Below are 195,145 nucleotides of genomic sequence, written 5' to 3'. Positions count from 1 at the left end.
ATGTGCGGAAGGGATAAGCGCTGAAAGCATCTAAGCGTGAAGCCCCCTCCAAGATGAGACTTCCCACAGCGTTAAGCTGGTAAGACCCCTCATAGACGATGAGGTTGATAGGTTCGGTGTGGAAGCGCGGCAACGCGTGGAGCTGACGAATACTAATCGGTCGAGGACTTATCCACAACCAATCGCTTAGCAAGCATGCATATCCAGTTTTGAAGGTGCGAAACAGCACACATGCTGCTACCTTCAATTCGTTCCTCGGTAGCTCAGTTGGTAGAGCAATCGGCTGTTAACCGATCGGTCGGGGGTTCGAGTCCCTCCCGAGGAGCCATATGGATGGATGTCCGAGCGGCCGAAGGAGCACGATTGGAAATCGTGTAGACGGGGATGACTCGTCTCGTGGGTTCAAATCCCACTCCATCCGCCATACATGGCCCGTTGGTGAAGCGGTTTAACACAGCAGCCTTTCACGCTGTCATACAGGGGTTCGAATCCCCTACGGGTCACCATACACCCTGCAAGGTATTCGACAAGATATCGAATACCTTGCAGGGCCCTAAGACTTCTTTTTACAGGAATCAGGGAGGCTTAGCTCAGCTGGGAGAGCATCTGCCTTACAAGCAGAGGGTCGGCGGTTCGATCCCGTCAGCCTCCACCATGTTCTTATTCGCGACGATCGGAAACGGGATCTCCCGTACCGGTTCACCCTCGATGAAGAACGAGGAGCATTGCTCGGGTACTTCAGATCTTGCTCGCTTGCGAAGATGATTCGACGCAGTGTCGCAAGTGGAAGCGATCCCGTCAGCCTCCACCATTTTTATCCATCATAATCATCGCGGGATGGAGCAGTCTGGCAGCTCGTCGGGCTCATAACCCGAAGGTCGCAGGTTCAAATCCTGCTCCCGCAACCAAATCTACTTGTACTACGTCGAGATAATCCTCTTCGGTCAAGTAGAATCGTAGTCCCCGCAGGGGGCAACCAAATCTTGCTTGTTAACCAAAAATGGAGCTGTGGTGAAGTTGGAGTTCACGCCGGTCTGTCACACCGGAGGTCGCGGGTTCGAGTCCCGTCAGCTCCGCCATCTTGTCCTTTGGTACAGATGGCAATGATGATTTGTTCTTACTTTGGCTCGGTAGCTCAGTCGGTAGAGCAGAGGACTGAAAATCCTCGTGTCGGCGGTTCGATTCCGTCCCGAGCCATCTTAGAGGGGCATAGTTTAAAGGTAGAACGAAGGTCTCCAAAACCTTTGGTGTGGGTTCGATTCCTACTGCCCCTGCCATTATGTGGCGGTCGTGGCGAAGTGGTTAACGCATCGGATTGTGGCTCCGACATTCGTGGGTTCGATTCCCATCGATCGCCCCATTTTTAACCTCATATTGGGGTATAGCCAAGCGGTAAGGCAACGGACTTTGACTCCGTCATTCCTAGGTTCGAATCCTAGTACCCCAGCCATTTTGCGGACGTAGCTCAATTGGTAGAGCGTCGCCTTGCCAAGGCGAAGGTCGCGGGTTCGAGACCCGTCGTCCGCTCCATATAGCTTTTAGCTCTCTCACCTACGGAGGCATAGCCAAGTGGTAAGGCACGGGTCTGCAAAACCCTTATCCCCGGTTCAAATCCGGGTGCCTCCTCCATCAACTTGATAAGCCGGTATGGCGGAATTGGCAGACGCGCGCGACTCAAAATCGTGAGGGAAACCGTGGGGGTTCAAGTCCCTCTACCGGCACCATAAGAAAAAGGAATCGATCCCCGGTTCCTTTTTTTATTTGGCCAATTCGTTCGTTACCCCATATGAAAAAGTGGGACGCAGCCTGGCCAAAGACGAACAGAAGAGCATAGATTCGTGGCGAAACAGATGATTTCATTTTATCAACCACTTATGATAAAATAGCGAAGTTTGAATGATACCAGGAATTCCGACTTTTGCAGATGCAGGCACCGCAGATACAGACGCGAAAACGGTGGAGTACAAAAACGCACGCTCTTGATGGCGTGCTTTCTGTTTTCCGCAAAAGGGCATGTATTTCTGTCTTTTGGAGCTGCGTGCATCCTCACAGGAGGATCGGGAGAAAGAAAAGGGGTTGTCGGATAAATGGGATATGGATTGCAGGAGAAGCCCCCCATTGGCATAACCATCCTGTCGGCCTTGCAATGGATGATCGTGACGGTATCCAGCAGCGTAGCGGTACCGCTGGCCATTGGCGACATATACGGATTATCGTCCGAAGAGGTCGGGATATTGATGCAGCAAACCATGTTTTATGTCGGGCTGGCTTCCTTTTTGCAAGCATGGATCGGACACCGCTATCCGATGATCGAAGGACCGGCGGGATTGTGGTGGGGCATTTTCATCATTCTGGCTCAGATTGGCACCAGTGCAGGAATTGCGCCGCGAGAAATCGGGCAATCCTTTCAGCTCGGTCTGATTTTGGCAGGTGTCCTGTTTTTTTTGTTCGGTCTTTTAGGCTGGATCGGGAAGATACAACGCTGGTTTACTCCGCTCGTCTCCGGCACGTATATGGTGCTGTTGGCCGTTTCCTTATGCAGCAGCTTTGTATCGGGCATGCTGGGAATCGGGTATCAGCACGCCAAACAGGTAGATCCGGGCATCGCGCTGGTCTCCATCCTGATCGTAGCGCTCGTGCTGATGTTTCTGCGAACCAAACGCTTTGCGAGCTATGCTGTATTGCTCGGGATGACAGCGGGCTGGGGCGTGTATGCGATGCTGGGGTGGACAGAGCCGATTCGTCCTGCTGCACAAGTGATAGTGATGCCCACCCTGTTCTTTTGGGGCGCTCCGAAATGGGACCTCGGAGTCGTGTTGACCAGCCTGTTGACCGGTTTTGTCTTGCTCACCAACCTGGTGACTAGCATGAATGTGATGGGAAAAGCGACAGCCGCTCCTCCCACGGCGGGGCTGTATAATCGCGGGGGCATATTTACGGGTGTCTCCCATGTATTGTCCGGTTTGTCCGGGGTCGTCGGAATGATCCCGCTGTCCATAGCCGCCGCGGTCGTCGAGACGACCAAAATGGCGGCGCGTCTGCCGTTTTTGCTGGCGATGGCGGGCATGATGCTGATCGGTTTGCTGCCGCCCATTTCGCAATTTCTGGCGGGACTGCCGACACCGGTCGCCTATGCGGGCATGTTTATCACTTACACGCAGCTGCTCGGTTTTGGCCTAAAGGACATTTCCTCTGTCGAGTTGGATTCGCGGGCGGTTTTGGTTGCGGGCAGCTCGATCCTCGCCGGGATCGGCGTGATGTTCGTTCCGACGACGGCGTGGCAGAACCTCCCATCGTTTGCCAGCTTCCTGTTTGGGAACGGCCTTTTGCTCGGGGTCTTGGTCAGCATGATCCTGGAGCATCTGGTGTTTCGGAAAAAGCGGGAAACAAAACAGGAAAAAGACGGCCAGTCAGTCTAAAGGCCGTCTTTTTTCCTGCTTGCAGCCAAGCTGGATGCCCTGCAATCCGCATACCCGTACATGGAAAAGATCCATGAAAAGATGGGTGGTCTACACGGACACGATATAAGAAGAGCCAACCTGACCGCCGTTGATATCCGTAAACATCCGGGCGGTCGAACCGAGGATCTCGTCGCGTTCCTCCTCAGCTATCTGTTCGTGGAAGAAAATAACTTGCATCAGATTGGTGCTCTCTTCGGTGACAGGAGTTCGTTTGGAATCGACGATCGGACTGCCAAAGGCGCCTGCTTCGTCTGCCAGCACCAGTTTTCCTTCCATGTTTACTTCCCGGCCGTTCAGGCCATCGTAGACATCTGTGGCTTGTCCCACGCGACAGAGGACGCCGCCCGTGATCTTTGCTTCATCGTAGATGCCATAGGGCAGGGCATGCAGGACGGAGAGGAAATTGTTAACATCCACTGCGCTGTTGATCCAAAAGAAAGGATTCCCCTGCAAAAGCCGGCGGAGCAAGGCTTCCGAAGAAGGGCGGTAGCGGGCCGGATCGATGCCGAGGCGCTTAAAGACGGAGCGCCATTGTGCGACTCCTTCAATCTCACTGATCTTGGATAGCTCCCGCTCTAGGCGCAGAGACTCGACGAACAGATTAATCCTCCCCTGCAGCATTTTCGGGGAGGGACTCACCGTAACGTCCTGGTAATGGATGACTCCCAGCGTAAACGCGGGAAGGAATTCGGCCAACTCGGGGGCAAGCCTTACCTTCATAGCAGCTCACTCCTTATGTACATCATTTTTTGGTAGTATAGCAAATAAATTTTGTGATAGCGACTATCCTTCGATACAATAAGAATAGACAGGAGGGATAACCTGATCATGCGTGAAGTGACAATCTATACGGACGGCGCGTGCTCCGGCAATCCAGGCCCGGGCGGCTGGGGAGCCGTGCTGATGTACGGTGAACATAAAAAAGAGATGTCCGGTGCCGAGCCAAATACGACGAATAACCGGATGGAGCTGAAGGCGGCGATAGAAGCCCTCTCTGTACTGAAAGAGCCTTGCAAGGTTACGCTGTACAGCGACAGCGCCTACCTGGTCAATTGCTTCCAGCAGGGATGGTACAAGGGCTGGCAGCGCAACGGATGGAAGAACAGCAAAAATCAGCCGGTAGAGAACCAGGATCTCTGGAAGGAGCTGCTCCGGCTGATGGAGATTCACAGCGTCGAGTACGTCAAGGTAAAAGGACATGCCGACAACGTCTGGAACAACCGCTGCGACGAGCTGGCCACAGGAGCGATCAAGACGCTGTGAACGAACGCCGATATTGGGAGGAAACCAAGCAGGCCATCATCCGTTACGCCGCTGAGATCGGAATCGACAAGATCGGCTTTGCCAGTGCCGACCCCTTTTTGACTCTCAAAGACCGCCTGATCGTTCATCGGGAAAAAGGATATGAATCCGGCTTCGAGGAGCCGGACCTGGACAAGCGGACGGATCCTGCCCTCAGTCTGGGCGGGGCGCGTTCACTGATCTCGATTGCACTCGCCTACCCTGCCAAGATGGCGAATCCGCCGAAGTCGGAGCCGGGGGCATACCGCGGGATATTGTGCCGGGCGGCGTGGGGAACTGACTATCACCACGTGCTGCGGGACAAGCTGGACAAACTGGCCCAGTACATCCGTGAATTGGAGCCGGAGGCCAAGATCGAGTCCATGGTGGATACCGGGGCGCTCTCTGACCGCGCGGTGGCAGAGAGAGCCGGGCTCGGCTGGGTCGGCAAAAATTGTTCGCTGATTACTCCCGAATTCGGTTCTTGGGTGTATCTGGGAGAACTGATTACCAATCTGCCGTTGCCTCTCGACACCCCTGTGGAAGAAGGCTGCGGCGATTGCAATCTCTGTGTGGAAGCCTGCCCGACCGGCGCGTTGGTACAGGGAGGGCAGCTGGATTCGCAAAAATGCGTAGCCTATCTGACGCAGGTGAAGGATTTTATTCCGGAGCAGTATCGGGGAAAGATCGGCAACCGTTTGTATGGCTGTGATACCTGCCAGACGGTTTGTCCAAAGAACCGGGGGAAAAACTTTACCCATCACCCCGAGTTCCAGCCTGATCCGGACGTGGCCAAACCATTGCTTCGGCCGCTCCTGCAGATGAGCAACAGGGAGTTTAAAGAAAAATTTGGGCTCTCCTCCTCCTCTTGGCGAGGAAAGAAGCCCATCCAGCGTAATGCCATTCTGGCTTTGGCTCATTTTCGCGACCGTTCTGCCGTTCCCGATTTGATTCACTTGATGGAAAAAGACCCGCGCGAGGTCATCAGGGGGACGGCGGCATGGGCGCTTGGAAAAATCGGCGGCGAGGAAGCAGAAGCGGCCCTGGGCCGGGCGCTGGAGAGAGAGACGTCGCCAGAGGTATTGGCGGAGGTGGAGAGAGGCATCGCCCTCTTGCACCAGGCCCGTTCCTGATGGACGCCTGCGGGATAGAGCGCTCGCCGGTTTAGGGAGATTTGAGGAGAGGAAAAAACGGCTGGGGAGGAATGGAAAAGTGGGACAAACCATTGGCTTCACCACGATGTTCTCGCGAATTGGACCGTTGTTGCTCGCTTCTACGGAGGAAGGACTTTGCTATCTGGGATTTGGTGAAGAGCAGCAGGCGTTGCCCGTTTTTCAGCGATGGGCCCGAAAAATGTTCTTGGGCGCTATCCTGGAACCGGATGAGAGGGGAAACCAGCAAGCCAAAACGGAGCTGGAAGAGTATTTCTCCGGGAACAGAAAACAATTTGATGTGCCGATCGCCTTGCATGGCACGGCTTTTCAAAAGGCAGTGTGGCAGGAACTCACCCGTATCCCCTACGGTGAAACGAAGTCCTACAAAGAGATTGCGCTGGCGCTGGGACAGGCAAAGGCCGTTCGGGCCATCGGCGGTGCCAACAATCGCAATCCCATCCCCATCATCGTCCCGTGTCACCGTGTCATCGGGTCCAATGGAGCCTTGGTCGGCTACGGCGGCGGGCTCTCCATCAAAGAGCAGCTGCTGGCATTGGAAGGCGCGGGCAAGCCATCCTCTCACCCAGAATCGGTAAAAGCTATCCGTTAGCGGATAGCTTTTTTGTTTTCCCTCTCTTTTTGGCGACTCTTCCTTCTGAAACAGCGGGATGGTTCATATTTTATCAACATAGGAAAAGTATTCCATACAGAGGGCATGGGAGGACATGCTTTCTCGGAGGGGGACAAAAGAACGTGAACAAGATTGATTCGAGAGGGGAGCAACAGCAAGTTGATTGGCAAGCTTTTCTCCGCGATTATTTTGACGATGTTCACCGTTATGCGGTAGATCAGGGATATGAGCGCATCTGGCCATTTTGGAAAGAAGGGGGAAATGGTAAATCGCTCCTCTGGGAACAGTGGCAGCGCTGGGATGAACAGCTTCAACAAAGAGGGGCCGTCACCAAGGCGGTACGCGGGCAGGTCAAACCTCTGTATTGGCTGCAAAAGGGGGAGGAGCTGCAGATATTCGTGAGCTGGGAATTGCAGCGCTGGTATGGCATCAAGGGCAAGCCGGCTGTCGAAGAGGCGAGCTGGATCATGCGTGTGGTCTTGTCTCAGAAACAGGACGGATGGGTAGTGGAGCAGCTGGAAGAGTGCTGGGGGGATGGCGCTGCCGCACCTGATGGCGACGAGGCGTCGTCCCCTTCTACCGATGAAGAGGAGAGGCTGAGGTTGCCCACGCTGGTTGTGCACGGGGCGGGCGGCTATGATGCGAGTCGGGCGATCGCCTATGCAGAGCGGTTCTGGAATAGAGCCAATCCGGCCTATCCGCAATTTACCGACAACTGTACCAACTACATCTCCCAATGCCTCCACGCAGGGGGAATCCCGATGCTGTTCTCCCGGGAAAAGGGAAGGGGATGGTGGATGCGGGGCAATGGAAAAAACGCCAGTTGGAGCTTTAGCTGGTCGGTCGCTCATAGCTTGTATCTGCTGTTGAAGTCAGGGGGTCCCCCGATGCGGGCCGTACAGGTCGCCTCCGTGGAGGAATTGGAGCCGGGGGACATCATCTGCTATGATTTTGACGGCGATGGCCGCTTCCAGCACAATACGATTATCGTAGCCAGGGACGAAAACAACATCCCCCTGGTGAACGCAAACACGACCAACAGCCGGATGCGCTACTGGGAGTATACGGATTCGACGGCCTATACGCCCAATATCCGCTACGCTTTTTTTCGCATCCGAGGTACCTAATGCCGGAGGGGGAGCTTCCGCCTGGCTTGTCGAAAAAGCGACCGTGGCGTACTTAACAGCGGGACTGGTCGGCGGGACCGGTCGGCGGGACTGGTCGGCGGGACTGGTCGGCGGAACTGGTCAGTGGGACTGGTCAGTGGGACTGGTCAGCGGACTGGTCGGCGGGACTGGTCGGCGGGACTGGTCGGCGGAAAAATGGTCAGCGGGACTGGTCAGCGGTACTGCTCACCGATGCTGCTCACCGACTCACCGAAGCTGCTCTACAAGGCTTCTCGACGAGTCCGCTCGACGAAGCCGAGCGGTGTGGCAGCACCTATCGGCTTTGCTCAGGAGCGACGCCGAAAAACATTCCAGCCAAAGGCAGCAAGACGCAGAACCGCCACGATCCCGGCCAGCCAGAGGAAGTCGCCGGGCGAATGCGGCTCCCCCTTGATCGAATTAATGTAAATCAGTGCGTGAAACATGACGAGCACGAACAGCAGCGGATTGGACAGATGGAGACGTTTCCAGCTCGCCCCGCCGAGGAGCTTCTCGGCGTAGCGGGAAGAGGTGATCCACAAGGCCAAGAGGATGACAAAGGCTAAGAGCCCCATGTAATTGGAGATGCCCGTCAACGAAAAATGGGGGGAGAGGGGTCCGCTATACGCGCTATCGCCCAGAAAAAACAAGCCGAGCCATCCCTCTGCGGGCTGAGCGGTTTGCAAGAAGAACAGCTTCGCTCCCCGTTCGAAAATGTACAGAACCAAAGCCACATGTCCGATCGCTGCAAAACCGGCCCCGATGCCCAAATCCCGGCGCAGCTGCAAAAGGTATTTTCCCCAGCGCGGCGGCATGGCGTATTTGAGGGGGCCGAGCAGCAGGGTCATGGCAATCAAAATGTATCCCAGGTACCCGAGCAGCATGCTCCAAGTCTCTGCTGCGGGAAAGCCAGGGAACTGCGGCCATTTGATCCAGACGATCGCAGACAGAACCAGCAGGCTGACGAGACCTGCCGCCAAGCGGAACAAAGCCATACTCACATCACTCCCTGTCGGTGAAAGACACCACGTTTTCCTTTAGATGCACGGGGCAGGCTTAACGTTACAGGGACGAGGGAAAAAGAAATACAGATTACCGGCAGGCTTCAAAGGTAAAGACTTGCTCGGTCCGGGACGGAGGGTTTCCATACTGATAGCCCGCAGATACGGAGATTTGCGAATAGCGGAGGGATTTCAGCAAAAGAGTAAACTCCTCGATTCCATACCACTTCAGCGGGAAGCGTTGCAGCTCCGTTTTGACGAGGTGGCCGTTTTTCCATTTTTCATACTTGAGATAGCTGACCGTGTACTGATGCAGGAAATTGACTTCCACCCGCTTGGATTCCATCGTGATGACGTGCTGGTCGGGGGTCTCCCAGGTCTTGGTGCTGACCGTGCCCATCGAAAGATCGGTCGGCAGGTACAAATCGAGGATGATGCGGCCGCCCGGTTCGAGGTGATCGTACATGCACCGCAGAGCAGCTTTGGCATCCTCATGCTTTTCCAGCAGGAGAAAGGAGCCGGCCGGAATCACGATGGCTTCGTACGTGCTGGGCAGAGAAAAGGATTGCAGCAAGCCTTCGTACAATTGGGCTTCCAGTCCCCTTTCCTGCAAACGTCTGCGGCAGGAGGACAGCATCTGGGGCGAGCAGTCCATCCCGTCCACCAGATACCCCGCCTGCAGGAGAGGGATCAGCATTCTCCCTGAACCGACTGCTGCTTCCAGGATCCGCCCCTTACAGCCGGCCAGACGCTGGGTATAGTATTCGACGTCCCCGAAGGAGTGCCCGACCGGCTTGTCGAGATCGTAGACCTCCGTGGCGAGTTCGCTGTAGCTGCTGAACATGATAAGTCCCCCAGTTTGGAAAAATTACATCTCGTTTCCATTATAGATCATTTTTTGAGGCGGGCGGAAAGGAAGCGGTTTTTTTGCCTACGGTGCTTGGCCCGAGTGCTGCGTCGCCAGTGCTCAGCGCCGATGCTCAGTTGCCGATGCTCAATCGCGGATGTTCAGTCGCCAATGTTTACTCGCCAGTGCTTTCGCGCGGGTGCTCAGTCATATCCGCACAATTTTCACGCACATAGGGAGGCTTCCGGGCTCCCGCAAACATCGGACAAAACAATGGACAAGCCGAACGGTGGCTTTTCGACGGTTCGTTTCGGTATAATAGAGGATGTTTGGACAGCTCGGTGAATAAGGGAGATTTTTGATTATGCCGTTACATATTGTTTTGCACGAACCGCTCATTCCCGCCAATACGGGCAACATCGCCCGCTCCTGCGCAGCGACGGGAGCGCATTTGCATCTGATCCATCCGCTCGGTTTTTCTACCGATGACCGCTACTTGAAGCGGGCGGGACTGGACTACTGGCATGCTGTCAAGGTGCATCACTATGATCATTTCGAACATTTTGCCCAGGTGCAGAAGGAGCTTCTGGGCGAGCGTGCGGGGACGTTTTACTTCGTGGAGACGTGGGGAGAGAAGCTGTACACAGAGGTAGCCTTTCGCGATGGAGACTACATCATTTTGGGAAAAGAGACGACAGGTCTGCCGCAGGAATTGACCGACCGCTACAAAGAACAGACGATACGCATCCCCATGAGCGGGGCGACTCGTTCGGTCAATTTGTCCAACTGTGCCGCGATCGTGCTGTTTGAAGGGCTTCGTCAGCTGGGCTTCCCCGGGCTGGAATAAAAAAAGCGGGAATACGCATCAGCTGAACACGCAATCCGGATTGGCCACTACGAGATGCAAGGGAGAGAACGAACGATGAAGCTAAGCACGATTCTGTTTGACCTGGATGGCACGCTGCTGGAGATGAAGACGGACCCGTTTGTCCAGGGATACCTGCAAGAGCTGGGACAGTACCTGGGCGATCGCTACGACAGCAAGATGATCCTCGGTCTCATCTGGGACGCGACGAAGCAAATGATCATGAACCAGGACGCGGACAAGACAAATGAACAGGTATTTATTGAAGCCTTCATGGCGCGCAGCCCATGGCCCAAAGAAGAGCTGTGGCCGCTGTTTGACAGCTTTTATCGGGATGTCTTTCCCAAGCTCTCTCACCTGACGCATCCTTCTCCGTGGGCGAAGAAAGTCGTCACCGCCGCCAAGGTACAGGGGTATCGCGTCGCTGTCGCAACCAACCCGGTCTTCCCTCGCGACGCCATCCACAGCCGTCTGGCCTGGATCGAGCTGTCTCCGGAGGATTTTGAGCTGGTGACCGTCTACGAAGAGTCTCACTATACCAAACCGAACCCGGGGTACTTCCGGGAGATTGCACAAAAACTGGGTGTTCAGCCTGAGGAGTGCATCATGGTCGGCAACCACATGCAGGAAGACATGGTGGCCGGGCAGGTGGGCATGAAGACGTTCTTGGTGACCAACTGGCTGGAGGATCGCGGCGAGCCGCAGTACGAAGTGGATCAACGGGGGACGCTGGCGGAGCTGCACGAGGCGATCGTGAACCGGACAGGCTTGTTTGCACAATAAAACAGCGGAGAATAAAAAAACAGGATGCCCTTTGCAGGCACCCTGTTTTTTTCCTGGGAGCGTAGAAAAAAAGCTAGCCGAGCGTCGGCCGGCTTGTCCTTACAGATTCCAGGTCTTGTCTTCGTTGTATCCCGCTGTCAAAATGAAGAATACAAAAGCGGCAAAGACCAATCCCACGATAAACGTACCCATGTTGGACCGCTCCTTTCCATACCAAACTACTCCCATTATATCGTAGCCTTCCCCATTTGCAAGGGATACGGATTCAGCGTTTTCTGTCATTCTGATGAACTTTTCCCGACACTTTTCCGTCTTATTTTTCCGCTCATGCCTTGCACCGGAAATGCTATGCTCGCAGCATGTCCCTGCAGTTTGTGCGCCCTTTTTTGCAGATGTGGACCGAAACATGTTCCTTCCTCGCGCATACAGATAGGAAAAGGCAAATCAACATCCATGAGAATGCGCAACTGCTGGCGGACATATACATGAAAGTACATGGTCGTTCGCGAAGAGAGAGGGCTTATGAGGGAGGAGAGACGAGCATGGACATCTTAAAGCGCATCGCAGAGCACCGGGCCCGTGAAGAAAAATTGATGTGGAAGGGCACATTTGCCGAATACCTGGAAATGGTTCGCAAAAATCCGCAGATCGCCCAGACTGCTCACTCGCGCGTCTATAACATGATCAAAGGTGCAGGAATAGAGGAAAACGAGGATGGCAGCCGCTCGTATCGTTTTTTTAGCCGGGAAATTTTTGGTCTGGACCGCGCCATTGAACGACTGGTGGAGGAGTATTTTCATTCAGCCGCCCGCAGGCTCGATGTCCGCAAGCGGATTTTGTTATTGATGGGTCCGGTCAGCGGGGGGAAATCCACGATTGTGACCATGCTGAAAAAGGGGCTGGAGGAGTATTCCCGCACGGATGAAGGAGCGGTCTATGCCCTGGATGGCTGCCCGATGCAGGAGGAACCGCTGCATCTGATTCCGCGTGAGCTCCGGCCTGAAATCGAAGAGGAGCTGGGGGTCAAGATCGAAGGCGAGCTGACGCCCTATAACCGGATGCGGCTGGAGACCGAATTCGGCGGGCGCATCGAGGATTTTCCGGTCAGGCGGATTCTCTTCTCCGAGGCAAACCGGGTGGGTATCGGCACCTTCAGTCCATCCGATCCGAAATCCCAGGATATTGCCGATCTGACGGGAAGCATCGATTTTTCCACGATCACCAAATACGGCTCCGAATCGGACCCGCGCGCCTATCGCTTCGACGGCGAACTGAACAAGGCCAACCGCGGGCTGATGGAGTTCCAGGAAATGCTCAAATGCGATGAAAAATTCCTCTGGCATCTGCTTTCGCTGACGCAGGAGGGCAACTTCAAAGCAGGCCGTTTCGCGCTGATTTCGGCGGATGAACTGATTGTCGCCCATACGAATGAATCCGAGTATAAGGCCTTTATCGCCAATAAAAAGAACGAAGCGCTGCAATCCCGGATCATCGTCATGCCGATCCCCTACAATCTCCGGGTCAGCGACGAAGAGAAAATCTACGCCAAGCTGATCAAGCAGTCCGATCTGGGCCATGTCCACATCGCTCCCCACGCGCTGCGGTCCGCCGCGATTTTCTCGATATTGACCAGATTGAAGGAATCCAAAAAGCAAGGGGCCGACCTCTTGAAAAAGATGCGCCTCTACGACGGGGAGTCGGTGGAAGGCTTCAAGGGCTCCGATCTGGATGAGCTGCGAAACGAGCATGGGGATGAAGGCATGTCCGGCATCGATCCCCGCTATGTGATCAACCGGATCTCTAGCGCCCTGATCCGCCGCGATACCGAGTGCATCAATGCCCTGGACATCCTGCGCGGACTGAAGGAAGGCTTCGACCAGCATCCATCGATCTCCAAGGAGCAGCGGGAGCGCTACCTCAACTTCATCTCCATGGCCCGCAAGGAGTACGATGAGCTGGCCAAGAAGGAAGTTCAGAAGGCCTTTGTCTACAGCTATGAGGAGTCGGCCAAAACGCTGATGGATAACTACCTGGACAACGTCGAGGCCTATGCCAATATGAACAAGCTGCGCGACCCGGTCACCGGCGAGGAGCTGGATCCGGATGAGCGCCTGATGCGCTCCATCGAGGAGCAGATCGGCATTTCCGAGAATGCCAAGCGGGCGTTCCGCGAAGAAATCCTGATTCGCATCTCTGCTTATGCCCGCAAAGGGAAACGCTTCGACTACAGCACGCATGACCGGCTGCGCGAAGCCATCGAGAAAAAGCTGTTTGCCGATCTGAAGGATGTCGTCAAAATCACCACCTCGAACAAGACGCCGGATGAGCATCAGTTGAAAAAGATCAATGAAGTGACCCGCCGCTTGATTGAGGAGCATCACTACTGCCCGGTTTGTGCCAACGAGCTGCTGCGGTACGTGGGAAGTCTGTTGAATCGGTAAAAGCCGGATCTGGCTTTGCAAGGATGTAACTCGGCGCAGCCGCGCCAGTAGGAGGCACCCGAAGGGCACACGGATCTGGCTTTGCAAGGATGTAACTCGGCGCAGCCGCGCCAGTAGGAGGGGACCCTATGGAGGATTCGATACCGTTTGTTGTCTCCCGGGAAGACTGGTCGCTGCACCGCAAAGGGTACCAGGACCAAAACCGCCATCAGGAAAAGGTGAAGGAAGCGATCAAGAAAAATCTGCCCGATCTGGTCAGCGAGGAAGCCATCATCATGTCAAACGGGCGTGACGTGATCAAAATCCCGATTCGTTCGCTGGACGAATACCGGCTGCGCTACAATTTTCAAAAAGGGAAGCATGGCGGGCAGGGCAAAGGTGACACCAAGGTCGGGGATGTCATCGCCAAAGACGGCGATCCCGCCCAAGGGGCCGGAAAAGGCCAAGGTGCAGGCGACCAGCCGGGCGTGGACTATTTCGAGGCGGAAATCAGCGTCGAAGAGCTGGAGGAGATGCTGTTCGCCGAACTGGAGCTGCCGAATCTCCAGCGCAAGGACGAGGATCAGATCGTCATCGAAGAGACGCGCTTTAACGATGTGCGCAAAAAGGGCCTGATGGGCAATATCGATAAAAAACGAACCCTGATCGCCGCGATTCGCCGCAATGCGCTGGCCGGGTACAGCGATCTGGAGCTGGGCATCACCGACGACGATCTGCGGTTCAAGACCTGGGAGGAGATTATCAAGCCTCACTCCAATGCCGTGATTATCGCGATGATGGACACCTCGGGCAGTATGGGTGTCTTTGAGAAATACATCGCCCGCAGCTTTTTCTTCTGGATGGTGCGCTTCCTGCGGACCAAGTACGAAAAGGTGGAGATCGTCTTCATCGCCCACCATACCGACGCCAAGGAAGTGCCGGAAGAAGTCTTCTTCTCCAAAGGGGAAAGCGGGGGGACGATCTGTTCCTCCGCCTATAAAAAAGCGCTGGAGATCATCGACAGCCGGTACCCGACGGCGCAGTACAACATCTACCCGTTTCACTTTTCCGACGGCGACAATCTCACCTCGGACAACGAACGCTGCGTCAAGCTGGTGAAGGAATTGATGGACCGGTGTAATATGTTTGGGTATGGGGAAGTCAATCAGTATAACCGGCACTCTACCCTCATGTCCGCCTACCGCCACATCAAGGACCCGAAATTCATGTACAGCGTGATTCGGGAAAAGGGCGAGGTATACAAGGCGCTGAGGACGTTTTTTGGGAAGAAAGAAGTTGTGGGATGAAAAAGAACGCTCTCTCCAGGTAAAGGAGGGAGCGTTTTTTGGGTGAAGAATGGCGGTATACTGCTTATTTCTAGGAGGAAACACAATGAGCTGGACGGATATTGAAAGGGACGAAACCGAATCATATTGGATGTAACTAGCCACGGCCGCCAGCTCTGACATTTCAATTAATAGTTCATTTTTTTGGCTCAAGCCACTTGATGTTGTAGTGAATTACATCTCCCTCGGGTAGCTTAATGGTCATTGTTTCAAAGGCATAAGGAGGGTTGTGAGCCCCTTCGAATGTTTTCACACGAATGGTTACGGTAAAACGGGTAAGATCTCTTGGATTAAGTCTTTTTACTTCCAATATTTCTTCCGTTCCTCTATTCCATAATCGGTTCGTTCCATGCTTAACAACAGCATTTCCCATCTTGTCTAGCATGGCTTCAATAAAGGCACGATACATGAGGTCGCAATCAGATTCCTTTTCAGCGAGTGCAGGTTTAGGAGAAGGTAGGAAGGTAAATATCAAGGGAATGAATAAAAACTTTTTCATGGAGAAACCACCTTTGTTTTCGGTTAGGTTCTCCTGTAATTCAAACCTCTATTTATCAAATAGTTAGTGTGGTGATTCGCGTTCTTTAATCTGAATCGTGTAAACACTCTCAGTTTTTGAAACAAAGGTTATAATTACCAAAACACTACATGTTTTTATTTTCAAATTCCCTCTCAACTACTTGTATAGTACGGTGTTTTTCTATTTATCAACTGGTTTTCATAAATCATGAGTATATTAGTAGAAATGAAGTGTTGCGGACAATTTCATCTCCAAAAAAATGTAAAAATAAAAACAAAAAAAGGAAAAATATAGGTATAGATGTTGATTATTGGAAAACAATCACTTAATATGTAAAATATAAACATTAAATCTAATAGGAGGAAAATATGAAAAGAAAGATTTCTCTTACCCTATTATGTTCAGCTTTTGTTTTTGCGGTATTACCGACAGCATTTGCAGCCATGGGTACTGCAGTATCGCAAGCGTCAATGAGTAAGACTAATTCTACTGTTGGAGGTGAGCTTCATTATATTATTTCTTCTCAAGGTACGACTAAAGATATTTCAAGCAATGTAAAAGCTAGTGACATCGAAACTCTACTATCACAAGCGATTATTACAAGGAATGAAAAAAAAATAACTAGTAAAGACATGATCGATTCTAATGTTAAATCACTAACAGCAAAATTAAGTGATCAAAGAGAGTATGGAACAGGTGAATGGTATGTCATGGCAAGGGGCAAAATTTATTATTCAGATGGAACATCAGATGATTCTGTTCACTCAGTTAGCGCTGTTTATACAGTGCAATAGAATAATGTAAATTAATCAAGTAATGTAAGAGGAGGAAAAAGTGAAAAAGAAACTATTATTTGCTGCATTGCTTGCATTTTGTGTGTATATTTCGCCTACTACGTATGCGATGATAGATGAAGTACATTCAGATATCTATCTGGGAAGTGAGTCGACTCTTAGACACACTGCAAAATTTAATGCAAAAACAATTTCAACAGTAACTTGCGCAAAAATTACTGTAATGTCAAATGTATATATGAACTCAATAGCGTTGCATAAACATTGCTTTTCTATCGTTTATAGAATTTTCTGAAAACGGACCTGCCGCCGTATAGGCTAAAAAGTTAAGGGGGCTATGCATGCAAGGCAGTCATTGTCCATTTGGTAATATATAGGATTTCAAGGTGCTGATTACCTTTTCTTGCTTTGCGTTGCCTTAGCTCTTTACGACCTTCTGCCGACCTTTCGAAGTGCGTGCTGGTTTTCGAAATACAGCCGCTTTAAAAACTTCCCACGACTTGGTGAGATTCGATTTTAGTAGTCGGCTTAGATCAAGCAGCGACTTAGTTGTCGAGAGCTCCAGTTTCATCAGGAGCAGAAGGCAGTAACTAATCAGGCAAATCAGGATCTGGTTCCATACGGCGTTTTCATCTTCACCGTAGAATCGCGTCAACTTCAGATGCTGCTTCAACCATCGGAAGAAGGTTTCAATCTTCCAGCGATTGCGGTACAAGTCGCCGATTTCTTCAGCGGTCAGATCGAATCGGTTCGTTATGATTCGGATGGGATTTCCTTTTAAATCGACGGTTTCGATGAGGCGAAGAACATGCTTCATCTGTTTGGCCCCTTTGCCGATCTTCACCATGCGATCCCGAGTCATGACCGAGCCTTCCGCTGTTGGAAATTCATCCATCACTTCGACAATAGCATTGTCTTTCAACCGAGTAACGAAGAAGACTCCATCCCAGCAGTACTGGTCGTATTTCTCGTAGTCCACGTAGCCGCGGTCAAATACATAAGTAGCGCCGGTTTCATCGATGAGCGCATCCATTTGGGTGCGATCTGACGGCTTGGCCGGAGTGAGCACGGCCTTCTCCGGATAGACCGTATCCGGATCACAGAAGGTCACGCGTAAGTGGAGTTTCACGCCGGCTTTCGTTTTCCGGTACGTTGCCCACTTGTACTTGCTAAGACACAGACTCATGGTCGTGGAATCCAGCAGTTTAACCGTACCGACTCGCCCAGCGGCAGGCGTGCGAATGCGAGTGACCTGAGCGACCAGATCGACAAATAGCTGCTGTAAAAGTTCCGGCGACAGCTTGTTGTTCTTCCTGGAAAGCTGCGAAATACTGATGGAGGTGATGCCGAGTTCTTTCTGGAAGGCTTCGTTATTCTCAATTTCGGTGACAATGTCCCGCAAAGCCTTGCGCTGATTCAGCTGAGCGTCCATGAAGATGAGAAGGTACGCTAGAGTGGTAAGCTTCTTCACATACTTGTCTTCGCCGGTTTCTGTGGTCCAGTCGGAAATTATTTTTGCATTTAAGGGTGCAACCCATTTACCAAATGACGAAAGTAGTGTATCCTTGTCCATGCGTGATCTCCTATGATTAGGGATTTGGACAGGACTACCTGCTACCCTAATTATGGAGATTTTTTCTTGCAATGGACGTCTTTAATTTAACATTTTTGGCACAATTTAGAATAACAGAGAAGGGTTCGAATTTAATGCAACGCTATTGATATGAACTATAAAAAACAAGGTGCAACTGAAAATGAGGCTAATTATAGCGCAAGATCTGTTAGTTTAACTGGTGAAAGAGAAGCTGTTAATCCGACTAAACAGGCATATTGGGAAATTTATAGTAATCACTACGAATATGCTAATAGTGAAACGGTAGAAACTCATCGTGGGGCCAGCTTTGACGATATGATTTGGAGACCATAACAAAATGATAGGGAGAGATTAATTTTGAAAAAAAAGCTACTCTTTACTATTTTGACTTTACTGTTGGTTTTTTCGGTTTTTGGGGGAGCTTATGCTAAGAATGAGGCTAAGCATTCTAAAGTAGAATTGCTTAAACAGAGGCTTGTTGAGTTTCGAGATAAGGTTGATAATGATATTGCCCTGTCCTTTAATATTAACTTAGGAAACTTAACACAATTAGATCGCCAAGAAATTTTCTCTAATGAACAATATAAAAATATTGCATTCACATTAATGGATGTCATGATTGAGCAAGAAGATGGGGATATTATCCCTAGCGTATACTTGGATGAAAAGAATAATGAGCTATATATCCTGGAAAAAAAATCGGACGGGATGAACGTACTTCATAAATATGTAACTGACAGTGTTCAATCTCTTTCCAGTGTTCAATCCAATGAAGACAATCATTCAACTCAATGGGTTGAGGTTAATCTTAATAAAGCGGATGGTAAGATAATTGAGTTTGATGAAATTGATTAAGGTTAGTTTTTTAGGCAAGCCTTTTATAGCTAACAAATTCAAGGGCGTAAGATGAAGCGATCCTGATTTGTTGGTGAACAGAAATAACATCCTAGTCTTACCACCTCAAACAGACAACAATAATTTAAGAAGCGACTTCTTCCCGGTATTCAATCGGAGAGAGGTCGCTTAATTTTTGGGGGAATTCTTATGGCTGTAATAGGCTCGGCAATCTTTTGAGGGACAGATTGATGTTGCGGCTCAAACATAATGTCCAGTTGCTGACGGAATTGCCTGTCCAATCGTTGCTGAATATAATGACCTTATCATTGAAAAGGAAAAAGGATGCCTCCCAAGAAGTGGGCCTGCGGTAACAGGTCCACGGGATGCATCCCCAAAAAACACCATGATCATTGTATCAAATTATGAGCTGATTGAGAAGGTACCCGGCGTTTTTCGTTAGATGTGCAGAGGTGGTTCCCTCTCCTTGCTGTGGAGAAGAGATGAATGTTATTGGTAGCCGGAGGAGGAAGATCGTGAGTGAGGGTGGGGAAGACCGCCTGCTTGTCATCCGACGGTTGCGTTGTTCGCACTGCCAGAAAATTCACCATGAGCTTCCAGATTGTATCGTGCCATACAAACGGTATGAATCATCATGTATCGAGCAAGTGATTTCAGAACCGGATACGCTATCTTCCGTAGCGTCTGACGACGCTACCCTGTTGCGTTGGAAGAACTGGTTTCATGAGCAGTGCTCATACTGGCTGGGGTGTTTGGTATCGATCACCATTCGCTTTCATCAGGACCCTGTGGGGAAATCGTCCGTATCTTCACAGTCTGCACATCACAGTATCGGACACTACGTTGGGGACGCCCCCGGCTGGCTGGCGAGAATTGTCCGCCCCATCGTCAATTCAAATTTGTGGGTACATACCCGTTCTGCATTCTTGTCCACTTAGCCCTGCGGTAGACTCATCTCGAAGTCTACCAAGTGAGGTGCTAAGAACATGAAAGATCAAAAGAAAGCTGAGGCCATTGCGGCGGAGCGTGTACAACTGCTGTCTCCGCTCTTGGCAGAAGGACTCGATCCTGCCAAGGCCCGTGAGATCAAGGCCAGGATCTGCGAGCAGACAGGTATCTCCGAACGGACGCTGCGCCGGTATTTGGCAAAGTATCGCCAAGAGGGGTTTGGAGGGCTAAAGCCGAAAGGCAAAGGGCGGCAACCGTCAGATGCAACCATTCCACCAGAGGTATTGGAACAGGCCATTCTGCTACGCCGTGAGGTACCCAGCAGAAGCGTGGCCCAGCTCATTCAAATCCTCGAATGGGAAGGACGAATCCAGCCTGGTGAAATCAAACGCAGTACGCTCCAGGAGAAGCTTGCGCAGCGCGGCTACAGCACACGCCACATGCGCATGTATGCGGAATCAGGAGTGGCCGCAAGGCGTTTTCAACAGCGCTATCGCAATCGTCTCTGGCATTCAGACATCAAATACGGCCCGTATCTGCCCATCGGTCCGGCTGGCTCGATGAAGCAAGTGTTCCTTGTCACGTTCATCGACGATGCGACGCGGTTTGTGTTGCATGGTGAGTTCTATCCAGTCATGGACAAATCCATCGTGGAGAACTGCTTCCGCCGGGCGATCCAGAAGTTCGGCGTGCCTGAATCGGTCTATTTTGACAACGGCAAGCAATACCGCACGAAGTGGATGACCCGCGCATGCTCCAAGCTCGGTATTCGACTTCTGTTCGCGAAGCCTTATTCGCCGGAGGCCACAGGGAAGGTCGAGCGTTTCAATCGCGTCGTCGACGCGTTCCTGAGTGAGGTGGCGCTTGAAAAACCGAAGACACTGGAACGGCTGAATGAGCTTTTTGCCGTGTGGTTGTCAGAGTGCTACCAGAACAAGCCGCACTCAGCGCTTGAGAACAAACGAAGTCCAGAAAGTGCCTTCCGCAGCGACAAGAAGGCCCTACGTTTCGTGGATCCAGATGAGCTCGCGAATGCCTTCTTACACTGTGAAACACGTAAGGTCGACAAGTCAGGTTGCATCAGTTTCATGGATCGCAAGTACGAGGTTGGCCTTCCATTCATCGGCTGCACAGTGGATGTCGTCTACGACCCTGCGGATATCACCGAGCTCACGATCGAGTATGAGGGGCATACGCCATGGCGTGTACGGGAACTCGTCATCGGCGAACGTGCAGGAAAGCGTCCGCCGTTGCCGGAACACCTAAACAGATTGCCAGCTAATACGTCAAGGTTGCTTGCTGCCGCAGAAGATCGCAGCCGGGACCGTAAGGTCAACCAGGCACCTGCCGTAGCCTATCGCCGGGTGAGCAAGGAGGACAGCCATGTTTGAATCCTTTTATGGCCTCCATTGTTCTCCATTTTCGAGGGATATTCCGACAAACGAATTGTACGAGTCAGACATACTGGAAGAAACCCTCGGGCGTCTTACGTACGCAGCCGAACGGCAGTGGTTTGCCGTTGTTACCGGCGACTGCGGAACAGGCAAGACAACGACGATACGTCGGTTTACCGAGGTGCTCGATCCTGCTACGTACAAGGTGCTCTACCTGTCGGACTCCAAGCTGACGCCGAGACACTTCTACAAAGGGTTGCTCGAGCAACTCGGTTGCGAGTCAAAGTTCTACCGAGGTGACGCCAAACGCCAGCTTCATCGCGAGATCGAGCTCATGCGCGGCATTCATCGGCTTCAGCCGGTCGTTGTCATTGATGAGGCCCATCTTCTCGACCGCGAAATGCTGGAGGAGGTACGTTTCCTGCTGAATTTCAAGATGGACGCCCAGAGCCCGATGGCACTCATTCTCGTAGGCCAAAGCGAACTATGGGATCGCCTGAATCTTCAGGCATATGCTGCCATTCGTCAGCGCATCGATTTGCAGCGGAAGCTGCCGCATTACGATCGGGCCCAGACCGGTGCATATATTCAGCGGCATTTAACTTATGCTGGAGCGGAGCATGACATATTTACCGAAGGTGCGATCGACGACATTTACCGTTTCTCCAGTGGAGCCGCTCGCATGATCAACAAAGCCTGCACGCACTGCCTGATCTACGGCTCACAGAACAAACATCGGATCATCGATGATCATATGGTCAAGCGTGTTATACAGGGAGAATTATCATGATTCTCCCCCTTTTTTTCATCAATTCAGTCGGACAGTTTGTCCGTCATCAGCAGGACAACTTATGCCGTCAACTGGAGGACATTATGTATTAGCAGTAACAAGATTGAGAAAAATGCAAACGAGAAGAAGTCTGGAGCAGGTCGATACTTTACCCTTCGTGTCTGTTTTGATGTGATGACGAAGCTGATCGCTTCACGACTAAAAGAGCACTGTAAATGACCCTGCGTGGAACCTTTGGCTTTATGATTGCAGCTGATGCTATGTGAAAGACAGGGTCTGTCAAGATTTTTGTGTAAACTCAATCAACCGATATATGAAAAGGTTTCATCCCCCTAATTGGGACGTCTTTTTCGAAACCAATAGAGTCAAGGGCGTAAGGCGAAGCGAACCCTTGACGCGTTGGTGGAGAGAAAGATAATCCTTTCGGGGATGAAGCCTTTCATTTATTAACGGATGTACGGCTGTACCCGATCTTCAAAGAAAACTGATAGCTGTAAGAGAATCTGGCCCCAGTTCTGGACTCGTCCCGTCCACTTTCGCAGAACATCCATGGTTACGAGATATAACATCTTCAAAAGGGCATCGTCTGTGGGAAACATGGCTTTTCCCTTTGTCACCTTTCGAAGTTGTCGATGATAACTTTCGATCACGTTTGTTGTATAGATCAGCTTTCGAATCTCTGGAGGATATCTAAAGAAGGTGGCAATCTCGTCCCAGTTATTCCGCCAGGAACGAACCATCAAGGGATATTTAGGGGCTGCTGAACAGATAAAAAATACTGTAACCACAAGGGTTTTGCCTCGTTTTCATCGAAATCATGTGCAAGGAAATCGACGATTTTTCTTCAAATTCCTTGCACATGGAGCGGATCTGAATGTACGAATTTCTCTCTCATCGTGAAAATCAACTGCTTCTCCCTGATGATTTTTTCTTGCCATTTGGCGGCAAGTTGAGTAAAGAAAATCGCTGGGTCAAGTTGGCTCGGTTGGTACCGTGGGCACATGCAGAGAAAAAGTATGCCAAGTCCTTCCGCATATCGTTTCGTGGACAAAAGGCCGTTTCCATCCGTGTCGCTCTCGGGGCACTCATCATTCAGGAACGTTTGCAACTGTCGGACCGGGAAACGGTCCAGCAGATTGTCGAAAACCCGTATCTGCAATACTTCATCGGGCTGGAAGGCTATCAGGATCATCCACCGTTCCACCCGTCGCTCATGACGCATTTTCGCAAACGTTTAGGCGAACCGGTTCTCCGTGAAATCAACGAGATCATCGCGGTTGAGGCCGCTAAATCAATTCCAGATTCCGACCGTGACGATGAACCAAAATCAGGTACAAAATCCAAAGGTAAACGTACGACCAAGCGTCACTCAACATCCGAGGAAGATCCGAACCAGGGTGTCTTGTTGCTGGATGCCACATGTGCCCCGGCGGATGTGGCGTACCCAACCGATTTGAACTTGCTGAACGAGGCGCGTGAGAAACTGGAGGAGATCATCGATACGTTACATGCTCCACAGATTGGTCGTTCCCGCAAACCACGGACTTATCGGGATAAAGCTCGAAAGGAGTACCTGGCCGTGGCCAAACAGCGTCGTGCAAACGGCAAGGTGATTCGTCGAGCGATCGGCAAGCAACTCCGGTATGTAGCACGTAACCTTCAAATTATCCGCAACATGGCCTCACGGCAGCCGCTGACACTTTTGAGCCGGAAACAATATCGCGACTTGCTTGTGATTCAGGAACTGTATCGACAGCAACGCATGATGTTTGAACGCAAAACGCATCAGATCGAAGATCGAATCGTGAGCATCCACCAACCGCACGTCCGCCCGGTCGTACGCGGCAAAGCGAAAGCGCGAGTAGAGTTTGGCGCCAAAGTATCGGTCAGCATGGTGAACGGTTATGCTTTTCTGGAGCGTCTATCATGGGACAGCTTCAACGAAGGGGTGACGCTGATCGAATCTGTAGAAGCATACAAGAGACGCTTTGGTTGTTACCCGAAGGCGGTACTTGCCGATCAAATCTATCGCACCCGGCAAAACAGGGCATTTTGCAAAGCGCATGGCATTCGTTTGAGCGGTCCGGCGCTTGGCCGTCCCGTACAAGGCGAAGAAGCGACAGAACAACGGCGAGTCGCAAGACAAGATGCACGAAAACGCAACGCCATAGAAGGCAAATTTGGTGAGGGCAAGCGCAGGTATGGGCTTGGCCGTATTCGAGCATGCCTTGCGAAAACAAGTGAAACCGTCATCGCGCTTCAGCTCCTGGTGATGAACCTCGAGCGTAGGCTGCGGGATTTTTTTGTCTCCTGGTTAAACCGTCTTCTTTCCTATAGAATTCCTGCTTTTGGAAACATTTTTGAAGTTTGAAAACCGTTCAGCAGCCCCTAAGTAAAACCAGAAAAAGCACCCGAATTCCCTAATCCGAGTGCTCTTTTCTGGTTTATTATAGAAAACTGGCATTACTCGTTATCCGTGGTTGTTTCTTTGAAAGACTCTTCACCGTTTTCAACATGAAATGTTCCAATTACTTTCTTTCCATTTACATCATACAATGGAATCGTCCGATGACCTTTCTTTTTATTACGTTGATGGTCCAATGCTTGCGTAGGGGTTTTTGGTAAACTTTCGTTCAAATCAGTAGATTTCACGTAACCAACTGTACCATCTACACCAATTGCTTTGATTAAATCGGGTTCTTTACTTGGAGAAGATGCATACAGTGAAGAACCATAAGTTTGTCCATTCTCATTTACTGGAAAGTTGATTTGGTCCTGGTCCTGCCTGTTGGCTAATGTCGTGCCAACACTGAGAATGCCTAACGTAATACCGATTCCCAACACAGAACCTACTACAATTAATTTTAGTGCCGAATTTCTAATCCTCATCATAGGCTCCTCCTTAATATTGAATATTTGGTGACTGAAATGTATTGTATGTCAATAGCGTTGCATTAAATTCGAACCCTTCTCTGTTATTCTAAATTGTGCTAAAAATGTTAAATTAAAGACGTCCATTGCAAGAAAAAATCTCCATAATTAGGGTAGCAGGTAGTCCTGTCCAAATCCCTAATCATAGGAGATCACGCATGGACAAGGATACACTACTTTCGTCATTTGGTAAATGGGTTGCACCCTTAAATGCAAAAATAATTTCCGACTGGACCACAGAAACCGGCGAAGACAAGTATGTGAAGAAGCTTACCACTCTAGCGTACCTTCTCATCTTCATGGACGCTCAGCTGAATCAGCGCAAGGCTTTGCGGGACATTGTCACCGAAATTGAGAATAACGAAGCCTTCCAGAAAGAACTCGGCATCACCTCCATCAGTATTTCGCAGCTTTCCAGGAAGAACAACAAGCTGTCGCCGGAACTTTTACAGCAGCTATTTGTCGATCTGGTCGCTCAGGTCACTCGCATTCGCACGCCTGCCGCTGGGCGAGTCGGTACGGTTAAACTGCTGGATTCCACGACCATGAGTCTGTGTCTTAGCAAGTACAAGTGGGCAACGTACCGGAAAACGAAAGCCGGCGTGAAACTCCACTTACGCGTGACCTTCTGTGATCCGGATACGGTCTATCCGGAGAAGGCCGTGCTCACTCCGGCCAAGCCGTCAGATCGCACCCAAATGGATGCGCTCATCGATGAAACCGGCGCTACTTATGTATTTGACCGCGGCTACGTGGACTACGAGAAATACGACCAGTACTGCTGGGATGGAGTCTTCTTCGTTACTCGGTTGAAAGACAATGCTATTGTCGAAGTGATGGATGAATTTCCAACAGCGGAAGGCTCGGTCATGACTCGGGATCGCATGGTGAAGATCGGCAAAGGGGCCAAACAGATGAAGCATGTTCTTCGCCTCATCGAAACCGTCGATTTAAAAGGAAATCCCATCCGAATCATAACGAACCGATTCGATCTGACCGCTGAAGAAATCGGCGACTTGTACCGCAATCGCTGGAAGATTGAAACCTTCTTCCGATGGTTGAAGCAGCATCTGAAGTTGACGCGATTCTACGGTGAAGATGAAAACGCCGTATGGAACCAGATCCTGATTTGCCTGATTAGTTACTGCCTTCTGCTCCTGATGAAACTGGAGCTCTCGACAACTAAGTCGCTGCTTGATCTAAGCCGACTACTAAAATCGAATCTCACCAAGTCGTGGGAAGTTTTTAAAGCGGCTGTATTTCGAAAACCAGCACGCACTTCGAAATGTCGGCAGAAGGTCGTGAAGAGCTAAGGCAACGCAAAGCAAGAAAAGGTAATCAGCACCTTGAAATCCTAGATATTACCAAATGGACAATGACTGCCTTGCATGCATAGCCCCCTTAACTTTTTAGCCTATACGGCGGCAGGTCCGTTTTCGGAAAATTCTATAAACGATAGAAAAGCAATGTTTATGCAACGCTATTGATTGTATGTATCATATCCATTTCCGTTATATGCAGCGCTTACACCTTTACTATAATAGGTTCCTGAACCACAGTCACCAGATGTTGAATTAGATAACCCGGCTGCTCGGCTTGTGTTATAGATAAAATCAGTTGATTTACATAGTGCATCTGACTTATATAATCTCGATTTAACACCAATATAACCAGTAGGTACGTTGCCATCAGTAGAATGAGCAACCGTACCAGCCCACAATCGAGTATCGTTCGAAATATCACCCTTGTTTTTATAAGAGTAACCATTAATAGGCCCATAATATCCCCAGTTACTTTCTGCATAAGTTGCATATGCGACCGTTGTACTCGCACCGATAAGGATGCCCAAAGAAAAAGTGCTTAGTAAAAATCTTATTTGCCTTAATTTCAAATGAATCTCCTCCTTAAACAGTAAATTAATTTTTGTTTCTTACTTATTTCAAAATATTACCATAATATGTTACATTTTGCAATGAACTCCGAAATAATCCTGGCAAAAATGATCCTAGGATGGATCTTGTACTTTTTGCTATATACCGGTTAAACGACCATACGCAAAAGGATATGTCTCACCTTTTGATTAATAGTTTGTGTTAACAAAGAAAAGATCTAATAAGCGATAAAAAAAGAACGCTCTCTCTAAAAAAAGAGGGAGCGCTTTTGGGGTGCGTAATTCTCCACTCAGGTATGACCAGAACCTAGGCGCGCCATTCCCCGACCATTATCTGGTCTTTTTGCTCTAAATCGGTCGTATCAATGATGGACAGGGTACCGTTTACAAAGTTTGTGACCAGCAGATGATTTCCATCCAATGCAATGTCCGCTGGGGTAGGCGTTTTTATCTTTTTCACCAACTCCCACTTTTTCAAATCGTAAACAGATATTGTGTCACCGCTCTTACCTAAATCGGTATAGTGATTGATAGAACCAAGGTCGCCTTTAACCACCATCTATTGCGGGAAATCCTCTTCCAGGGTCAATTCCCGTATAACAGAACCTTTCCTCCATCAGTTCCCAAGTTTTTTTTGTATAACTCATCGGATTTTGTACCCACGGTGGTTTTGGACGTTTAGAAAAAAAACGGGTTAGTGCCAAAAAATATGTCTTCAAAGACCCTAGCTGAAGTTCCTCCGGGGTATCGATGGTCTTTTTCACATGATACCGTCCCCCTTCATCCTTACCAATCAGAACTGATTTGGCGTGTGTTCCTTGATTACGACGGCCTCCTGGTTTGACAGTTAGAATGACATCCCCATCACTAAGCTATGTGATGTCAATTCATAAATCGTCAGTTAATCCCAAATTTGGGACCTCTCTAATCCTACCATTCTCATGTATTGGAGAAACTGACCTGTATGGACGGCATCGTGATACGCGATCCGGAGCAGCATATCCCCCAGTGAACGCGTATACCCGGCATCGCTGCGTACAATCAGTCGGGTAGACAGCTCGTCTTCTCCTACCGTTTCGATATAAGCGAGGAAGTCATCAAAATACGGCTTCGACATGCGGATTTCCTCTTCAACCGAGACGATAGGCTCGTTTTCGTAGAGTTGCGGCGCTCGATTCGCAAGGGAACCGTTATTTTTTACGATCACATGGTAATCATGGGTACCGGTCCACACGTGGCGAATCATTTCACCAAAGGACATGGCGTCAGGGTCCGGTCTCCAGGGCAGCCACTCGTCAGGCAGACTGCTCCATACTTTGATCGACCGTCTCCTGGTTTCACGCAGGTTCAGCAGAATGGCTTCATGAGCGTTCATGTTCATCTCCTCCCGTTGCATTTTGGAAAATAAACATACCATGAAAATGCTTCGGTCTCAATCGAAGTATGGATGTGAGCTCCGGTTCCTTCGTATGGCACCTGGGGTTGGTTTAGGATCGCTGGAAAGAAGGGTTTACTGTTTCACGGATGCAGCTCCTTTTTTCATCACCGCGGCATTCTTGCCAAAGATAACGGAACACACAACAATGGCAGCGACGAGGACAGTGAAAAGGGTTACGGATTCATTCAGAAACAGAGCGGAGATCGCTATCATTAAAAAGGGCTGCAAATATTGAATCTGGCTAACTCTGGAGATCCCTCCCAGCGACATGCCGCTATACCAGGCGACATACGCCAGAAACTGACTCACGACTGCCAGATAAAGAAAACTGATCCAGGCTTTCAAAGGGGCATGAAGCATCTCTCCGGTCACGTTCAAAAAGACGGGAACGATGAACAGCGGAGCCGCAATCAGTAGTGCCCAAGCAATCACTTGCCAGCTGCCTAATTCCCGGGCCAGCTTGCCGCCTTCTGCATAGCTGAGCCCGAGTATGAGCACGGCTGCCAGCAAGGCCAGATCTGCAAATTGCAATTGGCCAAATCCAAGGTGGACCGCATAAGTAATTACTGCCAATGAACCGATGAGGCTGTAAAGCCAAAATATGAGAGAAGGGACTTCGCCTGCTCTCAGCATGGCAAATCCTGTTGTCGCTAATGGCAAAAGTGCCACGACGACAGCTCCATGGGAAACAGGCAGGCTTTCCATGGCCCAGGAAGTGAGCAAGGGAAAGCCTAAAACCGCGCCGAGCGAGACAATCACCAGGCTCTTGAATTGGCGGAGGGAGGGCCTCTTTTCTTTTCTGACCAGCAATACAAAAGCAACGATCATAGCGGCGAAAATGGTTCTTCCCAAACCGACGAACGTTGCTCCGAAATACTCCACGGCGACCCTGGTCGCGGGGAGCGTGATGCTAAAACAGATGACGCCTGCCAGCCCCAACAGCAACCCCAACTTTTCCCTTCTTTCCACTTGCATGATAGTCAGCTCCCGCCTTTTGTTTTTGGTGTTCACGCTGTACCCGTTTCCGTTCATGAAATTTTTCCTGTGCACAAGGATTTTTCAGCGGCTTTATCTAATCTGTTCATCATCTGTACGGATATAATCAAGATACTAAAAGGAGCGGCGGCAAAAAGAAACGGAATTTTCGTTCATCTGTCCTGGTACAGAAAGGGCTGGTACAGAAAGGGGGAATAACGATGGATGCAAAATATGCGGGGATTATGGGAGAAATTAAAAAACAGCTGGCAAACGGGTCACTCTTGGCAGGGAGCAAACTGCCTTCTGTGCGCCAAATGTCCGAATGGTTCGCTTGCAGCAAAAATACCGTCATCAAAGCATATAGCGAACTGGAAAAAGAGCATATCATTTATTCGGTTCCGAAAAGCGGCTATTATGTGGTGAATCAATTTCAAAACCCTGAAAATAAAAGCCATGCGATTGATTTCTTGTCTGCTGGCCCGGACAAAAGCGTCATGCCGTACATTGAATTTCAGCATTGCATGAATCAAGCGATTGATACCTACAAAGAAGAGTTGTTTACGTATTCCGATCAGCAAGGGCTTTATTCGTTGCGAGTTCAACTGGTCAAGTACTTGCAAAATTTGCAGGTGTTTACCGATCCGGAAAGGCTGTTTGTCGTGTCCGGCTCTCAGCAAGCCCTGAATTTGTTAGTTTCCATGCCCTTTCCAAACGGGAAGAACCATATCCTCATCGAACAGCCTACCTACTTTGGTTTTATTGAGTCAGCCACACTTCATCAAGTGAAGACGTTTGGCATTGATGTCACCATGGAAGGGATCGATCTCGAACGTCTGGAGTATATCTTCCGAAACAACGACATCAAATTTTTCTATATTGTTCCGAGATTTCAAAACCCGCTTGGGCATAGCTACACGAATCATGAGAAAAAAAAGATCGTGGAATTAGCGGAAAAATACGATGTGTATATCGTGGAAGATGACTTTTTGGGGGATCTTGACCCCAATGCAAAATCAGACCCCCTATTCTCCTACAATCCGTCCGGCAGAGTGATTTATGTGAAAAGCTTTTCGAAAATTTTCCTTCCTGGCCTGCGAATTGCGCTCGTCGTTCTTCCCAAATTAATGATCAACCATTTTTTGCGCTATAAATTTAGCGCAGATTTCAACAGCCCTGTCCTTTCTCAGGGGGCACTCGAAATCTATTTGAAAAGCGGGATGCTGGACGGCCATATGAAGAGAATTAAAGAGCTCTATCAGAAAAAGATGAAGCTTCTTCAAGAAGCCTGTGAATTATTGCTGCCAGTGGGTACGCAGTTTTCCAAACCGGCTTCCGGATTTTATCTCTCTGTATTTCTTCCAGAGCGGGTGACAGCAAAACAGGTCGTGAGTGTGCTGCGGGAGAAGGAGATTTACGTCGATGATGCATCCAGAATGTTTTTGCCCGAATACAAGAAAGACAATCTGGTTCGATTATGCATTTCTCAGGTGAATGAGAGTCAGATACAGCCGGGAGTAGAGCAGCTGGCTCGTTGTATTGCCTCGATTGACAGCAGAAAAAACCATCTAGCATCAAATAGCCTTCTGCGCTTTTAGCATACTGGCTCGCATCCGCGGGGGCTGTCGTCAATTTAACGTACAGACAGGGCAGATTTTGCCCCGGTCGACCGAGCCGTTTCTTTTGAAAATGAGGCGAGACATCCGGGTCCCCCATCAAGCCGCGAATGTCGATGAGGCCGGATGTCTCGAAATGAATACCACCTTTGTTATTCTTCTACAAGACGTGAGGTGTTCACCGCGGTCATGTTCCTGATTTCCTCCTGGGTGAACCCGTTGTCCAGCAAATTTTTCACAAACGTGATCATCCCCTCGTCCGGATAAGGGTTGTTCGTCTGCCCCAAATCACTGGAAAGGATGCAGTGCCGCGGACCGACATAGCGAATCGTCTCATAAAGGCCGTCCCAATCAATCCCGTAGACGGGCGTGATGACCCCGAAACATTGTTCCAGATAGGCCCCCTGTTCCGCCAGCTCCTTCTGCTCCTCTTTGGACAGATTGACAGAAGAAAAGGTAGGGTGGGTAATGACGATCTTCTTGACCTGATGGTCGTTGGCAGCCCGGACCAGGGCAAAGATCTCCTTTTTACTCAAGTGGCCGGTGGCCAGGATGAGCTGGTGCTGCGCAATGATATCCAGGACATCATGTGTGTTTTTGGTGATTTCGCCGTTTTCCAGGATGCTGATTCCGGCTTGTCCTTTGCCTTGCTGATTCAATTCCAGCTGGACTTTTGCCCAGGGCGGCAATTCGCCGTAGCTGCCTTGGTTGAGCAAGAAGTCCAGCTCGTTTGCCGCGTCAAATGTGGGCATCCAGACGATTTTGGCTCCGTCGCGGGCGGCCATTTCGACAGCGGAAGGATTGATCCCGCCTGTCGGATAATTCAGGCAAATGGCACCAATAGGATGGATATCGGGATATAGTTTCTGAACGAGCCGCGCTCTTTCGGCTGTACAAAAATAATGGGATTTGATCCCGAAACCCTTCATCCCGATATGACGAAGACGCTCCGCCATTTCGAGGTCATCCAGCTTTCTGGGACTGACGTCGGGTCCTGTGTGCACATGTAAATCATAGGCGCCTTCTAAAAGTTCCACGTACATAGTTTCTCTCACTCTCCCGAATAAAATGGAATCTGGCGTGGCATTATATATAATTTCGTGTTAAATTGTATATTATAAGATGCATCATGGTTTTTCAAGTAGGATCATTTCCGTGTAGAGAGGAAGTTGTTGATGCAGGACCGTCAGAGGGTGAATACCAAATCGGATACCGTTTATGAATTTATCAAGGAACAAATCCATTCAGGTGTCTTTAAACCCGGCGATCGTATCATCATTCGCGAAATATCCCGGCAGTTGGGAGTTAGTGATATACCGGTAAGAGAAGCCGTAAAAAAATTGGCCTCCGAGGGTTTCCTGGAGGTGAAGTCGCACAGCGGAGCTCGTGTAGCTGCATTGAATATTCAGAGCCTGGAGGAGATTTTTCTCATTCGGGTGGAGCTGGAGACGCTGGCCACGCGTCTCGCCGTGAGATCCGCGACGCCAGAGGAGGTCGCCCAATTGGAAGCGTGCGTCCGGAAGATGGAGGAAAGCTACCAAAACAATGACATGGCCAGCTATACCGCATACAACCGGGAGTTTCACCAGTTGCTCTATCGTGCCTCGCATGCCCCTTATCTGGTAGAAATCATTGAAAATCTCTATGTGAGAAGCGACAACTCCAAAAAGATCTTTCAGCATGACCCGGAGCGTTGGCGCAAGTCAAATGCCGAACACCGAGAAATCGTAGAGGCAATCCTTGCAAAAGATGAAGAGAGGGCGGCCAAAGTGATCCGTTATCAAAAAGAGAGCGGATTTCGCGGCGTACTAAATGCTTTGAGGCTATCTCAATCACTTCTGGGCGGATAAAATGGGCGTTCCCCGTTTTATCCGCTATTTATGTTCGGAATATTTCGGTGATGGCTAGTTCTCCAGTGATCTTTGCCAAGTGAAAAAACACATATTTTTGAATTGACAGTAATTTTGACTTTATATATAATTCGACTCAAATGATATATAATTTTGTGCAAAATTATATACTCGTTCTTCGAAGAACGCTATTCTGACCACAAGCAGGAGGAAGATGTATGTTAAAAGTTTCCAATTGGAACCAAATTCAAGAAGTTTTTGTGCGAGAAGGGGTAACCCGAAAAGGATTCAGCGGAGAAGGAGCGACGATTGCCATCAATACGCTGGTGCCGGGGCACGAACCGAAACCGCACAGTCACCACTATGAGCAAATTGTCTACATCATGAGCGGCAAGGTGAAGTTTCACGTAGGGGAGGAGGCCGTCCTATTGGAGGAAGGCGGTTTGCTGGTCGTCCCTCCGAATGTCGAGCATTACGCCGAGGTCATCGGCGATGAGGTCGTGATCAATTTGGATGTGTTTTCGCCAAAACGGGCTGAGTACGATGAGTAGCGCCGCCCGAGAGACGGCTGTGCTGAAAAGGGAACTGTCTGCCGGCAAACCGCATGTGGGGATTTTTTCGAAAGCGCCTTCATTGGAGCTGGTCGAGATGATCGGGCTTTCGGGCTTTGATTTTATCGTGATCGATATGGAGCACACCACCCTGACTTTTCATCAGGTGGAACAGATGGTCCGGGCGGCGGATCTGCACGGTTTGCACACCATCGTCCGTGTTCCCGACGCTCAGGCAAGCACCATCCTTCGTGCGCTTGATTTGGGGGCGACAGGCATACAGGTTCCACAGATTCATGACGCCAAAGACGTCACGTCGGTCGTGCAAAAGGCGATGTACCCGCCGCAGGGAACCCGCGGCGTTACCTACGCCCACCGGGCGGCAAAATACGGGTTTGCCGGCGGAGCGCAGTATATGCAGAAGGCCAATGAGCGGACGACGATTGCTGTCCACATCGAAACGGAGAGCGCCTTTCGGCAGGTAGAGGACATTTGCAAAATAGATGGCCTGGATGTGGTTTTTATCGGGCCGCTCGACCTTTCTATTGCCTTGCAGGTTTCTCCTGACTATCTGGAGGGAGGACTGACGGGTCCTGTCCAAACGATTCTGGACACGTGCCGCCGGTACGGGAAACAGGCTGGAATCGCGGTGAACAACGAGAAGGAATACCGGTTTGCTTTGGAGCAGGGAATCCCCTACATAGTCTGGGGGTCTGACCTGGCGATTTTCAAACAAGCCCTGACCGGCATCAAGCAATTGCAGGCGCAAATCGAATCGGAGAAATGAGTGGGAGAGAAGAAAAGAGGGGGAACATCCTGATGAAAAAAAGAACGGGCATTCTTGCGAGTTTATCATTGGCGCTCCTGCTGACGGCTTGCGGCGGACAAGCCGGCGGCGGTTCGGCTGTTGAGCCGGCCGATGGCGCTGCCGCAAATGGACAGGTGACCAAGCTGAAATTTGCTCATGCAGCGGCCGAGACCCATCCTTTCCACATGGCCACCGTAAAATTTGCCGACCTAGTTCAGGAAAAGACAGAGGGGCGTGTTGCCTTTACCATTTTTCCTTCGCGCCAACTGGGTGACGACCGGGAGATCTTGGAGCAAACGATGAACGGAACGCTGGATGCAGCAGCCGTATCCAGCGCCATTTTCAGCAGCTTTACCCCGGTATTGGATGCCGTACAGATGCCCTTTCTCATCAATAACTACGATCTGGAAGCGAAAGTCTTGCAAGCACCGGTAACCAAGGAGCTGCTGGGAAGTCTCGACGGTTCGCTTGGATTGAAGGGACTGGCCCTGTTTGAAGGGGGCATGCGTCATATCGCCAACAACAAGAAGAAGGTGGAGACTCCCGCCGATCTGGAGGGCTTGAAGCTGCGAGTGGTACCATCCGATCTGATCAAAGACACGTTCGACGTGCTGGGTGCTTCTCCGACCCCAATGTCCTACGGCGAGATCTACTCTTCCTTGCAGACAAAGGTCATTGATGGCGAGGAGATCAATTTGACCTCCATCGTCTCGGAAAAGCACTACGAGGTATTGAAGCATGTCACGCTATCGGGCCAATTCCCGTTCCCGGCCGCCGTCGTCTTTAACGCGGGCGTCTTTGAAAAATTATCGCCGGAGGACCAGAAGGCTATCCAGGAGGCAGCGGATGAAGCGGCAGTCTACGTGCTGGAAGAAGTGAAGAAGCTGGATGAAGAAGCACTGAAAACCTTGCAGCAAGAAGGCATCGAAATTACCACATTGACAGACAACAAGGCGTTTCTGGACATTACCAATACGGTCTATGAAAAGTACACCGCCAAGGACCCGCTTATTCGCAAATTTGTCGAGGAAGTTCAAAAAATGAAGTAAGTGCAGGGTGGGGCAAAGAAAAGCGACTTTGCCCCGGTCTGCTTTCTCATCCAGGCTGCGACCCTGAGAACACAACGTAAGGTGGCGATATGCTTGCAGCAGTTGAGCAACTGGGTATATCGATTTTCAACATGGCTTATTATGATTCTGGTGGGAATCATGGCATGCGTGACGCTGGCAGAGGTAATCGGCAGAAACGTCTTTCAGCAATCCTTTTCCTGGTCGGAGGAAGTGGCGAGATTTACGCTGGTCTGGCTGACCTTCATTGGAGCGAGTGCCGTATATAAAAGAAAAGAACTGGTTGGGTTTGACATGTTCATGCAAAAACTGCCACCCTCTGCAAAGAAGATTGCAACGGTCCTCCTCCATGTATTCACCATCAGTTTCATTCTCGTTCTGATTTATTACGGGTTCAAGCAAACCTTTTCGAAAACAGCCATCATCCAGCACTCGCCTGGCCTTCAATTGCCCATGTATGCGGTTTATCTGGCCATCCCGCTCGGAATGCTTATGACCCTCGTACATGCCCTCGCTCTTTTGCTAGAAAAGAGGCAGGAAGGGGGAGTTGAACAATGATGGGTGCATCGATCGGTTTTGTGGTCCTGCTCGTACTGGGCGCTCCCATTGCTTTTGTCATCGGGATTACCGGTTTTCTTCATCTCCTCGGCACCGGAGAATTTCACTTGCTGCCGGCGATGACGCAGCGCATGTATTCCAATGTCGACAGTTTCACCCTGCTCGCCATTCCCTTTTTTATCCTGGCTGGGGAACTGATGAATACCTCTGGCATCACGACCAAATTGATCGGGTTTTCCCGTTGCCTGATTGGGTACGTGCGTGGCGGAATTGGCTACGTCAATGTAGTCGTGGCCGTCTTTCTGGGGGCGATCGTAGGGTCTGCCAATGCGGAAGCGGCCATTCGGGGATCGATGATGGTGCCCGAGATGGAGAAAGATGGCTATGACCGTGACTTTTCCTCTGCATTGACCGCTACCTCGTCAATCATCGGGCCGATTCATCCCCCTAGCCTGATCTTCATCATTTACGGCGTGGCGGCCAGCACTTCCATCGGCGCCTTGTTCCTGGCGGGGATCATTCCGGCGCTGCTGATTGCCATCGCCCATATGGTTGTCGTCTATTTCTATGTACGCAAAAAAGGGGCGGTCCTGAAAAAGCATCCGTTTCCGACCTTGAAGGAATTTGGCCGTTCTTTTTATGAGGCCATTCCCGCTTTACTGATTCCGCTGATTATCCTCGGCGGCATTTATTCCGGCCTGTTTACGCCGACGGAATCGGGGGCGATCGCCTGCTTTGTGGCCTTGATCGTTGGATTCTTTGTCTATCGCACGCTCACAATTGCTGATCTGCCCAAAATCTTGCTGCAAACCGGGCTGATTACGGCTTCCATTACGTTTATCATCGCCACCTCCAACATTTTGGGATGGTCGCTCGCGATTGAGCAATTGCCGCAAAAAATTGCCCAAGTGATGCTGGCGATCAGCGATAGCCCAATTGTAATCCTGCTGTTAATCAACGTCTTGCTTCTGATTGTCGGCATGTTTTTGGACATCACGGCTGCGCTTTTGATATTGGTTCCCGTGCTTCTCCCCGTCGTCACCAGCATCGGGGTCGACCCTGTTCATTTTGGGCTGATCATCTCGATTAACTTGGCGCTGGGTTTGGTTACGCCCCCCGTTGGCGTCGTACTGTTTGTCACCTCCAATGTGACGAAAGTGCCGCTGCAGCCGCTGGTAAAGGCGTGTATTCCGTTTTTTATCTCCATCCTTGTCACTTTGCTGGTCGTGACCTACGTTCCGGAGCTCTCCCTGTTCCTGCCGAGAATGGCAGGATTGATCGGACCTTAAGGAAAACCCGACAAAAACTGAGCAAACATGAATATTTCCCCCCCTGATGGAAATTCTGGCTACTAGCAAGGTAATTACTTACATTTAGGGGGTTCTTCATGTTTAAGAAGCTCAATGCGATCATTCTGGCTCTAGTTTTAACGGTATCGATGGGGGCATCCGCATTCGCTGAAACCGGCGGGGCCGGCAACACCGGCGGAACCAATGCCGGGATGACCGGCAATACGGGAGCGGGTGCAGGTACCGGTGCAGGTGTAACCGGAACCGGAACCACCGGCGCCAACCAAGGGTATAACAACATGTACAGGACTACCGCTGCTGACAACGATACGGACTGGGGCTGGATCGGCCTTTTGGGACTGGCTGGCCTTGCCGGATTGATGGGCAGAAACAGAAATCGCGAAATGCAGAGATAACCGAAATCCCGCCTTTGGCTGTGCCGAGGCGGGATTTCATTTTAGTCGGCCGGCCGGACGGAGGGGGATGGCTCCGACTTCAGCTTCTGCCTGTGGGGCGTCCAGTTCACCAGAAAGATGCCGGTGAAGATCAACGCTCCTCCCAGATAGACGTGCCAAGCCACCTTTTCTCCCAGCAGCAGCCAGCCCGACAGCACTCCAAAAAAAGGAGCGAGAAAGAGGAAGGCGCTCGTTTTCCCCGGATCGCCTTTTGCGAGCAAGGTAAACCAGCCCGCAAACTGAACGATCGACGCCATGACGGCGAGCCAGAGCAATATCCCCAGAGAGGCTGGGGCGATGATCAATTTCGGTGTTTCCAGCGCGGCGCTCATGAGGAGCAGAAGCAGTCCGCCAAACAGCATTTGGAGGGCAGTCAGGACCCATGTATGAAAGGCCGTCCCCCATTTTTTCACCAAAATGGTCCCGAGAGACCAGAAAAAAGCAGCACCCAGCCCCCACAGCGTGCCGATGTTCCACTGCAGATGAAATCCCAGCGTAATCCACACCCCTCCCAGTCCGATCAGCACGCCAAGCCATTGGGAGATGCGGTACTTCGCCCCGAGCAGAAAGGTCCCCATGATGATGACGAACAAGGGACCATGAGCAGCGTGGTCAGCACCACCAGAATTCCATAGGAGAGCGCGTTCATTCTTTTACCGACCTTCCCTTTTTCTGTGATCAGCCGTCACGGCTGTCTTCCCTGTGTGGTTCTTTTCTATCGTAATGCCGCAATCATTCGATTATCATCGAAGTATGAATGAGATAGAGTTAGGTAAGGACTCACCGTGAGCTGACGGCGAAAAATATCGGGAAGGACGTGGTGAAGGGTATGCAATCAAGTCCCAATCTTGCGCGAGTGGCTTCGCTCATCGGAGATCCCTCTCGCATCGCGATGCTGCTCTGTCTGATCGGGGGGAAGGCATTGCCAGCGAGCGAACTGGCTCGTGCGGCCAAGATCACGCCCCAGACAGCCAGCTCCCATCTCGCAAAATTGGTGGAGGGCGGTCTGTTGACGCAAGAGGCTTACGGCCGTCACCGTTATTACCAGCTGGCAAATGCCGAGGTCGCCCATGCTCTGGAAGCGCTGCAGGCGATCGCCTCTCCTCAGCCGGTCCGGTCCCTGCGTGAGTCGGACCGGGTGAAAAAGCTTCATTTCGCCCGCACCTGCTACGACCATTTAGCCGGAAAGATCGGCGTGGCGCTCACCGACCGGCTCGTCGAACGAGGGTTTATCCGTGCGGAAGGTAAGGATTTTCTCTTGACGGCCGAAGGACAGGAGAACCTGAAAGCGTTTGGCGTAGAAGTGGAGCCGCGCAAAGGCGGAAGGCATTTTGCCCGCCAATGCCTGGACTGGAGCGAACGCCGCCCTCATCTGGCCGGCAGTCTGGGTGCCTCGCTGACCCGCAGACTGTTTGAGCTGGGGTGGATCGAGCGTTTCCCCGATGGGCGGGTGGTTCGCCTCACGGCAGCTGGAACAAAAGGGCTTTCCGATCAATTTGGACTGCGGGTGGAAGAGGTCTCCACGTAAATTTGGTACACTTTTCGTAACTTATGGGCGATGCGGTTGTGAAATTGTGAATCTATGGTAATGTGGAACTAAAAAGGGAGCTTGCCCGATGCGGGTGTGAAGCGTATCCATATAAAGGAATCGGTGATCGAACATGAAAAGCGAACTGTTTTCCCTGGATGTCACGGAATGGGACGGACTTTTTCAGACGAACGACAGACTGAAGGCCGTGATGCGAGAGCTGGCCGATGTCAAATATGCCTTGGACCAATCGGCGATTGTGGCGATTACCGACCGTCGCGGGACCATTCTCTATGCAAATGAACAATTTTGCAAGATCTCCGGCTATGCCGCCGAGGAATTGATTGGCCAGGATCATCGCATTCTCAATTCCGGCTTGCACCCAAAGGAGTTTTTTGCCGAGATGTGGGCGACCATTGGCTCGGGGCGAATCTGGCGGGGAGAGGTGCGCAACCGCGCCAAGGACGGCTCCTACTACTGGGTGGACACGACGATCGTGCCGTTTTTGGACGAGGACGGAAAGTCGTACCAATACGTCTCGATCCGCAACGACATCAGCGGCCGCAAGCAGATGGAAGAAGAACTCAAGCGCAGCGAGGAAAAATACCGCCTGATTACCGAGAATACGACAGATTTGATCTCCGTGGTCGATCGGGAGGGCCATTTTCTCTATCTCTCTCCCTCGCATGAAGCGGTTCTCGGCTGCAAGACCGGGCAAGTCGGGAGCAGCTTGCTTCCCTGGATCGTGGAGGACGACCGCGAGATCATGAGTGAAGCGATCCAGCACGCATTTTCGTCGCGGAAAAGCAGACAGATCGAGTATCGCCTGTGCACGGCTGCAAGACAGGAGATCTGGGTCGAAACGACGATCAATCCGGTCATCACAGCGGCAGGTACAGTGCGGAAATTGGTCCTCGTCTCCCGCGACGTGACCGAGAGGAAAAAGTCCGAACAGACGATCCATCATCTGGCCTATCACGATACGCTGACCGATCTGCCTAACCGCAGGCTGTTCGTTCAATATCTGAGCAAGGAGCTGAGCCAGGCGAAGCGTGTCGGCTCCAAGCTGGCAGTGCTGTTCCTGGATCTGGACCGGCTGAAAGACATCAATGACGCATGGGGCCATGATGTCGGCGACTTGATCCTCATCGAAGCGGCGAAGCGTTTGAAGGGCTGCATCCGCAACCATGATATGGTGGCCCGTCTCGGCGGGGATGAATTCACGATTGTCCTGACCAGCGTCTCCGGCAAAGAAGAGGTGGAATCCATCGTCCATCGGCTGCAGAGCCTGCTGCAAAAGCCCCTTGTGCTGGCAGGGCAGACCTTTACGCTCTCGATGAGCATCGGCATCGCGCTCTATCCGCAGGACGGCGTCGAAGCGGACGATCTGTTGAAGAGGGCGGATACGGCCTTGTACGTGGTCAAATCCAGAGGGCGCAACAGCTATGAATTCTTTGATCCGACGATGGAGGCGAAGACGCTGGAGCGCATCCTGATGGAGAATGAGCTGCGCAAAGCGATCAACCAAGGGCATTTTGACATTTACTATCAGCCGAAAACAGATTTGGCGACGGGCAAACTAACCGGCATGGAGGCGCTTGTCCGCTGGATCCATCCGGAGCTGGGAGTGATTCCGCCGAATCGGTTTATTCCCATCGCAGAAGAGACCGGGATGATCATCGAGCTGGGAGAATGGATTCTGCGGCAAGCCTGTCGGCAGAATAAAGAGTGGCAGAATGAAGGCTTTCCGCCGCTCAAGGTGTCCGTCAATCTCTCAGCGCGGCAGCTGCATCAAAAGAACCTGACGGAAGTGATCGAAACGATCCTGAAGGAGACCGGGCTGGAGCCGAAGTGGCTGGAGCTGGAAATCACGGAGAGCATTCTGGTCAAGCTGGATGAGGCGATCGATACCTTGCAAGCGGTCCGTCAGTCCGGCGTCCAAATCTCCATCGACGATTTTGGGACCGGCTATAATTCCTTCAGTTATATCAAACATCTGCCGATCGATACGATTAAGATCGATTCTTCCTTTATACAAGACATTCATCAAAATCAGGAGAGTCAGGCGATTGTCAAGGCGATCGTCACGATTGCGGAAAGCCTCAATCTCAACGTCATCGCCGAAGGGGTGGAACTGCTCGACCAGGTGGCGGCCCTAAGTGAAAACGGCTGTGATCAAGGGCAGGGATACCTGTTTAGCAAGCCTCTGCCGACAAAAGATTTCAAACAATATTTGCAGACCGTTCACCATTACGGGGAGAAGCCGATCGGGATCAACTGACGTAAGTCGGGTCATCCGGACGGGAAAACGCGAGGTGATTCCCTAACTTGGGCGCACCACCTTCTGGGCGGAACATAAGCTGAGGGTAGGTAATACCCTAACTGTCGGGAGGATTGAGCATGTACGGATATCCCGTTCACTATGTTCACTGGCCCGTACCCGTTCAGGAAAGACGCCGGGTTGTTGATACGAGAGATCAGGCGATGGCTGCGGAGATTTTGTTTCGATCGCGCCCATCAGCTCGCTGCCGTTTGCCGCCTGCCTGACCGCCGCCGTGGCCACGCCGATCACGTCAGAGACCTGGCGTGCTGTCAAAATGTCTCGAAATTGGCGCATGCAGGCCATGGTTTTCTCCCAGCCTTGCTCGTCCAGCGCACCATCGCGAAGGTGGCCGCTAAGCCGCAGTCCGCGCTTGATATTATCTCGCTCGTACACCAGTCCCCGCTCATTCTGTTCGTAGATGACGAGCCGCGCAGTGTTTGAGCCGAGATCGATGACGCCTATGTATCGCTTCATTCGGGATTCCCCACTTTTTTCCAAAGTTCGGTTGCAGGTATGATCGTATATTTCCATTATGCCACAGGATGGGTGAATGGCGAGGTATTCAGAATTGATTTAGTGCAGGTTGATATAATCACAGGCGGATCTTTTCCAGTAAGTCACAGGAGGAAATGAAAGATGCCACTCGGAATAACAAAGTGAGTGAAAGATCGGGGGATACGCCACAAGTACAGAAGGATGGGTTGCATGAAAATAAACAAGCCGATGATCTGGCTTTGCGGGGCCATCATTTTTGCTTTCATCATAGCGGGGACTGTTTTGACCTTTTCCAATCAGGCGGGCGGAACGGATGAGAGGGAGGAAGTGCAGATGCCCCGAGAGAGAGAACTGCCGGGAGAAGAGTTCATCACGCGTCACATGCGAAATGAAGCAGGGCTCCTGAAGACGAACTTGAAGCAGCACATATCCCAAAATAACGAGATTGCCGAGGGCGAAGAGGCACTCTCCGAATCACTCGGCTTGTGGATGATCTATTGTGTAGAAAAAGGGGATCAGAAGCTGTTTGATCAAAGTCTGCAAATGCTCCAGCATTTTCTGAAAGACGGCTGGATCGCATGGAAGGTCGGATCGGAGAAGCCTGCCGTTTCCACCAATGCCTCCATCGATGACTTGCGAGTGGTGGAAGCACTGTATCTCGCGGCTGATAAATGGGGGGACAAGCGTTACACGGAGATGGCCCAAAAAATCGGGGCCAGTCTGGAGAAAAATCAGATCGTGGATGGTTTGCTCGGTGATTTTTACGATGTGCGCGCAAAGTGGGCAAGTCCCGTCATGACCCTCTCTTATCTCAATACGGTCGCTTTGAAAAGACTGGCAAACGACAATGCGGTGGAGCACGCAGTCTATGCGCAGAATGAACAGTTTTTGAAAGCGATCCCCCTGAAAAACGGGTTTTTTCCTTTTTCCTACAACATTCAGACGAAGCAATACGAGTATCACCAGGAAGTGAATCTGATTGACCAATTGTACATCCTCTACCACCGGGCAAAGGAGGGGCATCCATCGCCCGAGGTGTGGAAGTTCCTCAAGGAACAGTTTTATGCGCATGGCCTGCTGTATGGAAGATACGATGCGATCGCGAAAACACCGAGTGTTCGTTTTGAATCGCCGGCGGTTTACGGCTTGGCTATTTTGGCGGCGGTTGAGCTGCAGGAGCACACTTTCGCCCAGGACCTCTATTTTCGCATGAACCGCATGCAGACCAGAAATCCGGGCAGTGTCTGGTATGGCGGCTACATCAACTACAATACGATGGATACGCATATCTTTGATAACCTGGTCCCCTTGGTAGCGGAAAGGGAGTTGTATAATGAAGGGCTTTTACACTAAGGAAAAGGACTATTTTCTGCGACAGACCATACTTTTTCTTTTTACCATACTCCTTTGTTTCTACACCTTCGGACAGGCCATGCAGGATTGGCTGACCTGGTCCCTTTTTTTGAGTACGGCGATCATTATGGTCACCGGGATGATGAAGGGACTTTTGGCGGCTTTGGGCGTGTGTCTCGTGGTTCTTTTCGTTTGGGGAAGCCTGTTGATCTGGTCCCATTTTGCCGCCATGCCGCTCCGGTTTTCAGTAGAGGAACTGATTATCTGGATGACGTTCTTTTTGGGAGCGGCGGTCACTTCAGGCCTTCCCCACCGGATCATGAGCACGATTCTAGCCGAGAACGACGAGATGAACAGCAAATTTGACGAGCTGGTAAGCATTGACGCGGATACGGGCTTTGATAATGAAAAGAGGTTTTCTTTTGATCTAGAAGAGGAATTTAGCCGTGCACGGCGGACGGGGACCCCGTTTTCTCTTTTGTATGTAAAAATCCTGTATTTTCGTCAGTTTGTGGATCTGTATGGGCGGAAGGAAACCGAACACTTGCTTCAATCACTGGCAGAGCTGTTGAGGCAGAAAACGAGGATTACGGACAGGAAATACCGGCCCCATGAGGATACGTTTGCGATCCTGCTGGCAAACAGTACAGAGGAAAATGCACAAATCGTTATCGCCAAAATCGAGAAGCTGCTGCAACATCACACGTTGAGGCGAAAAAACAAGCAGATTACCCTCACCATTGCGTTTGGACTTGCCTCGTACAGAGAGGATATGAGCGACCCATTGGAGCTGGTACACGATGCAAGAAAAGAGCTTGAACAATATATTCAGTAAACATGGCCGGGCAAAACGGCGGACCTGTCTGGGAATTTGTCTGATGGTCATTTGCTTTTTGGTATTGCCGCCTGTGGCGGAGGCAACAGGGACAGCGGATCAAAAACCAAAGGTACTCGTGGTGTATACCACGGAGAGCGGTGAGATCACGGAAAAAATCAGAATGCTTGATCTGTTGCTCGGCCACTTCACCGCTGATGCGAGGTACGTCAGCGATGCCGAACTGTCCGCTACCGATATGGAAAATGTAACGCATCTGGTTTACGGCGGGACGTTTGCTGCTCCTCTCCCCCAAGCCGCCCGGCAGCTATTGTCCACGTATCAGGGAAAGATGCTGGCGATCGGGGCCAATGTCGAGCAGCTGGGGAGCCGGTATTCCTTCTTGAGCGCGAATCAGCCTGTTGATATCAGCGCGATTTCGCTGTCAAAGACCGCCTCTCCAATGCCGCTTGAACAAAATTACGTCATCAGGCACATACAGGCGGAGAGCGGGGACACGCTGCTCTGGGGCTGGAGCGGTCCCTACGCACATCCTTTGCTGATTCAGCGGCAGGATGCCTATTATTTCGCGACCGACAATCTGTTCCAGCCGTTTCATGCTTTTCTGGGAGAAGCGCTCCACTCCTTTTTTCAGCAGCCTCATCATGCTGGCCATTATGCGTACATCCGGCTTGAGGACGTTCATCCGTATTCGGATGCAGCGCTCTTGAAGGAAACCGGCGATTTTTTGGCCGATCGAAACATTCCCTTCATGATTGCCTTGATCCCCGTCTACACGAATCCGCAAACACTTCAGCTCCACCACCTAAAAGAGAACCGGGAGCTCGTGGAAGTTCTCCGGCATCTGCAATCGAGAGGGGCCAGTATTCTTTTGCACGGGTATACGCATCAGTATCGCCAGTCGGAAACGGGAGAGGGATTTGAGTTTTGGGATGTCAAGAATAACAGTCCCGTCTCCGGGCCGCCCGAAACGCTCGTCCGCACGAAGAATCTGTACGACTTCGCCACGACGGAAGCGTATGAACGCTATCTGGAACAGAACCGGGCCTATGAGGAGCGGTATATCCGCACCCGCGTGGAGCGAGGCATTCAGGAGTTGACGGAGCTGGGACTGTACCCCGTCGGTTTTGAGGCACCTCACTATACGATCAGCCAAAGGGGCTACCAGATCGTATCGGAGTATTTCCGCTTTGTGCTGGGACAGGCCCAACTGGGGGACCGCGACTGGGAAATCATGAACAGTCCGCCCTACTTGTCCACGCCTTCCTTTTTACATGGCATGATGCTGCTGCCGGAAACGATCGGCTATTATGATCCAACCTCGCTGACACCGCTGGCAGACATGGCGGAAAAAATGAAAAATATCGAATTCGTTCGGGATGGGGTGTTTGGGATGTTTTATCATCCCTATCTGGGAATCGACCATTTGCAAGAACTGATTTCCTACATGGAGACGGTGCCCGGCCTGAGTTGGATCGATCTCAGGCAGATGTACGGGGAGGAGGAGTGGAAGACGCTCGTCTCCCAGGGCGTGATCCCCGCTTCTTCGTCGTTGGTGACGGACCTGGAGAATCCGAATTTACCCCCTGTGCTTCCCGTAAAACACGGGGAAGCCATGCAGAAGATTCTCTGGGGAGTGGCCGCGCTTGTCACGGTCATGGTCCTGCTGTTTTTGCTGTACACGCTGCGAAATCGAATGAATTTGCGGAAACAACTTTTTCAGGAGCAAGATTATCATGGCTAACGGCTTGTTTTACCTGTCGCTGTCTCTGATTTGGGTCATGCTGCTCTATCACATGTTCTTGATGCAGGGAGGGTATTCTCACTACCTGCGCTATACCCGCCCGATCAAGGAGTGGGAGAGCCAGGGGAAATCGCTGCCGAAAGTCAGCATCCTGATTCCCGCACATAACGAAGAGGTCGTCATCGAGCGGACCCTGAAGGCGATGATCCGGTTAGATTATCCCAAGGATCAGCTGGAGGTCATCGTGATCAATGACAACTCCCGTGATCGGACGGGGGAGATTGCCGAGTCCTATGCGGCCAAATACGATTTCATCAAAGCGGTGCATACGGAGCCGCCCTACGCGGGGGTGGGAAAGTCTTCCGCACTGAACTACGGTCTCAAGCATTCCTCGGGGGAGATCATCGTCGTATACGACGCGGACAATACGCCCGAACGCAAGGCCGTCTATTACCTGGTGTTAGCCCTGCAAAACGATCCGCGGGCAGGGGTGGTCGTAGGCAAATTCCGCGTGGTAAATGCGGCGAAGAATCTGCTTACGCAATTTATCAACATCGAGACGATCTGTTTTCAGTGGATGGCACAAGCCGGCCGCTTCCACTGGTTCGGGGTAACGACCATACCGGGAACCAATTTTGCCATTCGCCGTTCGCTGATCGAACAGCTGGGCGGCTGGGATGCCAAAGCGCTGGCAGAAGACACGGAGCTGACGATTCGCGTCTATAACGAAGGGTACTATATTCGCTTTTTTCCGGCAGCCATTACCTGGGAGCAAGAACCGGAGAATTGGAAGGTATGGTGGAAGCAACGGACCAGATGGGCCAGAGGGAACCAATATGTGGTCATGAAGTTTTTCTGGCGGCTGTTTTCGTTGAAGCGGAAAAGCATTGTGTTCGACCTCATTTATTTCTTCTTTACCTACTTTTTGTTTTTCATGGGTGTCATTGTCTCCGATGTATTGTTTGTGGTGAATCTGTTTGTCGATCTGAACTTGAACGTGGGGGTTATCTCCATCATCTTATGGGTGCTCGCCTATTTCCTCTATGTAACTGAGGTTATGATTGCACTCAGCATCGAAAAGAACCAGCTTCATTTGAAAAGTTTTCTGATCGTGCTGCTGATGTACTTTACGTACTCTCAGGTATGGATTTTGTTGGTTCTGTATGCCCTTTATCTGGAAATCAAGCGAGTCGTATGTAAGCAGGAGCTGAAATGGTACAAGACAGAACGCTTTGGACAAGAGAAGAGCTAAAAAGACATATTCACGTGAATAGGTGAGGAAAAAATGAAGAGAACATGGAAACGGGCGGTGCTGTCTATGGGGACAGCCGCCTTGATGATGGGACAATACGCGCCCGGCTTGCTTGCCCAAACGGAAACCGTTTTGCGAGGAAGCCTACCTGTAAGCTTTCAACCCGTGAAAGAGAACGAGCCCGTTCGTTTTTCACCCAATGTGGCCGGGACTTCCCCGGGCTACGTCTATCGCTTTCTGCCCGAAACAGTGACCCTCACGGGAGTCGATGCGGCGCAGGATTTTTACTACAAGGTGCCCAAAGCGGAGCTGGGGAGCAATCATTACCTGGAATTGACGATCGCCCATTCGGACTTGCTGATCCCCTCCCAATCGACGTTGACGGTCAGCGTCGATGACAAGCCGCTCAAAAGCATATTTTTGACGGCCGAAACGAGCAAGCAAACCAAGCTGACCATCCCACTCGGCCGCGACGAAACGACAGAGGGATTTCATAAAATCACGATTTCCAAACATGGCCTCATCTCGGATGATCTCTGCAATGATCAGTACAATCCGGCTAACTGGGTAAAAGTCGGCGCTTCTTCGCTGGTATTTATCGATACCAAGTCATCCGTTCAAACCAAAGATCTACTGAATGATTTCCCCTATCCCTTTGTGGAACCGGGTACGGACGTAGAAGTGTACAGTGTGATCGTCGTCCCCGATTCCCCGTCGAACGACATCATCACATCGGCGCTGCTGCTGGCCACCTCGCTTTCGTCCTATACAGCCACGAAGCGGCCTTTGCCGATCATGACGGAAACCGAATGGGAAAAAGCGGAGGGAAGCAGCCGACAACATGCACTGGCTGTCGGAAAACGCTCCGACTGGAAGGGAGCCCTGCGGGGCGCGGCAACGACTCGGCCCGTGGACACAAATGACAAGGAATTGGCCATTGCGTACGCTTCGCTTGCCGGCAAGGCGGAGGATCGCACCAAGATGATGATGCTCGTGACGGCCGAGGATGATGCCGTCATCAGAAAAAACATCGACATCCTGACGAACCCGTCGCTGAACCGCCAACTGGCGGGGAACCGTTTGGCGGTAAATGACGGGCCGGCTGTAGAAGAACAGGTGAAGCGAGAAAAAGAGCTGACGCTCTCCTCCTTTGGCTATGATCATATCCTGCTGGATGAAATCGAAAGAGAGTCCAGCCAGCTCATGCTGCAGGTTCCCTCCCATTGGAAACTGACGGGCCATAGCACATTGGATCTGAAAGTGAAGGTATCGCCGTTGCTCCTCAGCGACCTCGATGCAAAGGAGTCCACAAAAGGCAAGGGGGCCAAGGGACCGCAGTCACAGCCCGCTTTGACCGTGACCGTTGGCGGAATCCCCACGACTTATCCTTTGGATCAGCTAAAGGCGGAGGATCATCACGGCGACCATTACACCATCCGCGTCCCGCTATCCGCGAAACAGATCAAGGAGTCCGGCAGGGGCTTGGACGTGAAAATCTCCGCCCATATCGAGCCGACGAGCGGTGCCTGCGTCAGGGAGCGGAACAATGGCCGATGGATTTTTATTGATAAAGAAAGCTCATTGAATGTGGCTCATGAATATAGAAGCGAGAGCAGCTTCCGTTACTGGCCCGCTCCGTTCATGGCCCATGACGATTTCACCGATGCCGCCTTTCTGTTGCCTGAAAAGGCGGGTTCCGAGCACCTGACGCAACTCTCCTCCCTCGTCAATAACATCGCCATGGAGACACGCGGCCGCAATGATTTTCGCGTCTTTCGCGAACCTCTGGGAGAACAGGAGAAACAGCAGCTGAATCAGTACAATGTGATCTTGATCGGTTCGCTTGACCAGTTTCCCTCTTTGGCGTCGGCACAAGACAAGCTGCTCGTCCAAATGCAGGGCGGAAAGCTGCAGTCCGCTGTGCCCAATGTCATCAACGAGATGACAGAGCAAATCGCCTGGATCCAGCCTTCCGTATGGAATGCCGGGAAGCATATGGCGATCTTTACCCCCGTCAGTCACGGGGATCAGGGGCCGCCGAAGCTGGACGTAGCCAAGTTCCTCGATTTCTTGAAAGCGGATCACGTGAACAGCCACATGCTCGTGATGAGCAAATCGGGAGAAGTTTTTTCCATTCCGGGAGAATCCGAGAGTGACGTTCCCGCCAGCGAAGCAGATGAACAGGCAGCGCCTGCCATCCCGCTATGGGTCATCTTCGTGATGATCGGTGTGTTTACAGTGGCATTGCTCTTTTTCCTGGAGCTGCGGAGAAAAGAAAAGAGGAGGAATTCCGCAGGGAAGGAGTAAGTGAGCAGGGGCGGAAGGCGAAAATTCCCTCGCTTTCTTTATTGACAAGCGCTCCCGTTCTTCTTATAATCGAGAACATTCCGAGATAGTGTGCCATGGAGAAAACATAGAGAGCTTGGATGAGGAATAGTAAGAGAGGGCGCTGATGACCAGAGAGCCTGCCTGTATGCTGTGAGGGCGGCCGTCAACTCTCTTTGAAGCCGCCTCGGAGCTCTGCTTCTGAACCTTCGAGTAGGAAGCAGCGGATCAGACTTCCGTTATCAGTCGCAAGTCTTGCCTAAGACTTCATAAGTCTGTTTTTCGCGAGGAGAACAGAAAGCTGAGTGGTACCGCGAACAGATCGCCTCAGCAACCGACAATCCGGATCAATCCGGTCGGTTGCTGGGGCGTTTTTTGTATGCATGGCGCGGGCTGCCGGGGCAAGAGGCCGCTTGCCGTCGCCATGGGCGCGGGTACCGATGTTAACCAGATGGGAGTGGAGAAACATGAACAGAGAAAGACAGCTCGAACTGCTGCGGCTGCTGGAGGAAGACGGCCGCCGCACTGCCGAACAGATCGCCCGGCTGATGGCCGTGCCGGTGGCGGAGGTAGAGGAAACCATCGCCACGCTGGAGCGAGAGAAAGTGATCGTCAATTATCCGGCGCTGATCAACTGGGAGCTGGTCGATGATCATCCCTACGTGACAGCCATGATTGATGTGAAGGTGACGCCGAAACGGGATGTAGGCTTCGACGAGGTAGCGGACCGCATCTGTCGCTTTCCAGAGGTGCAGGCCGTCTATCTGATGTCCGGGGTCAGCTACGATCTGTCCGTGGTGCTGGAAGGAAAAACGATGCGGGAGGTGGCGACATTTGTCTCGCAAAAGCTGGCCACTCTCGATTCGGTGGTGTCGACCGCCACGCATTTTATTTTGAAACGATACAAGCATGACGGGATTCAGTTTGAAGACCGGGATGAAGACCGCAGGATGGTGGTGACCCCATGAGTCAGAATACGGCCGTTCGCAATCGTCTGTCCCAAACCGTCGCTTCGCTGAAGCCTTCGGGAATCCGCCGCTTTTTTGACCTGGCCGCCTCGATGGAGGGTGTGATTTCACTCGGCGTAGGGGAGCCGGATTTCGTCACCCCATGGCGCGTCCGGGAGGCCTGCATCTCCTCGCTGGAGCGAGGCTATACGGCCTACACCTCCAATGCGGGGATGCTGGAGCTGCGCAAAGAGATCCACAAATACCTGGAAGAGCGATTTGCCGTCTCCTACCACCCGGAGAGAGAGATGCTGATCACCGTGGGAGCCAGTGAAGCGATCGACATCGCGCTGCGTGCCATCGTCGATCCAGGGGACGAGGTGCTGGTCGTCGAGCCCTGCTATGTCTCCTATGAGCCGGTGATTCGCCTCGCCGGCGGGGTGCCGGTCTTTCTGCGGACGAACGCCGAGCAGCAATTCAAGCTGACGCCGGAAGAGCTGGAGGCGCACATCAGTCCGCGCACCAAGGCCATTATCTTCTGCTATCCCAACAATCCGACCGGCAGCACGATGACGGCCGAAGAGTGGAAGCGGCTGCTCCCCGTGATCGAAAAGCACGACCTGTTGGTCATCTCCGACGAGATCTACGCCGAGCTCACGTACGGGCGGCGGCATGAGAGCATCGCCGCGCTGCCGGGGATGAAAGACCGGACGATCCTGATCTCCGGCTTCTCCAAAGCCTTCGCGATGACCGGCTGGCGGCTCGGGTATGTCTGCGCGTCTCCCGATCTTTTGACAGGCATGCTGAAGATCCACCAGTACACGATGCTCTGCGCTCCGGTGATGGCCCAGATGGCCGCGCTGGAAGCGCTGCGCCACGGGCAGGAGGACATGGAGCGGATGGTGGAAAGCTACCGCCAGCGGCGTAACTTCGTCGTCCAGGGCTTTCAGGAAATCGGTCTGGCTTGCCATGAGCCGGAGGGCGCCTTCTACGCGTTTCCTTCGATTCGTTCGACGGGACTGGATGCCGCCCAGTTTGCCGAAGGGCTATTAATGGAAGAAAAGGTGGCCGTCGTCCCAGGCGATGTGTTCGGCGACTGCGGCAAAGGCCACATCCGCTGCTCCTACGCCACTTCGCTGGACCAGCTGCAGAAAGCATTGGAGCGGATCGGGCGTTTTGTCCAGAAGCAATAAGAGACAATAGCTGACTTCCGGCATGAAATACGTCAGGCAGACGATTTTCCATAGCGGATTCTATGTATCAATTGCATAGAATCCGCTATTTTTTTACAATTGGGTTGCTCACGGGCAGCTGTTTTTGTTACTGTCTACCCAATGAGACATGCAGCGATAGCCGGGTGTGTTCCGGACGGGGAGGGGAAGCAGGGGTATGGTGCGTGACTATCGGCCGATCCAATCGCCGAAATTGCAAAAAGAGATGCAGCGTCCGGGATACAGCTACCAAGAATACGCCCCCTGTGAAAAACTGGCGCCGCATGTGGCTTGCTACTGGACGCTGGACTATCATGCAGAGGCGGAGAGGCAATTGCATCGGATCATCCCCGACGGCTGCGTGGATATTATCGTGGACCGCCTGTCTCCCTCCGGTTGGAAGTCTGCTTTTGTCGCAGGGTTAATGACCCAATTTGAGGTGTTGAGCCTATCTGGACCACAGTCTCTGTTCGGGATCCGTTTCTATACGGAATCGGCGCAGTCCTTTTTGAAATTTCCGGTCTCCGCGTTTCTCGGGCACCATGTTTTTCTCGAGGAGATCTGGGGGGCAGAGGGATTGTATTTCGCCGAGGAAATCCTGGCTGCGCTGACAGTCACAGCAGTTATTCATACCGTTGAGAAGAAACTGCAGCAATTGTTGCACGCTGAGGCTGCCTCCTCCCATCCTCTGGTGCGGACAAGCCTGCAGGTGATGTACGCCTCCAAGGGGGTTCTATCGACATCCGATCTGGCCGATCAGCTCAGCTTCAGCGAACGCCATGTCCGGCGAACGTTCGACCGGGAACTGGGAGTGAGCCCCAAGGAAATGCTCGGCATCATTCGCTTTCAAAGCATGCTGCAGGAACTGTACAGCAGCGCCGTGCCGAGCTTTACGGATATGGCGCTGAAATACGGCTACTACGATCAGTCGCATTTCATAAAAAGCTTCAAGCGTTATTACGGGATGCTGCCGAAGCAAATATGGACGAGGCAAGGCGACGATCGCAGCAGGAAGAAGCAAGACGTCCGTTTTTTCCTATTTTGACAGAGAAGTAAAGGGTAATGTAAAGAGAGAGGTCATTTTCCAGAAGGGGATGAAAAGGATGAGCATTCGGTTGGATATGGTGGGGATTGTGGTGAAGGACATGAAAAGGGCGCTGGATTTTTACCGCCTGCTGGGGCTGGACATCCCCGCGGAGGCCGACAATGAGAAGCACGTCGAGGTTGCCCAAAGCGGATTCCGGCTGGCCTTTGACGTGCAGGAAACCATTATCGATGTATATGGCGGTTGGGAGGAGCCTGTCGGCCATCGGATCGAGCTGGCGTTTTTGTGCGAGCGGCGTGAAGAGGTGGACGAGCTGTACCAAAAAGTAACGGAGCGCGGTTACACAGGACACCGCGAGCCATGGGATGCTTTTTGGGGGCAGCGCTACGCGATCGTCCAGGACCCAGACGGCAACCTCATCAGCCTGTTTGCCTGAGAGCCGTAACCGTTCGTCTGTCTTCTCATGCAAAACAGCCCGGAGCAACACTCCGGGCTGTTTGCTATTTTTCGTAAGAGAAGTCCACTTCTTTAAGCGGAATCACCTTGGTCTTTTTCGTGTACTTGTACCCCAGCCAAACCGCGAGGAACAGCGGGAGGCCGATATAGGAGACCAAAACGCCGTTCCAGTCAATCGATTCGCCGAGAAAAGCGGTGTAGTTTTGCCCGAGCACGACGAAGAGACAGACGACAAATGCAAAGATCGGACCATACGGGAACCATTTGGAGCGGTACGGAAGCTGGCTCAACTGGAAGCCCTGCGCGAGATAGGCCCGCCGAAAGCGGTAGTGGCTGATCGCGATGCCCAGCCAGGCGATAAAGCCGGACATGCCGGACGCATTCAGCAGCCAGATATATACCGTGCCGTCACCGAACAGGGAAGCCAGGAAGGCGAACATCCCGATGCTGGCAGTCAAAAGCAGCGCATTGACCGGCACGCCGCGCTTGTTCAGCTTGGCGAAGAACTTCGGCGCTTTGCCTTCTTTGGCCAGGACGTACAGCATCCGGGTGGAAGCGTACATGCCCGAGTTGCCCGCGGACAGAACGGATGTCAAGATGACGGCGTTCATGACCGAGGCGGCAAAAGCAAAGCCGGCTTTTTCAAAGACGAGCGTAAACGGGCTGATTGCGATATCGGCAATGTCGCCGCTGACCAGATTGGGATTGTCGTACGGAATCAAGAGACCGATGACGAAAATCGCAAAAATATAGAAGAGCAGGATGCGCCAGAAAATCTGCTTGACCGCTTTGGGGATATTCCGCTTCGGATCTTCGCTCTCTCCGGCCGCAATCCCGACCAGCTCGGTCCCCTGGAAGGAGAAGCCGGCGATCATGAAGACGCCGAGGATAGCCATAAAACCGCCGTGAAACGGTGCCTCTCCCTTGGTAAAGTTGGTGAAGCCGACTGCTTCCCCGCCCATGATGCCAAAGATCATCAGGGTGCCCACGACGATAAAAATGATGACGGTGCTTACTTTGATCAGAGAAAACCAGAATTCCGACTCGCCATATCCCTTTACGGATAACATATTGAGGCCAAACATCAAGACGAGAAACAGAGCGCTCCAGAGCATCGAAGGGGTGTCCGGAAACCAGTATTTCATGATCAGCGCACCGGCCGAGAGTTCGACGGCGATCGTAATCGCCCAGTTGTACCAGTAGTTCCAGCCCAGCGCGAAGCCGAGAGACGGGTCGACGAACTTGGCCGCGTACGTGCTGAAGGAACCGGAGACAGGCATGAAGGCCGCCATCTCGCCGAGGCTCGTCATCAGGAAGTAGACCATCAAGCTGATGGCGATATATGCCGCCAGAGCGCCGCCCGGACCCGCGGAATGGATCGAGCCGCCGCTGGCGAGAAAAAGCCCGGTGCCAATCGATCCGCCGATCGCGATCATCGTCAGGTGGCGGGCTTTTAATCCGCGTTGCAGTTGATTCGAAGAAGACATAACGCACATGCACGACCTTTCTGTTTTTTTGGGAAGGACGGCTGGAAATAAAAAATACCACCATAGCCAAAACGGCATAAGGGCGGTATGCTCCAATCCCCACCAAGCCTTCACGGAAGATAGCACAACACGTCTGCCAGGCGGGCAAACGTGACAGTTCTGTCCCTTTCGGGTACAGCCCCAGCCTGTGCGGCAGAGAACACACAGCAGGCTTCGGCGGCTTTTCCCTCCTCGTGGAGTCATTGATCTTCTCTGAATCTCGTCCCGAATCATATAAAAGCCGCGACCTCTATCCTCATCGTGCAAGATGAGGATATTGATTATGAAATTATGTTACGGTTCAAGTATATGAGTTTTCCGATAGAAATCAAGTGTGAGTTTGTGCCAGCCCGGTTGGCGGCACCCCCCCTCCCGTAACAGATGTTTCAAAACCGACTATCCTCACCGGTCTTTCTTCATGGTAGAATAGTACCATTATTAGGAATCATGATAAATATGCCAGCAATGGTTCGAATGAACCATAGCGAGAGTCGAGCGCTCGTATAGACAGGGAACATAGAAAAGCAACGAGAGATTGTTTCAGGACGAAGACTGAAGCAGAACGTGACGAGAGGAAAGAGGTGGACCCATGGAGAGAAGGAGTACCTGGCGCCTGCTGATGCTGTGCTTGGCCGTGATCATCTGTCTGACAGGCTTTTTGAATCAAGGGACAAGCCATGCGGCGATGGCCGCGGGAACGCCGGTGGACCGCGCAAACGACCCGCTGAATGGCGACTGGTCCAAGCCGTATGCGGTGAAATACGATACGGACGAGGCGGACCTGATGGTGCGGGTCGGGGATATCGACAATTTTGGCAAAGGATGGCCGGAAAATTACGATCCGTTTTCGGGAAAAAGCACGGCTGCGCCCTACCCCGTCATCCAGAGAGAGCCGGATGATCCCCGGGGGACGGACCAGTTGATGGTGATCAGTTCTTTCCTCTATCCCGCCTTCTCGTCGGGGCTGTCCGAAGCCGAGAGGGACAAGATCGCCGATGGCTATACCCGTTCGAATGCGTACAGAAAGAACGCCAATCCCGTCGTGCCGGTAACCGTCACTTTCGACACGAAGAACACGCCAATCAAAGGGGCGATTCTCCAGCTCTTTATCAACGACTACCAGCCGCAGAAATTTCCCGGCCGGGTGAAGTATACGGCAGAGCTGAACGGCGTCCGTGCGCCTTTTCTGGAAAAGATCATCAACTCTCTGAATCAGCATGGACCGATCGGAAAGCTGATCAGCGTGCAAATTCCGGATGAATATCTCCCCTTGCTGCAGGACGGCAGCCTCACGATATCGCTGGATGACCGATCGACGAAAAACCCCTATGGAGACGGGGGTGCGATCGATTTCGTCAAGCTGTTGATCAATCTCGGGGAGTACAAGCAGACAGGCGCCGTGAAAGGGCGGGTCACGGATTCCTCGGCGCCGCCGAAGCCGCTGGCTGGAGCCAAGGTGTCAGCGGGAGGCATCGTAAATGCGACGACAAATGAAAAGGGCGAGTACCTGTTGCAGGATGTGCCCGCCGGTCTCGTCTCCGTGGAAGCGGCCAAGGAAGGCTACATGCCGGAGCTGAAGCTGATCGAAAACTTCGAAGCGGGAAGCACGGCCACTCTCGACTTCCAGCTGGGCCCGCAGCCGAACAACAATGCCTACCTGCAGAATTTGACCGTAAAAGCGGAGAGCTTGCTCCCGCTCGAGCCTGGCTTTGATCGGGAAACGGCAAGCTACGAGGTGCATCTGAACAGCGCCGTCTCGCACATCGCAATCACGCCGACGCTGGAGGACAGCAAAGCCAGCATGACCGTGAACGGAGCGGCGCACGCCAGCGGCACGCCAAAGGAGATCGCCGTCAAGCCCGGGGCGACCAAGCTGGCGATCGCGGTGACCGCGCAGGACGGCAAAACCAAACGGACGTATGAGGTGACGGTCTATACGCCGCTCACTTCACTGGAGCTGTCCCGCTCCCTGACGAAGTCGACGATCAAGCTCGGGGAGACGTCGGAGATCCGCTATACGGTATCCCCCGCTCCTTTCCATGCGGAGGGATTGACGGGGAGACCGGCAGACCGGGTAAGCGGAATCCGCCCGTTCTATCTGATCAATCAGCCCTTTGAGTACGGCAGAGTCTACGACATGGAGACAGAGCTGGGCAAAGTAGCGGGCAGCGGAAAAGGGAACGACAACAACGGCGGTCTCGCGCCTGAAGGCAGAGGGAAAAAGAATTTCAACGAGATGATGATCGCCGGCTACGACGGCCCGGTCTCCATCAACCAGTCGATCATTACGGAGCCGAGCGCCAAAGTAACCGATATTGTAAATGGGCTGAAAAACTTGATCAAAGCCGGGATCACCGAGATTACGATCCCGCTCGTGGACAAGAGCCAGTTGGACGCCAACCTGAAAGGCCGCGACAGCATCACCGTGAACGCATTTGCTTCTTTTGTCATCACGGAAGCAGGCGGCAGGGTCCTGGCCAATTTTAAAGGATACGGGTCCTTCCCGCCCCATTCGTTTACGATCACCGATCTCACGCTGACCGAGCTCCTCCCGCCGGAGGTGCCGATCGAGAGCATCGACAAGAACTGGAGCAGACGGCTGGAAAACGGTGTGCTGACGCTGAATCTGCCCGATATCACCTTCACCCGAAGCGGCGACTGGTACAAGGCGGACCCGCTCGCATTCGGCATCGTCGTCAAGCCTGCCGAGACCGGGACCTATCTGCTGTCCGACTCGACGCTTCGCTACCGGGAGGGAGACAGGGAGAACAGCCGCAGCTTCAATCATTTGACGCTGCAGGTGGAGACGAATATTCCGCCGGTTGTCGGAATCAGCGTATCCCCGGAACAGGCATCGATCCAAGTCGGGCAAACAGTGGGGCTGAAAGTAAAGATCACTCCCGCCCAGGCGGATCAAAGCGTCATCTGGACGTCCAGCGACAGCAGCGTGGCGGCGGTCTCCTCCCACGGCATCGTGACGGGGATAAAGCCGGGGACCGCTATCATCACGGTCAGCACGCCGGATGGCCAGTTTTCCGCGACGAGCACGATTAGGGTGAGCAGCAAGCCGACGCTCAGCTTGTACGCCGATAACGGCTGGAGCCAGCCCTATGCGGAAAAAGCGACGCTGACCTTGGAGGTCACGGATTTTGCGGAAGCCTACCCGATCAAACCCGTCGTCAAGATAGATGGCGTGGAGCTTCCTGCGGGCGCGCTGGTCCCGTCAGCGCCGGTCTCCTTGGGCGATGGACGGCAAAAAGTCTCCTATACCTTCGAGGTAGCAGCGGCCCGGATCGGGGAGAGCGGCGAGGTCGGCGAGGTCCTCCGAGTCAATCCGGCCGAGATCGTCGCCGAGGCCCAAAACCGCGATCAAATCGCCGCTGAGCCGCTGCGCCGGACATTGCTGTTTAATCCAGTCACGGCCTTTGCGGCCAAGCTGGAGCGGGATGGCTCCCTCGCCGGTCTGACGGGGACGTTGACCGCCATGCCGACCACGCCCGTGCTGGACAGCGTGACGTTTGCCTATCTGCTGGATGTTCCCCTGCTGGATGCCAGCCCCGCCTCCCCCTGGATTCCGTTTAACCAAGGGCGGACCGCGACAGGAGTCCCGCTTGAGCCATTGGGCAATACGGCCGTGATTGTCGGGATGTTTCAGGACTTTAACCAGGACCGTGATTACGTTCAGCCGGATGGCTCCCCGGACCCCAATGAGATCGTCATCCGTGAAGTAACGCTGGGTCCCGCCCTGCTCCCTCCCGATTTCACCCTGGAGCCGGGAGAACGTCTGGATGAATACGTGAAAGTCGTCGTCAAGCCAGTCCCCGAGACGGTCAAAGAGACGACCCAATGGTATTACAAAGCAGGGGTGCGAGGCGAGTGGACTCCGTTTTCCATCGGGAAAAAGGGAGAGCAGATGCAGGGAGAATTCGTGATTGCCTTCGACCGGGGGGTGGCCGGCAAGCTGTTGGATACCCTGGTCACGGTCAAGGCAGTCACCCCGGTGGAAGGGATCGAGGCTCCGGGAGCGACCACGGTCAAGACGCTGCTGCTGCTTCCTGACAAAGGAAATGGCGGCGGAGGCGGCGGGGTAATCCCCGAGGATTTGTCTCCCTATGTGTTTATCCGGGTGGATAACGGCCACGAGATACTGGAAAATCGGGCGGTTCAGGTATTGCTTGGCTACAGCTTCGCCGGGAGCGAAGGCTTGCGGCTGAGCCAGGCCAGCTATGCCATTGCCGAAGCGGATAAAAATACGGACCTGCTGGCGGAGTTGGCCCGTGGAAAAGGAATTTCGATCAAAGGCGGGCTGCAAAACAGGGTGGTCAAAAACCTGAAAACCACGTCGGGCCATAGCCAAACCTACAGGGTGGCCATCTACGTCAAGGTCGAGATGCTTCATACGCTGACCCGAGAGATTTTGTGGACAAAAGAGTATAAACAAGAAGCCAATGTCACGGTGAAAGCCAAGCTGAATTTGAACTGAGACGTTGACAGGGTCAAAGATGGAAAAAACCTGGAGCCACGGGGCTTCAGGTTTTTTTTGCATGGTGCGCATTACGGCTGGATCCGCACTTCTTCGGGATGTGGACTGTACTGCAGGTCGTACAAATCGAGATAGATCTCTTCGGCGGACGGCAGGCCGGGTGTCTCCGCTTCAAAAATCCGCCGGTTGAACTGGATGGCGAAGCGGGAGGCAAGTCCCTCGTCTTCGTTGCGCTTGGTGTTCAGTTCGATGTAGGAGTCTGCGCTCCCCGTCGCGATGCCGCCCAGAATGCGGTTAAAGGAAGCGACCGAGTAGATCTCCATCGATTTCTCCGAATAGAGAAAGGCGGAGAGCGGCGGAAGCGACTCCCAGGAATCCGCGCTGTGGTAGGCGGGATCGGTCTCCCGGGTATAGCGGGAGGTCAAGCTGATCGTGCCTGTCGCGACGATCGCCAGATTTCTGTCGTCCAGATTGGCAATTTCCCGGATGAGGACGTCCCCATCCACAAAGATGGTCCCGTTGATTCGTATATCGCCCACGATATCCAGATTGCCTTTGACGTAGATCGTTCCCGTAAACGCAAACGGTTCGCCGCTCAACCTCTCTTCGGCATCCGCGTCCGGGATAAAGGAGCCCAGGCGGCCCATCTCCACCGTCGTCATCGCGGCCTGATCGGAAGAGAGCGGCGCGATATACAGCTGACGAACAGATGCCCGTTCCAACCGGTCGCCCGTCAGGCGGGCAGTCAGGACCGTCGCGGAAGAACCTCCCAACATGTCGCTGCCGTCCTCCGCCAGGATGGCCAGGGAATCGGTGCCCGCAGGGATGCTGCCGATCGTCCGGAAGCCGTCGTTCAGATAGGAATGGCTCCCCGTGTGCGGCTCCAGCTGCAGCGACTCATCCCAGGCGACGCTCTCGGTCGAAGAGCTCTCTTTTTTTCCCTGTCCGATCTGTTCGAAGATGTACTCCGAAGCGGTGAGGCCGCCGGCAAAGCGCAAGCCGTTTGCGGCGTTCTGCGTATTTTGCACGATGGGCGGTTCGTAGCCCGGCTCGTACGGTCTTTTCGGCGGAGCGGACAGGAGCGTTTCCTGGCTCCCTTCCGGCAGCGTTTTGGGCGAAAAGAGCGAGGCCAGATCTTTTCGGCTCTGGATGATGACCGGTTCTTTGACGTCCTCGATCGAGATGCGCGAATCAGAGCGGGTCACGGTGTCCAGGTCCCCGGGAGCAAGCCGGTACAGGCCGCTCACCAGGCCATCAGCCTGGCTGGCGGGGTGGGAGAGGGAGAGAATGCCTTCCACATAGGGACGGTTTTTCTGATCATCCCCCGTGCCGACATGCCAAATCGGCGGTTGGGCAGGATCATCATCCTCCGTGCTGTAGCGGTAATCAGTGGAGGTCACGACATGATCAGCCGCCACATGGCCGATCAGATTGGCGCCGCCGAACAGACGGAGCTGTCCCGGCGTGCTGACGGCGTAGTGAAACGGCGCCGCGATCGTATTGATGTACACCGTCGAATCGAGGCGGACCCGGCTTTTCACTACGGAAAGATCATCGCTGCCCCGAGCGGGTATGCCGACGACGGACACGCGCAGCTTGAGCACGTAGGGCTGGCCGGGGTTATCCCGCAGGCGGATCTCGCTCCCCAAGACCTGGTAGCCGATGGCGAATCCCTGCACGCTGCCATCCGGAAGCGGGGGGAGATCGGTTTTTTTATACGGTCCCTTTTGTCCGTTCGACTCCGTCATCTCGGCAGCGACCCGGTTCAGGACTTCTTTGATCTTCTGCTCGCCGCTGCCCGTCTTCATCGCTTCGGACAAATGGCTGTAGGCGAGGTTGTGCTCCGCATATTTTTGAAAATAGGCAAGGCCCATGTCCGCCAGCATCTTCCCCTGTATCTCGTCCTCGGTAAAAACATGCTGGCGCGAGCTTTGGCCGACGTAGGCAAAGATCGACAGGCCCAGTACGGTAAACAGCAGGAGGATGAACAGGACGATTAACAGGGCGCTCCCTCATTGGTTGGCAAGACGGCTCATCTACTCCCTCCTCTGCAGGTTGGCAACGGCGATCTCCGTCTTCACCACGCGTATATAGCTGCTGATCCGCTCCGGATGCGCCTCCATCCGCTCCAGCTCGGCCCGTATCTCATCCAGATGGGAAAAGCGCATCTGCTGTCCGTCCCGGTCCACGATTTTTTCTCCTTCCGGTGCGACGACGAGGTAGAGGGACATGGTTTTGTTGTCAGCCGAGATGGAGAAAAGGCCGCGGATCAAGTAGCCCGGCTCCATGCGAAAAGCCTGCACCAGCTCATTGGCGGAATCGGCCGGCGCAAAGCGGTACAGCTTTCTCGTGAGCAGCGACTTTGTCACGCTTCCGGATGAGACGGGAGAAGCGGCATCCTCATCCAGCGGCGCGTATACCGTCTGACTGGTATAGAGCGCCAAGCCGGGAGAGAAGGGCAGACGGCCGATATCCTCTCCCGCCTCCAGCTCGCGGATGAGCTTGTCGGCCTCCGCCGCCGGGATCAATTCCCCCGCTTTTTTCGTTCGCAAGATGTGGAGCAAGAGTTTCATCTCCTCAGCCGCTTCCGGTTCCACCTCCGCATCGACGGGGTCCAGCTCAAAGTAACTGGCTCCCTGGACCGTCCGCATCACTTCGCCGATGGCAAAATCGGCTGCATTGCGCAGCGCTGTCTGTTCGCGCGTCTGGTTGTAGACCTGCACGCCGGAGACGTAGACCGAGGTGAGCGGAATCAGGATAATCAGAAAAATAAACAGGGCAGCGAGAACTTCCACCAGCGTCACCCCGGACTGGTCGCGGAGCAGCCGAGGAAAAAGGCTTGTCCGTTTCATGGAGCGGCGCCTCCTTTGCCGGGATGGGCTGCGGCAGCCTGCAGCAAAGCCAGCTCTTGCCCTTCGGGAGAGGTGATCCGTACGGTGATCAGGATCATTGATTGGCTGGCCAATTGGTAGCGAGGCTCCTCCAGAAATGCGAGAGAGACGCTCCGGTGGTAGGTGCGTCCGTTTACCTGGACAGCGGGTAAGCGGACTTCTTTGACCCCTTCGTCATGCAGATCCTGGGTCAACTCGGCGAGACGTTGGAAGTTCAGCTTGGCTGTCGAATAGCGGCTCAAAAGGTCGGCCGGCAGCGTCGCGGCTGTCAGGTCGCCATTGCCGGAGCGCCAGGATTCGGCCAGCTGTCTGGCCAGATTCATAGCGACCAGCTTGCTGTCCTCTTTTCCCGACAGCTCCATGCTGCGGACGAGCAGATTGCTCAGCATCAGCAAGGCGATCGAGAGAATCACGATGGAGGCGAGAACTTCGATCAGCGTCATTCCTTTTTCGTTTCGACTGTCATTCCACATGTGCCGGCTCCTCCTTTCATACGGTTCTCCCTCATCTTACAAGTCTGAAAACGCATTCTAATATGTAGATCCCGTGACATTCAGCAAAAATCCAACAAATTTCGACAAAAACCCAAAGGAAATAAGTAGAGAAATGTCGTATAAAGTATGAGCAAATACATGGATACTACGAACGTCCTATGATATTCTACCTCCAATGTACTATGAACGACTCCATTTGGCTATAAACAGGTGATTACATGATTCTATCAGGCTTTACCGGGTACTACATCGTATACCTGTCGCTTACCCTGCTCTTTTTCCTGTTGCTTTTCCGCCGCTTGCGCGCTTGCCACGGGCTGATCGGATACGCTGGGTTTGGTGCAGCTGTCCTCCTTGGCGCTCTTCTCCCCTTTTCACTGACTCTTCTCGGAAGGCTGGAAACGGCTGTCCTGACCGTCCTGATTACACTTCTGCTCGCTTATTTTATCGCCAAAGGCATAGCGGATCGGGAGAAAACCCGCTCTTCAGACTTTTTCTTCGGTTCACGCGATTCCGATGAAGCCGCGAATGCCGCTCTGTCTGCTGCCCTGCCGCAGCCGCCAGCAGAAGAAGGCAGTGTCCCGGATGGAGTGCGGGTCCAAGACCGTGTTCAAGACGATATCCAAGTCCATGTCCGAGTCCAAGCCGATGTCCAAGCCGATGTCCAAGCCCAAGCCCAAAACTCTCCCCATCCCCAAGCCATCCTGGTGTGGGAGGAGCGGGAACAGCGGGCAGCGCTGGAGGAAGTCGCAGCCGCGGTGGCACAGGATCATACGGGTGGCGAGGAAACCGGAGCAGGCGTGCAGGCGGAAAACGATGCCCTTTTGCCGGATTTGGAAGGTATCGCTCTGGCAGAGTGGGAGCTGGCAAAAGCGTTTGCCGAAGCGGCCGCTGAGGGAGAGCGGGAGGATTCGGAACGCCTCGATGCCTCCTTTCTGGACGAGCCCATCGAGGCCGGCTGCCAGGATACGGCGAGACCGGAAGCGGTCGACGATGATCTCTTGCCATGGAATCTCTCCGATGATCCGCTGCCGGCAGCGGAAGAAGATGTACCGGTGGCTCTCCCGGCGGATAGCGCCCTCTTGCTGAGCAGGTTCGAAGAGGAACTGGATCGGGTAGACGATCCTTCGCTGGGAGAAGAGCGTACCTATCCAAACATGCGCCTCAGCCCGAGGGCTTGAGGAGTCCACATCAAAGCGGAAGTGAGCGAGATCGTGTTGCGAATCCAATCATATCAATTGTACGGTGGCGTTTTTGCGCTCCTCTTGGTCCAAACCCTGGTGTTCGGGGCTGTCTCCCTGCTCGCCTCCGGCTTGTGGGAACAGTCCGGATCAGCCGCCGGAGGAAGGCTCCCTGCCATACAGGTGGCGGGCTTGTCTCTGGAGGGACGAACATGGGCGGAGGCGCGGGCGGACGTGGAGCGGAAGCTGGATGACCTCTCTCGCGCACCGCTGCTGCTCACGCTGGACCAGCGGACATATCCGCTGGACAAAGACAAGCTCGGTCTCCGCTATGAACTGGATCAGACGATGGAGCGGGTCAAGGAAAGGGCGGAACGGTCCGCGGGAATCGCAGGTATCGTAAACCGACTGACGGGTGACGAAGGGGAAGCCCGCATCCCGCTGTCGGTCGTCTATGACCGCCACGAACTGAAAAGGCAGATCGCGGACATTGCGCGCGAAGTCGAGCAAGAGGCGCGGGCAGCCACTCTGCGAATCGAGCAGGAGAGAGCGGTGGTGGTTCCAGAGAGGATCGGCTACCAGGTGGATGTAGAAGAGACGATTGCGGCCGTGGAGACGGAGCTCGAGACCCTGCGCTTCTCTTTGCAAACCCCGCTGATGGTGAAAAAAGAGGTGCCCGCGATCGTTTCGAAGGACTTGGAGCAAAGCACGGAGCTGCTCTCGCAATGGAGAGCGCAGCTGGCCGCTTCCGTCCCCGACAGGCTGGAGAATGTGAAAAGGGCTGCTGAGCTGATCAACGGTACGATTCTGCTGCCGAATCAGGTCCTCTCCTTCAACGAGTTGACAGGTCCCTATACCGCCGCAAACGGCTACCGCCCCTCTGCGGATAAAAAGCAGGAGGCAATCCCCGACGGACTGGGCGGCAGCGCTGTTCAAGTCGCCTCAGCACTCTACGAGACCGCAGTCATGAGCGGGCTGGAGATCATCGAGCGGCACAGCGCCAAGCGGCCGGTCGATGTACAGAAGCTGGGGATGGAGGCTTTTGTAAACGGCGAAGAATTTGACCTGCGCTTTGCCAACCGCCTGGACAGACCGGTCTACATCCATGCGGCGGTCGAGCAGGGCAGTCTGCGCGTGGCTCTCTACGGCCCCGCATCGCCTGCGGCGGAGAAGCCGCTTTTGACCACGGAGATCAGCGAGTATTACACACCGGACACGATCGTGCGGGCAGACCCTGCGCTCCCGGCCAATGCCGAGCGGATCGAGCGGGTCGGCGAAAAGGGCTTTCGGGTTAAAGTATATCTCTACTATCCTCAGGCGGACAAAAAGGCGCCCGTCGCGGACAATGTATATCTGCCGATCCCCCATGTAATCGCGGTCGGTCCCGAGCGAGCGGGAGCCGCCGCGCGAGAGAGAAGGCCGGTGGCGGACTGGCCGACAGAGGCAGAGGAGGAATGGCTGGCGACCAGCGGGCAGTACACCCCGGCGGACCGCCTCCCGGATAACGGGAAGCCGCCGGATATTGACCCGCTCCCGCTACAGCCGGCTGCACCCGCCGTTGCCGACAGCCCCGCACCCGCGAGCAGCGCGGCTGCCGGGAGCTCGTCCGCACTAGGCGGCACGTCTGCCGGCTCTGCCGGGGGATCGAAAGGATCGGTCGAGAAGAATAACGGCATGATTATTTTACATGATGCGCCTGTGAGGTGAGGGGTATGGGGAGAAAACGACTGGGCGACATTCTTGTCGAGAGCGGCTTGATCAGTGAGGAGCAGCTGCAGGAAGCGCTGGTCGAGCAGAAAAAATCGAAGCTGAAGCTGGGCGATCATCTCCTGCAGCAGGGCTATATCACCGAGCAGCAGCTGATCGAGATTTTGGAGTTTCAGCTGGGGATTCCGCACGTCAGCCTGTACCGCTTCAAAATGGATCCATCCCTGTCCAGCATCGTGACCGAGGAGGTAGCCAAGCGCTACTCGCTGATTCCTCTCAAAAAGGAAGGAAACCGGCTGACTGTGGCGATGGTCGATCCGCTTGATTACTTTGCCATTGACGAGCTGCGTCTGAGCACCGGCTTTGTCATCGAGCCGGTCATCGCCACCCGGGATGAAGTGCATCGGGCGATTTCCCGGATGTACAGCATGCAAGGGTCCGTCAAAGAACTGATGGAAAAGATGGAGATCGATGAGATCGAGGAGTCCCGGATCGTCGATGAAGACTCGCCTATCGTCCGCTTGGTCAACCAGATGTTCGAGCAGGCTGTCCAGCTTAGAGCCAGCGATATTCACATCGACCCGCAGGAGGACGGTGTGCGCATCCGCTACCGGGTGGACGGGGTACTGCGGACGGAGCGGGTGCTGCCGCGCCATATGATCGGCATCCTGACGGCGCGGATCAAGATCATGTCCAACTTGAACATCGCCGAGCGGCGGACGCCTCAGGACGGACGCATCCAGATGCATGTGGACTACAAGGAAATCGATGTGCGCGTCTCCACGCTGCCCACGATCTACGGCGAAAAGATCGTCATGCGCCTCCTCGATATCTCCAACGCGCTGATCGAGATCGACAAGCTGGGGTTGACGAACCGGAATCTGGCCTATTTCCGCGATCTGGTGAACCGGCCGAACGGGATCATGCTGGTCACCGGTCCGACGGGCAGCGGCAAGACCACGACGCTGTATGCCGCACTGAACCACCTCAATCAAGAGGATGTCAATATCATCACGGTAGAAGATCCGGTCGAGTACCAGCTGGAGGGCATTAACCAGGTGCAGGTAAACGACGGTATCGGGATGAGCTTCGCCTCCGTGCTCCGTTCCATCCTGCGGCAAGACCCCGACATCATCATGGTCGGGGAGATCCGGGACCGGGATACGGCGGAGATCGCGATCCGGGCGGCGCTGACGGGGCACCAGGTGCTCAGCACCCTGCATACCAATGATGCCGTCAGCAGCGTCACCCGCCTGTTGGATATGGGCATCCCTCCGTTTTTGCTGGCCTCGTCGCTCAACGGCGTCCTGGCGCAGCGGCTGGTCAGACGCATCTGCAAAGAATGCAAACAGGAAGTAGCTGCCACCGAACAGGAAAAGGCGCTTTTTGCCCAGAGGGGTCTGACGGTCGAGACGCTCTGGCGTGGCACAGGCTGCGGCAGCTGCAGCATGACGGGCTATCGCGGCAGATTGGCCGTACATGAGAGCTTTCGCATGGACGATACGCTGCGGCAGATGATGATCCAGCGGCTGCCTGCCGGCGAATACAAGAAGCATGCGGTGAAAAACGGGATGGTGCTGATGTTCGACGACGCGCTGCTGAAAGTGAGACAGGGCTTTACCACCCTGGAGGAAATCTATCGGATTGCACTGCCGGAATAGCAGCCGGCCGGATATTTGTACGAGGAGTGAACCCATATGGCTGGTGTGGAAATCAAAAAACTGCTCCGGTACGCTTTCGAGAAAAAAGCGTCGGACTTGCATGTGACAGTCGGAACACCGCCTGCCTTTCGCATCGACGGAGAGTTGCGCCGCCTGGATATTTCGCCGCTGGCGCCGGCAGATACGGAAGAGATGGCCAAGGAGCTGATTCCGCCCCATCTGTTTCCGCATTTCCTGGAAAAAGGGGAGCTCGACTTCTCCTACGGGCTGCCGGGAATCTCCCGCTTTCGTATCAACGCCTATCACCAGCGGGGCTGCATCGGGATCGTAGCCCGCGTCATTCCGACCGGCATCCCTTCGCTGGAAGAGTTGAATCTGCCGGATGTGATCCGCAAGTTTTGCCATAAGCCGCAGGGGCTGCTCCTCGTCACCGGGCCCACGGGCAGCGGCAAATCGACGACGCTGGCCGCAATGATCGACTACATCAACCGGAACATGCGCAAGCATATCGTGACGCTGGAGGATCCGATCGAGTACCTGCACAAGCATCAGCTCTCCATCGTAAACCAGCGGGAGATCGGATTCGATACGAGCGATTTTGCCAGCGGACTCAGAGCTTCGCTGCGACAGGACCCGGACGTGATCCTGGTCGGCGAGATGCGCGATCTGGAGACGATCCAGACGGCTGTCACGGCGGCTGAGACCGGTCACCTGGTGCTGGCTACGCTGCACACGACGGATGCGCCCAAGACGATCGACCGGATCATCGATGTCTTTCCGGGGCACAAGCAATCCCAGATCCGGATGCAACTGGCCTCCGTACTGGTCGGAATCGTCTCGCAGCGGCTGTTCCCCAAAGTGGGGGGAGGACGTGCGGTCGCGACGGAAATTCTCGTCCATACCCACGCCGTCGCCAATCTGATCCGCATCGAAAAAAACCACCAGATCAAAAGCCTGATGCAGACGGGACGGGAACTGGGCATGCACACCATGGAGTCCTCCGTGAAGGAATTGCTGGAGAAGGGCGAGATCACGCCGGAGTCCGCGCAGCATTTTTTGAATGAAAGGGCGCTGGAGTAGATGCCGACGTTTATCTATGAAGCGAGGGATCGCGCCGGCAAGCGCAAGCGCGGCAAGGTCGAGGCAGGAAGCAAGCCCGCGGCGATCGTCGAGCTGAAACGGCAGGGGCTGGCTCTCCTGGCGATCGAACAGGAGAGCAAGAGTCTCCTGCAAAAGGAAATCGATATCGGCCGTCCGGTCAAGTCGCAGGACTTTATCGTCTTCCTGCGTCAGCTCGCCACCCTGATCAAAGCGGGCATCGGGATCGTCGATTCGATTCATATCTTGAGCCAGCAGAGCGAAAGCAAGGTATTGCGCAGGATTTTGCTGGAGGTGGAGGCGGACATTCGCAAAGGCGGCCAGTTGTCCGAGGCATTTTCCAAGCATCCCAAGGTATTCGAGGCGATGTTTCTCAGCATGATTCGCGCTGGAGAGGCGTCGGGCAGTCTGGAAATCGTATTGGACAGGCTGGCTGCGTATTACGAGAAGTCGCACTACACGCGGGAGCGTATCAAGTCGGCGCTCATGTATCCGCTGACCGTCGGCATCTTGTCGGTGGCGGTGACGATGTACCTCTTGATGAACATCGTTCCCACCTTTGTCTCCATGTTTGCCAGCTTTCATGCGGAGCTCCCCGCGATGACGCGGATGGTGATGACCGCCAGTCAGAGCCTCGTTAGTTCTTGGCATCTATATTTAATTAGTATTTTCGTCCTAATTTTCATTAGTAAATTCATTGTCAATACTCCATATGGACGTTATTTGGCGGATTATGCTAAACTAAAAATGCCGATATTTGGCAAATTGTTGCAAAAGGGTGCGCTCGCACGCATGAGCCGCACGCTGAGCACATTATTTTCCAGTTCGGTGCCGATCCTGCAAGCACTGACGATCGTGGAGGACGTCGTCGGGAACAAAATTATCAGCCAAGCCGTGCATGAGTCCAAAACCAGCCTGCGCGAGGGGCAGCCGCTATCGGAGCCGCTCAAGCGGGCATGGGTGATCCCGCCGCTCGTCTCGCGGATGATCGCCATCGGAGAAGAGACAGGCTCTCTGGATCAGATGCTGGAAAAGGTCGCTGACTTTTACGAGGCGGAGGTGGATAATGCCGTTGACAAGATCAAGACGCTCATTGAGCCGCTCATGATCGTGATGCTTGCCGCGATTGTCGGCACGATTGTCCTCGCAATTATGATTCCGATGTTTGAAATTTTTGGAAAAGTTGCCTAGATTGCCATACGTGAATGGTAGGGGAGGAATTCATATGTTTACACGCTATTTGAAGGATCAGCGCGGCCTTACCTTGGTCGAGCTGCTGGCGGTTGTCGTTATTTTAGGGATTATTGCAGCGATTGCGATTCCTTCCGTGGGGAATATTATTGAGAATAGCCGGAAGGATGCTCATATTGCCAATGCGCAGATGCTGGCGAGCGCGGCGCGAATGGCGGCGATTTCCGAGGGGAAAGCGACGGGGAGCTACACGCTGAAGAAATTGCAGGAAGAGGGCTTTATCGGCGATATCCAGGTGCCCGGACAGGATGGTCTCTATGACGCTGAGGATACAGAAGTTACGATCACGTTGGTAGAAGAGAAGGACACGAAAATCGAGAAAGAAGTCATTAAGGTAACTCTTTCTGACGGAAAAAATACGTTTGTGGATAATGAAGACGTCAGTGCGTTGGATCGGGATAAAGTGTACCTGGATGGCAAACCGGCTGCCTCCGGTTCTTAATCTCTAACCATGTAAGATCCAAAAACTTCCTCCATCCTCTCCGATGCAGGAAGTTTTTTCCCTAAGCGGAAGCCGTGACTACCACAAAAGCTCCACGAGGAGAAAAGCCATGGAACAGTTGCTCACCCTCATTTTTTTTCTATTCGGTCTCATCTTCGGTTCTTTCTTCAATGTCGTCGGTCTGCGCGTGCCAGAGGGGGAATCGATCGTCCTGCCTCCCTCTCGCTGTCGCAGCTGCGGCGCGAGATTGCGACCGGCGGACCTGATTCCGGTGCTCTCCTACCTCTTTAGCAAAGGCGCATGCCGTCATTGTCACGCGAAAATTTCACCGCTCTACCCGGCCGTTGAGGGATTGACCGGTTTGGCCTTTGCGCTCGTCTATCAGGTGTACGGCTGGAGCGGCGAGACGGCGGCGGGCCTGCTGTTTGTCTCGGTCCTGGCGATCATCAGCGTCTCGGATCTCGCCTATCGGCTCATTCCGGACAAGATTACCCTGCCCGCATGGGGGCTCTTTCTCCTCCTGCGCTGGTGGATCCATCCGGCAGAGCCGTATGGGCTGCATCTGCTCGCCATGGCGGTCGGCTTTGGGGTGTTTTTCCTGCTGACGGTGCTCTCCCGCGGCGGTGTGGGCGGCGGCGACATCAAGCTGTTTGCCGTGGTCGGCCTGTTTCTCGGCCTTCGCTTGCTGGTGCTGGCGATCTTCTTATCTGCGCTATTGGGAACGATCTACGGCATCGGCCTGATCCTTTTGCGCGGTGCCGGCCGGAAGACACAGGTTCCGTTTGGTCCGTTTATCGCGGCGGGGTCTTTTCTGGCCTACGTGGCGGGGGACGGGCTCATTCGTTGGTACGTGGAATGGTTCTTGTAATCGCTTCGGGCCTGGTCATATTCTCCTGTGCGGAGCGGCAGGTCGGCGGATGGCTGATGTCGAATGAAGTAAAGCAATCATAAAAAAATAGTACTACGTTAAACAGAACGTGCCGCACGCAACCGAGAAGCGCAGTGATGCGAATTGAGCGCTCAAATGAAAAGCAAAGGCAACGTGCAGAAAGGAAAAGAAGCGGATGAAACTGCGCATCCCTTTTCAGACATATCCCGTTCGGATCGGCATCGCCATGGAGGAGGAAGGGCTTCGCTTTGTTGAAGCCAAATGTGTGGACGGCGGTGTAGAGATCCGGCAGGCAGGACGGATCCGGCTGGAGGACGGGTGCATGGAGAATGGACGGATCATCGACATGGAGCGTGCCAAATTGCAGCTCGCTCTCGCGAAGAAGGAGCTTCGTCTCTCGAAAAAGAAGGCGATTCTCTCCATCCCGACGTCCACGGTCGTCATCCGCAAAACCCGTCAGCCCAGGCTGTCGCCCGAAGAGATTCGGTCGCTTCTGGAGATCGAGCTGGGCACCACGATCCACCTGCCCTTTTCACGCCCTTATTTCGATTTTCACAAGATCGGAGAGGTGGAGCCGGAGCAGGATCCAAACGAACGAGACGGCTTCGGATTGGACGACGCCCTGCCGGAGGACGAATATTTGGTGATCGCAGCGCCGGGCGATGTGATCGATCCCTATATCGAACTGCTGAAAGTGCTGGATCTGGAGGTCACCGCGGTCGACATCGAGCCTTTGGCACTGTATCGGTTGCTGCTGGCGAGCGGTGAAGGGTACCCGACCGATTTTATGTTTTTGCAATTGGGACCGCACGCGGTCAACGTGAGCATTTTTCAAAGCGACATTCCGGAGTTCTTGCGGAGCATTCCGATCCAAATGGCCCACTATCAGCCGGCTGGGGAGCCCGCCCTCCAAGGCGAGTCATCCGGGGCTTTGGATGCCTTCGTCCAAGATCTGATCAGGGAAGTAGACCGGGTGATCAATTTTTATCAATTCAGCATGAAAAATGACGGGACCCGGATCAAAACGATCTACATAACGGGCGAAGGATCCAATCTGGAAGAGATGATTGCGATGCTCCAGCCGCGGATGTCCAGCTTGCAAATCCACCCCCTGCCCACCCACCATATCCGGCACCAGCCGACGCTGCAAAAGAGCGTGCAGGCGATTACGGCTGCGGCGGGACTAACCTTGAGAGGTTGACGATCAGTGGTAACCATTAACCTATTGCCGAAAAAGAAAAAGGTGAGCGGCGGTGCCATGTGGCTCTCGGTAGCGGGGGCACTCTGGCTGATCGGCGCTGCCTGGATGGGCTGGACCTATTACGCGGATCGGACGGCTGTCGATCGGCTGCAACAGGAAATCGCCCAGCATGAGCAGATGCTCAAGGCCGCAGAGAAGCGGCTGGGGACGAAGGCGGCGACGGCAACGGTTCAAGAATATGTCGAGGTGTCCGAGCGGGTGCAGCATCTATTCCGGCCGACGACGCTCTTGTTGGACGAGCTCGCCGAAAATCTGCCGGATCGGGGCAAGCTGCAGAAAATCAGCTACAGCCTGGACGGACAGGTGCAGCTCGTCGGCCGCTTCGAGCAATACGACGACGTGGCTGCTTATTTGCATCATCTGCAAGCCTCTCCGCAGGTACGAAAAGCGCAGGTCAAGTCCATCGTATCCGCTCCCATCAAATGGATCGGGCCCGTCGATGAACAGGGGAAGCCGCTTTCCCCTTCCCTGCAGGCAGTCGGCGGAGACATCTTGCCGCGCTATACAGCCACATTTGAACTGAGGGTCCAGACGGTCGATCTGGCTGAGCTGATCCAGCGGCTCACCGATCTTGCGTCTGCGCAGAAAAAGTAGGAGAGTAACTATGGCCGAGAGAACACGTCAAATTCTTTTCTTGTTTGTCGCTCTGCTGTTCGCCCTGCTGGCTGTCTTCTACTATTTCTACCTCACGCCCATGCAGGAGAAAAAGAAACAGCGCACCGTGGAGCTGGCCCAGCTTCGCGCCACGGTTCAGGGAATGACGGAGCAAAAGCAAAACCAGCAGAATGAGAGAACCGTTTCCGAACAAAAACTGGCCAGGGTGGCCGAAGCCATTCCCGTCACGCCGTACACGGATCAGCTGATCAAGGATTTGGGCAAGCTGCAGACGATCAGCAATGTGGAGATTCTCAGCGCTACTTTTTCGGAGCAAAAAGCCATGTCGGCCAAGGAGATTGCGGAAAAGATAATCGCCAGAGGAGACGAGGGCTGGGCGGAATCGGGCGAGGCTGATGCGGACGGGGAAGAGGTTGCGGATGCCGGGGTCGATGGGGATGCCGGGACGGCAACCAAGGCCGATGCGGGAACGAAGGCCCCTCCCTCCGTAGAGACGATCAAGCGCTTTCTGCCGGAGACGACTTTGGGCAGCGTAGAGATTACGCTTTCCATAAAAGCACAGTACGAGGAACTGTATCGTTTTCTGACAGAGGTCCAGGACTTGTCCCGGTACCTGCGGGTGGATGAAATCAGCGTCACGTCCGATGAAAAAGACGAGTTCACGGTGTCCGCGGACGACAAGATGACGGCCACGGTGAAGCTGACCAGCTACTACGCACCGGAGTTCAGGCAGTTGGTCGGAAAGCCGCCCGCCGTCGATGTGGATGCTCCGTCGGGCAAAGGGAATCCGTTTGAGTATGGGACGATGCACAAGCCCGCAGATGAAGCGGACAGGTAACAGGCGTTTCCCAGCCTTGCGATCATGCACGGGATAGAGATAGATAGCGAAGAAAAAGCCGTTGCTTCGGAGGCAACGGCTTTTTTCATCTCTTCTGGTTGTTTTTGGGCTTCTCCTGCGCCGCTAGCTTTTCCTGCCGCTCTTTGATCAATGCCAGAACAGCCAAGATGCTTCCGATCAGAGTCAAAATGGCGGACAAAAACGCAAGCTCATCCGAAGAGAAATAATCAGATTGCTGACCCATCGATATCGCCTCACTCACCGGCATTCTTTACAGTGTATGAAGCATCGGGCGCCGGGGAATGGGCTTTCGTCCCGAAAAAGCCGGGTTACTCAAAGGCTCTGCGGGCTGGCCAGGAGCCCTGCATTTTGCGGATTTGCACAATCTGGCCGGCGTGAAACGCATCGTGCGTGATGATGCTGAATACGCGCAGGCCCAGGGGGCTGACGGGAAAAGGACGATCGAAGTCTTCTTCGCGCAGCGCAGCGAGCAACTCGCGCAGCTGATGATGAATCGTCTCCATCCGTTTGACATCGGCTTGCCACGCCTCTTCGTCATCTGGACCGCCCGAAGGGGTAAAGGTGTCATCATTGGTGGCGGCGGCGACAACTTCCTTATTTTGCAAGCGGCAGAGCAGCTGTTCCTTGAAAAAGAGGAGATGGCTGACGATTTCCCAAATCGTGTTCGCCGCTGCGCCGGGCGGGCGCCAGCTGGCCTGGGCCGCGGTCAATCCGGCCAAAGCATCCTTCAGGGGCGGATACCAATCTTCCTGCAGGTATGTGTGATCGAACTCACGCAAAAGCAAATCCATCCGGTTCATAAGATTCCTCCTCATCTGGGAAAGGGTGGTGGGGCGCGGTATAATGGGGGAAACAGCATCAGACAACCGCTTGTAACCATCTAAAATGTTTTTAATAGTTACAAGACCAATATACCATATCCTGGTTTCTGAATTCAAGAGAGGAGAACGCATGTGGAATGGCTTTGTCTCGATTTTCTTAACAGCGATTACAGAAATTGGCGCGGCTCCGGCGAGCGGGTAGACCGACTGAACCAGCCGGAGTGGTGGCAGAAATTTTCGCGGAAATGGATACTGGACTTGCCGATGCCGACGGAGCCTGCCGTTATCGCCGCCTTGACAGAACTCAGGAATTATATGCGCCGGGTGACGGAAGCCGTAGCTGCCCGGCAGGCGCCAGATGAGCAGGATTTGGCGGGAATCAACCGGATCGCTGCATCGGTCCCGACGTACAGACGGCTTGTCTTTGATCCGGAGGCACAGTATCAAGTGCAGGAGGTGGTCTTGGGTGAGGGCTGGGAAGGCCTGATGGGAAAAATCCTTTCCTCCTTCGGGGACCTTTTGACGAAAGGGGACCCGAGACGCCTGAAAATCTGTGAAAATCCCAATTGCCTCTGGGTCTATTACGACGAGAGCCGGAATCGCTCCAGTCGCTGGTGCGAGGACAAGACCTGCGGCAATCTGATGAAGGTGCGCCGTTTTCGCGAAAGGCAAAAACAGAAGGGAGGGGGAGCGGCGGAGGGTGAAGACTGATCACGGTTGCCCTCTTCCGGCAGGAGAGCCAATCGACGAGAAAGAGGGGGAAAAGGTATGGGTGACCTTGATCGCTTTGAACTGCGCTTGGAGGAGCTGACCCCAGCAGATATTCCCGATTTGCTCCGGCTGTCGGCTATGGTGGGCTGGGATTATGACGAAGAAGAGGTGGCCACTTTTTTTATCGCCGGGAGAGTTTTCGGCCACCGGGACCGGGAGGGGGGCGTATGCTCCTGTGCAGCCGTTATCCCGTACGGCGAGTCGCTGGCTTCCATCGGGATGGTCATCGTACATCCTGACTATCGGGGGAGGGGGCTGGGAAAGGAAGTCACGCAGGCATGTGTCGACGCCGGCAACGAACAGACGGCGGATGGCCGCGCGCCCGCCTTGATGCTTGTCGCCACACCGGCAGGGAGACCGGTCTATGAAGGGCTCGGTTTTGCTGCCGTGGACTGGGTGCACAAATACTTGTGCGACCGCTATCAGCCATCAGCGGGACCGCACGCGGAAGGCTCTAGTAAAGCGACACCGCCCGCAAGCTCGCTGTGGGAGGTACAGCCCTTGGCTCCCGAACATCTGGAGCCGATCATCCGCCTGGACAAACAGGCATTCGGCGCGGACAGAAGAGAATTTTTGTTCCGCCGGATCGTCCAGGCACGGAAAAAGCTCGTCTTGTTGGGGAGGGACGGTTCCGTCGCGGGCTACGGGCTGGGCGTAGAGGGCCCTGTCAATCTGGTGCTCGGCCCCATCGTCGCTCCCGATGAGCAGGCGGCCGTACTGCTGGTGGATGCACTGGCGCACAACTACCCCGGGAAGCTGCGAATCGATGTCCCCTCCGGACACGAAGGGTTTCGGCGCTTTCTGGAAGGAGCGGGATTCACCCAGGTGACGCAGCCGCCGATCATGGTAAAGCAAGCGGACCGATTGCCAAAGCGAAATGGCTGTCTGTACGCGATCGCGTCTCAGGCGTTTGGATGATCGCCATGGGGAGGGACAATAGCCTGGAAAATCGGAGTAGAGAGGCATTCATCGGATCATCGTGATGCCCCGACAGAGGCGTTTGGATCATTGTGTTATAAAACGGAAAAGGACGGCCGGGAACCCGCTTATGGTCCCGGTCGTCTCTTTTTCTGTCCGTGTTTCTCGGTTTAGGGGGCAGGCTTCTGTTCGAGTTGCGGCTGTTGGCGCAGCAGGGGCACGATGAACAGCAGACCGACGATAAAGAGGAACGCGGCGATCTCGTATACAGAGACCAGCGACAACATTTTTTTCATCGTCCCGGCGATGCTCATCGTCAGCACCATCGCACCTGTAAACAGCGGGCTGAGAATGCCCATCACGCGGCCGACAAAGGCCCCTTCGGTGTACTTCAAGATCATGGTGTTGATGCCGATGTGGATGCATGGCATGAACAAGCCGTTGAATAGCTGCGCCGTCATCGTCAGCCACAGATTGGTGGAAAGACCGGCTACCACAAAGGCGATCGCATTCACCAGCATCCCGACGACGAGCAGTTTTTGCGGCGGCGTTTTCTTGGCGACGGTCATCGTCAGCGCGCCTCCGAGAATCATGCCGACACCGTTGACGGCCATCAACCACTGCAGGCTTTCCTTCGGCAGGCCCAGCCGCTCTGTCACCAGAAAGATGCCCATCGGCTGAATCATGCCGATACTGAGTCCAGCGGCCAAAAAGCAGAAACCCAGCTTGGTCAGCACGGGATTGCCCAGGACATAGCGGATGCCGTTCCCCATCTCTTGCAGGAGCGTCGTGGCCCGCTCATTCTTTTCCTCGACGCGGTCGGGCGGCAGGAAAAACAGCACAGCCGCGGAGAGCAGAAAGGCGACGCCCATGATGCCGATCGCCGCGCTGATGCCAAAGGTTTGGTAGACAAACGTGCCCAGCACGGGACCGAAGATCATGAAGACGGCGAACAACGTCTGATAGATCGACATCCCCGCCTGCATCTGATCCTCGGGCAAATGCATCTTGAAGAGCTTCATGCCGGAAGGCTGCGAAAACTGAGACAGGATGGCGGAGACGAGCGTGGCGAAAAATACCGCTTTCCAGGTCCCGAATACAAAGGTAAGCAGCACGACGAATACGGAAACCGCGCTCAAAAGGTCGCACCAAACCATGGTATGCTTGGGGCGCCAGCGGTCAGCAAAGGTGCCGCCGATAAACGAAAAGATAAAGATGGGCGCAAATTCCGCCAGATAGATCATCGAGACGGCAAACGGATCGCCATGGGTCTGTTCCATCACGAACAGCAGCACGGCAAAATTTCGCACCCAGATGCCGATCTGCAAAAACAGGGCCGAGAGCAAGATCGTCCGGACAACCCGGTTTTGAAAAATACTTGTTTGGGCCATAAAATAGCCTCCTTATCCTGGTTTCCGGATAGGAGGCGGCTGTATAATTCATGATCGCAAAAGGAACCAAACCACAAACAGCCGGGGGCTGCCGGGAAGTTCCGCACTCCGTCGGGCCGTTCGCTTAAATGACAAGCATTGCGCGGAATATCGCGAGCAATACCAGGATCAGGCGAGGCCGCGGATGGACTCTCTTCTAGTGGAAGACCCCGATACGAAGTCTTTTTCCGCTAGCAAAGAATAAAGGCGACGATGAACAATGACACCAATCCCTATCCAGAAACCGTTTTTGTTTCCCCATAGACATGGATGTTTCAAACGGTTGTTTCGTTGGAGGCAGGATTACATGATCATTGTTCATAAGTCACCCTTCCGAATTTGTATGGGTTAAATCTTACCATGTGGAGAAAAAGGATGTCAATACAAATATTTCCTTGTATGTGGGGCTGCTTCTACGTACGGTTGGGCCGTCTCGGTCAATCTTGCCTCGGCGTCGCAGGTCCGGTCTCCCGTCGACGAGCGAGCTAGCGACCCTAACTGTGCCAGCTCCGGCCATGCTGTGATCGCCCCTGGTTGTCTGCAACAAAAAGGAAGGCTTTTCCGGAATGCATGCACACCCGGCTGGAAATCGCGCATACTAATGAAAGAAAAAAAGGGGGAGGGTGCGAAAGGAGGGTCCAGCGATGAGAAGACGCTTTATCCGATTTTTGCTGTACGGCTTCCTCGTCGTCGCTTTGCTCGTAGCCATCGCAGCCTGGTACCTCGATCCCTACCGACCGAACGCAGATGCGATGAGCGCGATGAGGGACGGAGACGGGGTGAGAGTGGTGGAACGAGCGGGCTTGATCATCTTTGAGGGCGGGGAGAGTTCTCCACCCGGGATGATCTTTTATCCGGGCAGCCTGGTCGGCCCGGAGAGCTACGCTCCACTCGCCCGTCTCATGGCGTTGTCCGGCCACCGGACGGTGATCGTCAAAATGCCCCTCAACCTCGCCGCCACGGGAGAGGACCGGGCCGAAGACGTGCTGAAGGCATATCCCGAGGAGCCTTTTGTGATTGGCGGCCATTCGCTCGGAGGCGTCGTCGCTTCTCGCTATGCCGCCCTGCACCCGGAAAAATTCATGGGGGTGTTCCTGCTCGCCGCCTATCCGGATCAGCGGGGGAATTTGGCTGACAAAGCATTGCCTGTCCTCTCTCTGATCGGATCCAGAGACGGTGTGGTGAATCAGGAGGAGTATGAAAAAGCGCGGCAGTATCTCCCGCCGAATACGGATCTCCTGACAATTGCAGGGGGGAATCATGCCCAATTCGGCAGCTATGGACCCCAAAAGGGAGACCAGCCGGCGGTGATCTCCGCCGAAGACCAGTGGCAGCAGACGGCGTCTGTGCTGAAAGAATGGATGAAGAGCACGGTTTCAGGGCTGGGCAGATGAGTGAATCGCCGGCTCCCTGATGATTCCCGAGACCACGCCCACGATCCGGATATTTTCAGAGGGCAGAATCAGGGGAGGATGATGATCTGTGCAGGCAAACACACACTCGACGGGGTTTACCTCAGAGGCGATCCGGACGAGATACTGACCCTCTTGCCGTACCAGCACCGGTCTTCCGATGATCGGCTCCAGGGAAAAATCGGAGATCAACAATGCGTCGCCGCTGGAGATGCCGAGCCCGCTCAGGCCGTCATCTCTCATCTGCAAGGCGAAGCGGGCGACGTGGTACCGGGCGGCTTCGATCCAGGGCATCAGCGATAGCTCCTCTTCCTCCAGAGACAGATCGAAAAAGCGGGTGCTGTAAGCATCCCCAGCCAAAAAAAACGTCTTCATGCGGGACGGCTCCTTTTCGGGTTCGATTTCTGATCAGGCTTGTTGCAGGGGACAGGCCTCTTGGGTCCCGCTTCGCCAGATGCTACCAGATTAGCGGATGCCCCTTGGCGTACATCCTGCTCAGCAAACGATCAAATCTCTTCTGGGCGAGTGACAGCGGCACGCGAAAAATGGCGGCCAGACGGGAAGGGGCTTCGTATCGGGAGCAGTTTTCCAGCAGCGGCCCAAACATCGGGTAGGGCATCAGCAGATGCTCCGCAAAATGATTGGCCTGTGCCTCCTGCCAATCGATCATCGCGTCTTTGCCCCAGGGCTGCATGCCTTCGTGCAACAGCAGATGGCCGAGCTCATGGGCGATTTTTTCCCGTCTCTGCGGCAAAGGGAGGCTGTGATCCACAGCGATGACGAAGCGGCCGGGGAGGTACGGATGCGGATGGGCGCGACTGCGGCCGGCGATGTCCCACAGCTCGATTCCGTAAGCGGAGCACAGCTCGGAGACGCGAATCTCCCGGGGCTGCCGGATCCCATGAAGCTCCAGCAGTTCATAGACGCGCTCCTCCAGCCAGGTTTGCGGCTCGAACACCTCGGCAATCAGAGAGTGCATGGGAAGACCTCCTTTGAAGAGTTGGAACGTATGTTCGTTATCAGGATGGAAAGAATGCCCCTGGTTTATCCATGGGGCTCTTTTTTATTTCGTTGTCTTTTTCCCTTTTTCCGTAATCGCGTACAGGGACGGCGGTCTGGATTCATTCACCTGATGAACCCGCATCTGTTTCTTTAATTCATACCAATACCGGCGAATCTCTTTTTTCTCGTCTTCGGTGGCTTCGAGATAGCCGTCGAGAAAATAGTAGTCGTCGGGGTCATCGATTTTTTCCTGTAATAAATCGTCCAGTGATCGCTGGTGCGGCTGACCGCCTGCAGGCGCCAGTTCCAGCGCGTCATCGACGCGGCCCAGCAACCAGTCTGTAGAGACCTGGAGCACATCGGCAAGCTGCATAAGCATATCGTTGGGAGGCGAACTGTGGTTGTTTTCGTAATTGCTGATGGTCCCTTTTGTTGTTCGGACTTTTTCCGCCAGTTCTTCCTGCGTCAGTCCTTTTGCCCGGCGGGCCGTTCGTAAGCGCTGGGAGATCATGAACGAACCAGTCCTTCCTGTGAATAGGTACAAATACATTGTACAACATTGGTGTGATTTAGGAAATAGTGTATGAAAATTTTGTATAGAGGAGTGTTGCATACAATGAACGCCTGGTTTCTTTCCGCACCCGCGCAAATTGACGTACAAGCCACGCAGCGCAGGGTAAAGCGAGCGCTAGATTTGGCTCGGGACTTTATCCGCATGGGGTTTCATCCGGGATGGGAAGCGAGGACCACGGCAGGCTGGCACGCCTCGCCAGTATCGGTGACGAATCGCTTCCGCAGCAGCACGGAGGAGGTGGCCGTCCGCAACGCGACGATCGAGCAGGAGCGACGGGAATTTGTCGAGCAGCTCCTCACCGCCGTCAACCGCCTCTCAACGCGGGAGAGGGAGTTGATCCTCACCCGCTGGTTCGACCGGGAGGACCGGACAGATATCGAGGCCTACATCATGCTCAATCTGACGCATTCCTCGTATTACCGGCTGCGAAACAGCGCGTTTCGCAAGCTGGCCGGCGCGCTCGGGATGGAGGTCTATGCGGAGGAGGGGAGGGAGGAGTTGTGAAAGCTTCACGGAACGGCGGACGGCAGGCAAAAACGGACCGCACAGTCCGAAGCTACGTCAGAGAGAGGCGGGTTTCTCCTCTCCCAGCATTTTGTCCCGCTCGATTTCCCGCCAGGGCGATTTATGTCATTGTGGGTTGGCTTGTCTATCTTCCTAGGAGGGATTCATCACGAAATTCTGGATAGAGATAATCAAAAACCATCCGGCAACCCCCAGTAATATAGAGGTTGTCACTGAATATGAAAAACGCAAGGATAGGGAGACAATTACCAGCAACACTATCGTGGAAGGAAATCCAAAGAGTACTCCCCGTGCAAATTGACTAAGCGTAGTTGACGATTCTCCTTGAACAGACAACCAGATAATGCTCAATAAACTTACAATGGGCAATGCGGCAATCATCCCACCCGCCGTTGGAAATCGTTTCGCTATTTCGGTGACGACTCCAATTACGAAAGCAGAAGTCAAGATTTTTAGTAAGAAGAACATTTTTTTGCCTCCTCAGCTAGCAGGTGAAATGCCTCCCCAATGATTTCGCGTTGCTCTACCGACAGGCGCTCCAAGATGTCTGACAATTTGCTCTCGTCCAGTCTGGTATTCATATACAGGGCTGCCCTTCCTTTTTCCGTCAGTCGCACAAATACCTTACGTTCGTCAGAAGAATATCGCTCCTTCACGACATATCCATTATGTAGTAATCGTTTTACATGCTCAGAGGCTGTATTATGGCTAATGGAAAGAAGCTCCGCTAGCTTTCCTATCGTAACATCCCCTTGCATATCGATGTGCTGCAGCATCCGTACTGCTTGGTGAGTAATTGAGTCCTGATGAGGATAGTGAAGATAATAATACAAGGAAGCATACGATTGATTGAGTGAAGTGATGAGCTGTGAGTTCATGGTCATTCTCTCCCGTTTTCTTTGTCCGTATCCCGCGGAGTAATGGGTTTCCCCGCACCCGAACCCTCAATTTCATTCTCGGTCTCTACGGAGATCCCGACTGTCGAAAAGGGTTCCCATTTTCCTTAGATTAGTTCAGAAGACAGATATTTCCCTCCCTTTTGTTATATATCGTACAATAAGATGTATTCTGTGGTAAAGACATATTATTTGAACATAAAAAAGTCCGAGACTGCATCTGTTTCATCAAATAGCGATAACCGTATGCTTGATCTTTCGCTCCCTTCATCGTAATGCTTCTGCTCTATTCCCTTCCTATAGAGCGGAGCCGGAAAACATGGTACGATTTGATAGAGTGTCTACGGTTGGCCTTATGAGCAAGTTCACGAACCGACCTCGCGAGCCGCAGCCCTTTTCCCAAAAGGACACGGCCTATCCCATAAAAGTACAGGTGAACCCATATGCAAATCCTATCAGTGGAAAATCTCTCCAAAAGCTACGGAGAGAAGGTATTGTTTGACTCGATCTCTTTTCATATCGCCGAGGGCCAGCGGATTGGCCTGATCGGCGTGAACGGCACGGGGAAGTCCTCCCTCTTGAAAATCGTCGCGGGCCTGGACACCGCGGACAGCGGCAAGGTGATCCACGCCAACCATTTCCGCGTCGAGTACCTCCCGCAAAATCCGGTCTTCGCGGACAATTCCAGCGTGCTGGAGCAGGTGTTCTACGGCGACAGCCCGCTGATGCAGCTGCTGCGGGAATACGAGCAGGCCGTGGAAGAGCTCCAGGCCGATCCGGAGAACGAGCAGAAGCAGGCCCGCTTGTTGCGTCTGCAGGGCCGAATGGATGAGGCCCATGCCTGGGAGGCCAGCACCATGGCCAAAACCATCCTCACCCAGCTGGGCATCCACGATTTTTCCCAGCGGGTGCAGGAGCTCTCCGGCGGGCAGCGCAAGCGGGTGGCGATGGCGCGCGCCCTGATTCAACCGGCGGATCTGCTCATCCTGGACGAGCCGACCAACCACATCGACAATGAGACCGTGGAGTGGCTGGAGGAGTACCTCTCCCGCTACAAGGGGGCGCTCTTGCTCGTCACGCATGACCGTTATTTCCTCGACCGCGTCACGAACCGGATTTTCGAGCTGGATCGCGGAAAGCTGTACAGCTACGAGGGCAATTACGCCGTTTTCCTGGAGAAAAAGGCGGAGCGGGAAGAAAACGAATCGGCTGCCGAGAGCAAGCGGCAGAATCTGCTGCGGCGGGAGCTGGCCTGGCTGCGCCGCGGTGCCAAAGCCCGTACGACCAAGCAAAAGGCGCGCGTGCAGCGAGCCGAGGAGCTGCGCGATCGGCAGGTGGACGGACCGGCGGAAAAGCTGGAGATGGCCTTGGGTGCGAGTCGTCTGGGAAAAAAGGTGCTGGAGATCGAGCACATCAGCAAAGCGTATGGACAGCGGAAGCTGATCGAGGATTTCAGCTACATCGTCCTGCCGGGGGACCGGGTCGGCATCATCGGGCCCAATGGCAGCGGGAAATCGACGCTTCTGAACATGCTGGCGGGCAGAGTGGAGCCGGATTCCGGGCTGATTGAGACAGGGCAGACGGTCAAGCTGGCCTACTATACGCAGGAAAACGTAGAGATGGATGAAAAGCTGCGCGTCATCGAGTACGTCAAGGAGGCGGCCGAGGTCGTCCACACCCGCGATGGCGAAGTGATTACCGCTTCGCAAATGCTGGAGCGGTTCCTGTTTCCGCCGCATCTGCAGTGGACCCCGATCTCCCGTCTGTCCGGCGGGGAACGACGCCGTCTCTACCTTCTGCGCACACTGATGGGCGAGCCCAACGTCCTCTTTCTGGACGAACCTACCAACGATCTGGATATACAGACGCTGAGCATCCTGGAGGATTATCTGGAGCAGTTCCCGGGCGCGGTGATTACCGTCTCCCATGACCGCTACTTCCTGGACCGGACGGTGGACCATCTCTTTGCTTTCGAAGGGGAGGGACGAATCCGCCCGTTTACGGGCAATTATTCCGAGTACCTCGAAGTGCGCCGTGCAGAGCTGGAACAGGAAGCGGCCGAAAAGCGCAGGGCCGGGCGGGACGAAGCGGACATCAAGTCGAGTCCCAAGGCGAGTGCCGGCGGAGATCAAGCCGGCGAGAGTGAGAAAAGCGCGTCAGGCCGGGGGCAAAACCGGACCCGCAAGCTCTCCTACAAGGATCAGAAGGAATGGGACGAAATCGAAGGAAAGATCGCGGCGCTGGAGGAGAGAAGCGAACAACTCAAGCAGGAGATCGCGCGGGCCGGCAGCGATTACGCCAAGATCGAAAAGCTGTATGCCGAAGAGCAGCAGGTCGCGTCTGATTTGGAAGCGGCGATTGAGCGCTGGACGGAGCTGTCGCTGTTGATCGAGGAGCTGGAGCAAGGAAAATAAGATCGGTTTGACCAAGACCGGAACGGAGGCGAACCCTTCCCAGCTCGTGCGGGAAGGGTTTCTCTTGTGCGCCACGCATGGCGACTAACTAGGCGGTGAAAGTCCGCTGTGGGGGCTGGTAGTGGCCAACCACTAGCCAAGAGCAAGGGTGTCCACCGTGAGGTGGAATCTGAAGGAAGCTGGAGGCAAAATCCCGGCCCGAGGAACACGAACATCATCAGGCATATGGAATGGGACAAGCTTGCGAGACAAAGCAAAGTCCAATACACTACACGGACATTCCGGTGTAAATGATGCGGGTATATGGGAGGAAAGTGAGTCGTCTTACCGTGGGAGGTCTCATGGACGTGAGAAGATGACATTCGAATCACGGTTGAAACAAGATTTATCATGAGAAGTCAGCAGACGCCATAGTACCTCGAGCAGTCGACGGCTTGAGGGAAGGGCTGAACCTTAGGAGGTGGTCGTCAATGAATGTTACCGAAACAGGAGATAAGGGCAGCCAACTTCCAACGGAAGGCTCACCGCAAAAGAATAGTGCGGAACACGAAGGATATGCGGGAGTGCACGTTCCTGAGAGGATAGCTGAAACCGACGACACCAACGCAAACGAGTCGAAGGAAAGGTTACTTGAGAAAATCATAAGCAGAGACAATTTGAACGAAGCGTTCAAAAGAGTCAAAGCGAATAAAGGTTCACACGGAATCGACGGGATGGGCGTAGATGAACTTCTACAATATCTCAAAGAAAACGGTGAAACCATCAAGGAACAAATCCTGGCGGGCAGATATCGCCCAAATCCCGTTCGAAGGGTAGAAATCCCAAAAGAGAACGGAAAGAAAAGAAACCTGGGCATCCCAACGGTGGTTGATCGAGTAATCCAGCAGGCAATTGCACAAATGCTCACGCCGATCTATGAGCAACAGTTCTCGGACAACAGCTTCGGGTTCCGACCCAAACGAAGTGCCCACCAAGCCATAAGGCGCAGCCAGCAATATATTCAGGAAGGCTACCGCTATGTTGTGGATATGGATCTAGAGAAATACTTTGACACCGTCAACCAAAGCAAGCTCATTGAAGTACTCTCAAGAACGATTAAGGACGGACGAGTCATTTCACTAATTCATAAATATCTTCGGGCAGGAGTTGTCGTGAAGCACAAGTTTGAGGAAACAGAAGTCGGCGTACCGCAGGGCGGGAATCTGAGTCCAATTCTCAGTAATATCATGCTGAATGAGTTGGACAAGGAGCTGGAGAAGAGAGGACACAAGTTTGTGCGATACGCAGATGATTTACTCATCTTCTGCAAGAGCAGACGAAGTGCCGAACGGACACTAACCAACATTCTCCCCTACATTGAAAAGAAGCTGTTCCTAAAAGTAAATCGGGAGAAAACCGTGGTGGACCTAGCCATTCGAGTGAAGTTTCTGGGATTCTCATTCTACAACCAACGAGGGCAAGTGAAAGTCCGCATCCATCCCAAATCCATCGCCAAAATGAAAACAAGAGTGAAGGAACTAACCGCAAGAAGCAATGGCATGGGAAATGAAGAGAGAGCCGAAAGGCTCAGACGCTATATCATGGGATGGGTCAACTACTTCAAGATTGCGGATATGAAGAACCTGCTCCAAACAACGGATGAATGGATGAGAAGAAGGATTCGAATGATCTACTGGAAACAATGGAAACGAATAAGGACAAAATTCGAAAAGCTGATCTCGTTTGGAATCCCAAAGTTCAAGGCATGGGAATACGCAAATACAAGAAAGAGCTACTGGAGAATCTCCAATAGCCCCATCCTCGCGAAAGCCCTCGATAACAACACCATTAAAGGCCTCGGATTTCTTTTCTTCTCAGATTATTATCGACAAGTGACTGCGTGAACTAAGGAACCGCCGTATACCGAACGGTACGTACGGTGGTGTGGGAGGTCGGCTACTCAACTAATGGGTAGCCCCCTACCCGATTCCCGCGTGCCCAGCAAGCCGTTAATTGCTAGTTGGTGAAAGTCCAACCGAGGTAAGAGCCAAGTCGCCTCGTAGCTGACAGGCAACTGGTGGAGTGATCCTAAGGTTGAAGCCCTGTGACAAAGTAACCCGAAAGGGTGCAAGCAAATCAGCAGACCGTAACATAAAGTGAATCCTGCCGCCTCGTTAAGAAAGACCATTGTAAGATGGACAAGGAGGAGCCGAGCCTGGGGGAAGTGGGCGAAGGCCACGGAAGGTGTGTAGAACTTGGATCGCAGCACTCAAGAACCTCTCGGGGTAAGGGGAACGGTATGCTGAGAAAGTAAGGAACGGAACTGGGGAGACCCTACTTTGCACACTCCGTCGGAGTGTAAAGCGGAAACCTATAACCGTAAGGGAAGTGGTGGACGGCAGAGAGGGAGTCGGAGGGGCTCATAGTACCAGAGAAGTGGAGACAACAAAACTCCATGGAGGAAAGGAGCCCTGCTTTGTTCACGGGTTGAAAGGAGGTAAGAGTGAGTGAATGCAAGTAAACTTGCTAACTACACCGATGCAAAAGCTCGACAACTTTGGACAACCCTATATCTTTGTGCCAAGGAAAATCCAAAACGGCGATTTCATGCTCTGTATGACAAGGTGTATCGTCCTGACATCCTCGCCGAAGCATGGCGCAGAGTGCGTGCCAACAAAGGAAGCGGCGGAGTGGACGGACAGACAATCGAAAGAATTGTACATGAATACGGAGAGAGTAAATTCCTCAATGAAATCTACCTCGACCTAAAGAGAAAACGGTACCATCCGGCACCAGTTCGACGCACGTACATTCCAAAAGCGGATGGGAAGCAAAGACCGCTTGGCATCCCGACGATACGAGATCGAGTTGTCCAAATGGCAACCAAAATGGTCATTGAGCCAATTTTCGAGGCGGACTTTAAAGATTGCTCATATGGATTCCGACCGAAACGAAATGCCCACCAGGCGATTGCACAAATCAGAAAAGCGAGCAAACAGGCATATTGGGTAGTTGATGTAGACATCAAGGGGTACTTTGACAACATCAATCAGGAGAAGCTGATGAAACTGGTTGAGCAAAGGATTTCGGACCGCAGAGTACTAAAACTGATTCGAAAATGGCTGCAAGCAGGTGTCATGGAAGGTGTACAGTTCCATGAAACGGATTGGGGAACTCCGCAAGGAGGAGTAATTTCGCCGCTGCTTGCGAACATTTACCTCAACTACATGGATACAATCTGGGAGAAACAATTTTCTCATCTTGGCAAATTAGTTCGATACGCCGATGATTTCGTGGTCATGTGCAAGACGAAAAAGGATGCCTTGGAAAGCATTCAGGTTATAAAGGCCATTATGAGCAAACTTGACCTGACTCTTAGCAAGGAAAAGTCTCGATTGATCAATATCTGGGACAACACCGCAGGCTTTGACTTCCTCGGTTTTCATCATCGAAAATTTCCCGTTCTCATTAAAGGTGGAAAAAGGATATATGTCATGTCACATATTCCAAGCAAGAAAGCAATGAAAGAAATGAGACGGAAAATTAAGATGTACACCGAACCGCGCAGCAAGTTGTACTGGCCGCTGCATGAGGTGGTACAAGGGCTTAATCGAAAGCTTAAGGGATTCAAGAACTACTATTCAATTTCAACTATAGCAGCAAGATGGTTAAACAGAATTGATTGGTATGTAATAGAAAGGCTGACGCTATTCGTTAACAAGAAAAGGAATGTGCGAAACAAGCATTCCAGGGTCGGGGAGGTAATGAAAGCCACACGGGGATCATTGGTGAAACTTGCCGGAGAGGACTACCGAATGCCAAAGAAAGAAGAGCATCGGAAAGCCGTATGAGGGAAAACCTCACGTACGGTTTGATGAGGGGGAGCTGAAATGAGTAAGGCGACCATATGGTCGCCCAAAAGTTTCAGTTCTCTACTCTACTTTTGCAGCTGTCCCTGGTCGGCCGGTTTTGTAAATAGCCCTGTTTGTTAACTGCTTTGTTGTTGACAAATCAACCGTTTTCAAGTAAAGACAATTCTATTATGATAAGGGATATCAAAATCGTTGAAAAAAGGAGAAAGCTATGGTTGAATACCTGACGGAACGTAAAGCTTTGCATATGACTTTGCAATCTCTCTTGGAGCAACGAGCTTCCCTTCGGCGCCAATACGTTGATCAGGACAAGCAGCTCGGACAGGATATTAAGCAAATTTTGGCCCGTGTGCGTGAGTTGGACCAATTGGACGGGACGGTCGACGAATATGTCCCGGCCGAAGAAGAGCAGGATTTTTCCGAAAGCGCGATGGCAGAAGCGATGGGGCGGGTAAAGACGAGGAAGACCCATATCCGCCACGACTATGAAGCCGTAGCTGCACAGGTGGAGCGCATCCTGAAAGAGATGTCCGCCATGACGCTGAACGATCTCTGCGACGAGCTGAAAAAACGATGTGGCGTGGAGTTCGCGAGTCCTTATATCGGGATTCACAAAGCCATCAAGCATTTACCAAATGTGAAAATTGAAAAGGATGGGAGAAAACTTGTATTTTCCTTGGAGTCATAGAATGGCAGCAAAAAAGAGGGCAATTGTGCATCCAGCGCAAGTGCCCTCTTTTGTATCGCCCGATATGCGGGCAGCTTGAGACTTCACAACTGGGAAGGGAGCGCGAAGATGGTTTCTCTCCTTTGCGATGCCTTATCCCAGAAAAGCTTTGAACATCCAGACGTGTTTCTCCAATCCGGTCTTGATCGACAGGAACAGATCAGCCGTGCCCTCTTCCTCAAGTGCTTCCGCCTTTTTCATGCCGTCTTTCAATTCGTCGATGAGAAGAGTAAAGTCTTCCACCAAGGTGTGGACCATTTCTTCCGCCGTTTCCCGATCGCTGGCTTCCTCGATGCTGGCGTCGCGGAGACTATCGCCCAGTGTGGCGACAGGTTTGCCGCCCAGGGCCAGGATGTGCTCGGCCAAAGTGTCGATGAGGCTGGTAGCTTCATTGTACAGTTCTTCAAATTTGGTATGGAGCGTGAAGAAAGCAGGCCCCTTTACATTCCAGTGGTAATTTTGCAGCTTCATGCGCAGGACCGTCCAGTTGGCGAGTTGTTTATTCAATACCGGGAAAAGATTTTCCATAGTAGAATCACTCCTAAATTAGAATTATTATTATCTAATACCTATTATAAGCATTTCACCAGGATTGTCAATCTGTTCTTTGCACGAAAAAAAGGGGGGGCTGTCCGTCTTTTCCTGTCCTGTCCTCTCCCTCGCCTGTGCCAAAGTCTTGGCGAAGCCGGTTTTCTACATTTTGAGAAATAACATTCTCATTTTACGTTCCCTGCCGTGCGGAAACAGGGGATTCCATCGCTTCCTTTTCCTTTTTTCCTCTGGCATTGTTCTTGCAACTTTCCCGTATTGAATAACCAATTTGGAAAGGATGAGGAGCATGGAGCGCAAAACCCGGGAAGAGTCTTTGGAACTGGCAAAGGAAATACTCACTTTTATCGAAAGTGAGACCCTGAATGTGGAGCAAAAGAAGAAGATCGTGAGCGATTCCATCGAGAACTTTACGAATCATGTGACCAAAGCGATTCTGGCCCACCGCAAGTCCGTCTCCAACGATTTCTCCGTGGTGGAATGGGAAGATGAGGGTGCGATCTTCCGCGATACGATGGGGGATGAGTATATCGATTGTCTCGGCGGGTACGGGGTTTACCTGCTCGGCCATCGCCACCCCAAGGTAGTCAAGGCGGTGGAGTCTCAGCTGAAGCGGTACGCGCTGCACAGTCAGGAGATGGTGGACCCGCTGCGCGGCTATCTTTCCAAGCTGGTCGCGTATATCACTCCGGGGGATTTGCAGCACTCCTATCTAGTCAATTGCGGCACCGAAGCCAACGAAATGGCGCTGAAGCTGGCGAGGCTGGCGACTGGCAAGAAATATTTCATTTCCACTGAAAAGGGCTTTCACGGCAAGACGATGTTTTCTCTCTCGGCTTCCGGGAAAGCGACGTTCCGCGAGCCGTACATGCCGCTCGTGCCTGGCTTCCAGCACGTGCCCTTTGGCGACGCGGACGCAGTGGAGCAGGCGATCCGCATGCTGATCGCGACAGGCGAGACGGTGGCCGGGGTGATCGTCGAGCCGATCCAGGGAGAAGGCGGCGTCAATATCCCGCCAGACGACTATCTGCCGCGCCTGCGCGAAATCTGCGACAAGTACGAGTGCCTCTTGATCGTCGATGAGATCCAGACCGGGATGGGCCGCACGGGCACCCTGTTTGGCGTCGATCACTGGAACGTCGTGCCGGATATTATGACGCTTGGCAAAGCCTTTGGCGGCGGAGTAATGCCGATCGCGGCGATGGTCGCCAAGAAAAAATGGTGGGGCAAAATGGAGGAGAATCCCTTCCTGCTCGGCTCCTCTACCTTTGGCGGCAACCCGCTTTGCTGCGCCGGAGCCATCGCCGGCATCCACACGATCCTGGAGGACAACATCCCGCAGATGGCCAAGGAAAAAGGCGACTATATCATGCTGCGGCTCCGCGAAATCCAGGAGCAGTATCCCGAGGTGATGGTGCAGGTGCGCGGACGCGGTCTCTTGATCGGCATGGAGTTCGCCAACAACAGCCTCGGCTACACGCTGGCCAAGATGCTTTTCGGCAAAAAAATTCTCGTCGGCGGCACGCTGAATAATGCCACCGTGATCCGCATCGAGCCGCCGGCCGTGATCTCGTACGAGCAGATCGATTACGTGCTGGCATGCATCGAAGAGGGCATCGCGCAGCTCGCCAAGGAGATGAAAGTGGCACGGTAGCTCTTCACAGGGGCAGATGCGAGAGCGGAAGCATATGTATGCTCCCGCTCCTCCTTTCGCCCTGCCGGTAAGCGCAGCGCTTTTCCAACCGAATGTTCACTCATAGCGGACAGCGAGTGTTTGCTGCTGTCCCCCCTCGGTATTCATCCACTTTCTGATCTCTTCATAAGAAGCCGAATCGATCTTGGGGAAGGTTACCTCTAGCGTAAAGGCGTCCTTCCACGCGTAATTCAGGATCGGCAAGCTGATTTCCCCGTTAAAAATCGAGTGATCCTGCCAGTTGCCTGTCGTTTCCTTTCCCTCTGCTGTACGTAAGTCATCTGTATGCAAAACAAGCAGGGTTTCGCGGTTTACGCCGGTTCCTTCATTTCGCCCCAACCGCATCACGTTTTCGTGAGGAGGCTCTTCTTTCCCTGTCGGTTTTGATGACGGGGATGATGTGGGGGCGGAACAGCCCAGTGCGATGATAGCCATAATTCCTGCCAATGCCAATGCGAAGGGATTGCTTTTCATTTTTCTCTCCTTCTGCCGTTTTCATTTCCCTGTTTCTGCGCTCTGTGTTGAGGCTTTGCCGGGCGCGGTTATAAGGGGGAGTTCTCCATGGAAAAAACTTTACCTCCCTGCAGTGAGCGCCCCCACCACTCTCCGTGATCTTCCGTGTCTACTGGAAACAGACGAGAATGGTACAATTGCGAGTGTGTAAAAGAAATGCTAGAGTATGTCAGGCGGATTGCATTCGCTCGCATGTTTGCCTTACGATCATAGAAAAGTAGATTTGGAATCCGATAGAGCGGGAGGAAATCACCCCATGACTGGAAATGACGAGATTCGGGATCTTTTGCCGACTCTGCAAGCAGACTGCGAAAAATGCTTTGGTTTGTGCTGTGTCGCCTTGCCTTTTGCAGCTTCGGCAGACTTCGCCGTAAACAAAGAAGCTGGACAACCCTGTCAAAACCTGCAGGCCGACTTTCGCTGCGGCGTTCACAACCGTCTCAGGCAACTGGGCTTTCGCGGATGCACGGTCTACGATTGCTTTGGCGCCGGACAAAAGGTGTCTCAGCAAACATTCGGGGGACGTGACTGGCGCAAGTTTCCGGAAACGGCGAAAAAAATGTTTGAGGTGCTGCCGGTAATGCGGCAGCTGCATGAACTGCTCTGGTATCTGAGCGAGGCTTTGACTTTGCAGCCGGCTCGTTTGATCCACGGCCAGATCCGCTCAGCGCTCGAGGAAACCTTGCGCCTCACTGACCTCGATGCCGACGCTCTCCTGAAAGTAGACGCAGCCGCCCACCGTGCCAAGGTGAATGAACTGCTCCTCAAAACCAGCGAGCTTGTCCGGGATGAAGCCCGTTCGCGTCATAAGGGGGCACCAAGCAAACAAAAGTATGGCCGGGGAGCTGACCTCATCGGAGCCAAACTGAAAAAAGCGGATCTGCGGTGCGCCAACTTGAGAGGCGCGTATCTGATCGCGGCCGACCTCAGAGAGGCAGACCTCCGTGCAGCCGACCTCATCGGGGCCGATTTCCGGGACGCTGACCTGAGCGGAGCTGACCTCACCGGGAGCATTTTTCTCACCCAAGCCCAGCTCAATGCGGCAAAGGGCGACGCCCGCACAAAATTGCCGCCGTCCCTGGAGCGTCCGGCACACTGGTCTTGAGACAAGCAGATCCTCCATTGCGTAAAACGCCACAAGAAAACGGCTCCGAACCCGATATCAAGAAAAAATGGTAGGGCCAGATGGAGGAAAATCCCTTCCAGCTCGGTTCCTCTACCTTTGGCGGCAGCTCGCTATGCTGCGCCGGAGCCGTCGCCGGACAACATCCCTGCACCAGCCGCGCCGGGCACGCAATCACAAACGGCTTCGAGGCGGAGCGCTCCCGGGAAAAACAATCGTCGTTTCCATGTCTATCGAAATAAGAAAGATTAATCCCATAGGGAACGATTGCAAATTTGCCCTCGGGAACACCGCAAGCGTCGTGTCATTCTTGCAGCAGCCATCTCGTGGGAACCATGGTACAGTCGGACGAGACGGCGCCATAGTATTCTCCCCTGGCCAGGTATTTCCACCGGAGACTGTCTTTGCGCACAATCATGCCGGAATGGACGTATTCATAAGCGATCAAACCGTGCAATGTAGCCACCTGGGGGATGTGATCGGGTTTTATTCGCCAAAAGGCTCTCGCAGATACGGCATCCTGGGTGTGAATCAAGTCATACCCGCTCAAATCAAACAAGGAAATGGCCAGTTCAAAGGCATACCGCTCTACCTCCTGCCAGCGAATCCAAGGCTCAACAGTGGGAAAATACCTCTCGTAGTAATGAAATACCTTATTGGCGACCAGGTTTGTAATCTCGCGTATGTCTATTTCCTTCTCTTTATCGACGAGATAGATTTTTGTCCTGCTAGGATGATAGGCGAGCACATCTGCCTGATGCCCCTGAAGCCCCAGCTCCTTTTTGAGTGTCTGAAGAAATGTGTTCACGCCTCCGACATGCGGCATCCTCCAATATGTGGCAAGCAAGATTCTCACGATGGATCGCTACCTTCAATACCCTCCATTTGGCGGCACAGGCGGCTGCGGAAGGGTGAGGAACAGAGAGGCGGAAACAGTGACCCTGCCTTCGGGAAGGAGTGTGATGGCGCTCGCCAGATTGTGGCCGAAAAAGTAATGTACCGCACTGTCTCCCGGGGAAGCGATCTCCAGATTAGGGTCAACGGTGTATTCAAAGGCAGTCTGGAACGCATTGGCCCAGTCAACATACTGCAGCAAGTCGGGAGGTGTCGGAGGAGGAACGACTGTCGCAGGCCCGGTTACGGTTCCAAAAACGTTAAAGGTAGGCGGGTTCGGGTTGCGGTCATTGTCTTCGATGCGGAACGATTCAAACAATGGATTCAGAAACTCTGTCTCATGGGTCAGAACGGGACCATCCGGATTCATCGCTTGAAAAATGGGACCATCGTCTGCGCCAATCTGAAAATCCAAGAGGTATCGGATACCGATCGTAACCGGAGTCAATCCATTGTTGACGACGGTTGTAGTCACCTCGATCGTGGAGTCCTCAAAGGTGGTCCCGTTCACATTGACATCTGGACTGAATGAAGAGTGCATCGGGAGTATCGGGCGGACCAGGCAGTTCATAGATGGTCCGAAAGCCGGTGGTGCCGATTGGGATAACCGTACCAAATGGATCGAGAAACACAACCGTATTCGTGGAATTCTTGGCTTCTACGTCTTGAATATAATCGGTTCCACCGGTATAGGAGCGAATCGTATGAAAGGTTGTCCCCGGGCCGCCCCCGAATAGCACCTTTAGGCCAGGTCCAGCGGGATGATCCGGACCAGTCTTAGCCGTATACAATCCGATGCCGGAACCGGAGATATCCTGCACGAACACGCGCTAGATGTTGTTGCCAGCTTCCACCGTTCCTGGACGCAGCATATCCTCTTTACTCATGAAGCACTCCCTTTCTATTTGTGCTTCCCTATCATATTCGGGCGTTTGTAATGTTGGTTGGACGAATTGAGGTAGAAAAAAGTCCAAAATACCGCTTGCACCTCTCTCCCGGATGAACAGGGAAAACGCAGCGGAGCGCGGTGAATCGAAACAGCAAACGGCTCCGATCGCCTGCATCGGAGCCGTTCCCTTCTCTTTTCCTATGATTTGCCGAACTACTGCGAGCTTTTCACCTCAGACCAGATGCGGTCGTATAACTTGACCGCATCGCCGATATCGGCAAGGCTTTCGATCCGCTTCATCTCTTCGGGCGGCGGATAAATGGCGATGTTCGCCAGTGTTTCTTTGTCGATCAGCTTGCGTGCCTCTTTGTTGGGGCTGATGTACGGGAAGTCCTTGGCGATCTCCGCATTGACCTCCGGCTCCAGCAGATAATTGATGAAGGCCTCCGCGGTCTTCTTGTGCTTGGCTTTGGCCGGGATGAGCAGATTGTCAAAGGTGATCATCATCCCTTCCTTGGGCATCACCGTGGTGATCTGCGGCTTTTCGCGCTGCGCCAGCGCGATTTCCGGCCCCCATACGACCGCCACATTCACTTCTCCATTGATCAGCAATGTTTTCGGGCTGTCGCTGTCAAACGCCTTGATATTCGGCATCAGCTTCAGCATCTTTTGCTTGGCTTCCTCCAGATGGGCCGGGTCGGTGTCGTTCCCCGAATAGCCCAGCGTTTTCAACACCATCCCGAGAATAAAGCGCTGATCGTCTACCATTACGATCTGCCCTTTCAACTCCGGCTTCCACAGATCTTCAAAGCTAGTGATGCTGGTCTTGATCTGGTCGGGATTGTACCCCAGCGACACCGTATTGCCCATATAGGGAACGCTGTACTTGTTGCCGGGGTCATGCTCTTTGTTGATCAGATCGGGATCGAGATTCTTGAAGTTGGGTATGTTGTTCAGATCGATCGGCTCGATCAGCCCTTGCTTGATCATCGATTGGATCAAAAAGTCGCTGGCTACGATCAGGTCGTAAATGCCCCCGCCCGCAGATACCTTGGCCAGCATCTCTTCGTTGGAGGAAAACGTGCTGTAATTCACCTTGACGCCATACCTCTCCTCAAATCCCTTGATGACGCGGTCCGGGAGGTATTCGGACCAGTTAAAGACGTTCAACTCCTTGGACAGGCCATTCTCCCCCTGTGACGAGGTCGATGAACTGCATCCCACCGCTGTCAGGACCATAGACAGCGACAAAATAGCGACCGCAGCGATTTGCCTGAAGCCTTTCTTCATAAACATCCCCCTTTTGGATCGATGCGTATTTGTAACCGGTGACAAGCGCTTTGTTTTGCTCGCGATGGCGTGCGCGATAGCTGGCAAGCTGTGCCTCGAGGGCGGCGCCCTATTGCTTGCGCATCCGCAGTCGCTCCGCAAAAATGACGATGACGAGCGTGACGGCCAGCATCAGCGTCGACAAGGCGTTAATTTCCGGTGTCACCCCGAATTTCACCATGGAGAAAATCTTCAAGGGCAGCGTTGCGCTGGCCGGCCCCGCCACGAAAAAGCTGATGATCACATCGTCGATGGACAGGGTGAAGGCGAGCAGGGCGCTGGCCAGAATGCCCGGCGCGATGACAGGCATCGTCACCTTGACAAAGGTTTGCCAGGGAGTGGCGCCGAGGTCCATCGCGGCTTCCTCGATGCTCTTGTCAAAGCCGGCCAGGCGGGCGCGGACCACGACGACGACAAAGGGGACGGAAAACGTGATGTGCGCAGCGATCAGCGTCAGATAGCCGAGCGGCACCTGGAGCTGGGCGAACAGGGCCAGCATGGAGATGCCCATCACGATTTCGGGGATGACGATTGGCAGATAGAGCATGGCATCGAGCGCCGTCTTGCCGCGAAAATGGTAGCGGTACATGCCCACAGCGGCCAGCGTCCCGATCATTGTCGCCGCGATCGTGCTGATCAGCGCGACGATGAGAGAGGTCTTCATCGCGTCCAGGACATCGCTGTTTTGCATCAGCTTGACATACCAGTCAAAGGTAAAGCCGGTCCAGACGGCGTTCAGCTTGGATTGGTTGAACGAATAGAGGATCAGGATCGCGATGGGCATATACAGAAAGAGATAGACCAGCGAAGCGTAGAGAACGGATAGTTTTTGGCCGAGCGAGGAGCGCATCCTAGATCAGCTCCTTTCCTTCTTTGTCTTTGCTGATCAGGATGTACGCCGTGATGAACAAGAGCGTCAGCGCCATCAGAATAATGGAGCTGGCAGACCCGAACGGCCAGTCGCGCGCCGTGAGAAACTGATTTTTGATCAGATTGCCGATCAGCACCGTCTTGCTGCCTCCCATCAGATCGGGGATAAAGAAGAGGCCGAGCGACGGGATGAAGACGAGCAAGGAACCGGCCATGATGCCCGGAGCGGTCAGCGGCAGCGTCACCTTCCAGAAGGTCTGCAGCGGTCGGGCGCCCAGATCGGCGGATGCTTCGAGCAGCGAGCGGTCCAGCTTTTCGATCGAGGCGTACAGCGGCAGCACCATGAAGGGCAGCATGGTATAGACCAGACCGATCAGGACGGCCGTCTCGTTATAGAGGAGTGGCAAGGGCTGACTGATGATGCCGAGCTGGAGCAAAAAAGTGTTGATCACGCCTTCGGTCCGGAGCAAGACGATCCAGGCGTAGGTGCGAATCAGCGAATTGGTCCAGAAGGGTACGATGATCAGCAGCATCAAAATATTGCGCCAGGAGGCGGGAGAGCGGGCGATGATATAGGCGAAGGGATAGCCCAGCACCAGGCAGATCGCCGTCGTAAAAAAGGCCAGCACACAGGAAACCCAGAGAATTTTCAAATACAGCGGGTCGAAAAAACGGACGTAGTTTTCCAGCGTGAGCGGGGCTTCGATCCCGCCAAACGAACTGCGGGTAAAAAAGCTGACGCCGAATATCAAAATCAACGGCAAGAGGAAGAGAGCCGTCATCCAGATCAGGATGGGCCCGATCGTCCAGGTCTTCCCGTAATCGCGGACAAGCCGTTTGGGGGGTGCCATCGCGGTTTTTGCAGAGGAGGCAGAGTCGATGACCGGGGCTTTCATCGGGTTAACACCACCCCGTGCTCGGGCTGCCAGTTGACGAACAATTCGTCGCCTTCCCCGACAGGGAGGAGCTGATCCGTCTTTTCCACGGCGACAAAGGGGATGCCGCCCTTCAGGGTAATGACCGTGCGCGTGATTCCGCCGCAGTAGATGCGCTCCGTGAGCCTCCCTGGAATCTGGACCAGCCGTCCGGCATCCGTCTGCACAGGCTCCAGACTCAGAGCCGATTTCTCCGGCCGGATCGCCACCGTGACCTGCTCATTTTCCGGGATGGACTGGGCCGCCGCGGCTACCTGCAGCCCCTCGCAGTCGATCAGCATCCGTTCGGCGTCCCGGGCTTTGACCGTGCCGGTGAGCAGATTGGTCTCTCCGATGAATTCCGCGACAAAGCGGGTCGCCGGACGGTCGTAGATATCGGCCGGCGTGCCCACCTGCTCCAGAATGCCTTTGTTCATGACGGCGATACGGTCCGACATGGTGAGCGCCTCTTCCTGGTCGTGGGTGACGAAGACAAAGGTAATGCCGAGCTGTTTTTGCAGATGCTTCAGCTCGACCTGCATCTGCTTGCGCAGCTTTTGGTCCAGGGCGCCCAGAGGTTCGTCCAAGAGCAGCACCTTGGGGTTGTTGACCAGGGCGCGTGCGATGGCGATCCGCTGCCGCTGTCCGCCGCTGAGCTGGTCCGGTTTTCGCGTGGCGTACTCCTCGAGCTGAACCAGGCGGAGCGCCTGCCGCACCCGCTGCTCGATATCTGTCTTCGCCACTTTTTTGACACGCAAACCAAACGCCACATTTTCAAAGGCGTTCAGATGCGGAAACAAGGCGTAGCTTTGAAAGACGGTGTTGACATCACGGGAGTAGGCGGGCAAATTTTCGACGAACTCTCCATCCAGCTTCACATGGCCGGATGTCGGAAGCTCAAAACCGGCGATCATCCGCAGCGTCGTGGTCTTGCCGCAGCCGCTCGGGCCGAGCAGCGTGAGAAACTCGCCCTTCTCGATGTGGAGGGACAGATCGTGAACGACTGTATGTTGGCCGAAGCGTTTGACGACATTTTGAAGCTCCACCATAGGACCTAGCATGGGAACCCCCCTCGCTTTCTTTTCGTACTACTGGGTACTAGCAAAAACAATGCCAATTTTGAATTTTCGAAAAACGGAGCGCCCGTACAGCAAAAAGGAAGCAGACGACCGGCGAGACCTCGTTCGTTGCTTCCTAGAAATTAGAATACTTTCTCATCGTTGAGAAGTCGATGTCCCTCCAGTTTTCGATAGAGTGTAGCCAGGCCGATATCCAGCTTTTCGGCTACCAGCTTTTTGGCCTCCAGCGAATGGCCGTACTGCTGGAGCATGCTGTAGAGGATCTGCCGCTCATGGCGCTGCAGCCTCTCCTTCAGCGGCTGGTCGCCCTCGACGGGGGAGGCGATGCCGCTGACGCTGTGATGCTGGCGGATGCGCATCGGGACGCTGTCCATCCCGATATAAGGGGAGACCTCCATATTGACGGCGTATTCGATCGCATTTTCCAGCTCCCGCACATTGCCCGGCCAGTGGTAATGCATGAACAGCGCCCTCACCTCGGGGGTGAAGTCGAGTATGGGATGGTTGAGCAGATCCCGGTATTTCGCCAAAAAGTAGTCCATGAGCAAAGGGATGTCTTCGACCCGCTCCCTGAGGGCGGGCATGTGCAGCGGGATGACGTTCAGCCGGAAGTAGAGGTCTTCGCGGAACTCCCGGTCGCGCACCATCTCCTCCAGATTTTTGTTGGTGGCGGAAATGACCCGGATATTGACCGGGATCAGCTGATTGGAGCCGACTCTCTCCACCTGCTTGCTCTGCAGGACGTGGAGCAGCTTGACCTGCAGATGGAGCGGCAGGTCGCCGATCTCATCCAAAAAGATCGTCCCGCCGTCAGCCAGCTCGAATTTGCCCGCTTTGCCCTCCCGTTTCGCTCCCGTAAAAGCGCCGGCGACGTAGCCGAACAGCTCGCTTTCCAAGAGGGTCTCCGGGATCGCCCCGCAGTTGACGATGATGAAAGGGCCGCTCCGCCGGTTGCTGGCGAAGTGGATAGCCGCAGCCAGCATGCCTTTTCCCGTGCCGCTCTCGCCGGTGATCAGGATATTGGAGGTGCCTCTGGCTACCTGTTCGGCCTGTTTGATCACCAGGGCCAGCGAGCGGCTTTTGCCGATGATCTCGGAAAAATAGAGGTCCTTGTGCTCATTGGTCAATACGTAGGCGAGGCGGCGCATGTCGGCCATCCGCCGGAAAGAGGCGACCACGCCGGTCACGCGGTCGTCGACGTGGATCGGGCGGGCGGTGACGATGAAGTGCATTTCGTGATCCCCGAGCTGATAGATCTCCTCCTGCTCGACATAGCCGCTGCCCGTCTGCAAGACCTGCAGCATCGGAGAGTCCGCCCAGATTTCGCCCAGCGGAGTGCCGATCAGCTCATCCTTGGACCGCTGAATCAACTGCTGGGCCGTGCGATTGCAGGTGATGACGATGCCTTGATCATCGATCGCGATAATGCCCTCGTGAATCGATTCGATCAGCGTCTCCAGCTTGGTAAAGGTTTTTTTCCACTCGTTCCACGCCTCCTGCTCGGCGATTTTCCCCGTGAGCAGCTCGGTCATCCGCTGCAGGAAGGTGAGGTAGGCCAGGCGATTGTGGATCAGCTGCCGACGCTGAGTCTCGTTGAAGGCGATCAGGCCGATGACCCCGATGACCTTGCCCTTGTAGTGGATCGGAGTACAGAGCTCGGCCAGCTCTTCGGTCACGCCCTCCAGCACAGAAGGATCGTAGGAAGGATCGCTCCGCGCATCCTCGATGAAAAAGGGCTGGTTGGTTCGCAGCACCCGGCCGTACAGATAGCCCGCATCGATTTCTCCGCCTTCCTCCTGCAGATTGATCCGCTCTTTGTACTTGCCTGTGCCGGCAATAATCGTCATGGTATCATCGACGATCTCCGTCTCGACCTGCAGAGCGGCTGAGATCGCCTCGGCCACCTGCTGCGTGATCTCCTGGAAGTCGCGCAAAATGCTCATCGCCTCTCTCCTCCTATTCGCATGGTTAATGGGAAAAGCAGGCTTCTCCCTCGTGGGAAACCCGGTTCGCAGGCTGCTTGCCCATACGCAAACAGACAGGTAACAACCCTTTCGACGGGCAATTGATATAATCCTCTCAATTTTGAGAATATTTATCTCGGGAAGAAAAAGAAAAAAGCCGGGCTTGTTGCCCGGCATGTGAGGACAAAAGGAGTCGAGAGGACAAAAGGAGTCGAGAAGCCAAGAGAAGCTACGAGATACCACGAGAACCACTGGAGCCAGGAGAAGCCACGGGAGCGAGAAGTCAAGAGAAGCCCCGAGATGCCAAGTTGGAGCCTCTAGGCGCTTAAAGGCGCTTGCGGCTGGTCAGGCGGCCCAATTCGGCTGAGGTATCGGTCAAGTTGCGGACCGCGGCGGATACTTCCTGCAAGGCTTCCGTCTGCTCGCGGGAGGCAGCGGATACCGCCTGCGTCTGATGCGCGGAGCGAGCGGCGGTCTCAGCGGCCTCCGTGACAGCATCCAGCGCCGATGCAGAGGTACGGGACATGCTTTGCGCCCGCTCGGAGACAGCCTGTACACTGCTTGCCAGGGAGAGAATGGCGTCGCGCATTTCCGCAAACGAAGCTCTGGCCTCGCCCGCGGCGCGGATCCCTTCGGCGACCTCGGCACTGCCGGTGGCCATGGTCAGGACGGCCTGCTCCGTTTCTTTCTGAATGCTGGTGATCAAGATTTCGATTCTCTCCGCAGAGCGCGCCGATTCTTCGGCCAGCTTCCGCACCTCGTCTGCGACAATCGCGAAGCCTCGTCCGTGCTCGCCTGCGCGGGCGGCTTCAATCGCGGCGTTCAGGGCCAATAAGTTGGTCTGTCCTGCCAGGCCGGTGATGACGCTGGTGATCTGGCCGATCTCCTGGGACCGTCCCCCCAGCTCCTGAATCACCAGGGCCAGTTGATCCATAATGGTGTAGATGCTGTCCATCTGCTCGGCCAGCTCTTGGATCGCTTCGTCTCCCTCGGCGCTTTTCCGCCCCGTCCGGCTGACGGCATGGGAGATTTCTTCCGATTGGGAGCTGATGATCGCGGCATCCGCCGCGATGTCCCGGATCGCCCGGATGCTCGCTTCGATGCGACGGAGCTGCTCCTCGGCACTGATAGCGGCTTCGGTCGCGTGCGCCGCGATGTCCGTCCCCCTCTCGCCCGCCAGTACGGCACGGGAGGACAGGCTGTCCAGAGAGGCCGCCAGCTCGCGCGAAGAGAGCACAACCGTCCCGAGCACATCTTGCAAATCGCCGACCATCTGTTCATAGGCCTGCGAAATGCGGCCGACTTCATCGCTGGCGGTGTCGCTTGGCCTGCGGGAAAAATCGCCCGCCGCCGCACTCTCCATCGCGGCCGCGATTGCGGAAAGCCGCTTATGGAGGCGTCTCGTAAACGGGTAGAGCAGCATCTGCCCGACTCCGAGCAGAGCGATCAGGACGCCTGCGAGGAGCAGCAGCGTATCGGTCTGGACGCCTCCTGCCTGGATCAGCACCGCACTGGTCAGGACAGCGCCCGCCATGAACAGCGAAACGGCGAAAACGAGCAGGTGTATTTTGGATCTGATTGATAATTTACGGAAAAAGTGCATGTGACCGCTCCTTATTTGCTATATTCGAAGCATATTCTATTATCGGTAAACGAGGGCGAAAGGTTTGCTGCTTTCAGTTGGATGGAAAAGCGAAGCGCAGGAGTGACCGAACAGGAACGGGGGAGCGAGAGTGAGAGAGGAGCTGGCCGGCGTCATTTTGGCCGGGGGAAAAAGCAGCCGGATGGGCACGCCTAAAGAGCTGCTGGAGTGGCGGGGGAGAACCCTGATTGCCCACCTGCAACAGGAGATCGCCGGCACAGGTCTGCCCTGCCTGATCGTTTCCAACAGACCGGAGACGTTGATAGAGAAGGGGCAGCTGATATCCGGCGCAGATGTGGAAATCACGCGGGACCTGGTGCCGTCGGCCGGGCCGGTCAGCGGGATCGTCACGGCCTTTCGGATGCGCAGCGAGGAGGTGCTGCTGATGCTCTCCTGCGATCTGCCCTTTGCGGAGCGGTCACAGCTTAGGCGGCTGATCGCTTTCGCCGGCCAAGCGGGGTCGTGGGATGCGGTCGTGGTCCGGGCGCAGGAGCGGCTTCACCCCTTGTTCGCCCTGTACCACAGACGGACGCAAGACCATTTTGAGGAGGCCCTCCAGGCGGGGCAGTACCGTCTGATGGATGTGCTGCAAAAGCTGCGCGTCGTCGAGACGCCGCCAGGCCTCATCGACCCTTGGGCGGCCTGTAATGTCAACACCCCGGAAGAATATCGCGCCGCCCTCAGGGAACAGAAAAAGCGGGAGTCCGAGCGATAGCGCAGGCGGACCTTCCCCATGGGGATGCAGAAGCAGCCCCGGTAAAGAGCAAGCATCCCACGCAAAGGCAAGCATCCCACGCAAAGGCAAGCAGTCTATGCTTAGGCCAGCAGCACCCGCTGCGGATGGGTGTACACATTCATCCGGTCCTGGCGAATAAAGCCGATCGCCGTGATGTTCAGCTCTTCAGCCAGCTGCAAGGCCAGGTCGGTGGGAGCCGATTTGGACAAGAGGATGCTGGCCCCGATTTTGGCGGACTTCAGCAGCACCTCGGAGGAGATGCGCCCGCTGAAGGTGAGAATTTTGTCGTCGGTGGCGATTTTGTGGCGCAGGCAGTAGCCGTATATCTTGTCCAGCGCATTGTGCCTGCCGATGTCAGAGTACTGCAGCAGCACCTCTTCCGGCGAGCAGAGCGCAGCGTTATGGACGCCGCCCGTCTGCCGGTGGATGGCCGAGGAGGCTTGCAGCGTGTCCATCAGATGCAGGCATTGTTCCGGTGTGACGGTGACGCCGTCCGCTGCCGGTTTGGCCGTGCGGGCATCGCTGAAAAAGTAAAAGGACTGCCGGCTTTTCCCGCAGCAGGAGGTGATGCGCCGCTTGGAGTAAAAGCTCTGCGACAACACCGTCTGCTGATGGGTATCCACGTAGGCAAAGCCCTTCGCCTCGTCGATGGTGACCTGCTTGATATCGTCATAGGAGCGGATCGCCCCTTCGGCGGCCAAAAAGCCAATCACCATCTCCTCCAAATCTGCGGGCGTGCAGACGATGGTGGCAAATTCCTCGTCCCCCAGAAAAATCGTCAGCGGGTATTCGGTGACGATCTCATCCTCTTCCCAGGCGGACTGGCCCACCTGCACTTTTAACACTTCTCTGGTGATGGTTTTGGACAAATGAGACATGGGGAGCCTCCTTTCTGATGTCGTAAAAATTGGAAAATTTGACGAGAATGTATTGTCGAGTAAGCGCTCACATGGTAGTATACTATGTGAGGTTTCGGTTGTCACAAAATTTTCACGATTTGCCCGGGAGTTCACAAATTGACACGGGATAGCGAACCTGTCGCCGGTTTATTTGTCAGAGCTGCTCCAATTGAATACCAAGCACTTGCTGTTGATGCTGAAGTAGCGACCCTGCTGATGATTAACTGCCGTGTCTCGTCTTTGCCCGCCTGCCCGTCCTGGGGCCGGAAGCGAAGATGGATTCGGCAGTTTTTGTTGTTTGGGGATGTTGCTTCGGGATCGCCCCCCATTTTATCAAAAAGGAGATGAATGGTATGGAGCAAAAACAGAAAAATCGCTGGCTGATCGCAGCGGCTGCGGTGGGGATCCACATCTCGATCGGATCCGTCTACGCCTGGAGCGTATTCACCAACCCCATCATGTCTCAATACGGCTGGGAGCTGAGGCAGGTACAGCTGACGTTTAGTATCGCGATTCTTATTTCTCGGCCTATCTGCCGCATTTCTCGGGTCTTACGTAGAAAAGCATGGTCCGCGCAAGTCGGGCATTCTCGCGTCGATCTTTTTCGGGTTGGGCATTACCGGCTCCGGCCTTGCCATGAAGATGGGCAATTTGCCGCTGCTTTATCTCTGCTACGGCGTGCTCAGCGGAATTGGCCTTGGAGTCGGCTATATCACGCCGGTCTCGACGCTGGTTAAGTGGTTTCCCGACCGCAGGGGATTGGCCACGGGCCTGGCGATCATGGGCTTTGGCTTTGCATCGGTCGTTGCCGGTCCGATCATCCAGATGCTGATCGGCTCCGTCGGCATTCCGAATACGTTCTTTGTTCTGGGTATCATCTATTTCATCTTGATGTTCGCATCCGCGCAATACCTTGCACCGCCTCCGCAAGGCTGGGTGCCAAAAGGCTACTCCGCCGATGCTGCCGCAGGCCTGAAGCAGATCAAAAAGGACTACTGCCAGCTCACTGCCAATGAAGCGGTGAAGACGCGCAGATTCTACTGGCTGTGGCTGATGCTGTTTATCAACGTGACTTGCGGAATCGCTATCATCTCCGTGGCTTCCCCGATGGCGCAGGAAATTGCCGGTTTGTCCGCAGGGCTTGCGGCGACCATGGTGGGGCTCAACGGTCTGTTCAACGGAGTAGGCCGCATCGGCTGGGCGTCCGTATCGGATTATATCGGCCGTCCCAACACCTATACCGCTTTCTTCGCGATTCAGATCGTCCTGTTTTTCCTGCTGCCCAGCCTGACCTTGCCGAGCCTTTTCATGGCCGCGATGTTTATCATCATGACCTGTTACGGCGGCGGCTTTGCCTCGATCCCGGCGTATATCGGCGATCTGTTCGGCACCAAGCAATTGGGAGCGATTCACGGGTATGTGCTGACCTCCTGGGCGGCGGCGGGACTCGTCGGTCCGATCTTTGCCGCGTGGGTGCGGGATACCACAGGCAGCTACACAGGCACACTCTCGGTTTTCGTCGGGATGTTCGTCGTAGCGCTGATCGTCTCTCTGCTCGTGCGTCTGGATATCAAAAAGCTCAAGGCGGAAGCGGAGCGCGGGGAAAACTCTGTTGAACTGGCCAGCTAATTGATGGTAAAGTCGTAAGTAAGATTACGGATAGTAAAGGTGACTTGCATCGATGAATAAATATGAAGCTGAGTTCAGCAATCTGGTGAGAGCTTTCCGCAAGCGCCACATGGGCAAGGGACCGAGCAAAATCAACACCACTTTTTGCAAGAATTGGGCAATCTGTGAAATGGAAGGGAACCTCTCTCCTGTCGAAAAATTCATCGCGACTGCTGATGAAGGCAAACAGATGCTCCGCGCGGCCCGGACGGAAATGGTCAAGGAAATGTACCGCAAGAACCGTCCTGTTGAGATGGAGGCGTTTCTGGGGGCGACTTTCGTGGAATTATTCGTCGATATCGACATCGAACGCGACTTTGGTATGTCCATCTTCGTTTTCGACCAGGACATTGAAAAAAAGTTCAAGAACTTGCCGTAAGCCTGCGCGAGGCAGCCTTTGCCCGCGAAGAGGCCGGACGGCGTATCACGAACACACGACAGGTTGCTTGGTAGCGTTCCTGCCATAGAGCCACCGTGGACTTTCCCGTACGTATCCGACTGAGGGATGGTTTTGCGGTGGTTATTTTCTTGTAACGGGGACAATACCGAAGATTCACAGCACTACAGTAAGAGACTATGAAAAGGGGCGAGTAGCATGGGTAAGACAAAACACACAGGGCCCATCAAGCTGGATACATCCTTGAAGCCTTCCCTGTGGTCATCACTGATGCCGATGGGGCTGGGAAAGGTAAAACCTCATCACATCCGCGATACGATGAAGGTCATCTACGAGAATCGGGACAATCTGGGGTATGCGTACCGCATCCTGACGCAAGGCGTCTGCGACGGCTGCGCGCTCGGCGTGTCCGGGCTGTACGATCAGACGCTGAGCGGCCCGCATCTTTGCACGACGCGTCTGAACGTCCTGAGGCTGAATACGATGCCGGCGATCGATCCCAAGTGGCTGGATAACGTCGAGGAAATGAAAAAGCTGTCCAGCACGGAGCTTCGCAAGCTGGGGCGGATTCCTTATCCGCTGTCGCGCAAGCCGGGGGAAAACCGCTTTACCCGCATCAGCTGGGACGAGGCGCTGAACCGGATCGCGGCGAAGATCAAGTCGATCACACCTAAGCAGATGGCTTTTTTCCTGACCTCTCGCGGGATTACCAATGAAGTGTTCTACACCGCAGCCAAAATGACCCGTTTTCTCGGGACCAACAATATCGACAACTCCTCCCGCATCTGCCACTCGCCGAGCAAGACGGCGCTGAAGCGCTCGCTCGGCATCGGGGCGTCCAGCTGCAACTACAAGGACTGGATCGGGACGGACGTCCTCGTCTTTTGGGGATCGGTCCCGGCAAATAACCAGCCCGTCTCGACCAAGTACATGTACGCAGCCAAAAAAGCGGGGACGAAAATCATCCTGATCAATCCCTACAAGGAACCGGCGATGGAAAACTACTGGATTCCGTCGATTCCGGAGAGCGCGCTGTTCGGGACCAAGATCGTCGACGATTTTTACCAGGTGAACATCGGCGGAGACATCGCCTTTATGAACGGGGTCATGAAGATCTGGTTTGAGATGGAGGAGGAGCGGCCGGGCTCTGCGATCAACCACGAGTTTTTGCGGGAGCACGCAAACGGCCTGGAGGAGCTGCGCGCCCATGTGCAGGCACAGGACTGGGCGGCGCTGGAGAAGTCGGCGGGCATGAGCCGGGAGCGGATGAAGGAATTCGCCGAGCTGATCGCCGGCTCCAAGACCGGGGTATTCGTCTGGTCGATGGGACTGACGCAGCATCACTTCGCTACGGACAACATCTCGCAAGTCGCCAATCTGGCCATCCTGCGCGGCTTTATCGGCCGGGAAAAATGCGGTTTGATGCCGATTCGCGGCCACTCCGGCGTACAGGGCTCGGGCGAGATGGGGGCGGACCCGTTCAGCCTGCCGGGCGGCGATTTTGACGAAGAGAACAGGAAGCGCGTGGAAAAGGTATGGGGCTTCCCGATTCCGAACTGGCAGGGAGATATCGTCGGCGTCTCGCTGGAAAATGCGCTCCTGCCAGACGGCCACGAGCGGAAAACGAGACTGTTCTACACCAGCGGCGGCAATTTTCTGGAGACGATGCCGGACCCGGCTTACATGAAGTCGTGCCTGGAAAACATGGAGATGAGAGTGCACCAGGATATTATTTTCAATACCTCTACACTGGTCGACGCCAAGGAAGAGGTGATCGTGCTGCCGGCGATGACCCGCTACGAACAGCCCGGCGGCGGAACCTCGACGAGTACGGAGCGGATGGTCTATTTCAGTGCGGAGGTCGAGGGGCCGCGCATCGAGGAAGCCAGGCCGGAGTGGGAAATCTACGTCGATCTGGCGGCCCGCGTCGATCCTGCCCGCAAGCATCTGATGCACTTCGCGAGCGCGCAGGAGATCCGCAACGAAATCGCCCTCGCCAACCCCAACTACGACGGCATCCAGCATCTGAAGAAGCGGGGCGACGTCTTCCAGTGGGGCGGGGCGTGGCTCTGCGAGGATGGCATTTGTCCGACGCCTGACGGGCGGGCCAATCTGATCCCGATCGAGCTGCCGGAGCTGCAGCGGCCGTCCGGACAGTTTTACGTCACGACGCGAAGGGGCAAGCAGTTCAATTCGATGATCTACGCGGAGAAGGATCCGTTTAACGATGCGGACCGCTACGATGTGCTGATCCATCCGGAGGACGCCAAAGGGCTGCATATTCGCGACGGCGAATCCATCGTGGTGTACAATCAATTCGGCGTCTTCCAGGGGAAAGCCCGCTATGCGGAAACGCTGCAGGGCAACCTCCAGGTGTACTGGCCGGAGGGGAATGTCTTGCTCCCCAAAGGGGTCTATGAAAAATACGCCGGGATCCCGGAATACAATACCGCCGTCACCGTGGAAAAAGCAGACCGCTATACGTCGGGGAAAGATATGAAGTATATCGAAAAGCGGGTGGAGGATCTGGAAGTGGAAGTGAGCTGAGCGGAGGTGACCGTTTGCGGAACAGGGAGCAGGGAGAAGGAGGATTGAGCCATGCGCTTTCACAGGCAGACGATCAGCGTAGAAGAAGCGACTCGAAGACTTTTGTCTGAGCTGGAAAGACAGGGAGAGGAGCAGATCGCCATCTATGAGGCAGCGGGGCGAATCCTGGCCAGAGATATCACGGCGACCTGTGATTTGCCGCCGTTTGACCGTTCGCCACTGGACGGTTTTGCCGTCAGGGCAGCGGATACGGCAGGGGCGAGCGCGGATCGGCCGGTTACCCTGGAAGTGGTGGAAACCATCGCGGCCGGCGAAGTCCCCCGGATCGCTTTGGGCCCGGGGAAGGCAACCCGGATTATGACGGGGGCCATGCTGCCGGAGGGGGCGGATGCCGTCATCATGTTTGAGCAGACGGAGCAGCCCGGCCAGCTCGCACGGGAGGTGCGGTTGAAGCGCTCCCTGCGAGCGGGGGAAAACCTCTCCCGTCGAGGCGAGGAGGTGCCCGCGGGCAGCGTCGTGGCCAAAGCGGGAGAGCGGATCAATCCGGGCACGCTGGCGATCCTGGCCACCTTTGGCTACAAATGGGTGCCGGTCGTCAAAAAGCCCCGCATCGGCCTGCTGTCGACCGGGCCGGAGCTGCTCGGGATAGACGAGCCGCTGGTGCCGGGGAAAATCCGCAACAGCAATGCGATCATGCTCGCGGCCATGATCGCGGAGGCGGGCGGAATCCCGGTGATGCTGGAAGGTCTGCCCGATGAGCCAGCCGCCGCGAAGGCACGGCTGGCGGCCTGTTTGGAGGATGTAGACATGCTCGTGACATCGGGCGGCGTGTCGGTAGGCGACTTTGATGTGATCGCCAGCCTGGCGGATGAGCCGGATGTGGCGCTCCTGTTCAACAAGGTAGCGATGCGTCCGGGGAGCCCGACGACTGCCCTGCGCTATCAAAACAAGCTGATCTGCGCTTTGTCCGGCAATCCCGGCGCTTGCTTTCTCGGCGCCTGTCTCTTCCTCTTGCCTGCCGTGCGGACTCTCTCCGGAGAGCAGACCGGCGCAAGCCCGGGCCCGACCATCTGGGCCACTCTCGGGGAGACCTATGACAAGCCCTGCCCCTATCCGCGCTATCTCCGCGGCCGGCTGACCGAGGAGGGGGGCCGGCTGTACGTCTGGCCGGATTGGAATCACAAAGCCGGCAATCTGTGCACGATGTCGATGAGCGAGTGTTTTGCCATCATTCCTCCCGGCGGCAGAGGCAAGCAGGCGGGCGAGCTGGTCGAGGTGCTTCCCCATGCGATGCCGAGCTGGGAGCGGGTACAGGTATGAGGGAACAGGGAGATGAGAGCATGAAGAAGAAGCCGGTCGTCATCCAGTTCGTCGGCTATTCCAACTCCGGGAAGACGACGCTCCTGACCAGGCTCATTCCGCTTTTGGAGCGGACAGGCATACGCGTAGGCGTCGTCAAGCATGATGGCGGCCATGATTTTGAATGGGATCAGCCGGGCAAAGACACGTGGAAATACCGCGAAGCCGGAGCCTCGCTGGTGGCGATCTCGTCGCGGACCAAAACGGCGATGCTGGAGCAGCGGCCGCTCGGATTGGCCGAGCTGATCGCCCGCATGGCAGCGGCCGGGGCAGATCTGGTGCTGGTTGAAGGCTTCAAGCGGGAAGGGTATCCCAAGCTGGTGCTCCTGCGCGAGCCCGGGGATGAGGAGCTGCTTTCGCAGGTCACTCATGTCCTGGCTGTGGTCAGCTGGGAAGACTACGCCCATCCTGGCTTGCCTGTGTATCGTCTCCAGCGGGATGAGGATGAGCTCGCCAGATTCATTCTTGATAGGTACACCCAATCCCAAGACCAATGAGAAGCATGGATGAAGAGAATATCGAATGAAAAGGACGTATGGAAGCGCCAAGGCGCATCTGTGCGTCTTTTTTTAAATCGAGGAGAACCGAGCCGCCTCCTGGCCGGTTCGAATCCGTCTGCTGCCCGATTTTCCGGCGGCCCCGCTTCCCCATGGACAACAGGCCCGTCAAAGAGGTACCATATGGTAATGCACCTCTTTCAATTCCTTTAGATCAATTGAATTATTTTTTTGATTTGGTGCAGTTGTTTCATAATTTATACATTTTTGGCAATTTCCTGCACTTTCTGCAGGCATTGCGTTACAATGGCATCAAGGAGGGATACATATGGAAAAACAATTGCCGCAGCGCTGGGATCTGGATGTTTTCTTTCCCGGAGGAAGCGCATCGGAAGCGTTTCGCACATATCTAGACCAACTGGAAGCGGATATCTCGTCATGGGATGGACAGTTGCAGCAGGAGGCCCTCTCCCTCGCGGAGCAAGCGACATTTCAGGCGGCCCTGACTGGCATCCAGAGCATCGCCGTGCGTCTAAAAGAAGCGGGAGCTTTTATCTCCTGCCTGACCGCGCAAAACGTGAAGGATGAGCAGGCGACCCTGCTGGGCGGACGCGTCAAAAGTCTGTCCGCCGCCTTCGCCTCCGTGCTGACCGCCTGGGATGTGCATCTGATGAAGCTGGATGAGACTACGTGGAAAGGCATGCTGTCTCTGCCCGAGGTGGAGCCCGTTGCTTTTCCGCTCCAAGAGCGGCGGAGACGCGCCCAGGAGAAGCTGTCTCCCGAACAGGAAAAGCTGGCCAATGATCTGGCCGTCGATGGCTATCACGCCTGGCAGGACCTCTCCAACGCCGTCACCGGGCGCATGAGCCTGGAAGTAGAGATAGAGGGAGAGATCAAGCAGCTCTCTGTCGGGCAGGCCGCCAACCTGGGGTATCATCCGGACCGTTCGGTGCGCGAACAGGTATTTGCCAAATGGAATGAAGCCTGGGCGAAGGAAGCGGAGCTGTTCGCCAAAGCGCTCAACCATCTGGCCGGTTTCCGGCTGGCGCTCTACCGCCATCGCGGCTGGGACTCCGTCCTGCGGGAACCGCTGGATATCGGCCGCATGCAGGAGGGGACGCTGGACGCCATGTGGGAGGCGATCAACAACCGCAAGGACCGCCTGGTCTCCTATCTGAACCGGAAAGCCCGGCTGCTCGGCGTGGAGAAGCTGAGCTGGCATGACGTCGCCGCACCGATCAGAAGCAACCAGCAGCAAGTCTCCTATGACGAAGCGGCTGCCTTTATCCTGGAGCAGTTCGATCGCTTTCACCCGGAGTTGGCCCGCTTCTCCCGCCGGGCTTTTGAAGAGGGCTGGATTGAGGCGGAGGACCGGGCGGGCAAGCGTCCCGGAGGCTTCTGCTCCAGCTTTCCGGTGTCGGGACAATCCCGCGTGTTCATGACCTACGCCGGCCATGCGAAAAACGTCTCGACGCTGGCGCATGAACTGGGCCACGCCTACCACCAGCAGGTCGTGAGCGGGCTCCCGCCGCTGGCGCAAAACTATGCCATGAATGTGGCGGAGACGGCTTCCACCTTTGCCGAAATGATCGTCGCCGATGCCGCGGTGAAGCATGCAAAGAGCGACGAGGAGCGCCTCTCTCTCCTGGAAGACAAGCTGCAGCAATGCGTCGCCTTTTTCATGAACATCCAGGCGCGCTTTCTGTTCGAGAAGCGCTTTTACGAACAGCGGAAAAAAGGGCTGGTCAGCGTGGGTGAGCTCAATCGCTTGATGGTGGAAGCGCAAAAAGAAGCCTATTGCGATGCGCTTTCTGCCTACGAGCCGCACTTCTGGGCATCCAAGCTGCATTTTTACATCACCAGCTATCCGTTTTACAACTTCCCGTACACCTTTGGCTATCTGTTCAGCTTGAGCGTCTACGCTCGGGCGCTGCAGGAGGGGCCCGGCTTTGCCGAGAAATACGATGCGCTCCTGCGGGATACGGGACGGATGACGGTGGAGGAGTTGGCGATGCGCCATCTGGGCGAGGATATTACGACGGTCGCCTTCTGGCAGACGGCTGTCGACCTGGCAGTGGCGGATATCGAGGAGTTCCTCCGACTGACGGAATAGAGCGGGACTGACAGAACAGAATCACCTTTGTCCAAAAGGAAAAGAATGGGGAAAGAGAACAACCGGCCGCTGGCGTGCGGCCGGTTTTTTGTTGCCTGTCTGCTCCGGCCTGGCCCGAGCGCGGCGAAGAAAGTTTAAAGAAACCTTTACCTCTGCTTGACGAAAGCCATACGTCTTTTTCGTACTGTAAAAGAAGTGGCCGTCATGATGAAAGGATGCTGCGGTCCAGTGAGGTTTCGCTGTCGATGTGGGAAAAGGGCCGCTGGTTGCCGGCCTAAAAAAGTCTCGGAGGGATCGGCGTGGATACGGGAAGCCATCTGTTGCTGGGAGTCACATTGGGAGGATTGGCGCATCTGAGTCCGGGAGTAGCGGGCGATCCGGCGCTGGCGCAGGCTGTGATGATTGCGGCCGTAGTCGGCTCGCACGCTCCTGATTTTGACACGGTCGTGCGAGTGCGTGGAGCGACGGCCTACATCCGTTACCACCGCGGAGTGACGCACTCGATTCCGGCTCTCTTTCTCTGGCCGGGCGTGATAGCGCTGGCTGTCGCGGCGGGCTGCGGCGTCTGGGAGCAGCTCGGGGTGCTGTATCTGTGGTCCTTTGCCGCGGTCGTGTTTCATGTATTTCTCGATATGCTCAATACGTATGGGGTTCAGTGCCTGCGCCCCTTTTCGCGCCGCTGGGTGCATCTCGATATCTTGGCCATTTTTGAACCGTTTCTCTTTGTCCTGCATGCGGCTGCTGTGGTGTGGTGGCTGTTTTTCGGCGGAAAGCCAGGGACGATCTGCGCAGCGGCTTATCTGCTGTCGGCAGGCTATATCGGCCTGCGCGCCTGCCAGCATCAATGGCTGATTCGGCAGGTTCAAAGGCAGCTGGGTGTCGCGGGCATCTGCCATGTGATTCCCAGTTTTCACCCGTTTCTCTGGCGGTTCGTCGTGGAGACGGATCGCCAGTTTTATACGGGAAAAGTGGAGTACGGACGGGTCTGTCTGGAGGATCTCTATCAAAAGGAGCGAGAGAGCGACATCATCCGGGCTACGATGGGCGTGGACGGCGTGCGCGCCTTTCTCGGCTTTGCTCAGCGAATCCATGTGACCTGCAAGGAGCTGCAGGACGGATATGAGGTCATCTGGAGCGATGTTCGCTTCTGGTATGACAGCCAGCTTCCTTTTGGCGTGGATGTGCGTCTGGACCGCAAGCTGAATGTCGTCTCGCTGAAGCTGGGTTGGCGGAAAAAAGCGTGGAGCCCTCCGTTTGTCTAAGCGGGGGAATCATTTCCCCTTTCCCCGCGTGCGACGGGCTCGGGTGAGAAGGTGTGCCACACCCGGCAGACAACCGCATAAAGATCTTGGGACAATACGCGGATGCCGATTCCGCGTTTCTTTTTTTTTCAAATCCATTGACAAAATCATCCACGGGGAGATACAGTATACCTATCCAAAATAACTGTTCGATGGTGATCGAATGAAAAATGTATATTCTATTCAAATCGAATACTCTCCGATTTACGAGTGCCTGATCAGCTTTTACGCGTATGTGAATCAAAAAGAAAGCAAACACTTTTGGCTCGGCTCCGCCTGGAGGGAACAGACCCGGCAGCAGCTTCCCGCCTCTTTTGCCGCCGAGCTGGAGGATGAACGCTGGGAGGTGTTGCACCGGATCGTCCTCTTAGCCGCGCAGTCTCCGCAAAAGGAGAGCGTCGAAGCCTTTCTCGCTTGGCTGGAGGGGCTTCCGGCCGGCGAAATGTACGAGCGGCTGGCTCCCTGGGTGGACGCCATTCCGCTCAATCTCGGGGAAATTCGCGACAAGTCGCTGTCATTGCTCACCCGCTGGAACGAGACGTATTTTTCCCGCCTCCAGACCTTCTCTTCCGAACAGGTGAGAGAGAGTGCGCGTCATTTTCAGCAGCTGGCCGCCACGCTCGACGGTCCTGCCCTGATCGACGCGGCCACCAACGGCATCTGGATCGAGCCTACGGAAAGTCTGCAGCGGGTGGTGCTCGTGCCGCAGGTCCACTGTGCCCCCGCGACCATCCTGGATTTTCACGGGTCGATGGCCACGGTGCTGTATCCCGTGATCGACGGAGAGCTGATCCGCGAAGAACCGATCGCCAAGCTGCTGGGAATCACCCAGTGCCTGGCTGACGAAAAACGGCTGCTGATCCTGCGGGCCTTGGCCGAAAAAAGCCATACCCTGGGCGAACTGCAGCAAGCCGTCTCGCTGGCGAAAAGCACGGTGCACCACCATGTGACGGCGCTGAGGAGGGCGGGGCTGATCCGCGCTCATTACCTGGATCACACCGCTCCACACGCTTACAGTCTGCGGGAGTCGGCGCTGGAGGAGCTGCCCGGGCTGCTCTCCCGCTTTCTCCGAAACGGAGATCGCCGCCGATGAGGAGCCGAGTGCAAGACCGCATGAAGCAGCTCTGGGCCGCGCAGCATCCGGTGGTCCATCTCCTGATGGCCGGAACTGTTTTTGTCATGCTGACACAGTCGATGAGTATGCCGTTTCTGGCGATTTTGCTGAGTGACACGACCACGCTGTCACCGGCAGAGATCGGGATCATTATCGGGGCGGGCCCGCTGGCGGGGATGGTCGGCGGTTTTCTCGGCGGGGTCTTGTCCGACTTGTTTGGACGGCGCAAGCTGATGCTTCTCTCCATGCTGCTGATGGCCGCCTCATTTGCCGGATTTACGGTGACCAATGATCCGCTGTTGCTCCTTGTGGGGAGCATTTTGAGGGGCTTGGCTGCCTCGTTTTACGCGACGATCTCCAAGGCGCTGATGGGGGACTTGACCCCGGAGGACAAGCGTTTCCGCGTATTTGCCAACCGCTATCTGGCCAATAACGTCGGCTATGCCATCGGGCCGATGCTGGGAGCTTATCTCGGTATTGCCGGAAGCGGGATGACGTTCTGGCTGACGGCTGTGATGTACGTGCTGTTCGCGGGTGTCCTGGCCTACGCCTGCCGCAAATACCAGGTCGGGGATGCTCCGGGTGGCGACGATCCTGCCGCCAAGCCGCGCCTCTCCCAGATCTGGCAGGTGATGAGCCGCGACGTCGTTTTGCTGATGTTTGTGCTGGGGAGCGTGCTGCTCGTCACCGTCCACGGGGAGATGTCGGTGACGCTGTCCCAATACCTCAGCGACCAATTTCATGACGGCGTCGCCCTGTTCAGTGCGATGATGAGCATCAACGGCTTGACCGTATTGCTGCTGCAGATTCCGCTGACGCGCTGGGCGGAGCGCTATACTCTGTTTCACCGGATTGCGGCGGGAGGGCTGCTGATGGCCGTGGGCGAAGTAGGATTTGCTTTCTCCCAAGGCTGGAGCGCTTTTCTCATCGCGATGGTCGTATTTACATTTGGTGAGATTCTTATCATTCCTGCCGAATATGCCCAGATCGACCAGATAGCGCCCCCGCAGATGCGCGGGACCTATTATGGCGCGCAGGGCATAAGCGAGCTGGGCAGCTTCCTCGGCCCTTGGGCGGGCGGGTTGATTTTGTCCGCATACGGAGGACCGGTCATGTTTCTGGTGATGGCGGTGCTTGCCGTAGCCAGCCTCTTTTTCTATGCGGCGGGACGCCATCTTTACGTGAAAAAACAAAGGGATGCCGGGGTAGCTGAAAAAAGCGCATCTGCTTCGTGAGGACATTCCCACGGCTTGGCTTCCCGTTGACGCTGGCATTGCATTAAAGACCTGGACGAATCGTCCGGGTTTTTCTGTTTGCGGGACAAGGCGCATAGAGTAGGTAGGGGAAGGGCAAAAGACGGAAAAGGAGAAGAAGAGATGAGCCGACACAAGGGGAGCGGCGAGGCGGGCGCAGCAGGCGTGCTCACATGGCGGGGTCAGCTGGAGCAGGCCGCCTATACCCTGCTGCGGATCGTCACCGGCCTTGTCTTTTGGGCGCATGGCCTCGCCAAATGGAAACAGGGGATGGGCAGCGTGACCGAGTGGTTCGGCAGTGTGGGACTGCCGGAATGGCTGGCTTATCCGGTCATCGCCATCGAGCTCGCCGGAGGCATGGCGCTGATCCTCGGCGTCGCGACGCGCTATGCGGCAGGGGCGCTGGCAGTGATCATGGCCGGAGCGATCCTGACGGTGAAGTGGCAAAACGGGCTGATCGGGGAGGCGGGGAAAAAAGGATATGAGCTGGATTTGCTGCTTATGGCGATCACGCTGTATGTGGCGGCTAAAGGGAGGGGAGGCCGAACGTAAAAAAACCGCTTGGACGCAGCGGTTTTTTTAGACCGTTGTGGCTATGCGGACTGTCGCAGCGATTCTGACTGTGGCGGCAATGCAGACTGCCGAAGCGATACGGATTGCCGCAGCGATACGGACTGCCGCAGCAGAGACGATCGTGCCGGACTCAACGATAGATCGGCTGCTCCCACCAGCCGACGGAGACGATCAGCTCCGCGGCTTCCTCCTCCGCCGGAACGAAAAACAATAGAGCCGTTCCCGGCGCGAGAATCCAATGGCCGGTCTTCTCTGCGGCAACCGATGTGCGGGGCGGGATGAGGCGGGTGGCGGCGACCACCCCATCCTCCGGCAACGAGCCCGTATCTGAGACGAGTTGCCCCTGTGCCAGCGGACAAGGCGAGGGCTGAACGAACCCGGAAGTCACAGACGGCGACACAGCAGGTGTCCCCAGTGCGGACGATTTGCCGAACCAGAGCTGGACTCGGGCCGTATGCTCTGCGGACTGGTTCGAGATCACATATTCGTTGATGAACAGATGAATACCCGACCGCGGCGGATTGACCAGCGCGGCCCAGCTGCTGGTGCCATTTCCGGCGAGAATCGGCTCGGTCTGCCCCAGATAGTATTTGCACTGCATCGCCATGGCGGCTGCCAGCGGGATACCGATCGTCATGTCCGCCTGTTCGTCGAGCGACTGACCGGGATAAGGAAAATAGCCCATCTGCATATACATATCCGTCATGCCGTAAAAATAGGGCGTTTGTGAAAAAAGGTGTTTTGCCATCGGGTTCGCTCCTTCAGGGAAACTCACCAACAGGATATGGCAATCGCCCGCTCGCCGTGCTTGCTTCTTCTAAGCGCTAGGCGGGTTCGCGGAAGAGATCGATTCCCCGGCGTTGGAGAACTTCGATGGCACGGGCCACGGGGAGGGAAGAAAGGCCGAATTCCCGATGGACCGCTTCCTCGATCTCCTCTGCCGTACGAAGACGGGTCTGCGACTCCGAGCCGTCGGCGTGGATGATGCGCAGGACGTTATCTTTGAGAGAGACGCAGCGCTGGCGGTCGAGCTGGTACAGATGAATCCGCAAGCACGTAAGAAAAGTAGCATCCGGCGCAAAGGAGCGCATGACTTGATCGCGGAAATCGGCAGCTGCCCGCCGCTCATCGGGGTGGAAATGCCAGGTGTCGCTGACCAATTCCTCCTGCCGGTAGCGGAGATAGCGGAATCGACCCGGCTGGTGCGGATCGGCGGCGATGCGGATGAGATCGGGACCGAAGCGGGAACAATTTTCCGGATCTCGCTGAAAGCGGACGGGAGCAAAAATCGGCGCGGCGGAGCCGACATCCACATAGACGGGCTCACCCTCCCATTCGGGCAGCCTGACGATGATGGCGACGTGTGAAGTCCCGACCAGCACGAGCTGTGCGTCAAACCCGAGGGCCTGCAGGAAGCGGTGAAAATGGGTATGCAGGGTATAGCAGGTACCCCCGTAGTGATTGAGAGCAGTCGCTCGCAAAAATTGATCAGGAGATAAAGAGGCGGGGGTTACGGCGATTTCCGCGGCCAGCAGCTTGCTGACATTTTCAAAGGGGAAGGCTTGCAAGTGGGCACGGCACAGCTGGGAGAGAAAGGAGAAACTGGCGGTCTGGCGATCCAGCCCCAATCGCTGTAGATACGCAAATGCCCAGTCCGGCAGGGAAAGGGCTTCAGACTTCGGCATGGGGATTGAACCTCCTTCAAGTCTGCTTCATGTAAGAATAGCTGAACGGCAGATGCCGAGTTCGAAATATTCTGAGAGCCAAAGGCACGGCTTCTTCTATTTATGAAGAAGAAGCACGTCCACATGCCGACTCAAGGGTTGAGCGAATCTGTCAAGTAGCGGATTTCCAGGCTTGCACGGCGAGCAGTGCCCAGCCGACGAGGAACAGCACGCCCCCAAACGGGGTGATCGCTCCCAGCACCCGAATGTTGGTTAAGCTGAGCGCGTAGAGACTGCCGGAAAACAGAATGATTCCGACGAAAAAGCACCAGCCCGCCCAGGAGAGGGCCGAGGATCCCGGGAAAAACTTGAGCAGCACAGCCACGGCAATCAAGGCCAAGGCATGCGTCGCTTGGTAGGTGACACCCGTCTGAAAAACGCCAAGCAGATATTCATCCAGCTTCTGTTTCAAGCCGTGAGCGGCAAAAGCGCCCAGCGCGACGGACAGAAATCCGTTGATTGCGCCCAGCAGCAGAAAGGTACGCATAATCGATCGCTCCTTTTTTCCGTAAGTTGCCCGAATCTATTGTACCTCATGGGCAGCCGCTCTGCCCAATTGCAAAATGATGAACGTGCCCTGTATGTACGTCTACACCGCTTGGACACCGCTTGCATAGGGTGTAGTAAATCCAGCAATCGTTAAAGCTGGATGAACGGGAGGTGACGCAGATGAACAAATGGTTCTCGCTTGTTGGCGGTCTGGTCGGCGGTTATGCCTTGTTGAAAACCCCGCTGGACGGCTCCTTCCTCTCCGGTCTGAATCCTATCGTGGACGGAATCGGGCTGATCACGATGCTTGTTTTCTCCGGTGCACTCATTTATTACGGTGTGCGGGACATGTTCCAGAAATAAGGCATGGAAAAGATTTGGGGATACGAATATCTGTGAAGAAATAGACGGTGCCCGAGAGATCGGCACCGCTTTTCTTTTGTGGCTTGAAACGTGCTATTACGTATAACGGGATGAAAGTGCATCGGTGCTATTAATAGTTGAATCATATTCAAGTGCCTACTTTGTTGGGAGGTACTTTCCACTTCATCAGTTACAATATAATTACAATATTATATTAATGTGTTAATTTAATTATATGAATCTATTGAATTAAAGGGGTGTTTCTTATGAAAAAAACTTTATTTGCTCTCTCAGTACTTTCAGTTCTATTTTTTGGTGTAACTACACCTAATACGAGTGTTTTTGCTAATAGTCAAATATCCTCTCTTCTTTCAGATAAAGCAGAAACAATAAAAGGTGATGCAGTGGTCATTAACGTAGATAAATTGAAAAATAATGATATTAAGGATATACTTAACTATTTAGAAAATAAAGGTAGCCATGTAGTTCTTAAAGGCTTATCTTTAAAAGAAAAAGATAAAATGATTAGCAAACTATATAAAAGAGGCGATGGGAAATTTCGGATTGACCTAGATTCATTTATGGCGATTAATGAAAAACATGGAGAAAGAGATGATCGACTATCTCCACATATTTATCAATGGCAAATATTGGGGGAGAGATAAAGCTTTCCTATGGCATCTCCTACTTAACCTTCGACTCAAAGAAGGAAGCAAAAGATTTTGCAAAGAATTTAAAAAATGAAAATTTTGGCCCTAGAGAGTTATTGTTGCAACAGGTAGATATGGAAATTGATGAAATGTTGAAAACAGATTACATAGAGGACAGATTAGAGTTACTCCAAGCTAAGGATGAACTTAGGAGTTTTAATAAGTCCTTAACGACATCAGGGGATATTATTTGGGATGATATTAGAGTCAATAGAACATTTTACTTTGGGAATTGGACTTCGGGAGCTCCAACAGCAGGAAAGATTGATGGGTACCGGTTTGTTTACAAGCACAGTGATAACAGTTCTGAATATGATTACTTTAGTATTGAGGGTGATTTCACGATCTATGATGGTTCCCGATCAGGGGGATCGGTTGGAAATAAACTAGACCGTTATGATGCAGGAGTATATTTAACGAGTACTGTTGATGAAATGCTTAAGGCGGCTCCGGTTACAGATGCACTCAACTTGGACGCTGACAAAGGTACCAACGTATCGTTTTCGATTGACGGAACCGGGACACCCTCAGTGAGTATCTCTTTTGATTGGCCAAGGGATGGTTTTCACGCAACCCTGGATGCTGAGTTAACGAGAGGAAATAAAGGATCGTATACTTTTGTTGTTAATGAAGACAATTACTATGATTGGTTGCCTGGTAAGTTTAGTGTTAACTATGCAGCTTATTTAAAGTCGGCAGGAACATTCTTGACTGTTGACCTAACACAAGGGCTAAGTACAAATGCAGGGTTCTACAAGAATGTTGATTTTTATATACTAGATCAGTTAAGAAACGATTATTAACGAGGTGAGAATTATTAGGAATATTGCCATTTCAATAATATTGTCTGCAATCATGGTCGTTTGGGTGTTGATATTTATGCTCTCTGACCTGATTCAGCAATTGGATTTTGGTCCTTCGAAAATAGGTATAACCGACTACAAAGTTCCAGGTTTTTTTAATCCGGTTTGGTTGCCAGTTTACGTTGGGATTGTGTTTATTTTTTATCAATTAATGAAAAAAGATCAATAAATGTAATATTGGCAAATAATGAAGGGTCGCAAGAAAAAGGCACCTCCCTATTAAGCTACTAAGAGAGGTGCCTTTTTTCTCCTGATGGTGTTAGTCAGTTATCTGTTCATCAGCGTAGATCGTTTTGTTCGACTTTAGACACAGCTCTTAGTAAAGAAAAACAGGACGAAAAAATCTGCCATTCTTCATCTAATCCCAAGCTCCCTCCATATACATAAGGTATAAGAAACGGAAAGACATGGGGGGACACCGACATGACAAACGAAGAGCGCAAAGAGCTGGAGCGCGCCATCGACGAGATCACCGAAATCGCCAAAGGCTTCGGCCTGGACTTTTACCCGATGCGCTATGAAATCTGCCCCGCCGACATCATCTACACCTTCGGCGCTTATGGCATGCCGACCCGCTTTTCGCACTGGAGCTTTGGCAAGTCCTTCTATCGCATGAAATTGCAATACGACCTCAACCTGAGCAAAATATACGAGCTGGTGATCAACTCCAACCCTTGCTACGCTTTTCTCCTCGACGGCAACAGCCTGATCCAGAACAAGCTGATCGTCGCCCACGTCCTGGCCCACTGCGATTTTTTCAAAAACAACGCCCGCTTCGCCAATACCAATCGCGACATGGTGGAGAGCATGGCAGCCAGCTCCGAGCGCATCCGCCAATACGAGATCAAATACGGCAAGGAAGCGGTGGAGTCGCTCTTGGATGCCTGCTTGGCTGTGCAGGAGCATATCGACCCGAGCCTCTTGCGCCCCAAGCTGAGGTGGAAGCGCGAAGTCGAGGATGCCAGCGCGGCGGGTGCCCGTCCGCCGGCCAAGTCGCAGCCAAGCAGCCCCTATGACGATCTCTGGAAGCTGGATGAGAAAGGCCAAAAGCAGGAGCCGGAGAAGCCCGTTCGCAAATTCCCGCCGCAGCCGGAAAAAGACCTGCTGCTGTTCATCATGGAGTACAGCCAGGTGCTGGAGGATTGGCAGCGGGATGTGCTGACGATTATCCGGGATGAGATGCTGTACTTCTGGCCGCAGCTGGAGACCAAGATCATGAACGAAGGCTGGGCCACCTACTGGCATATGCGCATCCTCCGGGAGATGGATCTGACGGAAGCGGAGACCATCGAGTTCGCCAAGCTCCACTCGTCCGTCATCCAGCCGTCGCCGACCAGCATCAATCCCTACCATCTCGGGCTGAAGATTTTCGAGGATATCGAGCGGCGCTGGGACCACCCGACGCAGGAAGAGCAGGAGCGCTTTGGGCGCAAGCCGGGTCAGGGGCGGGAGAAGCTGTTTGAAGTGCGGGAGCTGGAATCGGACATCAGCTTCATCCGCAACTACCTGACCAAAGAGTTGGTGAACAAGCTGGACCTGTACATGTTTGGGAAGCAGGGCAATGAGTGGGTGGTGACGGACAAAGCCTGGGAGGATGTGCGCGACGGTCTGGCCGTCTCGCGGGTGAACGGCGGTTTTCCGTACATCATGGTGCATGACGGCGACTATCTGCGGGCTGGCGAGCTCTACCTGAAGCATCACTACGAAGGGCTGGAGCTGGACGTCAAGTACGTGGAGAAAACGATCCCGTACATCTACCAGATGTGGGGCAAAAATGTGCATCTGGAGTCGGTGATCGATGAGAGGCCGGTGCAGTTTACGTATGACGGGAAAAAAGTGCATCGGCGGTTTTTGTAGAAGTGAACGGTACGGTTTGGCAGGAAAGAAGAGGGGCTGTCCAATAAGTCCCCAAAATAAAAAGTTGGGCGGAAAAACGTAATGTTTTCCGTCCAACTTTTTTGTGCGGCTGCTTTTGCAGGAAAGTAGCGAGGCGGATGCCTGCCACTTTCAATAGATTGTGGGCCAATGCCACAATCCCAAACTCGACGTGAACCTTGTCCAGCCCCCGTAAGGAGAACCGTCGGAACGACCGGTTGCCCTTGAGGTGACCGAACACGCTTTCTACCTCCACTTTACGCCGAGCATAGATCGCGGACTTCTCGTCATCCTCAAGGGCTCTTTTGGCCTTTGCCTTTAACTCTTCCCATATCGTGTTCCAGTGTACCTGGCGATTCCCTTTTGCTTTGGTGCACGAGAGCTTGAGCGGGCAATCGCTACAATCCTCACATTCATAGATCTTGAAGCTTTGCTCCAGGCCAGAAGCGTTTTTTTTCGTCTGGTATTTCTTAAAGCGAACGTATCGACCATTCGGGCAAACAAAGCGATCATCCTGCTCTTCATACGTCCAGTTGGAAGCGTGCCGGATGTCCTTCTGGTATCGTCGGGTTTTCTCCTTCAAATAGTTGCCGTAGGGTATGAGAAACTCAAATCGCGGCTGTTTTTCTTCGCCCATCGCATACAAGTAGTTTTCCTCGCTGCCATAGCCAGCGTCGGCAATCACGGTTTTGGGCATCGGCAACGAAGACGCCGCCAATCGCTCCATATGCGGAATAAAGCATCGTGTATCCGTAGGACGCTGATGGATGCTGTAGAACAAAACAAACTGGTTTTCCGTGGCCATTTGCACATTGTAGCCTGGCTTCAGTTGGCCATTTTTCATGTGATCTTCCTTCATGCGCATAAACGTGGCGTCCGGATCGGTTTTCGAGTAGCTGTTGCGATCGCCAAAGCAGGCTTTCTGCTGCTCATACTTGGCGAAGCGAGGAAGGAAATCCTTCCGAATCTGTTTCAGCGGCCTCTTCAAGGCACTGCGCGCTTTGCGCAAGGCTTTCCGCTCTTCGCTGCCGCTGGTCTGCGTGAGCTGTTCGGTTAAGCCTTCGACTCTTTCCTCCAGCACGGCCGCTGCTTCTTCGAGCTTGGCAGGGAGCTCTTCCGGGTCTGCCGCTGCATATTCGCCAGCTTCTTGCTGCGTGAGCGTATGAATATGCGCAAGGGTGGCCTGCACCTTTTCCTTGAGCTTTTCCTCGAAGCGAAGCGTGGATTTTTTCCACACAAAAGAGTACTTGTTCGCATCGGCTTCAATCTTTGTGCCATCCAAAAAGTACTGCTCCATCGAAATGTAGTTGTCCGCGATGAGCTTGCGGATCATCGTTTCAAACAGTTCGTCCATGAACGCTTTCATGCGCACGCCGCGAAAATCGTTCAAGGTACGGAAGTCAGGCTGCTGCATCGCCGCCAGCCACATGGCCGGGAGGTTCTCACGCAACAGCTTTTCAATACCGCGGCAGGAATAAACCTTTTGTGAGTAGCCGTAAAGGATCACCTTAAGCATCATTTTGGGATGGTAGGAACTGCGGCCTCCGCCCGTGTAATGAGCAAACAACTGCTGATCCGGAATGGCTTCGATCATTTCATCAATGACACGAGCCACATGATGGGTGGGAACATACATCTCCAAATCCAGAATCATCTGAGCCTGCTTGTTGTCGTACGGTTTGAAGGTAGGGGCAAGATGTCGCGTGGGCATCATTTTTTCTTCCACATCCTGTAGAGGAAGAGCCAGTTGCATGGTATAATCATGATTAGTAGTCGTCCGATTACGCAAGAAAATCGTCCTTTCTTGAATTGGTAGTGTGGTAACTTCCATTTTACAAGAAAAGACGGTTTTTTTGTGCTTATTTTTTACATTCAACAAAAACGGGGCGCCCAGAAGTCAGTTTATGCTGACTTTCTGGACAGCCCCTTGTGCTGTGGATGTTCATTTTTTTGCGCGTTGAGGCATGTCACGGCATTAGTACATGTATCCAATCATCAGCATAAGCGCCACCACTACGGCACAGACCACCCAGGTGTAGAGTGCATGCCGGGAGCGGGTCTGGAGCCACCTGCCGAGAGCGATGATTCCGATGAGTATGACCAATGCCAGCAAAAGGACCGGCAGCAGCAGAATCCACACAGGCGATCCCTTCCCCCTTACAGACGTTTCAGAAAGATAACGTAAAGCCCTTTGGAGATCGATTCTAACACATTCCCGGAAATCCCGTCCCTATTCCCTCATGCAACCAGGGAGAGTTAAGAATTCGTTAAGATTCATGTAAATACTGGCGTAAGGTTCGTCTGCTACCATTCTATCCAATCATGCAAATCATCACGTGACAGATGTGGATAGAGGAGGAGCATATGCGAGCCAATCGCGTAAAAAAGATGAGTCTTTGGCTGTTGTTGATCGGAGTGATCTGGTTTTCCATCCGGGAGTTGGAGCCTCCCCGTCCGGTAGCCGCTGACGCAAGTCCAGACGTATTTTCAGCAGAGCGGGCATTCCGCTACTTACAGGAGATTGCCAAGGAGCCGCACCCGACCGGCTCGGCAGGTCATCAGCGGGGGGGGGGATTATCTCATCGCCGAGATAAACCGGCTCGGGCTGGAGCCTCAGGTGCAGACGGCCGAAGTGTCCAAGACAGATGGGAACCGGAATCTCGTGACGGCCGCGACCGTCCGGAATATCCTCGTCCGCGTAGCGGGAACCTCTCACACCTCGGCGATCCTGGTCTCGGCGCATTACGACTCCGAACCCGGGAGCTATGGGGCCAATGACGATGGGGTCGCTGTCGCCGCCATGCTGGAGACCTTGCGTATGCCGCAGGCAGGGCCGAAGCCAAAAAACGACCTGATCTTTCTGTTTTCAGACGGAGAAGAACTCAATTTGCTTGGGGCCGAGGCGTTTTGGCGGGATCATCCGTGGGCAAGGGACGTCTCTTTGGTCCTGAATTACGAGTCGAGGGGCTCGCGCGGCCCCTCTGTCATCTGGGACGCCGGGCCAGGCATCGCGGAAGCTGACCTGCCGTATATCTTTGACCGGCTGTATACGGGGGAAGCCTCCCGAAACCGCAGCTCCAGCGGCAGCGGTTTGGGTCTTGCGATCGTCAAGCGGTTGGTGGAGAGGCAGCGCGGCCGGATAGATGTACAGTCGATCCCCGATGTCCGCACTTCCTTTGAAGTGAGGCTGCCCCGGGCAAAATGACAATCGCAGGAGATCCACGCATACAAAAAGGCGCCTCCCCAATCCAGGGAGACGCCTTTTTTCTTACAGAGCTGGAAGAGCGGGGATGCAGCCTACTCCTGCACTGCCGGTGTGACCGCTCTGCCACCGGTCCGGCGATTCCATGACACCGACAAAAACAAGCTGAAGAGCAGCAGAAACGCGCCGAACAGATACGGCAGATTGAGATGCACATCGTACAGGATCCCCGCCAGAGACGGCCCGACGATATTGCCCACGCTCATGTAGGCGTTGTTCATCCCGGCGACGAAGCCCTGTTCCTTGCCCGCCATTTTGGAGAGCAGGGTGTTAATGGACGGCCGCAGGATGGAGGTGAAGACAAAGAAGATGCTCGTCACGGCCAAGACATACCAGAAATTTCCGGAGAGCAGCATCAGCACCATGGTGACCGCCGAGACGAAAAAGCTGATGTTGATCAGGCGCTTTTCGCCGTAGCGCTGGAGCAGGCGCCCGATCAGAAAAGACTGCACGATGACGCCGATCAGTGCGCCGACGGTGATCAGGATGGCGATGTCTTTGGGGGTATACCCGAACTTCTGGTCGACGAACAGGCCGAAGATGGCCTCGAAGTTGGAGAGGCCAAAGGTGAGCGTGAAGACCAGAATCAACGGCACCAGATACGCCGCTTTAAAAGACTGTCCGAACTGCACAAACAGATTGGAGCGCTTTTTCTCCGAGTTGCGGTGGGCCAGCTGGTCTTCCATCGAGAGGGTTTCCCGCAGGAAGATCAGGGATACGACCGTCGATACGAAGGCAACCGCAGCGGACACATAAAAAGGAACGCGCAATCCGTATTCTGCGAGAAAACCGCCAATCCCCGGTCCGATCACGAAGCCGAGTGACATGGCCGCACCCAAAAGGCCCATGCCTTTTCCGCGTGCTTCGTCGGTCGTAATATCCGCGACGTAAGCCATCATCGAGGGAATCATAAAGGCGGCGCCCATTCCCCCGATCAGGCGGGAAAGATACAGGAGCCACATCTGGTCGGCAACCGCGAAGATGAACTGGGACAGCGTAAAGGCGGCAAGTCCCGAAACGATCATGTTCTTGCGCCCGTATTTGTCGGACAACTCTCCCGCAATCGGCGAGAAAATGAACTGTGTGAGGCCAAAGGCGGCCACCAGATACCCGAGTGCCTGCCCGCTCGCTCCGAATTCAAGCATGAACTTGGGCAGAACGGGAATGATCAGGCCGATACCGAGCATCGCGATAAACATGTTGATCATCAAAATGACGAGGGGCCCTGTTTTCATGCTTTGTTCTTTCACGTACTGGTTCTCTCCCTTCACTTTCTATCTATTTCTGCGACGTTTTTCTCTATTATTTCTTCAGATTTGCAGCCCTGGCGACCGGACTTCTCGGTCAAACCCTCCGATAAAAATAAGTTCCATTATAGTCAAAAGCAGGGGCGATAGCAAATGTAAAATCAGGGCGGCGGCAGGAAGAGCGCCCTGGCCGTCGCCCAGTGCGCTGCCTGCCCGACAACCCCTCCGCCGCTCATAACCCGAAGAGATGACAAAAGAGTAGCAATTCGTCACTTGGGAGGTGACACTGGGAAGTAGACGCGGACTGCGGACGAAACGACCTGCATACAAACCCATTTGATCCGAACCCAATGGAAAATGAACAATACCCAAGCGAATGTTTGCCTGATGGCAGCATTCGCTTTTTTATGCTTGCCGGCAAAACGGATGCCCCCCTGTCATCCCAACCATTTCTGGAGGCCGGAACCAATGCAGGGGATCCGTAACAATATCGTGATCATCTCGTGAACCCTTCTTGAACAGTTTGTAGCAAAAATGAGGCGGAATCTTGAAAGCTGAAAAAATGCCCTGCAGAAAATTTTTCCCTCTGTTACGATGTGTAATGCGAAAAAAGTTCAACTCAGTTAAACGAATGGGGACGGACGGTTGGTTCCTTTTCTGTGATGAAAGAGGAAGGGGTATCAGATATGAACAATCTGAAGAGACTTCGTCAAATGAGTTTTTGGATCATGGCGATGCTCGTCAGCGTCCTCGTATCGGGCTGCGGCAGTGACTACATCGTGCTGAATCCGAAAGGGCCCGTTGCGGAGACGCAGTACAATCTCATCATCATTTCCGTTATCTTGTGTGCGATTGTCGTGGTCCCTGTACTGGCCTTCACGGCATACGTCGTGTACCGCTACCGCGACAAACCGGACAACAAAGCCCCTTACCAGCCCAACTGGTCGCATAGCACGAAGCTGGAAGTGATTTGGTGGGGGATTCCCGTTGTGATTATTGCCTTGCTCGGCTACTTTACGGTCAGAGACACCTACGCTCTGGTGGAGCCGCCCAATCAAGAAGTAAAGCCGATTACCGTTCAGGTGACATCGCTGGACTGGAAATGGATGTTCACTTACCCTGAACAAAACATCGCAACCGTTAATTAGGGGCTGCTGAACAGATAAAAAATACTGTAACCACAAGGGTTTTGCCTCGCTTTCATCGAAATCATGTGCAAGGAAATCGACGATTTTTCTTCAAATTCCTTGCACATGGAGCGGATCTGAATGTACGAATTTCTCTCTCATCGTGAAAATCAACTGCTTCTCCCTGATGATTTTTTCTTGCCATTTGGCGGCAAGTTGAGTAAAGAAAATCGCTGGGTCAAGTTGGCTCGGTTGGTACCGTGGGCACATGCAGAGAAAAAGTATGCCAAGTCCTTCCGCATATCGTTTCGTGGACAAAAGGCCGTTTCCATCCGTGTCGCTCTCGGGGCACTCATCATTCAGGAACGTTTGCAACTGTCGGACCGGGAAACGGTCCAGCAGATTGTCGAAAACCCGTATCTGCAATACTTCATCGGGCTGGAAGGCTATCAGGATCATCCACCGTTCCACCCGTCGCTCATGACGCATTTTCGCAAACGTTTAGGCGAACCGGTTCTCCGTGAAATCAACGAGATCATCGCGGTTGAGGCCGCTAAATCAATTCCAGATTCCGACCGTGACGATGAACCAAAATCAGGTACAAAATCCAAAGGTAAACGTACGACCAAGCGTCACTCAACATCCGAGGAAGATCCGAACCAGGGTGTCTTGTTGCTGGATGCCACATGTGCCCCGGCGGATGTGGCGTACCCAACCGATTTGAACTTGCTGAACGAGGCGCGTGAGAAACTGGAGGAGATCATCGATACGTTACATGCTCCACAGATTGGTCGTTCCCGCAAACCACGGACTTATCGGGATAAAGCTCGAAAGGAGTACCTGGCCGTGGCCAAACAGCGTCGTGCAAACGGCAAGGTGATTCGTCGAGCGATCGGCAAGCAACTCCGGTATGTAGCACGTAACCTTCAAATTATCCGCAACATGGCCTCACGGCAGCCGCTGACACTTTTGAGCCGGAAACAATATCGCGACTTGCTTGTGATTCAGGAACTGTATCGACAGCAACGCATGATGTTTGAACGCAAAACGCATCAGATCGAAGATCGAATCGTGAGCATCCACCAACCGCACGTCCGCCCGGTCGTACGCGGCAAAGCGAAAGCGCGAGTAGAGTTTGGCGCCAAAGTATCGGTCAGCATGGTGAACGGTTATGCTTTTCTGGAGCGTCTATCATGGGACAGCTTCAACGAAGGGGTGACGCTGATCGAATCTGTAGAAGCATACAAGAGACGCTTTGGTTGTTACCCGAAGGCGGTACTTGCCGATCAAATCTATCGCACCCGGCAAAACAGGGCATTTTGCAAAGCGCATGGCATTCGTTTGAGCGGTCCGGCGCTTGGCCGTCCCGTACAAGGCGAAGAAGCGACAGAACAACGGCGAGTCGCAAGACAAGATGCACGAAAACGCAACGCCATAGAAGGCAAATTTGGTGAGGGCAAGCGCAGGTATGGGCTTGGCCGTATTCGAGCATGCCTTGCGAAAACAAGTGAAACCGTCATCGCGCTTCAGCTCCTGGTGATGAACCTCGAGCGTAGGCTGCGGGATTTTTTTGTCTCCTGGTTAAACCGTCTTCTTTCCTATAGAATTCCTGCTTTTGGAAACATTTTTGAAGTTTGAAAACCGTTCAGCAGCCCCTAATTATGCTCCGATTCCAGCCGGTGTGCCTGTGCAGTTTGAAATTACGTCCGACGCCCCGATGAACTCCTTCTGGGTGCCGCAGCTCGCGGGACAGACCTACTCCATGCCGGGGATGGCGATGGGGTTGTGGATGCAAGCGGATGAGCCGGGCGAGTATTTCGGCTCCGGCGCCAACTTCACGGGAAAAGGCTTCGCTCACATGAACTTTAAAGTGATCGCGAAGACGCCGGAAGAGTTTGACAAGTGGGTGAGCGAGGTAAAAGGTACGGCGCCCAAGATGACCCAAGCGGATTACGAAAAATTGGCGGAGCCGGGTCTCTCCGACCGCTTGACCTACTCTGCGTTTCCGGAAGGCTTGTTTGAGGAGATCGTCAAGAAGTACGGGCACGGCCACCATCATCCGAACGGGATGAATCACTACAAAAATAATGAGCAATCGGATGCGGGCGATCGCTCCCCCGCGAAAAACACGGACCATGCGGACCATGCCGATCATCCTGTCACCAGTACCGATGAGACGAGTATGCACATGGAGCATGAGCATGCGCCAACGAATCCAGCGGCACAAGCGCCATCCAGCCACACATTGAATCCATAACCATAGGGAGGAGGAACACCGTATGTGGGAGAAGATCAAGGATTTTGCCTCTACCTTCTTTGTCACCGGTGATCCATTGATTTACGGCGCTGACGTCTCCATCGTGCTGACCATGGCAGCCATCGTTTTTGTCCTGACCAAGTACAAAAAATGGGGCTGGCTGTGGCGCGAGTGGCTGACCACCGTCGATCATAAAAAAATCGGGATTATGTACCTGATCGCATCGCTTCTGATGCTGTTCCGCGGCGGGGTGGACGCGCTTCTGATGCGTCTGCAGCTCGCTTTCCCGAACGTGGAATTCCTGCATTCCGAACATTACAATGCGATTTTCACCACTCACGGCACGATCATGATTCTGTTCATGGCGATGCCGATGATGTTTGCCCTGTTTAATATCGTGGTGCCGCTGCAAATCGGGGCCCGCGACGTTGCCTATCCGTTTTTGAACGCCGTCAGCTTCTGGATGTTTCTGTTCGGGGCGATGCTGTTCAACCTGTCCTTTGTCATCGGGGGCTCTCCGGATTCCGGTTGGCTCGCCTACCCGCCGCTGTCGGAGCTCTCGCACAGCCCCGGGGTCGGGCAGAACTTCTATATCTGGGGGATTCAGATTTCCGGTATCGGTTCACTTGCCACCGGAATTAACTTCCTGGTGACGATCCTGAAAATGCGCGCGCCCGGCATGAAGCTGATGAAGATGCCGCTGTTCACCTGGTCTGTTTTGTCCAGCTGCATCACGATCATCTTCGCGTTTCCGATTTTGACCGTAACCTTGGCGCTGCTCTACATCGACCGCTTCCTCGGCGCCCACTTCTTTACGATGGACGGCGGCGGTAACCCGATGATGTACGTCAACCTCATCTGGATGTGGGGCCACCCGGAAGTGTACATCGTGGTGCTGCCGGCCTTCGGGATCTTCTCCGAGATCGTGGCGACGTTTGCGAAGAAAACCATTTTTGGTTACAAATCCATGGTCTTCGCCATGATCTCCATCAGCGTGCTCTCCTTCTTTACCTGGGTGCATCACTTCTTCACGATGGGGGCTGGCGCCGACGTGAATGCGTTCTTTGCGATCACGACGATGGCGATCGCTATCCCGACCGGGGCGAAGGTGTTCAACTGGCTGTTTACGATGTACCGTGGACGTGTCTCGTTTGAGCAGCCGATGCTATGGACGATTGCCTTCATTCCTTGCTTCCTCGTCGGCGGGGCCACCGGGGTCATGCTCGCGGTAGCACCTGCGGACTATCAGTATCACAACAGCTACTTCCTGATCGCGCACTTCCACCAGGTGCTGATCGGCGGCGTGGTCTTCGGTTACCTCGCCGGGATTTACTACTGGTGGCCGAAAATGTTCGGCTTCAAGCTGGATGAGCGCCTCGGCAAATGGGGCTTCTGGCTCTGGAACATCGGTTTCTACGTCTGTTTCATGCCGCAGTATGCGCTCGGCTTCATGGGAATGACCCGCCGCCTGTACACCTATGGCTGGGATATGGGCTGGGCGCCGCTCAACCTGATCTCCACCGTCGGGGCATTCCTGATGGGCGCGGGCTTCGTCTTCCAGGTGTGGCAGATTCTCTACAGCATCAAGCACGGCGAGCGTGACACGACAGGCGATCCGTGGAATGGACGCACGCTGGAATGGTCGATTCCGTCCCCGGCGCCGCTGTATAACTTCGCCGTCGTCCCCGAGGTAAAAGGGGCGGACGACTGGTGGCTGACGAAGCAAGAGAGGGCCAATGGCACCGCGAAAGCAGAGAAAGCTCAGCTCGAACCGATTCACATGCCGAAAAACTCCGGCATTCCGTTTGTCATGTCGGCTTGCTGGTTTGTCGCCGGCTTCGGATTTGTCTTCGGCTGGGTATGGATGGCCGTCGTGGGAATGATCGGCGTCGCCCTGACGATGTGGGCGCGGTCCTTCGAATACGATACGGACTACTATATCCCGGTCGATGAAGTGCGACGCACGGAGGCTTCTTTTGGGAGGGGGATATCATGCAACAAGTCATGACGCATCACGGAGACAGTCATGATCACGGCCATGATCACGGGCACGAGGACCACGAAAATCTCAAGGTCCTCGGCTTCTGGATCTTCCTCGTGACGGACTGCATCCTGTTTGGCACCCTGTTCGCCACCTATGTCGTCCTCATGCACAATGTCGCCGGCGGCCCGACAGCCAAAGAGCTGTTCGAGATGCCAGGCGTCATCGCCGAGACCTTTATCCTGCTCACGTCCAGCTTCACCAGCGGCCTGGCTACACTGGCCATGCACAAAGGCAACACCAAGCAGCTGATCGGCTGGCTGGTCGTGACCGCGCTGCTCGGTCTTGGATTTATCGGTTTGGAAATCAACGAGTTTGTTCATCTGGTGGCAGAGGGCGCGACGATTTCCACCAGCGCATTCCTCTCCGCCTTTTATACACTGGTGGGAACGCACGGTCTGCACGTGTCAGTCGGCCTTTTCTGGATGCTCGCGCTGATGATCCAGCTGGCCCGCCGCGGGATTACCCCGGTGACCCGCCGCAAAGTGACCAACCTCAGCCTGTACTGGCACTTCCTCGACGTCGTCTGGATCTTCCTGCTGACGGTCGTCTATCTGTTGGGGGTGATGTAAGATGGCGCAGCATGAGAATCACGGTGAAAACCACGGTACGTTCAAGTCTTACGTGACGGGCTTTGTCCTGTCGATCATCCTCACGATCATTCCGCTGGTGCTGGTGATGAATCACATCCTTACGGGGACGGCGCTGGTGGTCACGATCATGTTGATGGCTGTGGCCCAGCTTTTTGTCCAGCTGTTCTTCTTCATGCACATCCGCGAGGGCGAAAAGCCGCGCTACAATGTGCAGGCGCTGGTGCTGGGAGCGGTGATTGTGTTTACTATCGTAGCGGGTTCGATGTGGATTATGACGTTTAACTCGCAGGTGCAGTAGTTCGTTTTTCGGTTTCAAGAACCGCCCTGGCGCTTTTATGTGCCGAGGGCGGTTTTATGTGAATGTAGGCATCAGTTAAGGGCCTATTGGCCGGGGTTTTCTTATTTTCAAATGTGGCCTTGACCACACTCTCTAAATTGTTATTTTTGAGAATAACCATATTAGAAATACGATAGCCACAAAAATAACAATTGTGGGGACTATCCCCAATTTACTCAAAGGCCGTAAATCCCCAAATTCAGCACGATCAAAGGTATCCCTGAGATTAGAAAATGGGTTTTTCTGATGCTCATCTTCTTTCTTCTCATTGTTATTATTATAATTATCGCACATTTGTGAACACCTCAATTTTTTATAAATTAAGAAGTTGGTTAGCTTTTTTAGATGAGCCTTTTGCATAAATCTAAACCCTTGAGCAACAAGGTTTTCTGAGCATAAAAAAAGGACTTCACCCCGACCTGGAGAAGTTTTTCGGTGACCAAACCACAAACCCCAGAGGAGGGAAGTCACTTTGTATATTCTCCAAGAAAGTCTGTTTTCCTTTGAGGAACTGCAAAAGTTAGAATCGCGGGAGCGATTGCCTATTTTCTTCAGCGTGCTTGATTTACGTCCCTACGCCCAACAGCTAAGAAGTACTTCACCCCGTGGTGCTGAAGGGCACTGCCGCCAAGCGATTCTTCGGGCACTCCTGGTCGCACCGTTGGAAGGAATCTCAACATTTACCACATTGCAGCGTCGTCTTGAGTTGGATTTGCGTTTCAGATATCAATGCGGTTTCCCTTTAGACCGCTCAGCTCCATCAATCGCTACGATTAGCCGAGTATTTGCCGAACTGACCAGGAAGGGGTTGGCAGAGCAACTATTTCTGGATCTCGTTCGCTTCTGCCAAAGTGAAGGAATCATCAAGGGGAACCATCTGGCCATCGACAGCGCAGCCATTGAAGCGTATGAAAAGAAGCAACCGAAGTCTCGCAGTGAGCAGACAGGCAATGCCAATTGGGGAGCCAAATTCGACTCGTTCGGAAATAAGCTTTCGTGGTTTGGGTACAAGATTCACCTTGCGGTGGATACAAAAAGCGAATTGCCCATGGCTCTTAAGGTCACTCCCGCCCATATAAATGACGGAGATATGGGTCCTGTGCTGATGGAGCAGGTAGCGGCTCGTCGGCTAACAAAAGTGGACTTCGTCATGATGGATGCCGGATACGATCAGTTGAAGAATTACATAGCTGCTCGTAGAATCGGGGCGCAAGCGATTATCCCACTAAATCTACGCAATGAGAAAGAGCCTCCCGCTGGCATGACGTCAAATGGGACTCCCTGCTGCTCCATGGGGTACGAGATGACGTATTGGGGAGCCGATGGCGACCAACTCAAGTTCCGCTGCCCCCATGCAACAGGAAAAGTGGACTGTCCTCTCGGCATGGCGGCTTGTTCTGCATCGAATTACGGCATGGTGGTGAAAGTCGACATCAAGGATGATCTTCGTCGATACAGCCATCCACATCGAGATACCAAACGCTGGAAAGAACTTTACAACGAACGAACCAGTGTAGAGCGTTGCAACTCTCGCCTCAAATCGTATTTGACAGCCAATTCCCTGCATGTATGGGGCATCGAGAAAGTCAAGACGCATGTATATCTGAATGCCATCGTCCTTTTGGTTTCCGCACTGGCTGTGGCAAGAATACATAAGATCGAGAAGGAAGCTGCGTAAAAAACGGAGCGATAAAATTCTGCAGGTCTGCCCAAAATCAGTGTTAGCCCTTGATTTTCTTTTATTTTGATAACAATTCTTCATGCAAGGACTCCTTCGAATTTATCGCGTCTAATCAAGAAGTGAATTTTGCAAAAGGCTCAGATAAAATAATAAAATGACAACGGGAGCGTTTCCGCTCCCATCCATTATTCAAAAGGAGATCTTCACTTGTGGAAGCCATATTGGTTAACATTAAAGGTAAATATCCTTAATAATATTACTTTTCCTTTTCGCTTCCTAGTCTATACCGTTTTTGATGTTTTTCCTTAAATTCTTCCCATTTACCCGCCTTTATAAGAGCTTCTTTTGCTTTAATAGTTTTTTCTGTTAACAATCCCTCGTAATATTCTTGCCTTTCAATATATTCGTCAAAGGTGATTTCAGCGACTACGGATTTGTCTATGCCGTTAACTAATGTAATCTTCTTTTGTTTAGCGGCAGGTGATCCCTTTTCAATAGTTACATATTCTGTCGCAGGTGCTTGAGTCTCCGAATTAATAAGAAAACCATCTTTTTCAATGTACTTCGAATCTGCACTGACAACCGAAAATCCAAATGTCATAACAGAACCTAAAGCAAGACCTAGAGCAGAGATACCTGTCACCTTTTTAAACATTTTAAACTTCACAAATGACTCCTCCTCTTCGTTATATATATTATTTTTACTGATATATATACATGTTGTTACCATTAACGACTGTAACATCATCGGTCCACGACATAATATAATCTATCATATAACCTGATAGACTGTGGTGAGGAGCACTACTTCCGTAATAAGAGTAATCAAATTTTTGAGAAGTTGTCTTTAACTGGTATTGAAATCCAATATAGCCTGTTTTATTGGGGTCAACAGTTCCATTAGCAATTACATCTCTTATATTTGGATGAAAGGAATCACTTTCTATTTTATAATTTAGCACGTTGTTATATGGTGCATTTGGTGCTGGCTCTCGTACTCCAACTAAACTCATCTTAGTACTGTCGTAAGAGTGGATTACCCCCATCGGTTGTGATTTCGTGTAAGGATGTCCTACCCAGTACTGAGCCCAAATTCTGCTATTTGAATCTGCATTTCTATTAACATTAATTGTTGAATAAACATCTCCTCGTTTTAGAAATTCAATAGCATATAAGTTTGAACTAGAGTTGTAGTACGGATCAACTAACGTTTGAGCAGCCAGAGCTGAACCTATACCTGCCAGTGTTGATAGAACAAAAACAATACTTGTCATTACTTTTCTTTTTTTCAATTTAATCTCCCTCTTCCTTTTTAATAATATAGACAGTTTTCATAGAATTATTTTCAAAATCAATCACCTCCATATACATACTTATTATTTATAACGTTTAATAAATTGGGAAAAGTTGCACATATTGTATTTGCTTTACAAAAATACTTCTTCATGATTATAAGTAATCATAACTAAGATAGTTCAATTGAAGGTTTTCACATTTTCGAATCACTAATACGAGGAACGATAATGTTAATGCTAATCTATCCAGTCCAAAGGTTGATGGTACAAGATGTCCTCATTTAGACGGTGAACACGTCCAAATGCTGTGATTAAGCCAATAAAGATGAAAAATTTGATGAGCTGAATTGTCCAATTCTTCACGTTTTTTACCGCAAAATAGCGTTGATGAGATATATCGGCCAAATGGCATAGTGATCTGGACATTGATGACCGACTTGCCGAGGGGAATTTTTACAGTCACAGCAATCTCCCCCTTCCGTCCCCCATGAGGGGGAAAAGCAGGGAACTCGTCCCCTGCACCCCATCGCTTGCCGCGTGAGCAGGCCCAGCAAGGGATTGCTGGGCGGTGTAATAGCGTCGGGAAAAAGGGGACACCAGTCAAGGCTATATAAACGCTTCGCGGCCTTGACTGGTTCACCGCTCTGGTCACTTTAGCAATCAGTTTCTGGTCATCCAACCTCATCAACTTTTGGACATTATGTGGTAGCTAAAACACGATAAACGAACGTCAGGTTAAAAGCATCCAATGTAAGCGAATGAGTAAATGCTCTTTATGCCGCAAGTGGGGAGGGCATAAGTACGGCCGTTATTCGTCCAAGGAGATGAGAGGCTTTTTCAGGGGTGAGGCGGGATCGAAACTATGGGTACAGCATGGCGAACCCAAGTTTCGAAGGAGATAATTTGAAAACATACTTTACAGATCGGAATTATTAGATAAGATAAAAGAGTAAGGTTTTCTTTCTTGCTCATACAAAATTGACAAAGGAAGTGGAGGGAACCGCCATGTCGACGTTTCTGACCATCGTCAACATCGCACTCATGCTCGCATTCATTTATGGATTGTATGCTTTGCAGAAAAAACACGTTTCGTTTTCCAAACGGGTGTTTGTCGCCCTCGGCGTCGGGATCGTATTCGGACTCGGCCTGCAGCTGGCGTACGGCACGCAGTCCGACATCCTGAAAACAAGCATCGACTGGTTCAATATCGTGGGCAAAGGCTACGTGAAACTCTTGCAGATGATTGTCATGCCGCTTGTTTTCATCGCCATCGTGTCGGCCTTCACCAAAATGAAGCTGACCCATAACATCGGAAAGATCAGTTCTCTCATCATCGGAATCCTCGTCGGCACGACAGCGCTGGCGGCGGCGATCGGGATTGCCTCGACGTTCGCTTTTCATCTGGACGGCGCCCAATTCCAGCAGGGGGAAGCCGAAACGGCCCGCATCACGCAGGTGGAAGATAGACTGGGCACACTCCAGGGCATGACGCTGCCGCAAAAAATAACAGAACTGCTGCCGGCCAATCCGTTCCTTGACTTTACAGGCGAGCGGCCGACGTCGACGATCGCGATCGTTATTTTTGCCGCCATCATCGGTATCGCTTTTCTCGGGGTCAAGCGAAAAAATCCGGAACAGGCTGAGCTGTTCGCCAAAATCGTAGATACGTTCCATACCATTATCATGCGCGTCGTCACACTGATCCTGCGCCTCACTCCGTACGGCGTGCTGGCGATCATGACGCGGGTGACAGCTACCAGCGACTACCAGGCGATCTGGCAGCTGGGCAAATTTGTCGCCGCTTCCTATGTGGCCATGCTCATCATGTTTGCCGTCCATCTCCTTTTGCTTGCGATCGCGGGATTGAATCCGCTGACGTATGTGAAAAAGGCGTTTCCGGTGCTGACGTTTGCCTTCACGTCCCGAACGAGTGCCGGTACGCTGCCGCTCAATGTCAAGACACAGACGCAGGATATGGGAGTTCCCGAGGGAATCGCGAACTTTGCCGGATCGTTCGGTCTGTCCATCGGCCAAAACGGTTGCGCGGGGACGTACCCGGCCATGCTGGCCGTGATGGTAGCGCCTCTCGCCGGCGTCGATCCGCTGACTCCGTCCTTCATCCTGACACTGATCGCCGTGGTCGCCATCAGCTCCTTTGGGGTTGCCGGCGTAGGCGGTGGCGCGACGTTTGCCGCGCTGCTCGTGCTGTCCACGATGAATCTTCCCATTGCCATCGTCGGTCTGCTCATTTCGGTGGAACCGCTCATCGACATGGGCCGCACCGCGCTCAATGTGAGCGGCAGCATGACAGCGGGGCTGTTGACCAGCCGGGCGACCAAAGAATTGGATGCGGATGTATTTCATGATAAACAGCAGTCGATACCGGCGTAAGGATTGATTCGGGGGGAGATCGTCCGGATGCTGTGACCCGTAGATCTGTACGAACCGAAAGCCGCAGAAAGGCACGCAAGAAGCCGCCTTTTTGCGGCTTTTTTTGGCCAAATAGGAATTTATCAGGCTTGGCGAAGCCCGGTTTTCTAACGCGTACGGGGATAGCAAAAAAAGGAAAATGTCGGGTAAAGGCCGAATAAGATGAGAAAGCGGTAATCGGAAGCGAGATCCTGCAAAAATGAGGTGATTGTAGTGAATACCTTCGCTCAATTTCACTCTCCGCCAGGCGTGCTGTACGGACGGGGTTGTTTCCAACAAGCGGGAAAAGAAGCCGCCGCTAAGGGAAAAAATGCGCTGATCGTCACGGACCCCATCATGGCAAGGCTCGGATACGTGGAGCAGTGCCGCCAGCTTCTTGCGGAGGAAGGCGTGGACAGCGTCGTCTATCAGGGTGTGATCTCCGAGCCTACGGACGAGTATGTGGCAGAGTCGCTCGAAGTGCTCCGGAAAGAGGCCTGTGACATCGTCATATCGCTCGGCGGCGGGAGCTGCATCGACACAGCCAAGGCGATCGTCGTCCTGGAGAGTAACGGCGGTTACATCGGCGACTACATGGGGGGCAAAAAAGCGTGTGTGCAACCCCGCATCCCCCATATCGCGATACCGACGACAGCCGGGACGGGCTCGGAAGCGACCGATGTGACGGTCATCACCAATTCGCAGAGCCATGTGAAAATGATGATCAAGCATCCCGCCTTTATGCCCGCGCTCGCCATCGTGGACCCTCTGCTGACGATGTCAGCCCCGCCGCAAGTCGTCGCCGCTACGGGTATCGACGCACTTTGCCACGCGCTGGAAGCCTACCTGTCGAGGAAAGCTCACCCGATGACGAACATGCTGGCGCGTTCGGCGATCAGCCACATCATCCAGTCTCTGCGGCGCTCCTACGACAACCCGCACGATCTGGATGCAAGAGAGCGGATGAGCATCGGGTCGCTGCAGGCGGGGATGGCTTTTTCCAATGCCTCGGTGACCCTGGTGCACGGGATGTCCCGTCCGATCGGGGCAATATTCCACGTCCCGCATGGCATTTCCAATGCGATGCTGCTGCCCGCCGTACTGGAGTTCAGCAGCTCGGCCTGCCAGGAGCAGCTGGCCGAGCTGACGCCCTTGTTTTTGCAGGAGCAAGACGTGGAACTGGTGACGGTCACAGAGCGGGCTGACTATGTGATTCGGAATGTAAAAGAGTTGTGCCTGCATTTGCAGATCCCCAATCTGCGAAGCTGGGGCATCCCGGAGAGGGAGTTCCAGGCGTCCCTGGAAAAAATGGCGCGGGATGCCTGGGACAGCGGGAGTCCGGCGAATAACCCGCGGGTTCCGACGATAGAGGAGATTTTGCAGTTGTATCGGGTTTGCTATGATTATTCTTTTTCCGGTGATCAGGTGGTGAATTAGCCATTGCCGCTGCAACCCTGGCCGCTCCGCCCCGACGAACAGCGCCTCCTTCTCTCCAAACTGTAAAGAAGCAGAAAAAAATCTTCTCTTTTTCGATACATACTCTATAATTAAGTTGAGTAAAAGAATTTGGAAAGGTGTGGTTCTCATGTACGATATCGCAATTATTGGAGCAGGTCCCGCCGGGGCGAGTGCGGCACTGTTTGCAGCCAAGGCAGGAAAAAGCACCTTGCTTGTTGACAGCGACAAGGGCATGACGAAACGGGCCTGGGTAGAAAACCATTACGGCGTCAAAGGGATCTCCGGTCCCGAGATGATTGAGATCGGAAAACAGCAAGCGGCCCATTTCGGCGCCAAGCTGATTGCGGATCAAGTGACAGAAATCACGAAAACGGCAGACGGCTTTTCCCTTGCGACAGAAGAAAACGGCAGCTTTGAGGCCAAGCATGTGATTTTGGCCACCGGTCTCTCTGTGGATGTGGCGGAGAAGGCAGGCGTCGCGACGAAGCCGGGCACCGAGCCGCGGATCAAAACCGTCGTGGATGCAGATGCGTCCGGCAAGACCAATATCCCGGGGATATGGGCAGCCGGCACCTGCGCGGGCGTCAGTGTCCATACGATTATTACCGCCGGCGACGGGGCCAAAGTGGCGATCAACATCATCAGTGAGCTGAACGGTGAGCGTTACGTCGACCATGACATCTTGAAAAAAGAGGGATAAACCGGGAGGCTCCCGTTCCGCGAATAGGGACGGGAGCATCGTCTCTTATAGTCACCAGGAACTTTTTTCTTGTATAATAGTTCTCAGGTCGCACGTTCATCTGACCGCCATACTGGATACGATACGGATGAGATGATAACTGGAGCTGAATGCGATGAAAAAAGTCCTGGGAATTACGCTGATGGCGGCTTTGCTTGGGCTGAATGCCTACATATGGCCTGCCTTGTACAAATCGGTGTCGGCCTCGGCCAAGGCGGGGGAAGCGGGCACTGCCCGTGAAAAAGCGACAGCAGCAGCGGCGGGTGTCGATTTCTCCAACCAAGACCCTCAAGCCGCCCAAGCGGTCTTTCAGAAATGGGCCCAGTCGGCGGAAAAAAGCGACGCTGCACAGCGCTTCTCCGCTCAGGGGAGCGTTGCGCAGGGGCAACACAAGCCGGCTGCACAAGCAAAGACAGCCGCACAGGCGAAGAAACCGGTAAAGAAGGCTGCGCAGACGGCCAGTGCGAAGAAAGCGGCGCAGACGAAAAAACAGACGGCCGGGCAACCCGCGAATCCGGCAGCGACACAGCCAGCAGGCTATTCGCCATACGGCGCTCCCGCTTACTCGGATGAAGGCGTATACGTGGTCGATTACGGCAGCCCGAACAGCGGCTGGGTAGAGCTGTCCGACGGCACTATCATGCGAAAAAGCGATGGAACGCGGACGTTTAACCTCCCTTACGAAAAAAATCCCTACACGGGAGAAATCAAGCCTTTTGTCGAGCCGATGTCGGAAGCGGCCTACAAGATGTATCAAAGCCAGCAGGCCGGCTTTCAACCGCCGACGATCACCCATTACAGCAAGCCGCCGGCGACTCCGGTCCCGAGGCCTTACAATCCGAATTTCCCATGAGAGACAAGCTCGGATTGGTTTCCTTTGCAGCGCTTCCATGCGCTGTTTTTTATCTGAGCCTTTTGCAAAATTCACTTCTTGATTAGACGCGATAAATTCGAAGGAGTCCTTGCATGAAGAATTGTTATCAAAATAAAAGAAAATCAAGGGCTAACACTGATTTTGGGCAGACCTGCAGAATTTTATCGCTCCGTTTTTTACGCAGCTTCCTTCTCGATCTTATGTATTCTTGCCACAGCCAGTGCGGAAACCAAAAGGACGATGGCATTCAGATATACATGCGTCTTGACTTTCTCGATGCCCCATACATGCAGGGAATTGGCTGTCAAATACGATTTGAGGCGAGAGTTGCAACGCTCTACACTGGTTCGTTCGTTGTAAAGTTCTTTCCAGCGTTTGGTATCTCGATGTGGATGGCTGTATCGACGAAGATCATCCTTGATGTCGACTTTCACCACCATGCCGTAATTCGATGCAGAACAAGCCGCCATGCCGAGAGGACAGTCCACTTTTCCTGTTGCATGGGGGCAGCGGAACTTGAGTTGGTCGCCATCGGCTCCCCAATACGTCATCTCGTACCCCATGGAGCAGCAGGGAGTCCCATTTGACGTCATGCCAGCGGGAGGCTCTTTCTCATTGCGTAGATTTAGTGGGATAATCGCTTGCGCCCCGATTCTACGAGCAGCTATGTAATTCTTCAACTGATCGTATCCGGCATCCATCATGACGAAGTCCACTTTTGTTAGCCGACGAGCCGCTACCTGCTCCATCAGCACAGGACCCATATCTCCGTCATTTATATGGGCGGGAGTGACCTTAAGAGCCATGGGCAATTCGCTTTTTGTATCCACCGCAAGGTGAATCTTGTACCCAAACCACGAAAGCTTATTTCCGAACGAGTCGAATTTGGCTCCCCAATTGGCATTGCCTGTCTGCTCACTGCGAGACTTCGGTTGCTTCTTTTCATACGCTTCAATGGCTGCGCTGTCGATGGCCAGATGGTTCCCCTTGATGATTCCTTCACTTTGGCAGAAGCGAACGAGATCCAGAAATAGTTGCTCTGCCAACCCCTTCCTGGTCAGTTCGGCAAATACTCGGCTAATCGTAGCGATTGATGGAGCTGAGCGGTCTAAAGGGAAACCGCATTGATATCTGAAACGCAAATCCAACTCAAGACGACGCTGCAATGTGGTAAATGTTGAGATTCCTTCCAACGGTGCGACCAGGAGTGCCCGAAGAATCGCTTGGCGGCAGTGCCCTTCAGCACCACGGGGTGAAGTACTTCTTAGCTGTTGGGCGTAGGGACGTAAATCAAGCACGCTGAAGAAAATAGGCAATCGCTCCCGCGATTCTAACTTTTGCAGTTCCTCAAAGGAAAACAGACTTTCTTGGAGAATATACAAAGTGACTTCCCTCCTCTGGGGTTTGTGGTTTGGTCACCGAAAAACTTCTCCAGGTCGGGGTGAAGTCCTTTTTTTATGCTCAGAAAACCTTGTTGCTCAAGGGTTTAGATTTATGCAAAAGGCTCATCTGAATGGGATATCGCCGTTTTCAAAAAAATAAGATGCGAACAAATGCGATAAACAAACGGAGGAGTACCGTGTGATTGCAAAAGAGAGCAAAGTTGGATTTGTGGTAGCGGGACTCCTGCTAGGTCTCTTGATGGCATCGATGGATAACACCATAGTCGCGACAGCCATGGGCACCATCGTGGCGGAAATGGGCGGGATGGACAACGGACGGCGAACAGCATCGTCCAATTGAGCATCACCGCGCCATCCAGGGGATCGGCGGGGGAGCGCTCATGCCGATCGCCTTTACGATCATCTTTGACATCTATCCGCCGGAGAAGCGGGGGAAGATGACCGGTCTTTTTGGTGCCGTCTTTGGCACCTCCAGCGTTTTTGGTCCGCTTTTGGGCGCCTACATAACCGAGTACATCAGCTGGCACTGGGTGTTTTACATCAATGTTCCGATCGGGCTGTTGTCGCTCATTTTTATCAGTGTCTACTACAAAGAGACGCTGGGGTATCGCAAGCAGAAGATCGACTGGTGGGGAGCGGTCACGCTGGTGGGTGCTGTCGTCAGCCTGATGTTCGCGCTTTTCATCGTCGTCGAACGGCGCGCGGAGGAGCCGATCATCTCCTTTGCGATGTTTAAAAAGCGGCTGTTTGCCGCCAGCAATGCGGTCGCTTTGCTCTACGGGGCGTCGTTTATCATCGCGACGATCTACATCCCGATCTCCTCGCCTCCTCGATCGCGCAAACCTTCTTTTGGGCATTGGTCCCGGCCAAAGGGAAGACAGATCCAAAGCCGGCGGGAGAGCGAAGCTGACGGGAAGGGAACTCTAGCTACCAACAGGCACAAAAAAAACAGGGTATGGCGCCCAAGCAGCCGTACCCTGTTTTTCTTTTGGCAGCAAACCCCATCCCCTTGGCCGGATCAAGTGGCACGAGCCCAGATGGCAAGCGAGACGGAGTTCCCCGGATTGATAAAACGGTGCGGGGATGAGCTGTTGAAGCCGATGCTGTCCCCCTCGTAGAGATGGTACTCCCGGTCGGCCAGCAGCACCTTCAGCTCCCCTTTCAGAATATAGCCGCACTCTTCGCCCGAATGGGAAATCTGCTCCTGCTCCAGCGTCTCCCCCGGCTCGATCTCGATCAGCAAAAACTCAATCTTGCCTGCCTGAATCGGGGTAAGCACATGGTATTTGACGTTGGTATTTTTCAATTGAATCAGTTTGTGCTGATTCTTGCGGATGACCGGCTCCTCGTCATCCTTTCCTTTGAAAAAATGATTGATCGGTACATCAAGCGCGGAGCATATTTTCCAAAACGTCCCTACGGTCGGGTCGACCAGACCGCGCTCGATTTGGGAAAGCAGGCTCATGCTGAGGCCGGTCTTGTCCGCCAGATTTTGCAGGGTTAGCCGCTTTTGTTTCCGTATTTCTCTCAATTCTGCTCCGTTAAACATGGTATCGACCTACTTTGCTCTACAAGCTTGGAGAATAGCTATTATTGTGAAGGCTGGGCAGGGAAGACAACAATGTTTGGGTGTAGGACTCCTGCGGGTGCTCGAAGATGTCCGTAACCGTCCCGGTCTCGACGATCCGTCCCTTTTGCATCACAGCCATGCGATCGCACATATAGCGAATCACAGACATGTTATGCGAGATGAACAAATAGGTCAACCCCCGCTCGCGCTTTAACTCTTTCAAGAGATTCAGGACATGGGCCTGAACCGATACGTCCAGCGCAGAGGTCGGCTCATCGAGGATCACAAAGGCAGGGTCAGTGATCAAGGCCCGGGCGATCGCGATCCGTTGACGCTGTCCGCCGCTGAATTCATGCGGATAGCGGGGCAGATGCTCCGGCTTCAAGCCGACCCGGCTGATCAGGGCATGGAGCCGCTCTTTGCTCCCTTTTTGCCGGCGTTCCTCTGCGGGCAGCGCCCACAGCGGCTCCAGGATGATCTCCTGGACGCTCATGCGCGGATCGAGGGAGGACTGGGGGTCCTGAAAGACGATCTGCACCTCGCCCGGCTTTCTTCTCTTGTACGTTTTCTCGTTCCACAGGGAAATTCCTTCGTACAGGATCGTTCCCTCCGTAGGGTAGTCCAGTCCTGTCACCATCTTTCCCAATGTGCTCTTGCCTGATCCCGATTCGCCGATCAGGCCGAAGGTTTCTCCGGCGTAGATGGAAAAGCTCACATCCGATACGGCGCGATGGGCTTTGCTTCCTTTTCCGTATTGCTTGCCGACGCCGGATAGCTGCAGCAGTTCTCTGGTCATTTGGATCACCTCACCCAGCATGCGACTTGATGGATATCGGAAGATTCGGCGCTGGCTGCCGCTACTGGCTCCAGGGGAGGACGGTCCTCCCGGCACAGGGGCAACGCATGTTCACAGCGCGGGGCAAAGACACAGCCGGCGGGCAGATTGCGCAAGTCGGGCGATTCCCCGGGGATGGCGAGCAGCGGCTGGTCGGGGGAAGCCATGTCGGGCAGGGCTCCGATCAGCGCTCGCGTATAGGGATGAACCGGCTTTTGCAATACCTCGTCCGTTTGTCCCGTTTCGACAACCTTCCCCGCGTACATCACCACTACCCGCTTGCACACCTGTGCGACGACGCCGAGATCGTGCGTGATCAGCATGATCGAGGTGCCGCGTTTTTCGGCCAGCTCTTTCATCAGCTTCAGGATTTCATGCTGGATCGTCACATCCAGAGCAGTCGTCGGCTCATCGGCGATCAACAGATCGGGAGGGGCCGACATCGCCAGAGCGATCACGACCCGCTGCCGCATGCCGCCGCTCAATTCAAACGGGTATTTGCGTGCGACCCGCTCCGGATCGTTGATTTTGACTTCTTCCAGGCTGAGCACGGCTTGCCGGTAGGCTTCCTTGTAGGGGAGCGCGCGATGCCGATGGATGACCTGGGCTAGCTGATCGCCGATGCGCATGGTCGGGTGCAGGGCGGTCATCGGCTCCTGAAAGATCATGGCGATCTGCTTTCCGCGCAGCGCCTGCTGATCCTTTTTGCCAATCCGCAAAATATTTCTCCCGCGATAGAGAATCTCGCCGCTTTTGATGCTTGCGTTCTTTTCCAATAGGCCCAGGATAGTTAGAGCGGTCACAGACTTGCCCGAGCCGGATTCTCCCACCACCCCGACGATCTCTCCCTGTCCGATGGAAAAAGAGACGCGGTCGAGGGCCTGAACACTCTGCTGCATGGAGGAGAACGTAACGGACAGATCGCGGATTTCCAACAGCATGGTCAACACTCCTATCGGTTCGATTTCGGATCGAGAATGTCCCGAATTCCGTCACCGATCAGATTGAACCCGCACGAAGCGAGAAACAGGGCAAGTCCCGGAAAGGTCGGGTACCACCAGTAGTCGAGCAGGTACTTCCAGCCGACGCTGATCATCGCTCCCCATTCCGGTGTGGGGGGCTGAGCGCCGAGTCCGAGGAAGCCCAGGGTAGCGACCAGGAGGATGGCATCTCCGATATCCAGCGTGACCTGGATCACCACAGGCGAGACCGCGTTCGGGATGATGTGGCGGGCGATGATCCGCCAGGGCTTGATCCCGAAGGTGACGGCCGCTTTTACGAACAGCTTTTCCCGGAGGGCGAGCGTCTCCGCCCGAGCCAGTCTCACATAGACCGGGATCTTGATAATGGCGATGGCCAGCATCGCATTTTGCAGGTTTGGACCCAGCGTTGCCGCTACAGCCATCGCGAGGACGAGCGAGGGAAAAGCCAGGATAATGTCCATCAGGCGCATGATGATCTGATCGACACGGCCGCCGAAATAACCGGAGATGGAGCCGATGATCGTGCCGATCAGACCGGCGGAGAGAACAGCAGCTACCCCCACTCCAAGCGACAGGCGGGCACCGTACAGGATCCGGGTAAAAATATCGCGCCCCACTTCATCCGTCCCGAACCAGTGGGCAGCTGACGGAGGAGAGAAGCGTTCCTTGATGCTGATTTTGCTCGGATCATAGGGTGAGATGAGCGGTGCGAAAATGGACAGAAGCACAATCATCAGCAGCAAAACAAGTCCAAATAAGGTAAGCGGGTTGCGCCGTATCCGGAACCAAAAGGGGTTTGTTTTCCGGGGCGCTGCGGCCGCATCCGCCTTTGCCGAGAGACTGGACATGATGATCTTCCCCTCCTATTCCTTGATTTGCGGGTCGAGCACATAATACGTCAGGTCGACCAGCAGATTGATGACGACGTACCCAAGCGAGATGACGAAGGTAAAGCCCATGATCGCCGGAAAGTCGAGAAAGGCGATGGAATCAACCACGTATTTCCCCATCCCGGGCCAGCTGAAAATCGTCTCCGTCACGACAGCTCCGCCCAGCAGAGAGCCAAAGGAAAGTCCGACGACGGTGATGGTCGGGATCAATGCGTTGCGCAGGGCGTAGCGGATCAGCAGGACAGGCCCGTGTATGCCGTTCGCCAGGGCGGTTCGGATGTAATCCTGCCCCAGCACCTCCAGCATGCTGGAGCGCACTTGGCGCGTCACGATCGCGAGCTGGGCAAAAGCCAGGGTAAAAGCGGGCAGAATGAGATGCCACAGGCTGTTTTTGAGGGCAGCCCAGTTTCCGGTGAGCAGGCTGTCCAATACGTAAAGACCGGTGATTTTGGCCGGTGCGGGGACGGCCAGATCGATTCGCCCGCTGGAAGGCAGGGCGCCGAGAAATTTATAAAAGATCAAAATGCCGACAAGTCCGCTCCAAAAAACCGGCGTGGAGATGCCCGCGATGGAAAAGAAACGGCTCGCATGATCCCAGCCGGTATTTTTCTTGACGGCGGAGAGCACGCCGAGCGGGATGCCGATCAGGATGGCGATGATAAAGGCTGTGATGGCCAGCTCCAGGGTGGCCGGGAAAAAGGTGATCAGGTCGTCGATGACCGGCTGCTGGGTGCGAATCGAGTTGCCAAAGTCTCCTGCAAAAAGCCCTTTCATGTAAGTAAGGTATTGGACCCAGACCGGTTGGTCCAGGCCCAATTGCCGACGAACTTCTTGCAGTGTTTCCTCACTCGCGCGCTGTCCCACCATCATCCGTGCCGGATCGCCGGGAATGACATGGGAGAGAAAGAAGGTGATCATCGTGACTCCCAGGAGCACCAGCACCAGCATGGCGAGACGTTTCAGGATGATCTGTTTCATGAGGAAAGCACTCCTTCATTTACGGCGTTTATTTGGACATATCCGCCAGGTTGTAAATCCCTTCCAGCATCGGATTGTAGACAAAGCCCTTCACGTTCTTGCTGATCGGCAGGAGGAAGTCTTTTTGATAGAGATAGAGGTAAGGAGCCTCCTCGATGACGATCTTCTGTGCTTCCTGGTAGAGCTTTTCCCGCTCGGCCTTGTCGTTGATCGATGCGGCCTTGCGCACCAGCTCGTCCACCTGGTCGTTCTTGTAGAAGGCGCGGTTGCCGGCAAGACCGAAGTTGACAGAGTCAAACCAGTAGTTCATGAACATGTACGGGTCGCCAAAGTCAGGGCTCCAGACGCCGAGTGCCAGGTCGAATTCGCCGGCGTCGATCATTTCGCGCGAGGTGGCATAGGCGATCTTCTTCAGATTCAGCTTGACGCCGATATCGGCCAAAAAGGCTTGCAGGGTGAGGGCTTCGGTCTCCCACCACGGTTTGTTGTCGGAGTACAACAAGTCGAGCGTCAGATCGGTGACGCCCGCTTCCGCCAGCAGCGCCTTTGCTTTTTCCACGTCCCGCGTATATTGGTGCGCGGATTCGTCATGGCCCCAGAGACCTTTTGGAATCGGGCCGCGCATCTGGGTGGCAAAGCCTTCCTGGACGGATTCGGTCAGCGCGTCGTAATCGATTGCGTAGCTGAGCGCTTGGCGAACCTTGGGATTTTTCAGCGCCTCATTTCCTTTGGAGGAGTTCACGTAGACGTAATCGACAAACAAGCTGGGTTTTTGCAGGACTTCGATATTGGGCAGGTTTTGAAGCGCTTTCAATTGTTCGTTAGGAATGCCTTCCGCGATGTCGATCTCGCCTTGTTCCAGCTGCAGGCGCTGAGCCGTTGCATCGGGAACGATTTTAAAGTAGACGGTCTGGAAGGCGGGCTTGACGGAAGAATGCGGGTTCACCGTCAGTTTCAGGTACTCGCCTTTCTTCCATTCGGACAACTGGTAGGGACCGCTGCCCATCGTGTTGCTGGCGAGGTAGTTTTGGCCCAGGTCGCCGTTTTGCTCTTTTTCCTTCACCTTCGGATTGACGATGCCGCCGTAGTTGGCTGCGAGCGTCGAGAGGAAAGGAGGGAAGTTTTGCGAGAGAACGAAGGAAACCACAGTGGGCGACTCCACCTTCACTTCCTTGATCACGCTGTAGACGTCAGCCGGCCCTTTTTTGATCGCCAATGTCCGGTCGAAGGTGAATTTGACCGCCTCGGCAGTCACGGGTGTTCCATCGGAAAAGGTGTGGCCTTCTTCCAGCGTAAAGGTCCAGATGAGACCGTCGTCGCTCACTTTCCATTCTTTCGCCAGACCCGGTTTTACCTCCGTGGACTCTCCGTCGTACTCAACGAGCCGCTCATAGGTCGGATAGGTAATTTTCCAGGCCGCATTGTCAAAGGTGACGGCAGGATCGAGTGTCCCCTGGTCAGCGTTGATCGCCACATACAGAGTGTCCGCCGCTGTCTTGGGTGCGGACGTCTCCGTTTTCGCTGCAGAGTCTCCAGGGCTAGGCGGTTGCGACTGGTTTGCAGGTGTGCTACAGGCTGTCACAAGCATGGAAAACGTCAGTGCCAGACTCGTCAAGACGAATGACCATCTGCGATTCAATGAAATCTACCCCCATAATTTGTGATAAACTAAAGATAATTTTAATATATTGCAAATATTCGTGGTATTCAACCACTTTTGTCAGATAACTGCAAAATTCCGCCATAGATGGCTTGCTCCTGCTTGCGGGCTGCCCAGGTCAATGTGCCGTATTCGAAGTGCCACCATTCCTTCGGATAGTTGACGAATCCCGCTTCTGACATGAGGTGATAGAGGAGTCGTCTGTTTGCGCGGACGATCCGTTCTTCGTCTTGCTCGGGCGGATTATCTTCGTAGTAACGGGTAGCCGCCTTTTCGCTGAAGTCGTCAAAAGCTGTTCCCATATCGAGCCATCCCTCGGGTCCCTCGATGGTCAGATCGACTGCGCCGCCGGACAGATGAGGGGAAGGCTTTTGGATGTCTTTGCTCGGAACCGCCACAAATTTGCCCAGCAAACGCTGCAGCGACTCCCCCTCTTCCCACCCCTGGTCGAGGAGCCTTTTTCTGAAGCCTTCGTAGAGGGAAGTCTGCACCTGATAGGAGCGCCATCCGTCCAGGACGACAAATCGGTGTCCGGGAGGAAGCGCTTCTGCTGCCCGGACGAGTCTGGCTGCTGCACTCTCTCTCAGATAGGCTTCGGCTGTCGCGCCCTCGTAGCCTTGTCGGTGATAGATGGGGTAGACAGTAATTTTGTCAGACAAGGCGGAGAGGGGAATCATGCCTTCGCCGCATTCTATCAGGGTTGGTTGAGCGGGCAGCGGCATACCCTCCGGGGGAATCGGGATATCCTGTTTCAAGTAAAATCACCTCCTGGCAGTGGGTTTTTCCAATATCCTAACAAAGAAAAAATATTTAGTAAACTGCATTTATTTTTCATTTGTTGAACTTGGCTTGAATGGCCGCTTGGTCCAGCTTGTTCTTTCTATCTGTCCCCACATTTGTTATGATGAGAGCAAGAGCCTCATTTTGGCTGGTTTGCCCAATTGCATATTGCGCGAAACAGGTCTTCGCTTCCGCGCCCGTGTCTGTGGTGCGAGAGGTGAAGTTAAAAGGGAAGTTTGGTGAAAATCCAACGCGGTCCCGCCACTGTAAGAGAGGAGTTTTCCTTCAAGGCATTGCCATCCACTGCCCCCACCGGGTGCGGGAAGGAGAAGGAAAGCGGCGATTCTCGAGCCAGGAGACCTGCCTGTTCTTGCCTTCAGCACTGCATTCCTTCGGGTCAAAGGAAGAGGTGGATCGTTGCCTGCGAACTGTCCGCGCTTTGTCTCCCTTTGCAATCCGGGAGGCAAGGCGCTTTTTTTATGCGCGGACCACGGGCGATGCCAGCGGAACAGGCGGGCAGCAGGATGGCAGCATAGGCTTCGCCCGCCCGGCGAACCTGCGTGACCTGCGGGAGAAGCCTGAAACACAGAGGAGGAGCGACGATGAGCAAAGATTCGGACAAGAAACGGGGCATGCTGCTCGTATATACCGGAGACGGCAAAGGGAAAACCACGGCGGCATTGGGCCTCGCCGTGCGTGCTTGCGGCAGGGGCAAACGCGTCCTGATGATCCAATTCATCAAGTCGCCGGAGCGCACCTACGGGGAAAAGATCATTTTCGACCGATTGGGCATCGAGATGGTGCAGATGGGGGCGGGATTTACCTGGACGAAGACGCCGGAGGAGCATCGCCGGGCCTTGCAGACGGCGTGGAGCTTCGCCCGGGAAAAGGTGCTGGGCGGCGAATACGACGTGGTGATTCTCGATGAGCTGAACAATGCGCTGGCGATCGACCGCTTCCCCATCGATGATGTGCTGCCGCTGGCCGACGTGCTGGAGACGGTGCGAAATCGGCCGCGCCACATGCATCTCGTCATTACCGGGCGCAGCGCCAAGCCCGAGATCATCGAAATGGCGGATCTGGTGACCGAGATGAAGCCGGTCAAACACTACTACGACGAAGGCATCCCCGCAGTGCTGGGGGTCGAATACTGATGAAGCTGCTGGAGATATACGGCCACGGAGGAGATCTGCGCACGGCTGCCGAGCGGTTTGGGCTGGATACGGATGCCATTCTCGATTACAGCGCCAATATCAATCCGCTCGGCCCGCCGCAGCGGGTCATGGAGGCCTTGGGCCAGGCGCTTTCGGCGGTGATCCGCTACCCGGACCCCGCGCACCGCTCCTTCCGGCAGGCCTTGGCGGAACGGCTGCGGTTGCCGGAAGATTTCCTCTTGCCGGCAAACGGCGCTGCAGAGGCGATGGCGCTCGCGATCCTCGCCCTGCAGCCAAAGAAGGTCGGCATCGCCGCGCCTTGCTTTTCCGAATATGGGCAACTGTCCGAGCAATTCGGCGCGGAGGTCGTCGCCTGCGTCGGCGATCCGGAGCGGGACTTCAAGCCCGGCATGGAAGAGCTGTTTTCGCTCTTGGAGAAAACGGAGCTGGTCTTTATCGGCTCCCCCAATAATCCGACGGGGACCTTGTACGAGCCGGGCGAGCTGTTGCAGCTAGCCGCACATGCCAATGAAACGGGCACCTATCTGGTGGTCGATGAAGCATTTCTGGATTTTGTGGCGGAAGAAAAACAGTATACCCTGGCGGATCGGCTGGAAGAGTTTCCCCGCGTCCTGTTGATGCGCTCGATGACGAAGATGTTTGCCATTCCGGGCTTGCGACTGGGATATGCGATCGCCCATCCTGAGCTGATCCGCAGGCTGAGAGAGAAGCAGGTCAGCTGGAGCGTCAACGGCCTCGCCCTCCTGGCTGGTGAACTGTGCCTGCGGGAGGCCGCATATGAGGAGGAGACCCGCAGGCTGGTCAAAACCGAGCGGGATTTTCTGATGTCGGGTGTAGAGGAGCTGGGCTGGCGGACATGGCCGGGAGAGGCCAATTTTTTGCTGGTGCGTTCGGCAGGGAATCTGGATGCCGCCACGCTGCAGGAGGAGATGGGCAGACGGGGGATCTTGATCCGAAGCTGCGCCATGTACGCAGGCCTGACTGCCCATGATTTTCGCATCGCGGTCCGTTCGCGATCTGAAAATCTGCGGTTGCTGCAGGCTTTTCGCGAAGTCGCCGGACAAAGGGGGACGCGCGCATGAGTCTGATTCTGGTAACCGGTGGCGTCCGCTCGGGAAAGAGCCGGTTTGCCGAGGAGCTGGCAGGCGGGTATGGCCGGGATGTTCTCTACGTGGCGACGGGCCAGGTCTGGGATGAGGAGATGCGCAAACGGATCGAGCTGCACCGTCAGCGCAGGCCTGCAGGCTGGGGCTTGCGCGAGATCGGGGGAAAGCTGTCCGATTCTCTTTCGGACGCGGACGCGGATGCGTATCCTGTCGTGCTGATCGATTGCCTGTCCACCTGGATCAGCGGTCGGCTGATGGACGTGCCGGAGCCCTCCTGGCGGGACGAGACGATTACCGGCGAGATATTGGCGGAAGCTGAGCGCTGGCTGGATAAGGCGGCGGCCACCGACCGCATCGTCATCGCCGTGACGAGTGAAGTGGGATTGGGCGGCGTCGCCTTGTCGAAGCTGGGACGCTGGTTTGCGGACGTGCTCGGCGATGTCAATCAGCGCACGGCTCGGCGTGCCGATGCGGTCTATGCCGTAATGGCCGGCATCCCCTGGAGGTTAAAAGGATGAATGCATTTTTTCATGCGCTGTCGTTTTTTACCCGGATACCCGTACCGTGGCTGAAGCCTTCCGAGAAGGCGTGGCGGCAGAGCGTCGCCTGGTATCCGGCCGTCGGACTGGTGATCGGCTGCCTCTTGTGGGCATTTCTGACGGCTGCGCTTTGGGCCTTTTCGCCGCTGCTTGCGGCCGTGCTCACCTGTGCGGCGTGGGTGTACATCACGGGCGGACTTCATCTGGACGGATGGATGGATCTGGCCGACGGGCTCGGCAGCAGCCGTTCCCGGGAGCGGATGCTAGAAATTATGAAAGACAGCCGTTCTGGCGCGATGGCCGTACTGGCGGCGATACTGCTGCTCCTGGTGAAAACGGCCGGACTGGCTGAGCTGGCGGCTGCATCGGCATCGCTTCTCCCCGTGATTCTGATCATCCCGTTTGCGGCCCGGACGCATGTGCTGGTGGCGATTCATTTCTGGCCGTACGCGACCGAAGAGGGCGGAATCGGCAAAAACATCGGGGAAGGACTGCGGCTTTGGCATATCGGACTCGCATACTTAGCTCTCCTCGGACTGGGCTGGTGGCTTGCCGGCATTCAGGCGGTGGCGGCGGTGGCCGTCTCGCTCCTGTTTGTCCTCTGGTTCGCGCGCGGGATCTCCCTGCGGCTCGGCGGACTCACTGGCGACTGCTATGGAGCGCTGATCGAGAGCAGCGAGGCGGTCATGCTGCTCATCCTGGCGGGGAGCTGGTGGCGATGAGGTGGATCTGGATCCGGCACGGAGAGACAGCCGAGAATCGGGAAGGCCGCTATCTGGGGGATGCGGACGCGCCGCTGAATGAAACCGGATGGAAGCAGGCCAGAGAGCTGGCGGAGCGGCTGGCCGGTGAAAAGCCGGTGCGACTCTACACCAGCGACCTGCTGCGAACGAGGCAAACGGCCGAACAGCTCGGGGCGGTCTGGAAAATGGCCCCTCGCCTCGAGCCGGAATTGCGCGAGCTTTCCTTTGGCGAGTGGGAGCGGCTCACCTACGAGGAGCTGATGGCACGGGATGAGGAAAGAGCCCGTCGCTGGTACGACGATCCGTTTCAGGTGGCGCCGCCGGGCGGAGAGACGCTGGCCCAGCTGGGCGAGCGGGTGGATCGCTGGCTGCATCGCGTCAGCAGGACGGCCGAGCAAAAGACAATCGCCATCGTCACGCACGGCGGCGTCATCCGCTGGTTCCAGGCGGCCTGGCTGCACCGAGACCCTCGCCTCTACTGGCAGATGGATGGTCTTCGCCACGGCCAGGCCATGATGGCAGAGACTGCGGGCGATGGCTGGCGGCTCTGTGCGGAGACGAGCGAAGCCAAGGAAGAGAGTGTGAGGCAGGATGAACATCGCGTATAGTATCGCGGCCGCTTATCTGGTAGACCGCATCATCGGGGACCCGCGAAGGATCCCCCATCCTGTCGTGATCATCGGCTGGTTTATCACCCGCCTGGAGCGCATGATCCGCTTGTTTGTCAAAAAGCCGGGCGGACTGCGGGCAGCCGGGTTGCTATTTCCGCTGCTGATCGTCGGCGGCAGCTACATGGTAGTCGCGGGGCTTTTGTACGGAGCGGGGCTGCTCCACCCCTGGCTGGCGGTGGGGCTGGAAATCTGGCTGATCGCCACGACGATTGCGACCAAGGGGCTGGCTGACGCCGGTTTGGAGATCGGCCGCCATTTGCTCGCGGGAGATGTGGCCAAGGCGCGCCGCTCGCTGTCGATGGTGGTTGGCCGGGATACGGAGCATTTGGAAGAGGCGGAGATCAGCCGCGGAGCCGTAGAGACCGTGGCGGAGAACATCGTCGATGCGATCGTCTCCCCGCTCTTTTTCGCCGCCATCGGCGGAGCGCCGCTGGCGATGGCCTACCGGGCCGCCAATACGCTGGACTCGATGGTCGGCTACAAAAACGAGAAGTATCTCCATCTCGGCTGGGCATCTGCCCGGTTCGACGATGTGCTCAATTACATACCGGCCCGTCTGACCGCCCTGTTTTTGCTGGCGGCAAGCCGGCTGCAGGGGCTGGACTGGCGCCGCTCCTATCGAATCATGAGACGGGATGCCCGCCTCCATCCCAGCCCCAACAGCGGCATTCCCGAGGCAGCCGTAGCCGGGGCACTGGGCGTTCAGCTGGGCGGATTAAATTACTACCAGGGCGTGGCCTCCCACCGGGCGAAGCTGGGCGATCCGCTCCGGCCGCTCCGTACCGAGGACATCCTGGCCACGGTACGGCTGATGCGGCTGGCATCGTGGATGTGTGCGGCGGTTTGCGCTGCCATCGCCTTTCTTTTGTACGGATAAATGGCTGTGCCGCCGTTATTTCGCTCTCGTTCCTTTTTCGGATCGCAGCGTTCAGCTTCGCCGGCGGCAACGGTTACATGAAGCGAAACACGCGACTTAAAAAACGAGTCGCTCCCATACAGGACAGAAATTGAAAGGGGGATTTTCCCATGAGCGGCAAGCTGTTTGTCATCGGCTTCGGACCAGGGAGCTTTGACCATATTACCAAACGGGCACGGGAAGCCATCGAGGAGAGCGAGATCATCATCGGATACACCACCTATGTGGACCTGATCCGAGGCCTGCTGACCGATCAGGAGATCGTCAGCACCGGGATGACCGAGGAAGTGACCCGGGCGCGGGAAGCTGTCCGCCAGGCGGAAGCAGGCAAAAAAGTGGCGGTCATCTCCAGCGGTGACGCCGGGGTGTACGGCATGGCCGGGCTGGTCTACGAGGTCCTCGTGGAACAAGGCTGGACTGCGGCGGAAGGCGTCGAGGTCGAAATCGTACCCGGCATCTCGGCGATCAACTCCTGCGGTGCCTTGCTCGGAGCGCCGATCATGCACGATGCATGCACGATCAGCCTGAGCGACCATCTTACCCCGTGGGAGCTGATCGCGAGGAGAATCGACGCGGCCGGCATGGCCGATTTTGTCATCGCGCTGTACAATCCGCGCAGCGGGCGGCGCACCCGGCAGATCGTCGAAGCGCAGCGCATCCTCCTGCAATACCGCTCGCCGGACACGCCGGTCGGCATCGTGAAAAGCGCCTACCGCGAGCGGGAGCATATCGTCATCACCACATTGGCCGATATGCTCAACCACGACATCGGCATGCTGACAACGGTTATCATCGGCAATTCGTCCACATTCGTCTACGACGGGAAAATGATTACGCCGCGCGGCTATCAGCGGAAATATACGCTGAACTCCGACGAACAGGCCCTCAAGCCGCATCAGCGTCTCCGTCCGGAAAACGAGCCCTGGTCGCTGGAAGCGGCAGCCTTGCAGGGAGCAGCGGCACTAGGCGACAGCCCGAGCCTGGCAGCGGCCCCGCAGGAGCGGCCCGCATCGAAGCCGGTGAACAGCGTGAGCGCGCCGGTCGACTCTGCTCACCGCGCGCCGGCCGGCACAGGCACGCAGGCGGCCGCCGCTACGCCGTACGACTGGGCGGCTCAGGCGCTGCAGGCTGTAAATGAGGCAAAAGGCATCACCGCGGAGGGAACGGCGGCGGCCGCAACCGCAGTCGCATCAGGCACTCAACTCCATCGCCCGGCGGCGGTCTTTGTCCCGGAGATGATCTTCGAGTGCGCGGTCAGTCCCGGTGTCGCCAATAAAAAATTTACCCCGCTGCAGATGATGACGCTGGCCCAGGCCGCAGGGGAAAAGGGCGAGCTGGAATACACGCCGCATCATCAGATCATCCTGCGGGTGCCGACGAGCAATCCGGAGGAAGTAACGGCGCCGCTCCGCGAAGCCGGGCTGATCCTGACCCCGGTCGGCGATGTTTTGCAGGTGAAGGCCTGCGATTTCTGCGACGGGGAGAAAAAGGACGCCATTCCCTACGCAGAGGAGCTGCAACAGAAGCTGGGCGGCCTGGAGATGCCCAAGGAGACGCGGATCGGCATCAACGGCTGCGGGATGGCCTGCTATCGGGCGGTTCAAGAGGATATCGGACTGGTGTTCCGCAAGGGCAAGTTCGATCTCTTCCTGGGAGCCAAAACGGTGGGGCGGACCGCGCACTCCGGGGTTCCGGTCGCGGAAGGAATCGAGCCGGATAAAATCGTGCCGCTGATCGAGCGGATCGTCGCGCGCTATAAAAGTGAGGCCTTCCCCAACGAGCGCTTCCACAAGTTCTTCCAGCGGATAGGCGAGCTGGAGGGATACGCTTGGCAGGAGGTGCCGATTCCGAAGATTGAAAACGCCGTCTGCGGCGATTGAGCATAGACGAAAAAGATGAGGGAGGAATCAGGATGGACGCGGTATTGTTCGTCGGACACGGGAGCAAGGATCCCGAAGGAAATGAAGAGGTAAGGCAGTTTGTCGCTTCGCTGGCAAACGAGGTGGATGTGCCGATTTTGGAAACCTGCTTTTTGGAGTTTGAGCGGCCCGACATGCTGCAGGGCTTGGATGCTTGCGTCAAGCGGGGAGCCACCCGCGTGGCTGTCATCCCGATCATTCTGTTTTCGGCGGGCCACGCCAAGATCCACATCCCGGCGGCCATCGACGAAGCCAAGGCGAAACATCCCCATGTGCAGTTCATCTACGGTCGCCCGATCGGGATTCACACCGAGGTGCTGAACATTCTGGCGACGCGGATGGAGGAAGCGGGCTTTGCCTCTGGCGAGGAGCATCCGGATACCGCCGTGCTGGTCATCGGACGGGGCAGCAGCGACCCCGACGCCAACAGCGACATCTACAAAATGTCCCGCCTCTTCTGGGAGCGCTGGAAGGCGAAATGGGTAGAGACGGCCTTCATGGGCGTGACCTTTCCCCTGTATGAAGAAGGGATCGAGCGCTGCCTGAAGCTGGGCGCGCGCCGCGTCGTCGTCCTGCCGTACTTCCTCTTTACCGGCGTGCTGATCAAGCGCATGGCTGACCAGTTGGAGCAATTCCGCAGCCGCTATCCGGAAGCGGAATTTGTGCTGGCGGAGTACTTCGGCTTCCACCCGTTGCTCAAAGAGGTGCTGAAAGACCGGGTGCAAGAGGCGCTGCACGGCGAAGTGAAGCTGAATTGCGACACCTGCCAGTATCGTCTGGCAGCGATGGAGCACATCGACCATCACCACCACCATCACGACGACGATCACGGGCATCATCACCATCATCACGGACATGATCACAGCCACGGGCACGATCACAGCCACGGGCACGATCACAGCCACGGGCACGATCACAGCCACGGACATGATCACAGTCACGGACATGATCACAGCCACGGACATGATCACAGCCACGGGCACCATCAAGACCACGAACACGGCCGACACAAGGTGAACAAATAGAGGAGGGACGCGCGATGATACTGGTACTGGCCGGGACGAGCGATGCACGCGAGCTGGCCTTGTTAATCAAAGAAAACGGGTATGACCTCTTGGCCACGGTGGTGACCGAGAATGCCGCCAAAAGCCTCGAGGAGGCGGGATTGACCGTGCAGGTCGGCCGCCTGACCGCGGATGACATCACGTCGCTGATTCGCGAACGCGGCTTTCGGGCAGTTGTCGACGCCAGCCACCCCTATGCGGAGGAAGCATCGAAAAATGCCATGGCCGGCGCGCAGGCAGCAGATGTCCCGTACATCCGCTACGAACGGGAGAATGCCGAATCGCCCCGCCACGAGAAGATCATTTTTGCCGAGGATTATAAGCACGCGGCAGAGATCGCGGCGGAGAAGCGTGGCGTGATCATGCTGACGACGGGCAGCAAGACGCTGAAGATCTTCGCCGACCGCCTGCTGGGCCTGCCCGAGACGACGCTGGTGGCCCGCATGCTGCCGCGTATCGACAATATGGAAAAATGCGAGGAGCTGGGCATCGAGCAGAAGAACATCGTCGCCATGCAGGGGCCTTTTTCCAAAGAGCTGAACAAAGCCCTCTACGCCCATTACGGCGTCACCCTGATGATCACCAAAGAGAGCGGCAAGGTGGGCGCTTTTGACGAAAAGGTAGAGGCCGCCCTGGAGATGGGCATCGAGACCATCGTCATCGCTCGTCCGAAGATCGATTACGGCACCAAATTTTCCGATTTTGCCGGGGTCGTCGGCCAGTTGAAGCAGCTACTGCCTCTGGTATAGAAAAGACCGCGCCAAAACCGGTTCATCACTGCCCCTGAAAAGGGAAACAGCCAATCCAAAGGAGGAATCCCCATGGACTTTCGCACGGAATTCAAACCGTTGACCGTTCAACCGCAGGAAATCGAAGAGAAGAGCTTTCAAATCATCACCGAGGAGCTGGGCGAGCATCCTTTCACCGAGGAGCAGTACCCGGTCGTCCAGCGAGTGATCCACGCCTCGGCGGACTTTGACCTGGGCCGCAGCCTCGTCTTCCATCCCGATGCGATCCGTGCAGGCATTCATGCTATTCGCAGCGGCAAGATCGTCGTCGCCGATGTGCAGATGGTGCAGGTCGGCATCAGCAAAAACCGCATCGAAAAATTCGGCGGCGAGGTAAAGGTGTACATCTCCGACCCGGACGTGATGGAAGAGGCCAAGCGACTCAACACCACGCGGGCGATCATCTCTATCCGCAAGGCGGTCAAGGAGGCGGAGGGCGGCATCTTCGCCATCGGTAATGCCCCGACCGCACTGCTCGAATTGATCCGTCTGGTCAAAGAGGGAGAGGCAAAGCCGGGCCTCGTCATCGGCATGCCGGTCGGCTTCGTCTCGGCGGCGGAATCCAAGGAGGAGTTGGCCAAGCTGGACATCCCGTTCATCACCAATATGGGCCGCAAAGGCGGAAGTCCCGTGACGGTAGCGGCACTGAACGCCATCTCGCTGATGGCAGAGCGGCAGGGGTAACCGTATGGCGGGGAAAGCGACTGCGGACGAAAAAGAAGCCAAACCCCTGCGCCATGGCTACACCACGGGATCGTGCGCCACAGCGGCCACCAAAGCGGCGCTGACCGCCCTGATTTTGCAGGAAGAACAGCGGGAGGCGACGATACGCCTGCCGATCGGACAGGATGTCACGTTTCAGATGGAGAGCTGCTCGCTTGACGGCGGCTCCGCGACAGCGGGCATCATCAAAGACGGCGGGGATGACCCGGATGCGACCCACGGCGCGCTCATCCAAAGCACGGTGAGCTGGCTGGATCAGCCGGGCATCGTGCTGGACGGCGGCGTCGGGGTGGGCCGCGTCACCAAGCCGGGCCTGCCGGTGCCCATCGGCGAAGCGGCGATTAATCCGGTCCCGCGCAAGATGATCCTGGAGACGGCCCAAGCGGTGCTCGACCAGTATGAGATCAAGCGGGGCATCAAGATCGTCATCTCTGTCCCCGCTGGCGAGGAGATCGCCAAAAAGACGCTGAACGGACGCCTCGGCATCATCGGAGGCATCTCCATTCTGGGGACGCGCGGCATCGTCGTGCCGTTTTCCACCTCCGCCTACAAGGCCAGCGTCGCCCAGGCGATCAATGTCGCGCAGAAAATGGGCTGCCGCCACATCGTCCTCTCCACGGGAGGCAAGAGCGAGCAGTTCGGCATGGCGCAGTATCCCGAGCTGCCGGAGGAGGCTTTCGTCGAGATGGGCGATTTCGTCGGCTTTGCGCTCAAGCAGTGCAAGAGCAAAGGAATCGAAAAAGTGACGCTCGTCGGCATGATGGGCAAATTCTCCAAGGTCGCGCAGGGCGTCATGATGGTCCACTCCAAAAGCGCGCCGGTCGACTTCGGCTTTCTCGCCAGACTGGTCGGCGAGGCAGGGGCGCCGCCGGAGCTGGTGGAGGAAGCGCGGGGGGCCAATACGGCCTCGCAGGTGGGTGACATGATGGCGGACTACCCTCTCTTTTTTGAAAAGCTGTGCGAAAGCTGCTCCCGCGAAGGACTGCGCGAGGTAGGCGGCGGCATGGAGATCGAGACCATGCTGATCACGATGAAAGGAACCCTGTTGGGAAAGGTGACGATAGATGACAGAGGCAATGAAGGTGATCGGAATCGGGGATGACGGCGCGGACAGCTTGCTGCCGCTGTACCGGACGTGGATCGCGGAGAGCGAGCTTCTGGTCGGAGGCGAGAGGCATCTCGCCTTTTTCCCCGATTATCCGGGAGAAAAGCGCGTCCTGAAGGGCGGCCTCTCCGCCCTGATCGAAGAACTGCGCGAGGAAAAGCGAAAAACCGTGATCCTGGCATCCGGCGATCCGCTCTTTTACGGAGTGGGCAGCCTCTTGGCGAGAAAATTGAACGTGGAGATATACCCGCATCTCAGCTCCATCCAGCTCGCCTTTGCCCGGATGGGCGAGGCCTGGCAGGACGCATCGTTTCACAGCGTGCACGGACGCAGCATCAAAGGGCTGGCGCAGCGGATCGACGGCAAGGAAAAAGTCGCACTGCTGACGGATCAGGAAAACAATCCGGCGGCAATTGCCCGCTACCTGCTCCGCTTCGGCATGACCGAGTACGATGCCTTTGTAGGGGAAAACCTGGGCAGCCCGCAGGAGCGGACCGGCTGGTACTCGCTGGAGCAGATGGCAGACAGCCAGTTTGCCGATTTGAATGTGGTCATCCTGCGCAAACGGCGGGAGAGTCCCGTCTGGCCGCTCGGCATCGCCGACGAGGAATTTTCCCAGCGCAAGCCGGACAAGGGGCTGATCACGAAAAAAGAAGTGCGCATCCTGAGCATTGCCCAGCTGCAATTGCACGCCAAAAGCATCGTCTGGGACATCGGCACCTGCACCGGCTCGGTCGCGATTGAGGCGGCCCGCATCGCGCGCGAAGGCGAAGTGTACGCGGTGGAGAAAAATTCCGACGACCTGGCCAATTGCCACGAAAACATGGCCAAATTCCGCGCCGACATCACGACCGTGCATGCAAAGGCGCCGGAGGGTCTGGAGCAGTTTCCCGACCCGGATGCGGTCTTTATCGGCGGAAGCGGCGGAGAGCTGAGAGAGCTGCTCGCCATTTGCTGCAGCCGTCTGAGGCCAAACGGACGGATCGTGGTGAACGCGGCGACGATCGAGACCTTGTACGAAGCCACGCAGGCCTTTGCCGCCGAAGGCTTCGAGACCTCGATCACGCTGGCCCAGCTCTCGCGCAGCAAGCCGATTTTGTCGATGACCCGCTTCGAGGGACTGAACCCGATCTACATCATCACCGCCTGGGCCAAGCAGGGGGAAAAGCAAGAGGAACAGCAAGCTAAGCAAGGAGGAGACAGCAAGTGAATACCATCGGAACACTGTACGGCATCGGCGTCGGGCCCGGGGACCCGGAGCTGATCACGGTCAAGGCATTTCGCCTCTTGCAACAATCCCCTGTCATCGCTTACCCGAAAAAGCGGATGGGCAGCAAAAGCTACGCGCACCAAATCTCTGAGCTGTACGTGAAGCCATCGCCTGACAAGGAGATGCTCGGGCTGGTGTTTCCCATGACCAAGGACAAGGAGATTCTGGAGCGGGAGTGGAACAACACCGCGGACATCGTCTGGGAGCGCCTGCGCGAGGGCAAGGATGTGGCTTTCGTGACGGAGGGCGACCCGCTTTTCTACAGCACCTTCATCCACATGATGCGGGTCATGAAAGAGAAATACCCGGAAGTGCCTGTCGTCACGGTGCCGGGAATCTCGTCATTTCTCGGGGCAGCCGCGCGGCTCAATCTGCCACTCGCGGACGGGGATGAACAAATCGGCATCATTCCGGCGACGGAGGACCGCGACGCGATGCGAAAGGCGCTTCTCGAGCATGATTGCGTGATCTTTTTGAAAGTGGCCAAGGTTTTGCCGATGATCATCGATCTCTTGAAGGAAATGAATCTGGTGGACAAAGCGGCAGTGGCGACCAAAGTAACCTCCGCGGAGGAGATGATCTGGACCAATGTCCGCGAACTGGAACGGGCCGAGCTCGGCTATCTTACGCTGATGGTGGTGAAAAAGGGATGAAGCTGTATATCGTAGGAGCAGGACCGGGCGACCCGGATTTGATTACCGTAAAAGGGCTGAAACTGCTGCAAGCCGCTGACGTCGTGCTCTACACCGATTCGCTGGTCAATGACGAGCTGGTCGCTAAGGCCAAGCCCGGCGCAGAGGTGCTGCAAAGCTCCGGCATGGCGCTGGAGGAGATGGTCGAACTGCTCGTCGACCGCATCCGTCAGGGGAAAACCGTCGTCCGTCTGCATACCGGCGACCCGTCTGTGTACGGGGCGACGATGGAGCAGATCGCGCTGTTGAAGGAAGAGGGCATCGAGGTGGAGATCGTGCCGGGCGTCAGCTCCGTCTTCGCGGCGGCTGCGGCAGTCGGCGCAGAGCTGACCATCCCCGAGCTGACCCAGACCTTGATCCTGACGCGGGCCGAGGGACGTACGCCGGTGCCGGAGCGGGAGAAGCTGCGGGCGCTGGCGGAGCATCACTGCACCATCGCGCTCTTTTTGAGTGCCACCCTGACCAAAAAAGTGGTGCGCGAGCTGACCGACGCGGGCTGGAGCCTGGACACGCCGGTGGCCGTCGTGCAGCGGGCGAGCTGGCCGGATCAGCTGATCATCCGCACGACGCTGGCGCATCTGGACGAGGAGATGGGCAAAAACGGCATCCGCTCCCATGCGATGATTCTGGCCGGATGGGCGCTCGACCCGGAGATTCACGCCAAAAGCGAGCAGCATCGCTCCAAGCTGTATGATAAAACCTTTACGCATGGGTACAGAAAAGGTGTGAAAGAAGGATGATCATCGAGCTGAAAGAGGGAGAAATCCCGGCGATCAGACAGCGCGGCGAGTACGCCATCGTGGCGATCACCAAGCACGGCGTAGAGATGGCCCGCGACCTGCACCAGCGCTTTCCCGGTGCCGACCTGTACTACATGAGCAAATTCGCCCGGGGTGATGAAGAGGCGCGAGGCATTCAGCTTTTCGTAAACAGCGTACGGATGCTGTTTCCCGCCCTCTGGCCTGCTTATAAAGGACTGATCTTAATTATCTCGCTCGGCGCTGTCGTACGGATGATCGCGCCCGTTTTGCAGGACAAAAAGACAGACCCGGGCGTGGTCGTCGTCGATGACCGGGGCGAGAATGTGATCAGCGTGCTCTCCGGCCATCTCGGCGGGGCCAATGAGCTGGCCAAGGAAGTGGCGGCGGTGCTGGGGGCGCGGCCGATCATCACGACCGCCTCCGATGTGCAGAAGACGATCCCGGTCGACCTCTTCGGCCGCCGCTTCGGCTGGGAGTGGGAGTCAGACGAAAAATTGACCCCGGTCAGCGCTTCCGTGGTCAACGAGGAGCCGGTCGCCGTCGTCGTGGAGTCTGGCGAGCGCAACTGGTGGATGCACGAGACGCCGATGCCTCCGTCGATCACGGTCTACGGCACCGTCGCCGAAGCGCTGGAGGCGAAGCCGCACGGAGCTTTGGTGGTCACTCATCGCATTCTTACCCCCGAGGAAGAGCCGATCTTGGAAAACGGCGTCCTCTACCGTCCCAAGGTGATCGTGATCGGCATGGGCTGCAACCGCGGCACCTCCGCCGAGGAGATCGAAGCGGTGATCCGGGAGACGCTGGAGGAGCTGCGCTTTTCCATCAAGAGCGTAAAGGCGCTGGCGACCATCGAGCTGAAAAAGGACGAGGAAGGCCTCTTGCAGGTCTGCCAAAAATTCGGCTGGCCCTTTGTCTGGTATACGCCGGAGCAGTTGAATTCCGTGGCGATCGAGGAGCCTTCGGAGACGGTCTATAAATTTACCGGCGCGTACGGCGTGAGCGAGCCTGCGGCCAAGCTGTGCGCCGGAGTGGATGAACTGGTGCTGACCAAGAAAAAGTCGGGCAATGTGACGATCTCCGTCGCCTTGATGCCGTACGGCGGGGAGGGCAGGCCATGAGCGGACAGACGTGCAGCAGCACCCGCCGCCTCGTCATCGCCGGAACCGGCAGCGGCGCGGGGAAAACTACGGTGACGATCGGCCTAATGGCCGCCCTGAAGCGCCGTGGACATGTGGTGCAGGGCTTCAAATGCGGCCCCGACTACATCGACCCGACCTATCATACCGCTGTCACGGGACGCGTCTCGCGCAATCTGGACAGCTGGATGCTGGATACGCACACGATGCAGGAGATCTTTGTCCGCGGCAGCCACGGCGCCGACATCTCGATCATCGAGGGCGTGATGGGCATGTACGACGGCAAAGACCCGAGAAGCGACCGAGGGAGCACGGCCGAGATCAGCATTCTGACGAAGTCGCCCGTCCTGCTGGTGATCAGCGCGCAGAGCATGGCCCGCAGCGCAGCGGCGATTGTCAAAGGCTTTCAACTGCTGAATACGGAGGCGCGCATCGTTGGAGTGATCGCCAACAAAGTCGGCAGCGAAGGCCACTACAAGATCGTCAAGACGGCCATCGAGCAGGAGTGCGGCATCCCCGTCGTCGGCTATCTGAAGCGGGAGAGCGATCTGGAGATCCCGGAGCGGCATCTCGGCCTGGTCCCTTCCGTAGAGCGGGGGGAGCTGAATCCGCTGTTCGACCGCCTGGCCGAGCTGATGGCCGAGACGGTCGACATGGAGCAGATCTGGGCGCTGGCCGAGGCGGAGCCGCTTCACGTGGAGCCGCGGATGTTTGCCCAGGTGCCGCTGACGGAGAGCGGCGGACACAGGGATGATGGGGAGGCAGCAGGTCATCTGGACAATGCTGCGGCACTGGACAAAGGTGCAGCCGGACATCCCGGCAGCCGGGATCGCGCGAAACCGGACGGCCGTGTCAAAATCGCCGTCGCCAAAGACCCGGCTTTTCACTTTTACTACCCGGAGAACTTCGAGCTGCTGCAAGCCTGCGGGGCGGAGCTGCTCTTTTTCTCCCCGCTGGCGGGCCAGCCTGTGCCAGAGGAGGCGGACGGATTGTATATCGGGGGCGGCTTCCCCGAGGAGTTCGCAGCGGAATTGTCCCGCGATGAAGCGGTGCTCCGCTCTTTTCGGGAGGCGATTTCCTCCGGCCTGCCTACGCTGGCGGAGTGCGGCGGGTTTATGTACCTGACGGACGCGATCGAGACGACGGACGGCAGCGTCTACCCCATGGTGGGGCTCATTCGCGGGAAGGTGACGATGCAGAAGCGGCTGGCGGCGCTCGGCTACCGCGAGATCACGGGCACGCAGCACAACTTCCTGATCGGGCCAGGCGAGCAGGCAAAAGGGCATGAATTTCACTACTCCACCTTTGCCGCCGAGGCCGAGTATCCGCACGCCTACGAGACGAAAGGGCTGCGCGGCACCAAGACGGAGGGCTACGCCAAGGACAATCTGGTCGCAGGCTATACGCATCTGCATTTCGCCTCTAATCCGGAGCTGGCGAAGCGCTGGGTGGAGCGTTGCCGGGAGGTGAGAGCAGGTGGCTGATCAGGCAGTTGCAGGGCCGAACGGGGCGAGCGCGAAAGCCATCTCTGCACTCCCGCTGATGATCCAGGGGACCAGCTCGGATGCCGGAAAAAGCGTGATTGCCACTGCATTTTGCCGGATTTTTGCAAAGGCCGGCTACAGGACGGCGCCCTTCAAATCGCAGAACATGGCGCTCAACTCCTATGTGACCTTGGACGGCAAAGAGATCGGGCGGGCGCAGGGCGTGCAGGCGGAGGCGGCGGGGATCGTCGCGACGACGGACATGAATCCGATCCTGATCAAGCCTACCCGGGACGCGGAGTCGCAGATCGTCGTCAACGGAGAGCCGTACGGCAATATGAAGGCGATGGCCTACCGCACGGAGTTTTACGAGCAGGGCTTGCGCGTGATCGAAGCGGCTTACCGCAGGCTGGCCCAATCCTACGAACGGATCGTGATCGAGGGCGCGGGCAGCCCGGCCGAGGTGAATCTGAACGACCGCGAGCTCGTCAATATGCGGGTGGCGCGGCTGGTCAATGCGCCGGTCATCCTGGTGGCGGATATCGAGCGGGGCGGCGTGTTCGCCAGCCTGGTCGGGACGCTGCAGCTCCTGGAGCCAGAGGACAGAGAGCGCGTCATCGGGGTGATTATCAATCGTTTTCGCGGCGACCTCTCACTCCTGACGCCGGGGCTGGAGTGGTTCGAGCAGTATACGGGCAAGCCGGTGCTTGGCGTGGTTCCGTACATACCCGATTTGTGGATCGACGCGGAAGACTCGCTGATCCTGCACCGCTACCAGGGGAAGTCGGAGAAAACGGGCGAGCTGGACATCGCCGTGATCCGCTATCCGCGCATCTCCAACTTTACGGATGTCGATCCCTTTTTCGTGGAGCCCGATTGCCGCGTCCGTTTTGTCACGAGAGCAGAAGAGCTGGGGCAGCCTGACCTGCTCATCCTGCCGGGGAGCAAAAATACGCTGGAGGATCTGCTGTTCCTGCGGGAGACGGGGCTGGAAGCGGCGCTCCTGCGTCTTCACCGGGAGGGCCGCACCTTGCTCGCCGGAATCTGCGGCGGCTATCAGATGCTGGGCAGCTCGATCCACGATCCACAGGGCGTGGAGTCTCCCGTACGATCCATGGCGGGCCTCGGCCTGATTCCCATGGAAACGACGATGCAGACGCGCAAGACGACCGTATTGTCCCGGGGAACAGCCCGATTCGCCGGGGAAACGATCGACCTTCTGGGGTACGAAATTCACATGGGCCAATCGGTATTTACAGAAGAGCGGGCCCCGTTGATCGAGCTGGCAGACCGTGCCGACGGGTATTGGGACGAGCGGGAGCTGGTGCTGGGCTCGTATTTTCACGGATTGTTTCACGACGACCGCTTCCGCCAGCTCTTGCTCAATTTCCTGCGCGGGAAAAAGGGCTTGGCTCCCATAACGGAGCGGCCTTCTTTTGTAGCGCTCAGGGAACAGGGATTTGACCGCATCGCTGAGGAGGTCAAAAAACACGTCCGCCTGGACATCATCGAAGAGCAAATGAAAGCTTTTCAGGGGAGTGAGTGCATATGAGCCATGCAGATTGGAAAAAAGGGCGGGATGCGGTGCAGCCGCTGGACACAAAGGCCGCGGCACGGGCCAGCGCCCATGTCGACCAGTTGACTAAACCGCTGGGAAGCCTGGGCAGATTGGAGAAGCTGGCTGTGCAGTTGGCTGCGATTACAGGAGAGCCAGCCCCTGCTGTCGCTCCGCCGGGGATACTCGTATTTGCCGCCGACCACGGTGTGGCATCCGAAGGCGTCTCGGCGTATCCGCAGGAAGTGACGGCCCAGATGGTAGCCAATTTTGCCCATGGCGGCGCGGCGATCAACGTATTTGGCCGGCAGATCGGCGCCCTGCTGCACGTCGTGGACGTCGGCGTAGCCACCGATGTGGATGCGCCTGGCGTCTGGTCGAAAAAAGTGCGGTACGGAACGGCCAGCATGCTGCGCAAATGGGCGATGAGCCGGGAGGAAGCGGAACAATCCCTGCAAGTCGGATACGAGAGCGCAGAGGCCCTCTTCGCCGAAGGGGCCAAGCTGCTGATCGTCGGCGAGATGGGGATCGGCAACACGACAGCCAGCAGCGCCATGCTGGCCGCCCTGACCGAAACGGAGCCAGATCAGCTGGTAGGCCGGGGCACCGGTGTCTGCGACGAGAAGTGGGAGAGGAAAAAAGCGGTGGTCAAAGAGGCGCTTGCCCTGCATCAGCCGAATCCTGCTGATCCGCTCGATGTACTCGCCAAGGTAGGCGGTCTGGAGATCGGTGCCATGGCGGGCGCGATCATTTGCGCGGCGGCCCGCCGCGTGCCTGTCCTCCTGGACGGGTTTATCTCCACCGTGGCGGCTCTGCTGGCCGTCCGACTATGTCCGGCTGCGGCAGACTATCTCTTGGCCGGCCACCGTTCACAGGAGCCGGGACATGCTCATGTGCTGGCTACTTTGGGGCAGGAGCCGCTGATTGACCTTGGCCTGCGGCTGGGCGAGGGCAGCGGAGCGGCGGTCGCTTTCCCGATCGTCGAGTCGGCTACGCGGATGCTGCGGGAGATGGCGACTTTTGCGTCTGCCGGGGTGAGCAACCGATGAGCGGGCGGGGGCGCGTCTACCTCGTCGGAGCAGGACCCGGCGATCCCAAGCTGATCACGCTCAAAGGGCTGGAGTGCCTGCAGCAGGCCGATGTCGTCGTCTACGACCGCCTGGCCAATCCCGCTCTGCTCGCGCATGCGCCGCAAAATGCCGAGCGCATCTACTGCGGCAAGCTGCCGGACAACCACACGATGCGCCAGGAGGTAATCAATGTCCTGCTGGCGGAGAAAGCGCGCGAAGGAAAGACCGTCGTCCGGCTCAAAGGCGGCGATCCTTGCGTGTTTGGCCGCGTGGGCGAGGAAGCGGAGCATCTCGCCGCTTGCGGCATTCCCTTTGAAATCGTACCCGGCGTCACGGCGGGGATCGCCGCGCCGGCTTATGCCGGCATTCCCGTGACGCACCGGGAGTACGGCTCCTCCTTTGCCGTGGTGACCGGCCATCTCCGCGAGGGCAAGCAGGAGAGCGGCTGGGCTCAGGGAAGCAGCCCGGGAAGCGTGAAATGGCAAGCGCTGGCTGCAGGCATCGATACGGTCGCCTTTTACATGGGAGTCGGCAACCTACCGTCCATTCGCCAAAATCTGATCGCCCACGGGCGCGACCCGCAAACCCCTGTCGCCGTAATCGCCTGGGGAACGCTGCCGGAGCAGACGACAGTGACCGGAACGCTGGAAGATATTGAAGAACGTCTGGCGAGCGGCCCGAAAATATCCAATCCTGCGATTATCCTCGTAGGGGAGGTCGTCCGGATGCGGGAGCGGATCAACTGGTTTGAGCGGATGGAAACGGAAAAAACGGAGCAGGAACCATGCGACTCTACCCGATGATGGTCAATCTGGAGGGAAAGCGTTGCCTCGTGGTCGGAGGGGGGCGAGTAGCGGAGCGGAAGATCGACAAACTCCTCGCCGCCGGTGCCGAGATCGCCGTCGTCGCCCCTTCATGTACGGAGGCCGTTGCGAAGTGGGCTCGCGAAGAGCGTCTTTTCCTCTACCGCCGTCCCTTTGCGCCGGAGGATACCCGGCATGCGCTCATCGTCATCGCGGCGACGGACGACCCAGACGTGAATCTGGCCGTCTACCAGGCGTGTGCCTCTCACCAATGGGTCAACATCGCAGACAGACCCGATCTCTGCAGCTTTACCGTGCCCTCCGTGGTGGAGCGGGGGGATTTGCAGATCGCCATCTCTACGGGCGGACACAACCCGGGGTTGGCCAAGAAGCTTCGCAGACAGATGGAAGCGCATATAGGTCCCGAATACGAGGAGTATACGGCCTTTCTCGGAGCCATGCGCCGCCGCGTACTGGAGCTGTCTTTGGATGACCGGCAAAAGCGCGAAATTCTGTCTGCATTGCTGGACGACCGCTTTCTTTGCTGGACGAAGTCGGGGGAGCGGGAGCGAAGGGATCTGGAGGCAGAGAGAATCATTGAAAACGCAAGGCAAACCGGCACCTGATTGGTAGCCGGTTTTTTTCCGTGCAAATGAAAACCAAAAAGCCTACTCCGAGAAAAGCGCAATCGCCCCGAGGCCAAGCACGACCAGACAGATCGTCCCAAGCGTGATCAAAGTGATTTTCTTGAGCATCTCATGCTCCCGCTCTTTGACATCCCCGACGGTGACCCCGAGCAGAACGCGGGAGGGGGAAGCCATCATGGAATGGGAGGACGCCGTGTTTTGTCCGTAGGCAACCAGTTCGGGAGAAATGCCCAGCTGTATCGCGGTTTGCGTCTGCAGCTTGATAAACATCGCATTGGAACCGGTGTTGCTTCCGGTCAAGAAGCCGCCCAACCCTCCGATCAGCGGAGAGACGAACAGAAAGGCTCCGCCGAACAGAGCGGCTGCGGCATGAGCCAGCGTGTCCGTCATCGAAGCGGCGGCCATCATCTCGGACAGGACGACGTAAAAGAGCGTGGACCCAATCACAGGAGTGGCCTGGACAAATGTGGAGCGCAGGCTCTTGATCACCTTGCCTTTTCCCAAGGAAAACAGAAAGCAGGTCAACAGGCAGGTCACCCCCAGAAAAAATCCGGGAGAATATAGCAGCGGCAGCGAAAAACCATAAGCCGGCAGGCTCAGGACCAGGCGGGATTGCAAAAAGGCTTCCACCGGGGCAATCAAGCGGGACAACAGCAAGAGAGTGATCAGGATCAAATAGGGACTGAACGTTTTCGCGATGCCGCTGCCCCGTTCACCTCCCGGCAGCGTTTCCTTTGCTGCGGACAGCTCTGCCTCTGCTGCCCGCTTCTCATATCCGGCCCGTTCGGCTGTGAAACGGATGCACAGCAGCTCGGCACCAATCGCTGCCATCGAGCCAAATACCCCGGCAAGCTCTACGCTGACATAGCGGTTGGCGCCCCAAACGGAAAGGCCGCATACACCGCTAACCAGCAGCGTTTCCCAAAAACGCCGTTTGACTCCGCTCCAGCCTCCAGCCAGATAGACGATCAGCAAGGCAAAATAGAAAAACGTCGGGAGCGACAAAAGGGCGCTGCCGGTCCCCAGTTTGTCTGCGGGAATATTCCCCAGGCTGGCCCCGATGATCGTGCCCATGGCCAGCGATCCCCATGGAACAGCACTCAGGCTGACAAGCGCGATCAGCACTGCGCGGAATCGGTCAAAGCCCAGTGAAATGAGGATCGGAGCGAGCACGATCACAGCGATGCCAAAGCCGCTGGACGACTCGACCAGGGGAGAGAAGCCGACGGCCAGGAGAAGCACTTGCCGGATCGGATCCTTCGTAGAATGCGCGATGTACGAGGCAATGCTCTGCATTACGCCTGATACATTCATCAAATGGAAGAGCAGGATGCCGAAGAAGATGACATAGGCAACGAGCGAGGTAGTCAACGCCCCTTTTACCGCTGCCGTATACAGTTTGCCGATCGGCGTCTCAAAATAGGGAACAAACAGGGCCAGTCCTGCGGCGGCAAAGACCCCGGCGAGCCCTGCTTTCCATGCGGACAGCCTGCCAACGAAAAGAAGCAGAAGAATCAGCAGGATGGGAAAGCAGGCAAGAAAAACAGCGGCCACGCTCCTCACCTCAATTTTACTATAGGAAATTTATGTTTATCTTAGTGAATGCATTCTTGACTCGTCAAGGCTTTTTTACCTATAGTTTCTAGAAGGCATACCGATCGTTTTGGACGAGAGATACTAGGGGGAAAGATGATGAGCTTCGGTCTGAACGTCAAACAGGCGCGAAAGGAAAAGGGATTGACGCTGCAAGAACTGTCGGATCGCTCAGGGGTGAGCCCGTCCATGCTCTCGATGATAGAGCGCGAGGAAAAAAATCCGACCTTGCATGTCGCTTGCCAGATCGCGGAAGCGCTGGAGCTTACCCTGTCGCAGCTATTGGGGGAGCAGGAAAAACGAGAGGTCATGCTGATCAGGAGAAGCGAGCGGCTCGTCTACCGCGATGAGCAGTCCGGTTTCGAGCGCCACCTGTTGTCCCCGTCGTTTCCGGCGAAAGGGATTGAATTTGTGCTGAATGTCGTTCCGGCAGGCAAGGAGTCCGGACTTTTTCCCGCTCACAAACAAGGCGTAAAAGAATATCTCGTCGTCGCTTCGGGGAAGCTTCGAGCCGTGCTTGGCGATGGCGTGCTGGATACGATTTTGGAAGAAGGGGATTCGCTCTACTTTGAGGCGGATCTGCCTCACCGATTTATCAATGTCGGGGAGACGCCATGCAGCTATTATCTGGTGATCGACTCCACAGCCGGCAAGTAGGTCGGGCAGCAGGGGTCAGAGATACATCGTAAAGAAAACCGGTGGCCGGCTTGGGACCGGTTTTTTGCTGCGGCTTTTTCTCCCGCTACTGGATAACCGCGAGACAACCCTTTATAATAGAGAGATGATGCAAAATGCAACGATGAGGGAGTGGGTTGTGTGGCAAATATACTGGTGATTGCCCCCTACCAGGGTCTGGCAGATCTGTTCCAGGAGGCGGCTGCGGAGAGCGGCAAAAAGATCCGCGTCGAAGTGGGGGATTTGTCCGCAGGCCTGGCCAAGGTCAGAGAACTGGGAGAAGACTCCTGCGATGTCATCATCAGCCGAGGGGCTACCGCCCGGCTGCTGCGGGAGCATTGCCGCACGCCTGTGGTCGATGTAAAGGTAACGGGCTATGATCTGCTTCGTACTTTGACGCTGCTCAGAGGATACCCGGGTAAAATCGGTCTGGTCAGCTACCGCAATACCGTGCAACGGGCAGATGAGATCGGAGCCCTGATCGATATGAATCTTGAATTTTACCCGATTGAACAGGAGGACCAGCTGGAGGCTGAGCTTCGCAAAGCAAAAGAACAGGGAATCGCCGTCATGGTTGGCGACGTCATCTCCACACAGGCGGCGGCCCGTCTGGGAATCAAATCGATCCTGATCACCTCCGGCAGGGAAGCGGTCATGGACGCCATCGACGAAGCTGAACGGCTGGTTGCTTCCATCCAAAAAGAGCGGGAGGCGAGAAGTCTCCTGGAAGCGGCGTTTGCGCATTTTCCAGGTGGTCTTTTGCTGACAGACCCGGCGGGAGAAGTTTTGGCCGCCAATGAAAAAGCGATCGCGCTGATGCGCAAGTCTCAAGCGCCGGGTGAGGACGGGGCGAAGGAAGCGCAGCCGGATGCTGTCCGGCAGTTGGTGACGAGGCTGGTTTCCTCCTCCTTTTCCAGCCAAAGTCGCGGGAGGCGACCGGAAGTGATCCAGTTGGAGGCAGAGGGAGAGGATATCCTTGCCCAACAAATTCCCCTCGAAATCGTGGGCGGCGGGGGCGCTCATCTCTTTGTTCTGAAGTCCGCCGCGGAAATCCGCTCAGCCGAGCTGCTCTTGCGAAAACATCGGGTCCGGGAGCGGGAGCGGGAGCAGCCGATTTCCCATGTGAACCAGCTGGTGGCCACCTCTGATGCGATGAAAAGAATACTGGCCGCAGCGGAAGGGTGCAGCCAGAGCAATCTCCCGGTCCTCCTTTTGGGAGAAGCCGGCACCGAAAAGAAGAGCATCGCCTGGGCCATCCATAACGCCAGCGAGAGATGTGACGGTCCTTTTGTCACGCTGGACTGTGCAGCCCATGAGCCGGAGCAGCTGACAAACGAGCTTTTCGGTCGGAAACCGCAGGATGGCACAGACAGTCCGCAGGGCGAGGGGGCGCTGGCCCTCGCTTCGGGCGGGACACTGTTCATCGATCATGTGAGCCTTCTGCCCCCGGTGGTCCAAAGCAGGCTGCTGCGGGTGTTGCAAGAGCGGGCGATCGCGGACGGAGATGCGAGAACACATCCGGTCGAGATTCGGCTGATTGCCGCAGACGCAAGAGATCTGCAAGAGGCTGTGGAGGCCGGGACATTTTCCCGGGAGCTGCATTCCCGGCTGAGCGGATCGACGCTCCTGATTCCGCCGCTTCGTCACCGCATGGAGGATCTGGAAGAGCTGGTGCGCTGGATGATCGCATCGTATAACCAGCAGCATGGCAAACAGATCGTGGGCATGCGGGAGGAAGCCTTGGCGTTGCTGAAAAAGCGCAGCTGGCCGGGAAATCTGGCAGAACTCGAAATCGCGGTGCACGGCTTGTGTGAGCGGGCGCCGGGGCCTTTTATCGAAGCGGAGCAGGTGATGGAGCTGTCACAGGCCAAAGCGTTCGACGGACCGACAGCAAGCCGGGAGCGGTGGATTGATCTTGGAGCGAAAACGCTGGAGGAGCTCGAACGCGAGATCATCATTCGCGTGCTGGAGGAAGAGGGACAGAACCAATCGCAGGCAGCCAAACGGCTGGGGATTGATCGTTCCACCTTGTGGCGGAAAATCAAACAGCTCACGCGGGAGTGACGGGCCGATCGGCTTGTCGCTTCTTTTTTTTGTTTGTTTTAAAATACAACATTATATTGAGCGTTTTACCATTGCATTTTGATACATCGGATAGTATCGTTAAAAGCAATAACGGCCTTTATTGCCAGACATCACAGCAAAAGAGAGAGGGAGTGGCGCTTCCGTGACGATACAGATAGGCATCATTGCCGATGATCTCACCGGAGCCTCTGATTCCGGCGTCCAGTTCACACGGATGGGTATGACGGCGCAGGTTATCTTTCATCTCGGAGAGGAGGGGGCAGCTTCGGCGCGTACAGATGTTGTCGTGGTCGATACCGACAGCCGCTCTCTTCCGGCCGAGCAAGCCTACGCCCAGGCAGCGAGTGCAGCCAACTATTTGAAAGAGTCCGGTGCCCTGCATTTCTACAAAAAAATGGATTCCACCCTCCGCGGCAATATCGGCGCGGAAATTGACGGTGTCATGGATGCGATCCCATTCGATATGGCTCTGGTGGCCCCTGCTTTTCCCAAGATCGGCCGCACCACGGTGGCAGGCCGCCACTACTTGCACGGGACTTTGGTGGATCAGACGGAGATGGGACGCGACCCCAAATCACCTGTTCGCGAATCGGATCTGGCTAGACTGCTGGCTTCCCAATCCAAGCGAAAAACCGGCTTGCTGCCTCTGTCCGTCCTGCGGGAAGGGGACGAATCCGTCGGGAACAGGCTGGATGAGCTGCGCCGGGGCGGTGCCGAACTGATCATCTGCGATGCGGAGACGGATGAAGACATGCAGCGAATTGCAAGGAGCGTGAGCGTCTACCCGGCCCGCATGTTGTGGACCGGCTCCGCAGGCCTCGCCGATTTTTTGCCCCAGGCATTGGGACTTGGCGGCAGCGGCGAAAAAGCGGCTCCCCTCCCCAAAACCGGCTATCCGATCGTCTTGGTGGCGGGGAGCATCTCGCCGACCACCCGTGAACAGCTGCAGCATGTGCACGAGCAAGGCGGCGTTGCCCGTGTGGAGCTGAACCCGCTGCCTTTACTCGGCGCAAAAGCTGAGCAAGAGCAGGAGATAGCGCGTTGTATCGCCGAAATGGAAGCGGCCCTTCAAGCCGGACAGGGGAATATCGCCTTGTCCTCCCAGGCTGGTCCTGAGGACGTACGGGCAGCCAAAGAGCTCGAAGCGGAAAAAGGGCTGCCCAACGGTGAAATTTCCAACCGAATCGCATCGGCACTGGGGGAGGTCGCAGCGGCCATTGTGAAGAAGTACGACCTGCAAGGAATGATTCTCACCGGAGGAGATACTGCAAAAGCGGTGTGCCGCCATATGGGGGCGACTGGCATGGAGCTTCTCCGCGAGCTGGAGCCGGGGATACCGCTTGGCCGTCTGGTCGGCCCGCACCGTTTCTGTGTCGTGACCAAAGCGGGCGCTTTCGGCACCAGGCCATCGCTTTGGCGCGCATTTCATGAACTGAGAGGGGAGAGCAGCGAATGACGAGACCCATCATCGGGATCACCATGGGGGATGCTTCAGGCGTCGGCCCCGAGATCATCATCAAGGCTTTGGCAAAAGAGGAGATCTACCGGCAATGCCGCCCGATTGTGATCGGCGATGCGAAAATTTTGGAGCGGGCGAGAAATATCGTCGGTGCCTCATTGGCGGTTCGTCCGATAGAGGAAATCGAGACGGCTATATTCCAATGGGGGACTGTCGATTGTCTCGATCTCGACCTGCTCCCCGCCGATCTGCCGTTTGGACAGGTATCTGCCCAGGCGGGCGATGCCGCTTTTCGCTTCCTGGAGCGGGCGATTGAGCTGGCGAAAGCAGAGAAAATCGATGCGATCTGTACTGCCCCGCTGAACAAGGAAGCGCTGCACAAAGGGGGCCATCTCTACCCGGGCCACACCGAGATTCTGGCCGAGCTGACGGATACCCAAGACTATTCGATGATGCTCACGGCCCCCAAGCTGCGCGTGATTCATGTGACCACGCATGTCGGCATCCTCGATGCAGTCAGGATGATTAATCCCGAGCGGGTGTACAAGGTGATTGCCCTGGCCGACGAGACGCTGAAAAAAGCGGGCATCGCTTCTCCCCGGATCGCCGTCTGCGGAATTAACCCTCACGCGGGGGAAAATGGCCTGTTTGGCTACGGCGAGGAAGAGGAGAAGGTGATTCCGGCTGTCCTGCGGGCCCAGCAGGAGGGGATTGAGGTCGTGGGACCGCTCCCGGCCGATACGCTGTTCTACCGCGCGACGCGGGGCGACTTCGACATTGTGGTGGCGATGTACCACGACCAGGGGCACGCGCCGGTAAAAGTTCTCGGGCTGGAAGCCGGGGTCAATATTACCGTTGGCCTGCCGATCATCCGTACCAGTGTGGATCACGGCACCGCCTTTGACATCGCAGGCAAAGGAATCGCAGATGAACTCAGCATGCTGGAAGCCATCCGGCAGGCAATCGAGCTGGCTCCCAAAAACGCTTCGACCCTACCAGGCTGGGGATCAGGCTGCGTTTGAAAAGCTGGGCAAACTGTACGAAAAAGCAAAGCTGGATGGGGTAAAAGCTTTTGTAGACGGCGTAGAGCCGGAGTTTGACGTGGAACCGTTCATTCACGGCGGTCGGACATTGGTGCCGGTGCGGGCCATCAGCGCTTCTCTCAAAGCGGATGTGAAGTGGGATGCCGAGACGCGCTCCGCGTTGATCACCAAAGGGGATACGTCGATCACGCTGTATCTCGATAAAAAAGAGGCGTTGGTAAACGGCGAGACCGTTGAGCTGGACACCGTGCCTGTATTGAAAAACGGCCGCGTGTTCCTGCCACTCCGCTTCGTCAGCGAACAGCTGAAAGCCAATGTAAAGTGGCAGCAGGAAGGAAAGATCGTCATCATCGATGAACTCGGCGAGGAGAGCACCGCTGCGGAGACAGAGAAGGACGACGAAACGGAAGAAAACGAATCGCTGGCGGATAAAGCAGCATCTGCCGATCGATTGACCCGAATCAATTGACCTGATCCATTGACTATCTGACGTATGATCGTGACAAGACCGGCCTATCCATGGAAGCCGCGAGCGATGAGTCTGATGACGCAGCGCTCGCGGCTTTCACCAGGGCCGGTCTTGTTTTTCTTTTAGGGATAGACAAAGCAAATTGGATACAATATCCTATTTCCAATATCATCTTTGGGGGGATACCGATGCCTACGATCAGCAATCCGCAGGCGGAGCAGAAGAGAACCTCGGCGGAAGCAGGAGCACACGCCCGCTGGCTGTCCCTGAAAAAACCGCTCTGGTTTGCCATCTCCGCCCTGCTCTTTGCACTCGTCTTTTTTGGGCTGCAGGGCTATATGGAGTACGAGGCGCGGGTGACGCTGGCGATCACGCTGGCCGTTATCGTGCTGTGGGTGCTGGAGCCGATTCCTTTTTCCATGACAGCCGTTCTGGTTCTGTTCCTCTTGCCGATGTCCGGAGCGGTCTCCACCGATTTGATTCTGTCCGGTTTTGCCTCCCCTGCCATTTTCCTGATCGTAGCCGGGATGATGATCGCCAGCGCGGTCGAGCAGACGCCGCTTGGACAGCGCCTCGCTTACCAGCTCCTCTACTGGCTGGGCGAGAAAAAGGGGGGCGTGCTCGCCGGCATCATCCTGATTCCGCAAGTGATGGCCTTCTTTATTCCGGCTGCCGCCGTGCGTACGGCCATGCTTCTGCCGATCGTCTTTTCCATCGCGGCGATCCTCGGCGTACAGGCGGGGGATGTGCGCGGCAAAAAGCTGATGATGGGCGTAGTCGTGGGCTGCGGAGTGAGCGGGACGGCAGTCTTGCCCGCCGCGATCGGCAACGTCATCACCGTAGACCTCATCAACACCTACCTGCACACCCATGTGACCTATGTGGACTGGCTGGTACTGGCGCTGCCGATGTGGATCCTTCTGTTGCCCGCGTGCTGGTGGATCCTGTACCGCTCTTTTCCGGTGAGCGAGCCGATGCCGAGCGGGCTGAAGGAAAAGATGAGAGAGCTGATCGCCGAGCTGGGGCCAATCAGTTCCCGGGAAAAGCGTCTGATGGCGATTCTCGCGGGGGTCTGCCTGATGTGGGCGATGGAAGGCGTGCACGGCTGGCCGCCGGTCATTCCGGCGCTGATCGGGGCAGTGCTGATGGGGTGGCCCGGAATCAAGGTGGCCGATTGGAATCGAATCCTCGACGTCAAATTTGCTCCGCTCGTGATGCTCGGCGTTACGCTCTCGCTGGGCAGGGCTTTGTACGAGACCGGGGTGACCGATTACCTCTCCAGGTGGATGGAGAACGACCTGACCCTTTCGCTCTTCTCCAATCCGGCTCTCGCCGTTTTGACCGTCGCTGTGCTCACCCAGCTGATTCACAAGGTGACGTCCAACGTCTCCACCGCCGTCATTGCCACCGTGCCTGTCGTCGTGGCTCTGGCCGCACATGCACCCAATGCTCCCGCCCTGCTGCTTGCTTTCGTAGCCGGACTGACCTGCCTGTACGGATTTATCCTGGTGGTCGAGACGATTCCCGGGGTGATGGTCCACGGGACGGGCTGGGTGACCCAGCAGGATTTCTTTCTCCCCGGCTTTTGGCTGACGCTGGTGACGACCGGATTGACGTATCTGATGGCGCTCACCTGGTGGAAATGGCTTGGGTATTATTAACAAGATTGCGAAACAATAGTGCGAAAATTCTTGACAATGCAAAAGATCCATACTATCATGACAGTATTCCATTCCTAATTGGATCCAATATCCAAAAAAACGGTAAGGCAGGATGGCATCAACGGAGATTGAATCAACGAATCGAAAATGGCCGGGTACATTTCGAACCGGGGACAGAAGGGGAGGACGTATGGGGATCAAGGAAGGCTGGACAGGTCGTTTTTACGAGGATTTTGAGATCGGCGATGTCTATCCGCATCCTTTGGGGCGGACAGTCACGTCGACCGACAACATCTGGTTTACGCTGCTCACGCAGAATACCAACCCGATTCACTTTGACGCCGAATACGCGGCGAGAACCGACTTCGGACGTCCGCTGGTCGATTCCACCTTTACGCTGGCACTGGTCACAGGGCAGTCGGTGGGGGACGTGTCCCAGAATGTGATGGCCAATCTGGGCTGGGACGAGATTCGCCTCCCCCATCCGGTGTACGAGGGTGACACGATTCACTCCTACAGCGAGGTGCTTGACAAGCGAGAGTCCAAATCCCGTCCCCATGTCGGAATCGTCCGCGTCAAAACGGTGGGCTACAATCAGGATGACCAGATCGTCATCCAGTTTTTGCGCACCTTCATGGTCTACAAGCGGGGACACGGTCCCGAGCCGGTTAGCGATCGGGTACAGCGGCTGTTGGCGAGAGCGGATCAGCCAAAACGATGACCAAAAAGACCAAAACGAACAATAAGAACAGAAGGTTCCTAATTTTGGATCCATTTTCTACAATAAATCGGTAAGCGCTTTCATGGGTGTAGAAAAATCACGCAGGGGGTATACACATGAAAAAATCCTGGAAAATCGCATTGGCAAGCTGTTTGTCCGTGTTGATGCTGACCGCGGAGGGTTGCGGTGGACCCAAATCGCAGGATGCGGCGGCATACACACCAGAAAAGCCGCTGATCATCAAGTTCTCGCATGTCACCACGCCTGACAGTCCCAAAGGAAAAGCTTCGCAAAAATTTGCCGAGCTGATGGCGGAAAAGACGGGCGGCAAAGTGAAGGTAGAGGTGTACCCCTCCTCCCAACTGTACGGCGACAAGGATGAACTGGAAGCCCTGCAGGCGGGAAATGTTCACATCATCGCTCCTTCCGCCACCAAGCTGGTCGGGTTTAATCCGGCCTTCCAAATCGTCGACATGCCGTTTTTGTTCAAAAACCACGAGTCGGTCCTCAAATTCTGGGACGGCGAGCTGGGCAAAAAGCTGATGACTTCGCTGGAAGACAAGAATCTGCTCGGCCTGGCGATGTGGGAGAACGGCTTTAAGGTCTTTACGGCCAGCAAACCGCTTGAAAAACCGGAAGACTTCCACGGACTGAAATTCCGGACGCAAGCAGGCAAGGTGCTGGAAGCGCAGTTCAAGGCACTCGGCTCCGGAGCGGCGACGATCCCGTTTGGTGAGACGTACACGGCTCTGCAGCAGGGGACGGTGGACGGACAAGAAAACACCTGGAACAATATCGACACGCAAAAATACGAGGAGGTGCAAAAGTATCTGCTCGTCTCCAACCACGGCCGCATCGACTACATCGTGCTGACCAACAAAAAATGGTACAGCGAGCTGCCGGAAGAGTTTCGCAAGGCCTTCGACGAATCGATGGCTGAGGCCACTGCGTATGAGCGCGAGCTGGCTGTAGAGCTGGATAAGCAATCGGAGAACAACCTCAGGAGCTCAGGCAAAATGAAAGTCGTCGAGCTCAGCGACGCCGAGCGGGAGGCCTTCGTCAAACTGATGGAGCCGGTCTACAGCGAATTCGCGGAGACAGTCGGCAAGGAGATCATCGACGGAGCCAGACAGCTGTAATGCTTTGCGGAAGTGCGGGAAGGCATCTACTCTTCGCGGGAGTTGGGTGCCTTTCTACTCCATCTCGGATCGGAGGTCGATAGGATGTCAAAATGGCGCGAGCGTTACGCCAGGTTTGAAGATTATCTCGCGGGGACTTTGCTCGTAATCGGGGTCTCTTTGATCTTTTACGGTGTCGTCTGCCGCTATGTTTTCAACAGCCCCAAAGCATGGATCGATGAGATTTCCACCTACTTTGTCGTATGGGGCGCGTTGATTGGCTTTGCCGTAGCGCTGCGGGAAGGGCATCACATCCAGGTGGATATCCTGTATGACCGCGTGCCTCCCGGAATCAAGAAAGCGTTTGATGTTTTTTCAAATGTGCTGGGCATTGTGTTTTGCTTATCCTTTGTCTTTTTTGGCGGCAAACTGCTCACCTTGTACTGGCAGACCCAGCAGCAATCGACAGACGTGGGCATTTACCTCTGGATCGTGTATCTCGTCATACCCTTGAGCGGACTCATGCTCGGCTACCGTTTCCTCGATAAATTGCTGGCCAGTCTGAAAAAAGAGGTGAAAATTGAATGGAATGGATAGTGTTCATCCTCTTTTTTCTGCTCCTGCTGCTGCGGGTGCCGGTCGCAATTGCCTTGGTATTCTCCGCCGGCGTCGCTCTCCTGGACAGCGGCTTTAATCTCGACGTCCTGCCGCAAAAGATGTTTTCCTCGCTCAACGTCGCCACTTTGATGGCCATTCCCGGCTTTATACTGGCGGGGGTGCTGATGTCCCGCGGAGGCATCTCGCAGGCCTTGATCGATGCGCTCCGGGCTTGGGTCGGCCACTTTTCCGGCGGCCTCTCTGTCGTCACGATCCTCGCCTGTGCCGTCTTCGCAGCCATCTCCGGCTCCAGTCCGGCGACGGCAGCGGCGATCGGGTCCATCATGATTCCCGGCATGGTGGCTGCTGGCTACAGCAAGCGCTATACGATGGGGCTGGTGGCGGCAGCCGGAACACTGGGCATCCTGATTCCGCCCTCGATTCCGCTGATCGTCTACGGAACCGTGGCTGAGGAGTCGATCGGCAAGCTGTTCATGGCCGGGTTTCTGCCGGGGCTGTTTTTGACGGCGGTGCTGGTCTTGGCGGCCATCATCTACGCGAGGATCAAAAATTTTGGCCGTCTCCCAAAGGCGAGCTGGGAAGAACGGTGGAAGCTCAGCGTCAAGGCGTTGCCGGCAGCGTTTCTCCCGTTTCTGATTTTGGGGACGATCTACATGGGCGTGGCCACTCCGACGGAAGCTTCTGTCGTCGCCTGCGTCTACTCGTTGATCGTAGCCGTTTTTATCTACCGCCAAATTTCCTGGAAGGACACACAGACGATCCTCCGAGAGACGGTCAATACCAGCTCGATGATCTTCTTCATCATCGCCGGAGCGACGGTGTTTGGCCTGTACCTGACCAATGCCCAGGTGCCGCAGGAGATCGCAGCCTGGATCATGGAAGGGGAGGTTAACCGCTGGACCTTCCTCATCGCCTGCAATATCCTGTTCTTCATCATGGGCATGTTCTTGGAGCCGACCTCGATCATCCTGATCACGCTGCCGATTTTCTTGCCGATTATCAAGCTATTGGGCATCGACGTCTTCCATTTCGCGATCATTATGACGGTAAATATGGAGCTGGGCATGGTGACACCTCCTGTCGGACTGAATCTGTTCGTCGTCAGCGGCATCTCCAGGGCCAAGCTGGAGGAAGTGGTAAAGGGGGTCATACCCTTTATTGGCCTGATGGTGCTTGTGTTGATCGTGATTATCGTCTGGCCGTCCCTGTCGCTTTGGCTGCCGGTGCAGATGGCCAACTAGGCAGCCGAAGCGCGGCGTTCCCGGGAGCAGACGAGCCCAGCCGGTGCGGAACGTCAACTCCGTAGGGCAGCAGGAATTGACGGGTGCCGCCTGGTTCTGTAAAAATGGGAGGTAGCTGCCAGCTGGCGGCGAAATTCGCAGAGATTGTCAGGAGGAAGCCCCCATGAATCGAAGCCGCTTGCGATTAGAGGATCGCTCCACATTGCTTGACCGCGTCGTGACCCGCTTGCGGGAGGCGATATTGAAGCGGGAGTTCCAGCCGGGAGAGCGGCTGGTTCAGGAGGAGCTGGCCGAAGCCATGGGTGTGAGCCGCATGCCGATCCGCGAAGCGCTGCGCCAGTTGGAGGCGGAGGGACTGGTGACGATGGAGCCGCACAAAGGGGCGATGGTCACGCCGGTAACCGCCGAGGATATCGAAGAGGTATACAGTCTCCGCGCCATGCTGGAGGGAATGGCGGTCAGCCGCTCGCTGCCCCATCTCACGGAGGAAGACAAACGGCAGCTTCACCGGTTGGTGGAGGAGATGGAAGAGGCCACCCTGCACGAGGATGCGGAGCTGTTTATTGAAAAGAACGGAGCATTCCACGAGCTGATGAGAAAAGGCTGCCGCTGGCGCCGGACGCAGATGATCCTCGACTCGCTGTGGAACGGGATTCCGCCGCACACGCCGGGGATCTTGCCCGGACAGATGCAGCAATCGCTGGCCGAACACAAGCAAATGCTGGAGCTGATCGAAGCGGGCGAAGCCGAAAAGCTGTCCCAGGTAATCAAACAGCATATCTTGCGCACAGGCGAAGCCTTTATCGAGCATTACGACCGAAAAGAATCGCAGTAAAAGCGCAGGGTGGGAAGCATCCGCCCTACGCTGTTTTTTCAACATAAATTGGATCCAATATCCGAAACGGGTATTGGATATAAGGGAGGAAGAGAGAAACATGGGCAGGATGTTGGAACACCACAGCAAGCAGTTGGTCCGGAAGTCCGGGATCCCGACGCCGAATAACTGGGTAGCTGCCAGTGCCGAAGAAGCGGGGCGCATCGCTGCAGAAGCGGGCGTGCCGGTCGTCCTGAAGGCATTGGTGCCCGTAGGCAAAAGAGGAAAAGCAGGGGCGATCAAATTCGCTGATTCAGCGGCTGAGGCCGCCTCTCACGCAAGCCGGCTGCTCGGCATGACGATCAGCCATTACCCGGTGGAGCGCCTCCTGATCGAAGAAAAACTGGAGATCGCCAAGGAGCTGTACGTCTCTATCACAATCGACAAAAACAGGCAGCTGCCGGTGATCGTCGCGACCGGCGAAGGGGGCGTGGACGTGGAGCAGCTGGCTCGGGAGCACCCGGAGAAGGTGGTCATCGAGTACGTCGACCCATGGCTGGGGCTGCCTGCTTTCAAAGCAAAGGAGATCGCCAGCCGCCTCGGCCTGATGAATCGGCAGCTTCTCCAGGGAGCGGATATCCTGTCCCGGCTGTATGAGACGTTTCTCCGCTATGACTGCTATCTGCTGGAGATCAATCCGCTGGTGATTACCGCCCAGGGAGAGCTCAAAGCGGCCGCATCGGTCATCGCCGTAGACGATGCGGCGCTGTTTCGGCAACAGGAGCTGGCAGAGATGGTGGAGGCGGGCAGTGAGCGCTCATGGCGGCCCCTGACCCGGCTGGAGAGGGAGATGATGGCCGTAAACGATGCCGACTACCGGGGGACCGCCCGCTATACGGAGATGGAAGGCGGGGACATCGGCTTCATGTGCGGCGGAGGCGGCGGCAGTCTCTTGAGCTTTGACGCGCTTGTAGATCTCGGAGGGAGACCGGCCAACTACACGGAGACGGGGGGCAATCCCTCGGAGGAGAAGGTGTACGGGCTGACCAAAGGCATCCTGTCCAAACCGGGGGTAAGGGGCTTGTTCGTCGCCCACAACATCACCAACAATACGCAGATCGACGTGATGGCACGCGGCATCGTGCGGGCGCTCCGGGAGCTGGCGATCGATCCGGCCCGCTTTCCGGTCGTAGTCCGTGAGGCCGGTGTGAATGACGCTGTGGGCAAGCAGATTTTTTCCGAGGCAGGCGTCGAGTACTACGGCGAAGAGATCACGATACTCGAAGCGGCGGCCAAGATGGTCCAGCGGATGAAAGAGGGGGAGAGAAGATGGCAATCCTGATCGGCAAACAATCGCGCATCGTCATACAGGGGATCACCGGACGCGAGGCTTCGATGGTCGCCCGCCATACGCTCGATTACGGCACGCCCGTGCTGGCAGGGGTGACGCCGGGGAAAAAGGGGCAGGAGGTGCACGGCATTCCCGTCTACGACACCATGCGGGAGGCGGTCCAGGAGCATGGCGTCGATACCAGTCTGATCGTCGTGCCCCCGGCATTTGCGCTGGACGCCGTACAGGAGGCGATCGCCTACGGCATTCGGGTGATTGTCGTGACGACCGAAAATATCCCGCAGATGGATACGGTGAAAATGCTGGCGCTGGCGCGGCAGCATCAGGTGCGGATCATCGGGCCCAACACCGTCGGCATGATCAATCCGGGGGAGCGGGTGAAGCTGGGCTCGATCGGCGGAGATCATCCCGAGCGTTGCTTCGTACCCGGACACGTCGGGGTCATCTCGCGCAGCGGCGGGATGACTGCAGAGACCTCGTGGATGGTCAAGCGGGCGGGCTTCGGCGTCAGCACCAGTGTGGGGATCGGCGGCGATGCCCTGATCGGGACGACGATCCGCGACCTTTTGGAGCTGTTTGAGCAGGACCCGGATACGCATGCCGTGGTGACCTTTTCCGAGCCAGGCACGATGTTCGAGGAGCAGGCGGCCGAATTTGTCAAAGCGGGCGGTTTCACCAAGCCGCTGATCTCCGCGATTGCGGGCCGTTTTACCGAAAGCATGCCGGAGGGGACCGTATTTGGCCACGCAGGAGCCCTCATCTCCGGCGATACCGGCCGTCCCTCGCGCAAGGCGGAAAAGCTGCGCGAGGCCGGGGCGCATGTGGTGGACCGCTACGACGATCTGATCGCCGTGCTGCAGACGGTGATGACGGCAAAGGAGGCGAAATAGAATGACAGCACCCGCTCTCAGTCAGGCATTGGCTCGATTTATCGAGCGGACGCGCTATGAAGATTTGCCGCAGGAGGTCGTCTCGTTCACCAAGCTGTGCGTGCTGGATTGGCTCGGGTCCGCGCTGGCCGGGGCCGATCAGCCGCCGATCCGGATGATCCGCGAGCTCGCGGAGGAGATGGGCGGGGCGGAGCAGGCCGCGCTCGTGACGGGGGGACGCACCTCCGCACTGCATGCGGCATTGGTCAACGGCGCCGCCTCCCATGTGGTGGAGCTGGACGATATTCACAAGGCATCGATCATCCACGCGGCTACCGTGGTAATCCCGGCCGCATTGGCTGCAGCGGAGTGGCGGGGACGGAGCGGGCGAGACCTGATTGCGGCCATCGCCATCGGCTACGATGTCTGCTTCCGCATCGGCGAGGCAGTCAGTCCCTCTCATTACCGCTACTGGCATAACACAGCCACCTGCGGCACTTTTGGCGCGGCAGCGGCAGCGGGCAAACTCCTCGGACTTGCTGAAGAGAGCCTCGTCCACGCGCTGGGAAACGCCGGGACGCAGGCGGCCGGGCTGTGGGAGTTTATCGAGGACGGCGCGATGTCCAAACAGCTGCACACGGGAAAAGCGGCGATGAATGGGCTGCTCGCAGCCTTGCTGGCGGAAAAAGGCTTTACCGGACCGACCCGGATCCTGGAGGGCGGGCGCGGCTTTTTCCATGCGATGTCAGAAGAGTTCGACGCCTCCCGCGTGACGGAGCGGCTGGGAGAGACATTCAAAATCAGGGAGAACTCCTTCAAGATTCACGCCTCTTGCCGCCATACCCACCCGGCGATTGATCTCGCGCTGAGCTTGCGAGCCGATCCGGCGAATCCGCTTCGGCCGGAGCAGGTGCGGAAAATCCGTGTCGGGGGGTACCGATCCGTCGTCGCCATCACCGACGATCCGTCGCCCGCGTCCGTCTACGCCGCCAAATTCAGCCTGCAGTTCTGCGTCGCTCTCGCGCTCGTCAAAGGCCGGGCGGGCCTCGCCGAGTTTACCGAGCAGACGCTTCATGATCCGGCGATCCGTACTCTGATGGAGCGCATCGAGGTGAAGCTGGATCCGGAGGTGGATGCGGCTTATCCCGAATGCTGGGGCACGCGGATGGAAGTGACGCTGGCGGGCGGCGATACGCTCACGGTCCGAACCGATTACCCCAAGGGGGACCCGGAGAATCCGGTCGCGGCCGAAGAGCTGATAGGCAAATTCCGGCTGATGACGGATCATTTGCCTGTAGGCCGCAGAGAGCGTCACATCGAAATGGTGCTGCAACTGGAAGAAGCAGCGGACCTGGCCCAGTTTTGGCCGGAAGGGAGCCGAATCTGATGAACGGGGAGATCGCAAGCAGCCGCCGCTTTTTGCTGGGCCGCCTTCATTCGCTGGCAGGGATCGTGCCGCTCGGCCTGTTTCTGCTGGAGCATCTGTACGGCAATGCGATCGCGATGCTGGGCAAAGAAAAATACGACCGGCATATCGAGATGCTGCTCGGCATTCCTTTTTTGCCCCTGCTGGAAATCGTCTTCATCGCGCTGCCGCTTCTGTACCACGCGGGGTACGGCATCTACATCGGGATGCTGTCCCGGCATAATCCGTACCGCTACGCCTACCAAGAAAACTGGATGTTCGTTTTGCAGCGGCTCAGCGGCTTCGTCACGCTGATCTTCGTCCTGTACCACGTCTGGTCATTTCGCCTGTCCAGCCTGTTTTTCGGCACGCCGGTCAATTACGACGCCGTGCAGCAGCATCTGGCTCATCCGTTGATCTTCCTGTTCTACGTACTCGGGGTGGTCGCCACCACGTTTCACTTCTCCAATGGGCTCTGGACAGGGTTGATCACATGGGGGATCACCCGCGGACCGCTCGCGCAGAGGCGATCCGCGCTCATCCGCAACGCGGCATTTATCTTGCTGACAGGGGTCGGACTGGGGACTTTGTTATCGTTCTGGTAAAAAAAGGAGGGGCAAGTCATGCGTGAAAACATCATCGTCGTCGGGGGTGGCCTCGCCGGGCTGATGAGCGTCATCAAAATTGCCGAAGCCGGCGGCCATGTCAAGCTCTTCTCCGTCGTTCCCGTGCGCCGCTCTCACTCTGTCTGTGCGCAGGGAGGCATCAACGGCGCGGTTAATACCAAGGGAGAGGGAGATTCCACCTGGGAGCATTTCGACGACACGGTCTACGGCGGGGATTTTCTCGCGCATCAGCCGCCGGTCAAAGCGATGTGCGAGGCGGCGCCGGAGATTATTTACCTGTTGGATCGGATGGGCGTCCCGTTCAACCGCACGGCGGAGGGAATGATCGACTTTCGCAGGCTGGGCGGAGCCAAATACTCGCGCACCGCTTTTGCCGGAGCGACGACCGGCCAGCAGATTCTCTACGCGCTGGACGAACAGGTGCGCCGCTTCGAAGCGGAGGGGCGGGTAGAGAAATTCGAATACTGGGAGCTGCTCTCCCTGATCCGCGATGAGGAGGGGGTCTGCCGGGGGATCGTCGCCCAGGACTTGAAGTCGATGGAGATCCGGGAATTTCCCGCCGATGCGGTGATCCTCGCGACCGGCGGGATCGGGATGATTTTTCGCAAAAGCACCAACTCCCTGATCAATACAGGCAGCGCCCACAGCATCGCCTACCAGCAGGGCGCCCATTACGCCAATGGCGAGTTTATCCAGATTCATCCGACGGCGATTCCCGGAGACGACAAGCTGCGGCTGATGTCGGAATCTGCCCGCGGTGAGGGCGGCCGCATCTGGGTCTATCGGGACGGCAAGCCCTGGTATTTCCTGGAGGAGAAGTATCCCGCTTACGGCAATCTCGTCCCCCGCGACATCGCCACGAGAGAGATCTTTCACGTCTGTGTGGACCTGAAGCTGGGCATCAACGGAGAAAACATGGTCTACCTCGATCTCTCCCATTTGCCCAAGACGCAGCTGGAGCAGAAGCTGGGCGGGATTCTCGGCATCTACGAAAAATTCGTCGGCGAAGATCCGCGCAAGGTGCCGATGAAAATCTTCCCCGCGATGCATTACTCGATGGGCGGCCTGTGGGTCGATTATGACCAGATGACCAACATCCCCGGGCTGTTCGCCTGTGGCGAGTGCGATTTTCAATACCACGGGGCCAACCGGCTGGGAGCCAATTCGCTGGTCTCGGCGATCTACGGCGGCATGGTGGCCGGTCCAAAAGCGCTGGCTTACGTGCGGGGACTGAAAAAATCGGTCCGGGATCTGCCTTCCTCGCTCTTTGAAGCCCATCGCCGCCAGGAGGAAGCGTACCATTCCCGGCTCAGCCGCATGGATGGCGAGGAAAACCCTTACCAGCTTCACGTCGAGATGAGCGACTGGATGGTGGAGAATGTGACGGTCGTGCGCTACAACGACCGCTTGCAGAAGACGGACGACAAGCTGCAGGAGCTGATGGAGCGCTGGCACCGCATCGGGCTCGACGACCGCTCCGGCTGGAGCAACCGGACCGTCACCTTCGTCCGCCAGCTGTGGAACATGCTGCAGCTGGCCCGGGTGATTACGCTGGGAGCGCTGAACCGCAACGAGAGCCGGGGTGCCCACTACAAGCCGGAGTTCCCGGAGCGAAACGACCGGGAGTGGCTGAAGACGACCATCGCTTCCTTTACGCCGGAAGGTCCGCTGTTTCACTACGAGCCGGTCGATCTGGCCTATATCCAGCCGCGGGAAAGGCGTTATGACGTCGTCAAGCAGGCAGCGGGCAGCCGGGAAGCGGGCCGTCAAGCTGCGGACGCCCTCGGACATGGGCATTAAGCAGCGGCCGATCCTTTGGGCCGATCTGCCCGTTCGACCCTATCTAACGAAGAAGAAGGGAGGCCGACATGATTACAGTACAGTTGAGAATCAAGCGGCAGGACGATCCGAAAAGCGAGCCGTACTGGGAAGAGTTCGCCGTCCCCTACCGGCCAGGCATGAATGTCATCTCCGCGCTGATGGAGATACAAAAAAATCCGGTAAATGCCAAAGGCGAGCCGGTGGCGGCTGTCGTCTGGGAATCGAGCTGCCTGGAGGAGGTGTGCGGCGCTTGCAGCATGGTGATCAACGGCAGAGCGAGGCAGGCCTGCTCGGCGCTCGTCGACAAACTGGAGCAGCCGATTACCCTGGAGCCGCTGGGCACCTTTCCGGTGGAAAAAGACCTCGCTGTCAGCCGCAGGCGAATGTTCGACGCCCTGCAGCAAATTAAGGGGTGGATCGCCCTGGACGGGACGTATGCGCTGGGGGCGGGCCCGCGCATCTCGCCGTCCGAGCAGCAGGAATCCTACCGCTATTCGACCTGCATGACCTGCGGCTGCTGTCTGGAGGCCTGTCCCAATGTCAATGACGCCTCGCCGTATTTGGGACCGCAGGCGATGGCGCAGATCCGCTACTTCAACGCCCACCCGACCGGCGCGATGATGCGCGGGGAGCGGCTGGACGTGGCCATCGGCGAGGCCGGCATCGTCCACTGCGGCAACTCGCAAAACTGCGTCCAGGTCTGTCCCAAGGAGATTCCCCTGACGACGGCACTCGCCGAATTGAATCGGGATGCGAACCGGCACGCTTGGAGGAGGTGGTTTGCCAGATGAGAGAGATTCCTTATGACCGCATCGTCGGGACGGTGGCTGCGATGTGCCAGCGGGCCAACTACGAGCTGGGAGCGGACGTCATGAAGTCCTTCCGGCAGGCGCTGAAAAAGGAAGAATCGGAGACAGGGCGCGAGGTGCTCAGCCAACTCATCGAAAATGCGGAGATCGCCTCGGCCGAGCGCGTCCCGATGTGTCAGGATACCGGCTACGCCGTGTTTCTCGTCGAGCTGGGGCAGGATACGCGGATCGTCGGCGGCAGTCTGTATGACGCCATCCACGAGGGGGTCAGAAAAGGCTACGCCGAAGGGTATCTGCGAAATTCCGTGGTCGGCCATCCGCTGGAGAGGAAAAATACGGGCGACAATACCCCGGCTGTGATCCATCTGGAGCTCGTCCACGGGGATCGGCTGACGCTCCACTTTTCTGCAAAGGGCGGGGGAAGCGAAAACATGAGTGCGCTGAAGATGCTGAAGCCGTCCGACGGGCTGGAGGGTGTGAAAGCCTTTATCCTCGACACGGTGAGGCAAGCCGGACCCAATGCCTGTCCGCCGGTCATCGTCGGAGTCGGGATCGGCGGAACATTTGAAAAGGCCGCCTATCTGGCCAAGAAGTCGCTGTTTCGCCCCGTCGGCGAGCGGAGCCCGCGGCCGGAGATCGCCGCCCTGGAGAGCGAGCTGCTGGACGCCTGCAACAAGCTGGGAATCGGTCCGCAGGGGATGGGCGGCCGTACGACGGCGCTGGATGTGAAGATCGAAATCCACCCCTGCCACATCGCCTCCCTGCCCGTGGCGGTCAATCTGAATTGCCATGCCAGCCGCCATCAGGAAGCGGTGATCTAGGGGGAAGCGGGAGAAGCGGGACGGATGAGAGGGAGGAAAAAACGGATGCCAGCTATCGATATCACCACCCCCCTTCTGGGCGAAGCGGTCGACAGCCTCAGAGCCGGGGACCGCGTGCTGATCAGCGGCGTGATCTACGCCGCCAGAGATGCGGCCCACAAGCGGATGACCGAAGCCTTGGAGCGGGGGGAGCAGCTGCCCTTTGACGTCAGCGGGCAGGTGATTTACTACGTGGGGCCGACCCCGGCAAAGCCCGGGCAGGTGATCGGCTCGGCCGGGCCCACCACCAGCGGGCGGATGGATGCGTACACGCCCCGGCTGCTGCGGCTGGGGCTAAAAGGAATGATCGGCAAGGGCTATCGCAATCAGGAAGTACGGGAGGCGATCGTCGCCTGCGGTGCAGTCTATCTCGCCGCTGTAGGCGGTTCCGGAGCGCTTTTGGCCAAAACAATCCGCTCGCAGGAAGTGATCGCCTATGAAGACTTGGGGCCGGAGGCGGTGCGCAGGCTCGTCGTGGAAAAGTTCCCCGCCGTCGTCATCTATGACAGATACGGCAATGACCTCTACCAGCAAGGCGTGGAACGCTACCGCAAGTCCGATTGACACTTTGCCCGGAGCCACTGGTCTAAAAATCAATCATCGCACGTTTCATCGAAAAGGAGGCAGAGCGCTCATGTCCAGATTGCGTTCCTGGATGTTCGTCCCGGGAAACCAGCCGCGACGTTTGGAAAAGGTGAAGCACCTGCCGGCGGATGCTGTCATCTACGATCTGGAGGACGCGGTTCCGCTGGCGGAGAAGGGGCGGGCCCGGCAGCTGGTGAAGCAGGCATTGCGGGAAAACAACGGCCGCATGCAGTACGTCCGTGTAAACGACCCGTCTACCCCGTATTACGCCGAAGACCTGGCTGAAATGGCCGATCGAGGGCTGTCCGGCATCATGTTGCCGAAAGCAGCCACCGGGGAGCAGATCCTCGCGGTTGACCGGGAGCTGACGGCGCTGGAACAGCGGCGCGGGCTATTGGCAGGCTCCATCGAGATCGTCCCTCTGATCGAATCGGCGCAAGGCCTTTTTCATGCCTACGAGATTGCGTCAGCCGGCGCGAGGATCAGGCGTCTGGCATTTGGCTCCGTCGATTTTGCGCTGGATATCGGCGCGACGCTGACCAAAGAAGGCACAGAAATCCTCTTTGCCCGCTCCCAGCTCGTCGTCGTCTCCCGGGCCGCCGGGATTGAGCCGCCGATCGACGCGGTGTTTGCGGATGTGCTGGATCGGGAGGGGCTGCGACGAGATGCGCAGTTGGCGAGACAGCTCGGCTTTCAAGGCAAACTGGTCATCCATCCGGAGCAGCTCGCGATCGTCCATGCCTGTTTTTCTCCGACTGCCGAGGAGCTGGAGGAAGCCAGGATCATCGCGGCTGCATTTGAAGAGGCGCTCGCTGCCGGAAGTGCCTCCATCCAGGTAGACGGGAAGCTGGTCGACTATCCCGTGGCGGAGCGCGCCCGACGCCTGCTGCAAAGTGTCCAGCCGTTTGCGGAGCAAGAGCGAGAATGAGTGAGAATTAGAGAGATTCTCTCCCTGAGAAAGCAATGGAGGCTCCTCTGGCGGCGACAGCCGTTCAAAGCGGGCTTGATCGCCGCCCCTCTGTTTGCTATCGTAGAGGCAAATCATAGCGGCAATTGGTTTTCTAGGGTTCCGCAGCCGTCCGGCTGGCCAGGTCCGAGAGAAAACACACAGCCGTCGCGCTGTGGACACGGAGGGACAAAAGCCCGGGAGTATCGTTTTCGTCAAACGATATTCCCGTTTTTTTTTGTTTGCGGACGCAGCGCCAATCCGGTCCAATTGCCAAAACTAGATGTAAACAGGAGGGGGAGTCCGCGATGAACAGAGAGTGGGCAAAGGTCTTTTTTGCTGCATTTTTTGAAGTGTTTTGGGTGATCGGCCTCAAGCATGCGTACAACGTCTGGACCTGGCTGGGGACGGCTGTCGCGATCTACATCAGCTTTTACATGATGATCATGGCCGGGAAAAAATTGCCGGTGGGTACCGTCTACGCCGTCTTTGTCGGCTTGGGTACGGCGGGTACGGTCTTTGCGGAAATCGCCTTTTTCGGCGAGCCCTTTAAAGTCGCCAAAGTGTTGTTGATTTTGCTGCTGCTCGCGGGCGTGATCGGCTTGAAGCTGGTGACGCCGAACGAGGACGCGGAACAGAAGGGAGCCGATGCCTGATGGACTGGGTGTTACTGATCTTCGCAGGGATATGTGAGATGATCGGTGTAGCCATGATCGGTAAAATGCACCGGGATCAAAACTGGCAGTCGGTTGTCTTCATGCTGCTCGGTTTCGGCGCCAGCTTTTTGTTTCTCGCGCTGGCGATGAAAACACTGCCGATGGGCACGGCCTATGCGGTCTGGACCGGCATCGGCGCTTCGGGCGGCGCGATCCTCGGGATGGCGCTGTACGGGGAGTCGAGAGATTGGCGGCGCCTCTTCTTTATCTGTATCGTGCTCGGTGCGGCGGTCGGGCTGAAGGCCATCTCGTAGGGAAACAGGATCGACAAAATTCTGCCAATTCCCTATAATAGACGGGAAAGACAGGCTCTGTTTAGTAGGAGATGGTGACGATTTTCTATGTACTCTCGTTTCTGATTTCGTTCGCAATCGTGTACGTGTTGATACCGCCTCTGGGAAAATTGGCGTTTCGCCTTGATTTTGTTGACAAGCCGCGCAAGGACGTAGAGCGCAAGATTCACCGGGAGCCGATTCCACTGACGGCCAGCTACGCGATCTACATCGGATTTGCGGTTCCGTACCTGCTGTTCTCCGGCGAAGAGTGGCTCCAGACGATTGCCGTTTTGGCCGGGGGGCTTTTGCTTCTGATCATCGGCACTGTGGATGACTGGTACAAAACGCAGGGCAAAGACTTTTCTGCGCTGCCCAAGCTCATCGTCCA

Annotated in this window: 179 protein-coding genes, 13 tRNA genes, 1 rRNA gene, 6 pseudogenes, 3 riboswitches and 1 other annotated feature (2 of these 203 running past the window's edge); of the genes and pseudogenes, 142 read left to right on the top strand and 57 right to left on the bottom strand. The window is 55.2% G+C overall.

Annotated features, from left to right (window positions below):
* The 15 genes from JD108_RS18145 to JD108_RS18075 form a co-directional block, all read left to right on the top strand.
* Positions 1 to 176, top strand: a 23S ribosomal RNA gene (locus tag JD108_RS18145) (it extends 2,923 nt beyond the left edge of the window).
* A 76-nt stretch (positions 177 to 252) separates the two neighbouring features.
* A tRNA-Asn gene (locus JD108_RS18140) sits at positions 253 to 328 on the top strand.
* Positions 329 to 331: 3 nt separating this feature from the next.
* Positions 332 to 424 (top strand) — tRNA-Ser (locus tag JD108_RS18135).
* A 5-nt stretch (positions 425 to 429) separates the two neighbouring features.
* Positions 430 to 506 (top strand) — tRNA-Glu (locus tag JD108_RS18130).
* A 73-nt stretch (positions 507 to 579) separates the two neighbouring features.
* Positions 580 to 655: transfer RNA gene (locus JD108_RS18125), tRNA-Val, on the top strand.
* A gap of 176 nt (positions 656 to 831) precedes the next feature.
* Positions 832 to 908 (top strand) — tRNA-Met (locus tag JD108_RS18120).
* A 94-nt stretch (positions 909 to 1,002) separates the two neighbouring features.
* Positions 1,003 to 1,079, top strand: a tRNA-Asp gene (locus JD108_RS18115).
* Between the two features lie 45 nt (positions 1,080 to 1,124).
* A tRNA-Phe gene (locus JD108_RS18110) sits at positions 1,125 to 1,197 on the top strand.
* Positions 1,198 to 1,203: 6 nt separating this feature from the next.
* Positions 1,204 to 1,277 (top strand) — tRNA-Trp (locus JD108_RS18105).
* Between the two features lie 7 nt (positions 1,278 to 1,284).
* A tRNA-His gene (locus JD108_RS18100) sits at positions 1,285 to 1,360 on the top strand.
* Between the two features lie 15 nt (positions 1,361 to 1,375).
* A tRNA-Gln gene (locus tag JD108_RS18095) sits at positions 1,376 to 1,450 on the top strand.
* 4 nt (positions 1,451 to 1,454) lie between these two features.
* Positions 1,455 to 1,530 (top strand) — tRNA-Gly (locus tag JD108_RS18090).
* A 25-nt stretch (positions 1,531 to 1,555) separates the two neighbouring features.
* Positions 1,556 to 1,629, top strand: a tRNA-Cys gene (locus tag JD108_RS18085).
* 12 nt (positions 1,630 to 1,641) lie between these two features.
* Positions 1,642 to 1,724: transfer RNA gene (locus tag JD108_RS18080), tRNA-Leu, on the top strand.
* Positions 1,725 to 2,087: 363 nt separating this feature from the next.
* Entirely contained in the window at positions 2,088 to 3,419 is a 1,332-nt protein-coding gene (locus tag JD108_RS18075; RefSeq protein WP_198827368.1) for a purine/pyrimidine permease, read from the top strand.
* 90 nt (positions 3,420 to 3,509) lie between these two features.
* On the opposite strand, the gene JD108_RS18070 is transcribed toward JD108_RS18075, so the two are convergent.
* Positions 3,510 to 4,181, bottom strand: coding sequence for a B3/B4 domain-containing protein (locus JD108_RS18070; protein WP_198827367.1), 672 nt, complete (start codon positions 4,179 to 4,181; stop codon positions 3,510 to 3,512).
* A gap of 108 nt (positions 4,182 to 4,289) precedes the next feature.
* Here JD108_RS18070 and rnhA point away from each other — a divergent pair, with 108 nt between their 5' ends.
* From rnhA to JD108_RS18050, 4 genes are all read left to right on the top strand, one after another.
* The gene (gene rnhA, locus JD108_RS18065) at positions 4,290 to 4,724 is read left to right on the top strand and encodes a ribonuclease HI (protein WP_198827366.1); all 435 of its coding nucleotides are present in this window, start codon (positions 4,290 to 4,292) and stop codon (positions 4,722 to 4,724) included.
* Positions 4,721 to 5,875 carry a tRNA epoxyqueuosine(34) reductase QueG gene (gene queG / locus JD108_RS18060; protein WP_198827365.1) on the top strand — a complete coding sequence of 385 codons (1,155 nt, stop codon included), beginning with the start codon at positions 4,721 to 4,723 and terminating at the stop codon, positions 5,873 to 5,875. Before rnhA ends, queG begins: the two co-directional genes overlap by 4 nt.
* A gap of 79 nt (positions 5,876 to 5,954) precedes the next feature.
* A complete protein-coding gene (locus JD108_RS18055) occupies positions 5,955 to 6,506 on the top strand; it encodes a methylated-DNA--[protein]-cysteine S-methyltransferase (RefSeq protein WP_198827364.1) in 552 nt (183 codons plus the stop codon).
* Between the two features lie 143 nt (positions 6,507 to 6,649).
* Positions 6,650 to 7,654 carry an amidase domain-containing protein gene (locus tag JD108_RS18050; protein ID WP_228728193.1) on the top strand — a complete coding sequence of 335 codons (1,005 nt, stop codon included), beginning with the start codon at positions 6,650 to 6,652 and terminating at the stop codon, positions 7,652 to 7,654.
* Positions 7,655 to 7,980: 326 nt separating this feature from the next.
* Here JD108_RS18050 and JD108_RS18045 read toward each other — a convergent pair whose 3' ends face one another.
* Positions 7,981 to 8,667 (bottom strand): ferric reductase-like transmembrane domain-containing protein, encoded by a 687-nt coding sequence (locus tag JD108_RS18045; protein ID WP_198827363.1) that lies wholly within the window; start codon positions 8,665 to 8,667, stop codon positions 7,981 to 7,983.
* 97 nt (positions 8,668 to 8,764) lie between these two features.
* Positions 8,765 to 9,517, bottom strand: coding sequence for a class I SAM-dependent methyltransferase (locus JD108_RS18040; RefSeq protein ID WP_198827362.1), 753 nt, complete (start codon positions 9,515 to 9,517; stop codon positions 8,765 to 8,767).
* A 367-nt stretch (positions 9,518 to 9,884) separates the two neighbouring features.
* Here JD108_RS18040 and JD108_RS18035 point away from each other — a divergent pair, with 367 nt between their 5' ends.
* From JD108_RS18035 to yhbH, 4 genes are all read left to right on the top strand, one after another.
* Positions 9,885 to 10,367 (top strand): tRNA (cytidine(34)-2'-O)-methyltransferase, encoded by a 483-nt coding sequence (locus tag JD108_RS18035; RefSeq protein ID WP_198827361.1) that lies wholly within the window; start codon positions 9,885 to 9,887, stop codon positions 10,365 to 10,367.
* Positions 10,368 to 10,442: 75 nt separating this feature from the next.
* Positions 10,443 to 11,168 (top strand): HAD family hydrolase, encoded by a 726-nt coding sequence (locus JD108_RS18030; RefSeq protein ID WP_198827360.1) that lies wholly within the window; start codon positions 10,443 to 10,445, stop codon positions 11,166 to 11,168.
* 542 nt (positions 11,169 to 11,710) lie between these two features.
* Positions 11,711 to 13,609 (top strand): PrkA family serine protein kinase, encoded by a 1,899-nt coding sequence (locus JD108_RS18025; RefSeq protein ID WP_198827359.1) that lies wholly within the window; start codon positions 11,711 to 11,713, stop codon positions 13,607 to 13,609.
* Positions 13,610 to 13,737: 128 nt separating this feature from the next.
* Entirely contained in the window at positions 13,738 to 14,895 is a 1,158-nt protein-coding gene (yhbH, locus tag JD108_RS18020) for a sporulation protein YhbH (protein ID WP_198827358.1), read from the top strand.
* A 175-nt stretch (positions 14,896 to 15,070) separates the two neighbouring features.
* Here the strand turns inward: yhbH and JD108_RS18015 are convergent, their stop codons facing one another.
* Complete coding sequence (locus JD108_RS18015) at positions 15,071 to 15,433, bottom strand: DUF3888 domain-containing protein (protein WP_198827357.1); 363 nt, start codon at positions 15,431 to 15,433, stop codon at positions 15,071 to 15,073.
* Positions 15,434 to 15,822: 389 nt separating this feature from the next.
* Here JD108_RS18015 and JD108_RS18010 point away from each other — a divergent pair, with 389 nt between their 5' ends.
* Positions 15,823 to 16,248 (top strand): hypothetical protein, encoded by a 426-nt coding sequence (locus JD108_RS18010; protein ID WP_198827356.1) that lies wholly within the window; start codon positions 15,823 to 15,825, stop codon positions 16,246 to 16,248.
* A 418-nt stretch (positions 16,249 to 16,666) separates the two neighbouring features.
* Here the strand turns inward: JD108_RS18010 and JD108_RS18005 are convergent, their stop codons facing one another.
* The gene (locus JD108_RS18005) at positions 16,667 to 17,821 is read right to left on the bottom strand and encodes an IS4 family transposase (protein ID WP_198826839.1); all 1,155 of its coding nucleotides are present in this window, start codon (positions 17,819 to 17,821) and stop codon (positions 16,667 to 16,669) included.
* 378 nt (positions 17,822 to 18,199) lie between these two features.
* Here JD108_RS18005 and JD108_RS18000 point away from each other — a divergent pair, with 378 nt between their 5' ends.
* The 5 genes and pseudogenes from JD108_RS18000 to JD108_RS22860 all read left to right on the top strand — a co-directional run.
* Positions 18,200 to 18,697, top strand: a complete 498-nt coding sequence (locus JD108_RS18000) for a hypothetical protein (RefSeq protein WP_198827355.1) — start codon at positions 18,200 to 18,202, stop codon at positions 18,695 to 18,697.
* A gap of 452 nt (positions 18,698 to 19,149) precedes the next feature.
* Positions 19,150 to 19,635, top strand: coding sequence for a DUF6431 domain-containing protein (locus JD108_RS22440; protein ID WP_228728192.1), 486 nt, complete (start codon positions 19,150 to 19,152; stop codon positions 19,633 to 19,635).
* 48 nt (positions 19,636 to 19,683) lie between these two features.
* On the top strand, positions 19,684 to 21,036 hold the full coding sequence (locus JD108_RS17995) for a DDE-type integrase/transposase/recombinase (RefSeq protein ID WP_198827354.1): 1,353 nt from the start codon (positions 19,684 to 19,686) through the stop codon (positions 21,034 to 21,036).
* Entirely contained in the window at positions 21,029 to 21,829 is an 801-nt protein-coding gene (locus tag JD108_RS17990) for an ExeA family protein (RefSeq protein WP_198827353.1), read from the top strand. Before JD108_RS17995 ends, JD108_RS17990 begins: the two co-directional genes overlap by 8 nt.
* A gap of 102 nt (positions 21,830 to 21,931) precedes the next feature.
* Positions 21,932 to 22,086: pseudogene (locus tag JD108_RS22860) on the top strand (SAM-dependent methyltransferase); the annotation flags it as partial.
* A 189-nt stretch (positions 22,087 to 22,275) separates the two neighbouring features.
* On the opposite strand, the pseudogene JD108_RS17985 reads toward JD108_RS22860, so the two are convergent.
* Positions 22,276 to 22,581, bottom strand: a pseudogene (locus JD108_RS17985) (transposase); the annotation flags it as partial.
* Between the two features lie 122 nt (positions 22,582 to 22,703).
* Here JD108_RS17985 and JD108_RS17980 point away from each other — a divergent pair.
* Entirely contained in the window at positions 22,704 to 24,200 is a 1,497-nt protein-coding gene (locus tag JD108_RS17980) for an IS5 family transposase (RefSeq protein ID WP_198826818.1), read from the top strand.
* A 92-nt stretch (positions 24,201 to 24,292) separates the two neighbouring features.
* Here JD108_RS17980 and JD108_RS17975 read toward each other — a convergent pair whose 3' ends face one another.
* Positions 24,293 to 24,721, bottom strand: a complete 429-nt coding sequence (locus JD108_RS17975; protein WP_198827352.1) for a peptidase M56 BlaR1 — start codon at positions 24,719 to 24,721, stop codon at positions 24,293 to 24,295.
* A gap of 197 nt (positions 24,722 to 24,918) precedes the next feature.
* Between JD108_RS17975 and JD108_RS17970 the strand changes: the two genes are divergently transcribed.
* Positions 24,919 to 26,073: an IS4 family transposase gene (locus JD108_RS17970; RefSeq protein ID WP_198827351.1), complete on the top strand. Its 1,155-nt coding sequence runs from the start codon at positions 24,919 to 24,921 to the stop codon at positions 26,071 to 26,073.
* A gap of 167 nt (positions 26,074 to 26,240) precedes the next feature.
* On the opposite strand, the gene JD108_RS17965 is transcribed toward JD108_RS17970, so the two are convergent.
* The 5 genes from JD108_RS17965 to JD108_RS17945 form a co-directional block, all read right to left on the bottom strand.
* Positions 26,241 to 26,651: a hypothetical protein gene (locus JD108_RS17965; RefSeq protein WP_198827350.1), complete on the bottom strand. Its 411-nt coding sequence runs from the start codon at positions 26,649 to 26,651 to the stop codon at positions 26,241 to 26,243.
* A gap of 307 nt (positions 26,652 to 26,958) precedes the next feature.
* A complete protein-coding gene (locus JD108_RS17960) occupies positions 26,959 to 27,210 on the bottom strand; it encodes a YncE family protein (RefSeq protein ID WP_198827349.1) in 252 nt (83 codons plus the stop codon).
* Positions 27,200 to 27,415, bottom strand: a complete 216-nt coding sequence (locus JD108_RS17955; RefSeq protein ID WP_198827348.1) for a hypothetical protein — start codon at positions 27,413 to 27,415, stop codon at positions 27,200 to 27,202. Before JD108_RS17955 ends, JD108_RS17960 begins: the two co-directional genes overlap by 11 nt.
* A 137-nt stretch (positions 27,416 to 27,552) precedes the next feature.
* Positions 27,553 to 28,026: a DinB family protein gene (locus tag JD108_RS17950; RefSeq protein WP_198827347.1), complete on the bottom strand. Its 474-nt coding sequence runs from the start codon at positions 28,024 to 28,026 to the stop codon at positions 27,553 to 27,555.
* Positions 28,027 to 28,161: 135 nt separating this feature from the next.
* Entirely contained in the window at positions 28,162 to 29,064 is a 903-nt protein-coding gene (locus JD108_RS17945) for a DMT family transporter (protein ID WP_198827346.1), read from the bottom strand.
* A gap of 221 nt (positions 29,065 to 29,285) precedes the next feature.
* Here JD108_RS17945 and JD108_RS17940 point away from each other — a divergent pair, with 221 nt between their 5' ends.
* Complete coding sequence (locus tag JD108_RS17940) at positions 29,286 to 30,662, top strand: aminotransferase-like domain-containing protein (RefSeq protein ID WP_198827345.1); 1,377 nt, start codon at positions 29,286 to 29,288, stop codon at positions 30,660 to 30,662.
* 170 nt (positions 30,663 to 30,832) lie between these two features.
* On the opposite strand, the gene JD108_RS17935 is transcribed toward JD108_RS17940, so the two are convergent.
* Positions 30,833 to 31,723, bottom strand: coding sequence for a DUF6282 family protein (locus JD108_RS17935; protein WP_198827344.1), 891 nt, complete (start codon positions 31,721 to 31,723; stop codon positions 30,833 to 30,835).
* A gap of 132 nt (positions 31,724 to 31,855) precedes the next feature.
* Between JD108_RS17935 and JD108_RS17930 the strand changes: the two genes are divergently transcribed.
* From JD108_RS17930 to JD108_RS17900, 7 genes are all read left to right on the top strand, one after another.
* Positions 31,856 to 32,530 carry a GntR family transcriptional regulator gene (locus JD108_RS17930; RefSeq protein WP_198827343.1) on the top strand — a complete coding sequence of 225 codons (675 nt, stop codon included), beginning with the start codon at positions 31,856 to 31,858 and terminating at the stop codon, positions 32,528 to 32,530.
* A 218-nt stretch (positions 32,531 to 32,748) separates the two neighbouring features.
* Complete coding sequence (locus JD108_RS17925; RefSeq protein WP_198827342.1) at positions 32,749 to 33,081, top strand: cupin domain-containing protein; 333 nt, start codon at positions 32,749 to 32,751, stop codon at positions 33,079 to 33,081.
* Positions 33,074 to 33,868 carry an HpcH/HpaI aldolase family protein gene (locus JD108_RS17920; RefSeq protein ID WP_198827341.1) on the top strand — a complete coding sequence of 265 codons (795 nt, stop codon included), beginning with the start codon at positions 33,074 to 33,076 and terminating at the stop codon, positions 33,866 to 33,868. Before JD108_RS17925 ends, JD108_RS17920 begins: the two co-directional genes overlap by 8 nt.
* Before the next feature lie 32 nt (positions 33,869 to 33,900).
* Entirely contained in the window at positions 33,901 to 34,938 is a 1,038-nt protein-coding gene (locus JD108_RS17915; RefSeq protein ID WP_198827340.1) for a TRAP transporter substrate-binding protein, read from the top strand.
* 93 nt (positions 34,939 to 35,031) lie between these two features.
* Entirely contained in the window at positions 35,032 to 35,514 is a 483-nt protein-coding gene (locus JD108_RS17910; protein WP_198827339.1) for a TRAP transporter small permease, read from the top strand.
* Positions 35,511 to 36,803, top strand: a complete 1,293-nt coding sequence (locus JD108_RS17905) for a TRAP transporter large permease (protein WP_228728191.1) — start codon at positions 35,511 to 35,513, stop codon at positions 36,801 to 36,803. The genes JD108_RS17910 and JD108_RS17905 overlap by 4 nt, the downstream gene beginning before the upstream one ends.
* 98 nt (positions 36,804 to 36,901) lie before the next feature.
* On the top strand, positions 36,902 to 37,219 hold the full coding sequence (locus JD108_RS17900) for a WGxxGxxG family protein (RefSeq protein WP_228728190.1): 318 nt from the start codon (positions 36,902 to 36,904) through the stop codon (positions 37,217 to 37,219).
* 41 nt (positions 37,220 to 37,260) lie between these two features.
* Here JD108_RS17900 and JD108_RS17895 read toward each other — a convergent pair.
* Positions 37,261 to 37,854: pseudogene (locus tag JD108_RS17895) on the bottom strand (DMT family transporter); the annotation flags it as partial.
* A gap of 233 nt (positions 37,855 to 38,087) precedes the next feature.
* On the opposite strand from JD108_RS17895, the gene JD108_RS17890 reads away from it, so the two are divergent.
* Positions 38,088 to 38,786 (top strand): ArsR/SmtB family transcription factor, encoded by a 699-nt coding sequence (locus JD108_RS17890; protein ID WP_198827338.1) that lies wholly within the window; start codon positions 38,088 to 38,090, stop codon positions 38,784 to 38,786.
* A 133-nt stretch (positions 38,787 to 38,919) separates the two neighbouring features.
* On the top strand, positions 38,920 to 41,067 hold the full coding sequence (locus JD108_RS17885; RefSeq protein WP_198827337.1) for a sensor domain-containing protein: 2,148 nt from the start codon (positions 38,920 to 38,922) through the stop codon (positions 41,065 to 41,067).
* Between the two features lie 42 nt (positions 41,068 to 41,109).
* On the opposite strand, the gene JD108_RS17880 is transcribed toward JD108_RS17885, so the two are convergent.
* Complete coding sequence (locus tag JD108_RS17880) at positions 41,110 to 41,583, bottom strand: Ppx/GppA phosphatase family protein (protein WP_198827336.1); 474 nt, start codon at positions 41,581 to 41,583, stop codon at positions 41,110 to 41,112.
* Between the two features lie 231 nt (positions 41,584 to 41,814).
* Between JD108_RS17880 and JD108_RS17875 the strand changes: the two genes are divergently transcribed.
* The 9 genes from JD108_RS17875 to JD108_RS17835 all read left to right on the top strand — a co-directional run bounded on the left by JD108_RS17875 (position 41,815) and on the right by JD108_RS17835 (position 52,752).
* A complete protein-coding gene (locus JD108_RS17875) occupies positions 41,815 to 42,957 on the top strand; it encodes a glycosyl hydrolase family 8 (RefSeq protein WP_198827335.1) in 1,143 nt (380 codons plus the stop codon).
* Between the two features lie 79 nt (positions 42,958 to 43,036).
* Positions 43,037 to 43,792 carry a diguanylate cyclase domain-containing protein gene (locus tag JD108_RS17870; RefSeq protein ID WP_198827334.1) on the top strand — a complete coding sequence of 252 codons (756 nt, stop codon included), beginning with the start codon at positions 43,037 to 43,039 and terminating at the stop codon, positions 43,790 to 43,792.
* Entirely contained in the window at positions 43,758 to 45,536 is a 1,779-nt protein-coding gene (locus tag JD108_RS17865; protein ID WP_198827333.1) for a polysaccharide deacetylase family protein, read from the top strand. Before JD108_RS17870 ends, JD108_RS17865 begins: the two co-directional genes overlap by 35 nt.
* Positions 45,529 to 46,788, top strand: a complete 1,260-nt coding sequence (locus JD108_RS17860) for a glycosyltransferase family 2 protein (RefSeq protein ID WP_198827332.1) — start codon at positions 45,529 to 45,531, stop codon at positions 46,786 to 46,788. Before JD108_RS17865 ends, JD108_RS17860 begins: the two co-directional genes overlap by 8 nt.
* A gap of 33 nt (positions 46,789 to 46,821) precedes the next feature.
* Positions 46,822 to 49,095 (top strand): cellulose biosynthesis cyclic di-GMP-binding regulatory protein BcsB, encoded by a 2,274-nt coding sequence (locus tag JD108_RS17855; protein WP_198827331.1) that lies wholly within the window; start codon positions 46,822 to 46,824, stop codon positions 49,093 to 49,095.
* A gap of 107 nt (positions 49,096 to 49,202) precedes the next feature.
* Positions 49,203 to 49,446 (top strand) — a binding site (T-box leader).
* 134 nt (positions 49,447 to 49,580) lie between these two features.
* Positions 49,581 to 50,081 (top strand): Lrp/AsnC family transcriptional regulator, encoded by a 501-nt coding sequence (locus tag JD108_RS17850; RefSeq protein ID WP_198827330.1) that lies wholly within the window; start codon positions 49,581 to 49,583, stop codon positions 50,079 to 50,081.
* Entirely contained in the window at positions 50,078 to 51,253 is a 1,176-nt protein-coding gene (locus JD108_RS17845) for an aminotransferase (RefSeq protein ID WP_198827329.1), read from the top strand. The genes JD108_RS17850 and JD108_RS17845 overlap by 4 nt, the downstream gene beginning before the upstream one ends.
* Before the next feature lie 196 nt (positions 51,254 to 51,449).
* Positions 51,450 to 52,316, top strand: coding sequence for a helix-turn-helix transcriptional regulator (locus tag JD108_RS17840; protein ID WP_198827328.1), 867 nt, complete (start codon positions 51,450 to 51,452; stop codon positions 52,314 to 52,316).
* Between the two features lie 58 nt (positions 52,317 to 52,374).
* Entirely contained in the window at positions 52,375 to 52,752 is a 378-nt protein-coding gene (locus JD108_RS17835) for a VOC family protein (protein ID WP_198827327.1), read from the top strand.
* A 64-nt stretch (positions 52,753 to 52,816) separates the two neighbouring features.
* Here JD108_RS17835 and JD108_RS17830 read toward each other — a convergent pair whose 3' ends face one another.
* Positions 52,817 to 54,268, bottom strand: coding sequence for an amino acid permease (locus tag JD108_RS17830; RefSeq protein ID WP_198827326.1), 1,452 nt, complete (start codon positions 54,266 to 54,268; stop codon positions 52,817 to 52,819).
* 103 nt (positions 54,269 to 54,371) lie between these two features.
* Positions 54,372 to 54,559: riboswitch (Lysine riboswitch) on the bottom strand.
* A gap of 328 nt (positions 54,560 to 54,887) precedes the next feature.
* Here JD108_RS17830 and JD108_RS17825 point away from each other — a divergent pair.
* Positions 54,888 to 58,781: a cadherin-like beta sandwich domain-containing protein gene (locus tag JD108_RS17825; RefSeq protein ID WP_198827325.1), complete on the top strand. Its 3,894-nt coding sequence runs from the start codon at positions 54,888 to 54,890 to the stop codon at positions 58,779 to 58,781.
* Between the two features lie 71 nt (positions 58,782 to 58,852).
* On the opposite strand, the gene JD108_RS17820 is transcribed toward JD108_RS17825, so the two are convergent.
* The 3 genes from JD108_RS17820 to JD108_RS17810 form a co-directional block, all read right to left on the bottom strand.
* A complete protein-coding gene (locus JD108_RS17820) occupies positions 58,853 to 60,667 on the bottom strand; it encodes a hypothetical protein (protein ID WP_198827324.1) in 1,815 nt (604 codons plus the stop codon).
* Positions 60,668 to 60,817: 150 nt separating this feature from the next.
* Positions 60,818 to 61,633, bottom strand: coding sequence for a PilW family protein (locus JD108_RS17815; protein WP_198827323.1), 816 nt, complete (start codon positions 61,631 to 61,633; stop codon positions 60,818 to 60,820).
* Positions 61,630 to 62,145, bottom strand: a complete 516-nt coding sequence (locus JD108_RS17810) for a type IV pilus modification PilV family protein (RefSeq protein WP_198827322.1) — start codon at positions 62,143 to 62,145, stop codon at positions 61,630 to 61,632. The genes JD108_RS17815 and JD108_RS17810 overlap by 4 nt, the downstream gene beginning before the upstream one ends.
* Positions 62,146 to 62,384: 239 nt before the next feature.
* On the opposite strand from JD108_RS17810, the gene JD108_RS17805 reads away from it, so the two are divergent.
* The 10 genes from JD108_RS17805 to JD108_RS17760 all read left to right on the top strand — a co-directional run bounded on the left by JD108_RS17805 (position 62,385) and on the right by JD108_RS17760 (position 73,109).
* Positions 62,385 to 63,347, top strand: a complete 963-nt coding sequence (locus JD108_RS17805; protein WP_198827321.1) for a hypothetical protein — start codon at positions 62,385 to 62,387, stop codon at positions 63,345 to 63,347.
* Positions 63,348 to 63,380: 33 nt separating this feature from the next.
* Positions 63,381 to 65,054, top strand: a complete 1,674-nt coding sequence (locus tag JD108_RS17800) for a VanW family protein (protein ID WP_198827320.1) — start codon at positions 63,381 to 63,383, stop codon at positions 65,052 to 65,054.
* 5 nt (positions 65,055 to 65,059) lie between these two features.
* Positions 65,060 to 66,715, top strand: a complete 1,656-nt coding sequence (locus tag JD108_RS17795) for a GspE/PulE family protein (protein ID WP_198827319.1) — start codon at positions 65,060 to 65,062, stop codon at positions 66,713 to 66,715.
* Positions 66,716 to 66,751: 36 nt separating this feature from the next.
* Positions 66,752 to 67,795, top strand: a complete 1,044-nt coding sequence (locus JD108_RS17790) for a type IV pilus twitching motility protein PilT (RefSeq protein WP_198827318.1) — start codon at positions 66,752 to 66,754, stop codon at positions 67,793 to 67,795.
* On the top strand, positions 67,796 to 69,004 hold the full coding sequence (locus JD108_RS17785) for a type II secretion system F family protein (protein WP_198827317.1): 1,209 nt from the start codon (positions 67,796 to 67,798) through the stop codon (positions 69,002 to 69,004).
* Between the two features lie 34 nt (positions 69,005 to 69,038).
* Positions 69,039 to 69,506, top strand: coding sequence for a prepilin-type N-terminal cleavage/methylation domain-containing protein (locus JD108_RS17780; protein ID WP_198827316.1), 468 nt, complete (start codon positions 69,039 to 69,041; stop codon positions 69,504 to 69,506).
* A gap of 109 nt (positions 69,507 to 69,615) precedes the next feature.
* Positions 69,616 to 70,374, top strand: a complete 759-nt coding sequence (locus JD108_RS17775) for a prepilin peptidase (protein WP_198827315.1) — start codon at positions 69,616 to 69,618, stop codon at positions 70,372 to 70,374.
* Positions 70,375 to 70,570: 196 nt separating this feature from the next.
* Entirely contained in the window at positions 70,571 to 71,596 is a 1,026-nt protein-coding gene (pilM, locus tag JD108_RS17770) for a type IV pilus biogenesis protein PilM (RefSeq protein ID WP_198827314.1), read from the top strand.
* Positions 71,597 to 71,602: 6 nt separating this feature from the next.
* Positions 71,603 to 72,250 (top strand): PilN domain-containing protein, encoded by a 648-nt coding sequence (locus JD108_RS17765; protein ID WP_198827313.1) that lies wholly within the window; start codon positions 71,603 to 71,605, stop codon positions 72,248 to 72,250.
* Between the two features lie 10 nt (positions 72,251 to 72,260).
* A complete protein-coding gene (locus tag JD108_RS17760) occupies positions 72,261 to 73,109 on the top strand; it encodes a pilus assembly protein PilO (protein ID WP_198827312.1) in 849 nt (282 codons plus the stop codon).
* 85 nt (positions 73,110 to 73,194) lie between these two features.
* On the opposite strand, the gene JD108_RS17755 is transcribed toward JD108_RS17760, so the two are convergent.
* Positions 73,195 to 73,353, bottom strand: coding sequence for a hypothetical protein (locus JD108_RS17755; protein ID WP_198827311.1), 159 nt, complete (start codon positions 73,351 to 73,353; stop codon positions 73,195 to 73,197).
* A gap of 85 nt (positions 73,354 to 73,438) precedes the next feature.
* A complete protein-coding gene (locus tag JD108_RS17750; protein WP_198827310.1) occupies positions 73,439 to 73,930 on the bottom strand; it encodes a DinB family protein in 492 nt (163 codons plus the stop codon).
* 153 nt (positions 73,931 to 74,083) lie between these two features.
* On the opposite strand from JD108_RS17750, the gene JD108_RS17745 reads away from it, so the two are divergent.
* Both JD108_RS17745 and JD108_RS17740 read left to right on the top strand, forming a co-directional pair.
* Positions 74,084 to 74,662: a CGNR zinc finger domain-containing protein gene (locus JD108_RS17745; protein ID WP_198827309.1), complete on the top strand. Its 579-nt coding sequence runs from the start codon at positions 74,084 to 74,086 to the stop codon at positions 74,660 to 74,662.
* Positions 74,663 to 74,719: 57 nt separating this feature from the next.
* Positions 74,720 to 75,640, top strand: coding sequence for a GNAT family N-acetyltransferase (locus JD108_RS17740; RefSeq protein ID WP_198827308.1), 921 nt, complete (start codon positions 74,720 to 74,722; stop codon positions 75,638 to 75,640).
* A gap of 170 nt (positions 75,641 to 75,810) precedes the next feature.
* On the opposite strand, the gene JD108_RS17735 is transcribed toward JD108_RS17740, so the two are convergent.
* Positions 75,811 to 77,031, bottom strand: a complete 1,221-nt coding sequence (locus tag JD108_RS17735) for an MFS transporter (protein ID WP_198827307.1) — start codon at positions 77,029 to 77,031, stop codon at positions 75,811 to 75,813.
* Between the two features lie 683 nt (positions 77,032 to 77,714).
* Between JD108_RS17735 and JD108_RS17730 the strand changes: the two genes are divergently transcribed.
* Positions 77,715 to 78,464 (top strand): alpha/beta fold hydrolase, encoded by a 750-nt coding sequence (locus JD108_RS17730; protein ID WP_198827306.1) that lies wholly within the window; start codon positions 77,715 to 77,717, stop codon positions 78,462 to 78,464.
* Here JD108_RS17730 and JD108_RS17725 read toward each other — a convergent pair.
* The 3 genes from JD108_RS17725 to JD108_RS17715 all read right to left on the bottom strand — a co-directional run bounded on the left by JD108_RS17725 (position 78,447) and on the right by JD108_RS17715 (position 79,995).
* Positions 78,447 to 78,857, bottom strand: a complete 411-nt coding sequence (locus tag JD108_RS17725; protein WP_198827305.1) for a LexA family transcriptional regulator — start codon at positions 78,855 to 78,857, stop codon at positions 78,447 to 78,449. The genes JD108_RS17730 and JD108_RS17725 overlap by 18 nt on opposite strands.
* An 82-nt stretch (positions 78,858 to 78,939) precedes the next feature.
* Entirely contained in the window at positions 78,940 to 79,461 is a 522-nt protein-coding gene (locus JD108_RS17720; protein WP_198827304.1) for an ImmA/IrrE family metallo-endopeptidase, read from the bottom strand.
* Between the two features lie 84 nt (positions 79,462 to 79,545).
* Positions 79,546 to 79,995, bottom strand: a complete 450-nt coding sequence (locus tag JD108_RS17715; RefSeq protein WP_198827303.1) for a helix-turn-helix domain-containing protein — start codon at positions 79,993 to 79,995, stop codon at positions 79,546 to 79,548.
* A 105-nt stretch (positions 79,996 to 80,100) separates the two neighbouring features.
* On the opposite strand from JD108_RS17715, the gene JD108_RS17710 reads away from it, so the two are divergent.
* Positions 80,101 to 80,562, top strand: a complete 462-nt coding sequence (locus JD108_RS17710; protein WP_198827302.1) for an ArpU family phage packaging/lysis transcriptional regulator — start codon at positions 80,101 to 80,103, stop codon at positions 80,560 to 80,562.
* A gap of 153 nt (positions 80,563 to 80,715) precedes the next feature.
* Here JD108_RS17710 and JD108_RS17705 read toward each other — a convergent pair whose 3' ends face one another.
* A complete protein-coding gene (locus tag JD108_RS17705) occupies positions 80,716 to 81,051 on the bottom strand; it encodes a DUF3147 family protein (protein WP_198827301.1) in 336 nt (111 codons plus the stop codon).
* Complete coding sequence (locus JD108_RS17700; protein ID WP_407649360.1) at positions 81,036 to 81,461, bottom strand: MarR family winged helix-turn-helix transcriptional regulator; 426 nt, start codon at positions 81,459 to 81,461, stop codon at positions 81,036 to 81,038. The genes JD108_RS17705 and JD108_RS17700 overlap by 16 nt, the downstream gene beginning before the upstream one ends.
* A 461-nt stretch (positions 81,462 to 81,922) precedes the next feature.
* Between JD108_RS17700 and JD108_RS17695 the strand changes: the two genes are divergently transcribed.
* From JD108_RS17695 to JD108_RS17680, 4 genes are all read left to right on the top strand, one after another.
* Complete coding sequence (locus tag JD108_RS17695) at positions 81,923 to 83,893, top strand: ABC-F family ATP-binding cassette domain-containing protein (protein ID WP_198827299.1); 1,971 nt, start codon at positions 81,923 to 81,925, stop codon at positions 83,891 to 83,893.
* Positions 83,894 to 84,363: 470 nt separating this feature from the next.
* Positions 84,364 to 85,776, top strand: coding sequence for a group II intron reverse transcriptase/maturase (gene ltrA / locus JD108_RS17690; protein WP_198826346.1), 1,413 nt, complete (start codon positions 84,364 to 84,366; stop codon positions 85,774 to 85,776).
* Between the two features lie 603 nt (positions 85,777 to 86,379).
* Positions 86,380 to 87,723 (top strand): group II intron reverse transcriptase/maturase, encoded by a 1,344-nt coding sequence (ltrA, locus tag JD108_RS17685; protein WP_198826945.1) that lies wholly within the window; start codon positions 86,380 to 86,382, stop codon positions 87,721 to 87,723.
* Positions 87,724 to 87,955: 232 nt separating this feature from the next.
* Positions 87,956 to 88,432 carry a hypothetical protein gene (locus JD108_RS17680; protein ID WP_198827298.1) on the top strand — a complete coding sequence of 159 codons (477 nt, stop codon included), beginning with the start codon at positions 87,956 to 87,958 and terminating at the stop codon, positions 88,430 to 88,432.
* A gap of 132 nt (positions 88,433 to 88,564) precedes the next feature.
* Here the strand turns inward: JD108_RS17680 and JD108_RS17675 are convergent, their stop codons facing one another.
* Complete coding sequence (locus JD108_RS17675; RefSeq protein ID WP_198827297.1) at positions 88,565 to 88,999, bottom strand: Dps family protein; 435 nt, start codon at positions 88,997 to 88,999, stop codon at positions 88,565 to 88,567.
* Between the two features lie 310 nt (positions 89,000 to 89,309).
* On the opposite strand from JD108_RS17675, the gene JD108_RS17670 reads away from it, so the two are divergent.
* Complete coding sequence (locus JD108_RS17670; RefSeq protein WP_198827296.1) at positions 89,310 to 90,674, top strand: putrescine aminotransferase; 1,365 nt, start codon at positions 89,310 to 89,312, stop codon at positions 90,672 to 90,674.
* A 96-nt stretch (positions 90,675 to 90,770) separates the two neighbouring features.
* Here the strand turns inward: JD108_RS17670 and JD108_RS17665 are convergent, their stop codons facing one another.
* Positions 90,771 to 91,187, bottom strand: a complete 417-nt coding sequence (locus JD108_RS17665) for a hypothetical protein (protein WP_198827295.1) — start codon at positions 91,185 to 91,187, stop codon at positions 90,771 to 90,773.
* Positions 91,188 to 91,482: 295 nt separating this feature from the next.
* Here JD108_RS17665 and JD108_RS17660 point away from each other — a divergent pair, with 295 nt between their 5' ends.
* Entirely contained in the window at positions 91,483 to 92,331 is an 849-nt protein-coding gene (locus JD108_RS17660; protein ID WP_198827294.1) for a pentapeptide repeat-containing protein, read from the top strand.
* Positions 92,332 to 92,653: 322 nt separating this feature from the next.
* Here the strand turns inward: JD108_RS17660 and JD108_RS17655 are convergent, their stop codons facing one another.
* The 9 genes from JD108_RS17655 to JD108_RS17615 all read right to left on the bottom strand — a co-directional run bounded on the left by JD108_RS17655 (position 92,654) and on the right by JD108_RS17615 (position 101,891).
* Positions 92,654 to 93,157, bottom strand: coding sequence for a glycosyltransferase family 4 protein (locus JD108_RS17655; RefSeq protein ID WP_198827293.1), 504 nt, complete (start codon positions 93,155 to 93,157; stop codon positions 92,654 to 92,656).
* A gap of 63 nt (positions 93,158 to 93,220) precedes the next feature.
* Positions 93,221 to 93,754 (bottom strand): hypothetical protein, encoded by a 534-nt coding sequence (locus tag JD108_RS17650; protein WP_198827292.1) that lies wholly within the window; start codon positions 93,752 to 93,754, stop codon positions 93,221 to 93,223.
* A gap of 319 nt (positions 93,755 to 94,073) precedes the next feature.
* Entirely contained in the window at positions 94,074 to 94,307 is a 234-nt protein-coding gene (locus JD108_RS17645; protein ID WP_198827291.1) for a hypothetical protein, read from the bottom strand.
* 38 nt (positions 94,308 to 94,345) lie between these two features.
* Positions 94,346 to 95,422 (bottom strand): polyamine ABC transporter substrate-binding protein, encoded by a 1,077-nt coding sequence (locus JD108_RS17640; protein WP_198827290.1) that lies wholly within the window; start codon positions 95,420 to 95,422, stop codon positions 94,346 to 94,348.
* Positions 95,423 to 95,531: 109 nt separating this feature from the next.
* Positions 95,532 to 96,311 carry an ABC transporter permease gene (locus tag JD108_RS17635; RefSeq protein WP_198827289.1) on the bottom strand — a complete coding sequence of 260 codons (780 nt, stop codon included), beginning with the start codon at positions 96,309 to 96,311 and terminating at the stop codon, positions 95,532 to 95,534.
* Between the two features lies 1 nt (position 96,312).
* On the bottom strand, positions 96,313 to 97,182 hold the full coding sequence (locus tag JD108_RS17630) for an ABC transporter permease (RefSeq protein ID WP_407649443.1): 870 nt from the start codon (positions 97,180 to 97,182) through the stop codon (positions 96,313 to 96,315).
* 41 nt (positions 97,183 to 97,223) lie between these two features.
* Positions 97,224 to 98,306, bottom strand: a complete 1,083-nt coding sequence (locus JD108_RS17625; RefSeq protein WP_198827288.1) for an ABC transporter ATP-binding protein — start codon at positions 98,304 to 98,306, stop codon at positions 97,224 to 97,226.
* Between the two features lie 140 nt (positions 98,307 to 98,446).
* A complete protein-coding gene (locus JD108_RS17620) occupies positions 98,447 to 100,267 on the bottom strand; it encodes a sigma-54-dependent Fis family transcriptional regulator (RefSeq protein ID WP_198827287.1) in 1,821 nt (606 codons plus the stop codon).
* A gap of 346 nt (positions 100,268 to 100,613) precedes the next feature.
* Complete coding sequence (locus tag JD108_RS17615) at positions 100,614 to 101,891, bottom strand: methyl-accepting chemotaxis protein (RefSeq protein ID WP_198827286.1); 1,278 nt, start codon at positions 101,889 to 101,891, stop codon at positions 100,614 to 100,616.
* A 130-nt stretch (positions 101,892 to 102,021) separates the two neighbouring features.
* On the opposite strand from JD108_RS17615, the gene mobA reads away from it, so the two are divergent.
* A complete protein-coding gene (gene mobA, locus JD108_RS17610) occupies positions 102,022 to 102,645 on the top strand; it encodes a molybdenum cofactor guanylyltransferase (protein WP_228728189.1) in 624 nt (207 codons plus the stop codon).
* Between the two features lie 101 nt (positions 102,646 to 102,746).
* On the opposite strand, the gene fdhD is transcribed toward mobA, so the two are convergent.
* On the bottom strand, positions 102,747 to 103,544 hold the full coding sequence (gene fdhD, locus JD108_RS17605; protein WP_198827285.1) for a formate dehydrogenase accessory sulfurtransferase FdhD: 798 nt from the start codon (positions 103,542 to 103,544) through the stop codon (positions 102,747 to 102,749).
* 374 nt (positions 103,545 to 103,918) lie between these two features.
* Between fdhD and JD108_RS17600 the strand changes: the two are divergent.
* The 10 genes and pseudogenes from JD108_RS17600 (at position 103,919) to JD108_RS17555 (ending at position 116,366) form a co-directional block, all read left to right on the top strand.
* Positions 103,919 to 105,194, top strand: a pseudogene (locus JD108_RS17600) (L-lactate MFS transporter).
* A 52-nt stretch (positions 105,195 to 105,246) separates the two neighbouring features.
* On the top strand, positions 105,247 to 105,612 hold the full coding sequence (locus JD108_RS17595; RefSeq protein ID WP_198827284.1) for a Na-translocating system protein MpsC family protein: 366 nt from the start codon (positions 105,247 to 105,249) through the stop codon (positions 105,610 to 105,612).
* A gap of 216 nt (positions 105,613 to 105,828) precedes the next feature.
* Complete coding sequence (locus tag JD108_RS17590; protein WP_198827283.1) at positions 105,829 to 108,177, top strand: FdhF/YdeP family oxidoreductase; 2,349 nt, start codon at positions 105,829 to 105,831, stop codon at positions 108,175 to 108,177.
* Positions 108,178 to 108,228: 51 nt separating this feature from the next.
* Positions 108,229 to 109,497 (top strand): molybdopterin molybdotransferase MoeA, encoded by a 1,269-nt coding sequence (locus JD108_RS17585; RefSeq protein ID WP_198827282.1) that lies wholly within the window; start codon positions 108,229 to 108,231, stop codon positions 109,495 to 109,497.
* Positions 109,498 to 109,517: 20 nt separating this feature from the next.
* A complete protein-coding gene (gene mobB / locus JD108_RS17580) occupies positions 109,518 to 110,033 on the top strand; it encodes a molybdopterin-guanine dinucleotide biosynthesis protein B (RefSeq protein WP_198827281.1) in 516 nt (171 codons plus the stop codon).
* A 328-nt stretch (positions 110,034 to 110,361) separates the two neighbouring features.
* The gene (locus JD108_RS17575) at positions 110,362 to 112,146 is read left to right on the top strand and encodes a M3 family oligoendopeptidase (RefSeq protein ID WP_198827280.1); all 1,785 of its coding nucleotides are present in this window, start codon (positions 110,362 to 110,364) and stop codon (positions 112,144 to 112,146) included.
* Between the two features lie 299 nt (positions 112,147 to 112,445).
* On the top strand, positions 112,446 to 113,408 hold the full coding sequence (locus JD108_RS17570; RefSeq protein ID WP_198827279.1) for a metal-dependent hydrolase: 963 nt from the start codon (positions 112,446 to 112,448) through the stop codon (positions 113,406 to 113,408).
* A 202-nt stretch (positions 113,409 to 113,610) separates the two neighbouring features.
* The gene (locus tag JD108_RS17565) at positions 113,611 to 114,540 is read left to right on the top strand and encodes an ArsR/SmtB family transcription factor (RefSeq protein ID WP_198827278.1); all 930 of its coding nucleotides are present in this window, start codon (positions 113,611 to 113,613) and stop codon (positions 114,538 to 114,540) included.
* Positions 114,537 to 115,796, top strand: coding sequence for an MDR family MFS transporter (locus tag JD108_RS17560; protein WP_198827277.1), 1,260 nt, complete (start codon positions 114,537 to 114,539; stop codon positions 115,794 to 115,796). Before JD108_RS17565 ends, JD108_RS17560 begins: the two co-directional genes overlap by 4 nt.
* 141 nt (positions 115,797 to 115,937) lie before the next feature.
* Positions 115,938 to 116,366: a DoxX family protein gene (locus tag JD108_RS17555; protein WP_198827276.1), complete on the top strand. Its 429-nt coding sequence runs from the start codon at positions 115,938 to 115,940 to the stop codon at positions 116,364 to 116,366.
* Positions 116,367 to 116,517: 151 nt separating this feature from the next.
* Here the strand turns inward: JD108_RS17555 and JD108_RS17550 are convergent, their stop codons facing one another.
* From JD108_RS17550 to JD108_RS17540, 3 genes are all read right to left on the bottom strand, one after another.
* A complete protein-coding gene (locus JD108_RS17550; RefSeq protein ID WP_198827275.1) occupies positions 116,518 to 117,135 on the bottom strand; it encodes a DUF6143 family protein in 618 nt (205 codons plus the stop codon).
* Between the two features lie 76 nt (positions 117,136 to 117,211).
* Entirely contained in the window at positions 117,212 to 118,072 is an 861-nt protein-coding gene (locus tag JD108_RS17545) for an arylamine N-acetyltransferase (protein WP_198827274.1), read from the bottom strand.
* A gap of 151 nt (positions 118,073 to 118,223) precedes the next feature.
* Positions 118,224 to 118,598 carry a DUF423 domain-containing protein gene (locus tag JD108_RS17540; RefSeq protein ID WP_198827273.1) on the bottom strand — a complete coding sequence of 125 codons (375 nt, stop codon included), beginning with the start codon at positions 118,596 to 118,598 and terminating at the stop codon, positions 118,224 to 118,226.
* A 182-nt stretch (positions 118,599 to 118,780) separates the two neighbouring features.
* Here JD108_RS17540 and JD108_RS17535 point away from each other — a divergent pair, with 182 nt between their 5' ends.
* The 4 genes from JD108_RS17535 to JD108_RS17520 all read left to right on the top strand — a co-directional run bounded on the left by JD108_RS17535 (position 118,781) and on the right by JD108_RS17520 (position 122,393).
* Positions 118,781 to 118,963 (top strand): hypothetical protein, encoded by a 183-nt coding sequence (locus JD108_RS17535; RefSeq protein WP_198827272.1) that lies wholly within the window; start codon positions 118,781 to 118,783, stop codon positions 118,961 to 118,963.
* A gap of 266 nt (positions 118,964 to 119,229) precedes the next feature.
* On the top strand, positions 119,230 to 119,628 hold the full coding sequence (locus JD108_RS17530; RefSeq protein WP_198827271.1) for a hypothetical protein: 399 nt from the start codon (positions 119,230 to 119,232) through the stop codon (positions 119,626 to 119,628).
* Positions 119,604 to 120,476 carry a hypothetical protein gene (locus JD108_RS17525; protein ID WP_198827270.1) on the top strand — a complete coding sequence of 291 codons (873 nt, stop codon included), beginning with the start codon at positions 119,604 to 119,606 and terminating at the stop codon, positions 120,474 to 120,476. The genes JD108_RS17530 and JD108_RS17525 overlap by 25 nt, the downstream gene beginning before the upstream one ends.
* Positions 120,477 to 120,959: 483 nt before the next feature.
* Positions 120,960 to 122,393 carry a SpoVR family protein gene (locus JD108_RS17520; RefSeq protein ID WP_198827269.1) on the top strand — a complete coding sequence of 478 codons (1,434 nt, stop codon included), beginning with the start codon at positions 120,960 to 120,962 and terminating at the stop codon, positions 122,391 to 122,393.
* Here the strand turns inward: JD108_RS17520 and JD108_RS17515 are convergent.
* Both JD108_RS17515 and JD108_RS17510 read right to left on the bottom strand, forming a co-directional pair.
* On the bottom strand, positions 122,353 to 124,125 hold the full coding sequence (locus JD108_RS17515; RefSeq protein ID WP_228728188.1) for an IS1182 family transposase: 1,773 nt from the start codon (positions 124,123 to 124,125) through the stop codon (positions 122,353 to 122,355). The genes JD108_RS17520 and JD108_RS17515 overlap by 41 nt on opposite strands.
* Before the next feature lie 261 nt (positions 124,126 to 124,386).
* The gene (locus tag JD108_RS17510; RefSeq protein ID WP_198827268.1) at positions 124,387 to 124,551 is read right to left on the bottom strand and encodes a hypothetical protein; all 165 of its coding nucleotides are present in this window, start codon (positions 124,549 to 124,551) and stop codon (positions 124,387 to 124,389) included.
* A 381-nt stretch (positions 124,552 to 124,932) separates the two neighbouring features.
* On the opposite strand from JD108_RS17510, the gene JD108_RS22190 reads away from it, so the two are divergent.
* Entirely contained in the window at positions 124,933 to 125,616 is a 684-nt protein-coding gene (locus tag JD108_RS22190; protein ID WP_212138830.1) for a M28 family peptidase, read from the top strand.
* Between the two features lie 92 nt (positions 125,617 to 125,708).
* Here the strand turns inward: JD108_RS22190 and JD108_RS17500 are convergent, their stop codons facing one another.
* Positions 125,709 to 126,923, bottom strand: a complete 1,215-nt coding sequence (locus JD108_RS17500; RefSeq protein ID WP_407649359.1) for an MFS transporter — start codon at positions 126,921 to 126,923, stop codon at positions 125,709 to 125,711.
* A 683-nt stretch (positions 126,924 to 127,606) separates the two neighbouring features.
* On the opposite strand from JD108_RS17500, the pseudogene JD108_RS17495 reads away from it, so the two are divergent.
* The 6 genes and pseudogenes from JD108_RS17495 to cyoD form a co-directional block, all read left to right on the top strand.
* A pseudogene (locus JD108_RS17495) lies at positions 127,607 to 128,065 on the top strand (cytochrome c oxidase subunit II); the annotation flags it as partial.
* Positions 128,066 to 128,188: 123 nt separating this feature from the next.
* A complete protein-coding gene (locus JD108_RS17490) occupies positions 128,189 to 129,685 on the top strand; it encodes an IS5 family transposase (protein WP_198826818.1) in 1,497 nt (498 codons plus the stop codon).
* Positions 129,675 to 130,304: a COX aromatic rich motif-containing protein gene (locus tag JD108_RS17485; protein ID WP_407649358.1), complete on the top strand. Its 630-nt coding sequence runs from the start codon at positions 129,675 to 129,677 to the stop codon at positions 130,302 to 130,304. Before JD108_RS17490 ends, JD108_RS17485 begins: the two co-directional genes overlap by 11 nt.
* Positions 130,305 to 130,326: 22 nt before the next feature.
* Positions 130,327 to 132,312, top strand: a complete 1,986-nt coding sequence (locus JD108_RS17480) for a cbb3-type cytochrome c oxidase subunit I (protein ID WP_198827266.1) — start codon at positions 130,327 to 130,329, stop codon at positions 132,310 to 132,312.
* Positions 132,297 to 132,917, top strand: a complete 621-nt coding sequence (gene cyoC / locus JD108_RS17475; RefSeq protein ID WP_198827265.1) for a cytochrome o ubiquinol oxidase subunit III — start codon at positions 132,297 to 132,299, stop codon at positions 132,915 to 132,917. Before JD108_RS17480 ends, cyoC begins: the two co-directional genes overlap by 16 nt.
* Position 132,918: 1 nt before the next feature.
* Entirely contained in the window at positions 132,919 to 133,236 is a 318-nt protein-coding gene (gene cyoD / locus JD108_RS17470; protein ID WP_198827264.1) for a cytochrome o ubiquinol oxidase subunit IV, read from the top strand.
* A 132-nt stretch (positions 133,237 to 133,368) separates the two neighbouring features.
* Here the strand turns inward: cyoD and JD108_RS17465 are convergent, their stop codons facing one another.
* On the bottom strand, positions 133,369 to 133,746 hold the full coding sequence (locus JD108_RS17465) for a hypothetical protein (protein ID WP_198827263.1): 378 nt from the start codon (positions 133,744 to 133,746) through the stop codon (positions 133,369 to 133,371).
* 1 nt (position 133,747) lies between these two features.
* Here JD108_RS17465 and JD108_RS17460 point away from each other — a divergent pair, with 1 nt between their 5' ends.
* A complete protein-coding gene (locus JD108_RS17460; protein ID WP_007781419.1) occupies positions 133,748 to 134,953 on the top strand; it encodes a transposase in 1,206 nt (401 codons plus the stop codon).
* A 259-nt stretch (positions 134,954 to 135,212) separates the two neighbouring features.
* Here JD108_RS17460 and JD108_RS17455 read toward each other — a convergent pair whose 3' ends face one another.
* A complete protein-coding gene (locus JD108_RS17455) occupies positions 135,213 to 135,623 on the bottom strand; it encodes a hypothetical protein (RefSeq protein ID WP_198827262.1) in 411 nt (136 codons plus the stop codon).
* A 34-nt stretch (positions 135,624 to 135,657) separates the two neighbouring features.
* On the bottom strand, positions 135,658 to 136,248 hold the full coding sequence (locus tag JD108_RS17450) for a hypothetical protein (RefSeq protein WP_198827261.1): 591 nt from the start codon (positions 136,246 to 136,248) through the stop codon (positions 135,658 to 135,660).
* 1,008 nt (positions 136,249 to 137,256) lie between these two features.
* Here JD108_RS17450 and JD108_RS17445 point away from each other — a divergent pair.
* From JD108_RS17445 to JD108_RS17430, 4 genes are all read left to right on the top strand, one after another.
* Positions 137,257 to 138,642 (top strand): L-cystine transporter, encoded by a 1,386-nt coding sequence (locus tag JD108_RS17445; protein ID WP_198827260.1) that lies wholly within the window; start codon positions 137,257 to 137,259, stop codon positions 138,640 to 138,642.
* A gap of 252 nt (positions 138,643 to 138,894) precedes the next feature.
* Positions 138,895 to 140,097: an iron-containing alcohol dehydrogenase gene (locus JD108_RS17440; RefSeq protein ID WP_198827259.1), complete on the top strand. Its 1,203-nt coding sequence runs from the start codon at positions 138,895 to 138,897 to the stop codon at positions 140,095 to 140,097.
* A gap of 148 nt (positions 140,098 to 140,245) precedes the next feature.
* On the top strand, positions 140,246 to 140,818 hold the full coding sequence (locus JD108_RS17435) for an FAD-dependent oxidoreductase (RefSeq protein WP_198827258.1): 573 nt from the start codon (positions 140,246 to 140,248) through the stop codon (positions 140,816 to 140,818).
* A 154-nt stretch (positions 140,819 to 140,972) separates the two neighbouring features.
* Complete coding sequence (locus JD108_RS17430; protein ID WP_198827257.1) at positions 140,973 to 141,710, top strand: hypothetical protein; 738 nt, start codon at positions 140,973 to 140,975, stop codon at positions 141,708 to 141,710.
* 197 nt (positions 141,711 to 141,907) lie between these two features.
* Here JD108_RS17430 and JD108_RS17425 read toward each other — a convergent pair whose 3' ends face one another.
* Positions 141,908 to 143,113: a transposase gene (locus JD108_RS17425; protein WP_007781419.1), complete on the bottom strand. Its 1,206-nt coding sequence runs from the start codon at positions 143,111 to 143,113 to the stop codon at positions 141,908 to 141,910.
* Positions 143,114 to 143,312: 199 nt separating this feature from the next.
* Here JD108_RS17425 and JD108_RS17420 point away from each other — a divergent pair.
* Positions 143,313 to 143,952, top strand: a pseudogene (locus JD108_RS17420) (MFS transporter); the annotation flags it as partial.
* Positions 143,953 to 144,152: 200 nt separating this feature from the next.
* Here the strand turns inward: JD108_RS17420 and JD108_RS17415 are convergent.
* From JD108_RS17415 to JD108_RS17385, 7 genes are all read right to left on the bottom strand, one after another.
* On the bottom strand, positions 144,153 to 144,683 hold the full coding sequence (locus JD108_RS17415) for a cupin domain-containing protein (RefSeq protein ID WP_198827256.1): 531 nt from the start codon (positions 144,681 to 144,683) through the stop codon (positions 144,153 to 144,155).
* A 19-nt stretch (positions 144,684 to 144,702) separates the two neighbouring features.
* Positions 144,703 to 145,500 (bottom strand): ABC transporter ATP-binding protein, encoded by a 798-nt coding sequence (locus tag JD108_RS17410; protein WP_198827255.1) that lies wholly within the window; start codon positions 145,498 to 145,500, stop codon positions 144,703 to 144,705.
* A gap of 5 nt (positions 145,501 to 145,505) precedes the next feature.
* A complete protein-coding gene (locus tag JD108_RS17405) occupies positions 145,506 to 146,480 on the bottom strand; it encodes an ABC transporter ATP-binding protein (RefSeq protein WP_198827254.1) in 975 nt (324 codons plus the stop codon).
* An 11-nt stretch (positions 146,481 to 146,491) separates the two neighbouring features.
* The gene (locus JD108_RS17400) at positions 146,492 to 147,370 is read right to left on the bottom strand and encodes an ABC transporter permease subunit (protein WP_198827253.1); all 879 of its coding nucleotides are present in this window, start codon (positions 147,368 to 147,370) and stop codon (positions 146,492 to 146,494) included.
* Between the two features lie 15 nt (positions 147,371 to 147,385).
* Positions 147,386 to 148,390 carry an ABC transporter permease gene (locus JD108_RS17395; protein WP_198827252.1) on the bottom strand — a complete coding sequence of 335 codons (1,005 nt, stop codon included), beginning with the start codon at positions 148,388 to 148,390 and terminating at the stop codon, positions 147,386 to 147,388.
* Positions 148,391 to 148,418: 28 nt separating this feature from the next.
* On the bottom strand, positions 148,419 to 150,029 hold the full coding sequence (locus JD108_RS17390; protein ID WP_198827251.1) for an ABC transporter substrate-binding protein: 1,611 nt from the start codon (positions 150,027 to 150,029) through the stop codon (positions 148,419 to 148,421).
* Positions 150,030 to 150,097: 68 nt separating this feature from the next.
* A complete protein-coding gene (locus JD108_RS17385; RefSeq protein WP_228728186.1) occupies positions 150,098 to 150,805 on the bottom strand; it encodes a M15 family metallopeptidase in 708 nt (235 codons plus the stop codon).
* A gap of 187 nt (positions 150,806 to 150,992) precedes the next feature.
* Positions 150,993 to 151,212: riboswitch (cobalamin riboswitch) on the top strand.
* Positions 151,213 to 151,432: 220 nt separating this feature from the next.
* On the opposite strand from JD108_RS17385, the gene cobO reads away from it, so the two are divergent.
* The 20 genes from cobO (at position 151,433) to JD108_RS17285 (ending at position 170,976) form a co-directional block, all read left to right on the top strand.
* Complete coding sequence (gene cobO, locus JD108_RS17380) at positions 151,433 to 151,984, top strand: cob(I)yrinic acid a,c-diamide adenosyltransferase (RefSeq protein ID WP_198827250.1); 552 nt, start codon at positions 151,433 to 151,435, stop codon at positions 151,982 to 151,984.
* Positions 151,984 to 153,087 carry a threonine-phosphate decarboxylase CobD gene (cobD, locus tag JD108_RS17375; protein WP_198827249.1) on the top strand — a complete coding sequence of 368 codons (1,104 nt, stop codon included), beginning with the start codon at positions 151,984 to 151,986 and terminating at the stop codon, positions 153,085 to 153,087. Before cobO ends, cobD begins: the two co-directional genes overlap by 1 nt.
* Positions 153,084 to 153,629 carry a bifunctional adenosylcobinamide kinase/adenosylcobinamide-phosphate guanylyltransferase gene (cobU, locus tag JD108_RS17370; RefSeq protein ID WP_198827248.1) on the top strand — a complete coding sequence of 182 codons (546 nt, stop codon included), beginning with the start codon at positions 153,084 to 153,086 and terminating at the stop codon, positions 153,627 to 153,629. Before cobD ends, cobU begins: the two co-directional genes overlap by 4 nt.
* Positions 153,626 to 154,372, top strand: a complete 747-nt coding sequence (gene cobS / locus JD108_RS17365; RefSeq protein ID WP_198827247.1) for an adenosylcobinamide-GDP ribazoletransferase — start codon at positions 153,626 to 153,628, stop codon at positions 154,370 to 154,372. Before cobU ends, cobS begins: the two co-directional genes overlap by 4 nt.
* The gene (locus JD108_RS17360) at positions 154,369 to 155,001 is read left to right on the top strand and encodes a histidine phosphatase family protein (protein WP_198827246.1); all 633 of its coding nucleotides are present in this window, start codon (positions 154,369 to 154,371) and stop codon (positions 154,999 to 155,001) included. Before cobS ends, JD108_RS17360 begins: the two co-directional genes overlap by 4 nt.
* A complete protein-coding gene (gene cbiB / locus JD108_RS17355) occupies positions 154,985 to 155,941 on the top strand; it encodes an adenosylcobinamide-phosphate synthase CbiB (protein WP_198827245.1) in 957 nt (318 codons plus the stop codon). Before JD108_RS17360 ends, cbiB begins: the two co-directional genes overlap by 17 nt.
* A 149-nt stretch (positions 155,942 to 156,090) precedes the next feature.
* The gene (gene cobJ, locus JD108_RS17350) at positions 156,091 to 157,860 is read left to right on the top strand and encodes a precorrin-3B C(17)-methyltransferase (protein WP_198827244.1); all 1,770 of its coding nucleotides are present in this window, start codon (positions 156,091 to 156,093) and stop codon (positions 157,858 to 157,860) included.
* Positions 157,861 to 157,892: 32 nt separating this feature from the next.
* Positions 157,893 to 158,924, top strand: a complete 1,032-nt coding sequence (locus JD108_RS17345) for a sirohydrochlorin chelatase (RefSeq protein WP_198827243.1) — start codon at positions 157,893 to 157,895, stop codon at positions 158,922 to 158,924.
* A gap of 14 nt (positions 158,925 to 158,938) precedes the next feature.
* Positions 158,939 to 159,712, top strand: a complete 774-nt coding sequence (gene cobK / locus JD108_RS17340) for a precorrin-6A reductase (RefSeq protein ID WP_198827242.1) — start codon at positions 158,939 to 158,941, stop codon at positions 159,710 to 159,712.
* A gap of 72 nt (positions 159,713 to 159,784) precedes the next feature.
* A complete protein-coding gene (locus JD108_RS17335; protein ID WP_198827241.1) occupies positions 159,785 to 160,435 on the top strand; it encodes a precorrin-8X methylmutase in 651 nt (216 codons plus the stop codon).
* Between the two features lie 4 nt (positions 160,436 to 160,439).
* Positions 160,440 to 161,576, top strand: a complete 1,137-nt coding sequence (locus tag JD108_RS17330) for a cobalt-precorrin-5B (C(1))-methyltransferase (RefSeq protein WP_198827240.1) — start codon at positions 160,440 to 160,442, stop codon at positions 161,574 to 161,576.
* Positions 161,539 to 162,789 carry a precorrin-6y C5,15-methyltransferase (decarboxylating) subunit CbiE gene (cbiE, locus tag JD108_RS17325; RefSeq protein WP_198827239.1) on the top strand — a complete coding sequence of 417 codons (1,251 nt, stop codon included), beginning with the start codon at positions 161,539 to 161,541 and terminating at the stop codon, positions 162,787 to 162,789. Before JD108_RS17330 ends, cbiE begins: the two co-directional genes overlap by 38 nt.
* The gene (gene cobI, locus JD108_RS17320; RefSeq protein WP_198827238.1) at positions 162,786 to 163,502 is read left to right on the top strand and encodes a precorrin-2 C(20)-methyltransferase; all 717 of its coding nucleotides are present in this window, start codon (positions 162,786 to 162,788) and stop codon (positions 163,500 to 163,502) included. The genes cbiE and cobI overlap by 4 nt, the downstream gene beginning before the upstream one ends.
* Positions 163,499 to 164,281: a precorrin-4 C(11)-methyltransferase gene (gene cobM, locus JD108_RS17315; protein ID WP_198827237.1), complete on the top strand. Its 783-nt coding sequence runs from the start codon at positions 163,499 to 163,501 to the stop codon at positions 164,279 to 164,281. The genes cobI and cobM overlap by 4 nt, the downstream gene beginning before the upstream one ends.
* On the top strand, positions 164,278 to 165,420 hold the full coding sequence (locus tag JD108_RS17310; RefSeq protein WP_198827236.1) for a cobalt-precorrin 5A hydrolase: 1,143 nt from the start codon (positions 164,278 to 164,280) through the stop codon (positions 165,418 to 165,420). Before cobM ends, JD108_RS17310 begins: the two co-directional genes overlap by 4 nt.
* Complete coding sequence (locus JD108_RS17305) at positions 165,417 to 166,922, top strand: cobyrinic acid a,c-diamide synthase CobB (protein ID WP_198827235.1); 1,506 nt, start codon at positions 165,417 to 165,419, stop codon at positions 166,920 to 166,922. Before JD108_RS17310 ends, JD108_RS17305 begins: the two co-directional genes overlap by 4 nt.
* Before the next feature lie 58 nt (positions 166,923 to 166,980).
* Positions 166,981 to 168,474, top strand: a complete 1,494-nt coding sequence (locus JD108_RS17300; protein WP_198830165.1) for a cobyric acid synthase — start codon at positions 166,981 to 166,983, stop codon at positions 168,472 to 168,474.
* Positions 168,471 to 169,526 (top strand): nicotinate-nucleotide--dimethylbenzimidazole phosphoribosyltransferase, encoded by a 1,056-nt coding sequence (cobT, locus tag JD108_RS17295; protein ID WP_198827234.1) that lies wholly within the window; start codon positions 168,471 to 168,473, stop codon positions 169,524 to 169,526. Before JD108_RS17300 ends, cobT begins: the two co-directional genes overlap by 4 nt.
* Positions 169,523 to 170,350, top strand: a complete 828-nt coding sequence (gene cobA, locus JD108_RS17290; protein WP_198827233.1) for a uroporphyrinogen-III C-methyltransferase — start codon at positions 169,523 to 169,525, stop codon at positions 170,348 to 170,350. The genes cobT and cobA overlap by 4 nt, the downstream gene beginning before the upstream one ends.
* A complete protein-coding gene (locus tag JD108_RS17285) occupies positions 170,332 to 170,976 on the top strand; it encodes a precorrin-2 dehydrogenase/sirohydrochlorin ferrochelatase family protein (RefSeq protein ID WP_198827232.1) in 645 nt (214 codons plus the stop codon). Before cobA ends, JD108_RS17285 begins: the two co-directional genes overlap by 19 nt.
* A gap of 42 nt (positions 170,977 to 171,018) precedes the next feature.
* Here the strand turns inward: JD108_RS17285 and JD108_RS17280 are convergent, their stop codons facing one another.
* Positions 171,019 to 172,551: an L-lactate permease gene (locus JD108_RS17280; protein ID WP_198827231.1), complete on the bottom strand. Its 1,533-nt coding sequence runs from the start codon at positions 172,549 to 172,551 to the stop codon at positions 171,019 to 171,021.
* Positions 172,552 to 172,686: 135 nt separating this feature from the next.
* On the opposite strand from JD108_RS17280, the gene JD108_RS17275 reads away from it, so the two are divergent.
* The 23 genes from JD108_RS17275 to JD108_RS17165 all read left to right on the top strand — a co-directional run.
* A complete protein-coding gene (locus JD108_RS17275; protein WP_228728185.1) occupies positions 172,687 to 173,247 on the top strand; it encodes a helix-turn-helix domain-containing protein in 561 nt (186 codons plus the stop codon).
* A gap of 159 nt (positions 173,248 to 173,406) precedes the next feature.
* On the top strand, positions 173,407 to 175,329 hold the full coding sequence (locus JD108_RS17270; RefSeq protein ID WP_198827230.1) for a sigma-54-dependent Fis family transcriptional regulator: 1,923 nt from the start codon (positions 173,407 to 173,409) through the stop codon (positions 175,327 to 175,329).
* A 163-nt stretch (positions 175,330 to 175,492) separates the two neighbouring features.
* Positions 175,493 to 176,806, top strand: a complete 1,314-nt coding sequence (locus tag JD108_RS17265) for a four-carbon acid sugar kinase family protein (protein ID WP_198827229.1) — start codon at positions 175,493 to 175,495, stop codon at positions 176,804 to 176,806.
* Positions 176,803 to 177,831 carry a 4-hydroxythreonine-4-phosphate dehydrogenase PdxA gene (gene pdxA, locus JD108_RS17260; protein ID WP_198827228.1) on the top strand — a complete coding sequence of 343 codons (1,029 nt, stop codon included), beginning with the start codon at positions 176,803 to 176,805 and terminating at the stop codon, positions 177,829 to 177,831. The genes JD108_RS17265 and pdxA overlap by 4 nt, the downstream gene beginning before the upstream one ends.
* A complete protein-coding gene (locus JD108_RS17255) occupies positions 177,737 to 178,321 on the top strand; it encodes a stalk domain-containing protein (RefSeq protein ID WP_198827227.1) in 585 nt (194 codons plus the stop codon). Before pdxA ends, JD108_RS17255 begins: the two co-directional genes overlap by 95 nt.
* Positions 178,322 to 178,509: 188 nt before the next feature.
* Complete coding sequence (locus tag JD108_RS17250) at positions 178,510 to 179,982, top strand: SLC13 family permease (protein WP_198827226.1); 1,473 nt, start codon at positions 178,510 to 178,512, stop codon at positions 179,980 to 179,982.
* Between the two features lie 190 nt (positions 179,983 to 180,172).
* Positions 180,173 to 180,703 (top strand): MaoC family dehydratase, encoded by a 531-nt coding sequence (locus tag JD108_RS17245; RefSeq protein ID WP_198827225.1) that lies wholly within the window; start codon positions 180,173 to 180,175, stop codon positions 180,701 to 180,703.
* A 116-nt stretch (positions 180,704 to 180,819) separates the two neighbouring features.
* Entirely contained in the window at positions 180,820 to 181,842 is a 1,023-nt protein-coding gene (locus tag JD108_RS17240; protein WP_198827224.1) for a TRAP transporter substrate-binding protein, read from the top strand.
* A gap of 84 nt (positions 181,843 to 181,926) precedes the next feature.
* Positions 181,927 to 182,418, top strand: a complete 492-nt coding sequence (locus JD108_RS17235) for a TRAP transporter small permease (protein ID WP_198827223.1) — start codon at positions 181,927 to 181,929, stop codon at positions 182,416 to 182,418.
* A complete protein-coding gene (locus tag JD108_RS17230) occupies positions 182,406 to 183,680 on the top strand; it encodes a TRAP transporter large permease (protein ID WP_198827222.1) in 1,275 nt (424 codons plus the stop codon). The genes JD108_RS17235 and JD108_RS17230 overlap by 13 nt, the downstream gene beginning before the upstream one ends.
* Positions 183,681 to 183,843: 163 nt before the next feature.
* Positions 183,844 to 184,515, top strand: a complete 672-nt coding sequence (locus tag JD108_RS17225) for a GntR family transcriptional regulator (RefSeq protein ID WP_198827221.1) — start codon at positions 183,844 to 183,846, stop codon at positions 184,513 to 184,515.
* Between the two features lie 100 nt (positions 184,516 to 184,615).
* On the top strand, positions 184,616 to 185,836 hold the full coding sequence (locus JD108_RS17220) for an ATP-grasp domain-containing protein (protein ID WP_198827220.1): 1,221 nt from the start codon (positions 184,616 to 184,618) through the stop codon (positions 185,834 to 185,836).
* A complete protein-coding gene (locus tag JD108_RS17215; RefSeq protein WP_198827219.1) occupies positions 185,824 to 186,735 on the top strand; it encodes a succinate--CoA ligase subunit alpha in 912 nt (303 codons plus the stop codon). Before JD108_RS17220 ends, JD108_RS17215 begins: the two co-directional genes overlap by 13 nt.
* Position 186,736: 1 nt before the next feature.
* Positions 186,737 to 188,101, top strand: coding sequence for an MmgE/PrpD family protein (locus JD108_RS17210; protein WP_198827218.1), 1,365 nt, complete (start codon positions 186,737 to 186,739; stop codon positions 188,099 to 188,101).
* Entirely contained in the window at positions 188,101 to 188,724 is a 624-nt protein-coding gene (locus JD108_RS17205) for a succinate dehydrogenase/fumarate reductase transmembrane subunit (RefSeq protein WP_198827217.1), read from the top strand. The genes JD108_RS17210 and JD108_RS17205 overlap by 1 nt, the downstream gene beginning before the upstream one ends.
* Before the next feature lie 18 nt (positions 188,725 to 188,742).
* On the top strand, positions 188,743 to 190,545 hold the full coding sequence (gene sdhA / locus JD108_RS17200) for a succinate dehydrogenase flavoprotein subunit (RefSeq protein ID WP_198827216.1): 1,803 nt from the start codon (positions 188,743 to 188,745) through the stop codon (positions 190,543 to 190,545).
* Positions 190,546 to 190,613: 68 nt separating this feature from the next.
* On the top strand, positions 190,614 to 191,357 hold the full coding sequence (sdhB, locus tag JD108_RS17195) for a succinate dehydrogenase iron-sulfur subunit (RefSeq protein WP_198827215.1): 744 nt from the start codon (positions 190,614 to 190,616) through the stop codon (positions 191,355 to 191,357).
* Positions 191,354 to 192,196: a fumarate hydratase gene (locus JD108_RS17190; RefSeq protein WP_198827214.1), complete on the top strand. Its 843-nt coding sequence runs from the start codon at positions 191,354 to 191,356 to the stop codon at positions 192,194 to 192,196. The genes sdhB and JD108_RS17190 overlap by 4 nt, the downstream gene beginning before the upstream one ends.
* A 45-nt stretch (positions 192,197 to 192,241) precedes the next feature.
* A complete protein-coding gene (locus JD108_RS17185; RefSeq protein WP_198827213.1) occupies positions 192,242 to 192,799 on the top strand; it encodes a Fe-S-containing hydro-lyase in 558 nt (185 codons plus the stop codon).
* A 70-nt stretch (positions 192,800 to 192,869) separates the two neighbouring features.
* A complete protein-coding gene (locus JD108_RS17180; RefSeq protein ID WP_198827212.1) occupies positions 192,870 to 193,748 on the top strand; it encodes an HpcH/HpaI aldolase/citrate lyase family protein in 879 nt (292 codons plus the stop codon).
* A gap of 122 nt (positions 193,749 to 193,870) precedes the next feature.
* A riboswitch (guanidine-I (ykkC/yxkD leader) is annotated at positions 193,871 to 193,972 on the top strand.
* Positions 193,973 to 194,074: 102 nt separating this feature from the next.
* A complete protein-coding gene (locus JD108_RS17175; protein ID WP_198827211.1) occupies positions 194,075 to 194,422 on the top strand; it encodes a DMT family transporter in 348 nt (115 codons plus the stop codon).
* The gene (locus JD108_RS17170; protein WP_198827210.1) at positions 194,422 to 194,736 is read left to right on the top strand and encodes a DMT family transporter; all 315 of its coding nucleotides are present in this window, start codon (positions 194,422 to 194,424) and stop codon (positions 194,734 to 194,736) included. Before JD108_RS17175 ends, JD108_RS17170 begins: the two co-directional genes overlap by 1 nt.
* A gap of 71 nt (positions 194,737 to 194,807) precedes the next feature.
* Positions 194,808 to 195,145 carry the 5' end (the start) of an MraY family glycosyltransferase gene (locus tag JD108_RS17165; protein WP_198827209.1) on the top strand. It continues 631 nt past the right edge of the window, so 338 of the gene's 969 nt are visible here — the first part of the coding sequence; it begins with the start codon at positions 194,808 to 194,810; its stop codon lies off the right edge, out of view.

The organism is Brevibacillus composti, assembly GCF_016406105.1.
Taxonomy (GTDB): domain Bacteria; phylum Bacillota; class Bacilli; order Brevibacillales; family Brevibacillaceae; genus Brevibacillus; species Brevibacillus composti.
This window is presented reverse-complemented; position numbering and strand designations above follow the sequence as displayed.

What these genes read in the sequence shown, in the direction of transcription:
- JD108_RS17750 (WP_198827310.1), bottom strand. Translation starts at nt 73,930, where the DNA reads ATGAACCGGATGGATTTGCTTTTGCGTGAGTTCGATCACACATACCTG.
- JD108_RS17890 (WP_198827338.1), top strand. Translation starts at nt 38,088, where the DNA reads ATGCAATCAAGTCCCAATCTTGCGCGAGTGGCTTCGCTCATCGGAGAT.
- JD108_RS17245 (WP_198827225.1), top strand. Translation starts at nt 180,173, where the DNA reads ATGGGGATCAAGGAAGGCTGGACAGGTCGTTTTTACGAGGATTTTGAG.
- cobA (WP_198827233.1), top strand. Translation starts at nt 169,523, where the DNA reads ATGAGCGGGCGGGGGCGCGTCTACCTCGTCGGAGCAGGACCCGGCGAT.
- cbiE (WP_198827239.1), top strand. Translation starts at nt 161,539, where the DNA reads ATGACAGAGGCAATGAAGGTGATCGGAATCGGGGATGACGGCGCGGAC.
- JD108_RS17670 (WP_198827296.1), top strand. Translation starts at nt 89,310, where the DNA reads ATGGAGCGCAAAACCCGGGAAGAGTCTTTGGAACTGGCAAAGGAAATA.
- pdxA (WP_198827228.1), top strand. Translation starts at nt 176,803, where the DNA reads ATGACGAGACCCATCATCGGGATCACCATGGGGGATGCTTCAGGCGTC.
- JD108_RS17805 (WP_198827321.1), top strand. Translation starts at nt 62,385, where the DNA reads ATGATTCTATCAGGCTTTACCGGGTACTACATCGTATACCTGTCGCTT.
- JD108_RS17615 (WP_198827286.1), bottom strand. Translation starts at nt 101,891, where the DNA reads ATGCACTTTTTCCGTAAATTATCAATCAGATCCAAAATACACCTGCTC.
- JD108_RS17700 (WP_407649360.1), bottom strand. Translation starts at nt 81,461, where the DNA reads ATGAACTCACAGCTCATCACTTCACTCAATCAATCGTATGCTTCCTTG.
- JD108_RS17720 (WP_198827304.1), bottom strand. Translation starts at nt 79,461, where the DNA reads ATGCACTCTCTGATTGCCGAGGTGTTCGAGCCGCAAACCTGGCTGGAG.
- JD108_RS17180 (WP_198827212.1), top strand. Translation starts at nt 192,870, where the DNA reads ATGTCCAGATTGCGTTCCTGGATGTTCGTCCCGGGAAACCAGCCGCGA.
- cobM (WP_198827237.1), top strand. Translation starts at nt 163,499, where the DNA reads ATGAAGCTGTATATCGTAGGAGCAGGACCGGGCGACCCGGATTTGATT.
- JD108_RS17210 (WP_198827218.1), top strand. Translation starts at nt 186,737, where the DNA reads ATGACAGCACCCGCTCTCAGTCAGGCATTGGCTCGATTTATCGAGCGG.
- sdhB (WP_198827215.1), top strand. Translation starts at nt 190,614, where the DNA reads ATGATTACAGTACAGTTGAGAATCAAGCGGCAGGACGATCCGAAAAGC.
- JD108_RS17960 (WP_198827349.1), bottom strand. Translation starts at nt 27,210, where the DNA reads ATGGTGGTTAAAGGCGACCTTGGTTCTATCAATCACTATACCGATTTA.
- JD108_RS17205 (WP_198827217.1), top strand. Translation starts at nt 188,101, where the DNA reads ATGAACGGGGAGATCGCAAGCAGCCGCCGCTTTTTGCTGGGCCGCCTT.
- JD108_RS17815 (WP_198827323.1), bottom strand. Translation starts at nt 61,633, where the DNA reads ATGAAACGGACAAGCCTTTTTCCTCGGCTGCTCCGCGACCAGTCCGGG.
- JD108_RS17880 (WP_198827336.1), bottom strand. Translation starts at nt 41,583, where the DNA reads ATGAAGCGATACATAGGCGTCATCGATCTCGGCTCAAACACTGCGCGG.
- JD108_RS17830 (WP_198827326.1), bottom strand. Translation starts at nt 54,268, where the DNA reads ATGTGCGTTATGTCTTCTTCGAATCAACTGCAACGCGGATTAAAAGCC.
- JD108_RS17950 (WP_198827347.1), bottom strand. Translation starts at nt 28,026, where the DNA reads ATGAACGCTCATGAAGCCATTCTGCTGAACCTGCGTGAAACCAGGAGA.
- JD108_RS17330 (WP_198827240.1), top strand. Translation starts at nt 160,440, where the DNA reads ATGGCGGGGAAAGCGACTGCGGACGAAAAAGAAGCCAAACCCCTGCGC.
- JD108_RS18035 (WP_198827361.1), top strand. Translation starts at nt 9,885, where the DNA reads ATGCCGTTACATATTGTTTTGCACGAACCGCTCATTCCCGCCAATACG.
- JD108_RS18030 (WP_198827360.1), top strand. Translation starts at nt 10,443, where the DNA reads ATGAAGCTAAGCACGATTCTGTTTGACCTGGATGGCACGCTGCTGGAG.
- JD108_RS17395 (WP_198827252.1), bottom strand. Translation starts at nt 148,390, where the DNA reads ATGAAACAGATCATCCTGAAACGTCTCGCCATGCTGGTGCTGGTGCTC.
- JD108_RS17755 (WP_198827311.1), bottom strand. Translation starts at nt 73,353, where the DNA reads ATGGGTCAGCAATCTGATTATTTCTCTTCGGATGAGCTTGCGTTTTTG.
- JD108_RS17190 (WP_198827214.1), top strand. Translation starts at nt 191,354, where the DNA reads ATGAGAGAGATTCCTTATGACCGCATCGTCGGGACGGTGGCTGCGATG.
- JD108_RS17735 (WP_198827307.1), bottom strand. Translation starts at nt 77,031, where the DNA reads ATGGCCCAAACAAGTATTTTTCAAAACCGGGTTGTCCGGACGATCTTG.
- cobU (WP_198827248.1), top strand. Translation starts at nt 153,084, where the DNA reads ATGAGTCTGATTCTGGTAACCGGTGGCGTCCGCTCGGGAAAGAGCCGG.
- mobB (WP_198827281.1), top strand. Translation starts at nt 109,518, where the DNA reads ATGAAGAAGAAGCCGGTCGTCATCCAGTTCGTCGGCTATTCCAACTCC.
- JD108_RS17630 (WP_407649443.1), bottom strand. Translation starts at nt 97,182, where the DNA reads ATGGCACCCCCCAAACGGCTTGTCCGCGATTACGGGAAGACCTGGACG.
- JD108_RS17250 (WP_198827226.1), top strand. Translation starts at nt 178,510, where the DNA reads ATGCCTACGATCAGCAATCCGCAGGCGGAGCAGAAGAGAACCTCGGCG.
- JD108_RS17640 (WP_198827290.1), bottom strand. Translation starts at nt 95,422, where the DNA reads ATGAAGAAAGGCTTCAGGCAAATCGCTGCGGTCGCTATTTTGTCGCTG.
- JD108_RS17905 (WP_228728191.1), top strand. Translation starts at nt 35,511, where the DNA reads ATGATGGGTGCATCGATCGGTTTTGTGGTCCTGCTCGTACTGGGCGCT.
- JD108_RS17435 (WP_198827258.1), top strand. Translation starts at nt 140,246, where the DNA reads ATGTACGATATCGCAATTATTGGAGCAGGTCCCGCCGGGGCGAGTGCG.
- JD108_RS17825 (WP_198827325.1), top strand. Translation starts at nt 54,888, where the DNA reads ATGGAGAGAAGGAGTACCTGGCGCCTGCTGATGCTGTGCTTGGCCGTG.
- rnhA (WP_198827366.1), top strand. Translation starts at nt 4,290, where the DNA reads ATGCGTGAAGTGACAATCTATACGGACGGCGCGTGCTCCGGCAATCCA.
- JD108_RS17275 (WP_228728185.1), top strand. Translation starts at nt 172,687, where the DNA reads ATGATGAGCTTCGGTCTGAACGTCAAACAGGCGCGAAAGGAAAAGGGA.
- JD108_RS17235 (WP_198827223.1), top strand. Translation starts at nt 181,927, where the DNA reads ATGTCAAAATGGCGCGAGCGTTACGCCAGGTTTGAAGATTATCTCGCG.
- JD108_RS17595 (WP_198827284.1), top strand. Translation starts at nt 105,247, where the DNA reads ATGAATAAATATGAAGCTGAGTTCAGCAATCTGGTGAGAGCTTTCCGC.
- JD108_RS17645 (WP_198827291.1), bottom strand. Translation starts at nt 94,307, where the DNA reads ATGCAGGCGATCGGAGCCGTTTGCTGTTTCGATTCACCGCGCTCCGCT.
- JD108_RS17710 (WP_198827302.1), top strand. Translation starts at nt 80,101, where the DNA reads ATGAACGCCTGGTTTCTTTCCGCACCCGCGCAAATTGACGTACAAGCC.
- JD108_RS17575 (WP_198827280.1), top strand. Translation starts at nt 110,362, where the DNA reads ATGGAAAAACAATTGCCGCAGCGCTGGGATCTGGATGTTTTCTTTCCC.
- JD108_RS17225 (WP_198827221.1), top strand. Translation starts at nt 183,844, where the DNA reads ATGAATCGAAGCCGCTTGCGATTAGAGGATCGCTCCACATTGCTTGAC.
- JD108_RS17565 (WP_198827278.1), top strand. Translation starts at nt 113,611, where the DNA reads ATGAAAAATGTATATTCTATTCAAATCGAATACTCTCCGATTTACGAG.
- JD108_RS17625 (WP_198827288.1), bottom strand. Translation starts at nt 98,306, where the DNA reads ATGCTAGGTCCTATGGTGGAGCTTCAAAATGTCGTCAAACGCTTCGGC.
- JD108_RS17705 (WP_198827301.1), bottom strand. Translation starts at nt 81,051, where the DNA reads ATGTTCTTCTTACTAAAAATCTTGACTTCTGCTTTCGTAATTGGAGTC.
- pilM (WP_198827314.1), top strand. Translation starts at nt 70,571, where the DNA reads ATGAAACTGCGCATCCCTTTTCAGACATATCCCGTTCGGATCGGCATC.
- JD108_RS17490 (WP_198826818.1), top strand. Translation starts at nt 128,189, where the DNA reads ATGTACGAATTTCTCTCTCATCGTGAAAATCAACTGCTTCTCCCTGAT.
- JD108_RS17845 (WP_198827329.1), top strand. Translation starts at nt 50,078, where the DNA reads ATGAGTCAGAATACGGCCGTTCGCAATCGTCTGTCCCAAACCGTCGCT.
- JD108_RS17170 (WP_198827210.1), top strand. Translation starts at nt 194,422, where the DNA reads ATGGACTGGGTGTTACTGATCTTCGCAGGGATATGTGAGATGATCGGT.
- JD108_RS18075 (WP_198827368.1), top strand. Translation starts at nt 2,088, where the DNA reads ATGGGATATGGATTGCAGGAGAAGCCCCCCATTGGCATAACCATCCTG.
- JD108_RS17430 (WP_198827257.1), top strand. Translation starts at nt 140,973, where the DNA reads ATGAAAAAAGTCCTGGGAATTACGCTGATGGCGGCTTTGCTTGGGCTG.
- JD108_RS17875 (WP_198827335.1), top strand. Translation starts at nt 41,815, where the DNA reads ATGAAAATAAACAAGCCGATGATCTGGCTTTGCGGGGCCATCATTTTT.
- JD108_RS17795 (WP_198827319.1), top strand. Translation starts at nt 65,060, where the DNA reads ATGGGGAGAAAACGACTGGGCGACATTCTTGTCGAGAGCGGCTTGATC.
- JD108_RS17445 (WP_198827260.1), top strand. Translation starts at nt 137,257, where the DNA reads ATGTCGACGTTTCTGACCATCGTCAACATCGCACTCATGCTCGCATTC.
- JD108_RS17855 (WP_198827331.1), top strand. Translation starts at nt 46,822, where the DNA reads ATGAAGAGAACATGGAAACGGGCGGTGCTGTCTATGGGGACAGCCGCC.
- JD108_RS17980 (WP_198826818.1), top strand. Translation starts at nt 22,704, where the DNA reads ATGTACGAATTTCTCTCTCATCGTGAAAATCAACTGCTTCTCCCTGAT.
- JD108_RS17215 (WP_198827219.1), top strand. Translation starts at nt 185,824, where the DNA reads ATGGCAATCCTGATCGGCAAACAATCGCGCATCGTCATACAGGGGATC.
- JD108_RS17740 (WP_198827308.1), top strand. Translation starts at nt 74,720, where the DNA reads ATGGGTGACCTTGATCGCTTTGAACTGCGCTTGGAGGAGCTGACCCCA.
- JD108_RS17695 (WP_198827299.1), top strand. Translation starts at nt 81,923, where the DNA reads ATGCAAATCCTATCAGTGGAAAATCTCTCCAAAAGCTACGGAGAGAAG.
- cbiB (WP_198827245.1), top strand. Translation starts at nt 154,985, where the DNA reads ATGAACATCGCGTATAGTATCGCGGCCGCTTATCTGGTAGACCGCATC.
- JD108_RS17935 (WP_198827344.1), bottom strand. Translation starts at nt 31,723, where the DNA reads ATGTACGTGGAACTTTTAGAAGGCGCCTATGATTTACATGTGCACACA.
- JD108_RS17930 (WP_198827343.1), top strand. Translation starts at nt 31,856, where the DNA reads ATGCAGGACCGTCAGAGGGTGAATACCAAATCGGATACCGTTTATGAA.
- JD108_RS17525 (WP_198827270.1), top strand. Translation starts at nt 119,604, where the DNA reads ATGGCAAATATTGGGGGAGAGATAAAGCTTTCCTATGGCATCTCCTAC.
- JD108_RS18070 (WP_198827367.1), bottom strand. Translation starts at nt 4,181, where the DNA reads ATGAAGGTAAGGCTTGCCCCCGAGTTGGCCGAATTCCTTCCCGCGTTT.
- JD108_RS17820 (WP_198827324.1), bottom strand. Translation starts at nt 60,667, where the DNA reads ATGCTGGCGGACATGGGCCTTGCCTATTTTCAAAAATATGCGGAGCAC.
- JD108_RS17590 (WP_198827283.1), top strand. Translation starts at nt 105,829, where the DNA reads ATGGGTAAGACAAAACACACAGGGCCCATCAAGCTGGATACATCCTTG.
- JD108_RS18040 (WP_198827362.1), bottom strand. Translation starts at nt 9,517, where the DNA reads ATGTTCAGCAGCTACAGCGAACTCGCCACGGAGGTCTACGATCTCGAC.
- JD108_RS17620 (WP_198827287.1), bottom strand. Translation starts at nt 100,267, where the DNA reads ATGAGCATTTTGCGCGACTTCCAGGAGATCACGCAGCAGGTGGCCGAG.
- JD108_RS17230 (WP_198827222.1), top strand. Translation starts at nt 182,406, where the DNA reads ATGGAATGGATAGTGTTCATCCTCTTTTTTCTGCTCCTGCTGCTGCGG.
- JD108_RS18010 (WP_198827356.1), top strand. Translation starts at nt 15,823, where the DNA reads ATGAAAAGAAAGATTTCTCTTACCCTATTATGTTCAGCTTTTGTTTTT.
- JD108_RS17675 (WP_198827297.1), bottom strand. Translation starts at nt 88,999, where the DNA reads ATGGAAAATCTTTTCCCGGTATTGAATAAACAACTCGCCAACTGGACG.
- JD108_RS17410 (WP_198827255.1), bottom strand. Translation starts at nt 145,500, where the DNA reads ATGACCAGAGAACTGCTGCAGCTATCCGGCGTCGGCAAGCAATACGGA.
- JD108_RS17970 (WP_198827351.1), top strand. Translation starts at nt 24,919, where the DNA reads ATGGACAAGGATACACTACTTTCGTCATTTGGTAAATGGGTTGCACCC.
- cobT (WP_198827234.1), top strand. Translation starts at nt 168,471, where the DNA reads ATGAGCCATGCAGATTGGAAAAAAGGGCGGGATGCGGTGCAGCCGCTG.
- cyoC (WP_198827265.1), top strand. Translation starts at nt 132,297, where the DNA reads ATGCAACAAGTCATGACGCATCACGGAGACAGTCATGATCACGGCCAT.
- cobD (WP_198827249.1), top strand. Translation starts at nt 151,984, where the DNA reads ATGAAGCTGCTGGAGATATACGGCCACGGAGGAGATCTGCGCACGGCT.
- JD108_RS17925 (WP_198827342.1), top strand. Translation starts at nt 32,749, where the DNA reads ATGTTAAAAGTTTCCAATTGGAACCAAATTCAAGAAGTTTTTGTGCGA.
- JD108_RS17660 (WP_198827294.1), top strand. Translation starts at nt 91,483, where the DNA reads ATGACTGGAAATGACGAGATTCGGGATCTTTTGCCGACTCTGCAAGCA.
- JD108_RS17975 (WP_198827352.1), bottom strand. Translation starts at nt 24,721, where the DNA reads ATGATGAGGATTAGAAATTCGGCACTAAAATTAATTGTAGTAGGTTCT.
- JD108_RS17415 (WP_198827256.1), bottom strand. Translation starts at nt 144,683, where the DNA reads ATGTTTAACGGAGCAGAATTGAGAGAAATACGGAAACAAAAGCGGCTA.
- JD108_RS17530 (WP_198827271.1), top strand. Translation starts at nt 119,230, where the DNA reads ATGAAAAAAACTTTATTTGCTCTCTCAGTACTTTCAGTTCTATTTTTT.
- JD108_RS17220 (WP_198827220.1), top strand. Translation starts at nt 184,616, where the DNA reads ATGGGCAGGATGTTGGAACACCACAGCAAGCAGTTGGTCCGGAAGTCC.
- JD108_RS17545 (WP_198827274.1), bottom strand. Translation starts at nt 118,072, where the DNA reads ATGCCGAAGTCTGAAGCCCTTTCCCTGCCGGACTGGGCATTTGCGTAT.
- JD108_RS17840 (WP_198827328.1), top strand. Translation starts at nt 51,450, where the DNA reads ATGGTGCGTGACTATCGGCCGATCCAATCGCCGAAATTGCAAAAAGAG.
- JD108_RS17535 (WP_198827272.1), top strand. Translation starts at nt 118,781, where the DNA reads ATGAACAAATGGTTCTCGCTTGTTGGCGGTCTGGTCGGCGGTTATGCC.
- JD108_RS17560 (WP_198827277.1), top strand. Translation starts at nt 114,537, where the DNA reads ATGAGGAGCCGAGTGCAAGACCGCATGAAGCAGCTCTGGGCCGCGCAG.
- cobS (WP_198827247.1), top strand. Translation starts at nt 153,626, where the DNA reads ATGAATGCATTTTTTCATGCGCTGTCGTTTTTTACCCGGATACCCGTA.
- cyoD (WP_198827264.1), top strand. Translation starts at nt 132,919, where the DNA reads ATGGCGCAGCATGAGAATCACGGTGAAAACCACGGTACGTTCAAGTCT.
- JD108_RS17515 (WP_228728188.1), bottom strand. Translation starts at nt 124,125, where the DNA reads ATGATGCCCACGCGACATCTTGCCCCTACCTTCAAACCGTACGACAAC.
- JD108_RS17725 (WP_198827305.1), bottom strand. Translation starts at nt 78,857, where the DNA reads ATGAAGACGTTTTTTTTGGCTGGGGATGCTTACAGCACCCGCTTTTTC.
- JD108_RS17790 (WP_198827318.1), top strand. Translation starts at nt 66,752, where the DNA reads ATGGCTGGTGTGGAAATCAAAAAACTGCTCCGGTACGCTTTCGAGAAA.
- JD108_RS17775 (WP_198827315.1), top strand. Translation starts at nt 69,616, where the DNA reads ATGGAACAGTTGCTCACCCTCATTTTTTTTCTATTCGGTCTCATCTTC.
- JD108_RS17405 (WP_198827254.1), bottom strand. Translation starts at nt 146,480, where the DNA reads ATGCTGTTGGAAATCCGCGATCTGTCCGTTACGTTCTCCTCCATGCAG.
- JD108_RS17335 (WP_198827241.1), top strand. Translation starts at nt 159,785, where the DNA reads ATGGACTTTCGCACGGAATTCAAACCGTTGACCGTTCAACCGCAGGAA.
- JD108_RS17715 (WP_198827303.1), bottom strand. Translation starts at nt 79,995, where the DNA reads ATGATCTCCCAGCGCTTACGAACGGCCCGCCGGGCAAAAGGACTGACG.
- JD108_RS17860 (WP_198827332.1), top strand. Translation starts at nt 45,529, where the DNA reads ATGGCTAACGGCTTGTTTTACCTGTCGCTGTCTCTGATTTGGGTCATG.
- JD108_RS17945 (WP_198827346.1), bottom strand. Translation starts at nt 29,064, where the DNA reads ATGCAAGTGGAAAGAAGGGAAAAGTTGGGGTTGCTGTTGGGGCTGGCA.
- JD108_RS18015 (WP_198827357.1), bottom strand. Translation starts at nt 15,433, where the DNA reads ATGAAAAAGTTTTTATTCATTCCCTTGATATTTACCTTCCTACCTTCT.
- JD108_RS17680 (WP_198827298.1), top strand. Translation starts at nt 87,956, where the DNA reads ATGGTTGAATACCTGACGGAACGTAAAGCTTTGCATATGACTTTGCAA.
- JD108_RS17870 (WP_198827334.1), top strand. Translation starts at nt 43,037, where the DNA reads ATGCAGGATTGGCTGACCTGGTCCCTTTTTTTGAGTACGGCGATCATT.
- ltrA (WP_198826346.1), top strand. Translation starts at nt 84,364, where the DNA reads ATGAATGTTACCGAAACAGGAGATAAGGGCAGCCAACTTCCAACGGAA.
- JD108_RS17520 (WP_198827269.1), top strand. Translation starts at nt 120,960, where the DNA reads ATGACAAACGAAGAGCGCAAAGAGCTGGAGCGCGCCATCGACGAGATC.
- cobO (WP_198827250.1), top strand. Translation starts at nt 151,433, where the DNA reads ATGAGCAAAGATTCGGACAAGAAACGGGGCATGCTGCTCGTATATACC.
- JD108_RS17885 (WP_198827337.1), top strand. Translation starts at nt 38,920, where the DNA reads ATGAAAAGCGAACTGTTTTCCCTGGATGTCACGGAATGGGACGGACTT.
- JD108_RS17400 (WP_198827253.1), bottom strand. Translation starts at nt 147,370, where the DNA reads ATGTCCAGTCTCTCGGCAAAGGCGGATGCGGCCGCAGCGCCCCGGAAA.
- yhbH (WP_198827358.1), top strand. Translation starts at nt 13,738, where the DNA reads ATGGAGGATTCGATACCGTTTGTTGTCTCCCGGGAAGACTGGTCGCTG.
- JD108_RS17780 (WP_198827316.1), top strand. Translation starts at nt 69,039, where the DNA reads ATGTTTACACGCTATTTGAAGGATCAGCGCGGCCTTACCTTGGTCGAG.
- cobK (WP_198827242.1), top strand. Translation starts at nt 158,939, where the DNA reads ATGATACTGGTACTGGCCGGGACGAGCGATGCACGCGAGCTGGCCTTG.
- JD108_RS17730 (WP_198827306.1), top strand. Translation starts at nt 77,715, where the DNA reads ATGAGAAGACGCTTTATCCGATTTTTGCTGTACGGCTTCCTCGTCGTC.
- JD108_RS17540 (WP_198827273.1), bottom strand. Translation starts at nt 118,598, where the DNA reads ATGCGTACCTTTCTGCTGCTGGGCGCAATCAACGGATTTCTGTCCGTC.
- JD108_RS17990 (WP_198827353.1), top strand. Translation starts at nt 21,029, where the DNA reads ATGTTTGAATCCTTTTATGGCCTCCATTGTTCTCCATTTTCGAGGGAT.
- JD108_RS17760 (WP_198827312.1), top strand. Translation starts at nt 72,261, where the DNA reads ATGGCCGAGAGAACACGTCAAATTCTTTTCTTGTTTGTCGCTCTGCTG.
- JD108_RS17345 (WP_198827243.1), top strand. Translation starts at nt 157,893, where the DNA reads ATGGACGCGGTATTGTTCGTCGGACACGGGAGCAAGGATCCCGAAGGA.
- JD108_RS17240 (WP_198827224.1), top strand. Translation starts at nt 180,820, where the DNA reads ATGAAAAAATCCTGGAAAATCGCATTGGCAAGCTGTTTGTCCGTGTTG.
- JD108_RS17835 (WP_198827327.1), top strand. Translation starts at nt 52,375, where the DNA reads ATGAGCATTCGGTTGGATATGGTGGGGATTGTGGTGAAGGACATGAAA.
- JD108_RS17940 (WP_198827345.1), top strand. Translation starts at nt 29,286, where the DNA reads ATGGATGCAAAATATGCGGGGATTATGGGAGAAATTAAAAAACAGCTG.
- JD108_RS18005 (WP_198826839.1), bottom strand. Translation starts at nt 17,821, where the DNA reads ATGGACAAGGATACACTACTTTCGTCATTTGGTAAATGGGTTGCACCC.
- JD108_RS17900 (WP_228728190.1), top strand. Translation starts at nt 36,902, where the DNA reads ATGTTTAAGAAGCTCAATGCGATCATTCTGGCTCTAGTTTTAACGGTA.
- JD108_RS17915 (WP_198827340.1), top strand. Translation starts at nt 33,901, where the DNA reads ATGAAAAAAAGAACGGGCATTCTTGCGAGTTTATCATTGGCGCTCCTG.
- JD108_RS17865 (WP_198827333.1), top strand. Translation starts at nt 43,758, where the DNA reads ATGCAAGAAAAGAGCTTGAACAATATATTCAGTAAACATGGCCGGGCA.
- JD108_RS17995 (WP_198827354.1), top strand. Translation starts at nt 19,684, where the DNA reads ATGAAAGATCAAAAGAAAGCTGAGGCCATTGCGGCGGAGCGTGTACAA.
- fdhD (WP_198827285.1), bottom strand. Translation starts at nt 103,544, where the DNA reads ATGTCTCATTTGTCCAAAACCATCACCAGAGAAGTGTTAAAAGTGCAG.
- JD108_RS17665 (WP_198827295.1), bottom strand. Translation starts at nt 91,187, where the DNA reads ATGAAAAGCAATCCCTTCGCATTGGCATTGGCAGGAATTATGGCTATC.
- sdhA (WP_198827216.1), top strand. Translation starts at nt 188,743, where the DNA reads ATGCGTGAAAACATCATCGTCGTCGGGGGTGGCCTCGCCGGGCTGATG.
- cobJ (WP_198827244.1), top strand. Translation starts at nt 156,091, where the DNA reads ATGAGCGGCAAGCTGTTTGTCATCGGCTTCGGACCAGGGAGCTTTGAC.
- JD108_RS18045 (WP_198827363.1), bottom strand. Translation starts at nt 8,667, where the DNA reads ATGGCTTTGTTCCGCTTGGCGGCAGGTCTCGTCAGCCTGCTGGTTCTG.
- JD108_RS17305 (WP_198827235.1), top strand. Translation starts at nt 165,417, where the DNA reads ATGAGCGGACAGACGTGCAGCAGCACCCGCCGCCTCGTCATCGCCGGA.
- JD108_RS17480 (WP_198827266.1), top strand. Translation starts at nt 130,327, where the DNA reads ATGTGGGAGAAGATCAAGGATTTTGCCTCTACCTTCTTTGTCACCGGT.
- JD108_RS17310 (WP_198827236.1), top strand. Translation starts at nt 164,278, where the DNA reads ATGATCATCGAGCTGAAAGAGGGAGAAATCCCGGCGATCAGACAGCGC.
- JD108_RS17255 (WP_198827227.1), top strand. Translation starts at nt 177,737, where the DNA reads ATGAACTCAGCATGCTGGAAGCCATCCGGCAGGCAATCGAGCTGGCTC.
- JD108_RS17635 (WP_198827289.1), bottom strand. Translation starts at nt 96,311, where the DNA reads ATGCGCTCCTCGCTCGGCCAAAAACTATCCGTTCTCTACGCTTCGCTG.
- JD108_RS17585 (WP_198827282.1), top strand. Translation starts at nt 108,229, where the DNA reads ATGCGCTTTCACAGGCAGACGATCAGCGTAGAAGAAGCGACTCGAAGA.
- JD108_RS17285 (WP_198827232.1), top strand. Translation starts at nt 170,332, where the DNA reads ATGCGACTCTACCCGATGATGGTCAATCTGGAGGGAAAGCGTTGCCTC.
- JD108_RS17360 (WP_198827246.1), top strand. Translation starts at nt 154,369, where the DNA reads ATGAGGTGGATCTGGATCCGGCACGGAGAGACAGCCGAGAATCGGGAA.
- JD108_RS18025 (WP_198827359.1), top strand. Translation starts at nt 11,711, where the DNA reads ATGGACATCTTAAAGCGCATCGCAGAGCACCGGGCCCGTGAAGAAAAA.
- JD108_RS17185 (WP_198827213.1), top strand. Translation starts at nt 192,242, where the DNA reads ATGCCAGCTATCGATATCACCACCCCCCTTCTGGGCGAAGCGGTCGAC.
- JD108_RS17850 (WP_198827330.1), top strand. Translation starts at nt 49,581, where the DNA reads ATGAACAGAGAAAGACAGCTCGAACTGCTGCGGCTGCTGGAGGAAGAC.
- JD108_RS17175 (WP_198827211.1), top strand. Translation starts at nt 194,075, where the DNA reads ATGAACAGAGAGTGGGCAAAGGTCTTTTTTGCTGCATTTTTTGAAGTG.
- JD108_RS17555 (WP_198827276.1), top strand. Translation starts at nt 115,938, where the DNA reads ATGAGCCGACACAAGGGGAGCGGCGAGGCGGGCGCAGCAGGCGTGCTC.
- JD108_RS17920 (WP_198827341.1), top strand. Translation starts at nt 33,074, where the DNA reads ATGAGTAGCGCCGCCCGAGAGACGGCTGTGCTGAAAAGGGAACTGTCT.
- JD108_RS17810 (WP_198827322.1), bottom strand. Translation starts at nt 62,145, where the DNA reads ATGTGGAATGACAGTCGAAACGAAAAAGGAATGACGCTGATCGAAGTT.
- JD108_RS17785 (WP_198827317.1), top strand. Translation starts at nt 67,796, where the DNA reads ATGCCGACGTTTATCTATGAAGCGAGGGATCGCGCCGGCAAGCGCAAG.
- JD108_RS17300 (WP_198830165.1), top strand. Translation starts at nt 166,981, where the DNA reads ATGATCCAGGGGACCAGCTCGGATGCCGGAAAAAGCGTGATTGCCACT.
- JD108_RS17550 (WP_198827275.1), bottom strand. Translation starts at nt 117,135, where the DNA reads ATGGCAAAACACCTTTTTTCACAAACGCCCTATTTTTACGGCATGACG.